The organism is Allohoeflea poritis (assembly GCF_027889715.1).
In the GTDB taxonomy this organism is placed as follows: domain Bacteria; phylum Pseudomonadota; class Alphaproteobacteria; order Rhizobiales; family Rhizobiaceae; genus Hoeflea_A; species Hoeflea_A poritis.
Genome location: NZ_JAPJZH010000011.1, coordinates 1 through 211,606, shown reverse-complemented (window position 1 = coordinate 211,606; position 211,606 = coordinate 1). Strand labels below are relative to the sequence as shown.

Here is a 211,606-nt window from a genome sequence, read left to right as displayed (position 1 = left end):
GTGAAACACCCCTGCGCCAATGGTACTTCGTCTCAAGACGCGGGAGAGTAGGGCACCGCCAGGTCCGCAAAAAGCAACATATCTCCTCTAAAACACAATGTATCTTCCTACTCCACAAAAGCGGCCCGGGTTTTTCCCGGGCCGTTTTTTTGTTTGAGCAAGGAATAACGGCAATTCAGCCTTTATGCGGGCCGCGCGGTTTCGCCAACCGACGCAGCGGAAATGCCGCCTTTTGCATCCATCCCCTTCGGCGGCACAAAGTGCTTGAGCAGCCGTTCCGTCAGACCGCCCATGGAATAGCAGGTGATGTGTTCCTTGGAATACACGCCTTCGCCGAGGATCTCGTTTGCCGCCATGAGCGCGCTCTCAACCGCGGGGCCGATGCCTTCGCCCAGATCAATCGAGGCGAGGCCGGCTGAATCACCGATCAGATAGCAGTTTTCGTTTTTGACCGGACCATCCCAGGCGTAGAGGAAATAGGGATGGCCGGTCGCCTTCAGATTTCCGGCGGTTTCGGGATCAAGCCGGCGATCGCGTACGAGATCATCGAGGAACCAGCGGAAATGATCGTGAATATTGGTGCCGGACTTGCGGAAGTACTTGCTCTTGCCGCCGATGCCGATATTGACGAAACCATTGCCTTTGGGAACGAACCAGGCGTAACCGACAAGGCCGCGGCGGGCGAAATAGAGATGGCAGTCGTCCTTGCGCTGCGGATATTCGAATTCCCTTTCCAGCGTGGCGATCTGCAGCGCCTTTCTGCGCTCGTCCTCGAAAAGGTTGCGCCGGACCGGGCACATTGTGCCGCCGGCTCCGATCAGATTGTCGCAGCTGTATGTGTCGTCAATGATATACCGGCCGTTGTCGCGCCGGATCGATTTGGCCGAATGGTTCTCGACCGGAGCGCCGGAACGCTCAAGCAGCCATGCGTCGAACTCGGTACGGCGGATCGAATAGTTCTTACCTTTCGTGGGAAACCAGTTCAGGCCGAACGGAACCTTGGGGAAATGGCTGCGCACATTGAGCTCGAGCAGCGGATGGGGATAGTCCCGGCTCGTGAACTCGAGATCGGCCATCACCTTTTCCGTAATCCAGCCGGCACAGAGCTTCAGGCGCGGGAATGTGGTCTTGTCGATCACGAGCACATCGTGGCCGGCTTGCTTCAACCGCCAGGCACAGGTGCTGCCGGCGGGACCGCCTCCGACGATCAGGGTTTCAACGTGACGCATGGGCAATCAGATTGGATTTTCGCACGGGAAGAAAGCGCTCCTTTTCCTTCGAAAGCCGATTGTGAGGGAATTTGCTGCAGACTGGAAGTCAATTCTGATGGGCTGTATTGCCGGCTATCGCGCACCGGGCCTAAACTGCGGTCAACAATAGCGAAATGTCGGAGGCGGGACCATGGACACACGCGAAAGACGCTCGGTCGAGAATCTGGTTCTGGCCATTGTACGCACGGAACTGGCCAATCGCCGGACCCTTCTGTCCTATCTCAATACATGCATTGCGCTCTTCGTGTCCGGCGTCGGGCTTCTAAAGCTCAGTGGAAGCCAGTGGCTGGAGTGGGTCGGCATTGCATTGATGCCGATATCGCTCGCAGTGGCGATCATCGGCATTATCGACTACCGAGTGCTTCGGCGCAGTATCGAAGCGGAGAAGGAACAGGCCGCCGCCGACGACATCGGCGCCTGACAACACCGAATACTTGACAATCGGCGGCGGCCCAAGGCGACACGCGCCATGCCGCCTATTGGGACAATCCGGACAATTGAGTGCGGAGCACTGGCGCACAGCCGTTGTGGGCGTACAGGAATTTTCCGGACTGCACTTGAGGTGGCGTGTCCTGTGAGGTGAATCAAATTACATTTGGTTCATCTGTAAAATATTTATAAATATCAGAACCTTACGCCGGATCACATGTTCGCGATCAGCGATTGCTCTGGGTTGTGCAGACGTGCGGCCACCTGACCGGGCCAAACCGGAGGTTTCTCGAACTTGCATTGGTTATTGCTATTTTAAGCTGTATCCCGGAATCATGATGATTTGACCGGCCCGTCGTCGGTTCGGGCGCACCGGTTGGCCAAACACAAATACGGTATGAATACTGGAAGCGATATGACCTACGATCTCATTTCACGATTCAATCACTGGATCATTGCTCTTGCGATGATCGGCATGCTGGCCTTCGGAATCTATATAGAAGACTTCGCCCCTCAGGGGCCGGAAGCCGGCGCGCTGTTGCAGACCCATAAGGCCATCGGCGTGCTGGTCCTGGTCTATGGCTTGTGGCGGGTGGGATGGCGGCTGGCGCGCGGCTTTCTGGAGCCGGCGGCGCCAGTTCCTGTCTGGCAGGACAGGATCGCCAAGCTGACGCACTGGGTGCTGATCGCCAGTGTTATTCTGATGCCGCTTTCCGGCATGACGACATCGCTCTTCGGTGGCCACGACATCCAGATGTTCGGATTGTTCATCATTCCGGGTTTTGCGGAAAACAAGGCGATATCCGAGATTGCCGCCGATGCGCATGGCGCGATCGCCAACGTTCTGATCTTCTTTATCGTGCTGCATGTGGCCGGCGCCCTCAAGCATCATTTCGTCGATCGCGATACGACACTTGTGCGCATGACGTCCGGCCGCTCCACGCGTTAGCGGTTCATCGGGCGGCTCAAGCAAAACGCCCCGGCGAACCGGGGCGTTGCATCATTCCGTTCAATCGGTCGCGGTCCGGATGACGAGTTTGCCGAAGTTCCTGCCCTCAAGCAGGCCCATGAATGCCTCGGGCGCGTTTTCCAGGCCCTCGACCAGGTCTTCGCGATACATGATCTTGCCGTCGGCCAGCCAGCCGCTCATATCGCGCACGAAATCCCGGTACCGGGTTTCGTAGTGATCGAAGATGATGAAGCCCTGCATCTTGATGCGCCGCACGAGCAGCAGGCCGACGAGGGCGGGCGTGCGGTCCGGTCCATCCGGCAGGCTCGTCGCGTTGTAGCTGGCGATGCGGCCGCAAACGGGAACGCGGGCATGCACGTTGAGCAATGGCAGCACCGCGTCGAAGACCGCGCCGCCGACATTTTCGAAATAAACATCGATGCCGTCCGGACAGGCCGCGGCGAGATTTTCATTCAGATCCGGTTCGCGCCGGTCGATACAGGCGTCGAAACCGAGTTCGTCGATAACATAACGGCATTTGTCCGCGCCGCCGGCGACGCCGACGACGCGGCATCCCTTCAGCTTGGCGATCTGGCCGACGACCGAGCCGACGGCGCCGCTCGCGGCGGATACGACCACGGTTTCGCCCGGCTTCGGCTCACCGATATCCAGCAGCCCGACATAGGCGGTGAAGCCCGGCATGCCCATGACACCGAGCGCCAGCGAGGGCTGCGGCATCTCCTTGTCGAGCCGGGCCAGGCCCGTCCCGTCGGAGACGTCGTAATCCTGCCAGCCGCTCATGCTTTGAACGAGATCGCCCACGGCGAATTTAGGATTGTTCGAGCCTTCCACCCGCGCGACCGTTCCGCCGACCATGACGTCGTCGATATTGACGGGCGGTGCATAGGAGGGCGCGTCATTCATCCGGCCGCGCATATAGGGATCGAGCGACAGGTAGAGCGTGCGCAGCAGGATTTCCCCGTCCTTCGGTTCCGGCACTTCCGTTTCCTCCAACCTGAAATTGTCCGCTGTCGGAGGGCCTTTCGGCCGCGAGGCCAGCACGATGCGGCGGTTCTTGATGGTCATGATCAGGTCCTTTCGAGGGCAAATAGTCGGTGTCTGAGGTGATTCCGGCAAATATTAGACCGGTCGACTAGAATTCGAAGATATTGTAATATAACGGTTTTATCCGGCAATACGTGTTGAAAATCGGGCTCAGTCGAGTCTCAGCAACTGGCGCGTGACAAGCTGGGCGTTCTTGAAGGCGTGGGTATCGTGGCGCAGCTTGGTCATCAAGGTGGCGCCGAGCCAGAGATCGTAGAGCGCGAGTGCGGCCTGGACCGGCTTGAGGTCCTTGGGCAATGATCCGTCCCGCATTCCTTCCATCAGGCATTGCGAAAGGCGCGCCACGATCCGCTCCGTGCCCTCGCGAAGCACTGCCCGCATCGACTCCGAAAGGTCCGAGACCTCGGCGCCGAGTTTGACCACAAGACAACGCGCCCCGAATTCGCAGACCGATTCGGGGTCCGTCCACAGGCCCCAGAAGGACATGATGCGATCCGCTGCGGGCCTTCCGTCGGGCTGCAGTAATTCGTCCAAGCGGTTGAGATAGCTATCGAAATAATCCTCCAGAAGAGCTTCCCCGAAGTTCTCCTTGGATTTGAAGTAGTGGTAGAAGGACCCTTTCGGAACTCCGGCCACGGACAGCAGCTGCGACAGGCCGACCGCAGAGAATCCCCTGCCGAGGATGACATCGCGGCTGGTGCTGATGATGTGCTGTCTGGTGTCTCTTTGTACGGGCATAACAAACGCTACCAAACCAATAACTAGACCGATCGTCTATCACACCTATGGCGGCAATGTGACCGTAAAATTCACAAAGTGAGTCAGCCGTTAACGCTGCGTCGATCTGCTTCGCTTATGCCGCGCCGGTGACGGTTGCGCTGAGGCCGCCCGTTTCCACGAGGAAGCGGACAATATCGTCGACGCCTTCGCCGCGGCGCAGATCCGTGAAGAGATTCACCTTGCCGCCGCGCATCCGTTCAGCGTCGCGCGCCATGATGGAAAGATCGGCGCCGACATGCGGTGCGAGATCGGTCTTGTTGATGATCAGAAGATCGGAACGGGTGATGGCGGGGCCGCCCTTGCGGGGGATCTCCTCGCCCTGGCAGACGGAAATGACATAGAGCGTGAGATCGGCAAGCTGCGGTGAAAAGGTGGCCGACAGGTTATCGCCGCCCGATTCGATGAAAACGATATCGAGGTCGCAATGGCGTGCGGTGAGCTCGTCGATCGCGGCAAGATTGATCGAAGCGTCCTCGCGAATGGCGGTGTGCGGGCACCCGCCGGTTTCAACGCCGACGATCCGGTCCGACGAGAGCGCCTGCAGGCGAACCAGGGCCTCGGCGTCTTCCCTGGTGTAGATATCGTTGGTGACGACGCCGATCGACCAGCGCGCGCGCATGGCTTTGCAGAGCTTTTCGGTAAGCGTCGTCTTGCCGGAGCCCACAGGACCGCCGATGCCGATCCGAAGAGGTCCGTTTGATGCCGGTGTCATGATCGGAAGATCCTCGAATATTGGGTTTCGTGATTCATCGCGGCGATCTCCGCCAATATGGTGGCACCGCCCAGATCGTCCAGTGTTGTGCCGGCCGCCCGGTCGGCGGTGCGCACGATGGTGGCTTCCAGTGCGGCGAGCACCTGTATGCCGTCCTTCTGGCCCAGCGCCATCAGCCGCAATCCCGCCTGGACGAGATTGGCGGTAAAAGCGTGCAGATAGGCCGTAAGCGCGGCCGCAAGCGGAATGTCATGGGCGCTCGCCAGAGCGCCGACGGCAACCGGCAAAGGACATTGCCGACCGAGCCGGCCAAGAACCGGAGACGGCCAGGCGGCGGCGGCTTCGAGGAACGCGTCGCCCTGTTTGACGGTTTCCAGGTGCCGTTCGGACGACCCGGCCAGCGCTTCGGCCAGTTCCGCAAGTTCGTCCAGCTGTCCGTCATCGGCCGCACGCCGCCAGCTTTCGGCAAAAAGCACCGCATCGTTCCAGGCCGAACCGACGGTGACCAGGTCGCAAAGCCAGTCTTCAAGTTGCCCGGCGTTCGCCACCATGCCGTCATGCACCGCGCGTTCGAGACCGTGGCTATAGGCATAGGCGCCGACCGGAAAGCTCGGCGACATCCAGCTCAACAGCCGAAGAAGGGCCGGATTGGATAGCGCCTCAGTCATGGTGGTGGTGCCCGCCTTCATAGGCTCCGCCCTCGGGATCGAACGGCGCTTCCACTTCTTCTATGTCCGCGCCGAGCCCCTCAAGCATTGCCCGCAGGGTGTGATCGCGGCGGATCAGGATGAATTTCTCATTGATCTGGGACGGGCAATGGCGGTTGCCGAGATGCCAGGCGAGGCGCAGATGATGCAAAGCGTCCCGCGGGCGCACGAGATAAAGGGGTTCCGGCTTCGCCTTCACCTCGATAATGCGGCCGTCATTCAATTGCAGCCCGTCCCCATGGCGCAGCAATCTTGCCTCGGCAAGGTCGAGCAGAAACCGGATGCCGTTGTCCGAGGTCATCGCCAGACGGCGCCGGTGCCGCCCGGCTTCGTCGAGCGTGATCGTGTCGGCGGCTTCGGCCTTGCCCAGCGGCACGACCCTGGAGGCGATCGGCTGTGTCAAAACAGGAAATACCTTTGCGCCATCGGGACAATTTCAGCAGGCTCGCATGTCAGCAACTCGCCGTCGGCGCGCACCTCGTAAGTCTCCGGATCGACGTCAATCTTCGGAGTCGCTGAATTGTGCACCATGGAACGCTTGCCGATGGCACGCCGCGTATTCTCGACCGCAACGAAGTCCTTTTCGGTCTCCAGCTGGTCGGCAAGGCCCGCATCGAGAGCCGCCCGGGAGACGAATGTGACGGAGCTTTCCGTGACGGCCTTGCCGAAAGCGCCGAACATCGGGCGGTAATGAACCGGCTGGGGCGTTGGGATGGAAGCATTCGGATCGCCCATCGCCGCCGTCGCGATGCTGCCGCCGAGCAGCACCATCTCAGGCTTGACGCCGAAGAAGGCGGGGTTCCACAGAACGAGATCGGCCCGCTTGCCGGCTTCGATCGAGCCAACATGTCTGGAAAACCCGTGTGCGATGGCCGGGTTGATCGTGTATTTGGCGATGTAGCGCTTGACCCGGAAATTGTCGTTCTCGCCTGTTTCCTCGGCAAGGCGGCCGCGCTGTCGCTTCATGCTGTCGGCGACCTGCCATGTGCGGATGATGACTTCGCCGACCCGGCCCATGGCCTGGCTGTCGGAAGCGACCACGGAAAAGGCACCCATGTCGTGAAGCACGTCTTCGGCGGCAATGGTTTCCGAGCGGATGCGGCTTTCGGCAAAGGCGACGTCCTCGGGAATGTTGGCATCGAGATGGTGACAGACCATCAGCATGTCGAGATGTTCGGCCGTGGTGTTGCGCGTGTAGGGCAGGGTGGGATTGGTCGAGGACGGAATGACGTGTTCGAGCCCGCACAGCTTGATAATATCGGGCGCGTGGCCGCCGCCGGCGCCTTCCGTGTGGAAGGCATGGATCGTGCGCCCGGCAATGGCCGCAATGGTGTTTTCGACAAAACCGCTTTCGTTGAGCGTGTCGGTGTGGATCATGGTCTGCACGTCGAAGGCGTCGGCCACCGAAAGGCAATTGTAGATCGCTGCCGGTGTGGTTCCCCAGTCCTCGTGCAGTTTGAGCGCGCAGGCGCCGCCCTCGACCATTTCCTCAAGCGCCCGGGGGCGTGAGGCGTTGCCCTTGCCTGCAAAGCCGATATTCATCGGAAACGCATCGGCGGCCTGGATCATGCGTCCGATATGCCAGGAGCCCGGGGTGCAGGTGGTCGCCAGGCTGCCATGCGCCGGGCCCGTGCCGCCACCGAGCATGGTCGTAACGCCGGAATTCAGCGCCTCCTCGATCTGCTGCGGGCAGATGAAATGAATATGGGCATCGATGCCGCCGGCGGTGACGATCTTGCCCTCGCCGGCAATCGCTTCGGTGCCCGGGCCGACAACAATGTCGACGCCGGCCTGGGTGTCGGGATTGCCGGCCTTGCCGATGCGCTGGATCAGGCCGTCGCGGAGGCCGATATCGGCCTTGTAGATGCCGCTGTGATCAACGATCAGCGCGTTGGTGATGACGGTATCGGCGGTGCCCTGTCCGCGTGTCGCCTGGGACTGGCCCATGCCGTCGCGGATCACCTTGCCGCCGCCGAATTTGACCTCGTCGCCATAGACCGTCAGGTCCCGCTCAACCTCGATGAAGAGTTCGGTGTCGGCCAGACGCACCTTGTCGCCGGTCGTCGGGCCGTACATGTCCGCATAGGCGGCTCTGGAAACATTAACCGGCATCTTCTACAGCGCCCCCATGACCTTCTTGTGAAAACCGAACACCCGGCGCGCGCCGCTGAATTCGACCAGCGTGACTTCGCGTTCCTGGCCCGGCTCGAAGCGCACTGCGGTTCCGGACGGTATGTCCAGACGCCTGCCGCGGGCCTTCTCGCGATCAAAGGCAAGGGCGCTGTTGGTCTCGAAAAAATGATAGTGGCTGCCGACCTGGACGGGCCGGTCGCCTGTGTTGGCGACCTTCAGCGTTATGACATCGCCGCCCTCGTTGAGCGTGATGTCGCCATCCGCGCAGATGATTTCTCCCGGTATCATGGCAAACTCCTAGCGGATCGGATTGTGCACGGTGACAAGCTTCACCCCGTCCGGGAATGTCGCCTCGACCTGGATGTCATGGATCATCTCGGGAATGCCTTCCATGACCTCGTTGCGGGTGAGCACATGGGCGCCGGCCTCCATGAGATCGGCAACGGTGCGGCCGTCACGGGCGCCTTCCACCACGAAATCGGAGATGAGCGCGATGGATTCGGGATGGTTGAGCTTGACGCCGCGCGCCAGCCTCTTGCGTGCCACTTCCGCCGCCATGGCGATCAGCAGCTTGTCTTTTTCCCTTGGTGTCAGGTTCATGCAATACCCCTAGAGCAATTCTGAGTTAGCTTGGAACATTTGACCGTGGCGATTTTGGTCGCTGGCTAGGCGGATTGTGCGCCGTACCTCACCACAAGCACAAGCCAACGACGCCAGGGGCCAAAATCGCCCGGCCCATTCAGTACTGGTTTTCAATACGATAATCCTTTCGAGGGAGGGGAAAATCGGCCCATCGGCGTCGTTGCACCGCTTGCCCGATGCACCACATCGCGCTGCGCGACGCGCCTAGCCGAGTGAACCGATTTTCCTCCATCAAATGCTCCAATCTAACTCGGAATTGCTCTAGATAGTCCAAAGTTTCGGCAGGCCCTGGCGGGTGCCGGTCAGTTTCCGGTTGCACCAGTCGATGACCGGTATGAGTTGCCGGCGCAGTTCGAATCCGCCGGATGCGACCATGCGCACGATCAGACGATTGCCGGCGGAGGTTTGAATTGCGCTGGCGCCGGCATTGTTCCCGAGCAGGCCGCGTATCGGTTCGACCATGTCGCCCGCATCCTTGTGCACGACGAGAACTGTGGCAAAGGCGCATGCGCCCGCCGTTGTCGTCGTGCGATCGAGCAGAGCGGGAATGTCGCCGTCGAGCCTGGTTTCTTCGGCATGCAGCAGCCGGCCGCCGCGGCGAATGCGCCAGCGGTCGGTGAAAAAGGCTTCCCGGACTGTTTCGCCCATTGCCCGGCGGCCGAGGATCATCGGCTCGGCCAGAAGCAGGGTCGCGTTTGGTGCGAGTTCAATGTAAAGCTTGCGTGAGAGCGACGAGCGATCGAACAGGATCGTTTCCTGCGGGAGCCACGATAGCGCGGCGCCTTCATGCACCTTGAGCGTTGTCGCCACGTGGGCGGTACCGGCGCAGGCGCGGTAGATTTTCTCGCAGGCCTGGGTGGTCGTCACGCAGCGCGCGTTTTTCCCGACATCAATGGTCCAGTCGAGGCGATCGCCGCCGGTAATGCCGCCGGATGTGTTGATCAGGACGACGTCGGCGGCGGAACCATTATGGGTGCGCGGCAGGCGGATCTTCGCCGAACCCTCCTGGTAAAGCCGGCTGAGGCGGGAGGTTCCGTCGAGGTGGACCACCGATATGCGCGCCGTACCCTTTACCCGCTGCAGCCGCTGTTCCGGCGCGTTATTTCGATCTGCAATGCCTGCCATGGCCGAACATTACACCATCAGGTGAGCGCGCACATCCGGATTGTCGAGATCCTGTGCCGGGCCGCTATGGACGATCTCGCCGCGATCCATGATGTAGACGCGGTCGGCCAGTTCGCGGCAAAAATCCAGATATTGCTCGACCAGCAATATGGTGAGGCCCGCCGTGTCGCGCAGATAGGAAAGGGCGCGGCCGATATCCTTGATGATCGATGGCTGGATGCCTTCGGTCGGCTCATCCAGGATCAACAGTTTGGGACGGGTGACGAGCGCGCGACCGATGGCGAGCTGCTGCTGCTGGCCGCCCGACAGATCGCCGCCGCGCCGCGACAGCATGGTTTCAAGCACCGGAAACAGTTCGAAGACTTCCGGCGGTATGGTGCGGGAGCGGCGGCCGAGGCAGGCAAAGCCCGTCTCAAGGTTTTCCTCGACCGTCAGAAGCGGAAAGATCTCGCGTCCCTGCGGGACGACGCCGATCCCCCTTGCTGCCCGCGCATAGGGCGGCTGATTGTTCAGTGCAGCACCATCGAAATCGACCGAGCCGGAAGAAACCGGGTGCTGGCCGGTGATGGCCCTCAGAAGTGACGTCTTTCCGACGCCGTTGCGACCGAGCACGCAGGTGATGCTGGCCGGTTCCGCCTTGACCGATACGCCACGCAGCGCCTCGGCGGCGCCGTAGTGGAGATGGATATCGTCGACAGCAAGTGTGGTCATGGTGTTCTGCTCCGTTCTACCTGCCGAGATAATTCTCGATGACCTTGCTGTCGTTGCTCACATGGTCGAGCGAGCCTTCCGCCAGAACCGAGCCTTCGGCAAGCACCGTGACCTTCACGTCGAGTTCGCGGACGAAGCCCATATCGTGCTCGACGACGACGACCGAATGGTTCTGCGCGATCTCGCGCAACAGGCGGGCCGTTTCCTCGGTTTCCGCGTCGGTCATGCCGGCGACCGGTTCGTCGACCAGCAGCAGCTTGGGGTTCTGCGCCAGCAGCATGCCGATTTCGAGCCATTGTTTCTGGCCGTGCGAGAGATTGGCGGCTCGTTCGTGACGGCGGGCTGTCAGCCGGGTCGTCTCGAGAATGCGGTCGATGGCCTCGCGGTCTTTTTGTGTCTGATCGTAAAACAGCGTCGCGAAGACACCCCGCCTGCGGTCGAGCGCCAGTTCCAGATTGTCTTCGACCGTGTGGCTTTCGAAAACGGTCGGCTTCTGGAACTTGCGGCCGATGCCGAGCGCGGCGATATCGGTCTCGTCGTGGCGCGTCAGGTCGACCTCGCCGTCAAAGATCACGTCGCCGGTGTCCGGGCGCGTCTTGCCGGTGACGATATCCATCATCGTGGTCTTGCCAGCGCCGTTCGGCCCGATGATGGCGCGCATCTCGCCGGGCTCCAACACGAGCGACAGATTATTGATCGCCTTGAAGCCGTCGAATGCGACACTGACGCCGTCCAGATAAAGCAGGCTTCCTTTTGCGGTCTTGGTCATTCCGCGGCCTCCCCTGCGGCATCCCTGATCACCGGCGCCGGGCGCCGGGGCCGCCGTGTCGCGAGGCCCGAAAGCGCGCCGACAATGCCTTTCGGCAGGAACAGCGTGACGGCAACGAAGAGGGCGCCGAGCGCGAAGAGCCAGAATTCGGGAAACGCGGCGGTGAACACCGACTTGCCGGCATTGACCAGCACCGCGCCGACAATCGGGCCGACAAGGGTGCCGCGGCCGCCGACGGCGGTCCAGATAACCACCTCGATGGAATTGGCCGGCGCGAATTCGCCGGGATTGATGATGCCGACCTGCGGAACGTAGAGCGCGCCTGCGACGCCGGCCATCATCGCCGAGACGACGAAGACGAAGAGTTTCACGTTCTCGACGCGGTAGCCGAAGAAGCGCGAGCGGCTCTCGGCGTCGCGCACGGCAACCAGCACCTTGCCGAATTTTGAACGCACGATGCCGGAGCAGATGAGGAATGCGGCGGCCAGGGCCAGCGCCGAGGCGGAAAAAAGCGCGGCGCGGGTGGTGTCGGCCTGGATGGCGTATCCGAGAATGTCCTTGAAATCCGTCAGGCCGTTATTGCCGCCGAAGCCCATCTCGTTGCGGAAGAAGGCGAGCAGCAGCGCATAGGTCATCGCCTGCGTGATGATCGACAGGTAAACGCCGGTGACGCGGCTTCGAAAGGCGAACCACCCGAAGACGAAGGCGAGCGCGCCCGGAACGAGGACGATCATGATGGCGGCGAACCAGAACTGGTCGAAGCCGTACCAGAACCAGGGCAGTTCCTGCCAGTTGAGAAAGACCATGAAATCCGGCAGGACCGGGTCGCCATAGACGCCGCGCGCGCCGATCTGGCGCATCAGATACATGCCCATCGCATAGCCGCCGAGCGCGAAGAAGGCGCCGTGGCCGAGCGAGAGTATGCCGCAATAGCCCCAGACCAGATCAAGCGCCAGCGCCAGCAGCGCATAGGTGAGATATTTGCCCATGAGGCTGATGGCGTAGTTGGGCACGTGCAGCGGATGGCCGGCGGGCAGGGCGAGATTGAGCAGCGGCACCAGGACCGCCAGACCGACAAGCACGGCAATGACCCAGATGGCGCGGCGGTCCAGCGCCTTGAAGACGAACGAGGTGATCATGCTTCGACCGCCCGGCCTTTCAGCGCGAACAGCCCGCGTGGTCGCTTCTGGATGAACAGGATGATGAAGACGAGGATCAGGATCTTGGCGAGGACGGCGCCGGCATATGGCTCAAGGAACTTGTTGGCGATGCCGAGGGTCATGGCACCCACCAGCGTTCCCCAGAGATTGCCGACGCCGCCGAACACGACAACCATGAAGCTGTCGATGATGTAGCTCTGGCCGAGATTGGGAGAGACATTGGCGATCTGCGACAGGGCGACCCCGGCGATGCCGGCAATGCCGGAACCGAGCGCGAAGGTCAGCGCGTCGACCCAGGGCGTCCTGATGCCCATGGACGAGGCCATCTTGCGGTTCTGGGTGACGGCCCGCATCTGCAGCCCGAAACCGGTTCTCTTGAGGACAAGAAAAAGGGCGGCGAAGACGATCAGGGCAAATACCACGATCCACAGCCGGTTGGCCGTGAGAGTCAGCCCGCCAAGTTCATAGGCCCCCGACATCCATGACGGATTGCCGACTTCCCTGTTGGTGGGGCCGAATATCGTGCGGATCGCCTGCTGCAGGATGAGCGACACGCCCCAGGTGGCAAGCAGCGTTTCGAGCGGGCGGCCGTACAGAAAGCGGATGATGCCGCGCTCCATGGCAAAGCCGCAGGCTCCGGCGACGAGGAATGCCAGCGGCAGGGCCATCAGCAGCGAGTAATCGAACAGGCCGGGGAAGGAACCGCGGATGACTTCCTGCACGACAAAGGTCGTGTAGGCGCCCAGCATGACCATCTCGCCATGGGCCATGTTGATGACGCCCATCACGCCGAAGGTGACGGCCAGGCCGATGGCGGCAAGCAGCAGCACGGAGCCAAGCGATATGCCGTACCAGACCGTCTGCGCGGAGTTCCAGAGAACCTGCGCCTTCTCGATCTGGGCTATCTGTTTTCCGGCGGCCTGCGCGATGCTCTCATCCTGCGACGACTCGAGTTCCTTCAAAAGCGGAACGGCGTCGCGGCCACCCCTGGTTCCGACAAGTTCGACGGCCTTGACCTTTTCGAACGTCTCGGCATCGCTTTTGAGGAGCGCCGAGGCGCGGGCGAGTTCCATTGCGGCAAGAACGTCGGCGTTCTGTTCAGTCCGTATGGCTGCCTCAAGCGCCTCCAAGGCCGAGACATCGCCGGTCTTGAAAATCGTTCGTGCCGCCGCCAGGCGAGTGCCCGGGTCGGGGCTTTCGAGGGTCATGGATCCGATGACAGCGGTGAGCTGCCGGCGCAGCCGGTTGTTGACCTTGACCTTGCGGACGGCGCTCTTCGACAAGGTTTCCACCTCGGCCGCGGTCAAAGGGTCCTTCAGGACAAAGTCCGATCCGGATTTTTCAGCGAGAAAGACTTTCTTGTCGGACTTTCGGAAATAGAGCGAGCCGTCCCTGAGAGCTTGGAGAGCAGGGACGGCCCGCGCGTCGCCGGTTTCGGATATTGCTTCGATCTGAGCAGCGCGGTCCTTCAGTTTGCCGGTCGCCAGCGCGTCGATGCGTTCGATTAACCCATCATCGGCGCCGGCGCCGGAAAACAGCATTGGGAGGATGAACAGTGCGGCGATAAATCGTTTCAACATAATCCTGGGCCAGCGGCGCATTCTGTCGGAGTGCGGCGGGCATCAAGGCCCGCCGTTTTGGCTTCTATGCGGTCAGCTTCCCTTGCCGCCGCAGGTCTGGGTCTCGACATTGAAGTTTCCGCACTCGAGCGGCTTCCTCCAGTCGGAGATCAGCTTGGCCGAATCCGGCAGGTAGTCGGACCAGGCGTCACCGGCGACGAGACCGTCGGTCTGGTCGACAATATCGAACTGACCGTCTTCCTGGATCTCGCCGATCAGCACCGGCTTGGTGATGTGATGGTTCGGCATCATTGCGGAATATCCGCCGGACAGGTTCGGCACGGCAACGCCGATGATTTCATCGATCACCGTGTCGACGTCGGTGGTGCCGGCCTTTTCCACCGCCTTCACCCACATGTTGAAGCCGATATAGTGGGCTTCCATCGGATCGTTGGTGACGCGGTCCTCGTCGCCGATGAAGGCTTTCCAGGCTTCGATAAAGGCCTCGTTTTCGGGCGTGTCGACCGACTGGAAATAGTTCCATGCGGCAAGGTGGCCGACGAGCGGCGCGGTGTCGAGGCCGGCCAGTTCCTCTTCGCCGACGGAGAAGGCGACGACCGGAATGTCGGTGGCCGAAATGCCCTGGTTGCCGAGCTCCTTATAGAAGGGCACGTTGGCATCGCCGTTGATGGTGGAGACGACAGCCGTCTTCTTGCCTTCCGAGCCGAAGGCCTTGATGTCGGCGACGATGGTCTGCCAGTCTGAGTGGCCGAAGGGCGTGTAGTTGATCATGATGTCCTCGTCGGACACGCCCTTGGATTTCAGATAGGCCTCGAGGATCTTGTTGGTCGTGCGCGGATAGACATAGTCGGTTCCCGCAAGCACCCAGCGCTCGACCTCCTCGTTCTCCAGGAGGTAGTCGACGGCGGGAATGGCCTGCTGGTTGGGTGCCGCGCCGGTGTAGAAGACGTTGCGCTGGCTTTCCTCGCCCTCGTACTGGACGGGATAAAAGAGGATGCCGTTGAGTTCGTCGAAGACCGGAAGGACCGACTTGCGGCTGACCGACGTCCAGTTGCCGAAAACGGCGGCGACTTCGTGAACTTCCAGAAGTTCGCGGGCCTTTTCGGCAAAGAGCGGCCAGTCGGAGGCGGGATCGACGACAACGGCCTCAAGCTGTTTGCCCAGAAGGCCACCCTTCTCGTTCTGCTCCTCGATGAGCATGAGCATGACGTCCTTCAGGGTGGTTTCCGAGATCGCCATCGTCCCGGACAGGGAATGCAGGATGCCGACCTTGATCGTGTCCTCGGCCCATGCGGCGGACGAAGCGGTCGTTGCGGCGACGATCGTTGCCATGCCGAAGGACCGGATCCGGTTTTTAAGCGTACTCATATTGATCTCCATGATCTGCGTAGAAGTATTTGCACCGGCTTTATCCGAGCAGGAATCGTGCCAGTTTTCAGATCGCCGCCTGCGCCGCCGCTATGCGTTTGTTTTTAATGAAAAATTAACTTCTCGAGACCTCTGCGCCCTGGTCTCGTTCAAGGGGCGAATGTGATGCAATTTTGTGCGTTGCAGCATTCTGCTTAATTGTTGTGCAGGCGCGAATGGCGCTTGTTCGGGCAATGAAATCGCCGTGACGCCGTGTGCCTCATGCGCTAGGAATTGCGGACCGGTTTTCCGGTAGAGGTATTTGCACCACAAATCCTCGGCCCTGCGCCCTGCGGCGCAGGGTCTGCCGTTTTCAGAAAAAACCAATCGACAACGCAGCCGGATCGAGTGTTCTCAAAAAAGTTCTTTACATACCAACCGGTCTGTATGTATATGTGCCAGCCACCGGACTGAAAAGGGGAGAACAGCGATGAGCCAGGACAAGTCGAATGAACGCATTCGGGATGCTGAACGGACCATCGCGCTCTTGAAGAAGGCGACCGTGGACCAGTTGATCACCAACGGGTTCGCCGGCCTGTCGATCCTGCCGATCCTGAAAAAGGCGGGTGTGTCGCGCGGCGCCCTGTTCCACCACTTTCCCACCAAGGACCACCTTATTGCCGCAGCGTTCGGCGATCTCCTCGTCGAATTCGCAGGTCAACTGCACGAAATCGCGATGCAACTGCGTACCGGCGCAATCACGCAGGAGGAGTTCGTCTCGAAGACGGGTGAAACGATCGCGAGCGATCTCTTCGTCGGCTGCATGGAGATTGCCCTGGGAATTCGCGCGGAACTGACCCTTTCCGCCCTTGTTCAGGAAGCGGTTGCCGACTGGCGGCAATCTCTTTTCGAGTTCTGGGACAATACGTTCGAACTGCCCGGCCACGACCGTGAGCAACGCTCGGATCACTGGGCAATGGCATCGAACGTTCTTCGTGGCTACGCGTTCTCGACCTCATTCGGCGCTGCGCCGCAGGCGCGTGAGCGCCTGATGCGGGGCTTTCCCAAACTGTTCCTGGACGGTGCGGTCGTTCGTCCCGCGGACGAACGGGTCGTTTCAATCAAAACCAAAAGCAAATCATGACATTCGGGAGTAAATCATGAGAAAGTTGCCCATCGCGCTGGCCTTTTGCGCAGCAATGACCACCACATCCGGTGCCGCCCTGGCCAGAGACAGCCTTGTCGCGGCCACCTGGCTGCCGCCCACGCATATGTACTCGCGCTATCTCTATGACTACTGGGCCGAACGCGTCGCCCATCATTCCAACGGAACGCTGACAGCGGAAGTGGAGCTTGGATCGCCTCGGGTTACGGCGCTTGGAAACCTCTCCGAACTCGCAGACGGGCTTGCCGACGTTTCCGGACATTTCGCGCAGTATACCCCTTCAGACCTGCCCGTTTCCAACGCGGTCGAGGAGCTGGGCATGACGTTTTCGGATCCCCGCGTGATCATTGCAGCGGCGACGGAGTTCAACATTTTCGATCCCGAGCTTAGCGCCGAGTGGACGCGGCATGGCGTCGTGTTCGGCAGTTCCTATGCCACAAACCATTACAAGCTGGTTTGCAATGAGCCGGTGACAAGCCTTGCCGAGATGAAAGGCGCAAAGCTGAGGCTGCCCGGCCGGGCGCCGGCCGCCTGGGCGAATTCGGCGGGTGGCGTGACCGTCGCTTTCAATACGAACGAACAATATGGCGCCTTGGAAAAGGGCGCACTGACCTGCACGACCACGACTGCGGTCGATGCCAAGGCGCGCAAACTCTACGAAGTCGCCTACCACATCACCGATTTGCCGATCACCCTTTTCTGGGCGGGTCTGGGGCACGGCTACAACAAGGATAGCTGGGCCGAACTCACGGCGGATCAGCGACGGGCGGTTTTGAATGCCGAGGCCGACACGATCGCGACCTTCATCGTCGACGGGACCTTGCTGGCTGAGCAGGAGGCTCGCGACAGCCTGGCGGAAGAAGGCGTATCCTTTCATGAACCAACGGCCGACCTCAAGGAATCGATCGAGGCGTTTCGCAAGGCGCAGCCGACTGCTGCGGCCGAGATCGCCAAATCCACATTCGGCATTGAAGATCCCGAGTCCCTGCTCGACCGTTTCCAATCAACGGTGAACAAGTGGGACGACCTGCTTAAAGATGTGCCCGTCGAGGACAAAGAGGCATTCGCCGGGCTGATCAGGCAAGAGATCTACGACAAGGTTGATGTCGAAGCCTACGGTCTGAACTGATCCGACACCGGGCGGGGCCGGCGTGCCGGCCCCGTCAATGGTGCCATTCCGGGAAAACCATCATGCATTCCGTTAACCGCCTGGCGGAGTTCCTTGCCCGCCTGCAGCTCGCGCTCGCCGCCCTTGCGGTTCTTGCGATACTGTTGACCGTTTCGGTCGACGTGCTTCTGCGGGCATCCGTCAATGCACCGATCGGCGCCACGATAGAGATCGTTTCGTTCTACTACATGATCCCGCTGGTGTTCTTTCCGATCATGACGCTTGAGCTGAAGGGCGGGCATATCGATACCGACCTGTTTTACAGGCTTTTCCCACGCCGGATGAAACAGCTTTCCATTGTCGTCTCGGTTCTGCTGACCGCGCTCATCTATCTGGTGCTGGCCTATTTCACGTTCAAACAGGCGGTCGTCTCAACAGATAACGGCGAGGTCTCGATGGGGATAAGCCATCTGCCGATATGGCCGGTCCGGTGGGTGCTTCCATTCGTCTTCGCCACATCGGCCGTTGCGGCTTTCCTGCTGTGCGTCAAACGTTTTCAAGATCGGGACCGTGATGTCTGAACCGTTGATCTCCGTCCTGCTGGCTTTCGCGGCCCTGCTCTGCCTGATTGCGATACGCGTTCCCATCGGCCTTTCGCTCATCACGGTCTCATTTGTCGGCATTGCCCATGAGACAAGCCTGCGCGCCGCCATCGGCTCGATCTCCAGGCTGCCCTATGAGTTGTCGACCAACTGGAGCTTTTCCGCTGTCCCGATGTTCCTGCTGATGGGGTTTGTCGCCTCGGAAACGGGATTGACAAAGGGGCTGTTCAACGCGTCAAGGGCGCTGCTGGCGCGGCTTCCCGGCGCGCTCGCCTGCGCCAGCGTTCTGGCCAGCGCGCTGTTTGCCGCGGCGTCCGGTTCATCGGTGGCGACGGCGGCATCCATGTCCCGCATCGCGATACCGGAGATGTTGAGCCGGAAATACGATCCGGGGCTGGCATGCGGGACGATCGCGGCATCGGGTACGCTTGGTTCGCTTATCCCGCCGAGCATCCTGATGATCCTCTACGGTGTCTATGCGGATGTCTCCATCGGCGGCCTGTTTCTGGCGGGGGTCCTGCCGGGAATCCTGTCGGTCGTGATCTACATGACGATGATCATTGTGCGTTGCGGTCTCAATCCGGCACTTGGAGGCGCTGCTGCGGATGACGAGATCCAGCCATTTACCCGGAAACTTCTCTTTGACATCGCGCCGCTGCCGTTGCTGATCCTGATCGTGATGGGCAGCATATCTCTGGGCATCGCCACACCGACCGAGGCCGGTGCGCTCGGCGCGTTGGGGGCGGTGGCCATCGCACTGGCCAGCGGCAAGTTCCGGTTTGCCGCTTTCATGCGGGCACTGAAACAGAGCGCATTGTCCTTCACGGCGATCTTCATAATCGTCATCGGCGGCGCGCTTCTGACCCGGTACTCGGCGGTCGTCGGCCTGAACAGAATGCTGGAGGACCTGTTTCAGCACAGCGCCGCCGGGCCTCTTGTGCTGATACTGGCCGTCTCGGTTCTCTACATCGTTCTTGGCATGTTCATAGACTCGATCGGGCTGCTGCTCTTGACGGCCCCGCTCATCCTGCCCCTGGCCGGTTCGCTCGACATCGATCTTATCTGGTTCGGCATCATCCTGATCAAGTTGCTTGAAATCGGACTGATAACGCCACCGATCGGCCTGAACATCTTCGTCATACAAAGTGCACTGGATGGACAGGTGCGGCTTCCGACGATTTTCAGGGGCGTAACCTGGTTTATCGCCATGGATATCCTGACGCTGGCCATTCTCATAACGGTCCCGGCGATAACGCTGTGGCTTCCCTCCAGATTCTTTTGAGGTGTTGACGTGAAAATAGAAGAAACCTTTGCCGCACCGACGATCGACGAAATGCGCGGACGGGTGTCCCGGCTGCAGGACGCGCTCGGGCGATACGGATTGGAGGCCTATGTCTGCCATTCTCCGGCGAACGTCCTTTGGCTGACCAATTTCGCGAATTTCGTTCACGAGCGACCGTTCATACTCATCGTTCCGAAGACCGGCCGTCCAGTGTTCCTGGTACCGTTTCTGGAACTGGATCACGCGACGCACCGCATTGTGGGAGATGTGGAGCTTGCAACTTACGCAGAGTTTCCGGCCCCCGAAGGGCAGCGCTGGAGCGACCGTTTTCACGACGTGTTGCCCGAAACCGGGCGCATCGGCGTCGAGGACATGCTGCCGGGCGCGTTGCTGCGCTGCATCGGCGACCGCGGCCTTCCGATCGACCTTGTCGATCGGCTTCGCGAGGTCAAATCCGACTATGAACTCGGTCGTATCGCTTATGGTTGCCGGCTGATGAGCGAGGCCCATGCCCAATTGCTGGCGGAGGCAAGGCCCGGACTTTCGCAAAGCGAGATCAACCTTACCATCGGAAAAGAACTCCTTTCCAAGATCGCTGCGGACAATCCGTCCATGAATCCCCTGGCGACGTCCATCATGACCCTGATCCAGAATGCCGGCGTTTCCCACGACCCGCATAATTTCACCGATCTCGACATGAAGATGCTGCCGGGCGGGCCTCATGTCACCGTGTTCAATTCCGTTCTCAACGGATACGGGGCGGAGATTGAGCGCACATTCTTTCTTGGCGCGGTACCGGAGGAAGCCAGGGCGCCTTATGAGACGATGATGGAGGCCCGAAACATCTGCTTTGAAAGGACGCGCGCCGGAAACCTGATGGGCGATATCGACCGCGAAGTGAATGCGCTCATCGACAAGCGCGGATATTCATCGGCGCGTCGTCATCGTGCCGGCCATGGAATGGGCGTCACCTCCCATGAAGGACCGTTTCTGGCGGACGGCGACGAGGGGGTCATCAAGGAAGGCATGGTGTTCACGCTGGAGCCCGGAATCTACATTCCCGGTGTCGGCGGTTTCAGGCATTCCGACACGGTCGTCGTCGCGGATGGCGGTCTGGCTTGCCTGACCGAAGCCCCTGACACCCTTGCCGAACTCACCATCTGAACTGAATTGTATCAAGATCCGATAGCGTGAACGAACCAACGAAATTTGAGAGGCGGGTGCGGCCATGACGCCTGCCGATGAGCCGGAGATTGCCCGCTGTGCAGACATGGCAAGGAAGCTGGCTTCCTGCGACCACGTCACAGTTCTCCTGTTGAGCGACAATGGCTCGCGGATGCGCCGCGTCTTTTCCTCAATGCCTCCGGTTTTCCCGACATACGGCTCAAAGCCTGTTCCCGCGGGAAACTGGGTCCAACAGATTATCGAACGCAAGAAGCCCGCATTGTTTGCCGGCGCCGAAGCGATCCGGGCGACTTTTCCGGATCACGAGCTCATACTGGCAAACGACATCCACACTGTTTTGAATGTGCCCCTGGTTTCACAAAGCACACTCATCGGCAGTCTCAACTGCCTCTACGTATCCTGTCCCGCACCGGAAGATTTCAAACATCTGGCGCGGGATATACAGGGCGCGATGTCCGACGCACTCAGCCAGTTGTTCCCGCGTTGACATTCCAGGCCTGAGGAAACCGGCGGGCCAGGACCGGTTCCAGCGAGGCAGGTTTCTTGTAATTTTGCAATCGATTACAAATCCAGTATAAGTGCGTTTGGGCAAGGTTTGGCGGACGGTTTCTGACCGGGGCATCGCACAGCCCGTTGCGGAATCTGGAATGAGTGAACGGACCAAGATCAAGGACATCGCGCGCGTCGCCGGCGTCTCGACGGCGACGGTCTCGCGGGCGCTGAGCGATTCAGCGCTGGTGACCGATGCGACGCGCGAAAAGGTCCGCGCGGCGGCGAACCGGCTCAATTACCGGCTCAACGTGCGGGCGCGCAATCTGCGCATCCAGAAGTCGATGGCCGTGCTCCTTGTCGTGCGCAATATGAGCAATCCCTTCTATCTCGAAATCTTCAAGGGTGTCGAAGCGGTTGCGCGCGCCGCCGGCTATGTGCTCCTGATGGGCAATACCGAGGACGATCCGGCCCGCGAGGCGGAGTATTTCGACATGCTGCGCGACGGGCAGGCCGATGGCATGATCCTGATGACGGGAACGCTGCCGGAAGGACATGCGGTGCTCGACCCCGCATCCGGCGCGCCGCCCATCGTCGTGGCGCTGGAGGCGGTGGATGATTGCGGGCTGGCCCATGTGCAGATCGACAACTGCGCGGCGGCTAAGCAGGCCGTGCGTCATCTCGCATCGCTCGGCCACCGGAAAATCGCGCATATCTGCGGCCCGCTGCCGGAGATCCTCAGCCGGTTGCGGCGCGACGGTTACCGCAAGGCGATGGCCAAGGCCGGTTTGGAAATCCCGCGCAATTACGAGCCGGCGGGCGACTATTCCATACAGAGCGGACGGGCCTGTTGCGCCGCGCTCTTCGATGCCGACAACCCGCCCACCGCGCTTTTTGCCGCCAATGACGAAATGGCGTTCGGGGCGATCGGCGAGCTGCGCCGGAGGGGCCTGCGCGTTCCGGAAGATGTTTCGGTGATCGGCTTTGACGACCTCTTCGTCAGCGAGAGCTACAGCCCGCCGCTGACGACGATCAGCCAGCCGCGCGTCGATATCGGCCGCACGGCCATGACCATGCTGCTGGACATTATCGGTGCGCGGCAGTCCGTGCCGCGGACCATTGAAATGCAGACGGAACTGATCGTGCGGCAATCCACCGGCAAGGCCCCGAACAAGCTCGAAATCAGCGCGCAGTAAAATCTCGGCGCGGCTGCTTGCGTTGTCGCCGCCGATGGTCAATACATCTGCCGAACGGCGCAACGCCGACTTTTCCAGATTACGCGTTTCGTGGAGGCCTCCCGATGAGCATTTCCGATAAACTTCTGTCGCGACTGTCCGACCCGTCGCTTTTACCCGCCGCCGGTCTTGTCGGCGGTCAGTGGATCACCGAGGCGGACAGCGGCAGGCATTTCGACGTCGATAATCCTTCCAATGGCGAGGTGATCGCCAGCCTGCCCGATATGGGCGCGCAAAACACCCGCCAGGCGATCGATGCGGCCCATGACGCGCAAAAGAAATGGGCGGCAATGACCGCCAAGGAACGCGGCGCCATATTGCGCCGGCTCCACGACCTCCAGCTCGAGAATGCCGATGACCTTGCGACCATCCTGACCATGGAGATGGGCAAGCCGTTCGCCGAAGCGCGGGGCGAGATCGTCTATGGCGCGTCCTTCATGGAGTGGTTCGCCGAGGAGGCCAAGCGTGTCTATGGCGATACGATCCCGGGTCACCAGGGCGACAAACGGCTGGTGGTCATCAAGCAGCCGATCGGTGTGGTCGGGGCGATCACGCCGTGGAATTTCCCGAATGCCATGATCACCCGCAAGATCGCGCCGGCGCTCGCCACCGGCTGTGCGGTCGTCGTCAAGCCGGCGGAGCAGACGCCGCTTTCGGCGATTGCGCTTGGTGTTCTGGCGGAACGCGCCGGCATGCCGGCGGGCGTCTTCAACCTGATCATCGGCGAGGACGGACCGGCCATCGGCCGCGAGCTGTCGGACAATGACAAGGTGCGCAAGCTGACCTTTACCGGCTCGACCGAGGTCGGGCGCATCCTGATGCGCCAGTGTTCTGACCAGATCAAGAAGATCGGCCTGGAACTCGGCGGCAACGCGCCGTTCATCGTCTTCGACGATGCCGATATCGATGCGGCCGTCGAGGGCGCGATGATCTCGAAATACCGCAATGCCGGTCAGACCTGCGTGTGCGCCAACCGGATCTACGTTCAGGCCGGCGTCTATGACGAATTCGCCGAAAAGCTCGCCGCCAAGGTGGGCGAGCTGAAGGTCGGCGACGGATTCGAGGACGGCGTGACCACCGGGCCGCTCATCGACAAGCAGGGGCTGTCCAAGGTCGAGGAGCACGTGTCCGATGCGGTGGCCCACGGGGCGACCGTGTTGACCGGCGGCAAGGCGGATGCGCATGGCGGCACGTTCTACGAGCCGACCGTGCTGACGGGCGTTTCGACCGAAATGAAGGTGGCGCGCGAGGAAACCTTCGGACCGGTGGCGCCGCTGTTCCGCTTCGAGACCGTCGAGGAGGTGATCGCGCTGGCCAATGCGACCGAGTTCGGCCTGGCGTCCTATTTCTACGCCCGCGACCTGTCGCGTGTCTGGACGGTGGCCGAGGCGCTCGAATACGGCATGGTCGGCATCAATACCGGCCTGATCTCGACCGAGGTCGCGCCCTTCGGCGGTGTCAAGCAGTCCGGCCTCGGGCGTGAAGGCTCCAAATACGGGATCGATGATTTCGTCGAGATCAAATATCTCTGCTTCGGTGGGATCGGCGCTTGAGCCAACCTTCTTCGAGATCGAAACGAAACGGGGCCGCAGGGCCCCGTCTTCATTTCGTCAGCTGGAAACCGCAACGATGGCGCGGGCCAGATCATCCAGCTTGTCGTGGTGCAGGCCGGCAATATTGATACGGCTGTCGCCGACAATGTAGATGCCGTGATCATTGCGCAGCGTGTCGATCTGCCCGGTGGTCAGGCCGAGGCGGGAGAACATGCCTTTCTGTTCGGCGATGAAATCGAAGCGCTCGCTGTTCGACGCGCGGCGCAGGGCATCGGCGAAATCGCGGCGTAGCGTCACCATGCGGCTGCGCATCCCTTCCAGCTCTTCCATCCAGTCGGCGCGCAGGCCTGCGTCTTCCAGCACGATGCGCACGATGGCGCCGCCATGGTCCGGCGGCATGGAATAGACGCTGCGCTTGACCGAGAGCAACTGGCTGAACGCGTTGTCGAGTGCACCGGCATCGTTGCTGACCAGGATCGCCGCGCCGGCGCGCTCGCGATAGACGGCGAAATTTTTCGAACAGCTTGCCGCGATGGCCAGTTCCGGAACTTTCTGCGCCATCAGCCGCACCCCCGCGACATCTTCCTCGAGCCCGTCGCCGAAGCCCTGATAGGCAAGGTCGACAAAGGGGAACAGGCCCTTCTCGGCGCAGAGATCGGCGATCGCCGCCCATTGCTCGAGCGACAGGTCGGCGCCCGTCGGGTTGTGACAGCAGCCGTGCAGCAGCACGATATCGCCCGCTTCGGCGCCACGCAGGGCCGCCATCATCTCTTCGAAGAGGATCGCGCCGGTGGCCGCGTCGTAATAGGGATAGGATTGCGGTTTCAGTCCGGCGCCGGACAGCAGCGGAATGTGGTTCGGCCAGGACGGATCGGACAGCCAGACGGTGGCGTTCGGCCTGGCGCGGTTGATCATCATGGCGATGATGCTGAGCGCGCCCGAGCCGCCGAGCGACTGGCATACACGCATCCGCTCGCCTAGGATAGCATCTCCGAGAACCAGCGTCCCCATGACCGCGCAGAATGCCTTGTCGCCCTGCAGGCCGACATAGGACTTGGTCGTCTGCTCTTCGTAGAGGCGTTTTTCAGCCTCGCGAATCGAGCGCATGACGGGCGTTTCGCCCTGCTCGTCCTTGTAGACACCGACGCCGAGGTCGATCTTGTCGGCGCGGCCGTCCTCGCGGTACTGCGCCAGCAGCGCAAGGATCTTGTCGGGCGGGGCGGGCTGGAGCTTTTCAAACATGGCGGTGGATCCTGAACTTGGCTATGCGGCGGTGAGTCTTGCGAGGCCGGCGTCGGCCTGCGATCTGGCCTTAGCTACCGCTTCTTCCTTCACAGGTCCATAGCCGCGTATCTGCATCGGCAATTCGAAGAGTTCGCGCCAGTCTTCGGCATTGTCCGCCGTGACGTTGTCCAGATTGTCGCGCACCAGGGCCTCGAACCAGGCGATCAGGCCCCGCTCCAGTTTGCGGTCGTGACCGTATCCGAAGGGATCGAAGGCGGTGCCCCGCAGACGCTTCATGCGGGCGAGCACGCGGAAGACCGGCAGCATCCAGTTGCCGAACTGGCGCTTGCGCGGCCGGCCGCGCGCATCCTTGCCAAGCGGCAGAAGCGGCGGCGCCATATAGTATTTGATGGTGAAATCGCCGTCGAAACGGTCCTTCAGTTTTTCAAGGAACGCCGGGTCGCAATGCAGGCGCGCGACTTCGTATTCGTCCTTGTAGGCCATCAGCTTGAACAGGGATTTCGCGACGGCCTCAGCAAGGCCGCCGGCGCCGATCGCCTGCTCGCGGGCGCCGACCATATCGATCGTTTGCCTGTAGCGGGCGGCATAGGCGGTGTCCTGATAATCCGTCAGGAAGGCCTCGCGGCGTTCGATGAGCGTTTCGAGGCTTTGTTCCTCGACTTTGCCGGCATCCTCGCTTTCCGGAAGGAGCTCCGGCCGTGCAAGGGCGATGCGGCCCCACGAGAAGGCCTGGACATTCTTTTCGATAGCGACGCCGTTCAGCTCGATGGCGCGCATCAGCGCCTGAAGCGAAACAGGAACCAGCCCTTGCTGCCAGGCAAAGCCGAGCAGAATGATGTTGGCAAAGACCGTATCGCCCAGCAGTTTTTCGGACAGTCGGTTGGCGTCGAGAGCCGCCACATTGTCCGCGCCGACCGCTTTCTCGATCTCCGCGCGCCGACGATCGACGGCAAGGCTGGCGTCGCGGTTACGCACGATGTCGCCGGTCGGCGATTCGGCCAGATTGAGCACCGCCCGCATGTCCGGGCGATAGGCGCGCGAGGCCTTGGGCGAGGAGGAAACGACGATGTCGCCGGCAATCAGTGCGTCGGCCGAGCCGTCATCAATGCGCACCTGGTTGATTGCGGCCGGATCGGCGGCCAGCCGGATATAGCTCAGCACCGGGCCGAATTTCTGCGCGAAACCGGTGAAGTCGAGAACCGAGGCGCCCTTGTTTTCCAGATGGGCGGCCATTGTGATGAGTGCGCCGACAGTTACAACGCCGGTGCCCCCGACGCCGGTGACCAGCAGGTTGAAGGGGTTTTCGAGCGTCTGCGGCTGGGGTAGGGGCAATTCCTCGGCCAGCGCCGCCGCATCGGTTTGTGTTCCGGGGCTCTTGCGGCGCTCGGCGCCTTCGACTGTCGCGAAGCTGGGGCAGAAGCCGTCGAGGCAGGAGAAATCCTTGTTGCATGAAGAAAGGTTGATGCGGCGCTTGCGGCCGAATTCCGTTTCCACCGGCTCGATGCTCAGACAATTGGACTCGACCGAACAATCGCCGCAGCCCTCGCAGACGAGCTCGTTGATGACGGCGAAACGCTTCGGATCCTCCATCTGTCCGCGCTTGCGGCGGCGGCGTTTCTCAGTGGCGCAGGTCTGTTCGTAAATCAGCGCGGAAACGCCCGGGACTTCGCGCAACTCGCGCTGCAGCGGATCGAGCTCGCGGCGATGGTGCAGGGTGGTGCGGGCCGGAAAATCGGACAGCGAGAACTTGCCGGGATCATCCGAGACAAGGGCGATGCGCTCGACACCCTCGGCACGCACCTCGTGGGCGATGGCCTGGACGCTGATCGGCCCGTCTACCGGCTGGCCGCCGGTCATGGCGACGGCATCGTTGAACAAGATCTTGTAGGTGATGTTTGCGCCGGCGGCGATCGATTGGCGGATGGCCATGGAGCCGGAGTGGTAATAGGTGCCTTCGCCGAGATTCTGGAAGATGTGGCCGTTGCCGGTGAATTTCGACGAAGCAGCCCAGTTGACGCCTTCGCCGCCCATCTGGATCAGCGAGGTGGTTTCGCGGTCCATCCAGCTTGCCATGAAGTGGCAGCCGATGCCGGCGAGCGCCTTGGAGCCTTCCGGAACCTTGGTGGACGAATTGTGCGGGCAGCCGGAACAGAAATAGGGGGTGCGGGTCGCGCCCTCGACCGCGATCGGCGCCAGCCGGTTTTCTTCAAGTTGCCGCGCCCGTTTGCCGAAACGATCGGTCTCGAAAATCAGATCGAGGCGCCGGGCGACGAGCGGTGCGAGCTGTAGCGGGGATAACTCGCCCGTCCACGGCACCAGCCGTTCGCCATTCTCGTCTCGCTTGCCGATCATTCGGTCGGGCTTGTCGCCCGGATAGTCGTAGAAGTATTCCTTGAACTGGCTTTCAATGATGCCGCGCTTTTCCTCGATCACCAGCACCTCGCGCTTGCCCTTGACGAAGGACAGGGCATCGCGCCTCGGCAGCGGCCAGACCATGCCGACCTTGTAGATGTCGATACCGAGATCCCTGCAGGCCTGACGGTCAAGGCCGAGCAGGCGCAGCGCTTCCATCAGGTCGAGATGGCCCTTGCCGGTGGTGACGATGCCGAAGGTTGCGTCCTCGTGACCATAGATGCGCCGGTCGATGGGATTGGCTTCGGCAAAGGCGAAGACCGCCTGTTTCTTTGCCTCCATGCGCTCTTCGATCTGGGGCCCGGGAAGGTCGGGCCAGCGATAGTGAAGACCCGTCGCCGGGATTTCGAAGTCAGGCGTTCGAAAGACCCGGTCAGGCAGGATTTCAACCGAAGCGGCGGATTCGACCGTCTCGGAAATCGCCTTGAAGCCGACCCACATGCCCGAATAGCGGCTGAGCGCGTAGCCATATTCGCCGAATTGCAGATATTCGCCGACACTGGCCGGATTGAGCGTCGGCATGAACCAGGCCATGAAGGCGACATCCGACTGATGTGGCATGGACGAGGAGACGCAGCCATGGTCATCGCCGGCGACGACCAGCACGCCGCCATGGGGCGAAGAGCCATAGGCGTTGCCGTGTTTGAGCGCATCGCCGGCCCGGTCGACACCCGGGCCCTTGCCGTACCAGAGGCCGAAGACGCCTTCGACCTGCCTGTTCGGGTCCGTCTCCACTTGCTGCGAGCCGAGAACGGCCGTTGCCGCAAGGTCTTCGTTGACGGCCGGCAGGAACTCGATGTTGCGATCCTTCAGCAGCGCCTTGCAGCGCCACATTTCAAGATCGACGCCGCCGAGGGGCGAGCCGCGATAGCCGGAAACGAAGCCGGCGGTGTTGAGGCCGGCCTGCCGGTCGCGCAGGGCCTGGTCCAGAACAATGCGTGTGATGGCCTGGGTTCCGGTCATGTAAACCCGGCTCGAGCGTCGCTGGTAACGGTCGTCCAGGCCATAGGCCGCCAGCGGCATCGGAGCGTGAACGTTCATTGGCGCATCCCCTGAGTATCGTTTTAATTAGATTAACCCGAAAGCGCCGGTAAATTTGTCCGTTTTGTTTGTTATTTTCTCCGAAATAGGATAATTTAACCTAAACTGCGGCCAATCATGGAATATCTGGAGACTCACATGCAGCTCGACCGGCATGATCGCGCATTGCTTCGCGAATTGCAGAAAGACTGCCAGATCACCAATCAGGCACTGGCCGACAAGGTGGGCCTTTCGGCATCGGTATGTTGGCGGCGGGTCAATGCGCTGGAAAAATCCGGCGTTATTCGCCGCTATTCGGCAATCGTCGACGGTCCTTTGACAGGGCTGGGCTTCCAGGCCATCGTCTATGTCTCGCTGGTGCGGCACGAGACGAGCCGGCTAAAGGAATTCATCGCCGCCGTTACGCAGCGCGAAGAGGTGCTTGAATGCCTGGCGACGACCGGCGACGCGGATTACCATCTGCGGGTGATCTGCGAAGACCAGGCCGCCTATAATCAGCTTCTCGAGGACTTCCTGTTCCAGCTGCCCGGCGTCGCGCACATCAAGACCAGTTTGATTTTGAAGGAAATCAAGTCGCAGGCCTATATCCCGGTGTGACGGCGCGGCAATCAGGCGGCCGCCTCTTTCTCGACAATGGCGCTGAAATTGGAAAAGAACTGGCCGGCGAGCTTCTTCGAGGTGGAATCGATCAGCCGGCTGCCGAGCTGCGCCAGCTTGCCGCCGATATCGGCCTTCACCTCATATTCGAGGATTGTATCTTCGCCGTCTTCCACCAGCTTCACCGTCGCGCCACCCTTGGCGAAGCCGGCGACACCGCCCTTGCCTTCGCCGGAGATCGTGTAACTTTCGGGCGGTACCAGATCCGACAGCTCCACATTTCCGGTAAAGCGGGCCTTGACCGGACCGATGCGCAGCACGACCCTGGCCGTCATTTCCGTGTCGGAGACCATTTCCAGTTCCTCGCAGCCCGGTATGGACTGTTTGAGGATTTCCGGGTCGTTGAGGGCTTCATAGACGGTCTGGCGCGAGGCGCGGATGCGTTGCGAGTCGCTCATTTCCATGGGGCGTATTTCCTTGTGTTTTTTGAATTATCCGCAGCAGGGCGCTGCAAGGTAGGACGAGCGCACCGCGTGGCCATAATCTGTGGCCGTGTCTATGTCGCGCACGAAGGCGGAATTGCGAGCTTCGACGGTGCGCACATCGCCGGGCCGGTTTTCGATCAGCCTGCGGCAGCCGGTGTTCAGATCGCCATTGGATGCCACTGCCGCCAGTCGAGGCGGCAGGACGATCGGATTGCCGCGCTGGCCGAGAAATTCGGGAACGATGATGTGCTCGCATCCATCCTCGCGAAACGCGCGGGCGAGATCGCGATAATCCGCGGCTGTCAGATAGGGCATGTCGGCAAGAGCGATCATGATGCCGTCCGCCGGCGTGTTCTTCCCCATGCCCGGCATCAGCGCCCGCAGGCCGTGCACGACCGACGACATCTGACCCTTGCGATAATGCGGATTGCGGCTTGTCGTAACGGCAAGGCCCGCAAGCGCGCCCTCGATCCGCATGGCGTCATGGCCGGTGACGACAAGAAGCCTCCGGAAGCGGGCCTTGATCAGCGTTGCGGCGGTATGCCGGACGAGGGGCCGGCCCTGATAGCGCAGGAGCAGCTTGTTTTCCGCGCCCATGCGGCGCGACAGGCCCGCGGCCAGCAATACGGCGTCGATGTTGCGTGCCGCCGATTTCATTGCGCCGCTTTCCTGGTGCCGCCATGTTCCGGCGCCTTTTTGCCGAGCTGGCCGGCCCGGCGCAGGGCGATGATCTCGCCCATGATCGACAGCGCGATTTCCTCAGGCTCCACGGCCTTGATGTCGAGGCCGGCCGGTGCGCGCACGGTTTCGAGGCGTTCGGCGAGATCCGGATCGGAACCGAGTTCTCCGGCGAGCGCGGCAAATTTCCGGCGGCTCGCCACCATGCCTATATAGCCGGCTTGTGATTGCAGCGCGGCGCGCAGGGCTTCGCGGTCACGCCGCCCCTGCGTCGCAAGGATCAGGGCGTCGCCCGGACCCGCCTGCGCGGCGGCTTCCGCAAAGCCCTCGTGACAGACATCGGCGTTCCCCATCGTCCCCGACTCGTCGCCCGGCGCGCCGGCGATGGTCTGGTAACCGATCGCACCGGCAATCGAGACAAGCGTCTGTGCGATCGGCGAACTGCCGAGGATAACCAGCCGGCGTCGTGCCTTCATCGGCTCGAGGAAAATCTCGACCGTTCCGCCGCTGGGGCAGGAGGATTTGTGCAGTGTGGTGCCGTCTGTATCGACCGGTGCGACCACCTCGTCCTTCGGCCTGACGCGCATCAGCTTGGGCTGCTGGCTCTCAAGTGCGGCGATGGCTTCCTTCTTCACCGCGCCGGTGACGCAGCCGCCGCCGAGAAAACCGTGCATTTCGCCGTCTTCCGTCACCACGGCCTTTGCGCCGGGTTTGGCGGAGGTCGCATCCTTGGTGCGCACGATGGTGGCGATGCAGAAGCTTCGACCGCTGCTGCGCAACGTCTCGATCAGGTCCAGCGTGTTTTGCGAAAGTTTCATGACTTCGTCTCAAAGCTGCGCCAGTTGCGGCTCGATGGCCGCGAGGCTTTCCAGCGAATTGGCGGCGGCGAAATGGTCGATGTAGGGCCGCGCCGCCTGCATGGCGGCTGTGACCGGTTCGTAGCTCTGCCAGCCGAGCAACGGGTTGAGCCAGACAAGCCGGCGGACATGGCGTTTCAGCCGCGCCAGTTCGGCCGCCAGTTCGTCGGCCGAACCGGTGTCATAGCCGTCGCTCAGGATGATGGCGACGGTGCGTGAATTGGTGAGCCGGCGTGCGTAGGTCCGGTTGAAAGTCGCGATGCTTTCGCCAAGCTTCGTGCCGCCGCCGAACCCCTCGGCCATCAGGGCGAGGCGGGTCATTGCGCGTGCCGAGTTGCGGTCGCGCACCGCATCGGTGACGCGGATCAGGCGGGTATGGAAGACAAAGGCGTCGGACTGCATCCAAGAACACACCAGGCCCTTGACGAATTGCAGGAAGAAGCGGCTGTAGTGCTTCATCGATCCGGAGACATCGAGAAACACGATAATATGCACCGGGCGATCGGGCGTCGTGCGCCTGAACAGTTCGATGGGCTCGCCGCCGCGGGGCAGGGCGCGTCGGATGGTACGGCGCAGATCGATACGGCGACCGTGGCGGGCTGCGCGGTGGCGCCGGGAAAGGCGATAGCGCATGGCTTTTGCAAGGCGCAGCGCAAGGTCCTCGGCGGCGCGCATCTCGTCCGGATCGACAATGTGCTTGAGGTCCGTCTTCCGGTCGACAGATTGTTTTGCGGCGATCAGGCGGCCGGTCGCCTCGCCCGAAACGTCGCCGGCATGATCGCTCTCGATCTGCGGGGCGTCCGAACCGGCGTTCGTGTCGGCCAGATGCTCGCGCCAGACCGGCGCGTGGCGCAGCGGGTTCTTCACATGGGGCGATGTGGTTCTGCGTATATGTGTGCGCTCGCGCCCTGACGCCACGAAATAGGCTTCAAACAATTCATCGAAGCGCAGCCATTCGTCCCGGTTGCCGGTCAGCAGGATTTTCAGCTCCAGTCTGATTCTCGGGAGCTGCGGCAGGGGGTGCTCGGCAAGATATGCGGCGATGCGCCCGCTCTCCTGCGTTCCAACGGTAAAGCCGTTGGCACGCAGATGATCGACGAAACCGATGATCCGGTCCGTCAACGGGGCGTTTGTTGCCCTATCCGTGCCGGCGGCCATCAGGCGGCCTTTCCGGACAGCCGGGATACGACCTCGCGGGTGACCGACTTCAGATCGGGTTCGGTCTTCAGAAGACAGATCATGGTTTGCGTGATCTTGTCGATATCGTCGCCGAGATTGTTGACGCCGAGGCCGCTCAATGCCGCTGCCCAATCCAGTGTCTCTGCAATGCCGGGTTTCTTCTCCAGGTCTTCCCTGCGCAGTTGTTGGACGAAACCGATGATCGCATTGGCGAGCCTGCTTTCAAGATCCGGCATGCGCGCGCTGAGGATTGCGAGCTCGCGGGCGTGATCGGGGAATTCCACATAGGAATAGAGGCAGCGGCGGCGCAGCGCGTCGGACAACTCCCGCGTGCCGTTGGACGTCAGGATGACATAGGGGCGGCTGCTCGCCGCGATGGTGCCGAGTTCGGGGATCGTCACCTGGAAATCCGACAGGATTTCCAGAAGGTAGGCCTCGAATTCCTCGTCGGCGCGGTCGATCTCGTCAATCAGGAGGACGGGGCTTTTGTCCTGGCTGATCGCTTCCAGCAGAGGCCGCCGCAAGAGGAAATCCTCGGAGAAAATCTGTTTCTCGATGGCGTCGGCAGGCACATTGTCGTGCTCACGCGCGCGGATCGCCAGAAGCTGCTTCTGGTAGTTCCACTCATAGATCGTCGCCGTTGCGTCGAGGCCCTCGTAGCACTGCAGCCGGATTAGCCTGGTATCGAGTGCAGCGGCCAGGGCCTTTGCCGTTTCCGTCTTGCCGACGCCGGCTTCGCCCTCAAGCAGAAGCGGGCGCCGAAGCGACAGGGTGAGCTGCAGTGCGGTGGCCAGCGTGTCGTCCGCCACATAGCCGGCGGCCAGCAATTTGGGGCCGATATCGTCTTGAATAGTCATCAAAAGCCGAAGCCTAATGGTTATTAAGTGTCGCCGCGCAGCCGGATTTCAATGGCGGCGCGGCGTCGGGCTCAACCGGTCAGCCCGAGGCTCTGAGCCGTCTTCCAGACGCGCCAGTGATCGTGCGGCATCTGCGAATGGGTCAGGCCCTTGTGGGCAAAGGCATCAATGACGGCGTTGGAAAGGGCCGGGACCCCGCCGACATTCGGGCTCTCGCCAACACCCTTGGCGCCGATCGGGTGATGCGGGCTGGGCGTCGTCGTATGGTCGGTCTGCCAGACCGGCGTCTCGACGGCGGTCGGCAGGAAGAAGTCCATCAGGCTGCCGCCCTGGACATTGCCGATCTCGTCATAGGAGATGTCCTGCCCCATGGCGATCGCCAGCGCCTCCGTCAGGCCGCCATGGACCTGACCCTCGATGATCATCGGGTTGATGCGGGTGCCGCAATCGTCAAGCGCGTAGAAGCTGCGGACATCCGTGACGCCGGTGTCGACATCGACATCGACGACGCAGATATAGGCGCCGAAGGGATAGGTCATGTTGGGCGGATCGTAGTAGGACACGGCCTCCAGACCGGGCTCCAGCCCGGGAATTGCCTGGTTGTAGGACGCAAAGGCGATTTCCTTCATGGTCTTGTGCGCTTCCGGATTGCCCTTGACCTGGAAGCGGTCGATGTCCCATTCGAGATCGTCCTCGTGCACCTCCAGCAGATAGGCGGCAATCATCTGCGCCTTGGCGCGGATCTTGCGGCCGGCCATGGCGGTCGCGGCGCCGGCCACCGGCGTCGAACGCGAGCCGTAGGTGCCAAGGCCGTAGGGCGCGGTGTCCGTGTCGCCTTCCTCGAGCGTGATGTCCTCGGCGGGAATGCCGATCTCGCTGGCAAGGATCTGCGCGAAGGTCGTCGCATGGCCCTGGCCCTGGCTGATGGTGCCGAGGCGGGCGATGGCCGATCCGGTCGGATGGATGCGGATTTCGCAGCTGTCGAACATGCCGAGGCCGAGAATGTCGCAGTTCTTGACCGGACCGGCGCCGACGATCTCGGTGAAGTGCGCGACGCCGATACCCATCAGCTTGCGGGTCTCGCCGCGGTCGAAGGCGGCGCGGTTTTGCGCCTGTTCGTCGCGAAGGGCCTGATGGCTGACGCTGTCCAGCGCCTTCTGCATGGCCGTGTGGTAGTCGCCGCTGTCATATTCCCAGCCGAGCGCCGATGCGTAGGGGAACTGCTCCTTCCTGATGAAGTTCTTCATGCGCAGCTCGACCGGGTCCATCTCCAGCTTCAGCGCCAGGATGTCGATCATCCGTTCGATCATGTAGGCCGCTTCCGTCACGCGGAACGAGCAGCGATAGGCAACACCGCCCGGCGCCTTGTTCGTGTAGACGCCGTCAACGCCCACATAGGCGACCGGTATGTCGTAGGAGCCGGTGCAGATGTGGAAGAAGCCGGCCGGGAACTTGGTCGGATCGGCACAGGCGTCGAACGCGCCGTGGTCGGCAAGCACGTGACAATGCAGGCCGGTGATCTTGCCGTCCTTCGTCGCCGCCAGCTTGCCGGTCATGTGATAGTCGCGGGCAAAGGCGGTCGCCGTCAGGTTCTCGATGCGGTCCTCGACCCATTTGATCGGCACACCCGTCACGATGGAAGCGACCGCTGAGCAGATATAGCCCGGATAGACACCGACCTTGTTGCCGAAGCCGCCGCCGATATCGGGCGAGATCACCCGGATATTGTGTTCCGGGATATTGGTGATCAGCGAGGCGACCGTACGCACCGCATGCGGCGCCTGGAAGGTGCCCCAAAGGGTCAGCTTGCCGTTGATCTTGTCCATGGAGGCAACGCAGCCGCAAGTCTCCAGCGGGCAGGGATGAACACGCTGGTAGGTGATCAGTTCCTCGACCGTTACCTCGGCATCGGCGAGCGCTTTGCTGGCGCCGGCCTCGTCGCCCTCTTCCCAGTGGAAGATGTGGTTGTGGTGTTTGCGCGGACCGTGCGCGCCTTCCATCTTGTCCTTGATGTCCTCGCGCAACAGCGGCGCGTCGGCATCCATCGCCTTGAAGGCGTCGGTGAGCGCCGGCAGTTCCTCATAATCGACCTCGACCAGATCGACCGCATCGGCGGCGATGTAGCGGTCCTCGGCAACGACAAAGGCGACTTCCTGGTTCTGGAACAGCACTTTTTCGTCGGCAAGCACGGCCTGCACGTCGCCGGCAAGTGTCGGCATGTAATGCAGGTTGAGCGGCTTGAGATCTTCTGCCGTCAATACGGCGACCACGCCGGGAAGCGCCAGTGCCGCATCCTTGTTGATCGACTTGATGCGGGCGTGGCCATAGGGCGAACGAACGAAATCGCCGAACAGCATGCCGGGCAGCTTGATGTCGTCGACATAATTGCCCTTGCCCTGCGTGAAGCGGGCATCCTCGACGCGCTTGCGCGAAGAGCCGAGGCCCTGGAGTTTTTCGACGCGCTCTTCGGCGCTGGGGGGTGTCTGGACGTTCATTCTGCTGCCTCCTTGACCGAAAGCTCCTCGGCGGCGGCCTGGATGGCCTTGACGATGTTCTGATAGCCCGTGCAGCGGCACAGATTGCCGCTGATGCCGTAGCGGATTTCCTCCTCGGTCGGATTCGGGTTCTCCTGCAGGAGCCGCCAGGCGCGGGTGATCATGCCCGGCGTGCAGAAGCCGCATTGCAGGCCGTGATGCTGGCGGAACGCCTCCTGGACGGCGTGCAGCGTGCCATCGGGCTGGGCGATGCCTTCGATCGTCGTCACGTCTGCGCCTTCGACCTGGCCGACGAAAACGGTGCAGGATTTGACGGACTTGCCGTCGATATCGACCGTGCAGGCGCCGCAATGGCTGGTGTCGCAGCCGATATGCGGGCCGGTGAGATCAAGCTCTTCGCGCAGGAAATGGATAAGCAATGTGCGCGGTTCGGCGAGTGCTTCGACCGCCTTGCCGTTGACGGTCATCTTTACGTGGGTTTTCGACATGGAAATCTCCGAAACTCCGGCGCTGCTCAGGCAGCTCTTTCGTGGGCGGCTTCGATGGCGCGTTTGACCATGATGCCTGCGACATGGGTGCGGTACTCGGACGGGCCACGCCCGTCGGAGGCCGGATCTGTGATGGCGCGCGCCGCATCGACCGCCGCCGAAACGGCATTTGGACCGAGATCGGTTCCGATCAGGGCATTTCCTGCCGCTTCCGCCCAAAGCGGCGTGTCGGCCACATTGGTAAGTGCGATGGACGCGCCTGTGCATTTGCCGTCCGACACCGACAGGATGACGGCGGCCGCGGCCGTTGCGTAGTCACCGATCTTGCGCTTCTGCTTCTGGTAGCTGTGGCCGTGGCCCTGCGCCGGGACCGGTATGCGAATGGAGGTCAGGATCTCGGATTCATCGCGAGCGGTGAAATAGGCCGCTTCGTAGAAATCACGTGCCTTAACGGAGCGCTGACCCCCGCTGCCATGCAGCATGTAGTCGGCATCGAGCGCCTGCATGACGGCGGGCATATCGTTGCCCGGATCGCCATTGGCGACATTGCCGCCGATCGTGCCGACATTGCGGATCTGCGGGTCGGCGATCTGCAGCGATGTTTCGCGCAGGATCGGGCAGGCATCGGCGAGCGCATCGGAAGCAATCAGGGCGGCCTGGGTCACGGCGGCGCCGATCTCGATGGTGCCGTTCGAGACATCGATGCCCGTCAGCTCGCCGATGTCCTGAATGTCGATGAGATGCTCGGGCGTTGCCATGCGCAGCTTCATCATCGGTATGAGGCTGTGCCCGCCCGCCAGGACGAACGCGTCGCCGGCATGATCGGCAAGAAGGCCGACAGCTTCATTGAGCGTGCGCGGCCGGTGATAGTCGAATGATCCGGGTATCATAAAGTTCCTCCCAAAACTGGTGACCGCAATTTGAGCGCGTCACATCGGGAGAAAGAAATGCCGCTTCACCAATGAGCGGCATTTTGCACAAACGGTCCTATTCGTGCACGAACGGCAGGTGTTTTCAGACGCCCAGCAGGTTGCGCAGGTCCTTTGCCCGCGAGCGGCTGACCGGGACCTCGAGCTCGGCGGCCTTGCCGACATAGCAGAACATCTGATCGCCGACCTTCTTCAGTCCGTTGATATGGGCCGGATTGACGAGGTAGCGCCGGTGCGTTTTCAGGAAGCGGTCGGCAAGCTGGCTCTTTTCGACCTTCGACAGGGACCACGGGCAGAAAAGCGCGTCTTCGTCCGTACGTATCTTGGTGTAGTGGCCGTCGCTTTCGATCGCCAGTATGCGGTCGGTGTTCATGAAGCGGACGGTTCCTTCCTTTTCATAGGGAATGCTGTTCTTGACCGGCTGAACCATCTTGCCGGCGCGGCTCAGCGATACGTTGGGCGCGCGGGCGCTCTTGCGGGAATTGACGGTGGCCGGTTCAGGCTCCGTCAGCCGGGGCTCTTCTGCGGGGGCATCGGCCTCTTCCATCGGAACCGCCAGCAGCAGGAACAGGCCGCATATGACGAAAGCGCTCAGGCTGACCGAAATCGCCAGGATCTGCGGATCGAGCGCCGGGATCGGCTCGGCGACAAAATTGACGGCCTGCGAGAAGGATGTGTTGAGCATGGCGGCGTAATGCATGGCCGAGATCGACAGGCCGAGCACCACGGCACCGATGGCGGTGCGCAGCAGCGAGCGGTTCGAATAGGCCAGCCACATGGCCAGCGTCGAGGCGGCGATGGCAATCAGCACCGAGAGCACGATGCCGAGCGAACGATAGCTGACCACGCAGTTCGCCGATATCGCGGCCATGCCGGTGTAGTGCATGGAGGCGATGCCGATGCCGGTCATCGTTCCCGACAGCAGGATGCGCAGATTGGTGCGCTCGCCGAAATGAAGCAGGAGAAGACCGCATCCGGTGATCAGAATGGCGATCAATGCCGAGCTCAAGGTCAGCAAAGGATCATAGGAAACCAGAAATGGCAGGGTAACCGCCAGCATGCCGATGAAATGCATGGACCAGATGCCGCCGCCCAGTGCAATGGCGGCTTGCGCGATCCGCACCTTGCGGCGCGCCACGGACAGGTTTCGCAGCCCGTTCGTCAGCCGCAGGCTGGTGAATGCGGCCATGACGGCAACAAGCACGGACGCACCGACCAGAAAAGGAGAGTAGTGCACCTCCACCATTGTCGGATTTTCTTCCTCCCGGTTTCGCGTCCCGTCGGGCCATGCGCCGGCGGCGTTCGTCCGCTGTCGTTCTCGTTCCGGCGGCTGAGTCCGTCGATGCAGTCCTGAAGGAGTGAGCCGGTCCGTGGCGCCGCTTGATCGAGAAACAAGGAGCCAGCCCAATTTAGAGCGACTCCAAAGTCGAGATTATCAACAGACCAATGGCGAGGGCAATAGAGCCGGGCGGGAATCGGCCTCTTTGCCGGGCTCGCGGAAAACGCGAATTTTTTTCAGATTCTCACAGTATTTTTTGCCGAATATTAAGCGCAACGGAAGGAATTTTGACGTGTCCGGCCGTGGCGTATTTCCGATTCTCGCGCGGCTTCGTAATTTTTTCTTTTATTATTCAATATCTTGTCACGTATTACTTGTGAGTCGAGCGATCGGTTCGCATGTCGACATATCCTAAGATGCACATATGCAATTAAAACCGTGGTTTTGTAGCGATAGCGACCGGCACCTGTTAGAAATAGGCGTTAAACCCCGGGGGGCGAATGGAAACTGGTCAGGGTCAGAAATCCAATCCGTTGCTTGTGCCCGGGCGTCGCCTGCCCAAGCAGCGACGCTCAAGGGAGACCGTGCGCCAAATTCTCGAGGCGACCGTGAGCATGCTGGAGGAGGAGGGCTTTTCCGGCGTAACGATGCAGAAAATTGCGGACCGCGCCGGAATCAACGTGGCGGCGGTCTACAGCTATTTCCCGAACAAGTACCAGGTCATTGCCGAATTGAGCCGCCGCTTTGTCGTCGAACGCGATGATATCCGGCGCGGTCAATTCGATGCGCTTTTGCTGCGCGACGGGGACTGGGTCGAAAACTTCGCGGAATCGCTGCGCGATCTGGCAATATTGCGGGCCGAGCAACGCGGTTCCGCGGCCGTGATGAGCGCGCTGCGTTCGACCCCGGTTCTTTTGGAGCTTAGCCAGGAAGCGCTCGAAACGGTCGCCGAGCGGCTGGAGGATTTCCTGCGCCGGGCCGATCCCGATTTCGACGGCGATCAACGCCTGCGCGCGCGCGTCATTTCGGAAGCGGTCAGCGCATTGTTCGATTTCATGCAGAACAGCGGAAGATACGATCCCGATCAGATCCTCGACGAGGCGATCAAGCTTGTGCGGGGATATCTGCGAAATTCATGACCGGATGGCGGCGGGACTTCGCCAGCCGCCGGATGCCGTTGTTTCCGTCGGTCAGCCACCGGCGGGCAGGGTGCCCTCCAGCTTGCTGATGATGCCGAGCATGATTTCGTCGGCGCCGCCGCCGATGGATGCCACACGCCCGTCGCGATAGGCGCGGCTGATCGGATTGTCGGCGGTGAAGCCCATGCCGCCCCAGTATTGCAGACAGGAATCGGCCACTTCGCGGTAGAGGCGTCCGCTCTTCAGCTTGGCCATCGAGGCGGTTTTCGTCACGTCCTTGCCGCGCACATATTCGTCGACCGCGCGCCAGGTCAGCGCGCGCAGGGCCTCGACCTCGGTCCGCAGTTCGGCGAGCCGGAAATGCACGACCTGATTGTCGAGGACCGCTCGCCCGAACGTCTTGCGCTCGCGCGTATATTCGATGGTCAGGTCGATCAGCCGGTCCAGCGCCAGAAGGCTTGATGCCGCCACCCACAACCGTTCTTCCTGGAACTGCATCATCTGCATGGTGAAACCCATGCCCTCCTGGCCGATCAGGTTTCGCCTCGGCACGCGCACATTGTCGAAGAAAAGCTGCGCCGTGTCGGAGGCATGCATGCCGATCTTGTGGATCTTCTGGCGTTCGACGCCTTTGGCATTGAGCGGAACGATGATCAGCGACTTGTTCTTGTGCACGGCGCCTTCGCCGGTGTTGGCCAGAAGGCAGCACCAGTCGGCCTGCAGGCCATTGGTGATCCACATTTTCGAGCCGTTGATGACATAATCGCCGCCGTCAATCGTGGCCGTCGTCCGGATGGCGGCAACGTCCGAGCCGCCGCCGGCTTCGGAGACACCGATACATCCGACCATTTCTCCGGCGATGGATGGCGCCAGCCATTCCCGCTTCAACTCCTCGGTGCCGAAGCGGTCGAGCGCCGGTGTGCACATGTCGGTCTGGACACCGATGGCCATCGGTACGGCGCCGCAGTGAACGCTGCCCAGAGCTTCCGCCATCACCATGGAATAGGAAAAGTCGAGGCCCAGGCCGCCGCAGTCGGGATCGTATTTGATGCCGAGCAGGCCGAGTGCACCGAGTTTTGCAAACACTTCATGGGCCGGAAACTGCTCCGCTGCTTCCCACTCGTCGACAAAGGGATTGATCTCCGTGTCGACGAACCGGGTGACCGTGTTACGCAGTTGCTCGTGTTCCTCGGTGAGCTGCATCCGTTCCTCCTCGTCGCCCTTGTCGGCCCATTCGCGCCCTGACAATTCTTCTCTTCGCCGGGCGGGCCGGGCGATCATTTCACTATCTGACGTATAGGTCAATCAATTCGGCTATGCGAAAACTCGTTGCAGCGAAGTGCCGGTGTGCGTATATCATTGGGACAAACACACCAAAGCCAAGGAGTACGGAAATGAGTGTTGCTGAACTTGCGGAATCGATGAAAGACCGCGTCGCCGAAGGATCCTTTGACAGTGTCGTCAAATTCGATTGCGGCGACGACGGCGTGCTGGTTATCGACAATCAGAGCATCAGCACGGAAGACCAGGAAGCGGACTGCACGATCAGTGTCAGCCTCGAAGACCTGCAATCGATTGTCGCCGGCGAACTCGATCCGACAGGCGCATTCATGCAGGGCAAGCTCAAGGTGGATGGCGACATGAGCGTCGCCATGAAGCTCGGTCAGGTGCTCTAGCCGGTGAGTCAGGCTGACCAGGGCGGGCGTGCGGACAGCGGCGGTGTTGCGGTGATCGAGCCGCGGCCGGCCGAGGAGGGCCGCGATCTCTTCGGGATCGCGGAACTTGCCGAGGAATTCGGCATCACCACCCGCACGATCCGTTTCTATGAAAACAAGGATCTCATTCATCCGGCACGGGTGAATGGGGCCCGCGTCTATACAAGGCGCGACCGGGCACGGCTTGCGCTGATCCTGCGCGCCAAGGCGATCGGCTCGACGCTCGCACAAATCCGGCATTTCCTCGATCTTTACGGCGAGCATGGAGAGGGGCAGAAGTCTCAGCTGGAATATGTCGTCAGCGAGTCGGGCAAGGCGATCGAAGAACTGGAACGGAAACGCGCGATGATCGACGACACGCTTGGCGAGCTCCATGCGATCCGCAAGACCTGTATCGACTGCCTGAAGGAACTCTGAGCGATTTGGCCGCATCCGCAGCACCTTTTTGCGATCCCTCCCTTCGCCTATGAAGGGGTGATGTCGAGGGCCGCTGTCGATGATGGAATTCGCTGCCGCCTTTCTGGTGTTTATCGGCGCGCATGTGCTTCCGGCGCGCAGCGGTCTGCGTGATACGCTGATCGGCCGTCTGGGCCGGCGCGCCTATCTGGTCCTCTATTCGTTGTTGTCGCTTGCTTTGCTGGCGTGGCTGATCTCTGCGGCGACACGGGCGCCGCATATCGCACTCTGGCCGACGACACGTCTTTCCGTCGTCATTGCGCTTGTTCTGACCGCGATCGCGGCGGTGCTTCTGTCCTGCGGCGCGACACGGCCCCAGCCGGTTTCGATAAGCCTGCGCGGCGGGACGATTGATCCACGGCACCCGGGCATATCGGCACTGACGCGCCATCCCGTTTTATGGGCGCTGTTTCTCTGGTCCGTTGCCCATCTGCTTGCCAATGGCGATGCGGTGGGCGTCGTCATGTTTGCCAGCTTTGCCGTGTTTTGTGTTATCAGCAGGCCGGCGCTCGAGGCGCGCGCACGCCGGCGCCTGCCCGAAGATGTCTTCGCGCAAGCGATGTCGGTGAGTTCGGGATCGTTCGGCGACCGGCTCAGCAGGGCGCTTTCGCCGCGTTTAGCTATCGAAACCGCCGCCGGCCTCGCGCTTTATGTCCTTATGCTCGCCTTGCATGGCGACCTGATCGGGGTCGATCCGCTGGCCTATTTCTGAATTCCGAGGGTCAGGACGTGCCGTTCGCCACCGCCGGCAGATCGTCCAGCCCGAGGCGGCTGCCGATATTGAAGCGCGCCGCCGCCAGATCGGCAATGGAATAGGTCGCCAGCACGCCGAGAAACGCGTTCAGCGCCTCGCGCCACGCCGAGTTCAGCGCGCAGCTGTCGACCAGCGGGCATTCGGCGGCATCGTTTTCAAAACACTCCGCCATCGCGAAGCTGTCCTCGGTGACGCGAATGACGTCGAACAGGCTGATCTTGTCCGCCGGCCGGCCCAGGCGAATGCCGCCATTGCGGCCACGGACCGTCTCAACGATGCCGGCCTTGACGAGGGGCTTGAGGATCTTGAACAGGAACAGTTCGGAGACACCGTATGCCCTGGCGATCTCGGGCACGCGGCTCAGATCGTGCGGATCGGCGGCGCAATACATCAGCATCCGCACCGCGTAATTGGTCTGCTTCGTTACCCGCATGTTTTCTCCGTGGCACTACCGTGCGCAATTCTGATTGAATTTAGAATCGTTCTATTTAACGGGATTTTTTTTGTCAAGTTTTTGCAATTCATCTGATTACAGGCCGGAGCCGCTTTTCACGTCAAAAAATCGACAATAATCACAAGAAATCATCGACTTATTAGAACCATTATAAATGGCGAAAAAAAATTGACGTTTTTTCTCATCTTTCGTTGCGCGGCGCTATAAAAATAGAGTATCAGCCTCATGTTATCGTCATTCTCCATAAGTAAGGGAACCAAAATGCACGTCAAATCGATCCATGCAGCCGGATTGAGCGCCCTGATTGCGGCCTCGGTTGGAACGACGGCGCTTGCGGCGGAAGTCAATATCTATTCCTACCGTCAACCGGACCTCATCGCGCCCCTGCTCGAAGCCTTTACCGAGGAAACGGGCGTCAAGACGAATGTCCTGTTCCTGAACAAGGGCCTCGTCGAGCGCATGAAGGCCGAGGGCGAGAATTCGCCAGCCGACCTGATCCTGACGGTCGATATCGGCCGGCTCAGCAACGCAAAGGACGAGGGCGTCACGCAGCCGGTCGACAGCGCCGCCATCAACGGCACGATCCCGGAAAACTATCGTGATCCGGAAGGACACTGGTACGGTCTGACAACGCGCGGCCGTGTCGTCTATGCCTCCAAGGACCGCGTTCCGCAGGACACGATCAGCTATGAGGAACTGGCGGACCCGAAATGGAAGGGCAAGATCTGCATCCGCAGCGGACAGCACATCTACAATGTCGCGCTGGTCGCTTCGATGATCGCCCATCACGGCGAGGAAGAAACCGAAAAATGGCTGACCGGCGTCAAGGACAATCTGGCCCGCAAGCCGAACGGCAATGACCGCGCGCAGGCCAAGGGCGTCTTTGCCGGCGAATGCGATATCGGCATCGGCAACACCTATTATGTCGGCCTGATGCAGAACAATGAAAAAGAGCCGGAGCAGAAGGACTGGGCCAATGCCATCAAGGTGCTGTTCCCCAATTCCGGCGACCGCGGCACCCATGTCAATATCTCCGGCATGGCGCTCGCCAAGCATGCGCCCAACAAGGACGACGCCGTCAAGCTGATGGAATTCCTTGCCAGCCCCAAGGGCCAGGAGCTTTACGCAGAACGCGTCTATGAATACCCGGTCGATCCGAACGCCCAGGCCTCGGACACGGTGAAGAATTTCGGCGACATCAATCCGGACAAGCTGCCGCTTGCCGAGATCGCCAAGAACCGTCCGAAAGCCTCCGAGCTTGTGGACAAGGTCGGCTTCAACAACTGACGGCGATTCAAAGCAGTAATAGCGATTTCCAAAGGGCGGTCTTCGGATCGCCCTTTTCGGTTATCGACCGATATGGGCCTTGCCGCGTTTTTTGGCGAGGGCCACCTGCTTCTGGCGTTCGCGGTAACGGGCACGGTCGTCGGCGCTGCGCTCATTGATGCAATAGGGGCAGGAAACGCCATCCTCGAAGGCCGGATCCGCGACCTCCCGCCGTGTCAGCGGATGGCGGCAGGCCCGGCAAAGCGTGTGGTCGCCCTGCCGCAGTCCGTGGGTCACCGAAACGCGCTCGTCGAAGACGAAGCAGGCCCCATTCCACAGGCTCTCTTCTTCCGGGACTTCCTCCAGATATTTCAGGATGCCGCCCTTGAGATGAAAGACATCCTCGAAGCCCTCTGCCTTCATGAAGGCGGAGGCTTTCTCGCAGCGGATGCCGCCGGTGCAATACATGGCGATTTTCGGCTTGTTGTGCAGGCCGGTATTGTTGCGCACCCAGTCCGGGAACTCGCGGAATGTCTTCGTGTGCGGGTCGAGTGCGCCCCGAAAGGTTCCGATGGCCGTCTCGTAGTCGTTGCGCGTGTCGATCACGATGGTATCCGGATCGCTGATCAGTGCGTTCCATTCCCCCGGGTCGACATAGGTTCCGACGCTTTCGAGCGGGTCGATGCCCTCAACGCCCATCGTGACGATCTCTTTCTTGAGGCGCACTTTCATGCGGTGGAACGGCTTTTTCGCGGCGCGGCTTTCCTTGTGTTCCAGATCCGCGAATTCGGGAATGGCGCGCAGGAAGGCGAGCACCGCCGCGATGCCCGCGTCAGAGCCCGCGATTGTTCCGTTGATACCTTCGTCGGCGAGCAGCAGCGTTCCCTTGACCCCGTGATCGTCACAGGCAGCCTGGATCTTTTGCTGCAGGGCCTCGAAGTGCGGCAGCGGTGTGAAATGATAGAGCGCGGCGACCAGGAATCCGCCTTCTGCCGCGCTGGCATTGCCGTCGATATCGGTCATCGGTTGGCCATAGCGTTTCTTTTGCCGGTGCGCAATCGCCGTGTCTATGGGCGCGGCATGGAGGCCGCCAACTATGACGCGAATTTTGTCACCCGCGCGGTGGACAACGTTGCCGCCGCGGGTTAATCGATTGAAAAACTCCAGGTGGCGCGAAATGGGCAAGAAAACCGAAAAACTGTTGTCGATCCTGCAACTGCAGCCGGTCGTACCCGTGCTGGTGGTCGACAATGCGGCAACAGTCGTTCCGCTTGCCCGCGCGTTGGTCGAGGGCGGGCTGAAAGCGATCGAGATCACGCTGCGCACGGAGGCGGCGCTGGACGCGATCAAGGCGGTTGCGGACGAAGTCGAGGGCGCCGAGGTCGGCGCCGGCACCATTTTGAATGCGCGCCAGTATGAGGCTGCCGTGAAGGCTGGTTCGCAGTTTATCGTCAGCCCCGGAACGACCCAGGAACTGCTTGATGCCGCCGCTCGTTCCGATGTGCCCATGCTGCCCGGCGCGGCGACGCCAAGCGAGATCATGGCATTGCGCGAGGAAGGCTATGCCGTAATGAAGTTCTTTCCGGCGGAACAGGCCGGTGGTGCCGCCTATCTCAAATCGCTTGCCTCGCCTTTCGGCGGTATCAGTTTCTGTCCGACGGGCGGCATTACCGCGGCGAGTGCCGGAACCTATCTGGCCTTGCCGAATGTGGTTTGCGTCGGCGGCTCCTGGGTCGCGCCGAAGAACCTGGTCGAGGCTGGCGACTGGGCGGCGATCACCGCGCTTGCGGCGGATGCGTCGAAGCTTGCCGGCTGATAGCGGATTTTTCAATCCGGAATGCGTTTGTCGCCTGCGGCGGGTTTGAATCTCCGAATGCCGTACTTATCTGATGCTGGAGAAAATTTCTTCAGAAAGGCGGCTCCATGTTCGATCCAAAGCAGCTTCTCGATCAGTTTCTCGGTTCAAAGGTCCCCGGCACCGAGGACACCGTGCGCGGCAAGGCCGGGCAGGCGGTGCAGCTTGCCAAGGACAATCCCCTGGCGACCGGCGCCATAGCCGCCGTCCTTCTGGGCACCAGCACCGGCCGGTCGGTCACGGGGTCGGCCCTGAAACTGGGCGGTCTCGCCGTGGTCGCCGGGCTGGGTTACCAGGCCTACAAGAACTACAAGGCCGGCAAATCGCCCGAGCAGGCGACCCCGCCGCAGATCGAAGCCGATATCGTGCCGGAAGCCGAGCAATCGGGTTTCGATACGGATGTGGCTACGATCAACGACGATTTCGCCCTTGCCCTGATGCGGGCGATGATCGCGGCGGCGCGGAGCGACGGCCATGTGGACGAAAGCGAGCGGGGCCGCATAGCCGACAAGCTGGCCGTTTCCGGAATTGCCGATGACGCGCAGGCCTTCATCAACAGCGAACTGGAAGAGCCGACCGTGCTTGACGACATCATTGTTGCCGCGCGAACGGAGGAGCAGCGGGTCGAGCTCTATACCGCGTCGCGGCTCGCCATCGATCCGAACACCCGCGCCGAACGCGGCTATCTCGATATGCTTGCCGGGCGGCTCGGCCTTGACGATGCGCTGGTGGATCACATCGAGGCGACGGTGGCCGGTGCGTCGGCGTAAACCAAGTGCGGCGATCGCAGTCACCAAATGGTTCTTTTCCAACGCCAATTGCTCTAATGTCGGCGCCGTCTTGAACTGATGAAGGGACGGCACACAGGTGCGCATGGCGGCGCTGTTTCTGACACTGCTTCTCCTGTCCTCGGCCGCCCAGTCGGCTGAGCGGACGCTGGTCTTCGCCGCCGCGAGCATGAAGGATGCCGTGGAGGCGATGGCGCGCGCCTATCGGGAACGGACCGGAAATCCGGTCGTCGTCTCCGTCGCCAGTTCCGGCGCGCTGGCCCGGCAGATCGAAGCCGGTGCGCCGGCGGATCTTTTCATCGCCGCAAATCCGGACTGGATGGATTATCTCGAGGACCGGAAGCTGATCGATGTGGAGAGCCGCACGAACATCGCCGGCAACACACTCGTCGTCGTCACCGGCGATGGCGCGATTGCTCCACCTGTCGATCCCGAGCCGCTCCTGCGTTCCGGCCGTTTCGCCATGGGCGATCCCGCGCATGTGCCGGCGGGCGTCTACACCGCGCAGGCACTTGACCAACTCGGCCTGTGGGAAGACCTGCGGCCAATGGCGGCCTTCGGTGAGAATGTGCGTGTCGCCATGGCGCTGGCGGCGCGCGGCGATGTCGCCTTTGCCATTGTCTACGGTTCGGATGCCGAGCTGAGCGAGGATGTCGCGGTTGCCTATATCTTCCCGCCGGAAACGCATGCGCCCATTGTCTATCCGGCGGCCCTGACCGCAAACGCCCATGAGGATGCGCGGGACTTTTATGCATTCCTGCGTGCACAGGCAGCGGATGGGGCGCTCGGGCCCTACGGGTTCACAAAGCCCGCTGCCGGATCAGGCTCGTAGCCAATGTCCGAGGTGGAAGTGGCCGACATTGTTCTCTTGTCGCTGAAGGTTTCGGCGGTCGCCATGCTGTTTGCGGTGCCGATCGCTTTCGCGGTCGCCTGGGTCCTTGCGCGGCACGAATTCTGGGGCAAAAGCCTGTTGCAGGCGCTGGTGACGCTGCCGCTGGTCATGCCGCCGGTCGTCACGGGCTATTTCCTGCTGGTGCTTTTCGGTTTCAGCGGTTTTGCGGGCCGGGCCTTCCGCACCGTCGGACTGGATTTCGCCTTCCGGTGGGAGGGCGCGGCCCTGGCGGCCGGGGTAATGGCGTTTCCGCTTCTGGTGCGGCCGATGCGGCTGTCGATCGAAACGCTCGACCGAGGTCTCGAGGAGGCGGCGGCGACACTCGGCGCCGGACGCCTGATGCGCCTGTTGACCATAACCCTGCCGCTGGTCATGCCGGGGGTCATCGCCGGCGCGGTGCTCGGTTTTGCCAAGGCGCTCGGCGAGTTCGGCGCGACGATCACCTTTGTTTCAAACATTCCGGGCGAGACGCAGACCCTGTCGCTGGCGATCTATTCGCTGCTGCAGAGCCCGGCCGGCGACCGGGCGATGGCGATGCTGATCGCGATCTCCGCCTGCCTGGCGATCGGCTCTGTCCTCTTGTCGGAGTGGGTCGGCCGGCATATCGGACAAAGGAGGCGCAGATGAGCCTTGCGGTCCGGCTGCATTCGCGCCTCGGCGACTTCGAGATATCGGCCGAGTTCGAGGCAGGCGCTGGCGTGACTGCGCTCTTCGGGCATTCGGGTTCCGGCAAGACGAGTATTCTGAAGATGATTGCCGGCCTGATCCGGCCGCAATCCGGAGTCGTCCGCGCTGACGGGCGTACGCTGTTCGACAGCGAGGCGGGAACGGATATCGCACCGCCGAAGCGCCGCATCGGCATGGTTTTCCAGGATGCGCGGCTGTTCCCGCATATGTCCGTCGCCCGCAACCTGACCTATGGCCGCTGGGCCGGAAACCGGAACAGCAGTGCGGATCTGGACCGCATTACAGAACTGCTTGGTATCGGCGGATTGATGGATCGCTATCCGGCGACGCTGTCGGGCGGCGAGATGCAGCGTGTCGCCATCGGCCGCGCGCTGCTTGCCGATCCCGCCCTGCTGCTGATGGACGAGCCGCTGGCCTCGCTCGATCAGGCGCGCAAGCGCGAAATCCTGCCCTATCTGGAGGAGGTGCGTGACGAGACGGGCCTTCCCATCGTCTATGTCAGCCACGAGGTGGACGAGGTGGCGCGCCTCGCCGACACGCTGGTGCTTTTGTCCGACGGCACAGTGCTCGGCTCGGGCGATGCGGTTGAGATGTTCTCGAAGCTCGAATTCGGTCCGGCGCTCGGCCGGCACGAGGCAAGCTCTCTCGTAAGCGGGACCGTCAGCGCCATCGACGCGCAATACGGCCTGTGCACGGTTTCACTGGAAGGCGGGCAGGAACTTCATATCGTCAGCGACAGGGTGCGTGCCGGAGACCGGCTGCGCATGCGCATCAAGGCACGCGATGTGGCGTTGTCCCTCGCCGCGCCGCAAGATGTCAGCGTGCGCAACGTGTTGCCGGCGACGGTGCGCAGCTTCGCGCTCGATGAAAGCCCGTTTGTCGAGATCGTACTCGATATCGGCGGGCAAGCGCTGCGGGCTCGCATCACACGCCATGCCTTCGATGCGCTGGGCATTTCAACGGACCTGCCGGTGTTTGCCATGATCAAATCGGTCGCCATCGGTCAGCGCATGCTGTCCGGCAGGAAGTGAGATCTTCGCGCCCGCGTGGCTTTTTTCAACGAGAGTGAATAATCTTTCCCGCATGGTCAGTGGAGCCTCAAATCGCCGCAATTTTCGTCGCACACGGGTGATCACCGCCTGTGCCGTCTGCCTGTTCGGTCTGGCGGCGGTCTATTTCACGGCGCAGTGGTGGCGCGACCGGGCCGAGCAGCAGCTTGAATCGAAGGCGGCGGAGACGCTCGCCGTGCAGGCCGAGGCGCTGTCGGGCATTCTCGACAAGTACCGGCTGCTGCCGCCCCTGCTTTCGCGCGAGGAATCCATCATCGCGCTGTTCGACGATCCGGATCGCGACATGAGCGAAGCAGCGCGACGCAAGGCGATCGAGATCGCCGGCAGGTCGGGTGCCAAGGAGGTCGCGTTCCTTCACACGGACGGGCGTGTTCTGGCGACGGCGGGCGGGCTCTTTACCGGCAACAGGGAAGAGCATGTCCGGCTGCTGGAGGCGGTGCGCCAGGGCCGGCTCGGCCGGCAGGCGATTTCATTGGACTCCGAGCAGCGCGCCTACGCCTTTGCTTTCGGCGTGCGGCAGGACAACGTTCTGATCGGCGCCATAGCCGTCTATGTGGATTTCGATCCCGTCGAGGCCACCTGGTCCTTGTCGACAAATCCGATCTTTATCACCGATCCGACCGGAACCGTGTTCCTGACCAACCAGCCGCTGTGGCGGCTGCAGCATCTGGACACGCTGATGTCCGAAGCCCGGACCCCCGGCCACTACCTGGTGGGCGGCAAGGTCCTGCACAGCGATCTTACGCGTCATCTGCCGCTGCTCGACTGGCAGCTTCACGTGCTGTCCGACGAGCGTCCGCTGGTGACCGCCGCCTGGACCGGCGGAATTATTGCCGCGCTTGTCAGCCTGCTGGTGGGCGCCCTGGCCTTTGTCGTCGTCATGCGGCGCGAGGGGCAATTGTTGCGCATGCGCCGCGACCGGGCCGCATCGCTGCGACTCGAGCGGCTGGTGCGCGAACGCACCAAGGCGCTCAGCGATACGAATGTGTCGCTGTCGCGGGAGATCGACGAACGGCGGCAGACCGAGGAACAGCTAAGAAAGACACAGGCCGAACTGGTTCAGGCAGCCAAACTGGCTGCGCTTGGCCAGATGTCGGCGGCGATCAGCCACGAGTTCAACCAGCCGCTCGCCGCCATTCGGACCTATTCGGACAATGCGCACCGCTTCCTCGACAAGGGCAATACCGGAACGGTTTCAGACAATCTGACGCGGATCAGCGGTCTTGTCGACCGCATGGCCCAGCTCTCCCAGAGCCTGCTTTCGTTCTCGCGCAAACCCGGCACGACGGTCAAGGCGATCCCCATTGCGCCGGTGCTGGATGAGGCGCTTATGCTTGTCCTGCCGAGGGCCCGCAAAGCCGGCGTCAAAGTGGAAACGAAGATCGAGGGCGGTCCACACCGGGTCCTGGGCGGGCAGATCCGTCTGTCGCAGGTCTTTGTGAACCTGATCAACAACGGCATTGATGCGATTGCTGGGGCAGGCACGGAGAACGGTCAGGTGACGCTGACGGTCTGCGAGGACGGCGATGCCGTGGTGGTGCGGGTCGAGGACAACGGTCCCGGCATTCCGCCCGAACGCCGCGACAGCATTTTCGAGCCGTTCTTCACCACCAAGGATGTGGGTGCCGGCATCGGCATCGGCCTGTCGATCGCCAGCAGCATCGTCGCCGATTTCGGCGGCAGCATTGCCGTCGGCGAAAGCGATAGCGGCGGTGCCTGCTTTGCCGTGCGCCTGCGTGCTGCCGACGCATCGGACATTGCAGCGGAGTAGAATGATTTGGGCAGCGGAGTAGAGTGATTTGGACAGCGCCATTCCGACAATACACCTCGTCGATGATGACGACGATCTGCGCCATGCGCTGGCGCAGGGCCTGGAGCTCGAGGGCCTCTCGGTCGGCGTCTACGACAGCGCAGAAAGCGTGCTCGACCATATCGGGCGCGAGGATTATGGCGTCGTGGTCACCGATATCCGGATGCCGGGCGACGACGGCATGACCTTGTTGAAGAAAGTGCTGGCGATCGATGCGACCTATCCCGTCATCCTGATCACCGGACATGGCGATGTGCAACTGGCGGTCGAGGCGATGCGCGGCGGCGCCTATGACTTCATCGAAAAGCCGTTTCCTGTGTCGCGGCTGTCGACCGTTATCGAGCGGGCGCTGGAAAAACGCCGGCTGGTGCTTGAAAACCGCACCCTGCGCAATGAGCTGGACCAACGGCATGACCTGACGCAGCGTCTTGTCGGACGCTCCGGGCAGATCGTTCGGCTGCGTGGCCAGATCGCCGCCGTCGCCGACACGGATGCCGATGTGCTGATCGTCGGCGAGACCGGAGCCGGCAAGGAGGTTGTCGCCCGCGCGCTGCACGACTACGGCCCGCGCGCCGGGGGCAATTTCGTTGCCATCAACTGTGCGGCGCTGCCGGCGGATATTTTCGAATCGGAGCTTTTCGGTCATGAATCCGGAGCCTTCACGGGCGCGCAAAGGCAGCGGATCGGCAAGCTCGAGCACGCCCATGGCGGAACCATCTTCCTGGACGAGATCGAATCGATGCCGCTGGATCTCCAGGCGAAACTGCTTCGCGCCATCGAGCAGCGGACCATCGAGCGGCTCGGCTCCAACAAAATCATCCCGCTGGATGTGCGCTTTGTGGCGGCAACCAAGTTCGACCTGGAGAAGGAAGGTGCAAAGGGCACGTTCCGCTCCGATCTCTATTACCGGCTGAATGTCATCACGCTGACCATTCCGCCGCTGCGTGAGCGCAAGGACGACATCCCGCTGCTGTTCTTTCATCTTGCGCGGGACGCAAGGGCGCGCTACCGCCGCGAGATCCCGGAAATCGACCATCACCTGGAATCGGAACTCATTGCCCATGACTGGCCCGGCAATGTGCGTGAGTTGCGCAACTATGCGGAACGTTTCGTTCTCGGCATGTGGAGCGGTTTCGAACAGGACGCGCCGCGAGCCGAGGGGCAGGACCCGACGCTGGCCGATCGCGTGGCCGCATTCGAAAAGGCCGCCATCGAAGCCGAGCTTGCTCGCCACGGCGGCGCGCTGAAGCCGGTCTATGAGGCCCTCGGCATTTCCCGTAAGGGCCTTTACGACAAGATCAAGCGGCTCGGCATTTCCCACGAGGCCTGACAGCGGCCTTGCATCGGGTAGAACACTACCCAGGCGGGTGGCGGCAATGTGTAGCTAGCTACACACTGGAGGCGCCCGGAATTTCTGCCCATTCCGGATCATCATTTTTAATGCATTGAAATAATTATTAAAAATGAAGCACTCCTGAATTTCTTTCAAACTGGCACGCGGCTTGCTCAGGCAATGGTGACGGAAAACCGTCGACGTGGGAGGAACACAAATCCGAACAGTTGCCGATTTTCGTTCGCCGCATGCGGAGCGTTTTCGCAGGGCGGCAGCAAGCTGACCGGCTCAGCCGGTCCGGGAGAACAGAGCGTGTTTCTTGCGCGCCTCAGGAGGTTAGTCATGAAGAAACTTTTGGGCGCCGTTTCGGCGATTGCATTGATGATGTCCGCGGGCCAGGCCCTGGCGGACTGCGATGATGGCGAGATTGTCATCAAGTTCAGCCATGTGACGGCGGATTCGGGCCATCCGAAGGGCGATGCCGCGCGCGCTATCGCCGAACGCATCAACAAGGACATGAACGGCAAGGCCTGCATGGAAGTCTATCCGAGCTCCACGCTGTTCGACGACGACAAGGTGATGGAAGCGCTGCTTCTGGGCGATGTTCAGGTCGCCGCGCCGTCGCTGTCCAAATTCGAGGCCTATACGAAAAAGTACCGGCTGTTCGACCTGCCGTTCCTGTTCTCGAACATGGAATCGGTCAACCGGTTCACACAGGGTCCGGTCGGGCAGGAGCTTCTCGGTGCGATCGAGGATAAAGGCTATACCGGCCTCGGCTATGTCTATAACGGCCTGAAGCATTTCTCGGCCAACAAGCCGCTCATGCTGCCGACGGATGCCCATGGCCTGAAATTCCGCGTACAGACGTCGGATGTGGCCGTCGCCATGATCGAGGCCATGGATGCCTCGGCACAGAAACTCGCCTTCAAGGAAGTCTATGGCGCGCTCCAGACGGGTGTCGTGGACGGTCAGGAGAACACCTGGTCGAACATCTACAAGCAGAAGTTCTTCGAGGTTCAGGACGGTATCACCGAGACCAACCACCAGCTTCTGACCTATTTGGCCATCACTTCGACGGAGTGGCTGGACAGCTTGCCGCAGGATGTGCGCGAGCAGTTCGTGACCATCTTCGCCGAGGAGGTTACGGCGGCGAACGCCAAGGCCGAGGAGATCAATGAGAAAGCCAAGGAAGGTATTCTCGCCGCCGGTGGCACGATCCGTCAGCTGACACCGGAAGAGCGTCGGGAGTGGGTCGAGACCATGCGTCCGGTCTGGGACCAGTTCGAAGACGACATCGGCAAGGATGTCATCGCTGCCGCGGTTGACGCCAACAGCTGACACCAGCGTCCAAGATTGACTTGAATGAAAGCAATGCCCGCCGTGCGCGGCGGGCATTCGCGCATTTCGCTGCGCTCCAAGGGGAGGGATAAATGGCAGCCTTTTGGCCCTATATCGGCATGGTGGCGATTGTGATCGCGCTCTATTTTGTGGAGCGGGTCCGGCCCGAAGCCGTCACGCGATTCGAGGAGAATGTTCTCGCCACGCTGCTCGCGATGATCACCATCGTGTCGTTCGTCCAGGTCATCGCACGATACGGCTTCAACACCGGTTGGGGCGGAGCGCTCGAATTCACCCGCATCCTGTTTGCCTGGATGATCCTTTTCGGCATGAGCTACGGGATCAAGATCGGCTCGCATCTGGGGGTTGACGCGGTCATTACCCTGCTGCCCCAGCGCGTGTTCCGTGTTGTCGCGGTCATCGGCGCGCTTTGCTGCGTCCTCTACGCGGTGATCCTGATTTCCTCGACATGGCTGAATTTCTTCGGCGCCGACACGAAGGGCGGGGCGGTGTTCTACTGGGAGCGCATGTTCAAGATCGGCATCGGTCTCGACGATCTGCGCTACCCCGTCTGGATGCAGGAGACCTTCGGCCTGCAGGAGCGCGTGCAGCGCTGGATCGCCTATCTCATCCTGCCGATCGGCCTGGCCATCTTCGCCTATCGCAGCCTGCAGGCGATGGTCGATATCTGGCGCGGCGAGCGCAAGATGATTATCGCCAGCCACGAGGCCGAAGAACTGGTGGCCGAAAACAAAGACGTACTGAAGGACTGATCCCATGGACGCAATCATTCTCTTCGTCCTGGTTCTGGGACTTCTCTTCGTCGGCGTGCCGGTCGCGGTATCGCTGGGGCTCTCTTCGATCCTGGTGATCGCATTCTTCTCCGAAGACTCCATGTCTTCGGTGGCGCTGCAACTGTTCACCGCATCGCAGAACTACACGCTGCTCGCCATTCCGTTCTTCGTGCTGGCGTCCGCATTCATGTCCACCGGCGGCGTGGCGCGGCGCATCATCCGCTTCGCCATCGCAACGGTGGGTCATTTCCGCGGCGGCCTGGCCATGGCGAGCGTGCTTGCCTGCATGCTCTTCGCCGCGCTTTCCGGCTCGTCGCCGGCAACGGTGGTCGCCATCGGCACCATCGCCATCGCCGGCATGCGGCAGGTCGGCTACACCAAGGAATTCGCTTCCGGCGTCATCGCCAATGCCGGCACGCTCGGCATCCTCATTCCGCCGTCCATCGTCATGGTCGTCTATTCGGCGGCGACCGACGTGTCGGTCGGGCGCATGTTCCTGGCGGGCGTCATTCCGGGCATCGTCGCCGGCCTGATGCTGATGATCGCCATCTACTTCATGGCGCGGGTCAAGAACCTTCCGGCGGAACCGTGGAAGGGCTTCCTTGAACTCATGGAAGGCGGCAAGGAAGCCGGCTGGGGCCTGTTCCTGATCATCATCATCCTCGGCGGCATCTATGGCGGTGTCTTCACACCGACGGAGGCAGCTGCCGTGGCGGCCGTCTACGCATTCTTCATCGCCCTGTTCATCTATCGCGACATGGGGCCGATGAAAGACACGCCCTGGGTCTCGGATGACGATTCGAAACGAGCACGCGTCGGCTTCAACGGCACGGTCTACGGCGCCGCCTTCTTCTTCGTATGGATGATCCTGTCGTTCTTCGCGACCGCAGAATCCGGCACCGTTACCGTTGCCGGCCGGGCGCAGCTCGGCGTGGTTCTGTCGCTGGTCATCATGACGGCCTATGTCATGTGGCGCGGCCAGGAGGGCATCGCCAAGGTGCCTGCCCATCTTGTCGCCGGCCTGCCGATCTGGGGCCGCAACCTGGCGCTGATGGGCCGCAACATCTTCACGGTCTTCTTCAACGAGGACACGCGCAAGGTGATGGTCGACGCCTCGAAGACGACGATCATGCTGATGTTCATCATCGTCAATGCGCTGCTCTTTGCTCATGTGTTGACCGGCGAACGGATCCCGCAGGCGATCACCGAGGTCATGCTCGATGCCGGCTTTACCTGGTTCACCTTCCTGATCGCGGTCAACGTGTTGCTTCTGATCGGCGGCCAGTTCATGGAGCCGTCCGGGCTGCTGCTGATCGTCGCGCCGGTCGTCTTTCCGATCGCCATCGAACTCGGCGTGGATCCGGTCCATCTCGGCATCATCATGGTGGTGAATATGGAGATCGGCATGATCACGCCGCCGATCGGACTGAATCTGTTCGTGACCTCCGGCATCACAGGCATGAGCCTGATCCAGGTCGTGAAGGCGGCGCTGCCCTTCGTGGCCGTGCTCTTCGTCTTCCTGATCCTGGTGACCTACATACCGGAGCTTTCGACCATGCTGCCCTATGCGCTGATGGGGCCGGAAATCGTCACGCAGTGACCGCGACCGGCGGCGGGTTCAACCGCCGCCGGCTTTTTATTCAAGAAAACTGCCGATGCGTTCGATGGCCGTTTCGATGCGGTCTTCGGACGCGGCGCAGGACAGGCGCACATAACCTTCGCCGAAATCGCCGAAATCAGGGCCGCCGACGAGTGCGACACCGGCCTCCTCAAGCAGCCGCGATGCGAGATCCTTGGCCTTGAAGCCCGTCGCCGAGATATTCGGGAAGACGTAGAAGGCGCCCTTGGGCGTCGCGCACCGCACGTCGGGCAGAGCGTTCAGCAGGTCGGTGACCAGACGGCGCCTGCGGTCGAAGGCTTCCAGCATCGTTTCGACATCGTCCTGCGGGCCGTCAATGGCGGCGATGCCCGCATACTGGCTCGGCGTGTTGACGCAGGACCAGCAATTGACGGCGAGTTTGCGGACCTTGTCGTAGAGATTGGCGCTTTGCGGACCATTCGGCCAGATCGACCAGCCCATGCGCCAACCGGTCATTGCCCAGGTCTTGGACCAGCCGTTGAGCACGATCAGCCGGTCGCGGATCTGCGGATAGGTCAGCAGCGATGTATGTTCCTCGCCGTCATAGGTCATGACGTCGTAGATCTCGTCCGACAGAACCGCCACATGCGGATGGTTCCCAAGACCCTCGACCAGCTTCCCGATCTCGGCTTTCGGTGTGACGCCGCCGGTCGGGTTGGCCGGCGAATTGACGATCAGGAGCCGGGTTTGCGGCGTGATCTTCGAAAGCGTCTCCTCGGCTGAAAAGGCAAAGCCGTTTTCCTCGCGGATCGGCACGGGAACCGCCCTGGCGCCGGTATAGTCGATCATCGAGCGGTAGATGGGAAATCCGGGGTCGGGATAGAGAATCTCGGCGCCCGGTTCGCCGAACATGGTGATCGCCGCGAACATGGTCGGCTTGCCGCCTGGCATGATCATGACATTGTCGGGCGAGACCTCGATGCCGGTGGTCGTCAGCGTGCGGCGCACCACCGCCTCGCGCGTCTCGAGCAGGCCGTTGGCGGGCGTATAGCCGTGATGGCCGTCGCGCAGCGCCTTGATCGCGGCTTCGACAATATGCGACGGGGTTTTGAAATCCGGCTGGCCGATGCCCAGATTGACAATGTCGCGGCCACCGGCCTGCAGCGCCGCGGCGCGCGCGAGAACGGCGAAAGCGTTTTCCTCGCCAATACGGTCAAAGGCTGCGACGGTCTGCATGTATGCACCTCGTGGTTTTCCGGTCCGGCCCTTTCTTGGCGCATCGGGACTGTTATTTCAATGCGATGTATGTGAAGAGGGGCCGGCAAAAAGGAAGGGACACGCCATATGTCCGGCAGCAGCGCAAAATCATCGGCTATCGCGGCGGCGATCATTCTCGTGGTCGTGGCAATCCTGTTCCTTGCCATGCCGAGGATCGTCCTGGCGCTGGGCGATATATCGCCCTGGCTGGGCTATGGCGTTACGGCCCTGTTCATTCTCGGCTTCTTCGCGATTTTCTGGCTGCGCGCGCGCTATCAGCGCCGGCGGGGCGGCCCCTCCGACGCCGGCTGAGCAAACGCGGTCCGATTATCCCGGCTGGTGCGCTGTGGCCTTGGCGGCAGTCAGGCGCGACAGGATGAAGGCGGCGATGCCGCACAGGGCGATGGCCGTTATCATCGGTGTCGCGGTGCCGTCGAAGAAAGGACTTGCAACGGCGATCATCACGCCTCCGGCCACCATCTGCAGCGTTCCGCCGAGCGACGAGGCGAGGCCCGCAATATCGCCATGATTGTCGAGCGCCAGCACCATCGTCGTCGGAATGACCAGGCCGAGGCAGGCATTGGCGCAAAACAGCAGGCCGACGATGACGAACAGCGTCGCATGGCCGGCCAGTGCAATGGCCAGCAGAATGATCGTGAACAGGGCAAAGCCGGCAACGGCGAGCGATACCATCCGGACCATGCCGATGCGTCGGCCGAGACCGGCCGCGGCCTGTGAGGCCGAGAAAAATCCAAGGGCATTGATGGCGAATGCCAGGCTGAAGCCGGTCGGCGAGAGGCCGAACTCGCCGGTATAGACAAAAGAGGCGCTGGCGATGAAGACGAAGAAGATCGCCATGCCGAAGCCGCCGATGAAGGTCAGGCCCATGAATTCCGGATCGGTGAGCAGCGTTTTCGAGCCGCGCAGGAAGCTGCGCGTGTTGAAGACGACCCGGTTCTCGGGCTTCAGCGTTTCGGGCAGCATGAAGCCGGTCAACAGCAGGCTGAACACGGCGGCGACGCACAACAGAATGAAGATCGCGCGCCAGCCGGCAAGCAGGATCACGCCGCTGCCGGCCAGCGGCGCCAGCATCGGCGAAACGCTGATCACAAGCATGATCAGCGCCATCAGGCGCGTCGCCGCGACACCGGTGTGAAGATCACGGATGATGGCGCGCGGAATGACCATGACGACCGCCGCGCCGAGCCCCTGGACGAAACGCGCCACTGTCAGGATCTCGATGTTCGGCGCGAGCGCGCAGCCGATCGAGCCAAGAATGAAAATCCCGAGGCCAAAATAGAGCGGCGGTTTGCGGCCGACCTGGTCGGCAATCGGACCGTAAACGAGCTGTGCCGCGCCGAAGGCGAGAAAGAACACCGTCAGCGTCATCTGCACGGAGGCAACCGTCGAGCCGAGCCCGTCAGCGATCGACGGCAGGGCGGGCAGATACATGTCGATCGACAGTGGACCGACACAGGCCAGGAGGCCGAGGATTACGGCCGAACGCATCATTCCGGCTGACATGGCAATCTCTTTCGGTGTTCGGCGCAGGCATTGGCGCCCTTGGGAAGGTCGCCCTTTTAGACCGATTCCGTCAAAAGCGCCACCAATGGTTGGTATCGCCCGGCAACACTCCTGACAGTGCAGGGTGGTTCAGGGGAGCGAGAGTACCCTTAAGCCTGCAATGCGGCCATCAGAAGAACAAGCCCAAGCACGAGAACAAGAGTCGCGCCGGCGATCTCGATGGCGCCGCCGATCCTTGATGCGGCCGACTCGCTGGAGGCAAACCGCACGGCGGTGTTTTTGGCGACAACCGCCAGCGTCGCGAGAATGGAGACGGTGATCGCGGTGCCGATGGACATGGCCAGGACCGACAGGAAGCCGCCGAGATAAAGGCCGTTGAGGAGCGCGAAAGTCAGGACGATCAAGGCGCCGGAACAGGGCCGCAGGCCAATCGCGACGATCGCCGACCAGGCTTCGCGCAGCTCCAGTTTCTCAGCCTGCAGGAGCGCGGGATCGGGTGCGTGGGAATGGCCGCAGGTCGGGCAGACGCCGTCCGGGCCATGGTCATGGTGATGACGATCGTGGTGATCATGCCCATGATGGTGGTGATGATGATCATGGTGATCGTGCCCATGGTGGTCATGCCGGTGCGCATGGGCATGGGCATGGGCCAGAGCCGGGGCATGGGATGACAGCGGGGTGCCGGCACTCAGGTGAACCTCCCGCGCCACCTTGCGTGCGGCGGGCCGCAGCTTGCGGTAGAGGAGCCAGCCACCAAATCCGGCGATCAGCGCATAGCTTGCGATTTCCAGTGTATGGGTCGCCTCCGTCATGGAAATGCCGGTGCCGCGCAGTGCGAAATAGGTCACGCCGACGATGAGAATAGCGACCGTGCCCTGCATCAATGCCGCCAGGAAAGAGATGACGACGCCGCGACGCAGGGTCTGTTCATTGGCGATTACATAGGAAGAGATGACGGCCTTGCCGTGCCCCGGTCCGGCGGCGTGAAAGACGCCATAGGCGAAGGACAGACCAATAAGCAGCCACAGCTTTTGCGGATCCTCGCGCATGGCCTGAAGCGTGCCCGATAGCGCGCGGTAGAAGGATTGCTGCTGTGTGTTGATCCAGCCGAACCAGGAACCGAATGTGCCGGTCGCCTGGAAACCGGGCTCTGCGGAGCCGATGCCCAGGGACGACTGCGCGAGGGCAGGCGAAACAAGCGGCGCAAGAAGGCACACACACAACGCGGCAAGGGCAGTGAACCGAAAACGGGTTGTCAGCATTTCAGCTCGAGCCGTGTTGCAAAGAACTTGGAAAAATCGTTGCCTGCCGGATCGTTGAAGAAGGCTTCGGTCAGCGATTCCTGATTCTGGGCGAGGATTTCATCCACATCGGGGCGCACCACCGCGCTCTTGCAGCCATTCGTGTTGCCGGCAACCACCAAATCCGAGTCATTGAGGAAGTCGATCGCCGTATACATTGTCGGATCATAGACGCCGAAGCTCGTCGTTCCGTCCAGCGACAGGCCACCCTCGGGCTGCACGGCAAAGAACATCAGGAGTTGACCGTCCCGGAAATCGACATTGATTCCATCCGGCGCGAGGATGCCGATGTCCCTGCCATTGTGGATGATGGATGTGTAGTAGTCGAAATCGGCGAGCGAGGCGTGCACGATCCTGCCGACCTCGGCGAGCTCTTCCGGTTCAAGCTTCAGATTGGCATTGGCATCGAACTCAAGCATGACCGTGGCGGAGAACAGTTCGTCGAACCGCCACACATGCCGCAACTCGCGCACCGTTTCCCGATCGTCGATCATCACTTCCATCCGCGCCTCGGCAAAAACATGCGGATGCGAAAACGCCGCCGACGCTGTCGCGGTCGTAAATGCGCAGGCAAGCCCCAGTCGTTTTATGCTGACACTTCGGATCATCGTCGGTCGGGTTCCCGTTCGGTCTTGCCCCATGCCTGAAGAATTGGGCCGGAATTGGACTGGCGTGACATTTCCGCTTCCGAATCCGTGCGTTGTCACTTTACCGCAATTGCCCACCCATTGGAATCGCAGTCGTTGCTGGTTCCGATATGGCGCTTAACGGTCGCAATATCCACCATATTGCTTGAACCAGACCGCGAGGTAATCGACGAAGGCGCGGACCTTGGCCGGCAGGTAGCGGCGATGCGGGTAGACGGCGTAAATAGCCGCACCATCCGGCACCCGGTCCTCGAACAATGTGACGATCTCACCGCTTTTGAGCAGCGGCCATACGACGAAATCCGGCAGCATGGACACGCCGAGACCGGCACGCACGGCCTTCATGCTGGCAGTCGGGCTGTTGACCTCGATGGGGCCTTTCACGGTGACTGTTTCCGTCGCGTCGTCCTTGCCCCGGAAGTGCCAGTTGTTGAGAGAACGGGCATTGGTGTCCATGATGCAGGGCACGTCGACGAGGTCTGCCGGTTCCTTGAGACCGGGATAGCGTTGCAGGAAGTCCGGGCTGGCGCAGACATAGGCCTTGAAGGGCGCCAGCTTGCGGGCGATCAGGCCGGAATCGGCCAGCCGCGTGATGCGGATGGCGACGTCGAAGCCTTCCTCGACAAGGTCGACAAATCGGTCGTCGGAGGTGATCTCGAGCTTGATCTCGGGATTTTCCATCGCGAAATCGATCATTGACTGACCGATATCGGCATCGGTGAAGGTTCGCGGCGCGGAGACGCGCACCGTGCCTTTCAGGTCGCGGCTCGTTTCGCGCACCAGGTCGGCGAGATTGTCGATCTCCTTCAGGATGTCGGAGGCGGAGCGATAATAGGTGTGTCCGGCTTCGGTGAGCGAGAACTGCCGTGTCGTGCGGTTGAGCAGCAGCGCGCCGAGATCGTCCTCAAGTTCGCGCACATATTTCGAAAGCAGCGCCTTGGAACGGCCGTTCCTGCGCGCCGCCGCGGAGAAGCCCTCCGCTTCCACAACGTCGATGAATGCGCGTATGCGTGTCAGCGTGTCCATGGATCTGTCCCGTTTTCGGACGCCCGGTCGATAATCTTCCTGCCGATGTCGAGCAGCGACCGGTCCGAGCCTTTCGGCCCCATCAGTGAAATTCCGAAGGGCGCGCAGTCGACGGAGGCGACCGGCAAGGTGAGTTGCGGAAATCCCGTCAGGCCCGACAGGCAAAGCAATCGGATAGCGCGCTCGCGGTAATCCTGGATGTCCTCGAACGAGGCGGCGGCGAGCGGTGCGGCGCCTGGAACCGTCGGCATGACGACCAGACCGTCATTGCCGATGAGATCGGCCAGTTCGTCTGTCAGCGCGGTCCGCTTGGCGGTCTCCGAATTGACGGTTTCATCGTCGATCGTGGTGCCGAAGGCGAAGCGTTCCCTGACGCCCGGGCCGAGATTGCGTTCCGCGGCGCTGATCCATGCGCCGTGTGATTCCCAGGCCTCGCGGGCCTGCAGTTTTCGCAGGCACCAGTAGCGTTCCTCGATATCAAGTGCGGTCAGTTGCAATCCGGTTGCGCCACCGACCACGTCCTGGACAAGGCGTAGCGCGTCCGCATAGGCGTTCTGTTCCGTCGTGCCGGCCAGCATGGCCTCCTGTTCCGGAATGCGCAGAAGCCGCGATGCCGTGAAATCCGAGGCGGGCAGCAGCAGTTCGGCAACGGTTATGTACAGATCGGTGTTGCGGGCGAACCAGCCGAATGTGTCGAAGCTCGGTGCGAGGGGCATGGTTCCATCAAGGGAAATCAGCCCATGCGTGGTGCGCAGGCCGACCAGGCCGCAATAGGATGCCGGCGCTCGGATCGATCCGCCGGTATCCGAGCCGGTGGCGATATCGGCAAGGCCGGCTGCAACGGCGGCGACCGATCCCGATGACGAGCCTCCGGTGATCCGTTCAGGCGCGGCCGGATTCACCGGCTGCGGGTAGTGGGCGTTGTGGCCGTTCAGCGAGAAGGCGAACTCGTCCGTCTGGGTCTTGCCGATGAACTGTGCGCCCGCGTCGAGCAGCGTCTGGACTGCGGGAGCCGTGGCGGCGGCGGGCTCGCTTTCATCGCGCCAGTGCGGATTGCCGCGGCCGGTGATGTGTCCGGCAACATCGAATATGTCCTTGACCGCAAGTCTGCAGCCCGCAAGCGGCCCTTCGGACCCGGCAGGTATGGCCGGACCGCCGGTTTCGATAAACGCGTTGAACGGGTCGCTTTGAACGAGATTCATGTCAATTGTCTCAAGATATTGAACCCGGATGCCAAGATCGTTCATTTTTTACAAAAGCGGGCCTTTGTCCATAGTATCTTGGGCAAAAAACCGCTTGATTGTGACAGCGTGACGCCTTATGTCCGCAGCTGCCCAAAGTCGCACGTGCCTGTGGGTGTCCGCCGACCCTCGATAAGGTGAGGAAATCGGTAAGGTACCTGGAATTAACCCCTCCAGTCGGTTTGCCGGCCAACCGTCAAATCGAGGACATCTTGAAGCAACGACGGTGCGGGCCTTTATGGTGTCTGCCGGCTGTCCAAAGGCCGGGGTTACTGCAGAGGCACACCTTCATTGCCGGAAGTGCGGCTGGGTCTCCCAACCAATCCAAGGCAGACAAAGCGGAATTCGCGAACCCTTCGGGTACGCGGTTCCATCGTCGCATCGACCATTCGTTGCGGAACCGGTGTTTCCACCAATCGGCTCCATGGCCAGTGATCGTATGCCCTTTGTCATCCGGAGCAATCCGGGTTGTTGGGAGAAACCGATGACCACTGAACGCATTATCGACTTTCTGAACACGCGACGACCGGACGGGCCTTGCCTCGTCGTCGATCTTGACGTCGTGCGCGACAATTTCACCGCCTTTCGCCGAGCGCTGCCGGACAGCGCGATCTATTACGCCATCAAGGCCAATCCCGCGCCGGAAATCCTGCGCCTGCTCGCTTCGATGGGATCGAATTTCGATGCGGCCTCGATCACCGAGGTCGAGATGGCGCTGGAGGCCGGCGCGACGCCGGAGCGCATTTCCTTCGGCAATACGATCAAGAAGGAGCGGGATATCGCCCGCGCCTTCTCGCTCGGCGTGACGATGTTTGCCGTCGACAGCAAGGAAGAGGTCGAGAAGGTTGCCCGCGCTGCGCCCGGGTCACGCTTCTTCTGCCGTGTGTTGACGGACGGCGAGGGCGCCGAGTGGCCGCTGTCGCGCAAATTCGGCTGTGTGCCGGATATGGCCTGCGATGTGTTGCGCCACGGCCATGCGCTGGGCCTGGAAGCCTTTGGCGTTTCCTTCCATGTCGGCTCGCAGCAGACGGACCTCGATGCCTGGGACAGCGCTCTGGCCGATGCGCGCCGCGTATTCGATGATCTCGCCGAAGACGGGATCGTGCTGCGGATGGTCAATATGGGCGGCGGCTTCCCGACCCGGTACCTGAAGGACGTTCCGGCGGCCGAGGCTTATGGCCAGGCGATCTTCGAGGCGCTTAGCCGGCATTTCGGCAACCGCATCCCGGAGACGATCATCGAACCGGGCAGGGGCATGGTGGGCAATGCCGGCGTCATCAAGGCGGAAGTGGTGCTGGTATCGCGCAAGGCCGACAACGACAATGTGCGGTGGGTCTATCTCGACATCGGCAAGTTCGGCGGTCTCGCCGAGACGATGGACGAAGCCATCCGCTATCCGATCCGTACGGCACGCGACGATGACCGCGCCGAGCCCTGCGTTCTTGCCGGCCCGACCTGCGACAGCGCCGACGTTCTCTATGAGAAGACGCCCTATCCGCTTCCCGTTTCGCTGACCATCGGCGACGAGGTGCTGATCGAAGGCACGGGCGCCTACACGACGACCTATTCGTCCGTCGCGTTCAACGGCTTCGAGCCGCTGCGGAGCTATGTGATCTGATTGTTCTCACGCGGCGCGCCGCGCATTTGTTTGCGCTCACGCATGAGCGGCCCTGTCGGGCCTATGCTCCGCGGGGGCGGCCAATACCGGCGGGTAAACCCGCCGTGGCCGCCGCGCGGTCGCGCTTGCGGTGCTGCGCACCGTAGTCCTTTCCCCTGTACAGCTTGTCATGGGAAAAGAACCCGAAGCCGCAGGCTTCGCAAGGCCGACCGGCCGTCGCCGCTTATGCGGCGCGCCCGCGCAGGCCAGCCGCGCAGCGGCGTGCGGCCGTGAGCGCAAATTAAAAGGACAACTCAGCCCAAATTCTCGTAGTCCGACACCAGCAGGTGAACCGGTGGCACGTCTTCCTCCACGGTGGTGAAGCGGGGGATCGGCATTTCGAAGACATTGTCCGTGCGGTCGTCATTGACCGTGGAGACCTCGCCGATGAGGACGTCGTCGCCTTCACCCCAGAAGGCATGCCAGACGCTCGGCATCAGCGTTACGCTCTCGCCGGGATCGAGCTTGAGATGGCCGCCTGCGGCGAGCGTGCGCATGCGTCCGTCGACCGGAACGCTGACATCGCTGTGCCGGTCGATGGAACCATCCGGCGCCGACTGGAAGAGTTCCAGGACCAGCTTGCCGCCGCCGCGATTGATGATGTCCTCGGCCTTGACGATGTGGCGGTGCATGGGGCTGAGCTGATCCTTGCGGGAGATCATGATCTTTTCCGCATAGAGCATGCCGCTGCCGGATCCGAGATCGGCCGGATCGCCATTGCGGACCGTGAACAGGAACAGGCCGAGTTCGTCGAACTTTCCCTGTCCGTAATCGGTGATGTCCCAGCCCATGCCGCGCTCGACGATCATCGCGGCTTCGGGTGCCCGCATCGCGTCGGGGCTCCAATAGGCAAAGGGCGGCAGCACATAGCCGAAGGAGCGGAAGAACGCGTCGCCGCGCGCAAGGATTTCATTGATCTGAGACCGTTTCATCGTCTTTCCCGCCGCTCGCGGCCAATGATTTGCTCTAGTGAATGCGATTGGTGGATTCGGGGTCGAAGAACACCGCCTTGGCCATGTTGAAAGCCAGCCGCGCCTGCTGGTTCGGCTCGATCTTGGCATCGGCGCGCAGCCGGGCGATGGCTTCCTTGCCGCCGAGCCGCGTGACCGCGAAGGTATCGGAGCCGGCAGGTTCGACGACCTCGATCAGGCAGGACTGCTCGACCACACGGGTCTCGTTCCGGTCGGCGCCTTCCGGATCGGTCAGCGCCTCGGGCCGGATGCCGAAAACGATCTTGCGGCCGGCGTAGTCGGCAAGTGACGCAAGGCCGTTGACCGGCAGTGAAAGGCTCGATCCGTCGGCGGATTCGAGCTCAATGGCGTGGTCCGAACCGTTCTTTGCGACGGTCGCCTCGATCAGGTTCATCGAGGGTGAGCCCATGAAGTCGGCGACGAACATGTTGCTCGGATCGTTGTAGATTTCCGCCGGCGTGCCGAATTGCTGCAGGATGCCGTCCTTGAGAACCGCGATCTTGGTGGCCAGGGTCAGGGCCTCGATCTGGTCGTGGGTGACATACACGATGGTGGTACCCATGCGCTGGTGCAGCCGCTTGATCTCGGTGCGCATGTCGACGCGCAGCTTGGCATCGAGATTGGAGAGCGGTTCGTCGAACAGGAAGACCATCGGATCGCGCACAAGGGCGCGCCCCATGGCGACGCGCTGGCGCTGGCCGCCGGAGAGCTGGCTCGGCTTGCGGTCGAGAAGCTGGCCGATCTGCAGCATGTCGGCGACGTCGCGGATGGCCTTTTCGCGGCTTGCCTTGTCGATGCCGCGGATCTCCATGCCGAAGCTGATGTTTTGCGCGACCGACATGTTCGGATAGAGCGCGTAGGACTGGAAGACCATGGCGATGTCGCGCTTGGATGGATGCAGCCCGGCGACCGAGCGATCGCCGATGCGGATGTCGCCGCTGGTGATGTCCTCGAGGCCGGCGATGGTGTTCAAGAGCGTGGACTTGCCGCAGCCCGAAGGGCCGACCAGCACAAGGAAGCCGCCGTCCTCGATTTCAATGTCGATGCCCTTGAGCACTTCGACACTGCCGTAAGACTTGTGGAGATTTTCGATGGTCAAAGACGCCATGATCTATCCTTTGACTGCGCCGGCCATGAGACCGCGCACAAAATAACGTCCGGAAACAATGTAGACGACGAGGGTCGGCAGCGCCGCCAGAACGGCGCCGGCAAAGTGGACGTTGTATTCCTTCACGCCGGTCGAGGAACTGACCAGATTGTTCAGCGCAACGGTCATCGGCACGGAATCGAAATCGGCGAATGACGAGCCGAACAGGAAGTCGTTCCAGATATTGGTGAACTGCCAGATGATCGTCACCACCGCGATCGGCGCTGAGCTCGGCACCAGTATGCGCCAGAAAATGGTGAAGAATCCGGCCCCGTCGATCTGTGCCGCGCGCACAAGTTCCGTCGGGAAGGCGGCGTAGTAGTTGCGGAAGAAAAGCGTGGTGAAGCCGAGCCCGTAGACCATGTGGACGAGGACGAGACCGCCGGTAGTTCCGGCGATACCGAGGAAGCCAAGGACCCGCGCCATCGGGATCAAGACGATCTGGAACGGGATGAAGCAGGCGAGAAGCAGCATGCCGAAGACGATGCCGTGGCCGCGGAACTGCCATTTGGTCAGCACATAGCCGTTGAGGGCGCCGAGGACCGTCGATATGGCGACGGCCGGTACCACCATCATGATCGAGTTCCAGAAATAGGGCCGCAGGCCCGTCGGTTCGACGCCGATCTGCGCGGTGCTCCAGGCCGAAAGCCACGGGGCGATGGTCCACTGATCCGGCAGGGACAGCATGTCGCCGCCGCGGATTTCCTCCAGCGGCTTGAAGGAGTTGACCAGCATCACGTAGAGCGGCAGCAGGTAGTAGATCACGAAGACGATCAGGACCGTGTAGATCAGCGCCCTGATCAGCCGGCTGCCCTGAATGGCGTTGTCCTGGGAGGGAATGCTCATCGCCGGCCCTCGCTGCGCAATTCGCTGTAGAGATAGGGCACGATGATCGAGAAGATCATGATCAGCATGATAATCGCCGATGATGCGCCGACGCCCATCTGGTTGCGGGTGAAGGTGTAGGAATACATGAAGGTCGCCGGCAGTTCGGTGGCCCGACCCGGTCCGCCGCCGGTCAGCGCGATGACAAGGTCATAGGCCTTGATCGCCAGGTGGGCGAGCACCACGAAGGCCGACAGGAAAACCGGGCGCATCATCGGGATGATGATACGGCGGTAGATCCTCCAGCCCGATGCGCCGTCGATCTGCGCGGCCCTGATGATCTCGTTGTCGACGCCGCGCAGGCCGGCAAGGAACATGGCCATGACGAAGCCGGACGACTGCCAGACAGCGGCGATGACAACCGTGTAGATCGCGAAATGGCGGTTCTTGATCCAGTCGAAATGGAAGCTCTCCCAGCCCCATTGGTGAAGCGTGTGTTCAAGGCCGATGCCGGGATCGAGGAACCACTTCCAGGCGGTGCCCGTCACGATGAAGGACAGCGCCATGGGATAGAGATAGATCGGACGGATGATTCCCTCGGCCCTGATCTTCTGGTCCAGGAGAATGGCGAGCGCCAGGCCGAGCACGGAGCTGATGCCGATATAGAGAATGCCGAAAATGGCAAGATTGGTGAGTGCCGTCTCCCAGTGGCTGAGCCCGAACAGCTTGACGTAGTTCGACAGGCCGATGAATTCGTTCGAGGGCAGCATGCGCGAGTTCGTCGTCGACAGATATCCCGTGTAGACGATGAATCCGTAGACGAAAAACAAGATCAGGAAGAAGCTCGGCGCCAGTACGATGCGCGGCAGCCAGTTTTGAAGACGGTCTCGCATGGAAACAATTTCCGTAAATCAGGATTGGCAGGCAAGCGCCCGCCAATCCTTTCGACGCATCCGTTTATTTGCCGGTCGCGTCCGGGAGAGACCTATTTGGCCGCTTCAACCGCGTTGACGAGTTCCTCGGCAGCGGTTGCCGAATCGTACTCGCCGTTGAAGTGTGCGGTGACGACATCGTACATGGCGTTCTTCACCGAGGCCGGAACGGCATGGCCGTGGGCCATGGATCCGTAGAGCGATCCGCCGGCGCCGGCTTCGGCGAGGTCCTTCATGCCTTTCTTGCCGCAATCGTCAAAATCGGCGTCGGGAACATCCGTGCGTGCCGGAACCGAGCCCTTGACGACATTGAATGCGGACTGGAACGCCGGGTTCATGACCGATGAGGCCATCGCCTTCTGGCTGTCCTTGCCTTCATCGATGTCGAACATGACGAACTGGTCGGAGTTGAAGGTGACCGAGCCTTGCGTTCCCGGGAAACGGATGCAGACGAAATCCTTGCCGGGTACCTGGTCGGCCTTGAGGAATTCGCCCTTGGCCCAGTCGCCCATCATCTGCATGCCGGCTTCGCCGTTGATGACCATGGCGGAAGCCAGGTTCCAGTCGCGTCCCGAGAAGTTGTCATCGACATAGGAGCGCAGCTTGGCCATGCGGTCGAACGCCTCGACCATCTTCGGTCCGCCCAGCGCCTCTTCGTCGAGGTCGATCATGGACGCCTTGTAGAAGTCGTTGCCCAGGCTGAGGACGACGGCATCGAAAATGGTGGCGTCCTGCCAGGCCTGTCCACCATGGGCGAGCGGCGTGATGCCGTTTGCCTTCATGGCGTCGAGAACCGCGACGAGCTCTTCCCAACTGGCCGGCGCCTTGCCGCCCGCTGCATCAAGCGCGGCCTTGTTGATCCAAACCCAGTTGGTCGAATGAACGTTCACCGGCGCTGCGATCCAGTTGCCGTCATGCTTGGAGAAGAACTGCAGAGCCTCGGGGACGACCGTATCCCAGCCTTCAGCAGCCGCGACTTCGTTCAGATTGCCGAGGACGCCCTCATTGGCCCAGTCCTTGATGTCGAAACCGAGCATCTGAACGGCAGTCGGCGCGTTTCCGGCCGTAACGCGGGCGCGCAGTGCGGTCATCGCTGCTTCGCCGCCACCGCCGGCCACCGGCATGTCGGCCCATGTGACGCCCTTGCCTTCGAGATCGTCCTTCAGGACGTTGAGGGCCGCTGCTTCGCCGCCCGATGTCCACCAGTGAAGCACTTCAACTTCTTCGGCGACGGCGGTGCCCATCATTGCTGCAAGAACCGCGGCGGATGCGGTTACCTTGAGTGCATGTATACGTTTCATTTTTTCCTCCCATGCGACTAAATCAGAAGCTATTTATAACGTTATAAATACGGTATATGTCAATCCGGAAATTGATTTTTCCGAAAAACCAAATTAAATTAAATAGATGGAATAATTTTGGAAAAACAAGAAAACAATATTTAAAACGTTGCAATAATGATAAGGTCCGAGAGACCAAGGGAGCAATCGCTTATGAACCGGGAAGTTCAGCAGATCAGTCGCGCCCGGCAGACGAGCAAGCGGCCGACCCTCAAGACGGTGGCCGAGGCGGCGGGACTGGCGGTCACCACGGTGTCGCGGGCTTTGTCGGACGACCCGAAGATCGCCCTGGACACGCGCAGGCGGGTCGCCGAAATCGCCGAGCGGATCGGTTATGTTCCCGACAGGGCAGCCCAGCGCTTACGCACCGGGAAGACCAGGGTCATCAGCCTGATCCTCGATCCGCATGACGAATTGCTGGTGTTCGGCAACTCACTGATCGGCGGCCTGACCCGCGCGATCCGGGGCACGAGCTACCATCTGACGATCACGCCGGCATTCGAGGACGATCCGAAGGCGCCTATCGACCACATCGTCAAGAACAATCTTGCTGACGGCGTGGTGATCTCGCGGACAAGTCCTTTCGATCAGCGGGTCCGCTTCCTGATCGAGAACGATTTTCATTTCGTCTCGCACGGCCGCACGGAGTTCAGCCACAGCCATTCCTTTGTCGATTTCGACAATGAGGAGTTCGCCTATCTCGCGGCGACGCGGCTGGCGGAAAAGGGCTGCCGCAAGATCTGCATGATCAAGCCGCCGGACCGTTTCACCTTCAGCCAGCACATGCAGTACGGGCTGATGCGTGCGGTGCGCAAGATGGGTCTCGACTATGTCATCCCCGAAGAGGTTTCGCTGATCAGCCCGATGGACGAGATCAACGCGTGGGCAAGCGGGCTGGCGACCCGGGATGACGCGCCCGACGGTTTCGTGTGTCCGGGTGAGGCCTCCTATCTTGCCGTCATGAGCGCCTTCCGCTCGGCCGGCAAGCTGCGCGGCGACGCCTATGAGGTCGTGGTCAAATCAAGCTCGCAGATCCTGAGTCAGATCGATCCGACCATCGACCGGATTTTCGAGGATATCGAGGAGGCCGGATATCTGATGGGCAGGCAGCTTCTGCAACTGCTGGCGGGCGCCGACAGGCCCGGACAGACCATCCAGCGGCCTGTCGCCGACTTTTATCATTCCTGATCGCGGCACCTGCCTGAAAACGTGTGCCGGTCAGTCAACCGGCCGAAAAATCGCCACCGTCCTGAAGCCCAAGCTGGCGCTTGACCGCATCGATGTCACCCAGAACCCACAATTCGGTTATCTGCCGTCCGTCGGTTGTGAAGAATGCGGCGCCGGCCCAGGTGATTTTCGCGCCGGTCTGCGGCACGCCGTAAAATGTTCCGCCGTGGGTCCCGACAAATTCCATGCGTGCGACCGCCCGGTGACCTTCCGTCACGATCTCCTGAATGTTGCAGACAAAGTCCGGCAGCGAACCGCGCACGGCACGCAGATAGTCGATGAAACCTTCAGGCCCGTTGCGTTCGGAACCGAGGGAGCCGCGAAAGACGAAATCCTTGTGCAGGATCTGCCGCGCGACGTCCTCGTCGCCGGTGTTCCAGACCTCGTGGTAAAATCGCTCTATGAGCTGGGCGGGTGTTGTGTTCATCGCCGGTCCTCCGCGTTCAGGCCGTCAGGTCTATGATACCGCAATCGCCGCTTTCCGTACCAAAAGCGAGTTGCACGCCCTTGTCGTTCCACTGCATTGAACTGACTGCGCCTTTGCCGCTGCGCCGCAGCGTGGCTTCCTTCCCCTCCGGAAAGCTTGCGGCAAGGATGGTGCCGTCGCCATAGCCGATGGCAACGACATCATCGGTCGGGTGGCAGGCGACACAGGTGACGGCTTCGTCGCGCTTGCCGAGCTGGAGGGGCGCCTTTCCCATCGGCCCGTCCTTGCCCGAGAACGGCCAGACGACCGCGGCCGGCGCGCCGGAGGAGGCAAGCCATTTGCCCCTGGCGCTCCAGCTCAGCGATTTGACCTTGGAAGGGTAGCCGGACATGCGCATGTGTTTGCCGTCGCTGAGACGCCAGCCATGCAGCGCATTCTCCTGCATGCTTGAGACGACATAGTTGCCATCGGGCGAAAAGATCACCTGGGTGTGTGCGCCCTTCCAGTCCAGATCCACCGCCGGTGCCTGGATGCCGGCCCAGTGAAGCGAAACGCCATTGTAGCGCGTCGCGGCGATGCGCAGGCCCTTCGGCGCGAAGGCGAGCCCCTCGACCGTGCGCTCTTCCTGAAACTCTGACAGGGTTCCATCGGCTTTGCGCACAATTGTGGAGCGACCCGTTGAAAACGCCACCGCGTCCTGCGGCCCGGCGGCGATGCAGTTGATCCACTTGCCGGCATTGTCCGCCAGGATCTCACTGCCGCCGTCGGACGTCGTGCGGACGATCTTGCCGTCCTCGCCGCCGGTCAGCAGTGACCGGCCCTGCCAGTCGCGGGTTGCGCACAACAGCCCGTCATGAATGTCTGCGGATTTGCCGCCGTGATCGAGCCAGTGCAGGGAGCCGTCGGCAAGCGCGAAGAACGGAACCGCGCCAATAAAGTTTGCGGCGACACAGTGACCGTCGAGGTGGAGCGGAGCGATGGTCGGCATCGAAACTTTACGCCTGGCAGGCTTCAAATGTGCGCTTGAGCTTTTCGTGGTCGAGATCGCGGCCGATGAACACGATGCGGCTTTCACGTTTCTCGTCCGGTTTCCACGCACGCTGATGGTCCCCTTCCACGAGCATGTGGATGCCCTGGACGATATAGCGCTCGTCGTCTTCGTCGAAGGCGATGATCCCCTTGAGCCGAAGAATGTTCGGTCCGTCGATCTGCGTCGTCTTCTGGATCCACGGAAAGAACAGGTCCGGCTTGAGCGGGCCGGCCCTCAGGGAAACCGACTGGATCGTTGCATCATGAATATCGGCCGGCGCGTGGTGATGGTGGTGGTGATCATGATCATGATCGTGATCGTGATCGCAGTCCGGGCCGCAAACGTGATCCGGATGATCGTGATCGAGGAAATGCGGGTCGTTGTCGAGTGCGCGCTGCAGATCGAAGGCGCCGCGATCGAGCACGTCATCCAGGCCGATCCCGGCGCGCTCGGTACGATGGATGCGCGCTGACGGATTGATCGCCCGGATCGCCTGTTCGCGCTCGCGCAGCTCGTCTTCGCCGACAAGGTCCGTCTTGTTGAGGAGCACGACATCAGCGAAGGCGATCTGGTCTTCGGCCTCCCGGCTGTCCTTGAGCCGCAGCGGCAGGTGCTTGGCATCGACCAGCGCGACGACTGCATCCAGCCGGGTCTTCTGGCGCACGTCGTCATCCATGAAGAAGGTCTGGGCGACGGGCGCCGGATCGGCAAGCCCGGTTGTCTCCACCACGATCGCGTCGAAACGGCCGGGGCGCCGCATCAGTCCCTCGACGACCCGTATAAGGTCGCCGCGCACCGTGCAGCACACGCAGCCATTGTTCATCTCGTAGATTTCTTCGTCCGATTCGACGATCAGGTCATTATCGATACCGATCTCGCCGAACTCATTGACGATCACCGCGTAGCGCTTGCCGTGGTCTTCGGAAAGGATGCGGTTCAACAAGGTCGTCTTGCCGGATCCAAGATAACCGGTCAACACGGTAACGGGTATGGGATTGTAGGCCTCGCTCATGGGCGGCTCCTGTGGTCTGATCCCGCATATAGGCCAAATGGTCACGACCGCCTAGTCACAAGCCGTTTAGCGCAGCCGGCCGGTGTCGAATCTGTGGACATCCTCCAGCAGTTCGACGAGGCCGCGGGCGCTGTGGGCGATCAGGGCGCGACCCTTGTCCGCCGTCGCCGCAAGCGCATTGCCGGTGGCGCCCGCCGGATTCAGGTCCGCCATTTTCCAGCCGAAAGCATGTGGGCCATAGGCGCGCAAATGCGTTGCGGAATGCTCCATCGTCTCCTGGAAAGAGTCGAAATCGGCGGCGCGCGCGATATCGACAAGGTCCGGATGCAGCGCCAGCATGACGGACGTCTCGATTTCGCCGGCATGAATGCCGATCGCCTTTTCGCGGGCGGTCACGATGCCCTCCGGAACGCCGAAGCGCGTCCAGCTCGTCGCCACGGCCAGCATGTTGAAGCGAACCCGGGCCTCGGTGGCGACGATCGTCATCAGCGGGGCATTTCCGCCATGGGCGTTGAGCATCACGAGCTTGCGGACACCGGACCGGTGCAGCATTTCGGCGGTGCCGATCCATCGCTCCACCGCCTCCTGCCAGCCCAGGCTGCGCGTTCCGGGGCTGTCCATGTGTTCGATCGAATAGCCGACAGGCTCGGTGGGCAAAAACGTCACCGGAAGGTGAGGCGGCAGTGCCCCGGCAACGGCGTCGGCTATGCCGTCGGCAATGATGGTATCGGTCTCGAAGGGCAGATGCGGGCCGTGTTGTTCATGAGCGCCGAGCGGTAGAACAGCGATCCAATCGTGCCGTTCCTGCGGATCGAGATCCTGGTCGTTTTCATCCCAATTTCGCGCTGGGAACACCATGCGGTGAAACTCCTGGCGCGCCGCATCTGTCATTGCAGAAGCGGCGCGTGATTGCGTCCGCGACAGGTAGCAGCCTGAAAAACACTGTGCAACGCCTTTGCCGGCATGGCGTGCTACGCCATTGGCCGGGCACCGCCTTGATGCTGCGTCGCCGGCCGCCGGTTTACCGGATTGAATCCGCAGATGGGCCTTTGCCGGACGCACTGAAGAGAGGCCGGGCCACGAATCGAAGCAAGCGGATTCGAAAACTGCCGACGGATTTTGAAATAGTGCCGTCTGGCGTTATAATTTAGTTGCCCGACTATGGCTCAAGAGCTCGGGCGGATAGGGAGGCCGCTATGGCCAAGAAGAATAAATCCAGTGAAGACAAGAAAAACAATGAGGAAAAGGTTGAACTTTTCTCCCAATTGTCTGCTTCAGCTCGATACTCGCGCACATTATTATCGCGCCAACTTCTTTCTTGTGGTCTTTATGCCGGTCAAGATGCCGTAATACTTGCTCTTGACGCCAATGACGGGCTTTCGCTCTCGGCAATTGCAGAACAACTTGGCGTTCGGGCTCCGACGATGACCAAAACGATTAACCGGCTTGCCGCTCAGGGATTTGTCGACAAAAGAGAATCCGAAACCGATGCACGATTGTCGCACGTCTATCTGACCGAAGCCGGTCATGATGCCGTGAAATCGGTTCGCAAGGCGATCAGGAAGTCGCAGAAGATTGCGCTGCAGGAACTCAGCGTGAAAGACGTCAAGTCGCTGATGCGATTGCTGAAGAAGGTCGAACATAACATCGCCTCGGCTCTGGGCTGAGCGCGACCGGTTCGTCCCTTTAAAAAATTTAGTTTTCGTTTAAAACGGTCCGACAAACAAACGGTCAGAGCCGTGCCGTGTCGCGGCCGGGTGCCAGATTTGCTCTAGGGGTATTGATTGGGCCAGAAGGTCAAACTCTCGACGATCGCCGATTCACTTGGCCTTTCGACGGCGACGGTCTCCCTTGCGCTGCGCGACAGCCCGCTTGTCGCGGATGCGACGCGCGAGAAAATCAAGGAACAGGCACAGACCCTCGGCTATATCTACAACCGGCGCGCGGCCAGCCTGCGCACATCGCGCTCTGGCATCATCGGCGTCGTGGTCCACGACATCATGAACCCGTTCTATGCCGAAATCCTGCGTGCCATCGAAGGCGAGCTCGACCGCAACCGGCAGACCTTCATCTTGTCGAACCACTATGATTCAGTCGAGAAGCAGCGCAACTTCATCGAGACCCTTTTGCAGCTTGGCGGCGACGGCGTGATCATGTCTCCGGCGATCGGCACGCCGAAACGCGATATCGCGCTTGCCGAGGAAAACGGTATGCCGGCAATCCTGATCGCGCGCTCGGTCGACGAGGTCGATGTGCCGATCTACCGGGGCGATGATGCCTATGGGATCGCGCTGGCGACCAACCACCTGATCGGTCTTGGTCACAGCTGCATCGCGATGGTCGGCGGCACCGATCAGACCTCCACCGGGCGGCACCGTTATCAGGGCTACGTCAATGCCTTGCAGAAGGCCAATATCGAGGTCGATCCCGACCTGCGCATACCCGGGCCGCGCACGAAGCAAGCCGGGTTCGAGGCGGCCGTCAATTTCCTGTCGCTGCCCCAGAAGCCGACCGCGGCCGTATGCTGGAACGACCTCGTCGCCATCGGGCTGATGAACGGAATTGCCCGGGCCGGCCTTGTGCCGGGCAAGGATATTTCGGTCACCGGCTATGATGACCTGGAGGAAGCATCCATCGCGACGCCTTCGCTGACCACGGTCTGGAACGGGCAGGCGGAGGTCGGGCGGATGGCCGCCCGCGCGCTTCTCGACAAGCTCAACGGATCCTCCGACGCGGACGGTCTGCATCTTATCCGGCCGGAAATGCGCATCCGCCAGTCCACGTCGCCCTTGAAACAGGCCTGACTGCCGAAGTCACTCCGGATCAGCCGCGTTTCTTCCATGCATATTCGCGCGCGGCGTCACCGAAAGCCTTCAACAGCCTGTAGGATGCGTGATCGGACTGCGCCCAGTATTCGGGATGCCATTGGACGCCGAGGGCAAAGGCCTTGGCACCGTCCACCGAAACGGCCTCGATAACGCCGTCTTCGGTCCGCGCCTCGATAGTCAGACCGGGCGCGATCTGCCCGATCGCCTGCCGGTGCAGCGAATTCACCTGCGCGGTTTCCTCCTGGAGTATGTCGAAAAGGCAGCTTTCCCTTTCGACCGCGATTTCCTGGCGGATGCCGAAACGAATATCGGGATCGTCATGTTCCGGCCGCCGGTGATCCAGATTTCCGGGCGTTTCCTGGATTTCGGTCGCAAGCGTTCCGCCGAGCGCGACATTAAGCTCCTGGATGCCGCGGCAGATGGCGAGAAGCGGAATGCCCTTTTCGATTGTTCGCCGGATCAGCGGCAGGCTCGTCGCATCGCGGTCCGCATCGTAGGGCCCGTTCTCCGGCGTCGGTTCCTGACCATAGAGTTCCGGGCCGACATTGCTGCGGGCGCCGCTGATCATGACGCCGTCGACGCGATCGAGGATCTCGTCGATCTCGGTATAGCCGGACAGGTCGCGTCCAAGAGCCGGTACGATCAGCGGTATGACGTCCGCGGCCTTGAAGGCGGCTGATGCATACTGGGACGGGCTGGCATGCCAGACATATCCATCCATTTCTCTGGTATCGGCAGGGATCGCGACAATGGCGCTGCGCATTTCAGCCTCCGGATCGGTTGCTCGGCTGCGGGCTATTTAGCGTATGCGCACGATCTTGCAACCGCCGATTTACGGCACATGTAACAAGTGCGGGGCGCTGTATGCGGCGTACGCCGATGTGCGCTTTCGCAGGCTTTGAAATATTGTTCCGTTGGTTGAAAATACCCATGCGATTCATTTGCATGAACATGAACAAGGTGTAGTCTGATTCGCGGCCCAGCTTCCGACAAACCGGCCTTTCGAAAATCCCAGAGGAGGACAAGCATGAACCGTCGCTCATTCATCAGGAGGGCGGGTGTGGCAGGCACGGGCGCAGCGGCGTCGGTGGCATTGGCGGCACCGGCGGTGGCGCAGTCCCTGCCGAACATCACATGGCAGCTTTCGTCCGGCTATCCGAAGCTGCTGGACACGATTTACGGCACAGCGGAAGTGTTTGCCGAATCCGTTCGTGAGCTGACCGACGGAAAATTCGATATCAAGGTCTTTCCGGACGGCGAACTGGTGAATGCGCTTGACGGCCTCGACGCGGTTCAGGAAGGCAAGATCGATATTGCAAGCACCGCCTCCAACTATTTCTGGGAGAAGGATCCGGCTTTCGCATTCGGAACGGGTGTGCCTTTCGGCCTGAACCAGAGGATGATGAACGCCTGGCTCTATGAGGGCGGAGGCCTTGATCTGCTCAACAAATTCTACAGCAAGTTCAACATTATCGGATTTCCCGCCGGCAATACCGGTGCCCAGATGGGCGGTTGGTTCCGCAGGGAAATCAATACGCTGGACGATATGCAGGGGATCAAGTTCCGGATCGGCGGCTTCGGTGGCGAGATCGTCAGGAAGATCGGCGTGAATCCCGTCAGCCTGCCGGCCGAGCGCATTTACGGGGCGATGGAAAACGGCACGGTCGATGCCGCTGAGTTCGTCGGCCCCTATGACGACGACAAGCTGGGCCTCAACCGCGTGGCAAAGTACTATTACTATCCGGGATGGTGGGAAGGCGGCGTGACCGTCATGAACCTGATCAATCTCGAAAAGTGGAACGCGCTGCCCAAAAGCTATCAGGCCGCGATCCGCTCGGCGTCAGCGCTTGCCAATTCGGTCATGATGGCCCGCTACGACACGCTCAATCCGCCTATTCTGCGCGAGCTCGTGCAGTTCGGAACAGTCCTGCGGCCCTATTCCAGCGACATCATGCTGGCCTGCTTCAACGCCGCAAAGGAAACCTATACCGAGCTTTCGGAGGACAATGAGGATTTCAAGGCGCTACACGATTCCTATATGAGCTACCGCGGCGAGGCCTATCTGTGGTTCCAGATCTCTGAATATGCCCAGGACACGTTCCTGATGCTGCAGCAAAGAGCGGGGCGCCTGTAACGGTCCCGGTCACGCCGGTGCGAAAGATGTGCCGTGGTTTCGGTGCGTTCGGCCAGTTTTGGCGGTATCGAAACCGGTTACGGATATGTGCAGTGCACAATCGAATTCATTTGACGCGGTGCGAAGCAAACCCAAAATAAGTGTTGCGCCGCAAGGGCGCATAACAGTGCCGGCCTTCCTGGCTGAGCCGCGGAGGACTGGATGACGCTGCACGATGTCTCGCTCAATGACAAGTTCGACCTGGAGAAAGACCGGATCTTCCTGACCGGTACGCAGGCGATTGTCAGGCTGCTTCTAATGCAGAAAGAGCGGGACCGGCGGGCCGGGCTGAACACGGCAGGCTTCGTGTCGGGTTACCGCGGCTCACCGCTGGGCGGGCTTGATCAGCAGCTTTTCAGCGCCGGATCCCTGCTTCAATCGAATGACATCGTCTTTCAACCCGGCCTCAATGAGGAAATGGCGGCGACCGCCTGCTGGGGAACGCAGCAGCCCGGTCTTTACGGCGCGGGCAAATATGACGGCGTGTTCTCGGTCTGGTACGGCAAGGGCCCGGGCGTGGACCGTTCCGGCGATGTCTTTCGTCACGCCAACCTTGCGGGCAGTTCGAAACATGGCGGCGTGCTGGCGCTCATGGGCGACGACCACACGGCGGAATCCTCGACAAACGCCCATCAGACGGAGTTCGCATTTGTCGATACGATGATACCGATCCTCAATCCGGCCGGTGTCCAGGAAATCATCGACTACGGTCTCTACGGTTTCGCCCTGTCACGTTTTGCCGGTACCTGGGCCGCGCTCAAATGCGTGAAGGACAATGTTGAATCGACCGGATCGGTCGAGGCCGGCCTTGAGCGCCTGAATATTGTCTTTCCGGAGTTCGACATGCCGCCCGGCGGGCTCAATATCCGCCCCGGGGAGTTGGACATGCTCGGCCAGGAGGCGCGTCTTCACGATTACAAGCGCGATGCGGTAAGCGCCTTCATCCGGGCCAACGGGCTGAACCGGATCGTCTGGAGCGGTGGCGCCAATGCCAGGATCGGGATCATCAGCGTCGGCAAGAGCTATCTGGATGTGCGCCAGAGCCTTTCGGACCTCGGCATCGACGAAGCGCAGGCCGACCGCCTTGGCCTCCGGCTGATGAAGATCGCCGCGCCATGGCCGCTCGGTCATGAGGATTTCCGCGCCTTCGCCGAAGGTCTCGAGATGGTCATCGTGGTCGAAGAGAAGCGCTCGCTGATCGAAGCGCAACTGCGCGAAGAGCTCTATGGCACCGCGCATCAGCCGATGGTCGTCGGCAAGCGCGACGAGACGGGCGGCTGGCTGTTCCCGGTAAAGGGCGCGCTTGATCCGAACGACATCTCGGTTGCTGTCGGCGAACGCATTCTGCGGACAATCGGTCATTCGGAGGAAATCGACAACCGCGTCAAGCGCATCCGGCAGGCGCAGGCCATGCTCTCCGACATCACCGATATCGCGGTGCGCACACCCTATTTCTGTTCGGGCTGCCCGCACAACAGCTCAACCAACGTTCCCGATGGATCGAGCGCCGCGGCCGGCATTGGCTGTCATTTCATGGCGATATGGATGGACCGCGATACGCGCGGCTTCACGCAAATGGGCGGCGAGGGCGCCCAGTGGGTCGGTCAGCAGCCTTTCACCGAGACAAAGCACATTTTCCAGAATCTCGGCGATGGCACCTATAACCATTCCGGCATTCTGGCGCTGCGTTTCGCGATCGCCTCCGGCGCCAACATGACCTACAAGATCCTGTTCAACGACGCCGTTGCGATGACCGGCGGACAGCATCTGGACGGCGGGTTGACCGTCGACGCCATCGCGCGGCAGGTGCGGGCCGAAGGTGTGGAGCGGATCGCGATCGTCTCCGACGAGCCGGACAAATATCCGAGCGGCATGGAGTGGCCGGCACGCGCCACGTTCCACCATCGCTCGCAAATGGACGCCGTGCAGCGCGAGTTGCGGGAAATCAAGGGCGTCACAGTGCTTCTCTATGACCAGACCTGCGCGGCCGAGAAAAGACGCCGGCGCAAACGCGGCACCTATCCGGATCCCGACAAGCGGGTCTTCATCAACGAACAGGTTTGCGAGGGCTGCGGCGATTGCGGCGTGCAGTCGAACTGCGTTTCGGTTCAGCCGGTGGAAACCGAATTCGGCCGCAAGCGGCGCATCGACCAGTCGAGCTGCAACAAGGACTTCTCCTGCGTTGACGGGTTCTGCCCGTCTTTCGTGACCGTACACGGCGCGAAGATCAGGAAGGCCGGCGGAACCGTTCTGACCGGCGATCCGCTTGACGGCGTGCCGCAGGCGCCCGTCGCCCTGCCGGCGGACGGATGGGCCTGCGTGATCACCGGTGTCGGGGGCACCGGCGTCGTCACGATTGGCGCGATCCTGGGAATGGCCGCGCATCTGGAGGGCAAGGGCTGCGGCATGATCGACATGGCGGGGCTCGCGCAGAAGGGCGGCGCGGTGCTGTCCCATGTCCGCATAGCGGCCCGTCCCGACGACATCGCGGCGATCCGCGTACCGGCCGGTAAGGCGGATCTGGTGCTTGGATGCGATCTGGTGGTTTCCGGATCGCAAAAGGTCCTGGCGTCGGTGAGTGAAGGCAAAACACTGTTTGTCGCCAATACGGCCGAGGTCATGCCGGGCGACTTCACCAGGGACGCCGATTTCTCGCTGCCGATCGAGCGGCTGAAACGGGCAATCGTCAAGGCGGCGGGAGACGACCGGACCGTTTATTTCGACGGTACGGGAGCGGCAACGCGCCTGTTCGGCAATGCCATTGCGGCGAACATGTTCATGCTGGGCATGGCCTGTCAGAGGGGCGGGCTGCCGGTGTCGCCGGAGGCCGTGGAACGCGCCATCGCGCTCAACGGTCAGGCGAAAGAGATGAACATCGCTGCCTTCCGGTGGGGGCGCCGGGCGGCGCATGAGCCCGAAGCCGTTCGCGACCTGATGGCGGCGACGCGCGAACCCGATCCGGTGCGGCAAATCTCGCGGTCTTTGGACGAGATGGTCGAGCGCCGGACCGAAATTCTGACCGAGTACCAGAGCCGCCGCTATGCGCGCCGGTTCGGCAATCGCATTGATCGGGTGAGGCAGGCCGAAGAGAAAGTGACAGGCAAGCCCGGCGCCTTGACCGAAGCGGCGGCGCGGAACCTGTTCAAGCTTATGGCGATCAAGGACGAGTACGAGGTGGCGCGGCTCTACAGCAACGGCGCTTTCCTGGCCGAGTTGAAGAACCAGTTCGAGAGCTGGGACCGGCTGGAGTTTCACCTCGCGCCGCCCATGCTGACCGGACGCGATGAGGGAGGCCGTCCGCGCAAACGGCAATATGGCGCCTGGATGATGCGGCTTTTTTCCGTGCTGGCGTCGCTGCGGCGGCTGCGCGGTACCCCGCTTGACGTGTTCTCCTACCAGGCCGAGCGGCGCAACGAAAAGCGGCTCCTGCGCGAGTACGAAGCCCTGCTCGACGAAGTTATCGATACGCTGTCGGGCGATCGGGTGGAGGCCGGCGTCGCGCTGTTGAGCTACCCGCAGAAGATCCGCGGCTACGGGCATGTCAAGGACGCCAGCATAGGGCAGGCCGAGGCCGAGCGGGAGGTCCTGAAGCAGGCGTTTGTGGACGGCAACGCCAAGATTCCGCAAGCGGCTGAATAGTCCGGCCACCGGGCAAGCGATTGTACAATTAGGCGATCCACGATCCGGCTGGGGCGGAATATCTGTGTTTTCCAATGCTTCCGGTGTTGCGCAAAGCAACTTATGTGCGCGTTACATTCGTTCACAAGGCTCAATCCGCAAAATGAGAATCTAAATTTGCGGTTGTGCAAAAAAGTCTCAGAAAATAGTGTCTGCCACGTGAATTAATCGGCGGATACCGAAGCTGTGACTGGAGCGGTTGTTTGAATTTTGAGAGTTCGGATACCCATATTCACAATGGCGATTCGCTCAGGTTGAGCGGAACCTGCAGGCGCGTGGAAGACCTGACGGATCAGATCAGGGAGGAAATGCTCGCCGTCTTTGAAGGGCAGTATGACTGTGTGAACAGACGGCAGTTCTGGAACGACCTGTCCGAGAAGACCCACGTTATTCTGGTTCGGGACCAGGACAACAGGGTGCGCGGATTTTCCACCGCGGTGGTCTGGCACCATATCCACAACGATCAACCGATCAGAATCCTGTTTTCCGGAGATACAGCGGTAGATTCCAACGCACAGGGTCACATGGCATTGCCGATCACCTGGATGAGATTTGCCGGGACAATCCGTTCAGAGGCGCCTGAGACAAAACTCTATTGGCTGCTGACGACAAAAGGTTATCGAACTTACCGTTTCATGCCGCTGTTTTTCCGGGATTTCTGGCCTCATTGGGAGCGCGCATGCCAGCAATCGGAGTATGAACGGCTTGGAGATGCGATCGGACAACGCTTTTTCAAAGAAAATTACCATTCCGATAGCGGGCTGATTGTATATGGCGGTTCAAATTATACGGTTAAGTCCGAGCCGTATGCGATTCCGGCCAAGGACTTGAAGAGGCCGGATGTCCGGTATTTTCTCAAGCGGAACGGCAATTACGAATTCGGCGACGAACTGTTGTGCCTGGGTTTGCTGGACCAGCGGAATATCAGGACAGGTTTAAGGCGATACTTTACGGCCGGACTGCAGCGGGACTTGCCTTGATATGCTGGATCTTCACCCTGAAGATGAATTTTTTCAATATCTTAAAGCGGGTTCAGCGCCGCCGGGATTTGATGTCTATCCGGTTTTCAGAAAGCTGCAGGGCCGTTATCCGGTCTGGAAAAGTCCATGGGGAGATTGGTATGTTTCCAGCTACGAAGCCGTTTGTCATGTCCTTATGAACCGCGATTTCCTGCAATCGCCTCCGGCGGAGCGCGGCGCGGGCAGCTTTGTTCACGAACAGACCAGAGACCTGGCGCGCGATTTCGATAAATGGCTGTTGTTTTCAAACCCGCCTCAGCACGCGGAACTGCGGCGCGCATTTTCACGCGCCGTAAAAGGACGCTCTTTGAAGCGTCTCAAACCGGTCATTGAAGATGTTTGCGGCAAGATCGTCCCGGACAGCGATTTCGGCTCATGTGAATTCGTCGACTCGGTTGCGAGGGTCTTGCCGGTCGCGGTGGTCAGCCGGATATTGTGCTTTCCAGAAGAAGATCAGCAGCGCATATCCGATTGGTCAGACTGCATTCGGCGCGGATTCGATGTCGGACTCGACAGCCTAAGTCATGAAGATGTGGCTGCCCTTGAGGAAATGATGACGTATTTCCGTGATCTCGTGAAAAGCCCGACCTGGCGGCGCGTTTCAGCGCAATCAGGGCTGGATGAATTGGCGGAGACATTCGACAGCAAGACAGCGGCGTCAAATCTTGCCATGCTTGCGTTTGTCGGCCACGAAACAACCGTGCATCTATTGGGGTCCATGCTTCTGTCGCTATCGGAATATTACGATGCGTGGCAGCAGCTGAAATCCCACCCGGAGCTGGTCAAAAACGCCGTGATTGAGGCGCTGCGTCATCAAAGTCCGGTTCAAAAGATCTGCAGGACAGCTGTCAGGCCGATTGAGTTGGCGGGCATGCGGATCCCTGAAGGGGAAATGATCGTGTTGTTGTTGGGTGCGGCCAACCGGGATCCGGCCCGCTTTCCCAACCCTGACCGGTTTGACGTGACTCGGCGCGACAACAGGCATGTGGCGTTTGGGATTGGCCTGCACCGTTGCCTGGGGGATAATCTGGCTGTCCTGGAGGCCGAGACGCTGCTGTCGACCCTTCTGCAGCGCTGGAAATCTTTCAAGGTCAAGCCGTCGAGTATCAGCTGGCACGACAACAGTTCATTACGGGGGCTGGATCGATTGTGCGTCGAGTGGACCGCGTGAGCCGGGCCGTCGGCAAAAAAACGGATTCCAATATCAGGCAGAATGTCGGTGACCATCGCGTGAAAATACCACCCCTAACGGTTTCATTTTCGGATGAGGTCGCGGATCCGTCGCAAGCGGTCGTCAGCTTCAAATTCGGTAACGGGCAACGCAAAAACGTCCGTTTCTCGAGTAATGGCACGCCCCTTCGCAGATCCGGCGATGCACTTTTCTGCCTTGGCTTGCTGCCAGCCGTCGAGCTGGGTGCGGAACTGATCGTAAAGAGTGCAGTTGATCCTCAACTTCTTGCAAACGCAGAAAAAATCCAAAAACTGATATGTTCGTGGAATCCGAATAGCAGGCCCGTTGCAATTCAGGCTGACACCGAATCCCGCTCATATCCTTCAGGCAGGTGCCGCGGTGTTTTCTATTCAGGAGGAATCGATTCTTCATACTCCCTGGCGACGGAAATCGACCGGCTGGAAAAGATCGTCACGATCATAGGTGCCAATAGCTCAAGGCCGGATTCCCCATCGTCCGAAAGATTGCGGCAAACAGCCATCGGCGTGTCGCAGCGGTTTGGGCTCGACCCGATAATTATCGAAACCGATATTCGAGACGTCTCGGATCGTTTGATTGGCTGGGTGGAGTATCACGGTGCATTGCTGTCGGCCGTCAGGCACCTGCTAAGCGATGAAATCGAGGAGCAGTTGATCGCTGCTTCAGGCGACGAAAACTCGTATTTGCGCCCCTGGGGCTCGCATCCGTTGCTAGACCCTCTTTTCGGCACGTCCGGAGCGAAGATTCTGCACCATGGTCTTGTTGCCCGGGCGGCCAAATTTGAAAGGCTGCTTGACGCACCTGTGCTGCTGCAGCATCTGCAGGTATGCGATCGATCTGAAGCCGGGAGTTGCGGCAGGTGTGACAAATGCACCTTCGTCCTGTTTGCGCTCGACGTTTTTCAGGTCCGCGATGTGCCGTCCGTATTTGCCGGCCACCGTCCCGATCGCCGACGGATAAATATCTCCGGACCATCTTCGGAATCTGACTGGTTAAGCCTGCGCGACGCAGCTTTGCAGAGGAACCGGCGGGCGGATCTGGTCGAAGCGATCGAGAAGGCTGCTTCGAAGCATCAAATCAACTGGGCTTGGAAACATGCCCTGCATATCTACACACTTCATAAAGCCTATAAGCAGTTTAAGAGACGCCGACGATATCTGGCGGATTCTCGGGGTCCGGAAGGCCAAACTGGGCCATAACGGGGGTTATTTGGTCCCATGCATCGTCGGATGCAGTTTTGCTGACCCGCCGGCTCCCCTTTTCTCAAGCCTTCTTTAATGCTTTTCCGATACGTCTGATTGCATCTTCAAGGATGTGATCTATGGGCGGTAGACAGCACGAGCAAATACCGACAGACGTCTATCTGTCGTTCGTCCGGTCGCTTTACGGCAACCGGATGACGCTTCGTGCCGGCATGATTTCTCACGTGCTCACATGCGGCCTGATTTATTTCAAGGTCCAGGATCCGGTCTATCTGGCATTCGGCGGCATAATCTTTGCCCTCTGGTTCATCCGCGCGATGTCGATGCGATGGTTCGACAAGGTGGAATTCGCCGATACCGACCGGGATCTCATCAGTAAATGGGAATGGCGCTATATTGCCGGGTCAGGCCTGGTCACGCTGACTTTGGGTCTGATGAACGGATATGCGTTCCTGGTCTCGCAGGACACGTTCGCCCAACTCGCCGCGCTGTCCGTTACGATCGGCACCATGGTTTCCGTCGTCGGCCGCAATTTCGGCTCGAAAACCAATGTCGACATCATCTCGCTTGCAGCCTGCCTGCCGATCATGATCGGTCTGCTGTTTGCCGGCAGCATCTACATGGCCATTCTCGGTTTCATGGTCATTCCGCTGATCGTGACCACGCGGGCCATGGCCAACGGCGTTCGCGAGTTCCTTTATGAAAATGTCCTGAGCCGCCGGGAAATCGCCATCATCGCCGACCGCTTCAACGCGGCGCTGAACAACATGCCGCACGGCCTTTTCATGCTCGATGAAGACGGCCGCATTGTCGTGGCCAACAAGAAGGCTGCGGAGCTGCTCTCTGCGCCTGAGCGGGACTCGCTGCGCAACCACTCCCTGATGGCCGTATTGCGTTACGGGGTCCGCAGGGGTGTCATCACGTCCGGGCGGGCAAAGATCATCGAGCGTCAGCTCAAGTCCCTGATCGCCGGCGAAGAATCGCGCGCTCTCGTCTATTTTTCGGAAGAGCTGTATCTCGAATTCAGCGCCAAGCGGCGGATGGGCAACGGTGTTGTCCTGATTTTCGAAGACGTGACCGCCCGTATCAAGGCCGAGGAGAAAATCGTCCACATGGCCCGCTACGACAGCCTGACAGGCCTGTCCAACCGCGGTTATTTTTCGGAGATCGTCGAGACCGCTGTTCGCAATATGGGCGATGACGAGAAGTTTGCATTGGCCGTGATCGATCTCGACGATTTCAAACATGTCAACGACACCAATGGCCATATGACCGGCGACCGGCTCCTCTGCGCCATATCGGCACGGCTTTCCGGCCTGGCGAATGAACGCATGACGCTGTCGCGGTTCGGCGGCGACGAGTTCGTGATCTTCATTCGCGACGTTCGCGACGCAGCCGATGTCGACAAGACCATGTCGGAACTTTTCGAATCCCTGCGCGGCAACTACCTGATCAACGGCAACAAGCTGTTTGTCAGCCTCAGCGCCGGCGTCGTCATCGGGTCGAAGGCCGAATTCAGGCTCGACGATCTTCAGATCAAGGCCGACCTTGCGCTCTATGAAACCAAGCATCATGACAAGAACAGCTGGGTCATCTTCGCCGAGGAGATGGACGAGAAATACACGCGCCGCCAGAAACTCAAGGCAGCGTTGCGCGATGCAGTGCGCGAAAAGTCCTTTACCGTGGTCTACCAGCCGATGTTCACGGCGGACACCGTTCAGGTGGTCTGCTGCGAGGCGCTATCGCGCTGGTATCACCCGGAGTTCGGCGCCGTCTCGCCAGCCGTCTATATTCCCCTGGCCGAGGAAATGGGCATTGTCGGCGAACTTACCCGCCATATGCTGACGGTCGCCTGCCGCGACTGTGCCAGCTGGCCGAACGGGTCCGCGGTGTCGGTCAATCTTTCCGCCAACGATCTTCGCAACAAGGAAATCGTGTCGATGGTCACGGACGCGCTCGACGCAGCCGGGCTAGACGCCAAGCAGTTGCAGGTCGAGGTCACCGAAAGCGCGTTTGTCCAGGATGCGGCGAAGGCAAAGTCGATCCTGGAAGAATTGCGCGCCAAGGGCGTCACAGTTGCCATCGATGATTTCGGCACGGGCTATTCGAGCCTGAGCTACCTGCATCTCCTGCCGCTCAACAAGGTGAAGATCGACCGCTCCTTTGTCTCCGACATCGCCAATGACGAGCGTACGCTGAAGCTGCTCAAAGGCGTTGTGCACCTGTCGCGCGAATTGGGGCTCGAGATCGTCGTTGAGGGCGTCGAGACCGAGGAGCAGCTTGAACTCATCCGCTCCACCGGAAGCGCCGACCTGATTCAGGGCTTCATCTTCGGCATGCCGATGCCCAGCAGCGGCATTGTAGAGCTGACGTCCAGCCGCAAGCCGAAAGCCGCCCGCGCGGCCGCGCCCAAGACCAAAAGAGCCGGCACAGGCGGCTGAAGTCCATCGCGCTGAGGCTCACGCAAGATTCCCCTGACAACCGACCCGTGAGCAAGGTGCGCAGCACTGCAGACTTGATTGCTGGGGAAAGCGCTACCTCCCGCCTATCCCATCCAACTCGAAACCGTTTGAGCACCGGGGTTTGCCCCTAACGCGACACAGGGATTGCACGGGCCTGTCCGCAGGCAGCGCCGCAGACGTGGTTGAGCACGGCTGATCGGGACTTCAGGATAACCGCAACGAAACGCCCTGCCGGCCGTCAGCGACCGCAATGCCATGCCGGCGGCGGCCGCGTCGGGCGAAAGCGCGGGCCGTCAAGCCTTGCGGATTTGGGAAACGGTGGAAAAGGCCGTGTTGTGTCAGGTGCTGTGCTTGGCCAAGGACATCGATGCCGCCGGCACCACCCTGTGCGCGGCAACGAGAAACAGGATGCTTGCAACCGGCGGGAGCGTCATGCTGCACAACAGGGCATATTTGAGTGACGTTCCGTCGTCGATGCCGGCGCCGAAGGAGGCGAACAGGTCGCTCAATACGCCGATGATCGCGGGAACCGCGCCATAGGCGATCAGCGAGGATGCGAACATCATCAGGGCCACGGCTGTCGCCCGCACGCTCTGTTTCGAAACCGTGTGCATGCAGGCCATTGCCGGGCCGAAGCCGGTTCCGGCCAGGAAGAAGGCGCCGAACAGCCCGTAATAGGCGACCTGCACATTGTGCCCGATCAGCACCGCCATGAACGGAACGACCGCCAGGCTGCAGGAAAGCGCCGACCACCAGAACTCCCAGCGCGCGTCGCGCGCGACAAGCTTGTTGACGATAAAGCCGCCAGCGAAGGTTCCGATGATCAGGCCAAATCCCAGGAAAGCGCCGCCGGAGCGGGAGAACTCTTCGATGGTGACGCCATAGGAACGCTGGAAGAATGCCGGTATCCACGTCGCCAGACCGGCAAGCGTGAACAGGAGCGGTATGGCGACCAGAAGCAACTGGATCTCACGGCGTTTCAGCATGGAAACGACGTCCTGGCTCCATACGACATTGGAGGCAGCGGCGGTGGCGGAACGGACCTCGCGCGGATCCCTGAGCATGACAAGCAAGAGGACAAGGGGCAGCAAGCCGAATGCGCCGAAAACGATGAAAGTCATGCGCCAGCCGACCATTTCGAGAACAATCCCGCCGACGATAAGGCCGATGAGCGTTCCGATGGTGCCGATACCGGTGAACAGCGAGATCATGAAAGCGCGGTTGCGGGCCGGCGTCACGTCGGAAATCAGCGACTGTGCGGATGGCACGCAGCCGGCTTCGCCGGTGCCGACCATCATGCGGCTGACAAACATCTGGAGGAAGCTGTAGGACATGCCGCAGGCGGCGGTGGCCGCGCTCCAGACAGTCAGTGCGATGGCAATGAGATGCACGCGGTTCCAGCGGTCGGCGATGCGCCCTGCGACCAGTCCCAGCCCCGCATAGCACACCGCGAAGGCGAGGCCGCCAAGCAGTCCCATCTGGCTGTCGGAAAGACCAAGGTCGGCCTTTACGGGTTCCACCATGAGGGCAAAAAGAACCCGGTCCATCTGGTTGACCAGATTGATGATGCCAAGCAGAACGACAACGACAAGCAGATTTTGACCAGCTTTTGATCCGGCTCTGTTATCGGGCATTGCCTCCGACCTTCGGTTTGCCCCACGCAATACGGGTTGCCGGTCACACTATCCTACGCAGGTTAATTTTGATTTATCGCGCGATCAGCCCGGCGCTTGACGATGGGAGAGCAGCGTTAGGCGCCGCGGAAGAGGGCCTGAACCCGCCCTGGTTGTGGCTGCATGCGGCGCGATTCTCGATTCCGCCCGGGTCTTGTGGCCTCGGCACCGGCGCTGACATCGGATTTTCAATCCGGATGCGGATGCTATCGCCGGGATTCAGCGCTTTTCGCTGTGTGTGAAACGGCGCTCGCGCCCGGCCTTTGAGGCGGGTATCGGCCTGGCATTGCGGGCCGAATACAACCTCGCGGGGAATGCCGCTCAATCGGATTCTGTTAACCTTAATATCACCTTAATGGGTTTCGTGGTGCGATTTACCTTTAACATGTTGAATTGTTGCATTAGTGTTAACTCAACATTAACCATCGTGTCAGGGGCGGACGATGACACAAACAGTAGGTGCGGTGTCGGCGTACACGACGAAACTCCTAAAACTTCTGGATAGAGTTGAGTATCGTCGTATCGACAATCTCGAGGACATGGAGGATGTCGCGCGGCTTAGGCGCAAGGCCTATATCGACGCCGATATCCTTCCCGTTGAAGGTGAAATGCTCATCGATGAGCTCGACTTCGACCCCCAGGCATATGTGTTCGGCGTCTATTACGATGAGCAGCTTGTCAGCACGGTGCGTATTCATCACGTCACGCCGGCGCATCGCGTCAGCTCCACCCGCAAGATATTCCCGGAAGCGGTTGACGCATTTCTCGATGCCGGAATGACGCTGATCGATCCGGTGCGTCTGGCGGCGGACCCGGACCTGCTGGAGGAACTTCCGGCGATTCCCTATCTGACGCTGCGTATCGCGACCATGGCGACCGACTACTTCAAGGTCGATCAGTGCCTGTCGCTCGTTAAGCCGCAGCATGCGGCATTCTACCGCCGGGTTTTCAGATCCAAGCAGATCGTCGCGCCGACGTCGAATTGCGATGACTACAAGATCGACCTGACGCTGCTTGCGGCGCATGTGCCGGTGGAACTCCCGAAGGTCTATCGCCGGTTTCCCTTCTTCCGCTCGCAGCCATTCGAGCAGCGCATGATGTTCGCGCCGCCGGAGGAGCTAAGCACGATGCCGCTCACCATCCGGCCGACAGCGCGTTACATTCAGGCCGCCTGATCCGGGACGGCTCCTGGCGGGCCGTATTCTCAGCGGATTGCATAGGTGAGGGACGGTTTGTCGGATATGAGTGCGGCAATCCGACCCTAATGCGCCGTCATCCCCGGTTCGACTTGCCCTGCAGCGCAGCATTGTGTATTCGAAGCTGCGAATGTCTTTTCGCCAGCCTGCGAACGCTGCTCCAGGCTCGGCTAGCAATGGAATTGAAGACAGGGGTTGTCCGTGTTTCGTCCCGGACACAGCCGGCTTGGCAGGGGAGAATCTTAATGGCCGAACAGAACACCGGACCCGTCGAGACGGGTGCCGAAATGGATTATTCGGAACACGAAAAAACCTACAATATGTTCCTGTCGCTTGCCAAATACGGCACGCTGGCCTGTATCGTTATCCTGATTGCCATGGCCGTCGGCTTCTTCACGGCAGCCGGTTTCATCACCGCCACCCTCGTTGCAATCATCCTTTTCGCCATCGGATTCTACCTGCTCAAGTAGGGTTCGTCCGGCCCGCGCCAACCGCCTCGCCGTCGTGGCGCGGTCACGGCTGTTCCCGGTGCGCTTCCAGTCCAGAGGAGTGAAGAGTGGCTAGTACCGTTTTCATCGCAAAAGAATCCGATTCCGACGAAACCCGCGTCGCCGCATCGGTCGATTCCGTCAAGAAGATGACTGCGCTCGGTCTCAATGTCGTCGTGCAGAAAGGCGCCGGCGCCGGCTCCAAGGTTCCCGACGAGGCCTTTGCGGAAGCAGGCGCGAAACTCGGCACGGCAACCGGTGCGAAAACGGCCGATGTCGTTCTGAGAGTGCGGCGACCCACGGATGCGGAGATCAAGGGTTACAAGAAGGGTGCGGTGGTCATTGCCATTATGGACCCTTACGGAAACGAGAAGGCCCTGGCGGCACTGGCGAAGGCGGGGCTGACCTGTTTTGCCATGGAGCTGATGCCGCGCATCACCCGCGCGCAGGTCATGGATGTTCTTTCCTCGCAGGCGAACCTTGCCGGCTACCAGGCGGTTATCGACGCTTCCCATGAATTCGAACGCGCCATGCCGATGATGATGACGGCGGCGGGCACGGTCCCGGCGGCGAAGGTCTTCGTGATGGGAGCCGGTGTTGCCGGACTGCAGGCCATTGCCACCGCGCGGCGCCTCGGCGCCGTTGTCTCTGCGACGGATGTGCGGCCGGCTGCCAAGGAGCAGGTCGCATCGCTCGGCGCCAAGTTCATCGCCGTTGAGGACGATGAATTCAAGGCGGCTGAAACGGCCGGCGGTTATGCCAAGGAAATGTCCAAGGAATACCAGGCGAAACAGGCCGAACTCGTCGCTGACCACATTTCCAAACAGGACATCGTGATCACCACGGCGCTTATTCCGGGGCGTCCCGCGCCCAAGCTGGTGAGCAAGGCGATGCTCAAGACGATGAAGCCCGGTTCCATCTGCGTCGATCTCGCGGTGGAGCGCGGCGGCAATGTCGAAGGCGCGAAGGCCGGCGAGATTGCCGATGTCGAGGGCGTGCGCGTGATCGGCTACAACAATGTGGCCGGAAGGATCGCCGCGAGCGCGTCGCAGCTTTATGCAAAGAACCTTCTTTCCTTCCTTGAGACGCTGATCAACAAGGACGAAAAGACGCTCGCGATCGATCCTGAGGACGAACTCGTCAAAGCCACCATGCTGACCCATGATGGCAAGGTTGTGCACCCGAATTTCGGCGGTGCCGATGATGCAAAGGGAGATGCATAATGGCAAATTCCGCAGTCGACAAAGCGCTGGACAATCTGGAATCCGCCGCGGAAGCCGTCCGCCAGGCGGTGACGGACATGCCGGCGGTCGCCGATGCGGCCGGCGCAGCCGCACACGGGGCGAGCGGCGGTGCGATCGATCCGTTCATCTTCCGCTTCGCGATCTTCGTGCTGGCGATCTTCGTCGGATACTATGTCGTGTGGTCGGTGACGCCGGCGCTTCACACACCACTGATGGCCGTCACCAACGCCATCTCCTCGGTGATCGTGGTCGGCGCGCTGCTCGCCGTGGGGATTTCGGCGAGCGGGCTGGCGACCGGCTTCGGTTTCATCGCGCTGGTGCTCGCCTCGGTGAATATCTTCGGCGGCTTCCTCGTCACGCAGCGCATGCTCGCCATGTACAAGAAAAAAGAGAAGTGAGGGGCTGATTGATGTCTGAGAGTTTCGCGGCCTTCCTCTATCTTGTTTCGGGCGTTCTGTTCATTCTTGCCCTGAGGGGGCTTTCGCACCCGACGACAAGCCGGCGCGGCAATGTGTACGGCATGGTCGGTATGGGCATCGCCATCCTGACGACGCTGGCGCTGACGACCCCGTCGGCCGGCGGTATCGGCCTTATCATCATCGGCATTGCGGCCGGTGGCGGCGTCGGCGCCTATGTGGCGCGCCGTATCCCGATGACCGCGATGCCGCAGCTTGTCGCGGCCTTCCACTCGCTTGTCGGCCTTGCCGCGGTGCTTGTCGCTGCGGCGGCGCTTTACGCGCCGACCTCCTTCGGCATCGGTGAGATCGGCGATATCCACGCACAGGCATTGATCGAAATGTCGATCGGTGTCGCCATCGGCGCCATCACCTTTACCGGATCGATCATCGCCTTTTTGAAACTGGACGGACGCATGTCCGGCAAGCCGATCCTTCTGCCGATGCGCCACGCCGTCAATGCCGGGATCGGCATCGCCATCGTCGTGCTGGTGGCGGTTCTCGTGGTCAGCGAGAGCACCTTCGTGTTCTGGCTGATCGTGATCCTGTCGCTGCTGCTCGGCGTTCTGATCATCATTCCCATCGGCGGCGCCGACATGCCGGTCGTCGTGTCGATGCTCAACTCCTATTCGGGCTGGGCCGCGGCCGGTATCGGCTTCACGGTGGGCAATCTGGCGCTGATCATCACCGGCGCGCTGGTCGGCTCGTCCGGTGCGATCCTGTCCTACATCATGTGCAAGGGCATGAACCGTTCCTTCATTTCCGTGATCCTTGGCGGTTTCGGCGGTGAGACGGCGGCTGCCGGCGACGATGACATGGACCGGTCGGTGAAGCTGGGTTCGGCCGAGGATGCAGCCTTCCTGATGCAGAACGCATCGAAGGTCATCATCGTGCCGGGTTACGGCATGGCCGTTGCGCAGGCGCAGCATGCGCTGCGCGAGCTGGCAGACCTGCTGAAGGAAAACGATGTCGAGGTCAAATACGCCATCCACCCGGTTGCGGGCCGTATGCCCGGTCACATGAACGTGCTTCTTGCGGAGGCCAATGTGCCCTATGACGAGGTTTTCGAGCTGGAGGACATCAACTCCGAGTTCGCACAGGCCGATGTGGCCTATGTCATCGGCGCCAATGACGTGACCAATCCGGCGGCGCGGGACGATCCGTCCTCGCCGATCTATGGCATGCCGATCCTGGATGTGGACAAGGCCAAGACTTGCCTCTTCGTCAAGCGCTCGCTCGGCTCCGGCTATGCCGGTATCGACAACACGCTGTTCTACAAGGACGGCACGATGATGCTGCTGGGCGATGCCAAGAAGATGACCGAGGACATCGTCAAGTCGATCGACTGATCCCGAAAATAAAAACCCGCCGGACCGGCGGGTTTTTTGTATTCCAAGTTCCGTCAGATCGGCTCTATCCGCGAACGCGGGCGAGGCCGTCCTTGGCCGGCTGGTATTTCGGGTCCAGCTGGGCGGCTCGGGCATAGGCGTTCCTGGCCTTGCCTGTCTCGCCGCGCTGCTCATAGATCAGGCCCTGATTGACCCAGGCCTCGGCGATGTTCTTGTCGAGCTGCAATGCCTTGTTGATGTCGGTGAAGGCGTTTTCCTGGTCACCGAGCGCCAGATAGGACAGGCCGCGATTGTTGTAGGGCAGCGGGGCGCTGGGCGACAGCGATATGGATTTCGAGAAATCCTCGATCGCCTGTTTGTGCTGGCCGCGCTTCTGGTAGATCAGGCCGCGATTGTTGTAGGCCCTCGGATCGGTCGTATCCAGATTGATGGCGCGGTTGTAGTCGTTGAAGGCGTTGTTCGCCTGGCCGGCCTCGCGGTACATGTTGCCGCGACCGATATAGGCAACGTCATAGCGCGGGTTGATCTGCAGCGCCTTGTTGTAGTCGTTGGAGGCGGCGGCCAGATCGCCCATGCCGCGATAGATCAGCGCCCGGTTGGCATAGGCCTGGTAGAAATTCGGATTGAGCCTGATCGCGGTGTTGAAGTCCTTCAGCGCATCCTGAAATTCGCCGGCGCGGCCATAGGCGCTGCCGCGAACATTGTAGGCTTCCGCGTCGTTCGGGTTGTTGGCGATGACCTGGGTGAGCGAGGCGATATTGCCCTCGGCGCCCTGCGCCCGGTCGATGCTGATGACGTTTTCGGGGTTGGTCGCCTGGCAGGCGGTCAGCGCGAGGGCCGATACCGCAATCGCCATGATTGCGGGTATTTGCCTGATGCCGGTGCCTGCGGTGTTGTTTGCTGTCACCCGTCTGTCCCTCGTCTGCCCCGTGCGGTTTGCCTGATTCACAGCTGCTCTGTTGCGGGCGCTACAGTGTCAAAAGACCACAAATAAAGGCGGTGGCGAATAAATCGCCCCGCCCAACAAAACGCACAAATTGCGTTTGAATAATGGCAGATCTAGCGGCCGCCGCGGCCGACCAGAAGGCCTTCGCGCTGCGCACGCTTGCGTGCCAGCTTGCGGACACGGCGAACGGCCTCAGCCTTTTCGCGGGCGCGCTTCTGAGACGGCTTCTCATAGAAATCGCGCATCTTCATTTCGCGGAAAATGCCTTCGCGCTGCATCTTCTTCTTCAGCGCACGGAGCGCCTGGTCTACGTTGTTGTCGCGGACAAGTACCTGCACTTGATCCCGTTCCTTTCGATCTGGTGTTAAGCCGGCGCATCTGTTTTTCGATATTGCGTCGGCAAATACATTCCGGTTCGCGAAAATCCTCGGACTTCGCGGCTGGTAGGCTCGTAACAGAATTCGCATTTCAAGTCCAGAGACCGGTGTCCGATTTGATTATTTTCGTGCAGACACGCCGGCGCATAAGTTAAATGGTCACCAAAGCCTAAAAGCAATCGCTGGTCGGATAGCGCGGCGTTCTGCGTCGCAATGAAACAATTGCGGCCTGCCGAAATCTGCCATTAGGGAAGCCGATTTCGTCCGTTCAAACGGGAGCCAGTCATACGCATGCGGAAGTATTCGATTTTCGCCGTCGCCCGCGAGGCCATGCGCGGCCACAAGGGGTGGCCGCAGCAGTGGACGTCTCCGGAACCGAAAAAACAGTATGACGTGATCATCGTCGGCGCCGGCGGTCATGGCCTGGGCACCGCCTACTACCTTGCCAGTCAGCACGGCATCACCAATGTGGCGGTGGTCGAGAAGGGCTGGCTCGGCGGCGGCAATACCGGCCGCAACACGACGATCATCCGATCGAACTATCTCTATGACGAAAGCGCGGCGCTCTACAATCACGCCATGAAGATGTGGGACGGGCTGAGCCAGGAGCTCAACTACAACATCATGTATTCGGCGCGCGGCGTCATGATGCTGGCCCACAATGTGCACGACGTCCAGGGTGCGCAGCGCCATATCCACGCCAACCGCCTGAACGGCGTGCAGAATGAATGGCTGACGCCCGAGCAGGCCAAGGAATACTGCCCGCCGCTTAACATTTCCAGGACGGCGCGCTACCCGGTGATGGGCGCGGCGCTGCAGCGCTGCGGCGGCAATGCCCGCCACGACGCCGTCGCCTGGGGCTATGCGCGCGGCGCCGCCGACCGCGGTGTCGATATCATCCAGAACTGCGCGGTCACGGGCATCAGGCGCGCCGCCAACGGCGCCGTCGAGGGTGTCGAGACGACCCGTGGTTTCATCGGGGCGAAGAAGGTCGGCGTTGTTGCGGCCGGTCACAGCACGGTGCTGATGGACATGGCGGGCGTGCGCATGCCGCTCGAAAGCTATCCGCTTCAGGCGCTGGTGTCCGAGCCGGTCAAGCCGGTCTTCCCATGTGTCGTCATGTCCAACACGGTGCATGCCTATATTTCCCAGTCGGACAAGGGTGAACTGGTGATCGGTGCGGGAACCGACCAGTACACCTCCTATTCGCAGACCGGCGGCCTGCATATCCTGACCCACACGCTTGACGCCATCTGCGAGATGTTCCCGATCTTCTCGCGCATGAAGATGCTGCGGTCCTGGGGCGGCATTGTCGATGTGACGCCCGACCGCTCGCCCATCCTCGCCAGGACACCGGTACCGGGGCTCTACGTCAATTGCGGCTGGGGCACGGGCGGCTTCAAGGCGACACCGGGATCGGCCCATGTCTTTGCTCACACGATTGCCAATGATGCGCCGCACCCGATCAACGCGCCGTTCACGCTCGAGCGCTTCCGCACGGGCCGCCTGATCGACGAAGCCGCCGCGGCGGCCGTTGCCCACTGATTGTCCGGGATCTGAAAATTATGCTGCTGATCTATTGTCCCTATTGCAAAGAAGAGCGCCCGGAGATCGAGTTCCGCCATGCGGGCGAGGCGCATATCGCCCGCCCGACCGATATCAAGGCGATTTCCGACGAGGATTTCGAAGGCTTCTTCTTCATCCGGTCCAACCCGAAAGGCATCGCCTTCGAGCGCTGGCGGCATGTGCATGGATGCGGACGGTTCTTCAACGCGGTGCGCGACACGGTCTCGGACAAGATCATCATGACCTATGAGGCCGGCAAACCGCGTCCTTCCGACGAGGAAATACAGGCCAGACTGAAGGAACTGGCCCTATGAGCGGCGCGAATCGCATTGCCGGCGCCGGCCGGCTGACACCCGCCAAGACCGTGCGCTTCACCTTCGATGGCGACATCTATACCGGCCTTGAGGGCGATACGCTGGCCTCCGCGCTGATCGCCAATGGCGTTCACCTGATGGGCCGCTCATTCAAATATCATCGTCCGCGCGGTGTGCTCGGCGCCGGCTCGGAAGAGCCGAACGCCTTGATGGGGATCGAACGCGACAAGGCGCGCAAACAGCCCAATGTGCGGGCCACGGTCCAGGAGGTCTTCGAGGGCATGACGGCGGTGTCGCAGAACCGCTGGCCGTCGCTCGGCTTCGATGTCGGCGCGGTCAATGACCTGTTGTCGCCATTCTTCGCCGCCGGTTTCTACTACAAGACATTCATGTGGCCGAAGGCGGCCTGGCAGAAACTCTACGAGCCGGTGATCCGCGCTGCCGCGGGGCTTGGCGTGTCGCCGGACGAGGCGGACACGGATCACTATACCAGCCGCTATATCCACTGCGACGTGCTGGTCATCGGCGGCGGCGTGTCCGGGCTTTCGGCGGCGCTTGCCGCCGCGCGGACCGGCGCCAGCGTCATTATCTGCGACGAACAGGCGCATGCGGGCGGTGCGTTCGCCTATGAGGCTGGCGTCACCATGAATGGCGAGCCCGGCTTTGACTGGGCGGTCGCCGCCGCGAACGAACTCGCCGCAATGGACAATGTCCGCGTGCTGACCCGCACCACCGCCTTCGGCTACTACGCGCAGAATTTCGTCGGTCTTGCCGAGCGGGTGACCGATCACCTGGCCGATCCGGAGCCGCAGCAGCCGCGCGAGCGGCTCTGGCAGGTGCGCGCGAAAAAGGTGATTCTTGCGACCGGCGCCATCGAGCGGCACATGGTCTTCGCCAACAATGACCGGCCGGGCATCATGCTGTCATCTGCGGCGCGCAAATTTCTCAACCATTACGGCGTTGCCGTCGGCACCAAGGTCGGCGTCTATACGGCAAATGATTCAGCCTATGAGACAGCCTTCGACCTCAAGCGCGCAGGCGTTTCCGTCGAGGCCATTGTCGATTGCCGCGACCATCCGGGCGAGGGCCTTTTGGAAAGGGCCGCCGATCTCAACATCGAGGTGCTGACCGATCACTCGGTCATCAACACCTCCGGCGCACGTCGTATCTCGGCGATGACGGTCAAGCGCAATCGCGGCGGCGCGGGCCGTTCGATTGCGGTCGACGCGCTGATCATGTCGGCGGGCTGGACGCCGTCGGTGCACATGTTCTCGCAATCGCGCGGCAAGGTTGCCTGGGACGCCGACACGCAGCGCTACCTGCCCGGCGAATATGCACAGGACTGCACAAGCGTCGGCGCCTGCAACGGCACGGACGACCTGCAGGCCACCATCGACGAAGCGGTCGCGGCCGGTCTCGCCGCCGGAAAGGCAACAGGCGGCAAACGCGCGGCGAAGCCGAAGCTTGCCGGCTCCGGCGCCGGAAACTGGTCGGGCGGCATGGCCGGCAGCGCCGCCGGCGCGGGGCCGGATACGACGGTCAAGGCGTTTGTCGATTTTCAGAACGATGTGACGGCCAAGGACATCCGTCTCGCGGTGCGCGAGGGCATGCATTCCATCGAGCATGTCAAGCGCTTCACCACCAACGGCATGGCTTCCGACCAGGGAAAGACGTCCAACATCCACGGCCTGGCGATTGCCGCCGAGGCGCTCGGGCGGGACATGCCCGAAGTGGGCCTTACCACCTTCCGGCCGCCCTATACGCCCGTAACCTTCGGCTCGATCGTCAATCACGGGCGCGGCAAGCTGTTCGACCCGGCGCGCAAGACCCCGATGCACGGCTGGGAAGAAGAACACGGCGCCGTCTTCGAGGATGTCGGCCAGTGGAAGCGCGCCTGGTACTATCCGCGCGCCGGCGAGGACATGCACGCCGCCGTCAACCGCGAATGCCGCACGGTACGCGCGGTGGCCGGACTGTTCGATGCGTCGACGCTCGGCAAGATCGAGGTCGTCGGCCCCGATGCCGCCAAGTTCCTCGATCTCATGTACACGAATGGCTGGCAGAAGCTGAAGCCCGGACGCTGCAAATACGGCATCATGCTGCGCGAGGACGGTTTCATCTACGATGACGGCGTCGTTGCCCGCATTGCCGAGGACCGGTTCCACGTGACGACCACCACGGGCGGTGCGCCGCGTGTGCTCAACCATATGGAAGACTACCTGCAGACGGAGTTTCCCGAGCTCGACGTTTGGCTGACGTCGACCAGCGAACAGTGGGCGGTGATCGCCGTGCAGGGGCCGAAGGCGCGGGAAATCATCGCGCCGCTCGTCGAGGGCATTGACCTGTCCAACGAGGCAATGCCGCATATGAGCGCCCGCGAGGGCAAGATCTGCGGCGTGCCGACCCGGCTCTTCCGGGTGTCGTTTACCGGCGAGGCCGGTTTCGAGGTCAATGTGCCGGCCGATTACGGGCGCGCGGTGTGGGAAGCGATCTGGGCGCGTGCCGAGCCGCTCGGTGCCTGCGCTTACGGCACCGAAACCATGCATGTGCTGCGCGCCGAAAAGGGTTTCATCATTGTCGGGCAGGACACTGACGGGACCGTGACGCCGCAGGATGCCGGGCTTTCCTGGGCGATCGCAAAGAGCAAGCCGGACTTTGTCGGCATTCGCGGGTTGATGCGGCCCGATCTGGTGGCCGAGGGGCGCAAGCAACTCGTCGGGCTGAAGACGAAGGACCCGAAAACGGTTCTCGAAGAGGGCGCGCAGATCGTCGCCGATCCCAACCAGCCGGTGCCGATGAAAATGCTTGGACATGTCACCTCGTCCTATTGGTCGGAGAATTGCGGCCAATCCATCGCCATGGCGCTGATCGCCGACGGGCGGGCAAGGGCGGGCGAGACGCTTTACGTTCCTATGCCGGACCGCACGATCGAGGTGGAAGTGACGGGAACGGTGTTCTTCGACGAGAAGGGGGAGCGGGTCAATGGCTGATATCCAGGCGGCATCGCCGCAATATCCGCTGGACGGCATGGTTGCCGGTTCGGCTCTCGTTCAGATCACGCCGGCGGCGCCGGCAAGCCGGCTCGCCTTGCGGGCCCGGCCGGATGCCATCGCGCCGCTCTCCAAGGCGCTTGCCGTCAAGCTGCCGCAAGAGCCCAAGACATCGGCGCAGGGCACGGCCGCCAAGACAAAGGGCCGCCGGGCACTGTGGCTGGGGCCGGACGAGTGGCTGGTGATCGATGAAAGCGGCGCCGACCTGATGGCGGCCTGCCAGGGGGCGGGCGGTACTTTCTCCGCCGTCGACGTATCGAACCGCAACACGGCGATCATCGTTTCCGGCCCGGCCGCCGAAGCGGTGATCAGCGCCGGTTGCCCGCAGGACCTGTCGCTCAAGGCCTTTGCGGTCGGCGCCTGCGCGCGCACGCTTCTGGGCAAGACGGAAGTTGTCCTGCTTCGCGAGGAAGCGGACGTGTTCCGGGTCGAATGCTGGCGTTCGTTCTCGGCCTATGCCTTTGCGTTTCTGGCCGAAGCGTTGCGAGACCCGATGGTCTGAGGGCTCCCCCGTACGCCAAGGCCAATCAAAACGGACGTTCAGTTTGGCTTCACCAAATGCTGGCAATCTGGACATCGCTGCCTTTGCTCCTCAACGGACGAATGGTCGCTTCTGGATTTAGCGTCGAAAAAAGTTCGCTGTTCCCAAATGGAAAACCCGGCACTTGGCCCGACCTCAGAGCACAATGACAAGAAAAGGATAGGGGGTTCCAGGCTGGTGCGCACATCGGGCCGGTCCTAATTTGTGCGGCATCACATGGCTGCAACTGATCTTTCGCCTGGTGAATTTCGTTCCTTGATCAGGATATACGCCAGGCAAAATACGTTCACCGCTGCCAGTATTGCTTCATGGGTCAACGGCATGAAGAGGCTTTCATCCGGCACACCATCGGCGACCCAGCTGACTGATCTTCCAAGGACAATGCCGACGAACAGAACACTGAGGACGACAAAGGCCGTAACCCTGAAGCGCGGCATGAAGATGCCAAGAAAAGCGACGATACCCGACAGGACCATTTCTGCACCTATCCCCCTGATTTCACTCATCATCTCAATGGTCAATACGTTCCCGTCATCTGCAAGATGGGTTTTCAGAAACGAGGCCGCTGACGGGTCTATGAACCTCATGGTGGAGACATAGAACAGCGCCAAGCCGGACAGCGCCAGAACGATATTGTAGAATGATTTCATGCTGCCATTCCTTTTGTAACGTTGGGCTGAGGGCGCAAATTTCCGCCAGGCGCGGGGGAAAGTTCCGCCCGCGGTGCGTGGTTTGAAACTTGCGCTTTATCTCAAATCTCAATCTGATCATCGTTCAGATACTAATATGATCACCGATCAGATTGTGTCAATATCCGATATGTGCTTGGGTGAATGACATGAGAAGCGAAACCTACTCACGTGACAGATATCACCACGGCAATCTTCCAGAGGTCTTGATCAACGAGGGATCGAAGGTCCTCGCCGAAAAGGGAGTCGACGGGTTCAGCATGCGTGAGGTTGCACGACGCGCCGGGGTCGCCGTGGCAGCGCCCTCCCACCATTTCGGCAATGCCAAAGGTCTTCTCACGGCAATCGCGGCTCAAGGATTCGGCAAACTCGCAACAAGCATGGACCTGGCAGCATCAGCCTCGCGTGATTGCGAAGACCGGGTGGTCGCAATGTGTCAGGCCTATCGCGCAATGGGTATGAGCGATCCAGGCTATGCTGCAATCATGTTCCGTGTGGAACTTGTGGATGAAAGCGATCAACGTTTTCAGGAACAGTCGCACCGCGCATTTGATCTTTTTGCACAGGCGCTCAAGCAGGCGGCTTCAGCAAATGTCGATGCTGCCCAAATCAACTACGCAGCGCAGACGCTCTGGGCAACGATGCACGGACTCGTCGACCTGAAGATGATAAAGGATCAGGAGGCCGAGGAGCTTATCCGCTTCGCAGTGCGCACTCTATTGGCCGGGATACGGTAAGCAGTTTCAAAACAAGGATTTAGATTGGCCCGTTGAGCGGTGCGCACCGGCGATGCCACAACAAAGACGGCTGGCAGGACAACCATAAAACGCTGAAACCCTGGCGGTGAGGATGTGCTGGCGATTGGTCAGGGCCACCGGCTCCACGAGGTTACCACGAATGGCGGTGACCGCTGCGGCGTCGAACGTCATAGAAAATTCCTATCAGAATCGCCGCGTCAATCGATTTCAGTCTGCAGTTTCAGACCCCATATCCGGTGGAAACGGAGACGCATAGTGACAACACACGACATTGAGTTTGCCACACGAGGCCAGGTGAATGCGCGCCGCAACTACCTCATGGGTATCTGGGCCGGCCGAATGCTGGGACTTTCCGACCGTGACCTCGCGGACTACGTCCGCGACGTGATGGCGTCGGACTTCCTCGAGCCCGGCCCACAGGACGTGGTGCGAAAGGTACAGCGCGATCTTTATGGCATCGGCACGGAGATTTCCGAAGTGGAGGTCCTGCGCCAGTTGCAGATGACCGAACGCAGCGTGCGCGCCGAACTGCTCACCACCGACTGAAAGAACCATTCTCGAGGAGGATTTGCCGGTGTCAGAAGACCTTCAGACCTTTTGGAAGCGCTTGAGCATTGTCGAGGCCAAGATCCAGCAGGAACAGTCGCGATTGCGGGTCGACTCGGTCCGGCTGGCGCTGCTCGAGCAGATGAAGTCGGCGTTGAAGGACGATATCCGGACCGCCGAGTCGCAGGCCGTCGGACGGGATATGGGTGCAGTAAGCACGGCAGCCGTCCAGCCGGCGCAACATGTGGCCTGAATTTACCCGTTGATGGCGAAATGAAATCGTGCCGGCGCGATCCGATACGAAGCCCGGCGCGTCAGGCTTACGCCGGGCTGCGAATTGCGCATGCCTTTTGCCTTCCGGCAAATATTCCGCCCCCGACAATTATGCGGCCGATGCGGCCCGGAAACGGTCAAGTCCGGTCAGATATTCCGATCTGGTCCGATCGTCGATCCAGGCGCTTTCGAAGGCGTTGCGCATGAAGCGTATCATCTCGTCGTCGCCGAAGCCCGCGGCTGCCTGGCAGGCCGCCAGCGTATGGCTGAGGTAACCGCTTCCGAATTGGGCCGGATCGTCGGTGTTCAATGAAATCAGGGCGCCCGCATGGAACAGGGTCTTGATCATTTCGACCCTGTCCGACGGAGCCGATGTCATCGAGACATGGAATGTCGGGCAGCCGGTCAAGGCTATGCGCTGGCTGACGATCTTTTCGACAAGAGCCGCGTCCTGCGCGGTGTTGAGACCGTGATCGATGCGCTCGACGCCCAGCAGGTCCACGCATTCGCGGATGTGCGTGAGCGAATCCGGCTGATTGACGTCGCAATGGGAAGTCAGGCGATAGCCGCGGTCGCGCGCCGCCGACATGACGGGCGCGAACAGCTCCGGAAAGCCGGGCGTTTCGTAATTGTCGAGCCCGATCCCGACGATCTCCTCCCGATGCGGGTCAAGCGCCATGAGCGTTTCCATTGCATTTTCGACGGGATGATCGCGCTGGAAGCAGGCGATCAACTGGACGTCGATGCCATGATCGCGTTTTGCTTCGCGTCGCGCGCGGCTCAACGCTTCAATGCACTCGGACAGCGCGACGCCCTGGCGGATGGCTTGCTGTACATCAAATGTCACTTCCAGATAGACCACGTTTTCTCCGGCCGATTTACGGACAAAAGCCATCGCCGTGTCGTAGTAGTCCTGTGCCGTTCGCATCGCTTCCCGGCAGATATCGAGACAGCGCAGGAAATTGACCAGATTGTTGGTCAGTCCGGTCTTGGTTTCATTCTGCATCCGGCGGATGCCATCCGCATCGTCGAATGGCAGGTCGATTTTGTTGCGCTCTGCCATGACCAGGAGAAGATCGCCTTCAAGCGTGCCTTCAAGGTGAACATGGAGTTCAGCCTTGGGCATGGTGCGAATGAAATTGCTGACTTCAACCATGTTCGTTTCCATTCTTGCTATGGGACTGCAACCGGGCGGCCTGCAGATCGAATTCGGCGAGCCAGTCCCTCTTCCAATCCCGCCTGGTTGCGTCGTCGACCCAGGCGGCGTCGATCGCGTTGCCGAGGAATTTCCTCGTATCGGCAAGGGTGAACCCGAACTCGGTGATCATGTCGGCATAGGCGCGGGCCGGGTCGGTATGGTGCAAAGGAGGGTCGTCACTGTTGGGAAAGATGCGCAGGCCCAGATCGCCCATCTTGCGGATCGGGTGTTCGTTGCGAAACGCCGCGCCCGCCAGTGTCTTGATGTAGGTGGTGTTGGTGGGCACGACGGAGAATGGAATGCCTGCGTCGATGCACCGTGCTGCAAGGTCCGGCGCATCGGTGATGGTGTATCCGTGGTCAATGCGCTCGCAACCGAGCAGATCCAGGCACGTCTCGACATTGCGTGCCGGCTCCAGAAACTCGCCGGCGTGAGCGGTTCGGCGCAGCCCGTGTTTGCTGGCGAGGCGGTATGACTTCCAGAACTTTTCCGGCGGATGGCCGGTTTCAAGGTAGTCCATGCCGAGGCCGATCACTGCGTCGCGCGGATGCTCGGCGACCCACTCTACCATTTCAAAGGCCGCTTCCGGCGTGCCCTCGCGGTCGATCGACGGGATCAACCGTCCGACAATGCCGAAATCGGTCTCGGCGGCGGCCATGCCGTCGATAAGCCCGTCGACGGCGGTTTCATAGGAGACTCCTGCGATTGTGGCGTGATCCGTCGGGTTCCAGAAGATTTCCCGATAGCGCACGCCGCAATTGGCGGCTGATTTTTGAATGTCATAGGCGACGCGCGCAAAGTCGTCCCGCGCAACCATCGACCGGCAGATGATCTTGAGTGTCGGAAGGATGGATTGAACCTCGCCTCCGGATTTTCGCGCATAGAGGGTTTCCCGGACATCACCTTCGGGAAGCGGCACACCGTTTTTCTTCGCCAGATCGATCAGGGTTTCGGGCTCGACCGCCCCATGGAGGTGCAGGTGCAATTCCGGTTTCGGCACGGTCCGGAAGAATTCGTGGAGCTCTGTCATTTTTGCGCAAACACGTCCATGCCGACGGTCCTGTCGATGATGAAGAACAGGATCAGCGTGAAGAAGATGATGATCGAGGTGATTGCCGCGGGGGATGCGTCCGGGGTGTATTCGATCTGTGACATCAACTGGACCGGCAGGGTCTGGGTTTCCGGCCCGACCAGGAAGATCGCGATCGTGATGTCGTTGAACGAAAAGGTGAACGCAATGATGGCGCCGGCGACGATACCGGGAAGGATCATCGGGAAGGTGATCTTCCAGAACGTTGTCCAAGGCGTCGCGCCAAGGCTTTGCGCGGCTTCCTCCAGCGACAATTCGGTGCCGGCCATGCTCGACCATATCGGGCGCAGCATGAGCGGGATCGTCACGACCGAATGGGCGACAAAGAGATTGAGCAGGCTCAGACCTTCAAGCCGGAACTGAAGCACCACATTGAAAAATGCGAAACCGAAGACGACGCCGGGTATGATCAGCGGCGACAACATCAGGATTTCGAAGGCGCCCTTTGCCCGGAACCGGTGACGCGTGAGCACCCTTGCCGCCAGGACGGCGAAGACCGTCGCGATGAAGGTCGATACCGTCGCCACGATCAGGCTTGTTTGCAGGGACGTCAGGAACCAGTCCAGCTCCATGACACGGAAATACCAGCGCAGCGAGAACCCTTTCGGCGGAAAGGTCAGGAACTCGGCGGCGGTAAAGGACGACACGATGGTCACCACCACCGGCGCAAGGACGAAAACGAGCCAGAAACACACACTGCCCCATAGGAAGACCCGGCCCAGGGCGATGAGCGGCTTCTCCCAGAGCTTTTCGGTGACCTGATATGTCATCGCCCTGCCTCCGCATCACGCATCAGACGCCGGCTGACGAAACGGTGCAGGATCACGAAGCCAAGCCCGAGGACCAGCAGAACGCCGGCTACAGCGGTCGCTTTCGACCAGTCGAAGAGCGTATAGGCATACTGGTACATCAGCACCGTCAGGATGGGCGAGCGCGGGCCGCCCAGCAGGAACGGTGTGGCAAAGGCGGTCATCGACAGGCTGAAGACGAGAAGCATGCCTGTCAGCAGGCCCGGCAGCGTGAGCGGAACGACGACCTTGAAGAAAATCACCGGCGGTGACGCGCCCAGGCTCATCGCTGCGGCTTCGAGATTGCGGTCGATCCGCTGGATCACGGTCAGCAGCGACAGCACCATATAGGGCAGCAGCACATGGGTCTCGCCGATAATAATGGCGAATGTGTTCTGGATCAGCCTCAGGGGTTCGGCGATGAGGCCGATGCCGATCAGGAAATCGTTGACGACGCCGTTTTCACCCAGGATGACCGTCCAGCCATAGGCGCGCACGACGGCGGACAGCAGAAACGGGAAGATCACGATGACCATCACGAGAGTGCGCACGCGGGGAGACGCCCGCGACGCGACCAGCGCGATGGGATAGCCCGCCAGCACGGTCAGAACCGTCACCCAGACGCTGACGATTATCGACCGCCTGAGCGCTTTCTGGAATGTGCCGCTTTCGACCAGATTTTCATAATTCTCGAGCGAGAGGCCCGTCCCGCTAAGCGGTGTCAGGCTCTGAAAAAGGAGAAACAGGCACGGTATGACAAGCAGCACGACGAGCCACAGGGATGCGGGTGCGCCGATTATCAGGGTCTCGCGTTTGACGCCGGTGCTCATGCGGCTGCGATCTCCATATCCGGGTCCAGGATGAGGACAGCACCGTCGCGCGGCTTGAGTACGATGTTCGAGCCGATCGGCAGATCGGTGGCGGTGCTGATGTAAAGCGGGCGGGCAATCCCCGGCACATCGACGACATAGGTATTGATGGAGCCGCGATAGCTGGTCTGCTGCACACGGCCGGCAAGACCGGCGTCTGCGTCGCCGCCGATCTCGATATCGGTCGAACGCAGTCCCACCAAGCGGTTGCCTTGCCCGTCATGTTCCGCGGCGAAGCGTTTGCCGCCGATGACGACCGCGCCCGGTTCGAAACCGTCAGGCGCGAAGATGTTCTCGACACCCAGAAAATCGGCCACGAAAGCGGAGGTCGGCCGTTCCCAGATTTCCTTCGGCTTGCCGACGGTGACCACCTCGCCATGGTTCATGACGACGATGCGGTCCGACAGGGTCAGCGCCTCTTCCTGATCATGCGTCACGAAAACCGAGGTCACGCCGGTTTCGTTTTGAATTCGCTTCAACTCGAACCGCATTTCGGCTCTCAGCTTTGCATCGAGATTGGACAGCGGCTCGTCCAGCAGGAGGACCCTTGGTTCAATCACCAGCGCGCGCGCCAGCGCAACCCGCTGCTGCTGTCCTCCGCTGAGCTGGCGTGGAAACCGGTCCTCCTTGCCGGGAAGTCCCACAAGCTCCAGGAATTTCGAAGCGCGCCGTTTGATTTCAGCCGGCTCCACACCCCTTTGCTTGAGCCCGAAGGCCACGTTCTCGGCCACTGTCATGTATGGAAACAGCGCGTAGTTCTGGAAGACCACGCCCAGATCGCGCAGCCAGGGTTTGATGTCGTTGATGCGCTCGCCGTCGATGAAGATGTCACCGGCCGTCGGCTGTTCGAAGCCGATGATCATCCGTAATGTCGTGGTCTTTCCGCATCCGGACGGGCCCAGCAAGCTGAGGAAGCTTCCCGATTCGACGTCAAATGAGACATTCGACGCCGCGGCAAAGTCTCCGTAGTGCTTGCTGAGTCCTGTGAGTTTGACTTCGGCCATAACGCTATCGACAACCTATTGAGCGACGATGTCCTGGAACCGCGTAATCCACTCTTCGCGCTTGGAGGCGATTTCGTTGGCGTCATAGATGATGACTTCGCCGACTTTCGCGGGGTCCACCATCACATAGGGCGAGTCTTCCGGCACCTTCGCGCCTTTCACCACCGGCCCTTCGCCCCAGATCCTGGCCTGCATTTCCTGTGTCTCGACGGTCAGATAATCGTTCAGGAACCTCTCGGCGGTCGCCTTGTTGGGCGAATCCTTCAGGATACAGGCCATGTTGACGACGCCGAGCGTGCCGTCTTCCGGATAGATGAACCGCATCGGCAACTTCTCGTCCTGCCGCGCGAAGATATTCAGGAACGGTGCGATCGAGACTTCGCCCTGGTTGATCCAGTCGACGACCTCAAACAGGTTGAAAAACCGCGCATCTTCCTTCTCGGCATCGATCATGTCGAAAGCCGGGTCCATGTTGTCCAGCCCGCCGCCCTGAAGGGTCGCGAAATGGGTCATGACCGAAGGGGCCACGGACCAGCCCATGTCCATAAAGGCGGGCCGGGTTTCCAGATCCTCGCGCTTCACATCCAGCCATGAGGTGGGCGGCGTGTCGAAATGGTCCTTGTTGTAGGCCAGGCCCACGCCCAAAAGGGTCACGGCCGGGCACTGTCCGCTTCCGAGCGGATCCTTGGCGAACTCGTGAAGATTCTCCAGGTTGGGAACGTTGGCGGGATCGATCGTGTCCAGCAGTCCGCGCTCTTTCAGGATCGCCATCTGGTGATCGGTGATGAATATCAGATCCGCGCTTCGGCCGCGCGTCGCCAGCGCCTTGGAAAGCCGCGTGGCGGACTGGCCGAAATCCATCGTGACATCGACACCGGTCTTTTCTTCCCAGGGAATGACAACGTCCTTCTCCCAGTTTTCGCCGTAGAAGCCACCCCAGACCGAGATGGTCAGTTCTTCCGCCTGGGCGGCGAGCGGTGCCGCCATGGCAAAGCCGAGAGCCAGGGCCGAGGCCAATGTCGTTGTGCGCAACTTTGATTTCATGGTGCAGTCCTCCGTGTTCACCAGACAGTTGCACAGGTGAGGCGTTGCGCCAAGCGCCAAAATAACCAACGTCTTGTTGCGTTTTTTGCATCACCATGAAACACTGCTTCCAGGAGGGATCATGCACAGTGTCAGGCTGAAATATCTGGATGCCGTCGCGAAGCTGGGCTCGGTCCGTTCGGCCGCACGCCATCTGAACGTGTCATCTTCTTCCGTCACCCGGCAAATACAGACGGCCGAGCAGCAATTCGGGTTTCAGATTTTCGAGCGTGGTCTCGATGGCGCGAAGCTGACGCCGCCGGGCCAGGTCGTTCTGGAGCATGTGAACCGGACCATGCGTGATTTCGATCGCATGCGGCTGCAGATCGAAGGCATGACCGAGGTGCACACCCAGCATCTGAAAATCGCGACGACCGACAGCGCCGCGAGCACTTTTCTGCCGAACATCCTGTCCGAAGCGCTGGAAGAGCATCCTGCCCTGAAATTCGGCGTGCATGTCGCGGAATCCCCCGAAATCTGGCGGCAGGTCGCGGAGGGGAAGGCCGATATCGGCTTGAATTTTGCGCCGGTCGATCATCCGGATCTGATGGCGGTTCGTGCGCTTGAACTCTCAGTGGGACTGCTGTGCACGAGCAATCATCCTTTGGGCAAAAACACCTCGGTGACGTTGGGCGAGATGCTGGAATATCCGATCGTCGACCCGGATCTTGAAGTTCCGTTCTTCAATGCAGTGCGCAAGGTGGTCAACGAAAGTGCAAGCAGATACGTGCCCTGGGTGACAACCAATTCGCTCGCCCTGATCAAGTCTCTGGTCGAGACCGGCAAGTTCATTTCGCTGCGGACCCGGCTTTTTGCGCTCGGCTTCGACAATTCCAAGATCAAGACGGCGTGGATTCCGATCACGGATGTCGAATTTCCGAAGGACCTGCTGGTCGTCGCGATCCGCAAAGACGCCGTTGGCGACGAGATGGTGACCTGGTTCGCGGAGTTTGCCAGCGCCTATCTGGCGCGCCGATGTGGAGAGTGACCCGCGGGTCCAATGGCATCGCGATCAGGCCGCGATCACGTGCCGGGATCCCGGACCATCCCGGAAATAGGACCGGCACGCATCCGCAAAGTGATTGACGATCCGGCGCGGGCTGGTCTTGTCGTATCCGATTGACAGCGACAGGGGCTGGAGATCGTTTCGGATCGGCACGGCAGACAGTCGGTCGCCGGCATAGCTGACATCGGCAATCGGCAGCATGTTCAGCACCGCGCAGCCGAGACCGGCACCGACAAGGCTGCGCACCATTTCGGTCGAATTGGCATAGGCGAGTGTCGCCGGGCTTTGCCCGGTCTCTTCGAACAGGCGTCGATAGTAGTCCGAAACAGCTGGACGATTGAGCACGATGATCGGTTCCCGGACGAGGTCTTTGAGGTCCACCGACCGCTGCTGCGCAAAGGGGTGCTCGGCCGAAACCAGGCAATAGGCGGGCGCCGCCGTCAGCACGTCAAATTCGATCTGCGGCAGGGCTGCGTCGGAGACGAACAGGATGGCATCGAAATCTCCCGACAGCAGTCCGCTCTGTGCGCGGTCATTGTCGCATTCCTCCAGATGGAAGGTGGTTTGTCCATCCGGTCCGGCCAGTCGGAACAGCAGTGTCGGCATGAAGGCCGGCGCCACGGGCGCATAGTAACCGATGCGCAAGTCGCCTTTCAGGGACTGCTTCAGTTCCGCCCCTTCGGCCATCACCTCTTCATATTCTTCCAACAGGTGACGGAATTTGCGTTCCATGACCCTGCCGCTGGCCGTCGCGGCGATCCCGCGCGAACGGTGGCGGTTGACCAGCTTCAGCTGAAGCTGCGCCTCGATCTGGTCTATGGCTGTGCCGACGGCAGATGCGGCGATGTTCAACTCGGCGGCTGCCTGCGAGATGTTTCCATGCGCAAGGGCGGTCACAAAGTAGCGCATGCTTCTGATCGACACGGTCATTTATCTGTTTTTCCGAGTTATCACATTCGTTAAATCGGTTTTTCATGGGAGTGCAGATGTGTCAAGCTGGCCGCAGCCGCGCATGCAGGAGGATTCTATGTCCGATGGTCAGCTCAAGGGCTGGAACTATGTTCCCGATGTGCCCATCAAGGTTTCGCCGCTCTTTTCATGGCCGCTCAATCCGGTCGAGATCGTGAAATGGATGTGGAATTCCTGGTTTCTGGTCTCCGAAAAACTGATCATCGTGGGGATTGCTTTTGTCAGCTTCTACTGGTTCCAGCCGCCCCTGGAGGAGACAAAGGCGTTTGCCTTCGGCTGGATCGCGCAGATGTATGCGCGCAATCTGCTGCTGGCCCTCCTGATCGGCGGCGTGCTGCATCTGTGGTTCTACACGTTTTCAGCGCAAGGCAAGAAGCTTAAATATGACGGGCGTCCGCTGATGGTGAAGGGCAAGCAGTTTACGCTTGGCGGCCAGATCCGGGACAATATGTTCTGGACCCTCGGCACCGGGGTGATCGTGTGGACCACCTATGAGGTCATTCTGTTTTGGGCGCTTGCCAATGGCCATATGCCGATGATCACCTGGGCTCACAACCCGGTCTGGTTTGTGGCGATCTTCTTTCTGATTCCCATCTGGGAGAGCTTCTACTTCTATCTGATCCACCGGGCGATCCACATTCCCTTCCTCTACAGGCATGTCCACTACCTGCATCATCGCAACGTCAATGTCGGGCCATGGTCGGGCATGTCGCAACACCCGCTTGAGCAGATGATCTTTCTCGGCTCGGTCTTCATCCATGTGCTGATCGGGGCGCATCCCGTCCACATCCTTTATCATCTCCAGTATTACTTCCTGACCGCGATGACGACGCATACCGGCTTCCAGGGGCTTCTGATCAAGGACAGGAACCGGCTGGCACTCGGCACGTTCCATCATCAGATGCATCACCGCTATTTCGAGTGCAACTACGGCAGCCTGGAAATCCCGTGGGACAAATGGATGGGCACGTTCCATGACGGGACCGTGGAGGCCAATGAACGCATGCAGGAGCGCCGCAGAAGGATCATCGGACAATGAATCTCGGTGGACCGACGGTCATGGACCTTCGGGCGCTGAAAGGTGTGCGGCGGATCGCCTTCGCCAAGATCGCCTGCGATTAAGAAGCCATTGCGGCTTCCGAGGCCGGTTTGATAGCTGGCGGACGGCAAACCTTGTGCAGCGAATTCCGACTCTTATTCCGCCGAAGCGCGCTGCCTTTCGGGGTGGTCCTCCGCGTCGAAGCGGATGATGGTCAGCCATTCGGCGGTGATTGCCGGCTTTTTCTCTTCCTTGATCTCGACCGTCACATGGTTGGTCAGCATCACCATGTCGGGGCCGCGATAGCGCCGTTCCTTCAGAATGAAGCGGCCGCGCACATGCCAGCCGCTGCGGACCGGCGTCAGGAAACGGATCTTGTTGAAACCGTAATTGATGCCCATGCGCTTTTCGCGCACCTCCGGCATGCATTCGTAATTCATCGCCGAGAGCAGGGAGAGCGACAGGAAACCGTGCGCGATGGTGCCGCCGAAGGGTGTCTCGGCCTTCGCCCTTTCCGGATCGACATGGATGAACTGGTGGTCATGCGTCGCGTCGGCAAAGGTATCGATCATTTTCTGATCGACATGAATCCATTCCGATACGCCGAGCTCGGTTCCGACCAGATCATCGAGTTCCACAAGAGAAAGAACACGCGGCATTTACTCACTATCCCCGAAATTTTTTGGTTTCCCCATTCCATATACGCCCGGAGCCTGCAGGAAAAGGGTTGCCGAGGCCTGAATCTTGCAGCCGGTGTTACATGCGGGCAATTGCTCTATTGCCGGCCGCCCTCCCGATCGAGGATGGCGATGGTCTCGTGATAGAGATGCGAGGCCTCTTCGTGGCTCTTGTCGACGCAGACCATGCCCAGCTTGCCGTATTGCGAAAGCGCTCCGATAAGATGGAAAACGACGCCGCGCTGCACCGAGCCGTGGAAATGGATATTGTGGCGCACGGCGATGTCGATGAGGTCCTGGGGTGTCAGCCCACGATAGCGCTCGGATTCCAGATTGTCGGTCGCATAATAGTAACGGGTCTCGCCGCCGGGCGTCGTAAACAGGCCGGTGCCGCTGTCATAGGCGCCGTCGGTCAGGAACCGCAGCATGATGAAGGGATGCGTCGTGCCGCCCTTGCGCAGGTTGATTTCAATTGCATAGTGCCGCCACGCGTCGCCCTCGCGGACGGAAACGAAATCGATGCCGAAATGGCCGAGCGCGCCCTTTTCCTTCAACAGGCTGGCGGTCCGCAGGCCGCTGTTCTGGATTTCAAGGCGATAATCCTCATCTGCGGGAAACCGGCAGCCGAGAAAGACCTGGTCGCCGCCGCCGCCGAGAATCTGGTCGTGCGTCGATACCGGCGACAGATGGCCGGAAGGATCGATGCGGTACTGGACCGATGGCGATCGCTTGTGCTTGCCCTCGATATAGGCTTCGACAATGCATCCCATTTCGCCGATCTTGCTTTCGTAAAGCTCCCAACTCATGTCGCCGGCGCAGAAGGTGACGTTGGTCAGACGATCCGCGACCCATTTCTTTGAAACGCTGGTCTCCGGCGCGTCATCGAAGCGGAAGATGGCATTTCCCTCACCGGAAAAGCCCTCATTGAGCTTGATCACGGCGCGGCGCAGGCCGGGATTGCGCCCTTTCAGTTCGGCGATCGCCTCGGCGATATCATTGTCGTCGGCCAGATCCTCGAAACCGTCCGCGATGGGCAGCGCGCTTTCCCGGAACAGTTTCCGGCTGCCGCTTTTGGATCCGTACGCCTGCAAGGCCGGATCGCAGCCATAGATGGGAATGCCGAGTTGCGTCGCCAGCCGGCGCTCGAGCGGCGTGACATTGAAGCAGGCCATATGGGCGAGCGAGAGATCGCCGAGGGCGCTCTTTATGCGGTCGCGGAGCCTCGGGCGGTTGAGGATCTTCTCGGTCAGCGGAACATCCGCGTCGTCGTGGCACGATAACATTGTCAGGCGTTCGCGCGCATGGTGCTGGGGAACGCCCGGCAGGAGATGCAGATAATAGTCGATGATGCGTTCGGCGATCGGCTGGCTCGATACGTAGATGATGTGTGTGCGCGGCATGCGCAGCAATTGCAGCATGCACAGCATGCGCTCTTCATAATGGTGAACGCCGGATATTTTGGACAGCACCTCCTGATCCAGCGACAGGCTGGGAACGATCAGGACAGCGCGCGGATGCAGCCGGTCGGGAAACACGCGCTCGAATAGCTCCGGCAGTCTGGACTGCAGCCGGTGGAACGTTTCGCTGTCGTCCCCGGTTTCCGATAATTCCTCGATGCCCGTCACGCCTTCCCCAGTTGTCTCATCCGTCTGCGCACCCGCATAAACGCGCTTTTTTCACATTGTTACTTTGCGCTGGCTGTTGCCGCAAGCGGGCCGATCCGGGAACAGGTGCGGTGTCATGCCATGGAAGCGTAGCGGTTTTGGCGCCGCGAAATGAGTTTTCGCCCGATCGGTCATCCCGCGGCAATTCATTGTCGGCAGGCGGACGCATATAGAACCTCGTTGTTTCAAATGGAGCCAAATCTGGTTCAGTCTTGGTGCCAAGATCAACCGGAGTGGAATCGATGCTATCCGGACAGACCATTGTTCAGGACCGGGCGCTTGCTGCTGAATTCGATACGATGTCGCTTGACGACAGGCTGGCGTTTCTGGCGCAGGGGCGGAAAAACGCCGTTTTCACAACAAGTCTCGGTATCGAGGACCAGGTGCTGACGGCGGCGCTCGCAAGCGCTGCGCCGAGTGTGCGCATCGTCACTTTGGAAACCGGCCGCCTCTTTGAAGAGACGGTTTCCTTGATCGAAGAGACGGAGGCGAAATACGGGATTTCGATCGAACGTTTCCGGCCGGATGCGCAAAAGCTTGCTGAATATGTGCAGCGTCACGGCGTGAACGGCTTCTATGAGAGCATCGAGGCGCGGAAGGCCTGCTGCGGCGTGCGCAAGCTGGAGCCGCTTGCGCGCGCGCTGGAAGACGCCGATTTGTGGATCACCGGGCTGCGGCGCGGCCAGTCAGCCAACCGGTCCGAAGTGGCATTTGCCGAATTCGATGCGGACCGCGACCTGCTGAAGGCCAATCCGCTGGCCGACTGGGACATCGAAACCGTGCGGGCTTATGTCGAGGCCGAGGGTGTCCCCGTCAATCCGCTGCATGCGCGCGGCTATCCGTCGATCGGCTGCGAACCGTGCACCCGCGCCATAAAGCCCGGCGAGGACGAACGCGCCGGCCGCTGGTGGTGGGAAAACGACCAAAAGCGCGAATGCGGCCTGCATGTCGCGGGCGTTGCCGAACAATCACAGATCACCGCATAGCCATAACGGGAAAAACCATGTCCGAGACAAAGCCGCCCCTTGATCCCAATCTCAAGGCGCTCGAAAGTGAGGCCATCCATATTTTCCGCGAAGTCGCGGCGGAGTTCGAGCGGCCTGTCATGCTCTATTCGGTTGGAAAGGACTCGTCGGTGCTTCTGCACCTGGCGCGCAAGGCCTTTTTCCCGGGCCGCATCCCGTTTCCGCTGCTGCATATCGACACCGGTTGGAAATTCAAGGAAATGATCGCCTTCCGCGACCGGATTGCGGCCGAGTTCGACCTTGATCTGGTGACGCACACCAATCCACGCGGCAAGCTTGAGGGCGTAACGCCCTTTACGCACGGATCGTCCGTCTACACCAACATCATGAAGACCGAGGCGTTGCGCCAGGCGCTCGATGCAGGCCAGTACGATGCGGCGTTCGGCGGTGCGCGGCGCGACGAGGAGGCGTCCCGCGCCAAGGAGCGCATCTACTCCTTCCGCACGCCCGACCATCGCTGGGATCCGCGCAACCAGCGCCCGGAACTGTGGTCGATCTATAACGGCCAGATCCGCAAGGGCGAGAGCGTGCGCGCCTTTCCGCTCTCCAACTGGACCGAGGTCGATATCTGGCGCTACATCCAGGCTGAGAATATCCCGATCGTGCCGCTCTATTTCGCGGCCGAACGACCGGTGGTCGAGCGCGACGGCATGCTCGTGATGGCCGAGGACGCACGGCTGGAACTGCTTCCCGGCGAGGTCAAGCGCCGGGAGACCATCCGCTTCCGCACGCTCGGCTGCTTCCCGCTGACCGGCGCCATCCGCTCGAATGCAACGACGCTCGACGACATTATCGGCGAGCTTGAGACGGCGACCGTATCGGAGCGGCAGGGCCGCGCCATCGACCGCGACGAAGCCGGATCCATGGAAAAGAAAAAACGCGAGGGCTATTTCTGATGACCGCCAATATCGAAGCCACGGCACAGACCGCGCTCGCACCGGAGCCCGCAACGCGCAATGCGCGTCCCTTGCGGCTGATCACCTGCGGCAGCGTCGATGACGGAAAGTCGACGCTGATCGGGCGGCTGCTCTGGGACACCAAGGCGGTCAAGGAAGACCAGGCCGACGCGCTGGAGCGGGACAACCGCCACCAGCAGAACGATCTCGGCCTGCCGGATTTCGCACTGCTTCTCGACGGGCTGCAGGCGGAGCGCGAGCAGGGCATCACCATCGATGTCGCCTATCGCTATTTTTCCACCGACCGGCGTTCCTTCATCGTCGCCGACACGCCGGGACACGAGCAATATACACGCAACATGGCGACGGGCGCCTCGACCGCCGATCTTGCCGTGCTTCTCGTCGATGCGCGGGCCGGCATTCTCGAACAGACACGCCGCCATGCCACCATCGCAACGCTGATGGGCATCCGGCAGTTCGTGCTCGCCGTCAACAAGATCGACCTGATCGCCTATGACGAGGCCGTGTTCAACCGGATCTCCGGCGAATTCCGCCAGTTCGCCCTGTCGGTTGGCGTGACCGATGTGACGGCGATCCCGATGTCGGCGCTGCTGGGCGAAAATGTCGTTCATCCGGGGTCCGCGTCGATGCCCTGGTATTCAGGCCCGCCGCTCGTCGAGGTGCTGGAGCTGGCGACACAGCGCACCGCGCAGACCGTCGGTTTCCGCCTTCCCGTGCAGCGCGTCAGCCGCCCGGACGAAAGCTTCCGCGGCTACCAGGGAACGGTCGCGGGCGGTTCGGTCAAGCCGGGCGACAGCGTCGTCGTGCTGCCCGCCGGCACGGTCGCCAATGTCAAGCAGATCGTTACCTTTGACCTCGTTCGCAACGCCGCCGTCGCGGGCGACGCCATCACGCTGGTGCTCGACCGTCATGTCGATGTGGCGCGCGGCGACATGATCGCTTCCATCGATGCGGCGCCGGCGCTGGGCCGCGCCTTCGAGGCCAAACTCGTTGCGCTGTCGGCGGATGCGATCACCGCCGGCAAGCGCTACTGGCTGAAATCCTCAAGCCGCCGCCAGCGGGTGCGTGTCATGCCGAAGACGCGCCTCGACCTGAAGAGCGGCCAGTGGGAAGGGGCCGAGAGCCTGCCGCTCAACGCCATCGGCACGGTCCATCTCGATTTCGACGAAGCCGCCATGTTCGATCCCTATGAGACGAACCGCAACACCGGCGCCTTCATCCTGATCGATCCGGACACCAACAACACGGTCGCCGGCGGCATGATTGTCGAGCGCACCACGCGGGTCGATGGCATCGATGCCGGCGGTGAGCGCGACCATGTGCTCCTGTCTCTGCCCGAGCACCTTGCTGACCGTCTGATGGCAAGCGAGGCTTTCGCCGAATTGCGCGATCATGTCGAGATCCGCCGGGTGAGCGGCACGCGGGCCGCGGCGGTGCTGAAGGACGTCGATTGAGCACCAGGCGCTAACGCCTCCTAGTGCACTGCGAAATCGGACAGCGCGTTGATCACGACCATGCCGGCCATGATCAGCGCAAGTCCGACGACTGCGGCCAGATCCAGGCGCTGCCCGAATACAAAGATGCCCGCCAGCGCGACAACAATGATGCCTAGGCCCGACGCGAGCGCGTAGGTAATGCCGAGGGGCATGTATTTCAGCGCCAGCGTCAGGAAGTAGAACGAACCTCCAAGCCCCACGATCACCAGAACCGAGGGCCAGAGCCTGGTGAATTGCGCGCTCGCGTTGAGCGCGGAATACCCTATGGCTTCGGCGATGACGGAAGCGAGGAGGTAAAGGTAATGTGTCGGCACAGCGGCCTCCTTGACGATTGTATTCGGGTGCGGCATCGGTGGCATCCGATGCGGAACTGTGTGAAACCAAACGGGATGCGCCTGATCGGCGCCCCGCTTTTGCCGGTGTCTATCGTCCCACTGCAGCGGGAGAAACCGGTTTGGCGCCAATGACATGGGAAAGGTCGTGAACGACACTGTCTTGAGGGAGACCATCGCTGAGGCCCGCACTGTCGCCGGACGCGGACGGTTCTGGACGGGCCTTCTGGGCGCCGGTTTCGTGATCGGCCTGACAGGACCGTTCGGCACCTACGACACGCTGCCGCCGCTGGCGCGCATCGGCTATTGGCTGGTCGTTGTCTCATTGACCTTCTGGCTCGGTCATCTGGTCTCCTTCGCGGTCGCAACATGGGCGGAGGATCGCGGGCTGGGTTCGCCCGCGAGCATCGGGATCGGCGCCGTGGCGGCGAGCGTGCCAGTGACGGCCTTTCTGGCGGGTCTTCATGCGACGATATTCGCAGCGTCCTTCTGGGCGGATGTGCTGCGCCTTTTTCCCTATGTCGCGGTCATCGCAGTTGGCGTTGCCGCATTTTCAGAGGCGCTTGCGGCACGCGAGGTGACACCGGTTCATTCTGTCCCGGAGCCGGCGGAACCGGCCTGGCTCGATCAACTGCCGGCCCATCTCGGGCGCAATCTGATCTTGCTCCAGGCGCAGGATCACTATGTCAGGGCCGTAACCGATCGCGGCGAAACATTGATCCGTGCAGGAATGGAGGATGCCGCGAACGCACTCGGCGACTTCGGAGTGCGTATCCACCGCTCATGGTGGGTGGCTCGCGGCGCCGTTCGCGCTTACCGGTACCGCAAGGGAGCGCCGGTCGTTGTCTTGCGCAACGGGTTGGAACTGCCAGTCGGCCGAACCTACCGGCGTTCGGCGCGAAAGATGCTCGGATGAGAGGTTTGCACGGCGCGGCAATCCAATAAGAGTGGACGCTTGGGAAATTTGATCTGTCGTTCTCCCGAATAGCGCGCTAGCATCCGCACCGGTTTGACTTGTCGGGGAACAATCGATGGAAGAATTCTTCTCGCAGATGGGCGCACTCGGGCCGCTGCTCTACGGTGCCATAAAGGCGCTGCTTTTCCTGGTCATCGGTTACATGGCCGCCGGCTGGGTTTCGCGGATGATCCGCAAGAAGGTGCTTGCCGATCCCAATCTCGACGACACGCTCGGCGTCTTTTTCGCTTCGATCGCCAAATGGCTGATCCTTGCCGTCGTTGTCATCGCGGTTCTTCAGGTCTTCGGCTTCCAGGCGACAAGCCTTGTCGCTGTGCTCGGCGCCGCCACGCTTGCGATTGGGCTGGCGCTGCAGGGAACGCTTCAGGATATCGCCGCCGGCGTCATGATCGTCATCTTCCGGCCCTTCAAGCTCGGGCAATATGTGGACATTGCCGGGACCGCCGGGACGGTCAGGAACCTCAACCTGTTCGTTACCGAACTGGTCACGCCGGACAATGTCCAGATCGTGGTTCCGAACGGCAAGGTCTGGGGCTCGATCATCACCAACTACTCGGCTCACGACACACGCCGCGTGGATCTCACCTTCGGCATCGATTATGGCGACGACGCTGACAACGCGATGGATATCATCCTGAAATGCGCCGGTGCGGACGAACGCGTTCACAAGGATCCCGAACCCTGGGTGCGGGTGGTCAATCTCGGCGATTCATCCGTCGATATCACCACACGTCTTTGGTGCGCCGCCGCCGATTACTGGGATCTGAAATTCGCCATGACAAAGACGGTCAAGGAAGCCTTCGACAAGGAAGGTATCTCGATCCCCTATCCACATCAGGTGGAAATCCAGAGAAAGGGCTGATTTGCAGGGCGGCGTCCGGGAGGAAAGCGCCATGTCGGAAACGGGCAACATCATCGCAATTCCGACCTTCAACCGCCGGACCGAGCTCGAGGCCTGCCTGGCTTGCCTTGCAACGGCTGACCGGCTGGAAGACTGGCCGGTTGTCATTGGTGACGACTGCAGTACCGATTACGATATTGCGGATGTGGTGCGCCATGTGCCGTTCGCGGTCACTGTTTTGCGCAATGACACAAACCTCGGCTGCGACGGCAACACGGTTTCGCTGCTCCAGACCTGCCTGTGGAACAATGCGCGGCGCGTGTTCCTGCTCGACAGCGACATGATCGTCTCCAGTGATGCCTTGTCCTTTGCGGAACGCAACTTCGGTCGCACCGACGGGGTACTGAGCCTGTATAACTCCGTTCTGCATGGCGAGGCGGAGATCGTTGACGGCGAACTGGTGCGCAAGAACTCCGTCGGCGGGGCGGCGACCGTGTGGGATGCATCCGTTTTGAAAGACATGCTGGAGGGTTTGGACGGCCCGCATTGCTGGGACTGGCGGGTTTGCGATCTTGCCTTTGAGAAGGGTATCGCGCTTCTTGTGGCACGGCAGAGCAGGGCACAACATATCGGCATCGACGGCACCAACAGCCTGCGGTTCGGAGAGCTGGAATACGGTGCCGGTTTCCGTATCGAGACCCGGGAACACGCTCAGGCAATCGCCGTCGCGCATGAGAAACTGATGCTCTCGCAAGGAATCTATCGACCGCCTTTCAAGCCTTCCTTGCTGGAGCGGTGGCGGCGGAGCATTGTGAAGCGGCTGCCAAAAAAAAGACCGCCGGAAAACCGGCGGCCAGCCCTGGGAGTCCTCAGGAAGAAGTAGTGTGTCAGCCGGGCGCTGCCCCGACATGGCGCCAGGAATAGGAGCCCGAGGCGCGCGCCGGAACGGCGGCCGGCTGATAGTAGCTGTCGATCGCCGGCAGCCGGCCCTCGGTGAGGCGCTTGATGGCAGTCGCATTCGAGACGGAGAAACTGTCGATGCCGCAGCGCTGCATGAGCGGGATCTGGTCGATCAGCACGTCGCCCGTTGCGCGCAACTCTCCGGAATAGCCGAGGCGCGAGCGCAGCAGCGAAGCCTGCGAATAGGCACGTCCGTCGCTGAAGGCGGGGAAGGTGACCGCAATCAGAGCGAGCTTGCCCAGATACGGTTCAAGCGCGCGCACATCATCGGCCGGGCCGACGATCACGCCGACATTTTCCGGCTGGCGCTGTTCGTCCGGAAGATCGAGGTAGCGCTGCAGCGTCACCAGCAGGCGGGCATTGGCGCCGATCGCATCAATGGCTTCCTCTTCGCCGGCGATGCGCCAGGCATCATCGGAAGCAAAGCCGTCGGATTTCCACAATCTGGTCTCACTCATGACAGGTTCCTCAATCACGCGGCTTTGGACGTTTCGCCGTAAAGCGCTTCCTTGAAGGGTGCCGGACCCACGCGCCGATAGGCCTCAAGGAATGTCTCATCGGCGTTCTCACGCAGGCCGAGATAGGTCTCGACGATGGTCTCCACCGCGTCTGTGATCTTCTCGGGCTCGAAGCCGCGGCCGATGATCTGGCCGATCGAAGTGTTTTCGTCGCCCGAGCCGCCGAGGGTGATCTGATAGAGCTCCGCGCCCTTCTTCTCGACGCCCAGAATTCCGATATGGCCGACATGGTGGTGGCCGCAGGCGTTGATGCAGCCGGATATCTTGATCTTCAGCTCACCGATTTCCTGCTGGCGCTCCAGCGAGGCGAAGCGCTCGGAAATTTCCTGGGCAACGGGGATCGAACGGGCATTGGCGAGAGCGCAATAGTCGAGCCCGGGGCAGGCAATGATGTCTGTGACGAGGCCTGCATTGGCCGTTGCCAGTTCCACCTCGAGCAGTGCCTTGTACACATGTTCCAGATCGGCGAATGCGACATGCGGCAGGACGAGGTTCTGCTCGTGCGAGACGCGGATCTCGTCATGACCGAACTTCTCGGCAAGGTCGGCGACAACTTCCATCTGGGTATCGTTGGCGTCGCCCGGAATGCCGCCGATCGGTTTCAGCGAAATCGTCACGACGCCGTAGTCCGGGTGGCGGTGCGGTGTCACATTCTGATGCACCCAGGCAGCGAAACCGGCATCGGCCTTCTTTGCCGCTGCCAGCAGGCCCCAGCCTTCCGGGCGGTCCTGCAGGCTGGGCGGCGCGAAATAGTCGGCGATCGCCTGGAGATCGTCCTGCGGCAGCTTCAGCTCGGTTTCCTTGAGTTTTTGCCACTCGGCCTCGACCTGGCGGGTGAATTCTTCCTCGCCGGTCTCGTTGACCAGGATCTTGATGCGCGCCTTGTACTTGTTGTCGCGCCGGCCGTTGAGGTTGTACACGCGCATGATCGCCGTCGTGTAGGACAGAAGGTCGGCTTCCGGCAGGAAATCGCGGATCTTCTTGGCGATGACCGGCGTACGGCCCTGGCCGCCGCCCACATAAACGGCAAAGCCCAGCGCCCCGGCCTCGTTGCGCTTCAGGTGCAGACCGATATCGTGGACCTGGATGGCCGCGCGGTCGCGCTCGGCGCCGGTGACGGCGATCTTGAACTTGCGCGGCAGGAACGAATATTCCGGGTGGTTGGACGACCACTGACGCAGGATTTCGGCATAGGGGCGCGGGTCGGCGACCTCATCGGCGGCAGCGCCGGCGAAATGGTCGGCCGAGACATTACGGATGCAGTTGCCGGATGTCTGGATGGCGTGCATCTCGACTTCGGCAAGCTCCTCTAGGATCGCCGGGGTGTCGGAGAGCTTGGGCCAGTTGTACTGGATGTTCTGACGGGTGGTGAAGTGGCCGTAGCCCTTGTCGTAGTCGCGGGCGATGCGGGCGAGGCGGCGCATCTGGCGGCTGTTGAGCGTACCGTAGGGGATCGCCACCCGCAGCATATAGGCGTGAAGCTGCAGATAGACGCCGTTCATCAGACGCAGCGGCTTGAACGCGGTCTCGTCGATCTCGCCGGACAGGCGGCGCTCGACCTGGTCGCTGTACTGGGCGACCCGCTGGCGCACGAAATCGTGGTCGAACTCGTCGTAACGGTACATGGATCGTGCTCCTTAGGCGGCCGTGGCCGGCTTGAATTCGGACTGCTTGCCGAGATCGGTACGGATTGTCGGGCCGGCGGCGCGGATGCGCTCGCGCAGGCGGATCGGAAAGATGTCGCCATCGATTTCCTCGACATCGATCAGATCGACATCGACGACGAGATTGTCGTTGAAGGCTGATTTGCCGGCTTCCTCGAGCGCATCGACCGCTTCCTGGTGGCGGCCGATCAAGGCGTTGTCGATGCTTTCGAGCCACTGGCCGTTGGCGCCGAGCCACACGGCGATCCCGTCGGTCAGGCGGTTGGCTGTCAGTACCTTATTCATCTCGGGCATCCTTTCCATACGCCTAGGCGGCAGCGAATTGTTCGAGGGCCGACGAAAGCGGCGTGGATTGTTCGAAATTGGCGCCGGCAACGGCATCGCCGATGATCACCATGACCGGGCCGGAAAGCCGCGACAGGCGTTCGATTTCAGGCAGTTCCCGCAAGGTGCAGTGCAGCAGCGTGCGGTCGGGGCGGCTTGCATTTTCGATGATGGCGACCGCCGTATCGCTGGCGAGACCGGCCTCCATCAGCCGTCCGGAAACCGAGGCGGCGACCGTGCGGCCCATATAGACCGCGATGGTGGCGCCGGAGACGGCGAGCTTCGCCCAGTCGGGCAGGATCTTGCCCTTCAGATCATGGCCGGTGGTGAAGACCAGTGAAGAGGCGACACCGCGCAGGGTCAGCGGCAGTTCGAAATCGGCGGCCGCGGCAAAGGCGGAGGTGATGCCCGGCACGATCTCGTATCCGATACCGGCATCGCGCAGGGCGGCCATTTCTTCTGCTGCGCGGCCATAGACCAGCGGATCGCCCGATTTCAGGCGTACGACGCGCCGGCCGCTCTCAGCCAGTTCGACCAGAAGAACGTTGATCTCGTCCTGCGATTTCGAATGGCAACCCTTGCGCTTTCCGACCGAGATGCGCTCGGCATCGCGCCGGCCCATATCGACAATGGTCTCCGGCACCAATGCGTCATAGAGGATGACATCGGCTTCCATGAGGACGCGCTGGGCGCGCAAGGTCAGAAGGTCTTCGGCTCCGGGGCCCGCGCCGACGAGCCAGACATAGCCCTCGGCCTTGCCGGTTCCGTGCAGGAGCTGCGTCGCAGCCCTTTGGGCGGCTGCAAGATCCTGGTTCTCGACCGCATCGCGCACGCTGCCGGAAAAGAAGTTGCGCCAGAAGCGCCGGCGCGTCGCGCCGCGCGGCAGCACCTTGTCGACGGCGCCGCGATAGCTTTCCGCAAGCCGGGCGAGGGAGCCGAGCGAGGGCGACAGCATCTGGTCGACGCGGGCACGGATCATCTGCGCGAGAACCGGGCCGGCGCCTTCGGTGCCGATGGCAACGGCCACCGGTGCGCGGTTGACGAGCGCCGGGGTCAGGAAATCGCAATAATCGGGCTGGTCGACGGCGTTGGCCGGAATGCGCGCGGCGCGCGCGTCCGTCACGATGCATGCATCCAGTTCCGCGTCGCCGGTCGCCGCGAAAACCAGCGTCGCGCCTTCGAGCTGGCGCTTTTCGTAGGCGGCGGGAACCGTGGAGATGGTATTTTGCTGCAGGTAAGCGGAGAAGGCCGCTTCCGGCGCATCGGCATAGACGGTGATCGCCGCTGCCGTGTTGGCGAGCAGGCGGGTCTTGGCAAAGGCTTCGTCGCCATTGCCGAACACGGCGACCTTTTGACCGGCGACATTGAAAAAGGCCGGGAAGGTCGAAAGTCTGCGGTTGCCGTTTGTCATCGTATCCCTGAAGGCACACTTGTTGCTCTGCAGGGAATTTTCCTAAAAACGGCAGCGGGTTTGAAGAAATGCAATTCTGCCGAAACGCCCGATGGGATATATTTATACCAGCACGGCTTTGCCAGGCGGATCATTTGCCTAAGAGCCCGTCTTGAAAGTCCTCGGCTGAGGATTGGCACGCGATTTTTTCCTCTCGCGCGGCGTCGAACGCAGTCGATGCGGGAGCATCGGCGAGGATCGACAACAAAGCGAGGGGGAAAAAGCGCCGCCAAGCCGACCCGACGGACTTTCAAGACGGGCTCTAAGAAGGCCTCCCGGGTGACACGGAAGGCAAGGGGCAGCGTGGTTCAGGGTTCGAAGCGATCCGATTGCGGCCTGGCGATGTCGTGAAGCCGCGTCGCGCCTTTGACGCGCGGGACCTCGCCGCCCATCATGAAACGCAGCATGTTGGGCGAGAACCGTTTGTTTTTCGGATCGAGCACCGTGAGATCGCCGGACAGAAGGCGCTGCATGTCCGGTGTCAGGCCAAGCCGGGGCCTGCCTTGACCTTGCGGCGCAATGTTCGCCGCCGCCGCGTTGCCGTCAAGACCCTTACCGACGCCCGGTCCGGGAAACTGTTCGGGATCAAAGCTCAGGGACGGCGCGTGGTTTCCGTCTTCATAGACGAAGCCTTTTCCCGTAAACCATTCGCGCGTCGGGAATTGCGCTTCCTCAACCTTCAGTTCGATTTTCTGGCCGTCGATCTCCACTTTCGGGTGAACTGTCCAGTGCCGCGGACTTGTCATGGCCGGTGCAAACAGCTCAAGCTCGCCGTTTTCCAACACAATGGCCTTGTCTTGAGCCCGGAAACGCTGTTTCCTGTTGTATGTATTCGCAAATTTTTCAAAGCCCTTGGCCTGGTTGCGAACCGGCCCGGCATAGATTTCATATGATTTTCTGATGCCGTCGTCGGCCTTCCTGACTTTCCAGTTCCCGACTTGTTCGAACCCCGGCCCGTCGAAGGCATGGGCCATGACGGCGCGCGACAGGCGCACGATGTCTTTCCAGTCGCCGTCCTTCTTCCTGACATAGTCGCCGATCCTGATGCCAATGGCGTTGTTCCACATGTCGAGGCCGTTGTCGGCTCCGTTTGCCTCTATGCTTTCATGTCTATTGAGCCTTGAAAGGGCTATCCGCGTCCCGAAACGCCTGGCGAGTTCCGCCGACAGGAGGATATGACGATAAGCGTCCGCCGCACCGCCATTTTGCCGTCCGGGAAGCTGTGATGCGACTGTCTCCCCAACGACCAATTTCTTTGGGCTATCAAAGAAGCGCTCGTAAATTGATTCCAGGTTCATGTAATTATACCCCGATTCTTTCCTTATATTTTTCATAAATAATCAATAAAAGGAAAATACTTATTGTATTCACTATAAATCTCTCTCGATTTATATGTGGATGCATATCCAAATTGTCTATAAAGAATACGAATATAGATGTTAGAAAAAAGAAAATATTCGGCAATAAGCAAAAATACAAAATAATATTGAGTTTGAATTTTAAATTAAATAAAATATATAAGATAAAAAATATGCTTGCTATTTCGCTATATATTAATATTATCTGAATTAATTGGTATCTTTCTTTATGTATAATTTGATCAACACCGGAAAGCAGCCATGAAATATCCTGATTTGCGAAATGCGCTGCGGCGGAAAACAGAAAGAACGCAGCGCATAGAAGCCAAATGATCCCTTTGGAAGGGGCTGCTTTTTTCGAGTTTTGAAATGACATCAACGCCTCCAGCGGATCAGTTGTGCGGTCCGTAGTGAATATGGCCGTCGTTTTTGCAGGTCAGCCTGTTCGTCTTTACCGTCTTGTTGCTGATTGAAAGTCGGGTGCATTTGTCGTTCTCGAACATAATTCAGTTCAATTTACACATTTCATCTCACTGGCCTTGATCTATAAATTGTGTCAATTAAAAATATTAAACAAAAGCAAATTGTGTTCAGTAAAAACCTAAATTCATTTTCATAGTAATTATTAAAAGGGAAATCTATAATGCAAAAAATGAAAAATATTACAGAGCTTAAAATATTTATTTGGTAGCATATAAAATAAGCTTCCTTGTAGTATTTCGATCGGAAAAAAACTGAAATGATAAAAGCAATATTCGATGTAATATATATTGCAAAAAACAGACTGGAGAGATCGTAGATGTAGGTGAACACATCCGCATAATCATAAATCGCATGCAGTGTGTCCGTGTTCATACGGTATGATAAAATGGACATGGCCAGGAGAGTCGTTGCCAGCACCCACAGGGTTCGTTCGCGGGGATGTTTATCCGTGGTGCTTTTCAAGGTTTCGTCTGCCCCATCTTTGTCTTGCAGCCGTTGCCATTCGCGATGTTGCAGGTCCCGTCAGCGTCCTTACCAGCTAATCGGGCCAGTTTGGCGAAGCACGCGCCACACGCGAGTTTTATCCCGGTCGCACGCAATCATGTTCTTTTTTTGTTCCAATGGCAATGCCATTAAGACATATTGTTGGATTTGCGCTTGGCCGGTCTGAATCCGATCGGCAGGAGCGTGGTCATACCGGGCCGGTGTTTCCGCAACATCGGTGTTCCTGATGCAGGCAGTTCATTGCAAACCGGCCCCATTTTCAATCTGGCCTTCGCTGCCGTGCTCGGCTAGCATTTGCGCATAATGATCAAAATATGGAGGTCCCCATGAAACTCTCCCGGCTCTTGTTTGCCAGCTCGGTCTTTGCCCTCGCCGCCGGACCGGCGCTGGCCGAGTACAAACTCAACATTGTCCACATCAACGACCTGCACAGCCGCATCGAATCCATCAACAAATACGATTCCACCTGCTCGGCCGAGGACGAGACGGAAGGCAAGTGCTTCGGCGGTGTCGCCCGGGTGGCGACCAAGATCAACGAGTTGCGCGATGCCGTGAACAGTGCCGGCGGCAATGTGATCGTGCTCGATGCGGGCGACCAGTTCCAGGGCTCTCTCTTCTATACGACTTACAAGGGCGACGCCGCCGCGGAGTTCATGAACAAGATCGGCTTTGACGTCATGGCCGTGGGCAATCACGAATTCGACGACGGTCCCGAAGCTCTTTCGAAGTTCCTCGACACGGTGAATGTCCCGGTGATTTCCGGCAATACCGATGTGTCCGGCGACAACATGCTGGCCGGCCGGATTCCAGGGCATGTGGTGCTCGATGTGGGCGGTGAGAAAATCGGCATCGTTTCGGTGCTGGCGACCGACACGGACGAGACTTCGTCGCCCGGTCCGAGCGTGAAATTCAACGACGAGATCGAATATCTGAAGAAGGCCGTGGCCGAACTGGAAGCCGAGGGCGTCAACAAGATCATTGCGCTCACCCATGTCGGCCTCAACCGGGACAAGGAGATCGCAGCCGCCGTGCCGGGTCTTGATGCCGTTGTCGGCGGCCATTCCCATACGCTGCTGTCGAATACGGTCGAGGGTGCACAGCCCTATCCGACCATGGTCAAGGGGCCGGACGGCAAGGATGTTCCGGTGGTGCAGGCCTATGCCTATTCCAAATATGTCGGCGATCTCGCACTGACCTTCGATGATGACGGCAATGTCATTTCGGCCGGCGGCGATACGATCGTGCTCGATTCATCGGTCGAGCCGGATGCCGAAATCCTCGCCCGCGTGAAGGAACTCGGCGGTCCGATCGAAGAACTCAAGGGCAAGGTCGTGGCGCAGTCCGACGACCTGATCGTCGGAGACCGCGCCGTGTGCCGGGCCGAGGAATGCTCCATGGGCAACCTGGTGGCCGATGCGATGCTCGACCGGGTGAAAAGCCAGGGCATCCAGATCGCCTTCCAGAATGGCGGCGGCCTGCGTGCTTCGATCGACAAGGGCGAGGTGACCATGGGCGAAGTCCTGACGGTGCTGCCGTTCCAGAACACGCTTTCGACCTTCCAGATCAAGGGTCAGGGCCTGATCGACGCGCTGGAAAATGGCGTCAGCCAGGTCGAGGATGGCGCCGGCCGCTTCCCGCAGGTGGCCGGAATGAAATTCACCTGGGACCCGGCTGCCGAGCCCGGAAAGCGCATCGTCAGCGTCATGGTCGAGGGCGATGGCGGTTTTGAGCCGATCGATCCGAGCAAGGTCTACGGCGTGGTCTCGAACAATTATGTCCGCAACGGCGGAGACGGATACAAGATGTTCAAGGCCGACGCCATCAACGCCTATGACTACGGTCCCGGTCTCGAAATCGTCGTTGCCGACTATCTGGCGGCGAACGCGCCGTACAAGCCGTTCGTCTCGGACCGGATCACCAAGAAGTAAAATTGCACACCGCTCCGCCCGGACTGTTTCGGGCGGGGCCTCTTCACCGCGTCAGATCCGTGATATCGCGGAAGATCTCGTCCCACTCGGCATCGCTGAAATCGGTCAGGCCGAGCGCACTCAGCATGAAGGCGCCCTCGCTCGCAAGCAGGGCCATCCGCAGCCGGCGTCCTTTATCACTTGAATAGTCCAGGTTGTCGAAACGCGACCGGTACCAGTTTCTGGTTTCGATCTGGTGGGCTTCCGACTGCGCGAGCAGAAGCAGCATTGCCGCGTTTCTGGACTGCTGCTCCTTCATGTCGCTTCGCGCCGCGGTGATAAAGGCACGGATGTCGCCAATGTCCGTTTCATCGCCCGCGCTCAGTTCGCTGATCCTGTCGTCGAATTCCCCATTCCATCGCTTGAACATGGCGTCGATCAACGCGTCGCGGGTGCCGAAGCAGGACTGGACACCGCCCTTGGAGATACCCGCCTTTGCGGCAACGGCGCCGATCGACAGGCCGGGCGCGCCTTTTTCGCGGACCACCCGTTCGGCCGCATCCAGCACTTTTTCCCGGTCGATTGTCTTTTTTCTGCCCAATGTTTCCGCCTTTTAAATACGATCGTATTTTTATTATTGCATTTTTATAAATACGACCGTATTTGTAACTAATCAAGCGACCCGTCAGATCATCGTGGTCCGAAATCCGCAGGAGTGGCAATTGTTCAACAACAGATGGCTCGTCCTGGCGACCGTATCGTCTGCCCTGCTGATGATCGTCATGGACCTGACGATCCTCTACACGGCGCTGCCGAGACTGACCTTTGCACTCGGCGCCAGCGCTTCGGAGAAACTGTGGATCGTCAACGCCTATTCGCTGGTGATCGCCGGTGTGCTGCCGGTGTTCGGAGCCCTTGGCGACCGCTGGGGTCACCGCAATCTGTTTCTTGCCGGCCTCGGCGTTTTCGGGGCGGCTTCGCTGATCTGTGCCTATGCGCCGAACCCGCAAATCCTGATTGCCGGGCGGGTCGTGCTGGCGTTGGGTGGCGGCATGATGATGCCGGCGACGCTGTCCATCATCCGACTTACCTTCACCGATCCGCGCGAGCAGGCCATGGCCATTGGCATCTGGTCGGCCGTGGCCGCGGGCGGCGCGGCGGCCGGGCCGGTTGTCGGCGGTGTTCTGCTGGAATTCTTCTGGTGGGGGTCGGTCTTCCTCGTCAATCTGCCGATCGTAATCATCGCGCTGACGGTTGCCGCGACCCGCATCAGGAACAGGCAGCCCGAGAACCGCCGCCCGCTGGACTGGCGCGGTGCCTTCGAAGTCATGTTTGGCCTGATTGCGACCGTCTACGCCTTCAAGGAGATCGTAAAGCGTGATCCGTCCTTTGCCGTTGCCGCGATAACCGGGCTGCTCGGAATCGTGACGCTGGTCCTGTTCGCCCGGCGCCAGCGGCGCATCGCCGATCCGATGATCGATTTCGCCCTGTTTGCCGATGTCCGGTTTTCCTCGGCGATCCTTGTCGCCTTCGTCAGTTCGGTGTCGATTGCCGGGTTCGAACTGGTATTCAGCCAGCGGCTGCAGCTCGTCGACGGGCTTTCGCCGCTCAATGCGGGTCTCTACATATTGCCCGCGGCGCTGGCGTCCCTTGTTGCCGGGCCGGTGGCCGGCCTGCTCATCCCCAGATGGGGGCAGGAGCCGCTCTTGTGGACCGGCACGCTGCTTGGCGGTGCCAGCATGGCGGGCGCTGTCGCTGCTTTCGCCCACAGCGGCGCCTTGACCGTCGCCGGGCTGATCGGTCTCGGTTTCGGCATCGGCGTGGCCATGACCGCCGCCTCCAGCGCCATCATCAACGGAAGCCCGCCGCACAGGACCGGCATGGCGGCATCGATGGAGTCGGTCGCCTACGATATGGGCGCCGGGATCGGCGTCGCGGTTTTCGGCGGGCTGATGTCGGCGGCCTACACATATTCCTTCGTGATGCCGGACGGGATTGCGCTTCCGGGAACGGCGCGTGACAGTCTCGAAGAAGCGATTATCGCCGCCGGCCAACTGCCTGCTGTCGAGCAGCTTGCGGTCGAGGCGGCCGCCAAGGCCGGCTTCGTCGACTCGTTCTATTTTGTCTCTGCCAGCGTCGCCCTGGTGCTGATTGCCACGGCCCTCGTCGTCTATGCGAGGAGCCGGTCGAGCCGTTTGCGGCATGCAACGGCTGAACGATAGCGGGCGCGAAAATGCGGTAAAACGGAACGCGGCTGCCGCGAGAAACACAATGCCATTGATTCGGGTCAAATAATTGCCGAATGTCGGGCTGTAACATGATCGGCAACGCAGAATTCAAGGGATAGTGGCGCATGGCTTTCGAAGATCTGATTACCCGCATCAACATGCTGTTTGTCGAAATGGAGAACCAGCCGGAGGATGCGAGCGAGTTGCTCGATCAAATCCACCTTGAGCTGAACCGTCTGAAAGCGACCGGCCAGCCGCTTCCCGAGGATCTTGTCCAGCTGGAGGCACGGCTCGAGCGGGAATTCGGCGGCAATGCCGGCGACACGGACGCCTGATCCCGAACATCCACGACCGCGCGCACCGGGCGGAAACGGCCCGCCTTCCCCTCGCGCCTCATGGCTGCTGTGGGCGGAATTGGCGACAGTTACGCTCGCGCCGCTGTTGCTGCTGAGCCTGCCGGTCCAGCAGGTGCGGTTCCTGGCGCTCTTCCTGCTGGCCGGCTACTGCCTGGTCCGGATGCTCGGAAATGGCACTGCCGGAACCTATCTGCGGTTCGACTGGACGGCCTGCCGTGTGGCGTTGCCGGGCATTCTGTTGCGTTCGGCGATCGCCTGGCTGGCCGTCGCCGGTCTGGTCTGGTGGCTTTATCCGGATCAGTTTCTGTGCCTGCCGCAAAGCAGCCTTGCCTTCACGCTGCTCATCGTCGTCGGATACGGTCTGGTTTCGGTGCTGCCGCAGGAAATCGCGTTTCGCGGCTATGCGGGATGGCGTCTCGACGGGCTGAACATGTCCTTTGTTCCCGCTGCGCTCATTTCGGCCGCCATTTTCGGCTGGGTCCATATCATCTTCGGATCATGGATTTCGGCAGTGCTCGCCTTTTTTGCCGGGATCGTCTTCTACCGGACCTATCGCGCGAGCCGTTCGCTGGCCGCTGTCTGGGTGGAGCACACGCTCTTCGGCGCTGCCGTCTTCGTGCTCGGCCTGCACCATCTGTTCTACCGGGGACCGTCCCTCGACCAGTTCGCGTCCCTGTGCATGGGCAATCCCTGATCAGGCCCTACGCGGCGACCTCTTCCATCTTGACCTCATAGCCCCAGAGGGTCCGAAGATGCGCGATGGTGGATTCCTTCTGCTCCTCGTCCAGTGAAATGCCGTTGCGGCGCGTGTGCTGAAGCTTGAGCTGACGGTCTCCGAGCAGGTCCACGTCGACGACCTGGATATAGGGTTCGAGCGTCGACAGGTCGTGGTTCTGGGCAAAGACCTCGCGCACCTTGCGGAAGCCGCGCTCATCATGGATGCCGGTCACCGTGTAGTAGGGATCGTCCGCATTGTCGGATACGGCGAACATGTGGAACTGCCGGATCACGGCGGGACTCAGGAATTGCTGAATGAAGGATTCGTCGCGATAATTCGCCCAGGCTTCCTTCAGAACGCCTTTCCAGTCCTTGCTTCCGGCAATGTCCGGGAACCACTCGCGGTCTTCTTCTTCGGGCGTCTGGCAAATGCGCTGGATGTCGCGCATCATGGCAAATCCCAGCGCGTAGGGATTGATGCCGCTGAAACGCGGGTCGTCGAAATCGGGCTGGAAGATCACATTGGTGTGGCTGTGCAGGATCTCGAGCAGGGCGCCGTCGGTGATCAGGCCCTTTTCGTGCAGCGCATTGACGATATGGAAATGGACGAAGGTCGCGCAGCCTTCATTCATCAGCTTGGTCTGTTTCTGCGGATAGAAATACTGGGCGATGTTGCGGATGATGCGCAGCACTTCGCGCTGCCAGGGCCGCAGGACGGGGCTGTAGTGTTCGAGGAAATAGAGAAGGTTCTCCTCCGGCAGGTGCAGTTCGCGCTTGCGTTCGCGCATTTCCGCGTCCGCCTTTGCCGAGTGCTCCGAGCCCGGCACGGTGCTCCACAGATAGCTGACGGTCTGTTCCTCGTATTCGCGCCGTTCCTTGCGTCGTTCCCGTTCCTCGCGCAGCGAAGGGCTTCGCGGCCGGCGGTAGCGGAAAACGCCATGCGGCATCAGCGCGTGGGCCGCGTCGATCACCCTTTCGACTTCAGAGACGCCATGACGTTCCTCGCAGCGGGCGATGAAGCCGCGGGCATATTCGAGATAGTCGAGAATGCCGGCGGCGTCCGTCCACTGGCGGAACAGGTGGTTGGTCTTGAAGAAGTGGTTGTGGCCGAAGGCGGCGTGGGCCATGACGAGGGTCTGCATCGCCATGGTGTTTTCTTCCATGCAGTAGCTGATGCAGGGATCGGAATTGATGACGATCTCGTAGGCGAGGCCCATGGCGCCCTTGCGATAGTGCACCTCGTTGCTGACGAAATGCTTGCCGAAGGACCAGTGGCGATACATCAGCGGCATGCCGATGGAGGAGTAGGCGTCGAGCATCTGCTCCGACGAGATGATCTCGATCTGGTTGGTGTAGAAATCCAGTTCAAGGTCCTTGCGCGCCACCTCCTCGATCGCGTCATAGACGACGCGCAGCGTGTCGAAGGTCCAGTCCGCGCCGTCGAACAGGGGCTGCTTGTTTTTCCGGGCGGTCCGGTTCGCTCTTGTCGTTCTAGTGGCCATTGTCTTCCGCCGTCTTCTTTGCAAAGAGTTCCCGGAAGACCGGATAGATATCGCCGGGCCGGGCAATGCGTTTCATGGCGAAATTCGGCCACCGGCCGGCAACGCGCCGGTATTCGCGCCACAGTTCGATGCCGTTTTCCTCGCTGTTGAGGAATTCGGCCTCGGCTTCGTCGACAATCTCCACATAGGCGAAATACTGGCAGTCCTTCATCAGCTCCTCATTGAGGATCTGGACGCATTTCTTGGAATCGCCGGAGTAATTCTCGCCGTCCGAGGCCTGGGCGATGTAGATGTTCCATTCCGAGGCCGGATAGCGGTCCTCGATGATCTGCCTGGCTTCGACAAGCGCGGTGCTGACGACGGTGCCGCCGGTTTCACGGGCGTAGAAAAACGTCTCCTCGTCGACCTCCTTGGCATTGTGGGTGTGACGCACGAACACAAGATCGACCGATTTGTAGCGCCGGCTCAGGAACAGGTGCAGCAGGACGAAGAAACGCTTGGCGAGGTCCTTTTCGCGCTCTCCCATGGAGGCGGATACATCCATGAGACAGAACATGACGGCCCGCTCGCGCGGCTCCGGACGCATCTCGAAATAATTGTAGCGCACGTCGAGCGGGTCGATATAGGAAATGACCTTCTGGCGGCGCAACAGGTCCTCCAGCAGCTCATGCAGTACAGAGAGTTCCAGGCGCTGCTCCTGTGTCGGTTTGGAAATCTTCTCCATCTTGAAGATCTCCTCGCGCAGGGCGCGTACCTCCAGGTCCTTCGGCCTTTTCAGTGCCAGCCGTCTGCCGAGCGCATTGCGCATGGTGCGCTCGACATTGATGTTGGAGGGCGAGCCGGTGATGGAAAAGCCGGCCCGGAAGGGCTTCGTCACCTCGATCTGCTTGAGGCCCCGCTTGACGAGATTGGGCAGTTCCATGTCCTCGAAGAACAGGTCGAGGAATTCGTCCCGCGACAGCACGAACAGGAAATCGTCCTCGCCTTCTCCGCTGTCCGAGCCCTCCTTGCCGCCGTCCCCGCCTTCGCCGGAGGGCGGTTTCTTGATCTTGTCGCCGGCCTGGTAGGACTTGTTGCCGGTGGAGGCGTAGTCCCTACGGCCGGCCTTGCGCGAATGGCGGAAACTCGGCTCGGCGATGCTGTCGGCCGGCACCACCACCTCTTCGCCGCTGTCGGTGTCGGCGATGCCGCGCGTGCGCACGGCCTCGTCGACTGCCTTCTTGACATGGGAGCGCACGCGCTTGAGGAACCGCCGCCTGTTGCCGAGGCTCTTGTCCTTGGGGTTGAGGCGGCGGTCGACGAAATGACCCATGGGGTTAGCCCGCCTTGTTGACGCGCATGTACCACTCGACGAGTCGGCGCACCTGTCGCTTGGTGTAGCCGCGTTCGATCATGCGCTCGACGAACTCGTGGTGCTTGGCGTCGGCTTCCTTGTCGCGCTTGGCGCCGAAGCTGATGACCGGCAGCAGGTCCTCGACCTGTCCGAACATGCGCTTTTCGATTACCCGGCGCAGCTTCTTGTATTTGCGCCAGTCGGGATTCCTGCCCTGGTTCTCGGCCCGCGCCCGCAGCACGAATTTGACGACCTCGTTGCGGAAGTCCTTCGGATTGGCAATGCCGGCCGGCTTCTCGATCTTCGCCAGTTCCTGGTCGAGGATCTCGCGGTCGAACATCTGGCCGGTGTCGGGATCCTTGTAGTCATGTTCCTCGATCCACGCATCGGCATAGGCGATGTAGCGGTCGAAGAGGTTCTGGCCGTAGTCGGAATAGGATTCCAGATAGGCCTTCTGGATCTCGTGGCCGATGAACTCCGCATAGCGTGGCATCAGCTCGGCCTTGAGGAACTCCATATAGCGGCCCTCGACATCCTCGTTGAACTGCTCGCGCTTGATCGCCTGTTCCAGCACATACATCAGGTGGACCGGATCGGCCGCGACCTCGTCCGTATCGTGGTTGAAGGTTTCGGACAGGACCTTGAACGCGAAGCGTGTCGAGGTGCCGTTCATGCCTTCATCGACGCCCGCGACGTCACGGTATTCCTGCAGCGACTTGGCGTTGGGGTCTGTGTCCTTCAGCGTCTCGCCGTCATAGATGCGCAGCTTGGAGTGCAGCGTCGAGTTCTCGTGCTCGTGCAGGCGGGTCAGGACACTGAAGCGTGCCATGATATCGAGCGTCTCGGGCGCGCATCGGGCGTCGCGCAAGGCGCTTTCGCTCAGCAGCTTCTCGTAGATAAGCGACTCTTCCGTGGCGCTGAGGCAGTAGGGCACCTTGACCACGCTGATGCGGTCGAGGAAGGCCTCATTGTTCTTGTTGTTCTTGAACTGCTGCCATTCGGCCTCGTTCGAGTGGGCAACGATGATGCCGTGATAGGGAAAGGCGCCGATATTCTCGGTGCCGACATAGGAGCCTTCCTGCGTCGCCGTCAGCAGCGGGTGGAGGACCTTGATCGGTGCCTTGAACATCTCGACGAATTCGAGCATGCCCTGCGTCGTGCGGTTGAGTCCGCCCGAATAGCTGTAGGCGTCCGGATCGTTCTGGCTCAGATGCTCGAGCTTGCGGATGTCCAGTTTTCCGACAAGCGAGGAAACGTCCTGGTTGTTCTCGTCGCCGGGCTCGGTCTTGGCGACCCCGATCTGCCGCAGTTTCGACGGGTGAAGCTTGACGATGGAGAATTTGGAGATATCGCCGTCGAACTCGTCCAGGCGCTTGACCGCCCAGGGCGACATCAGTCCGGTCAAAAGCCGCCTTGGAATGTTGTACTTGTCCTCGAGCAGGTCGCTCATGCGCTCCGGGCTGAACAGGCCGAGGGGTGATTCAAAGACGGGGCTTATCTCGTCGCCGGCTTTCAGCACGTAGATCGGCTCGTGCTCCATGAGCCGCTTGAGGATCTCGGCGACCGTGGACTTGCCGCCGCCGACGGGGCCGAGCAGGTAGAGGATCTGTTTGCGTTCCTCCAGTCCCTGCGAGGCGTGGCGGAAGAAACCGACGATGCGTTCGATCGTCTCTTCCATGCCGAACAAATTGGAAAATGCGGGATAGCGCTTAATGGTCCGGTTCAAAAAGAGGCGGCTCAGCCTTTGATCCTGGCTGGTATCGATCAGCTCCGGTTCGCCGATCGCCTTTATCATCCTCTCTGCCGCAGTAGCACGCAATGACGGGTCGTCGCGGCAGGCCAACAAATAATCTTGAAGGGTAATCTCTTCTACCTTGGTCCGGTCATAAACCTCGGAGTGCAGAGAGAACACGTCCATGATGCTCGTCCTTTCCTAGTCCCTGTTTACTCTCCCCATTTGTCGCCCTGGTTCTGTATTAAGTGGTGCCTGATCGTCATTTGGCGAATCAAATCGTGTTGAAATACAATGCAGTCCCGCGCACGCGGCGCCGGGGCAACTTCGCCAAACCAGGGAACCGTTGAATCCACTTGCCTTGAATTCAGGAGCGCTCAGTAAAAGACGCCCTGTCGCAGGCAACGTGATTCGTATTCAAGTATAACACAAGGGCAATAAATCCGGTTGCGTGTATTGCCGTCAAAACTGCATTGTGATGGGCAAATAGACACAAAACTGAGGATAACCTGCGCCATCGCGCTGGTCTGCGGCCTTGCGGAATCCGTGTGCATATTGTGTGGATTTGATGGTGGGCGGTACTGGGATTGAACCAGTGACCCCTACGATGTCAACGTAGTGCTCTCCCGCTGAGCTAACCGCCCATCCGACCGGGCGCATACACCACAAAAGGTGCGGCGAGGTCAAGACTGTTTCGCCTGATTGTGACGATAATTACGCGGCCTGTAGAATCTTTTCGACTTCGTTGACGAGATCGCGCAAATGGAAGGGCTTCGACAGAACAGTAGCGTTCTTCGGTGCTTGAGAATCCGGGTTCAACGCCACGGCTGCAAATCCGGTGATGAACATGACCTTGAGATCGGGGTCGAGTTCCGTCGCGCGCCGCGCCAATTCGATGCCGTCCATCTCGGGCATGACGATATCGGTCAACAGCAGCGAAAAAGGTTCCTCGCGCAGACGTTCATAGGCGCTCGCGCCATTGTCATAGGACTGGACCGCGTATCCCGCTTTTTCCAGTGCCTTGACCAGAAAACGGCGCATGTCGTTGTCGTCTTCAGCAAGAAGTATTTTCATACTGCTCCTCATGCCCACTCAATTCCCGCGCCTGTGGCAGCCGCCAAACCGGACATGTGCTGGATTTGAGCCGATCAAAGCCGGCTTTTTCCGCCCCATTTCCGTTCGTGCCCCTATCTGCCGATACCACGCAGACGCGGCCCATTCAAACCCAGCAAGGTAAATATCGGGTGAATTTACGCTGCTTAACCGGCACATTTTATGTGAAGCTGTCATGAATATTTATAACCGCCCGTCACGTTTGCAACAACGTTTCGAGAGGTCTATGGACTTGGCTGCGATCAACTGGCAACATGAACGGCATATTCACGATTCAACCTGCGGCAAGGTGTAACAGCGAGGCAGTACATGACGGGGACAGGGCATTGATCGGAGACGCTTTTTCAGATCATCCACCTTTCGAAATCCGTCTGCCTGTCGAACAGTCCGTGCCCTTCGTATTCAACTCTCCGCACAGCGGCCGGGTCTACCCGGAGAGCTTCGTGGAGGCTTCGCGCCTGGACCGCCATTCCATCCGCCGGTCCGAGGATTATTTCGTCGACCAATTGTTTGATGCTTCACCCAAGTTCGGGGCGCCTCTGCTCGCGGCGCATTTCCCGCGTGCGTTCATCGACGTCAACCGGGAGCCCTACGAACTCGACCCGCGCATGTTCGAAGGACGGATACCGCATTTCGTCAATGCCAGCTCCATGCGCGTGGCGGGCGGTCTGGGAACCATCCCGAAACTCGTCGCTGAAAACATGGAAATATATAGCGGCCGCCTCACGATCGAGGAGGCACTGGATCGGATCGACCGTTACTACAGGCCCTATCACGATCGCCTGCGGCAACTGATCGTCAAAACCCACTCACGCTTTGGCTATGGCGTGCTTGTCGATTGCCACTCCATGCCTGCCAATGCCCAGAGCAGCAGCCGCAACCGACCGGATTTCGTTATCGGCGACCGGTACGGCACCAGCGCCACGGAAGCCCTGTCGCAGCTCGCCGTTTCCATCCTTCAGGACCTTGGCTACACGGTGTCGCGCAACAAGCCCTATGCGGGCGGTTTTATCACGGAGCACTACGGAAGGCCGGCGCGCGGCCTGCATGCGTTGCAGATCGAGATCAATCGCGGTCTTTATGTCAACGAGCAGACATTCGAGAAAACCGCCGGTTTCGACGGTTTGCGCGCCGATATCGGCCAGTTCATGGGCCTCGTGACCGAATATTTCGCGAATAACTATTCCGACGTTGCGCTGGCGGCCGAGTAGCAGGAAGCGGGCGCTTATCGGCAAAAAAAAGACCGCGCCTTGCGGAGCGGTCAAAATCTAGGGAGGAAACGCCCAATAAGGGCATTCGCAGCCATTGGCTGCATCCTCAATATATTGCTGCATTGCACAAAAGTCAAGAGATGAACAAAATTCTTTTCGCGACTGCAAAAAGTCCGGCACCGCAACCGAAATGCTGGAAAAACGAGGCGCAGTCGAATAACGGTGCGTCACGCCTCTTCGCCGAAAACGCTCTGTGGATGTCCAAAATGCAACCTGATCTCGATTTTCTTCATCTTCTGGCGGATGCCGCCGCGAAGGAAACGCTGCCCCGTTTTCGCGCCAATACAACCGTGAGCAACAAGCTGCAGGGCGGTTTCGATCCGGTGACGGAGGCCGATCGTGCCGCCGAGGCCGCGATCCGCGATCTGATCGGCCGGCACTATCCCGATCACGGCATCATGGGTGAGGAGCACGGAAGCGAGGGGCTCGACCGGGACTATCTGTGGATCATCGATCCGATCGACGGCACAAGAGCGTTCATTTCGGGCCTGCCGGTCTGGGGAACGCTGATCGGCCTTTATCATCGCGGCCGGGCCGTTGCAGGGGCAATGGACCAGCCCTTTACCGGCGAACGCTTCGTCGCCGACCAGAGCGGCACATATTACCGCGGACCGGACGGGGAACGGGCGATCCGGGCGCGCGATTGTGGTTCGCTTGCGAAAGCCACATTGTTTACGACTTCGCCGCACCTGTTTTCAGAGGCGGAAGGTGTGCGCTACCGGGCCGTGGAGAACAGGGTCAACCTGTTTCGATATGGCTGCGACTGCTATGCCTATACGCTGGTCGCCGGTGGCCATGCGGACCTTGTCGTCGAAAACAATCTCAAGGCCTACGATATCGGAGCGCTGATCGCGATCCTCGAATCGGCCGGCGCGGTGGTCTCCGACTGGTCTGGCGCGCGGCCCGAACAGGGCGGCAACATCATTGCCGCGGGCAGCAAGGCGGTGCACGAAGAGGCGCTGGCACTGCTTGCGGCGTAGGTGCGGGAGGGTGCCGTAACCGGCTATACCTCGCCTGGCAAGAACGCCTTTATGCCGGCAAGCAACTGCTCGCGATAGATATCGGCCTCCTGGAACATCTCGTGTTTGGCGCGATCGATGGTGATCAGCTCGCTGGCGCGGAAATGCGAGGCAATGTCCTCGATGGCTTCGATCGGAACGATCGTATCGGCGCCGGCGCCGAAGATCAGTGTCGGAATGCGGATCGATGCGAGATGGGCGGGATCGTGCACGCGCTTCATGGTGCGGAAGGATTCGGACAGCCAGCGGAAGGTCGGCCCGCCCAGGGTAAATTGCGGGCAGACGTCGTAGATCGCCCGGTTGCGGTCGAAACGCCGCCGGTCCGATGTCAGCACATTGTCCTTGAAGGAAAGGTTCGTGCGTTTCGATCCGCTCGGCGCCATGCGGCCGAAGCCAAAGCGGCTGGCCGCACCGACGGCGAACCGCATCGTCGCCTGCTCGAACGGGCTCCCGTGGATGCCAACGAAAGGCGCGCAGACGACCATGCGCTCCACACGGTTGGCAAGACGCGGCGCCGTTGCGAGCGCAATCAGGCCGCCGGTCGAGTGGCCGAGTATGAAGAACGGCAGCCGCGCGTCCGGCAGAACGATATTTTCCAGGAAATATTCAAGATCGTCCTGGTAGTCTGAAAAACGCCGCACGTGTCCGGCAATCGAATCGTCGACCAGCCTTTCCGAGCCGCCCTGGCCGCGCCAGTCGAAAGTGGCGACCCAAAGTCCTGCCTCGGTGAGATTGCGGGCCGTTTCGTAGTATTTCTCGATGGTCTCGTTGCGCCCCTGGAGAAGCACGACCGTACCGGTGGCCCGCGTTACGGTCGAGCGGAAGATCGCGTAGCGCAGCCTTTTGTTGTCGCGGGTCTCGAAATAGCCGGTAATGGCGTTTTCAGGCGCCGGATTGTCGGGCGTATCGTAGATCACGCTGGCGGATTTGGGCGCGTTGGTGTCCATACCTCTTTAGAACCTGACGGGCTGCATCGATCAAGGCTCAATCGCCTGAAATGGCGGGAGAATCGATGTCGACTTGCAAATCTTGAAACGGCCAGCCGCAGTTCCCACCTATAGCGTGCAGGCGCCAGAACGGGCCTGCTGGCCGGATGCCCGCCATATGAACGGGGGTGTTTTAGGTCAAAATCAAATCTGTCGCTCAATGGAGGACAAGACCATGCGTCATGTCGATTTTTCACCTCTTTATCGTTCCACCGTCGGATTCGACCGCCTGTTCACGATGCTTGACAGCCTCGCGCAGCCGGATCAGAGTCAGACCTATCCGCCCTACAATATCGAAAGAACCGGAGACAATTCCTACCGGATCACCATGGCCGTCGCCGGATTCGGCGATGACGACCTTTCGATTGAAGCGCGTGAACACGTGCTGACCGTCAAGGGCGAGAAAGCCGACGATAACGGCAATGGCGAGGGCGAATTCCTGTATCGCGGTATCGCCAAGCGCGCCTTCGAGCGCCGCTTCCAGCTCGCCGAATATGTGGAAGTCAAGGGTGCCAAGCTCGAAAACGGGCTGCTCCACGTCGATCTCGTGCGCGAGATTCCCGAAGCCATGAAGCCGCGCCGCATCGCGATTTCCGCCGACAATGCGGCCGAGGCAACCAAGCAGATTGAAGCCGAAACGGTCGCCTGACCGTCAGGCCAGAGCAATGCAAAACGGCGCCCCGAGGCGCCGTTTTCATTTTGTATTCCGCTATCCGGGATCAGGCATAGGCAACGCGGCCGCCCCACCAGCGGGACAGGAGCGAATCCAGGGAAACAAATCCCGGGCCCTTCACTGCCACATAGATCAGGGGCACGACCCAGAACAGACGCTGGTCGAGGATCTCGGACGGCTGGCCGTTGAAGAGCGTGCCGAGAGCCACGCCATGGCCGGTCACATCCACATAGGTCTGCACGAATATGAAGGCGATCATGCCTGCTGCGCCGATACGGGAAAACAGGCCGAGAATGACGAGAATCGGCAGGATGAACTCCCCATAGGTGCCGGCGATGACCATCAGATGCGCCGTAAACGGCAGGCCGCTGGTTTCGTATCCGGCCGCCTCGAACGCCTTGCCCGCGATCTGGATATAGGCGCCGTCGGAGACCTCGAAAAACCCGATCAATCCGTCGCCGACCTTGGTCCTGGCGGAGTTGAGATAATAGACGTAAAGAGTTGCCGCGATCACGAAGCGCGAGAACAGGCCTAGGAACCAGCCGTCCGTTACCCTTTCGATCGCGCCGAATACGCCGTCGTGCAACCGGCGGACCATTTCAATCAGCGATGTCATGTCGTTTTCCTATTTTGTTTTCAGTCTTTGGTTGCAATTGCGGTGAAGGCACCGGCTTCGAGCATTGCGCCGATGGCCGCGGCGAGATCGAACTTCTGAGCAACGGCGACCGCCGCTTCAGCGGCTTCGCCAAGGGTGTTGCCGTCGACAAGCGCCTGCAGAAATGCGGCGGCGCCCTCGGGCAGCGTTCTGACCTCGACATCGAAATCGCGCCGGGTGACGAGGCCGTCCTCGGCAATGGCGGGATCGATGCCGGACAGATCCGCACCTGAGCGGTTGGCTGAGAAGATCGATACGGCAGCGAAGCGCGAACAGACAACTCGCGTTGCCGGGTGGGCCTTGAAACGTTGTTCCGCCAGCTCGTCGGGAGCAATAGCGGCAAGGGCGGCAGGATCAAGCGGCGGCGCGTCGGCCGCGTGGAAAGCGTCCAGCCAGGCACGCTCGAGGCGGGCCACGTCGGGCAGGTAGACCAGCTTTTTCGCCGGTTCGAATCCCTCGAGGAAATCGGCGAAATCATCGCCGTAGCGGAAAAGCAGCGGCGACTTCGGCTGTTCGGAGCGGACATAAGTCCTTGCCATGGCACGAAAGAAATCGTCGCCGACGAGCCGGTGGACGGCCGGATAGATTTCCGCGAGCGCACCGACAAGACTGACCGTGACATTGTTGCGGTAAACATCGAACCGCTTGTCCGCCTTTTTGCCGTCGGGGCCGACAATGCCGGCCGGCGTCGGTTGCTCGGGATCCAGAAGCGCGTCGGAAAACCGCCCCAGGGTCACCGTCCGGACGGTTTTGGCGGCCTCGCTGTTGCTATCCGGCCGCGGCATGGCGGCTCCCCAGCAGGTAGTTGGCAGCCCTTCTTTCGAGAATTTCGTCGGCGCGCATCGCTTCGCGCCGCAGGATCGGCCATTCGGGAACATCGTTGTCCCATTCGACCAGCGTCGGGACAGGGCCCATCTGGCCGATCACGATGTCATAGAGTTTCCAGACCTCATCGTCCACGGGCCGGTCATGGGCGTCGATGAGCAGCGCATCGCCCTCGTCGTCAATATCCGTGGCATGGCCTGCAAGATGGATTTCCTCGACCTTTTCCAGCGGAAACTCCGACAGATAGGTCAGGGGACGGTATTTCTGGTTGGTGGCCGACACAAACACATTGTTGATGTCGAGAAGCAGACCGCAACCGGTGCGGCGGGCGATTTCGGAAATGAACTCCGTTTCGCTCATGGATGACTGTTCGAACTGCACATAGGTCGACGGGTTCTCCAGCAAAATCTTGCGGCCGAGCGCCTCCTGTACCCTGTCGATATGGCTACAGACGCGGTCCAGCGTCTTGCGGTCATAGGGAACCGGGAGCAGGTCGTTGTAGTAGCTCAGATCGTGCGTCGACCAGGCCAGATGCTCCGAGACGAGGCCCGGCTCATAACGGTCGACGACGCGTTTCAGGCGTGTGATGTGTTCGTCATCCAGGCCTTTTTCGCTGCCGATGGACAGGCCGACGCCATGCACGGAGAGCGGAAAATTCTGTCGGATCGCGGTCAGCGCCCGGTGCGGCGCGCCGCCGTCGCCCATGTAGTTCTCGGCGTGGACTTCAAGAAATCCGATTCTGTAGTCGTCCTGCAGGATCCGGTCGACATGGGACGGTTTCAGGCCCGCGCCGGCGCGGGCCGGAATGGTACGGTCCGTGAAGGAGGCGTCGGTGTCGCCGTCTTTCCAGGCAGGGATATCGGTCATCGGATGTTCTGCGCCTCAAAAAATGGGGCCGGCCGCCCGCAACGTCGGGCAGCCGGCCGGAATTCAGCGAACCTTATGCAGGCAGGTCGCGGTCAAGCGGCTCGAGCGATCCGACGCGTCCGCCCGGCAGTTCCATGGTCGTGCAGGTGCCGTTTTCCACCAGAGTCCAAGCATTGCCCTGATAGTCGACAGTCGATGTGCCGGCGCATGTGGTTCCGGGACCGGCCGCGCAGTCATTCTTGCCGGCCAGCGATACGCCGTAGCACTTTTCCTTGGCGGAGGCGCCGGTCGTCGATGCAACGAGGGTCGCGCCGGAAAGGGCCATAGCGACGGCACCGGCAACGGCGGAAGCGCCAATAAGTGTTTTCTTGGACATGAGGTTCTCCTTGGGAATTCCGAATTCAGATCGTGACACTAATCATAGCCCGGTTGTCGCCGGGTCGAGCGGAGTTTCTGAAAAACACGGATAAATTGGAAATCAACAGCGTGTTATCTCCTGTCGCTATTGCGTTACATTCCCGTGACGGGAGTTGTGCCCGGGCCCAATGTTGAATGTTTTCAACCGCTTCCATACGAGCCGGACGTCATCCGGCCCGCACCATGCCCGGTTGCAATCAACCCGTGCAAGACTAGTATCTCAGGTCTTTTCCAGCAAGGCGGCGAATTCGGCGATGTGCTCCGGTGTCGTGGCGAATCCGGTAACGAGTCGTGTGATTACCTCGTTTTCGCCGACCAGTCCGGCCGCAAAGCGCGGCGTTTTCCATTCGTAAAAGTGCGCGCCTTTTTCGAGCAATGCCTTGAACCGGTCGCGGTCGAGGATGGCAAAAACCTCGTTGGCCTGGCTGCGCCAGGCAAGGCGCGTGCCTTCTGCAGCTTCAAAGACCGATTGCAGTTCGGCCGCCATGGCGTTGGCATGCGCGGCTGTCTCTATCCACAGATCATCCGCGAAATAGGCCTCGAGCTGGGCCGAGATGAAGCGGCTTTTCGAGAAGAGATGTGCCGAGCGCTTGCGCAGATACGGCAGATCGACCGCCTTGTCCGGGTCGAAGACCACCAGAACCTCGGCGCACCAGCAGCCGTTCTTTGTCGCGCCGAATGAAAGAATGTCGACGCCGCGCCGCCAGGTCATCTCGGCCGGGCTTTGTCCGACAGCCGCCATGGCATTGGCAAAGCGTGCGCCATCCATATGCAGCGGCAGTCTGTGACGGCGGCAGGTTTCAACGATCCGTTCGATCTCGCCGGCTTCATAGACCGTGCCGATCTCGGTCGATTGGGAGATGCTGACAGCCATCGGCTGGCCGGCGTGAACGAATTCCGGCGGGAAGCGGCGGATGGCCGCATCGAGTTCCTGCGGATCGATCTTTCCCAGATTGCCGTCGACCGGCTCGAGGCGGATCCCGTTGGCCAGGAATTGCGGTGCGCCGCCTTCGTCCTCGATCAGATGGGCCTCGCGGTGGCAGAAGGCGACACCGCCAGGTCTGCTGAGTGCCGCCATGGAAAGGGAATTTGCCGCCGTTCCGGTGCCGACGAAGAATACCGCCACCTCGCGCTCGAAGATGTCGTTGAATTTCTGCCCGATCCTGCGATCCAGGTCGCTGAGCCCATAGGCGGCGGCAAATCCGGAGGCGTGGCGTGTCAGCGCTTCTGCAACGCGCGGATGCGCGCCGGCCCAGTTGTCTGAGGAAAACTGCATGATGATCCCTTGCCGCTGGTCGTGCATATGGTTGCCGGCGCATACATGGCACGGAATTTCCGGCCTGCAAAGCGGGCCATCTAACTATGGAGGACATATTGCAAGCGGATCTGTCATCGCCGTGCAATATTATGTCTTCAAACACGTCGGCGCGGCAATTTGCTGACCTGGCGGCTCACAAAAATGGCCCCGCCATCTTGCCCCCCGTGCCCGTTTCTGGCATACAGGGTTAAAAATAGGACAGTATGGCTGTCCTAATTGGATGTTCAGGGCCGACGACCGGCTTTGGTATCCGCCCGGCTGCACCGACGGCCGCAAAGGGATGGGCGCCCGGTCCGGGTTCGCATATCCGCATTATCGCGCAGGCCAAGCGACGGAATTTTCTGATGAAATTTCGACCGGCCGGTGCGGACGACATTCCGAGGCCGGAGCTGATCGGGCCGAAGAATGGCGAAAACGGCTAATCGCTTGAATTTGCCGCGTGATAAAACTGTACCGGATTGTATATAACCGGCACGGATGATCAGGTCGCCCCAAGAAACCGCAAAGGTTTCCGACGGCCATGACAGGAGGAACACGGATGACGGAAAAAACGCCATCACAGGCAGCAGCTTCGTGCGGTGATACGCAGGCTCTGGCGGTGAAACGTGCCCGTATGTCCGGCCTTCCGGAGAAACAGGGACTCTATGATCCGCGCAATGAGCACGACGCCTGCGGTGTCGGGTTTGTCGCCCATATGCGCGGCGAGCGGTCGCACCAGATCATTGAGGACGGCCTGTTCATGCTGGAGAACCTGACGCATCGCGGCGCGGTCGGTGCCGACCCGCTGATGGGCGACGGTGCCGGCATGCTGGTGCAGATTCCGCATGATCTTTTTGTCGAGGAAATGGCCAGGCAGGACGTGGCGCTGCCCGAGATGGGACAGTATGCCGTCGGTTACCTGTTCATGCCCCATGACGCGGAGCTGCGCGCGCATATCGAGGAGATCATCGAGGAGGTGGTCGAGGCCGAGGGCCAGGTGCTGCTCGGCTACCGCGATGTGCCGGTCGACAATTCCTCGCTGTCCAAGGCACCCGATATCGTCGCCACCGAGCCGTTTCATCGCCAGGTCTTCATCGGTCGCGGCAGCGGCACCGAGAGCGACGACGACTTCGAACGCCGCCTGTTCATTCTGCGCAAGGTGATCTCCAACCGCATTTTCGAGGAGACGGACGGGCGCGACAACGGCTTTTATGTCGTGTCGCTTTCCGCCAGGACCATCGTCTACAAGGGCATGTTCCTGGCCTATCAGGTGGGCGCCTACTACAAGGACCTGAAGGACGAGCGGTTCCGCTCGGCCGTGGCACTTGTCCACCAGCGTTTCTCCACGAACACTTTCCCGTCGTGGAAGCTGGCACACCCCTACCGGATGGTCGCCCATAATGGCGAGATCAACACGCTGCGCGGCAATGTCAACTGGATGGCGGCGCGCCAGGCATCCGTTTCCTCGCCGCTGTTCGGCGACGACATCAACAAGCTTTGGCCGATCTCCTATGAGGGCCAGTCCGACACCGCCTGTTTCGACAATGCGCTCGAATTCCTGGTTCAGGGCGGCTATTCGCTGCCGCATGCGGTGATGATGCTGATCCCGGAGGCCTGGGCCGGCAACAAGCTGATGCACGACGACCGCAAGGCGTTCTACGAATATCACGCGGCGCTGATGGAGCCGTGGGACGGCCCGGCCGCGGTTGCGTTTACCGATGGGCGGCAGATCGGCGCGACGCTGGACCGCAACGGCCTGCGTCCGGCCCGCTATATCGTGACCGACGACGACCGGATCATCATGGCGTCGGAGGCCGGCGTATTGCCGGTCGCGGAAGAAAAGATCGTGCGCAAGTGGCGGCTGCAGCCCGGCAAGATGCTGCTGATCGACATGGAAGAGGGCGCGATCATCTCCGATGCGCAGATCAAGGTCGAACTGGCCAACGCCCACCCCTATCAGGAGTGGCTCGACCGCACGCAGATCGTGCTCGAGGACATGCCGGTTTCCGGACATTCGACCAGCCGGTCCAGCGCATCGCTGCTGGATCAGCAGCAGGCCTTCGGCTACAGCCAGGAGGACCTGAAGATCCTGATGGCGCCGATGGCGACCACCGGCCAGGAGGCGCTTGGCTCCATGGGCACCGATACGCCGATTTCGGCGATGTCGGACAAGTCCAAGCTGCTCTATACCTATTTCAAGCAGAATTTCGCGCAGGTAACCAACCCGCCGATCGATCCGATCCGTGAGGAATCGGTGATGAGCCTTGTCTCGTTCATCGGTCCCCGGCCCAATCTCTTCGATCTCGAAGGCCTTGCCGAGCAGCGCCGGCTCGAGGTGCGCCAGCCGATCCTCACCAATGAGGACCTGGAGAAGATCCGCGCCATCGGCGACATTTCCGACAACCAGTTCCAGACCAAGACGCTGGACATCACCTACCGGGAGAGCCGGGGCGCCGACCATCTGGAAGAGGTGTTGCGGCAGGTCTGCTCGCGGGCCGAGCGGGCCGTGATCGACGGCTACAACATCATCATCCTGTCCGACCGGCACCTTTCGGCCGAGCGTATCGCGATCCCGGCGCTGCTGGCGACGGCCGCCGTCCATCATCATCTCATCCGCAAGGGGCTGCGCACCTCGGTGGGTCTGGTGGTCGAGTCGGGCGAGCCGCGCGAGGTGCATCATTTCGCGGTGCTGGCCGGTTACGGAGCCGAGGCGATCAACCCTTATCTCGCCTTCGACACACTCGCGGACATGCACAAGAATGGCGAGTTCCCGGCGGCGGTCGATCCCTATGAAGTGGTTCACCGCTACATCAAGGCCATCGACAAGGGTCTCTTGAAGGTGATGTCCAAGATGGGCATCTCCACCTACCAGTCCTATTGCGGCGCGCAGATCTTCGATGCGGTCGGCCTGTCGACGGAATTCGTCAACAAGTATTTCTTCGGCACGGCGACGACGATCGAGGGCATCGGCCTCGACGAGATCGCCATCGAGACGCATGCCCGTCATGCGCTCGCCTTCGGCAACGATCCGGTGTTGCGCACTGCGCTCGATGTGGGCGGTGAATATCTTTACCGCATGCGCGGCGAGAACCATGTCTGGTCGCCCGATTCCGTGGCGCTTCTGCAGCACGCGGTGCGCGGCAATGCGCAGGACCAGTATCGTGAGTTTGCCCGCATGGTGAACGAGCACGCGGAAGGTCTGAACACGATCCGCGGCCTCTTCAGGATTATCAACGCTGAAGAGGACGAGCGCGAGCCGGTGCCGCTTGACGAAGTCGAGCCGGCGGCGGAAATCGTGCGGCGCTTTTCGACCGGCGCCATGTCCTTCGGCTCGATCAGCCGCGAGGCGCACACGACGCTGGCAATCGCCATGAACCGCATCGGCGGCAAGTCCAATACGGGCGAGGGCGGCGAGGAGCCGGACCGCTATGCGCCGATGCTCGACGGGTCGATGAACCCCGAGCGCTCGGCGATCAAGCAGGTGGCGTCGGGCCGGTTCGGCGTGACGACGGAGTATCTCGTCAATTCGGACATGATCCAGATTAAGGTCGCGCAGGGCGCCAAGCCCGGCGAGGGCGGACAGTTGCCCGGCCACAAGGTCGATGCGACGATCGCCAAGACCCGCCATTCGACGCCCGGTGTCGGCCTGATCTCGCCGCCGCCGCACCATGACATCTATTCGATCGAGGATCTGGCGCAGCTCATCTACGATCTGAAGAACGTCAACAGCGATGCCGACATCTCGGTCAAGCTGGTCTCCGAGGTCGGCGTTGGAACGGTCGCAGCGGGTGTCGCCAAGGCGCGTGCCGATCACATCACCATTGCCGGCTATGACGGCGGCACGGGCGCATCGCCGCTTACCTCGCTCAAACATGCCGGCTCGCCCTGGGAAATGGGGCTAGCGGAAACGCACCAGACGCTGGTGCTGAACGGCCTGCGCTCGCGCGTGCCGCTGCAGGTCGATGGCGGCCTGCGCACCGGGCGCGATGTGGTCATCGGCGCGCTGCTTGGCGCCGACGAGTTCGGTTTCTCGACAGCACCGCTGATCGCGGCCGGCTGCCTGATGATGCGCAAATGCCATCTCAACACCTGCCCGGTGGGCATCGCCACGCAGGATCCGGTGCTCCGCCAGCGTTTCAAGGGAACGCCCGAGCACGTCATCAACTATTTCTTCTTCGTGGCCGAAGAGGTGCGCGAATTGCTGGCGCAAATGGGCTTCCGCAAGCTGAATGATATCATCGGCCAGTCCGATCTTCTGGAGAAAGACACGATGATCAGCCACTGGAAGGCCAAGGGGCTGGACTTCTCCAACATGTTCCACAAGCCCGAGGCGGCCAAGGAGGAGACCTACTGGACGCAGCGGCAGGATCATCCGATCGACGATATTCTCGACCGCAAGCTGATCGCCGAGGCGGCGCCGGCGCTGGACGACAAGACGCCGGTTTCGATCAAGACGGAGATCCGCAATGTCGATCGCTCCACCGGTGCGATGCTGTCGGGCGAGGTGGCAAAGCGCTACGGCCACAAGGGGCTGGCGGACGACACGATCGCCGTGAAGCTGCACGGGACCGCCGGCCAGTCCTTCGGCGCGTTCCTGTCGCGCGGCATCACCTTCGATCTCGTCGGCGACGGCAATGACTATGTCGGCAAGGGCCTTTGCGGTGGCCGGATCATCGTGCGCCCGCCGTCCGAGAGCAATATCGTGCCGGAGGAATCGATTATCGTCGGCAACACCGTGCTCTATGGCGCGGTCGAGGGCGAGTGCTATTTCCGCGGCGTTGCCGGCGAACGTTTCGCCGTCCGCAATTCCGGGGCGATCGCCGTTGTCGAAGGCGTTGGCGACCATGGCTGCGAATATATGACCGGCGGCATTGTCGTCGTCATCGGGCAGACAGGCCGCAACTTTGCCGCCGGCATGTCGGGGGGTGTTGCCTATGTGCTTGACGAGGCCGGCGATTTCGCGCGGCGCTGCAACATGGCGATGGTGGAACTCGAACCGGTTCCGGAAGAGGACGACATCCTGGAAGAGCTGCATCACCACGGCGGCGACCTGGCGCACAAGGGCCGGGTCGATGTATCGGGCGACATGACCCGCCATGACGAGGAGCGGCTGTTCCAGCTGATCTCCAACCATGTGCACTACACCGGGTCGGAGCGCGGCCGAGATATCCTCGAAAACTGGGCTGATTTCCGTCCGAAGTTCCGCAAGGTCATGCCGGTCGAATACCGGCGTGCGCTTGAGGAAATGGAACGCATGCGCATGGGCGTTGCCGCCGAATAGGCTGCACCGGTGGCGTGGCGACGGGTTTAGAGAATAGGAACGAGTATGGGTAAGGTTACGGGATTTCTGGAGATCGACCGTCAGGTCGCGAAATATCAGCCCGCGTCCGACCGGGTGCGGCATTTCAAGGAATTCACTATCCCGATGTCGGATTCGGAGGTCGTCAAACAGGCGGCCCGCTGCATGGATTGCGGCATCCCGTTCTGCCATGGCCCGACCGGTTGCCCGATCCACAACCAGATCCCGGACTGGAACGACCTCGTCTACAATGACAATTGGGAAGAGGCGATCCGCAACCTCCATTCGACGAATAATTTTCCGGAGTTCACCGGACGGATCTGTCCCGCGCCCTGCGAGGAAGCGTGCACGCTCAACCTTGAAGACATTCCCGTCGCCATCAAGACGGTCGAGCAGGCTCTGGCGGACAAGGCTTACGAAATGGGCTATGTCGTGCCGCAGCCGCCGGAAAGAAAGACCGGCAAATCCGTCGGCGTCATCGGTTCGGGGCCTGCCGGCATGGCGGCGGCGCAGCAGTTGGGTCGCGCCGGGCATGATGTCCATGTCTATGAGCGCGAGAGCCGGGCCGGCGGGCTGATGCGCTACGGCATTCCGGACTTCAAGATGGAAAAGCACTTCATCGACAGGCGCGTCGAGCAGATGGAAGGCGAGGGCGTGACCTTCCACTACAATGTGCATGTCGGCGTCGACAAGACGGTGGACGAATTGCGCGATGCGCATGATGCGGTGATCTATTGCGGCGGTTCGGAAAAGCCGCGCGATGCCGGAATTCCGGGCGTCGAATTCGTCGGTGTGCATGACGCGATGCCCTATCTCGTCCAGCAGAACAAGCGTGTCGCGGGTGAGGCGGTCGAATCCGTCGGCTGGCCGTCCGAGCCGATTCTCGCCAGCGGCAGGCATGTGGTTGTCGTGGGCGGCGGCGATACCGCGTCCGACTGTATCGGCACGGCCTTCCGGCAGGGCGCGGTCAAGGTCACGCAGCTCGACATTCGGCCGCAACCGCCGGTGCGCGAAGACAAGATGGCGGTCTGGCCCTACTGGGCGACAAAAATGCGGACATCGTCCTCGCAGGCCGAGGGTGCCGTGCGTGAATTCCAGGTCGGCACCCTCGAATTCGTAGGCGAAAGCGGCGTTCTGGCCGGCGTCAAATGCTGTCAGGTCGACGAGAAACGGCAGCCGGTTGCCGGAACGGAGTTCATCATCAAGGCCGATCTCGCCTTTATCGCGATCGGCTTCCGCGGGCCGTTCGAGAATGGCGTTCTGAAGGATCTGGGCGACAGGCTGGACATTGACGTGGACGGTCGCAGCTCGACGAATGTGCGCGCCAATGAGGACGATTACCGGACTTCCGTCGAGGGCCTGTGGGCGGCCGGCGATGTGCGCCGCGGTCAGTCGCTGGTTGTCTGGGCAATCCGCGAAGGCCGGCAGGCGGCCCATGATGTCGACAAGCAGTTGATGGGCTCGACAGACCTGCCGAGATAGCCCTGTTCTAACCCTGCGGCGCTCGCGCCGTTGCTCCATCAAGCTGTGTCTTGTCCTGCTTGCGTGGCCAGACAAAATAGTCGGCCCGGCCCGGCGGCGGCGTGCTGATCTTGCCGTCAAACAGCAGGTCGTCGCGCGGCGTGCGGGTCAGCGAGGTGCGCGGCTCGGTGGCGCCGAGAAGCTGGTCCGAGCCGTCGAGTCCCGGATCGTCCATGCTGATCGGGCTGGTGCGCACAATGGCCGATCCGGTATCCGGATGCAGCACGAGAAGCTCCGGCAGGTTTTCATCGGTCAGCTTGGCAACGCCCTCGCTGGCATCGTTGCCGAGGAGGCGGCGTACGGACTTTTCGACATAGAATGCCAGCTTGCGGCGTCCGGCCTTGGTCATGCGTATGCCGTCGGACGTGCGCAACCGCACCTGCTGGCCGATAATGTCGGAACCGGTATAGACGAACTTGCCGTCCGCATCGACGAAACCGTCCCAGATGTCGATATATTGGCCGTTGATGTCCTCGACGACGGTCTTGTAGATGTTGTTGAAGGCGAGAATATCCGTCGACATGGACGAGGATTTGTAGGGTGGCGCCCCGACCCAGATCAGCGGTATGTTGCGGGCGCGCACGGCACGGGCCATGAGGTCGACGCGCTCGGTATATTCGCTCACCCACTCTTCGGATCGCACGGCGATGCGCTTGCGCCCCTGCCTCATCTGCTGGCGGTCGTTCGAGCCGATCATGACGATGACGAGCGATGGCTGGACTTCGTCCAGAAAGCCGGGCAGTTTCCGGTTCCAGTTGTAGTAGTCGTCGCGAACCAGGCCGGACGAGCCGTTGGTCTTGCGCACCACCGCAACGCCCGGCGCCTGCGTGAAGGCCGTCTGCAGGCCTTCCGACAGCGACTTGGCCATGAAGTCGCCGACCACAAGGATCTTGCGCGCATTCTCCAGCTTCTGGACCGTGCTCACGCTTGTCGTTGATTTCTTGCGTTTCTTCGGGGTGCGGCGGCTTTGGGAATTCTTGCGCTTTATGGTCGCGCGCGGCCGCTGCCTGTTGGTCTTTTCCGGCCGGATCTTGCGCGGGCCGAACAGGCGGTCGATCACCGAGCGGCGCTCATATTTCTGGGCAAAGGCCGGCGTAGCGGAAACCATGACCGAAATCGCCATCGCGAAAGCGGCCAAAAACGGCAGCACGATCAGGTGCGGCACGTGCCGGTTCATCCATGTGACCAAGATGGTCTCCTGTCACCGCCTGAGTGTGTTCAGTAGTTTTTGCGACGGAACACCATCCGGCGTCAAGCCGGAACGCGACTGGAAGGTTTTTATGGCTAACTGGGAGCCGGAACCGATATTGCCGTCGATTTCGCCGCGATAATAGCCCAGGGTCTTGAGATGAACCTGGATTTCGCGCCGCTCGTCCATGGACAGGACACCTTTGGGCCTCGGCCATTTCTGCTGCACGCCGCCATAGCCTGCGATCCTGTCGGCCAGCAGGCCGACGGCCAGGGCATAGCTGTCGGAATTGTTGTAGCGCTTGATCATGAAGAAGTTGCGCAGCATCAGGAAGGCCGGGCCATTGGCGCCGGCCGGCATTTTGAGCACAGCCTTTTCGCCGGGGCGCGGAAAGCCCTTTCCGTTCGGGCGCTTGAAACCGAGCCTGGCCCATTGCGCCAGCGTTTTCGACTTGCCCTTGTACTTCGAGGCGCCGCGTGGCGCGCGCACCTCGTATCCCCAGGTCTTGCCCGTTTTCCAGCCGTTCTTTTTCAACAGGTTCGCTGCTGTCGCCAGCGCGTCGGGAACCGAATTCCAGATATCCTTGCGCCCGTCGCCATCATGATCGACGGCAAAGGCGAGATAACTTGTCGGAATGAACTGGGTATGGCCCATCGCGCCGGCCCAGGAGCCATTGAGCTGGTTGCGGGTGATCTTGCCCGATTGCAGGATTTTCAGCGCCGCGATCAGCTGCTGGCGGGCAAATTTGGCGCGCCGGCGGTCGGCATAGGCAAGCGTTGCCAGCGCTCTTGGCACATAGTGCAGCCGGTCGGGATAGTTGAAGACGTTGCCGTAGCTCGATTCGACCGACCATATGGCCAGGACGACCGAGCGGTGCACGCCGTAGCGCCGTTCGATCTCCGTCAGCACCCGGTCGTATCGCTTGGCCATTTCCTGGCCGGTCTGGATCGTGGTGAAGTGGACGCGTGTATCGATATAGCTCCACGCGCTTTCCTTGAACTCCGGCTGGTGGCGCGCCTTGCGCAGCACGTCGGGATCGGGCTCGCGTACACCCCGGAAGGCTTTCTGATAGGTCGACTTCTTGATGCCGGACTTGGCTGCGACCGGGTAGAAATCGTTTATCCACTTGCGGAAACCGGCGTCGGCCGATGCCTGCGGCATCTGAACCAGAATCGCCACGCAAACGAGCATCGCGGTCAAAAAAGCCGTCATGCCGGCCTTTGCGGCGCGGGAAAGAAGAATATTTGCTGTCATTTCAGACATCGCTGACAACTCTAGCTGTGTGCCAAGGCATAAAAATGGCCGCCTCGGGACGGTTTTCAACACTGTCTGGCCAAAATAGCGTTGACGCATCAATAATCTCTTAACCATAAGGATGCGCATGTCGACGGTCCGTGTGCACACTGCCGGTCCGGCTGATATCCGCGACACGCGGCGGCAAGGCGAACAGGAAAGGCACAATTCCATGACGCAGCAGGGCAAGGTCAGAAAAGCGGTCTTTCCGGTGGCCGGTCTCGGCACGCGGTTTCTGCCGGCGACCAAGGCGATCCCGAAAGAGATGCTGACCGTCGTCGACAAGCCGGTCATCCAATATGTCGTCGACGAGGCGCGCGCCGCCGGCATCGAGCATTTCATCTTCGTCACCGGACGCAACAAGGCTGTCATCGAAGACCATTTCGACATCCAGGTGGAGCTTTACGATACGCTGCGGAGTCGCGGCAAAACGGACGAATTGAACAACCTTCAGGCGCTGCAGCCGAAGCCAGGCCAGACGAGCTTTACGCGCCAGCAGGAGCCGCTCGGCCTCGGCCATGCCGTGTGGTGCGCGCGCGAACTGGTCGGCGACGAGCCTTTCGCACTGCTGTTGCCCGATATGGTGATGCAGGACACGCGCGGATGCCTTGCCGGCATGGTCGACCTTTACGGCCAGGTGGGCGGCAACGTCATCTCGGTCGAGGAGGTCCCGGATGAGGAGACCCATCGCTATGGCATTGTCGGCGTCGGCGAGGATATCGGCGAGGACGGATTCCGCATCAATGCGATGGTCGAAAAGCCGACGCCTGGAACGGCGCCCTCCAATTATTTCATCAACGGCCGCTATATCCTTCAGCCCGAAATCTTCAGCATCCTCGAGACCCAGGAAAGAGGTGCCGGAAACGAAATCCAGATCACCGACGCGATGTTGAAACTCGCCGAGCAGCAGAGCTTTTCGGCTTACCGTTTCCGTGGAAACACGTTCGATTGCGGTTCCAAGGAAGGCTTCATCAAGGCCAATGTGTCTTTTGCCCTGACGCGCGACGATATCCGCGACAAGGTCGCGGACGACCTGCGGCGCATGGTCGATTCGCTTTAAAAGCTGCGTTAGCGCTGCATCTTGACGCCGACGCCGACGAAAAGATCGTCCTCTTCGGTGCCGCCGTCATTGAAGGTCCGCTGATAGGTGACGCCGCCATCGATTGCGAAATAGCGGTTGAGCCACCATGTCATGCCGGCGCCGGCGCCCGCCAGGATCTGGTTGGGCGTCGTGCCGACATAGTCCCGCCAGCCGATGAATCCGCTGGCACTGACCTCGACGGTGGTGCGCAGCCTGTGCGTCACCTCGGCGGTCGCGGCATAATAGACGGAACCGGATTCATCCGCGGTCGTGGAGTCCTCGAGGGCGGTGGACAGCCCCATCAGCACATCGGTGCCACGCCGTGGCGACCAGGTCGCGAAACCGTCAACCGTGAACGCCTTGATCGGCTCAAGCCGGCTGTCGTCGATATCGCGCTGGGCATAACCGACGGCGATTTCGCCGGTCAGCTTTTCGCCGAAATCCGTGGCGACGCCCGCCCTCAGCCCATAGGTGCGCGACGAGCGGTCGAACCCAGAGGAATCCAGCGTGTCGTCATAGATGATCTGGCCAAAATCGCCCTCGATGAACGGGCGGTGAGCGGATCCTGTCTCCAGGCCGGCGCGCAGCGTGACGGTGTAGTTGTTTTCATCGCGGTCGGATAGCGATTCGAATGTGCCGCCCGACAGTTCGGCGCTGCCAAAGGTGGTGCGTCCGCCATCGATGGTGGCGGTGCCACGCCAGGTGCCGAACAGGTGGGTGAGCGAAGCGGAGGCATCGAACGTGTGGACTTCCGCCTGGGCGATGGCGTCCGTTATGGCGTTGGCGTCGGTCTGGTTCTCGCGGCCGAACTGGTAGTCGAAGCTGAGATTGGCTGTGGTGGTCGAGGAGATATCGAGCCGCAGATCCGCATTGACCGTGGTTTGCGGGTCTTCCGATCCGGCGCCGCTGATCGTCTTGTCGATCACCTGCTCGGCGCCGATGATCAGTTGATGCCGTGACCAGTCGGATTCGATCTCCGTATCGAGCACCGTCCGGCTGTAGGTCCGCGATACGGTCGCCGTTCCGTCCGTCTCGTGCTCATAGGCGATCTGCTGGGTCACCGACGGGCGCATCACGAAGGTGCCGACACGAATGCCGACCGGCGCGAAAGGATCGGGATCGTCGAGCCGGTTCACCTGCGTGGCAACAGGTTCGGTGCGGGGATTGATGGTGTCGCCATCCTGCACGGGTTCGATGGGCTCGATAATCAGCGGCGGTTCCTCAACAGCCTCGTCTTCTTCCGGATCCTCGACAATGCGCTCGGCGGCGCGAAACAGCCGCCGGCGCTCTGTGCTGCTGAGACCGTCGTCATCGGTGATGCCGCGCAGCAGGAGATCTTCGTTGCTGATCGTCTGGGTGCGCGCCGCGTCAGGGTGCGCCAGGCATGCGGCGGTCACCAGAAGAAACAACCCCGCCCGCGGCGGGGATGCAGAAAACCCGAATGTTGTGACAATGCGTTTACGCGACGCCATGGGCGGGTGGCCTGAACCGGTTTGAAATCTTGTCAAACCGTAAAGCGTCGTGGTTAAGGCTTCCTTTACGCGCCTGCGCGAATGGGGCGCGTGAAACGAGGCTCAGGCGGCCTCGACCCTCAGCTCCCGTCCGGTGCTTTCGACGACGCGCACCTGTGTGCCGATGGGCAGGTCCGGGCCGTTCACCACCCAGGTGGTGTCATCGATGCGGATGCGACCCCGGCCTTCGCTGATCGGCTCGGACAGTGTCGCGGTGCGGCCGACAAGACTGGCGCCGCGCTTGTTGAGCAATGGCTCGTCGGACTTGCCGCTGCGGGCCATGATGCGCCGCCCGACAATCGCCGCCGCCACGGCCAGCACCGCGAAGACGAGGATCTGCACCTGCCAGACCCAGAACGGATCGGACCAGAACAGCAGCGAAAGGCAGCCGACAATGATCGCGGCGATGCCGATCCAGATCAGGAACACGCCCGGCATGAGGATCTCGGCGGCCAAAAGAACAAGACCCAGGACCCACCAGCTCCAGGGACCGAGCTCGAGGACGATGCGCTGGATCATGTCTCGTCATCCCGGAAGCCGGCCGATGGAACGGAGCCGCGCCGTTGTGTCGAGCCGGAGGCCGGCTGACCGCCTTCGCCGAAGACCTCCTTGGCGATTGCGCCGATGCCGCCGAGCGAGCCGATCAGCGACGAGGCCTCCATGGGCATCAGCACGATCTTCTGGTTGCGGGCGGTTCCGATCGACTGGATCGCCTCGGTGTATTTCTGGGCGACGAAGTAGTTGATGGCCTGGACATCGCCGACGGCAATGGCGTCCGAAACCACCTTGGTCGCCTTGGCTTCGGCCTCGGCCAGTCGCTCACGGGCCTCGGCTTCGCGGAATGCCGCCTCGCGTGTGCCTTCGGCTTCCAGGATGGCTGCCTGCTTCGCGCCCTCGGCGCGCAGGATCTGGGCGTTTCGCGAGCCTTCGGCCTCAAGCACCTCGGCGCGCTTGTCGCGCTCGGCCTTCATCTGACGGGCCATCGCGTCGACAAGATCGTTGGGCGGGTTGATGTCCTTGATCTCGACGCGGGTGATCTTGATTCCCCAGGGGCTTGCGGCCTCGTCGACAACGCGCAGCAGCCGGTCATTGATGGCGTCGCGGTTGGACAGGAGCTCGTCGAGATCCATCGAACCCATGACCGAACGGATATTCGTCATGGTCAGGTTGAGGAGCGCCGTTTCCAGATTGTTGACCTGGTAAGCCGCCTGCGGTGCGTTGAGGACCTGGTAGAAGGCAACGGCATCGGCGGCCACCGACGCGTTGTCCTTGGTGATCACTTCCTGGGTCGGCACGTCGAGAACCTGCTCCATCATGTTCATGCGCGCGCCGACGCGGTCGACAAAGGGGATGATGAGATTGAGGCCCGGTTCGAGCGTCTTCGTATAGCGGCCGAACCTTTCGACCGTGTAGTTGAAACCCTGGGGTATCGTCTTGATTCCGGCAAAGAGGACAAGAACGACAAGAACGACAAAGACGAGAACCGCAATGTCGAATCCGCTGAAAGGCATATTTTGTCTCCCGTTGTAATCCGCCGATCCGGGCAAACTGGAACGAAGGCGAATCAGTTCGCATGTCCCCGGCCCCCGGACCTAAAATGGGTGTAAGCCGGAAAAGTTGCAAACATGTCGCGGTTTGCGTGTGGATTGCCGTGCGAAAACGGGGCCCGTTTACAGCCAGCCCTGCAATTCGCGCCGCACGACAGTTTCGATGACCGCCATGCCTGCGGGCCCGTCGTTGAGGCAGGGAATGTGGGTGAATTGCTCGCCGCCATTCTCGTGGAAGATTTCGCCGGCTTCGCCGGCAATCTCCTCAAGCGTTTCCAGACAGTCGGAAACAAAGCCCGGATTGATGACGGCAAGACGCTTGACGCCGTCCTTGGCCAGTTTCTCGACCGTTTCATCCGTATAGGGCTGCAGCCACTCCTCAGGGCCGAAGCGGGACTGGAATGTGGTCATCAGCTTGCCATCGTCCCAGCCCAGCCGTTCGCGCACGAGGCGCGCCGTCTTCATGCAATGGCAGTGATAGGGATCGCCGTTCTTGAAATAGGATTGCGGTATGCCATGGAAGGATGCGACGACCAGTTCCGGTTCCCAGTCCAGCGTGGACAGGTGGCTGGTGATCGAATCGGCGATCGCCCCGATATAGGCTGGATCGTCATGATAGGGCGGCACGGTGCGCAGCGCCGGCTGCCAGCGCATCGCCATCAGCGTCTCGAAGGCCTTGTCATTGACCGTTGCCGTGGTGCTGGCGGCATATTGCGGATAGAGCGGGAACAGCAGGATGCGTTCGCATCCGGCTTCTTTCAGGGCAGTCAGGCGGTCCGGAATCGACGGCTGGCCGTAGCGCATCGCCCAGTCGACAACGACATCGGGGTGTGCAGCGAATGTTTCGGCCAACCGGTCGGACTGGTTGCGCGTATAGGTGCGCAGATAACTTTCGTCCAGTTCCTTGTTCCAGATGCTCTCATAGGCCTTGCCGACCTTTCCGGGCCGCGTATTGAGCACGATGCCGAAGAGGATCGGATACCAGAGCGCGCGCGGCCATTCGATCACCCGCTTGTCGGTCAGGAACTCGCGCAGATAGCGCCGCATCGAGGTGTAGTCCGTACCGTCGGGCGTACCCAGATTGACGAGCAGGACGCCGACCTTGCCGAAGGCGACACCCGGATGGCCGGAGGGCAGGGGGGAGGCCACGGTTTTCAGATCGGTGCTGTCGGCGTGTTTCATGTTTGATCCGTTCAAATGTTTGACCGGAACATATGTGGCAGCAGGGTTTTTTCAAGCACAATCGATGCAACACTGTGCCCGGCTTTGCGGTATGCGTGCCTTTCTGACGGCCGTCATTGAAGACAAGGTGCGCCCCCTGAGAGGGAGCGCGCCTTGCTCAGGATAGCGGTCTTGCCTACTGGTTCTGCTTGGCCGGGATGTTGAGCTGCTGGCCGACGTCCAGCTTGTGCGGATCCTGATCGGGATTGGCCTTGGCGATATCGCCCCATCGGAACGGATCGCCGAGATACTTCTCGGCCAGTTTCCAAAGATTGTCACCCGTTTCGACCACATGCTTGCCGGTCTCGCTTGCCGTGGTCTGCAAGGCCTTCACCTCCTCGGTGACGGTGCCGTCGTCCTTGGTCGCCGACTTCTGATTGGGCGTGACCTCGGTGATGCGGTCGCCAACATAGGGCTGGTAGGGTGATTTCTGCGTCAGGTAGGCCGACACCACGTCTTCCAGGCCCGGGCCGTAGTCATAGGCATCGGTGCCCTTGGTGGCGAAAACCTTGTAGCCGTCGCCGCCGGCGCGCATGAAGTTGTTGGAAACGATCCCGTAAGTGGCGTTGAGATCGATCGGCTTGTACTGGCCGTTGTCCTCGACCATGACATTCGACGTGCGGCTGCCCGGCGGCAGTGACAGGTCGAAACTGTATTTCAGGCCGGCCACCTGCGGAAAGCGCCCGGCGCCCTCTTCAACCTGGCTGACGCCGTTTTCCAGTGCCGCAACGACATCCGATCCGATCAGTTTGAAGGTCGCCAGGGTGTTCTGGAACGGAAGGACGGTCAGTACCTCGCCGGCGGTGATATCGCCGGCATCGATCGAGGCGCGCAATCCGCCGCCGTTCTGGATGGCGATGGAAATGCCCTGGCCGGAAACACGGTCCAGCATGGCATCGGTCACCAGATTGCCCATCTCGCATTCCCTGGCCCGGCAGCTTGCGCGATTGCCGTCGATCGGCGCCGCCGCGACCGCGATAACCCGCTTCATCTCCTCCTCGATCGGTTTGGCGAGTTCGGAAATGCGGGCCACCATGGCCTCGTTCGGCTTGAAGCTTGAATCGAGCAGGATCGGCTCGCCCGAGGCGCTCTTGATGTTGCCGTCATCGTCGAAGACGATTTTCACCTCGCCGAGATATTTCGAATAGGCATAGGCCGAAACCATTGCCACCTGCTTGCCGGACGGACCCGTCAGCATCAACGGATAGGGCCCCTCGGCCTTGTCGGCGGTGTTCGACAGCAGCGTGTTGGAATGGCCACCGACGATGAGGTCGATCCCGTCAACCTGCGCGGCGATCTTCTTGTCTTCTTCGATGCCGACATGGGTGAGGGCGATCACTTTCGTGGCCCCCGCGGCACGGACCGCCTTGACGGCGTCATTGAGGTACAGCACCGGGTCCATGAAGAGCACGGCCTCGCTCGGCGACGACGTTTCGACCGTGTCGGTGGTCACCGCGCCGACAATGCCGACCTTCACGTCGCCGAACTCCTTGATGACATGCTCGACCATCTTGCCGGCCAGCGGGCTGTTGGCGCCGATCAGCGCGTTGCCGTAGATGGTCGGGAAATTGGTGTTGTCGAGAAACGAGGCGAGCGCCTCGTCGCCATCGTCGAATTCATGATTTCCCAGAACATTGGCATCCAGACCAAGAAGATCGAGGAACTCGGCTTCGGCCTTGCCCTTGTAGACCGAGTAGAACACGGACCCCTGGAAATTGTCGCCCGCCGACAGGACGAGGACGTTGTTCAGCGCGTTGCGGCGCGCGTCGATGGCTGTCTTCAGCCGGGCGACGCCGCCGAAGCACTTGCCGTCGGTCTCGTCCTCGGCCGAGCAGGTCGAATCATATTTGTTGATCGGCTGGATGCGGCTGTGGAAGTCGTTGAAATGCAGCACGTTCAGCTCGAAATCGGCCAATGCAATGGCCGTCGATGCCGCCAGCGCGGCAAGTGTGACTGTCATGCGTTGCAGGAATTTTCGCATTCTAAGCTCCATGACTGATGCGGCACGCGAAAGCCCGCCAGATCCGGTCGCGTCCCGCTTGGGCAATGCCCTGCATTGCGCCGACCGTTGCGGAGGTTCATCGTCCCACCATAAAGGTTGCGCCGCAACCCGTAGCGGACCGTTCGTGCGGCGGTTTCGTGGCTATGCGTCGTAGTTGCGCTCGTCGGCAATGACCTTGCCGTCGTTCGGCAGGCTGCCTTGCTCGGCCACAACCACATCGCCTTTGAGCTTGGTGATATCGGCAAGCGTGGCGGCCAGAGCCTGCGCGTCCGGCGTCGCGCCCGCGGAGGGCTCCACATGCAGCGTCATCGCGTCCTGATCGCCGTTGCGGGCGACGACGAGGCGCGCCCGGGCGACGTCTCCGTGCCGCTGGACCAGGGCGGCGATCTGCTTTGGATCGACGAACATGCCCTTGACCTTGGTGCGCTGATCGGCGCGACCCATCCATCCCTTGATGCGGATGCCCGTGCGCCCGCACGGAGAGCGGCCGTCCATAACGGCCGTCATATCGCCGGTGCCGAACCGGATCAGCGGATAGGCCGGGTTAAGGGAGGTGACGACGATCTCGCCGACTTCCCCGTCGGTCACCGGATCGCCGGTGCCGGGCCGGACGATCTCGACGATCATGTTCTCGTTGAGGATCATGCCCGGATGCGGATTGCCATCCTTGTCGGCGCTCTCATAGGCGATGATGCCGACGTCCGCGGTCGCGTAGGACTGCATCACCTTGATGCCGCGCTCGCGATACTCCTCGCGCAGCGAGGGAAACAGAGCCCCGCCGGAAACCATGGCCCGCTTGATGGATGAGATGTCGCAGCCTGCCTCCTCGGCCTTGTCGAGCAACACCTTCAGATAGTCGGGCGTTCCTGTGTAGGCGGACGGCTTGAGCGACGAAGCGGCCTCGATCTGGGCTTCCGTATTGCCGACACCGGCCGGAAAAACGAGGCAGCCGAGCGCCCGCGCGCCCTCGTCGAGGACGAATGCGCCGGGCGTCATGTGATAGGAAAAAGTATTGTGGATGATGTCGCCGGAACGGATGCCGGCGGCAAAGAGACCGCGTGCCGACTGCCAGGGATCGGCGCCGAAACCCTGCGGCTCCCAGACGGGGCCGGGCGACATGAAGACGTGGTTGCCGGTGAGCGCATCGGGATCGGCCAGGCCGCCGAAGGGCGGGTTGGCGGCCTGCAATTCCATCAGCTCGGGTTTGCGCAGAACCGGAAGTGTTGCCAGCGCCTCGCGATTGTTGATTTTCATCGGATCGATGTCGCCGAGCCAGCTGCGCAGGCCTTCGGCCTTGCCCATGGCCTTTGCAAGGAATTCCGGAAGGGCCGCAAACAGTTCGGCTTCCCGCTGTTGCGGGTCGCGTGTTTCCAGGTCGTCAAAATAAGCGGTCACAGTGTACTCATCCTTACTTCATTTCAATCAAACAGGTGCCGGGCGGAACCCGCTGGAGCCCGCCGCAGCACCGGACATTGTGCCGGTCTTTGTTGTTTATCCGAGCCGGCGCTGCAACGAGAACTGACCGCCTTCATTTGACGTGCAGTTGAGCCTGGTCGGCGACACGAGCGAACAGTTGACCCGCGCATTGGTGTTGCGCACCAGCGACCGGATATCAACCTGCACCAGCCGTGGATTGATGTAGGTATATTTGCCGGTCGCCAGCAGCGTATTGGTATCGGTGGTCCTGGTTTCGAACCGCCCGGCCGAGAAACTCGACTGAATGCCGTTCGGATCCAGCCATAGCCCCTCGATCGAATTCGGATCTCCTCCGTATCCGGGCCCGTAACCGGATTGGCAGGCCGCCAACCCCGCCGCCATCGCTGCAAGTGTCGCGAGCCTGATCCATTGCCGCATATTCGCCTCCGCGTTGCTTGGTTGGACCGGTGGCGGGATAGCCGGTTCGGACATGTCCCCTTGTCCGATCCAAGTCGGTAACACTGATACCATCGGCCAGCCTATTCCTGCAACATGAAGGAAATGGGACAGGAATCTCAACGCGGATTAATGAACAAGCACGTTGCGGAATTGCCACGGATCGGATTCATCGAGATCCTCTGGAAACAGGCCCGGCCGGTCCGTGAGCGGGGTCCAGTCGGTGTAGTGTCCCTCGACGGGGCCGAGATAAGGCAGCTGGACCTCAAGGCAGCGGCGGAAGTCCATCTCGTCGGTTTCGACGATGCCCGCATTCGGATTTTCCAGTGCCCAGACCATGCCGGCAAGGACGGCCGACGTGACCTGCAACCCGGTGGCGTTCTGATAGGGCGCAAGTTCCCGGGTCTCCTCGACCGACAGGCGCGAGCCGTACCAGTAGGCGTTCTTGCCGTGGCCGTAGAGAAGCACGCCAAGTTCGTCGATCCCGTCGACCAGTTCATGCTCGTCGAGCACGTGCAGCTCCGGCTGCTGCTTGCCGCCATTGCCGAACATCTCGTGCAGCGACAGCACGGCATCGTTGGCTGGATGGTAGGCGTAATGGCAGGTCGGCCTGAAGACGACATTGCCGTTTTCATCTTTCAGCGTGAAGAAATCGGCGATGGAAATGGATTCATTGTGGGTGACCAGGAAGCCGTATTGCGGCCCCGGCGTCGGGCACCAGGTGCGCACGCGGGTATTGGCGCCTGGCTGGTCCAGATAAATTGCCGCCTGACAGCCGTCGGGATGGCTGTGGGCATTGCCCGGCTTCCACTTCTCATGCGTTCCCCAGCCGAGTTCGGAAGGCTGCAGACCCTCGGATATGAAGCCTTCCGCTGACCAGGTGTTCCAGAAGACGTCGAGCGGCTTCGGCTTTTTGGCGCGTTGCGTGTCGCGCTCGGCAATGTGTATGCCCTTGACGCCGACCCTTTGCATGAGCGCGGCCCAGCCTTCGCGGTCGCCCTGGCCGGGGGGCTGGAATTCGAGACCCAAGTCGTTCGCCAGGTTGACGAGCGCCTGCTTGACGAACCATGAGACCATGCCCGGATTTGCGCCGCAGCAGGAAACGGCGGTGGTGCCGCCGGGGCTGGCGCGCTTCTCACGGCGCACCGTTTCGCGTAGCGCGTAGTTGGTCCGCGCGGCATTGTCGAGCGAGTCGTCGAAATAGAAGCCCAGCCACGGCTCGACCACCGTGTCGATATAGGGAACGCCGATTTCCCGGCAGAACGTCATCAGTTCCAGGGACGAGGTGTCGACTGAAAGATTGACGCAGAAGCCCTGGCCCTCGCCCTCGGTCAACAGGGTGCCGAGCAGGTCGCGGTAATTATCGGGCGTGAGCGCCTCCTGAACGTGACGCACGCCGTGCTCGCGCATCAGATCGGCATCGTCGTCGCGCGGGTCAATGACGACCATCCGGCTCTTGTCATAGTCGAAATGGCGCTCGATCAGCGGCAGCGTTCCGCGGCCGATGGAGCCGAAGCCGATCATGACGATCGGGCCGTCGATCTTGCCGTAGACTGGATAATCGGCATTGGCCATTTTGGTTCCTTTCAACAATAAATCCCAGCGCCCTGTTATTGTCGCCGCTCTAAGCACAAACGTGCGGGCGATGGAAGTGGCAAAAGGCGAGGACGGTCATGCGCGCAGGGCTGCGGGCATCAGGCCGCGGAGCGAATTGCCGACATAGATTCGGTCGGCCGCGCGAAGATCGGCCAGTGTCAGGACCGCCTCCCGTGCCTTCCCGGCGTCGAGCAGTTCCTGGCGCAGCACGCCGCGCAGCAGGCCGCAGTCGAGCGCCGGCGTCAGCAGCGGCTCGTTTTCCCGCATCTGCAGGAACAGGCTGGTGATGGTGCCCTCGCACAGTTCGTCGCGCTCGTTGCGCAGCAATATTTCGTCGATTTCGGCCGTCGGAAATTCCCGCCTCGCGCGGACATAGATGTTCCGGAACGTGGTCTTGTGCCGCAGCAGCGGCTCGGTGGAATCAAGGCGTGTCCTGGCAACAGCCAGTCTCCAGATCTTGTCGGGATCCGATGCCGGGCAGGGGTGGGTCTCGACATGAAGGCCGCCATCCGGCGTGAGTTCGAGGCGAAGGCGTTGTTCATGATCGCTTGAAGGCAGGCTTTCGATTGCCGCTGTCAGTTCTTGCCGGTCGCAAGGAATCCCCAGCGCGGCGGCCGATCCTTGAAGGCGCTCAAGATGCAGCGGCAGCCGGTCGACTTTGCCGCCCGAGCGCCGGCGCATCGTCTCGATGAGCCCGGGCCCGGTCACGTCGGTTCTCCCGCCAGCAAGGCCTCTTCGCTCAGCGCATAGCGCGCCTTGACCAGGCATTCCTCATATTCGGACCGGGCGTTGGAATCGAAGATAATGCCGCCGCCGACATTGAACACCGCTTCGCCATCGGGGTAGAGGCTGATGGTGCGGATCGCCACGTTGAATTCCATGGGACCGCCCGGCGAGACCCAGCCGATCGAGCCGCAATAGGCGTTGCGGTCCGTGTCCTCCAGTTCGTGGATGATCTCCATGGCGCGGATCTTCGGGGCGCCGGTGATCGATCCGCAGGGGAAGATGGCGCGGAAGATATCGGCAATGGCGATATCGGGATGCAGCCGGCCGCGCACTCGGCTGACCATCTGGTGAACCGTGGCGAAGCTCTCGACGTGATAGAGCTGCGGAACGTCGACGCTGCCGGCAGCACAGATTCTCGAAAGATCATTGCGCAAAAGGTCGACGATCATCAGATTTTCACTTCGGCATTTGGGATCGTTTTCGAGCTGATGCTTGAAATACCGGTCTTCCTCGGGTGTCCGGCCGCGGGGCGCGGTGCCTTTCATCGGCTTGCTCTCGATCCGGCGGTCACGTCCGACCCGGAAGAAGAGTTCCGGCGAGCGTGAAACGATCTCCGGCCCGTCGAGCCGGACCAGGGCGCCATGGGCAACGGCCTGCCGGGCGCGAAGCGTGTTGAACAAGGGCACGGAACCGGACGCATAGTGCGCGGCGATCTCGAATGTCAGATTCGCCTGAAAACAGTCCCCGGCATGCAGATGCGCGCGCAGGCGATCGAAGCGGGCGCGATAAGCATCGAATTGCCAGCGGGGGCGGGGCCGCGCCAGAACGGCGGCGTTGTCACCGCGTTGCAGCAGTTCCCGGGCGGCCTGCGGCGGTTTGGGTTCCTTGAATATGCCGAAGCTCAGCAGCGGGCAGGCGCGCTGCCCTTTCCTTGGTGCAAGCCGATTTCTGAGCGCCGGTTCAAGGGCAATGCCGGCCTCGTAGGATATGTAGCCGGCCGACCAGAGGCCGCGCTGCCGGGCGTCCTGCAGCTCGGCGAGCGCCGGTTCGACCTCGTCCATGGACCACGCCGTGACCATATACAGCGCATCGGAGAAAAACAGATTCTCTCCGGTGAAATCGTTCCGGAAGAGGACGAACTGGTCGTGCATCGCTCTGGAGGACTTTTTCCTGGGCCGCTTTCCTGTGGCGTCGCGGGACAATCAGCCTGCATCACGCGGCCGCTTTCCCGGTCAAGCTGTATAGCCCATACCGGGCTGTGGCAATGTTCCGCCTGACACGCGGCGTGCCGCATTCGGATCAGAGTTGCTTGTCCAGCGTCTCCAGTTCGTCGATCAGCCCTTCGATCATCGAAAGGCCACGGCTCCAGAAGGAGGGATCGCTCGCATCGAGGCCGAACGGCGCCAGCAGTTCCGAGTGATGTTTCGTGCCGCCGGCGCGCAGCATGTCGAAATAGCGCTCCTGAAAGCCTTCTTCGGCGTTCTGGTAGACGGCGTAGAGCGAATTCACCAGACAGTCGCCGAACGCATAGGCGTAGACATAGAAGGGCGAATGGATGAAGTGCGGAATATAGGCCCAGAAGGTCTCGTAGCCTTCCGAGATGCGGATCGCCGGGCCGAGGCTCTCGCCTTGCACCGAAATCCACAATTCGCCGATCCGGTCCGATGTCAGTTCGCCCTCTCGGCGCGCCGTGTGGACCTTGCGCTCGAACTGGTAGAAGGCGATCTGGCGCACGACCGTGTTGATCATGTCCTCGACCTTCTGGGCCAGCATGGCCTTGCGTTCGCGCGGATCGCCGGTGGCGTCGAGCAGTGTTCTGAAGGTCAGCATCTCGCCGAAGACGGAGGCGGTTTCGGCGAGTGTCAGCGGCGTCGGCGCCATCAGTGCGCCCTGTTCGCCGGCAAGCACCTGATGGACCCCGTGCCCGAGTTCATGCGCCAGTGTCATCACGTCGCGCGGCTTGCCGAGATAATTGAGCAGTACATAAGGATGCGCGGACGGGACGGTCGGGTGGGAGAACGCGCCCGGCGCCTTGCCGGCCCGAACCGGCGCATCGATCCAGTTGCGGTTGAAGAAACGGCTCGCAATGTCGGCCATGCGCGGATCGAAATCGCCATAGGCGTTCAACACGGTCTCCCGCGCGGCCTCCCAGGTGATTAGTTTCTGCGGCGTTTCGGGAAGCGGCGCGTTGCGGTCCCAGTAGTCCATGACCTCCATGCCGAGCCATCGGGCCTTCATTGCATAGTAGCGGTGCGACAGGCGCGGATAGGCCTGCGAGACCGCATCGGACAGCGCGTCGACAACCTCGCGCTCGACCCGGTTGGCAAGATGGCGGCTGTCGGCAATGTCCTCAAAGCCGCGCCAGCGATCGGAAATTTCCTTGTCCTTGGCCAGCGTGTTGGTGATCAGCGTGAATGTGCGGATGTTCTCTTCGAATGTCTTTGACAGAGCCTGGGCGGCAGTGCGCCGCTCGCTGCCATCGGGCGATTGCAGCTTGTTGAGCGTCGGCTCGAGTGTCAGCACCTCGCCGTCGACGGTGAACCGCAAAGCGGCCATGGTCTCGTCGAACAGCCGGTTCCACGCGCCATGGCCGGTCACCGACTTTTCGTGGAATAATTGCTCGATGCGGTCTTCGAGCTGATAGGGCTTGTCCTTGCGCAGATCGACAAGCCAGGGACTGTAGTGGGCGGTTGCAGGGTCGTTGCCGATCGCCGCATCGATGACGCTGTCGTCGATCCGGTTGAGTTCGAGCGGGAAAAAAAGCAGCCGGCTTCCGACATCGGTGATCTTCGACTGGATATCGCCGTAGAACTTGGCGCGGGCCGGATCGGTGGTGTCGGAGAAGTAGGTGAGACCTGCGTAGGACACGATGCGCCCCATGATTTCCTCGAGGGCTTCAAATTGACGCAGCGCTGCGCCCAGTCCCTCGTCGCCGTCGGTACGGGCGGCGACTTCCAGTCCGCCCTTCCAGCGCGTTTCGAATGCCTTGCTGTCGTCCGCGGCCTTTTGCAGGTCGGCGGCAAGCTGCGGCGCATCCATGGCGGCATAGAGGTCCGACAGGTCCCATTCAGGCAGCCGGCCGAGCGCGCCCCTTTCCGAGGCCGGCTCCGCCGCGGATGCGAAAGGTTGTCTGAAAATTGTCAAAAACGGCTGAAATTGGGGCATTCGGGGCCTCACGGGTCTTTTCTCGACCCCACATTTAGGGTTCGAGTTTCGGTTCTCCAGACGGATGCCCCAGGGGGCGAGGGGTGGGCAAGGAAATCAGTTGTGTTCACAATCCATCTTACTCTGACATGATTCGAGATTAAGAAAACTGGTTAAATTCACACCTTGTTAGAACTTTGTTCACTATAAATGTCATTTGAAACGGAGTGTGAGTACTTTGCCTTGCTCTTACCGCAATTCTCGTACAGGGCTGCCCTGACGGCGAATTGTGCCTGGATTCGTCGGAAAACCAATATGATACGGTTGACCGAGACGAAGTTAGGCAGAATTATCGAGGGACTTGGTGGGGACGTTTGAGATTTTTGGGAACTTGTTGAGTCAGTCTCAAAAAATAGCCGAAGCGGTCAATGGACGCAGCCGGGTGCTGGCGGTCGTGCTGTTCGCGTTCGTGTGCGTGCTGATCGCCGCGCCGGCGCAGGCCGAAACGCGTTCCCTCAAACTCTATTTCATCCACACCAAGGAACGGGCGACGATCACCTACAAGAAGAACGGGCGCTACATTCCCGGCGGCCTCAAGAAGCTGAACCGGTTCCTGCGCGACTGGCGGCAGAAGGAAGCCACCAAGATGGATCCGCGCCTCTTCGATCTTCTGTGGGAAGTCTATCGCGCCAGCGGTTCCAAAGATCACATTCATGTGGTGTCCGCCTACCGTTCGCCGAAGACCAACGCGATGCTGCGCAAGCGCTCTCGAGGCGTTGCCAAGAAGAGCCAGCACATGGCGGGCAAGGCGATCGACTTCTACATTCCGGACGTGCCGGTCAAGAAGCTGCGGCGCATCGGCATGCAGTTCCAGGTCGGCGGCGTCGGATACTATCCGAAATCCGGTTCCCCCTTCGTGCATCTTGACGTCGGCAGCGTGCGGTCCTGGCCGCGCATGAACCGCAATGAACTGAGTCGTGTCTTCCCGAAAGGCAAGACACTGCACCTGCCGAGCGACGGCAAACCGCTTCCCGGCTACGATCAGGCGCTGGCCGACTACAAGAAGCGGGTCAAGTCCAACAGCATCCAGGTTGCGGGCCGGCGGTCGATCCGTGCACCGTCCAGAAACAACAACGACAACAACAGTGGCGGCGGCGGAAATCTGTTGGCCGGCCTGTTTGGCGGCGGCAAGGACAAGGACGAGCCGCAACAGAACGGGACAAGACGGACCGTCGTGGCCTCGGCGCCGACTGCGGCTTCCGCCCTGCCGGGCGTCGATGCAGCGGAAGCCGCACTTGAACCGGATCTGTCGATCGTACCGACGCCGCGCCTGCGACCGGCCTCACCATCCGAGGACGGTGTACAGATCGCGCTCGCATCGGCGCGCGAAGAGCTGAGCCCGGAGGCCATTACCGCGGCGTTCAGACCGCGTCTGCCTGAAAACGACCTTTCCGTTCCGGCGGGCAATCTACCGCAAGAGGACAACCGGCCAGTGGTCGTGGCGCTTGCGCCGCCGCGTCCGCCGCAGGATGTGCCGGGTGGATCGTTCCTCGGCGCAGGCGACAACGCCCTGCCCGGTACCGGCTTGCGCGCCGGCGGCAATACGGCCGTCCATACGGCTTCGCTCGGTGTTGTGCCGCAGAGTGGCGATGCGATTGGATCGATGCTTGCCGATCCGGTCATGACCGGTACGGCCTCCGCACGGATTTCGCGTGAGGAACTCGGTCTCGGCCAGAGCACGCCCTTGACCAATGACAGCCGTGTTCCGCAGCTTGCCTATGTGCCGCTTCCCGGGCAGCGTCCGGAATTCGGTTCTCCCGAGGCCCAGGCCATCGCGGCTGTTTTCGAAAACGGCGTGCCTGCACGGCCGTCCAACGAGACGACTGCCGGCATTCCCGTTCCCAGGCCTTCTCCGTTCGGGTCGCCGCGTGGCGACGAAATGGTCGCACTGCCGCCGGTGCAAGTTGCACTGGCGCCGGCCAATGGCGGGCTTGGCAATGCGTCGGGGCGTATCGATGCCTTCGCGCCGCAGCCCGAGATATCAAGCGCAAAGCGCGGACGGCCGAGCGCGCGTGACGCGGCACAAGACCGCCGTGGCGCCATCCGCGGCGCTCCGGTTCTTGCGCCGAACACGATCACGCACAATGCCTTGTCATCGCATCGTGTCGCCACCATGGACGCTCCGGTCCGGGCGCCGCAATTCGTGTCGAGCCACATGCGATCTGCACCGGACACGGTGCATGTTTCGGGCTTTTCGAGAGAAAACCAGGTGGCCAGCGCGGACGCGTTCAGCGGCCGGGCGGTCAATTTCATGACCGTCGCCCGGTTTGAAACCCGCAGCCAGTAGCCCGGTAATCCTGATTTTCCTGTGCCTCAGGCGTCCGGCGGCGCCTCGACCATGCCCAGTGCGTGCAGATAGGTGTCGAGCACGGCTTCCTGTTCCATGCGCTCATTCTGATCCTGTTTGCGGATCGAGATGACCTTGCGCAGGACCTTGGTGTCGAATCCCATGGATTTCGCCTCGCCATAGACCTCCTTGATGTCTTCGGCGATGGTTTTCTTTTCCTCTTCCAGCCTTTCGATCCGCTCGACAAACGCACGCAACTGATCTCTGGCTACACCATGGGCTTCGGACATGGGCGACTCCTGAACTGAATTGAACGAGGCGGACAGGTGCCCCGTCCTCGGCCCGTCGTCAAGTGGGTCGGCGAAATTGTTTTGCGATGTGTGTGGACAGCGACAGCTACGCCCTAGTGATCCGGATGGGATCGCGCGAAAGCCGCCTTCTGTTCGTCGCTCGCTTCGGTCTGATAGCGGTCTTTCCACTCGCCATAGGGCATGCCGTAGACGATTTCCCGCGCCTCGGACTTCGAGAGTTCGACACCGGCTTCGTTGGCTGCATCCTGGTACCAGTTCGAGAGGCAGTTTCGGCAAAAGCCGCCCAGATTCATCAGATCGATGTTCTGTACATCCGTGCGGCGCCGCAGATGCTCGACCAGCGTGCGAAAAGCCGCTGCTTCGAATTCCGTGCGTTGCTGTTTTGTCAGTTGTGTCATGCCGAACTCCGGTGGTCGCCTAATCACACAGCTCTCACATAGCGCTGCTACGGAGGATTATCCATCCGGACCGGACCCTTGAGCGACAATTATTTTAGGCGATGCAACGTTTTTTTGACATATTGAATGCAGATGCGGCAAAGAACATAATGCCGTATTTCAAGCAGGGAATTTGGGTAAGCGATGGATGGTCAAGGCAATTCGTGCTGGCGGGGCGCGCTGGGTGCGCTGGTACTTTTAGGATGCCTGTGGTCGGGGCAGGAGGCACGAGCGGACTTTCGTGTCTGCAATGGTACACAAAACCTGGTCGGTGTCGCTATCGGCTACCGCAGCGACGAAGGATGGGTGTCGGAGGGGTGGTGGCAGATATCGGCAACATCCTGTGCAACGCTGATCGAGGGACCGCTGGCGTCCCGGTTCTACTACCTCTACGCCGAGGATGCGGCGCGCGGCGGTCGGTGGGGCGGCAATGTTGACATGTGCGTGGCGGAAGACGAATTCAAAATCGTTGATGTGAAAAATTGCTTCACGCGCGGATTTTTGCGCATGGGCTTCAAAGAATATGATACCGGTCAACAATCAAGTTGGATGGTACAGCTTTCCGATTCAGCGGAAAACGGGGAAGACAATTAATGAAGCGTCTGCGCAAAGTGAAAATACTTGCAACTCTGGGACCCGCCTCCTCTGAGGAGGACATGATCCAGAAACTGCATGAAGCCGGCGCAGACCTTTTCCGTATCAATATGAGCCATGCGAGCCACGACCTCATGCGCACGCTCATCGAGCGCATCCGCAAGGTCGAGAAACGTTGTGGACGGCCCATTGGCATACTGGCCGATCTGCAGGGGCCGAAACTGCGCGTCGGGAAGTTCGCCGACGGGGCGGTGGAGTTGCTGCCGGGGCAGACATTCACTCTCGACAAGGATGACAGTGCGGGCGATGCCATGCGCGTGCATCTGCCGCATCCGGAGATCTTCGCGGCAGTCGAGCCCGGCCATCGTCTGCTGATTGACGACGGCAGGCTGCAGCTCAAGGCCGAGACCTGCGACGGTGATAGCATTATCTGCAAGGTCGTTTCCGGGACGAAGATCTCGGATCGCAAGGGCGTCAGCCTTCCCGATACGACGCTCGGTGTCGGGGCGCTGACCGAAAAGGACCGCCGCGATCTCGACGCTGTGCTTGCAACGGAGGATGTCGACTGGGTTGCGCTGTCCTTCATTCAGCGGCCCGAGGACCTGGCGGATGTGCGCAAGGTGGCGCGCTCGCGGGTCGGGCTGATGGCGAAGATCGAAAAACCCCAGGCGATCGAGCGGATCGACGAAATCATCGAACTGTCCGACGCCCTGATGGTCGCCCGCGGCGATCTCGGCGTCGAAATGCCGATCGAAGCCGTGCCGGGGCTGCAGAAGCAACTAATCCGCGCCTGCCGCAAGGCGGGCAAGCCGGTGGTTGTCGCGACGCAGATGCTGGAATCGATGATTTCGGCGCCGGTGCCGACAAGGGCCGAGGTGTCCGATGTCGCGACCGCTGTCTTCGAGGGCGCGGACGCGGTGATGCTGTCGGCGGAGTCGGCGGCCGGCGACTATCCGGCCGAAGCCGTCAGAACGATGGCTGCCATCGCCCGCAAGGTCGAGCGCGACCCCAATTATACAGGGATTATCTACGCCCAGCGCTCCGAGCCGGAGGCTACCGGCGCGGATGCGATTTCGCTCGCGGCGCGGCAGATCGCGGAAACGCTGAACCTTTCGGCGATCGTCTGTTACACCTCGTCAGGCACCACCGGCATGCGCGCTTCGCGTGAACGCCCGCAGGTGCCGATCATCGCGCTGTCGCCGGTCATCGAGACGGCGCGCCGCTTGTCGGTCGTGTGGGGGCTGCACTGTGTTGTGACGGAGGACGCGCGCGATCTCGATGATATGGTCGACCGCGCCTGCCGCATTGCCTTCAAGGAAGAGTTCGGCAAGCCGGGCGACAGGATCATCATTTCGGCCGGTGTGCCGCTTGGAACGCCGGGCGCGACAAATATGCTGCGGATCGCCTATATCGGGTCCGACGGCATGACCGGCATCTGATCGGTTGCAAGCGGCCGCCTGCGGCCGGCCGGCGGCGGATTGGACGTTTCCCTATTCGAAGCGAGTGTTTCTTCCAGTGCGCGCGCCATGGCTTCAAGGTCCTTATCCACGCCGCTGAGTTTTTCCATCGCCGCAACACACAGATCCGTCGCAATGTAATCAGGCTTGTGGCCGACGCCCTTTATGCGCACGAGTTCGGAGCCGTCGATCGCCTCAGAAAGCGCGGCGGAATGAATGTCCGGTGATACGACATAGTCGTTGTCTCCGGTGACGATGATGGTCGGTGTTTCTATTTCCCGGTAGCGCGGCGAGACCTTGACGACATGGTCATAGAGGTTCGCGACGTCATAGGCATTGTAACGGAATGTCCAGGGCCGGAGGATCAGAGCCGTGCCCGAACGCGCGAGGTAGTCCGGCGGGTATCTGTTCGGACTGAAGACGTTTCGGGCGGCCATGTCGATCCGCAGAAGGCCGGCAGGCATGGCAAGCAGCCATGTTGCAAGGCGACCGACAACTGGCGCGGTCGCGGCGTGGTAGTGCCAGTCGATCCCGCCCGGCCATGGATGCGAGGCCGTTGCGAGAAACAGCAGGCCCGATACTTTGTGCGGCCGCTCCAGCGCCATGTTGGCGGCGATAACGCCGCCGAAGGAATGCCCGACGATCAGTGCTTGTGCAATGCCTTTGCGGTTCATGAGTTCGGCGACCGCACGAGCCTGACCGTCGGGAAAAGCGTTTTCCGGGCCGCCGCGCTCCGACCAGCCATGGCCCGGCCGGTCGACGAAAAGCATTTCGGCACGCCCTTCAAGACGGTCGCGAAAGGCGGAAACCTGATCGCGCAAATTCCCGCTGGCACCGTGCAGAAAGACGATTGGCGGCAGATCGGCGCCGTCTTCGGCAGGTATATGCATCGCGTGAAGGCGATAGCCGCCCACATCGACGAACTCACCGATGGGCGGATAGAGTCTTTCGATGCGCCGGCTTTGCAGCAAGGCGTAAAGAATCAGTCCGGCGACTGCAGTCCCGAGGGCGATCAAGATGGTTACTGTCACGGCGGCCAACCCGAAGCTACAAACCCGATATCGTGCAAAGGCTATATTTCGTCGCCGGAAAGCTCTTCGGACAGCTGCCCGACGTGCTCCTGAGCCTCGCGCATTGCCGGATAAACTTCAAGCACCTTGAGATAGGTGCCGAGAGCGGCTTCATCGCTTCCTGCCGCCGAAAGAATGGACGCCATTCCCATCAACGCGCCGAAGTGGCGTGGCTCCAGCTGCAGGACGATGTTGATATCGGCCATCGATTTGGCGTGGTTGTCCATGATGTAATGCAGCGTCGCCCTGCGGTTCCAGCCCTCGGCGAATTCCGGCATGAGGACTGTCACCTGATCCAGCAGGTCAAGCGCGGTGAAATAGCGCTTGTCGCGGATGGCGTCGTTGGCCCATTCCATGAGCTGGTTGGCCGTCGCGCTTTCGGATATGCGCCATTCGGCCCAGATCCGGTCGGCGATGCGTCTTGCACTCGACGGTTCGGCCTCGCGCTTGAGTTCCAGGAAGTAGCCATCAAGGCGCTCGGTCCTTGATTGAACCACCGCCGGTTCCGCCTCATCGGTTGCGGCGGAGTTTTCCTGCGCGACAGATGCGTTGCATCCGACCATTGCGACAAGCGCAATCGCCAGAGTTCTTGTCGGTGTCTTCGTCAAATGAATTCGGCGCATGCCATAAAGATATGACGCACGCGCCGATGGTCAAAGGCAAATTTTGGTGAGCTGTTGAAACAACGGCCCTCGCGGCAAGTCAGCCCTGCCGTGCCTTGAAACGGGGGTTCTGCTTGTTGATGATGTAAACACGGCCCTTGCGGCGCACCAGACGGTTTGCGCGATGGCGTGATTTGAGCGCTTTAAGCGAGTTCTTGATTTTCATTGTTCCGGATCCTTGGCCAGCGCCCGTCTGGCTGGACAAACCTTCGAGCTCATAAACAACCAAAAGCGCGCCATTCGACGCGCTCAATTCGTTGCGCATGCGTTTAAACGCAACACGGAAATCTGTCAACCGCCGGCGCGGCGTTTACGACTTTATCAGCCGCGTGACGTGCCCCATCTTCCGTCCCGGCCGGGTTTCGGTTTTTCCATAGACCTGAACGACCGTATCCGGCTGCTGAAGAAAGCTGTCGAGGCGGTCGATGTCCTCGCCGATCAGATTTTCCATTTCGCAGTCGCTGTGCCGCTCGCAGGAACCCAGCGGCAGGCCGCAGACCGCCCGCATATGCTGTTCGAACTGCGATACGGCGCAGGCCGCCTCGGTCCAGTGTCCGGAATTGTGCACCCGCGGCGCAAATTCATTCGCAAGTACGGCGCCATCTTCGAGCACGAAGAATTCGACGCCGGCAACGCCGACATAGTCAAGCCGTTCGAGAACGGATGCGGCATGGCTCCTGGCCGTTTCCAGCGTCGTTTGCGGCAAACCCGCCGGTACCGTGGAGCGCCGCAATATACCGTCTGCATGGTGGTTGCGGCTGGGTTCGTAGCTGACGATCGCGCCGTTGGGCGACCGGGCGGCGATGACCGAGATCTCAGCCACAAACGGCACGAGGCTTTCCAGGATCAGCGGTACGGAGCCGAGCTCGGCGAATGCATGTGCCGTATCGGCTTCTGGGCTCCGAAAGATGCGCTGGCCTTTGCCGTCATAGCCGAGGCGCCGCGTCTTCAGAACGCCGCTGCCGCCGAGACGTGTCAGCGCCTCGTCGATCTCCAGCTGGCTGTCCACGGCGACAAAATCGGCGGTGGGTATGCCGCAATCGCGCAGGAACGTCTTTTCCGTCAGACGGTCCTGCGAAATCTCCAGCGCCGCGGGAGGCGGGAAGACCGGTTTCTTCTCGGCCAGCGTCCGCGCCGCTTCCACAGGCACATTCTCGAACTCGTAGGTGATGACGTCGCTGAGGACCGCGAGCGTATCGAGTGCGTCGGCGTCGTCATATGCAGCAGTTATCTGGCTGCCGGCCACCTGCGATGCCGGGCATTTGTCCTGCGGCTCGAGAATGATCGTGTGAAGTCCAAGACGGGCGGCGGCCATGGCGAGCATGCGCCCAAGCTGCCCGCCGCCGACGATGCCGACGGTGTGATGGGACATGTTCAGGCCTCGTCTTTCGGTTCCAGAGCCACGGAGTTCGAACGACTGGTGCGCCATTCATCGAGCCTCGCGGCGATGCCCTCGTCCGAAAGCGCCAGAACGGCGGCGGCAAGAAGAGCCGCGTTGACAGCGCCCGCTTCTCCGATCGCCAGCGTTCCGACGGGGATCCCGGCCGGCATCTGGACAATCGAAAGCAGGCTGTCCTGCCCCGAAAGTGCCTTCGACCGGACAGGCACGCCAAAGACGGGCAGTGGTGTCATGGATGCCGTCATTCCGGGCAGATGCGCTGCCCCTCCCGCACCGGCGATGATTGTCTTATACCCCTTGTCGCGCGCGCCCCTGGCGAATTCGGCCATGCGGTCCGGTGTGCGGTGCGCCGAAATAATCAGCGCGTCGTAGCCGATGTCGAGCGCGTCCAGCGTGTCGGCGGCAAATTTCATCGTCGGCCAGTCGGACTGGCTGCCCATGATGACGGCGACCGGATTAGGCGTGGTCATGACCGAATTCCCCCTTCAGGCAATGATATCAGGGATGATCTGGTCTTCGACTTTGGCAATTTTATCCTTGATCGCGAGTTTTTTCTTTTTCATGCGCTGAATCTGCAGGGCGTCGCAGCCAACCTTTATCATCGCGTTGATCGCGGCGTCGTAATCTTCGTGCTCCTGGCGCAAGCGTGCGGCCTTTAGGCGCAGCTCGGCCTGTTCCTGATCCGACATGCCATCTCCTCGTTGTCAGCGTGTGCCTCCGGCACCTGAGGCCGGGCCTTACAAGGGACCTGTCGCATGCTCTACCACTTTGTGAAGGGTCGCAAAACAGGAAACATCACAAAGTTATCCACCAGCTTGAAAAATATCTTCGACAATACCCATATTTTAATGGCACAATCTTTAGTCGCCGCCTCCATCGGCGGCGCGACAGGCAAAGAAAAGGAGTTGTTTGATGGCAATCCAAGCTCGTCTTGAAACGCTGGAAAAAAAGCACGGCGCTCTGGAAGAGGAACTCCATTCGGCCCTAAGTCATCCCTCATCCGACGATGCGATAATCAGCGAAATCAAGCGGCGTAAATTGCGTGTGAAAGATGAAATCGAACGGTTGCGCGTGGAAATGTCAGGCGCCGATAGTCTGGAGCTCAACTAGAGCCAAGACGGGACCGGTCTGATCGTTCGCAACGGGCGATCGCACATACGGGCTTAGCAGGAGGAACTGCCGAGGCGGTTTGACCGCCCATAAAGCAGCTCCGCAAATTTCCTTTTTTGTAATCTGGCGATCAGGCAGCGCTTTTTGCCTGCTCGCGCAGCACGAATTTCTGGATCTTTCCGGTCGATGTCTTGGGAAGATCCTGGAAAACGACATGGCGCGGGCATTTGAACCGCGCAAGAAGCGTTCTGCAGTGCTCGATCATCTCGTCTTCGCTTGCCGTTTGACCCGGTTTCAGCTCGACGAAGGCGCAGGGCGTCTCGCCCCATTTGTCGTCCGGCCTAGCCACCACGGCGGCCGCCTGGACAGCCGGATGCTTGTAAAGCGCATCTTCCACCTCGATCGATGAAATGTTCTCGCCGCCGGAAATGATGATGTCCTTCGAGCGGTCCTTCAACTGGATGTAGCCGTCCGGATGCATGACGCCGAGATCGCCGGAATGGAACCAGCCGCCGGCGAAGGCCTCGGCGCTGGCCTCCTCGTTCTTCAGATAGCCCTTCATGACGATATTGCCCTGGAACATCACCTCGCCGATGGTCTCGCCATCCGCCGGTACCGGTTCCATGGTTTGCGGATCGCGCACCGACAGGCCTTCGAGCGCGGTGTAGCGCACGCCTTGCCGCGCCTTCATCGCGACGCGGCTCTGCGGATCGAGATCGTCCCAGGCGCTGTGCCATTCATTGACGACGGCAGGTCCATAGGTCTCGGTTAGCCCGTAGAGATGGACGACCTCGAAGCCGGCCTCCGACATTTGCGCCAGCACCGATTCGGGCGGCGGCGCCGCGGCCGTATTGAACGAGACGGCCTGATCGAAAGCGCGTTTTTCCCCGTCCGGAGCGTTGAGCAGCGTGGCCATGACGATCGGCGCGCCGCACAGATGGGTCACGCGGTGTTGCGCTATGGCGTCATACATGGCGCCGGCGCGGACCCAGCGCAGGCACACATGGGTGCCGGCGACCACGCCGAGCGTCCAGGGAAAACACCAGCCGTTGCAATGAAACATCGGCAGGGTCCACAGATAGACCGGATGCCGCCCCATGCCGGAGGCGATGACATTGGCATATCCCATCAGGGCGGCGCCGCGATGGTGGTAGACAACACCTTTCGGATTGCCCGTCGTGCCGGATGTGTAATTGAGCGAGATCGAATCCCACTCGTCGTCCGGCCTGTGCCAATCGAATTCGGGATCGCCGGAGGACAGGAATTCCTCATAGTCTTCCGTGCCGATGCACTCGCCCTTCGGGAACGGCGTGTCGGTTCCGAAATCGGGGTCGTCATAATCGATTACCAGCGGCGATACCTTGGCGATTTCCAGCGCCTGTTTCATGACTGCGGAGAACTCGCGGTCGACGATGAGGATACTGGTATCGGCATGATCCAACTGGAAGGCGATGATGGCGGCGTCAAGGCGCGTATTAAGGGAATGCAGGACGGCGCCGGTCATCGGCACGCCGTGATGCGCCTCGAGCATGGCCGGCGTGTTCGAAAGCATCACGGAAACCGTATCGCCCTTGCCGATGCCACGCGCCGCCAGGCTTGAGGCAAGTTGCCGGGACCGGGCATAGAAGGTCCGGTAGTCCATTCGCAGGTCGCCGTGGATCACGGCGGTGTGGTCCGGGTACACGCTCGCGGCGCGGGCGAGGTGCGAGAGCGGTGTCAGCGGCTGGTAATTGGCTGGATTGCGGTCGAGACCGGTTTCGAACGGATCTGCTGTCATGTTCCTCCCCCGGATGGCGACAGGCGGGCTCTTAGCCCATTAACGCATTTATGCCGTCTGCAACAAGCTTGATCGAGGTGACGGTGATCATAAGGTACATCAGCGGATAGAAGATCTCCGGATGCATGCGCTTGATCACCCAGGCCCCCGAGAGCGTCGCCAGCGGCGCGAGCGGCAGCAGCAGTGCGGATGTCTTCAGATTGCTGGCGTCGAACTGGCCAAGCGCGAAATAGGGCACGAGCTTGATGGCGTTGACGATGGCGAAATAGCGCGTGCTGGTTCCGGTATAGGTTTTCGGATCGAGCCGCAGGGGCAATGTGTAGACTTGGAATGGCGGCCCGCCCGCATGGGTGACGAAGCTGGTGAAGCCTGAAATCGTTGCCCAGAATGTGCCTTTCACGCGGTTCTGCGGCTGTGGCGGCGCCAGGTTTCCCTTGTGGGTGCGGTAACGGTCATAGGCGAAGCGGCAGACAAACAGGATCGCGATGATGCCGACCACCAGCCGGATAAGGCCTGCCGAAACCATCGATGCGGTGAGCCAGCCGATGCCTACGCCGATCACCGCACCCGGGAGCATGACCCAGAGGGTGGCCGGATCCCAGTGCTTGCGCCAGACCCAGAGGCTGAACATGTCCATGACGATCATGATCGGCAGCATGATGGCGGCCGCCTGGACCGGCGGCATGACCAGCGCCATGATCGGTACGCCCATCAGCGCGAATGCGCCGCCAAGTCCGCCCTTCGACAGGCCGACGAGGATAACGGCGGGCACGGCCGCCGCGTAGAACAGCAAATCGGTTGGCATATGAAGCAGTTGATCCTTTGTGGCGTGTGGTCTATCGGGACTTGGTGAAAAAAGCGAGTGGCCCGCACCAAAAAGCGGGCATTGCCAAATCAGCGCGGGATCAAATGTCAGATGTTGAACACAGGTGCCGGATCGTCCTGATCGCGCCGGACATGCCGGAAGATGACGAAGCGCGCCGTGCGGTCGGCGATGCGCTGCGCGGCGGCGATGTCGCTTCGGTCATCGTGCCGCAATACGGTCAGGACGAGCGCGCGTTCCAGAAACGTGCCGAAGCTCTTGTGCCTGTCATACAGGACGGCGGTGCGGCGGCGCTGATCGCGGGCGACACGCGCGTGGCCGCCCGTTCAAGAGCCGACGGGCTGCATATTGCCGGCGGGCTTGATGCCGTTGCCGAGGCAATGGAACGCTTTACGCCTGATATGATTGTCGGCGGCGGCCGTGCCAAGGACCGTCACTCGGCGCTGGAGCTGGGCGAATTGCGGCCGGACTATATATTCCTTGGTAAGCTTGAAGGCGATATCAAGCCCGATCCGCACCCGAAGAATCTGGAACTCGGCCAATGGTGGGCATCGATGGTGGAAATCCCATGTATGATAATGGGCGGGCAATCGATCGGATCGGTCGTTGCCGTCGCGGGCAGCGGCGCCGAGTTCGTTGCACTGCGCGGCGCGGTATTCGCCGACCCGGGCAAGGCGGCCATGGCCGTTGCCGAAGCCAATGCGCTGCTCGACGAAAAAGCGCCACGGTTTGAGGATTAGAAGACCGAATGAGCAAATTCGTTTCCGCGATCATGATCGGCTCCTGCCTGACGTTGCTGCCCGCCGCTGCGATTGCGGCGGCGCAGGATCCCGCCGCAGAAGCCGTCGACGGGCTACAGGCGGAACCGTCCGGGCAGGACGATGCATTGCAGCAGCCTGCCGAGGCCGGCAAGGAAGGCGATGCCGCCTATGGCGCGTTCCAGCGCGGCCACTATCTGACGGCTTTCAATCTGGCCTTGCCGCTGGCCAAGCTCGGCGATCCGGCGGCGCAAACCCTGGTTGCCGAGATCTATTCGCGCGGCCTCGGCGTGCCCAGGGATATGAAGGAAGCGGCCTTCTGGTACGGCAATGCCGCTGAAGGCGGCGACACGGCCGCGCAGCTCAAATATGCGTTGATGCTGCTTGAGGGACGCCATGTGGATGGCGATCGCGACAAGGCGCTCGAATTGATGAAACTGGCAGCCGATGCCGGAAACTCCTCCGCCCAGTTCAACTACGGACAACTGCTGATTACCGATCAGCCGGGCAAGGAAGGCATCGACAAAGCACTGCCATATATGACCAGTGCGGCAGAGAGCGGCATCGCCGATGCCCAGTTCGCGCTCGCGCAGATCTACGCTTATGGCACCGGTCTGGAGGCGGATCCGCAGATCGCGCGTATGTGGATGATCCGGGCCGCGCGTTCGGGCTTCGACACGGCGCAGCTTGATCTGGCCGTCTGGCTGATTGACGGAATCGGCGGGAAGGTTGACTACGAAGCTGGGTTCGGATGGATGCGGCGTGCCGCCAACACCGGTAACGTTATGGCGCAGAACCGGCTTTCGCATCTCTACATCCACGCCATCGGCACGCGGCCGGACCCGATCGAGGCGGCCAAATGGTATATTCTGTCGCGCCGGGCCGGGCTCGAGGATCGCGGCCTTGAGGATTTCTTTCAGGGTCTGACTGCGGAAGAGCAGAAGGCGGGCATTGAAGCCGCCAACAATTTCAGGTCCCGCTGACCGCCCTCACCGGATCGTGCTCCCGGCGAGCGAACGGGACGGCGGGCTTGCATGTCGGCCGCAATTGTGTTCTTGAGGCGCCGATTTGACAGTATTACCGGAATGGCTCCCATGAAAATCAACGGAAACGAAATTCGCCCGGGCAATGTGATCGAGCACAATGGCGGCCTGTGGGTGGCGGTGAAGACCAATGCGGTCAAACCTGGCAAGGGCGGCGCGTTCAACCAGGTCGAGTTGAAGAACCTGATCGACGGAACCAAGCTCAATGAGCGGTTCCGCGCTTCAGAGACCGTTGAGCGCGTGCGGCTGGAGCAGAAGGATTTCCAGTATCTCTTCGAGCAGGGCGACATGCTGGTCTTCATGGACAATGAGACCTACGATCAACTGGAACTTGCCCAGGAGTTCGTCGGCGATCGTGCCAAGTTCCTGCAGGACGGCATGATGGTGACGGTGGAGCTTTACGAGGAAAAGCCGATCGGCATTTCGCTGCCCGATCAGGTGACGCTGACCATCACGGAGGCCGATCCGGTGGTTAAGGGGCAGACCGCGGCTTCATCCTACAAGCCGGCAGTGATGGAAAACGGCGTGCGCGTGATGGTGCCGCCTTTCATCGAGGCCGGAGAGCGCATCCTCGTCGACACCAACGAGATCACCTATATCCGCCGGGCCGACTGACCGACCGCAACGGATCACTTTATCAAGGCGAACAATATGGCCCGCTCAGCGCTACTCAATGTCATGGTCCAGGCCGCTATGAAGGCCGGACGGTCGCTTGCGCGCGATTTCGGGGAGGTGCAGAACCTTCAGGTGTCGCTGAAGGGGCCGGGCGACTATGTCAGCCAGGCGGACCGCAAGGCCGAGGAGATCATCCTTGGCGAGCTTGGGCGGGCGCGGCCGACCTATAGCGTGCTTGCCGAGGAGAGCGGCGCGCGCAAGGGTACCGACGGCATGCACCGCTGGATTGTCGATCCGCTCGACGGAACGACGAATTTCCTGCACGGCATCCCGTTGTTTGCCGTTTCCATCGCGCTTGAACGCCAGGGCGAGATTGTTGCCGGTGTCATCTACAATCCGGCGATGGACGAGTTGTTCACCGCCGAACGCGGCAATGGCGCCTTCCTCAACGATCGCCGTATGCGGGTCGCCGGGCGGCGCGCGCTGACAGACTGCGTGATCGGAACCGGCGTTCCGCATCTCGGACGCGGCGAACACGGAAAATATCTGGTCGAGCTGCGCAATGTCATGGGCGAGGTCTCGGGCATCAGGCGCATGGGAGCGGCGGCGCTCGACTTGGCCTATGTAGCGGCCGGTCGGCTTGACGGCTTCTGGGAGGAGAGGCTGTCGCCCTGGGACATGGCTGCCGGGATCGTGATGATTCGCGAGGCGGGCGGCTTCGTGTCGGACCGGGAAGGGGGCAGCAAGATGTTCGACAAGAACAACGTTATCGCCGGCAATGAGCGTATCCATAAAGACCTGTCGGCGGCGCTTAAACGACCGGCTTAATAGCGTCCAATTTCTTTTCTAAGTGCTAATCTTGTCATCCGGTCTTTCCATTCGCGGTGGTTTTTGTTTAGTTTCATAAGGCCTTAATGGAGGCGGGACAAAAGGGACTCGGAGCAAATCGCCGGATGAACCGTGATGAGTTGCCCGGCCAGGGAAGCGGATCGGGCTGTCGGGGAATCGGATGGCGGCGGGGCGCAGCGGATAAAGAGTAGGGTACGCAGCCTATGGCAAAGCTAAGACTCTCGGGGTGGGGCTTGTCGGAACAGGATCTGGGCGTCGAGCCGCACCGGCTGTCGAGTCCGCTAGTGTTTTTCTGGAGCCAGGTGATCTTCCTGATCATGACCGGCTTTCTGGCCGCTATCTTGTACCGGCAGATATCGGCGGCTTTTTTCGCCAATCCGGGCCTCAACGGACTGATCCTCTTCGTCCTTGCCATCGGCGTGCTGCTGGCGGTCAACCAGGTGCTGCGGCTTCGACCGGAAGTCAGCTGGGTCAATTCCTTCCGCCAGGGCAGCGACCGGATGCGCGGATCGCGCAGCCCGACACTGCTTGCGCCGATGCGGGTGCTGCTCAGTCGCAAGCAGTCCATGTCGCTTTCGACCACGGCGCTGCGGTCGATTCTTGATTCGATTGCGACAAGGCTCGACGAATCGCGCGATACATCGCGCTACATGATCGGCCTGCTCGTGTTCCTGGGACTGCTCGGAACCTTCTGGGGCCTTTTGCAGACCATCGGCTCGATCAACACGGTGATTCAATCGCTCGATCCGGGATCGGGCAATACCAATGACATCCTGCAGGAGCTCAAGGACGGGCTGGAAGCGCCGCTTGCAGGCATGGGAACGGCGTTTTCGTCATCGCTTTTCGGCCTTGCCGGTTCGCTCGTTCTGGGTTTTCTCGACCTGCAGGCGGGACGCGCGCAAAACCGTTTCTATACCGAGCTTGAAAACTGGCTCTCGACCGTGACCGATCCGGATTTCGACATCGCGGCTCCGGAAATCGCCACCGGCGCGGAATCGTCCGAGGACATTCGCCGGCTGTCGGAAACCGTGCAGACGATGGCGCAGGCCGGAGGGGGCATCAACCAGCGCTCGACCGCCGCCATGGCCAATCTTGCCGAAGGCATCCAGGGGCTTGTGAAAAACATGCGCAACGAGCAGCAGATGCTGCGCGACTGGATCGAGGCGCAGCAATCGGAATCGCGGGCGATGCGCCAGACGCTCGACTCGCTGGGATCCGAGATCGGCAAACTCGACGGCGGCAACAGCAAGAAGTCAAAGGGGAGCTAGCCGGTGGCTCTGGCGAGGAACCGTCGCGGAGACCGCGGGGTCGACTTCTGGCCGGGTTTCGTCGATGCGCTTTCGACGCTGCTGCTTGCCATCATGTTCCTGCTGTCGGTCTTCGTGATCGCCCAGTTCCTTCTGAGCCGCGAGATCAGCGGCCGCGACGAGGTGCTCAATCGCCTCAACTCGCAGATCAACGAGCTGACCCAGTTGCTGGCGCTCGAACAGTCCGGCAAACAGGATCTCGAAGATGCGCTTGCCAACCTGCAGGCGACCCTTTCGGAGGCGGAGAGCGAGCGCTCGCGGCTTCAGGACCTTCTGGCGCGGGGCGCCGGTGCGTCAAGCGCGGCCGAAGCCGAGATCGGGGAACTGTCCAAATCGCTGGACGAGGAGCGCCAGATCAGCCAGCGGGCGCTGTCCCAGGTGGAACTCCTGAACCAGCAGATTGCCGCGCTGCGGCGGCAGATCGGCGCGCTTGAGGCGGCGCTGGAGGTTTCCGAGCAGAAGGACCGTGAATCGCAGACCAAGATCGCCGATCTCGGCCGGCGGCTGAACGTTGCGCTGGCACAGCGTGTGCAGGAGCTCAACCGCTACCGTTCCGACTTCTTCGGGCGGCTGCGCGAGATCCTTTCCGACCGCGAGAATATCCGCATCGTCGGCGACCGCTTCGTCTTCCAGTCGGAGGTCCTGTTTCCGTCGGGCAGCGATCAGCTCAATGTCGAAGGCCAGCAGGAGATGAGCAAGCTTGCCGATGCGCTCCAGGACCTTGCCCGCGAAATCCCGACGGATATCAACTGGGTGCTGCGGGTCGATGGCCATACGGACAATGTGCCGCTGTCGGGCACTGGCCGTTTTTCCGACAACTGGGAACTGTCGTCGGCGCGCGCAACCTCGGTCGTCAAATATCTCATAAATGAGGGCGTTCCGGCCAACCGCCTGGTCGCCGCCGGCTTCGGCGAATTCCAGCCGATCGAGGTGGGCAATTCACCGGAGGCACGCGCCACCAACCGCCGTATCGAGCTGAAGCTCACGGAACGCTAGGAACAGGGTCCGGAAACGGCGGGCAGGGAGGATCGATGGACTGCGATGTCATAGTGGTGGGCGCCGGGCTTGCCGGGCTCGTCGCCGCGGCCGAACTCTCGGATGCGGGCAAATCGGTCATCATTGTCGACCAGGAAAACGAGAACAATATCGGCGGCCAGGCCTTCTGGTCGTTCGGCGGTCTGTTGTTCGTCGATTCCCCGGAACAGCGCCGTCTCGGCATCCGTGACAGCCGGGATCTGGCGTGGCAGGACTGGCTCGGCTCGGCGGCATTCGATCGCGATGAGGATTACTGGCCGAGAAAATGGGCCGAAGCCTATGTCGATTTCGCATCCGGCGAGAAACGGAGCTGGCTGCATCAGCAGGGCGTGCGCTGGTTTCCGATCGTCGGCTGGGCCGAACGCGGCGGCGCGCTGGCGGACGGGCACGGCAATTCCGTGCCGCGCTTCCACATTACCTGGGGCACCGGCCCCGGACTGATCGTACCGTTTGAGCGGCGGGTGCGCGAAGGTGTCGCGCGGGGCAATGTCCGGCTGTGTTTTCGCCACCAGGTGGACGAGGTTGTCACCACGGACGGGCGCGTCAGCGGCGTGCGCGGGACGCTGCTTGAAGAGAGCGATGCCGCGCGCGCTGTCCAGTCGTCGCGTAAGGCTGCCGGTGAATTCTCTTTCTCGGCAGGTGCCGTCATCGTCAGTTCGGGCGGCATTGGCGGCAATCATGACCTGGTGCGCCGCAATTGGCCGCGCGAGCGGCTCGGCGCACCGCCGGAGAACATGATTTCCGGCGTTCCGCACCATGTGGACGGGCGTATGCTGGCGATATCGGAAAAGGCCGGCGCCTCGATCATCAATTCCGATCGCATGTGGCACTACACGGAAGGGGTCAGGAACTGGGATCCGATCTGGCCGAAACACGGCATACGCATCCTGCCGGGCCCCTCCTCGTTCTGGTGCGACGCGAAGGGCAACCGCATGCCGGTGCCGTGCCTGCCGGGGTTCGATACGCTGTCGACGCTTGCCCACATCATGCGCAGCGGCCACGACTACAGCTGGTTCGTCCTGACTCAGTCGATCATCGAAAAGGAGTTCGCGCTTTCCGGGTCCGAACAGAATCCGGACCTGACCGAAAAGAGCATCCGCAAGGTGCTGCAAAGGGTCGGCAAGGGCGCCCCGCCGCCCGTTGAAGCCTTCAAGGAAAAGGGCGCGGATTTCGTCGTGCGCGACACGCTCGAGGCGCTGGTCGAGGGCATGAACGCGCTGACCGGCGAAAACCGCATTGGCCTTGATCACCTGCGCGCTCAAATCGAGGCGCGCGACCGCGAGATCGAAAACAAATATACCAAGGACCTGCAGGTCACGGCGATCCGCGGCGCCCGCAATTTCATCGGCGACCGGCTGATCCGCACGGCAAAGCCGCACCGCATCCTCGACGAAAAGCACGGTCCTCTGATTGCCGTGCGGCTCAACATATTGACGCGCAAGACGCTGGGCGGCATCCACACCGACCTCTCCGCGCGCGGGCTCGATGCTTCGGGCAACGTCGTCGAGGACCTCTACGCGGCCGGTGAGGCAGCGGGTTTCGGCGGCGGCGGCATGCATGGCTACAATGCGCTTGAGGGCACGTTCCTTGGCGGATGCATCTTCTCGGGCCGTATGGCGGGACGGGCGGCAAAGGAGGCCGTTTAGCGCTTCAGCGCGGTTTCAACCTGTTCGGCCCGCACCAGGTCTTTCGGTCGGCCGAAGCGCAGCAACAGCGATCTTTGCTCCTCAAGCGACGGCACGAAGACCTGTACCTGGCCGATTTCGGCAGGAATCCGGCTGCTGAAGGTGACCGGGTTCCAGCGTCCCTCCTCGAAAAGGTGCAGATCGCCGAGCAGGTCGATCGGCAGCAGATCCGGCCGCCTGATCTGCGCGAAAGGATTGGAGCGGAAGAACGGATCCGGCTGCGGCGGCGGGGCCGGAACATTCCAGTTTGCCAGAAAGCCACGCGCCGTTTCGCGGCTTGCCATCACATCGACGTCGCGTATGGTGCCGACATCGATCCCGCACAGCATCAGCGCGCCACTGCCGACGATCCACCAGTCGTTGCGTCCCGCGGGCGCGGCACGCGCAATGTTCCTGAGCGTGTCTTCAAACACACCGGCCTGCATCGATTGCCCCTATTGGGCCGCTTCGGATTCGCGCGGCTCGTCGTCGTGGAACTGGAGGCGGGCGAGGCGGGCATAGAGGCCGCCCTTTTTAACGAGGCTTGCATGCGTGCCTTCCTCGACGATGCGGCCATGGTCCATGACAAGGATGCGGTCGGCCTTCTTGACCGTCGCCAGCCGGTGGGCGATGACCAGCGTCGTGCGGCCCTGCATGAGGCCGTTCAGCGCCTTTTGAACCAGCGTCTCGCTTTCCGCGTCGAGTGCCGATGTCGCTTCGTCGAGAAGCAGCACGGGCGCGTCTTTCAGGACCGCGCGTGCGATGGCAATGCGCTGGCGCTGGCCGCCGGAAAGGGTAATGCCGCGCTCGCCGACCCGTGTTTCGTATCCGTCTTCCATGCGGCTGATGAAGGGATCGGCCTGCGCGGCCTTCGCCGCCTCGACGATCTCCGCGCCGGTGGCATCGGGGCGGCCAAAGGCGATGTTGTCGCGTATGGATGTGGCGAAGATCGCGACATCCTGCGGCACGCTGGCCAGCCGGTGGCGCACGGCGGACGGGTCCGCGTCGCGCACATCGACGCCGTCGAGGCGCACCACACCCTTTTCGGGGTCGTAGAAACGGCTGATCAGCGAAAACAGCGTGCTCTTGCCGGCTCCGGACGGGCCAACGATGGCGAGGGTCTCACCCGGTTTCACCTCGAATGAAAGCCCGTTCAGGATCGGCTCGTCGGGCCGTGCCGGATAGGAGAATACAACATCCGTAAGCGATACCGAACCGACCGGTGGCTGCGGGAGGGGTTTCGGGTGTGCGGGCGGGGCGATGACGGGAACTTCGTCGATGAGTTCGGTCAGCCTCTCTGCGGCACCAGCCGCCTGCGAGATCTCGCCCCAGACTTCCGAAAGCGTGCCGAGGCTGCCTGCTGCGAGGAGCGAATAGAGCAGGAACTGGCCGAGCGTTCCGGCCGACATGTTGCCGACAAGGACCTTGTGGGCACCGAACCAGAGAATCGCGATGACGCTTCCGAAGATCATCAATATCGCAAAGCCGGTCAGCAGCGCCCGCGCCCGCACGGCGTTGCGCGCCGCGCCGAACGCCGTCTCGACGGCATCGGAATACCGACGGTTGGCTGTCGGCTCCCCGTTGAAGGCCTGCACCGTGCGGGACGCCGATATGGCTTCGCTGGCATAGGCCGTGGCCTCGGCCAATGTGTCCTGCGCCTCGCGTGAGCGGCCGCGGACCGAGCGTCCGAAACCGACAAGCGGGAACACGATGACTGGAATGGCAAGGAGCACCAGGCCGGAGAGTTCCGGGCTGGTGACGATCATCATGATCACCGCGCCGAGGCACAGGATCGTATTGCGCAGCGCCATTGAGGCGGTCGCCCCGACGGCGGATTTGATCTGCGTCGTGTCGGCGCTCAGACGGGAGACGATTTCGCCGGATTTGTTGGTGTCGAAAAAGGACGGCGACAGCGACGTCACATGGCTGAAAACATCCCGCCGAAGGTCGGAAACCACCCGCTCGCCGATGGTGATCACGAAGTAGTAGCGCATGGCGCTCGCCAGCGCCAAAACGCCGGCAATCACCAGCAGCATGGTGAAATAGTTGTTGATGAAGCCGACATCGGCGTCGGTGAAACCATTGTCGATCATACGCCGTACAGCGAGCGGCAAAACCAGCGTGGCGCCCGCGGCGAGCAGCAGAGCGACGACCGCTCCGGCAACGAGACGGCGATATCGCAGCGCATAGGGAAACAGCCTGGCCAGCGGCCGCAGTGCATGCATACGACTATCGGTTCCTCGACGTTTATCGGCCAACTTTGCGTCCCATCAAATCCGGCGGCAAAAACGGGGCTCGCCTCTTGTCACTTTCCCGCCCTTCATGTATAGGCTCGCCATCGAATTGGGAAGCCGTGACCTTTCGGGTGTGCGGCTTTGTTTGTGAGATGGGCCGGTTTGTCGCACTACGCTGGCGCGGTCAGGCCCAACGGACGCAGGACAGTACAATGAAGGCTGATATCCATCCCGACTACCACATGATCAAAGTGGTCATGACAGACGGTACAGAATATATGACGCGCTCTACATGGGGCTCGGAGGGCGACACCATGACGCTGGAGATCGATCCCAAGGCCCATCCGGCCTGGACCGGCGGACACCAGCATCTGCTCGACCGCGGCGGCCGCGTGTCGAAGTTCAAGAAGCGTTTCGAAGGGCTCGGCCTCTAGCGCCCCGGCACCTTCCGTTTCGAACAAGAAAAACCCCGCTCCTTGGAGCGGGGTTTTCTTTACCGGCAGTCTTTTTGTTTCGTTCCGGAATTCTGTCAGTTGCCCCCGAATGCCGTTTGCAGCAGTGAAATCTGCGCCTTTACGGAATTTTCGTTGTCCGGATTGGCCGGTACCTTCCTGTTGCCGTTGTTCTGGTAGATTTCCTTGTCGAGCAATGCGACGCGCGCCTGCAGGCGCAGCGACCGTTCCACCAGATCGCGGAATGCTTCCGGCAGGTCGTCCCAGCCGGGTGCCGACTTGTCGCAGGCAAAGCCGTCCAGACGGACCTTCGTCTTCTCGGCGATCACCTGCTCATGGGTCATTTCGCCATTGTTGACAGCGCGTTGGAGAAGCAGCCACGACGCCATCTGCATGAGGCGGGTCGTCAGACGCATGGATTCGGCCGCATAGAGGACCGAGGCCATCCGCGGCAGCGCCTTGGCTGCCACACGTCCGGTTCCGTCCAGATAGCCGGCGGTTTCTTCAACCAGCCCCATTCCTTCAGAATAGAGCGTCTTGAAGGACGCGGAGGAGGTGATGCGCTCCGCAAACCGGATCGTGTTCTTGTGTGAATCTGCCATGCCCCGAAGCCTCGTTTTTCTTAACTATACACCTGCTTATGCAGCCATCAAGTCGCGCTGCCGCCTGTCCCCCTCGCGCGACATTGGGGTAAAGTGATGGCTCGGCGCCTGTAACGCAAGGTAATTCTTAAGGAAGGGTTAATGGGTTTGACACGTTGGTAACCAACGGTTCGTCAGCAGTGCTGATATCCCGAAAAACGGGCAGAAAACAAAAAAAGAGCCGCATAGCGGCTCTCAGAAGTTTAACAGGGAGGCATCAAACAGAATGACGCTTGGTCATCCGGTCCGAAATCCAGAAGAACTGGATATGCCCAATAATGACTCGTAAAGCTTAACCGAGGGTTAACGCGGCTCCTAAAAGGCAATTTTTTTATTCAATGTTTACCATTTTCCGGCCTTTCAGGCCGTGCCGGCTAGCGAAACAGCGATTCCGCGTCATTCTTGCTTTTCTGTTTCGATGACTTTTCCTCCTCGAGTCGGGCAATCTCCTGCCGGAGAATGGCAATCCGGTCGTCCAGTTCATCGACCGATATCAGTGAAAGATCGCTACCGATTTCGTGCGCAACGGGCTTTTTTTCCGCGTCGTCCTCAAAAATGGACATGCTTTCCTCCTTGGGCATTGCCGACCTTGAATGATATGGGAAATACAAGGGAAATTCCAACAACGCTCATTGCCGTGCAAATCGGGGAGAACGAATGAAGGCTGTTGAAATACGCGAACCGGGCGGGCCGGAAGTGCTGCAGCTCACTGACAGACCGAAACCGGAGCCGGCTGACGGGGAGTTGCTGATCGCTGTCAGGGCGGCGGGCGTCAACCGGCCGGACTGCCTTCAACGCATGGGTGCCTATCCGCCGCCGCCGGGGGCGCCGGATATACCGGGCCTGGAGGTGGCAGGTGAGGTCGAAGCGGTCGGCTCGGCCGTTCGGGATTTTGAGCCGGGCGACCGTGTCTGTGCGCTGGTGCCGGGTGGCGGCTATGCCGAATACTGCACGGTCCATGCGACCAATGCCCTGCCGGTTCCGAGCGGCTTCAGCTTCAGCGAGGCGGCGGCGATACCGGAAACATACTTCACCGTGTGGCACAATGTGTTTCAGCGCGGCGCGCTGAAACCCGGAGAAGTGCTGCTCGTGCATGGCGGATCATCCGGTATCGGAACGACGGCCATCCAGCTCGCCAAAGCGTTCGGATCGAAAGTCATCGTCACTGCGGGATCGGAAGAAAAATGCCAGGCTTGCCGCGATCTTGGCGCGGATCTGGCGATCAACTATCGCACGGACGATTTCGTCAAAGCCGTGAAGCAGGAAACCGACGGCGATGGCGCCAACCTGATCCTGGACATGGTCGGCGGCGACTATATTACCCGCAATTACGAGGCCGCTGCCGTTGAGGGTCGCATCGTCCAGATCGCCTTTCTGCGCGGCCGCAAGACGGAGGCGGATTTTTCCCTCCTGATGATGAAACGGCTGGTTCACACCGGATCGACGCTCAGAGCCCGGTCCGTGGTCTTCAAGTCCGACATTGCCTCCGAGCTCAGACGCAGGGTCTGGCCGCTGCTGGCGAAGCGGTCCGTCGCTCCGGTGATGGATACGCTGTTTCCGCTTGAACGGGCATCGGCGGCGCACAGCCGCATGGAGGAAGGCGATCACATCGGCAAGATCGTCCTCGATGTTGCATAGGTCGGAGCAGGCAAATTGACCAAAGCGATCGCAATCGTCCTGTTGCTGGCGATGATTGTCCACATCATCAAGCCACTCGGATTGCCGGGGCTGCGCAAGCGTTCCGATTTCTGGAAAATCGCGGTGTTCGCCTTTCTGGCGATCATGGTGGTGATCGTGCTGCAGCAGCTGTGACGGGCTATTCGGCGGCCTTCGCCTGACCGGGATGGGGCTCTCCGGCAGGTTCGCGCTGTTCAATGACGGTCTGTGCGAGCAGTTCGGCCCAGTAGCGGTAGCCGCTGGCACCGGCATGGAAGCCGTCGGATGAAAAGCCTGACGAATCCGGCGGCTGCAGGCGCGGCGCTGCGATCGCGAACCGTTCCGGGCACAATTGGCGCCCGACACGATTGATGATCCGCACGCGCATTTCAAGAATTTGAGCAAGCAGGGGCGGCAGGGCCGGAACCGTGCGCATATCGATAACCGGTGACCAGATGATCGTTGCCTCAGGCCATTTCGCCTTCACGGCGTAGAGCAGGCCGCCGAAGCCTCTCTTGAAACGCCGCGCGGTCAGAAAGTTCTTTGCGTCGTTGGTGCCGGCGGCGATGATCACATGCGTATAGTCGTGGCGTTCCAGGTTCGGCACGACGAGATCGCGCAATTGCTCGCATATGGCGGAGTTCGAACCGGCCCGGTGCCAGGCGACGGTAGCTCCCGTGCGTTCATGCAGAACGGCGGCGATCTGCGGGCCGATCGTGTCCTCGAGCCGGTCGGCGCCGACGCCGGCGGCCGATGAATCGCCGAGGACGAGGATCCGGTAATCCGGTTCCCGGTCATCGCCGACAATGCCATGGGACTGTCCGTCAGGCGGGTGCAGGCGCTGCGTGCGGGCACGCAGCTTGATGCCCTCGAAGAGCGCAACGGGCATCAACAACCAGCTCGCAATGCCGTAGAACAGGTATTTCATTTGTCGCAGACCGCTGCGCTGTTTCAGGTTTCCATCCGACCGTGCCGGATGACGCATCTCGCGCTAGCGGTCAGGTCCTGTCAAGACCGCCTCAGGCCGCCTTTTCCATGTCACTGGTCCAGTTTCCGGTCGCGGCAAGACCGTTCATCCGTGCGCGGTGCGCGAATGCGCGCTGTCCGGCAGCCACATTCTCCGGCTTGCCGCCCCAGGCCTTCAGGCAGGCCGCCTGCAGTGCGCGGCCGTAGGAGAAGGTCAATTGCCAGGGCAAATCGTAGCCTTTGTTCATTGCCGAAAGATGCGCTGTCGCCTCTTCGTCGGATTGTCCGCCGGACAGGAAGGCGATGCCCGGTACCGCCGCCGGAACCGTTGCCTTGAGGCAGCGTACGGTTTTTTCGGCAACTTCGTCGACGGAAGCGTTGCGGGTGTTCTTGCCGTCGATCACCATGTTCGGTTTCAGCACCATACCCTCAAGCGCGACGCGGGCATCGTAAAGCTCCGCGAAGACCGTGCGGAGCACCGTTTCTGTTACGGTATAGCAGCGGTCGATGGAATGATCTCCCGGCTCTCCGTCCATCAGGATTTCGGGCTCGACGATCGGCACGATACCGGCTTCCTGGCAGAGCGCCGCATAGCGGGCCAGGGCCTGTGCGTTGGCGCGCACGGCGCTGCCGCTGGGCAGGTCGTCGGAAATGGATATCACGCCGCGCCACTTGGCGAAGCGTGCGCCCAGGCCGTAATACTCGGCAAGCCTTTCGCGCAGCCCGTCGAGACCTTCGGTGATCTTTTCGCCCGGGTGTGCCGCCATCGGCTTGGCGCCGCCATCGACCTTGATGCCCGGAACCGCGCCCGCGGCCTTGATGACCTCGACGAGCGGCGTTCCGTCGGCCGCCTTCTGGCGCAGCGTCTCGTCGAACAGGATGACGCCTGAGATATAGTTGCTCATGGCCTCGGTCGAGCGGAACAGCATCTCGCGGTAATCGCGGCGGTTTTCTTCCGTCGAATCAACGTTGATCGAGTCGAAACGTTTTTTGATCGTGCCGGATGATTCATCGGCGGCCAGTATGCCCTTTCCGCTCGTCACCATTGCAGCTGCAATATCTTCCAAACGTTCGCTCATGGGGTCGTTCTCCTTTGTCCGGTGGCGCCCTTATACTTCTTTCGGCCGCGATGATACCACCGGGGACCGCTCGCGTGCGACGCCTGAAGCGAAGGGCGCAGAAATTTTCCATGGCGATATCAGAAGTGTGTGGTGAGGAAAATGGTGTGTAGCGGTATTGAAACGATTGAAAGTCCTTAAACCGATTGAAATCCTCAGATGATTTGCATGCCTGATCCATGTGCGCCTTGGGCTTGGAGGCGAAATCCGTATAAGCTGGCGCCGGCGGGCGAAGCTGTCGGGCATCGGGACGGTGCCTGATCATCACGGGATGAAGGGACCATGGCGCTCAGGTCAGCGGAGGATCTTCCGCGCGAGAAGAAACGAAGGACCGTCTCGCTCCGTCTTCTCCTGATCTTCGGTTTCGGCGGGCTGGTCGCCCTGTCGGTCGGAGGTGTGCTGGCGCTTTCCGTCTATGCCAATTTCGCCAACACGCATTCGCTGCTGAACCGCCAGGCGGACCTGACGATTGAAGCTATGGAGCGGACTTTCGTCAGCGATGCCGAGGAAGCCGAACGCTCCGTTCAGGCTGTAGGCGCGCTCTATGAACAAGGTGCATTCGAGCTGAATGACCGGGAGTCCGAGGCGCTGATCCTCAGGCCTCTGCTTCTCAGCGAACCGGTGATCGAAAATCTCGTCATCATCAGCAATGAGGGCGTCATGACCGGTCTGATCCGGCACCCACGCCATGAGGAACTGCTGGAAGCAAAGACGCCACCCGGCAAGCGTGCCGCTCCGCCAAAGGATCTGTTCAAGAAGAATAGCGAAACGCGGTGGACCAAGCCGTTGAAGCGCGATGGCATCCTGTTTCACAGCGTGATTCACCCATTAACCCGGAACGGCAAGATTGTAGGCATGGTCAGCGCCGCCGTCGGACCGTTCAGCCTGAACCGAATCGTTCGTGGCATCGGCTCGGACAGCAACAGCAAGACCATTATCCTGAACCATGACTACGAACTGATCGCACATTCCACGCAGCCGGAACTTTTCCGAGGCAAGGCGTCGATCGGTATCAAGGACATTGCGGACCCGACGACGCGGATCATCGCGGCGAAGATCCTGGAACTGGGCCTGCGCGACCGGGCGGAAGCGGATAGTTTCCGCATTACGGAAACGTTGGACGAAGGTTCGCGGGAGTACATTGTCATGACCAAGGCGGTCGCGGCCATGTCCGAGCAACCCTATGTGCTTGCCGCTTTTTTCGATGCTGCCAATCTCAGCAGTGAACTGGAACGGGCGCGGATCGCTGCTATCGTCGGGCTGGTCGCGTTTGTCCTTGCGGTTGCCATGGCGGTATTCTTCGGCAATCGCTTGTCGAAGCCGCTCACGCGGGTCGCCGACGCGGCCTCGCGTTTCGCCCGCCTCGATCTTGCTTCCCACAAGCAATTGCCGGTCTCGCGCGTTCGCGAAATCGACGGTCAGGCGCGGGCGATGAACGCCATGCACACGGCGCTTTCGCAATTCGGCCAGTATGTTCCAAAGGAACTCGTCAGACGGCTGATGCAGTCGGGCACGCAGGCCACACGCTCGGTCGAGCGCGAGATAACGGTCATGTTTACCGATGTTGCGGGCTTTACCGCCATGTCCGAGCACATGGGCGCCGGCGATGTCGTCAAGGTCCTCAACGAGCATTTTGAAACGCTCTGCGGGCAGATCAGCAAACATTCGGGTACGGTCGACAAGTTCATGGGCGACGGTCTGATGGCATTCTGGGGTGCGCCGGAAGCCGATCCGGATCATGCGAGAAATGCCATAGAAGCTGCGCGCGGCATCATGGAGGCATTCGACGCGGAAAACCGCACCCGGGAAGGTCAGGGTCTCGAGCCTCTCAAACTGAGGGTCGGCATTCACACCGGCAGGGCCGTCATTGGAAACATCGGCGGCTCCGACCGTCAGAACTACACGGTTGTCGGCGATATCGTGAACGTAGCCTCGCGGCTCGAGCAACTGGGCAAGGAAATGATCGAAGACCGCAGCGTTTGCGTCCTGATTTCATCGCAATGCAGAATTTCAGCCGGCGATCCGTCCGATCTTGTTCCCGCCGGCTCGCATATGCTGCGCGGACGCAAACGGCCGATCAGTGTCTTTGCGCTGCAGATCCGGAATTCCGGCCGTGATGCGCCCTACAAGGCTAGAGCAATTCTGAGTTAGATTGGATCATTTGACCGTGGCGATTTTGGTCGCTGGTTAGGCGGATTGCGCGCCGTGGTGCTACCCCACCACAAGCGCGAGCCAACGACGCCAGGGGCCAAAATCGCCCGGCCCATTCATCTTTGATTTTCAATACGATAATCCATTCGAGGGTGGGGAAAATCAGCCCATCGGCGTTGTTGCGCCGCTTGCCCGATGCGCTGCATCGCGCTGCGCGACGCGCCTAGCCGAGTGAACCGATTTTCCTCCATCAAATGTTCCAATCTAACTCAGAATTGCTCTAATACTGCGGGCAGTGCTGAACAATCGGCCTGAGTCTCGTCAGTTCTTCAAGGCGTCGACGCCGGGCAGCGGTTTGCCTTCCATCCATTCGAGGAACGCGCCGCCGGCGGTGGAGACATAGGTGAAGTTCCCGGCGACGCCGGCATGGTTGAGCGCCGCGACCGTATCGCCGCCGCCAGCAACCGAAGTCAACGTGCCTTTGCTGGTACAAGAGGCCGCGAACTTTGCGGCAGCCACGGTGGCGGCGTCGAAAGGTTCGATCTCAAAGGCGCCGAGCGGCCCGTTCCAGACCAGTGTGCTGGCCTTGCCGATCCACTCATTGACCGCCGATACGGATTTCGGACCGACATCCAGTATCATGCCGTCGGCGGGAACGTTGCCAATGTCGACGGTTTCGCTCTCGGCATTGGCGGCGAATTCCTTTGCGACCACGCCGTCGACCGGCAGAACGATTGCGCATTTGTTCGATGCGGCTTCGATCATGATCTGCTTGGCCGTGGCCGCGAGGTCGTGTTCGCACAGCGACTTGCCGACATCGGTGCCCTTGGCGGCCAGGAATGTGTTGGCCATGCCGCCGCCGATAACGAGTGCGTCGACCTTCGATACGAGATTCATCAGCAGATCGAGCTTGGTGGAAACCTTGGCGCCGCCGACAATGGCGACGACCGGTCGTGCCGGGTTGCCGAGGCCCTTCTCCAGCGCTTCCAACTCGGCCTGCATGGTGCGGCCCGCATAGGCTGGCAGCAGGTGTGCGAGGCCCTCTGTGGAGGCGTGGGCACGATGGGCGGCGGAGAAGGCGTCGTCCACATAAAGATCGCCGTTTTCGGCGAGCTGTTTCGCGAAGGCCGGATCGTTGCTTTCTTCGCCCGGATGGAAGCGGACATTTTCCATCAGCAATATATCGCCATTGGCCATTTCGGCCACGGCCTCCGCAGCCGCTGCGCCGACGCAATCCGACGCAAAGGGCACACGGTGATCGAGCACTTCCTCGACCGTGTGTGCGATGGGTTTGAGCGACATGCTGTCGACCACCTGGCCCTTGGGCCGGCCGAAATGCGCGAGCAGAATAACCTTGGCGCCCTTTTCCGAAAGTTCGCGGATGGTCGGCGCCACGCGTTCGATCCGCGTGGTGTCGCTGACGACGCCGTCCTTGACCGGCACGTTCAGGTCCACACGCACCAGCACCCTCTTTCCGGCAATGTCGTTCAGCGAATCGAGTGTCTTGAACTGGGTCATGATCAACGCTCCCGTGGCGGAATATGGCGAAGTTTCTCGACGAAGTCTCCTAGGGCGCGGCGATCGTGCTTGAGACGGACGCGTTTGTCCGAAGCCGGCGCATGGGCAAGTCCGACGCCCGGCCGGTGCGCGGTTTTCGGCCTTATCGGCCGCCTCTCGAAGCCGCCGCCGCAATTGGGGCAGACATTGCGCAGGATGTTCTGCGCGCAATCGGCGCAGAAGGTGCACTCATAGGTGCAGATCATGGCATCGGGCGCATGCGCGGGGAGATCGATGTCGCAATATTCGCAGTTCGGTCTCAGCTGCAGCATGCGCCCGGGGCCCGTCAGATGAGCTTGCCCATGGCGACCGCCGTGTCGGACATGCGGTTGGAGAAGCCCCATTCATTGTCATACCAGGTCAGGATGCGCACGAAGGTGCCGTCCATCACCTTGGTCTGATCCATGTGGAAGAGCGACGAGTGGGGATCGTGGTTGAAATCAACCGACACGAGCTTTTCGTCCGTGTAGCCGAGAATGCCCTTCAGTTCGCCGTCCGCGGCGGAGCGAATGGCGGCGTTGACTTCCTCGACGCTGGTTTCGCGCGATGCGATGAAGTTGAGATCGACGACCGAGACATTCGGCGTCGGCACGCGGATGGCGACACCGTCGAGCTTGCCGTTGAGTTCCGGCAGAACCAAGCCGACGGCCTTGGCGGCACCGGTCGATGTCGGGATCATCGACATCGCGGCGGCGCGCCCGCGGTAGAGATCCTTGTGCATCGTATCGAGCGTCGGCTGGTCGCCCGTATAGGCGTGGATGGTCGTCATGAAGCCTTTCTCGATGCCGATGGCGTTGTTGAGCACATAGGCGACCGGCGAAAGGCAGTTGGTCGTGCAGGACGCGTTGGAGACGACAAGGTCCTCGGCGGTCAGTTCGCTGTCATTGACACCATAGACGATCGTCTTGTCGGCACCCGAGGCGGGCGCCGAGACCAGGACCCGCTTGGAGCCGTTTTCCAGATGCAGGGCGGCCTTGTCGCGCGCGGTGAAGATGCCGGTGCATTCAAGCGCAATGTCGACGTCGCCCCAGGGCAGTTCCTTCGGATCGCGGATGGCAGTTACCTTGATCGGGCCGCGGCCGACATCGATCGTGTCGCCTTCGACGGTGACGGTGCCGGGAAAGCGGCCGTGGACGCTGTCATAGCGTATCAGATGCGCATTGGTCTCGACCGGGCCGAGATCGTTGATGGCGACGACCTCGATGTCGGTGCGGCCCGATTCGATGATGGCGCGAAGGACATTGCGGCCGATGCGGCCAAATCCGTTGATGGCGACTTTCACGGTCATGGATCTACTCCCATCTGATGTGCGGTTATGGCAGGGGCGGCGATATCCTGGGATACCGCCGCCATGTGTCAGGCGGCCTGACCTGCCAGGCTGTTCAACTTTGCCTCCACGGCCTCGAAGGCCACGTCTGCGGTAATGCCGAAATGACTGTAGAGCTCCTTGTACGGGGCCGAAGCGCCGAACGTGCTCATGCCGATGAAGATGCCGTCATTGCCGATAAACCGGTCCCAACCCTGGCGGACACCGGCTTCGATCGCGATCTTCACGGGAGAATTGCCCAGGATCGCATCCTTGTATTCCTCGGACTGCTCTTCAAACAGCTCGAAGCTCGGCACGGAAACGACCCGCGCGGTGTGACCGGCAGCGTCAATCTTCCCGGCGGTTTCAAGCGCGATTTCAACTTCCGATCCGGAAGCGAAGATCGTCACGTCCGCATCGCTGGCCGGAAGCAGATCGTAGGCGCCGAAGGCGCACATATTGTCCTCGATATAGGTAGTGCGCACTGCCGGCAGATTCTGCCGTGTCAGCGCGATGCCGGACGGACGTGCTTCCGACTCAAGCGCCAGTTGCCAGCATTCGGCCGTCTCGGTCGCATCGGCGGGCCGGAACATCAGCAGATTGGGCATTGCCCGCAGCGAGGCCAGATGCTCGACCGGCTGGTGGGTCGGGCCGTCCTCTCCAAGACCGATGGAATCGTGCGTCAGCACATGGATGACGCGGATGCCCATGATGGCCGCCAACCGGATGGACGGGCGGCAATAGTCGGAAAAGATCAGAAAGCCGCCTGAATAGGGGATCAGGCCACCATGCAGGGCAATGCCGTTCATGGCCGCCGCCATGCCGTGTTCACGGATGCCGTAGTGGATATACCGTCCGGAAAAGTCGTCCGGCGTTATCGCATCCATGTGGTCTGTCTTGGTGTTGTTGGAGCCGGTCAGGTCGGCGGAGCCACCGAGCGTTTCGGGAATGACGCCGTTGATGACCTGGAGCGCCGCTTCGGAAGCCTTGCGGGTCGCAAGGGTCGGTTTGTCTTCGGCCAGCTTCTTCTTGTATTCGTCGATCGCCGTGTCGAAGCCGCCCGGCAGTTCGCCGGCCATGCGGCGGGTAAAAGCGGCCCGCCTTCCAGCTTCGGTCGCTTCGACGCGCTCTTCCCAGGCTTTGCGTTCCTTGGTCGAGCGCAGGCCGGCAAGACGCCAGCAATCAAGCACATCTGACGGAATTTCGAAGGGTTCGTGCGGCCAGTCCAGCGCCTCGCGGACACCGGCGATCTCATCGGCGCCGAGCGGAGATCCGTGCGCCTTCGCCGTTCCGGCCTTGTTGGGCGCGCCGTAACCGATGGTCGTCTTGCTGGCGATCATGGTCGGCTGGTCCGACGACCTGGCCGCAACAATCGCGTCGGCAATGGCCTCGGGATCGTGCCCGTCGATCTCGATCGTGTTCCATCCGCTGGCGCGGAAACGGGCGACCTGATCGGTCGAGTCGGACAGATCGATGGATCCGTCGATGGAGATGCCATTGTCGTCCCAAAAGACGATCAGCTTGTTGAGCTTGAGATGTCCGGCAAGGGCGATCGCCTCCTGGCTGATGCCCTCCATCAGGCAGCCGTCGCCCGCCAGCACATAGGTATGGTGGTCGATCAGTTCGCCGCCGAACTCCTGCGCGAGCTTGCGCTCGGCAATGGCCATGCCGACGGCATTCGCCAGGCCCTGGCCAAGCGGCCCCGTCGTCGTTTCGATGCCGGCAGCATGACCGTATTCCGGATGGCCGGCGGTCTTGTATCCCAACTGGCGGAAATTCTTGATCTCTTCGAGCGTGATATCCTCGTATCCGAGCAGGTACAGGAGCGCGTAAACGAGCATGGAACCGTGGCCGGCCGACAGGACAAAACGGTCGCGGTTCGGCCAGTCGGGCCGCTTCGGATCAAAGGTCATGAACTTCGTGAACAGGACCGTCGCGATGTCGGCCGCGCCCATCGGAAGGCCGGGGTGTCCGGACTTTGCCTTTTCCACGGCATCCATGGAAAGAAAGCGGATCGCGTTTGCCATCCGTTCGTGTTTTTCGCGTGGGATCATGACATTTTCAGCTTAATCAGGATATCCGGAGGCGGTGTCTCGCTGCCGCCCGTTGAAAGCAGGTGACACATAGCAGGTGCCGACGCGGAGTCAATAAATGAGGACCGCCGATTGAGTCGGCCTTTGGAATTTATGCAGCGACCCGCGCCGAATCCGTTCAATCCGCGGGGCCCCGGCCCAAAATCGTGCCGGATGAAGCGGTGTATGGGGTTATCCCCAAACGAATTGCGTCATATCGACGACATAATTTGACGCCCGGTTTTCGCAACGCATAATCTTCGAACTGTAAGTGCCCGAGAATCAATCGATTTGTGAACTCGAAGGCAAGTGAAGCGGCAATGTCAGGCGACAAGACAGCAAAAACAGCAATCGAGAGCCTCAACAAGGTGCTCTCCAGACTCGAGAATGCGGTCGATGGGCGCGTCGAGAAAGAGCGCGACTTCAGCGAAGCCGAGGAGGAGGTCCAGCGCCTTAATTCCGACCGGTCCCGGCTGGCGCAGGAACTCGACCAGTCTGAGGATCGCGCAGCCCGGCTTGAAGAGGCCAATCGCGAGGTTTCACGCAGGCTGGTCACGGCAATGGAGACGATCCGGGCTGTTCTGGATCGATAGACCATGGCTCAGGTGACGGTAAACATCGACGGCAAGGCTTACAGAATGGCCTGCGAGGAGGGGCAGGAAGCGCATCTGACGGAACTTGCGAACAAGTTCGACCGCTATGTCGGCCACCTGAAGGGCGAGTTCGGCGAAATCGGAGATTTGCGCCTGACCGTCATGGCCGGCATTCTTGTCATGGATGAATTGAGCGAAGCGCAACGCAAGCTCGATGGCCTTGAGAGCGAGGTCGGCAGCCTGAAGAAGACACGCGACACGGCACTCGCGCGCGTCGACGATGCCGATGCGAGCCTGGCCGATACGATCTCGAATATCGCCGACAAGGTCGAGCGCATCGCCGAGAAACTCGAAAAAGCCTGAAACACGAAATTGGTATACGGCACCGCGCGCCGTTTTTGGGACTGGCGCTTTGCAACGGGCGCCACTATATTCCCGCGGCGGTCTGCGCCTCTCGGCAGGAAACACAATCCCCGGGGCCTTAATCGATCCAAAGGGAGCTGTCCCTGTTTAGACCCGTGGGTTTTTACACACGGCGCCCACCTACTTTGTAGGTTCCCGGGATCGTAAAACTTCCGCCGGTTGCCGCGGATCGCTCCCGTCAAACAGTAGCGCCATGTCCGAAAAACACCTGAAAAACGAACTAAGACGACAGGCGCTTGCGGTTCGCGACGCCATGAGCGCTGAAGAACGCATCGAGGCAAGCCTGCAGGTCGACGCGATCGGCGCGAGCGAAATTGCAGTAGAGCCGGGCATGATCGTCTCCGGCTTCTGGCCGATCCGCTCGGAGGTCGATATCCGGCCGCTGATGTTCTCATTGAGAGAAAAAGGTGCGCGGCTTTGCCTTCCGGCCGTGGTCGACAGGACCAAAATCGTCTTTCGCGAGCTGGTGCGCGGTGTGCCGATGGTCGACACCGGCTTCGGAACCGCGGGGCCGGGGCCGGACGCGCAGATCCTCGATCCGGACCTGATGCTGGTTCCGCTCGCCGCCTTCGATCGGGCCGGCCATCGCATCGGTTATGGCGCCGGTCACTACGACCGGGCGATTGCAAGACTGCACGAAAAAGGAATAGAACCGCATCTCATTGGCGTGGCGTTCGACGTTCAGGAGGTCGAACGGGTTCCCAATCAGGGCCACGATGTCGCCCTGGCGGCGATCCTGACGGAAAGGGGGCTGCGTGCGATGCCCGAAACCGGTGATGAATGAGACTGCTCTTTCTCGGTGATATGGTCGGCCGTTCGGGCCGGACGGTCGTATGGGAGAAACTGCCGGGTCTCATCGAGGAATACGGATTCGATTTCGTTGCCGTCAATGGCGAGAACGCGGCGGGCGGTTTCGGAATTACCGAAGAGATTTTTCTCAAGACGATCGACGCCGGCGCCGACGTGGTGACCACGGGAAATCATGTCTGGGACCAGCGCGAAGCCTTGAGCTTTTGCGAAAGGCAGGACAGGTTCATCAGACCGGCCAATTTTCCGAACGGCACGCCGGGCCGCGGGTCCGGGGTCTATGTGGCGCGCAACGGCGCCCGCATACTGGTCACCAACATCATGGGCCGGATCTTCATGCATCCCGATCTTGACGATCCGTTCATGACCGCCGAACGCGAGCTTGCGGCGTGTCCGCTCGGTGAACAGGCGGATGCCGTGATCATCGATTTTCATGCCGAAGCGACCAGCGAGAAGCAGTGTTTCGGCCATTTCGTAGACGGACGCGCCAGCCTCGTGGTCGGAACGCACACGCATATTCCGACCGCCGACCATCAGGTTCTCAATGGCGGAACCGCCTACATATCCGATGCCGGTATGTGCGGCGACTACGATTCGTCGCTCGGCATGGACAAGGAAGAGCCGATGAACCGGTTCGTCTCCAAAATCCCGAAGGGGCGTTTCGAAGCGGCGACAGGTCCGGCGACGCTGTGCGGCGTCGCCGTCCAGATTTCGGACCGCACGGGCCTTGCCGAGTCAATTCAGCCTTTGCGGCTCGGGCCCAGGCTCGAGGAATCGCTGCCGTCGTTTTAATGCAGATTTGTTCCAGGCTCATACACCGCGCAGAACGATGATCGTCGGTTGCTTGGGCAGATCTCTCAGAGTGACCGTCAGATTGTCTTCCGGGCGGAATTCATGCGCGAAATCGCCGTCGAAAAGGTCCAGGAACGAATTGATCGACATGCCGCGGCGATGCATTGGAAGGACCACCGATGCCCGCAGCCGCTTGACGATGTCGCGCATCTTCTCGTGGCCGACCGTCAGGCCGCCATCAATCGGTACCATGACCACATCGAGCCTGCCGATTTCGGCGATATGGCGGTCCTCCAACTCGTGGTGCAGATGCCCGAGGTGACCGATGCAAAGGCCCGCGACCTCGAAAATGAAGATCGAGTTGGCGTCAGGCTCGCGGCCGCCGAAGCCGGACCGGATATCGGTGGTGACGTTGCGGATATAGGTATCGCCGACAACGACGTCGTGATCGATGGGACCGCCATTGGGGTTCCATCCAGGAAGCACGGTTTCGATCGCCGGATCTGGCTGCAGCGTGAAATGGCTCGAATGCGCCTTGTTCATGGTAACGACAGCCGGTGCTTCCCGGTTGCCCACATAACCGTTGTAGTCGGTGGCGATCGTGACACCGTCAGGCGTCTCGATCATATAGGTGGAATGGCCGATGAAAGAGATCCGGACCTGTTCGCGCGTCAAAGGTTCGGCGGATGCCAGCCTGACGGTGGCGCGGTCCGGCACTGATGCGACAGCCTGGCACTGAGAAACCGGACGCGGCTGGTTGTCATCGTTTACAAGACTAGGTTCGGAGGTTCCTCCGGTTCCGATGCTGAACCCCCCCGCGATGCCCACCATCGCCGGCAGGGCCGCGACCAAGGTCACGATTCCCCAGTGTATTCTCATATCGCCAGTCCCATCTCGTAATTCGTTAAATCAAAAACGGCCCCGCCCTGTCGGGTCCAAAAAAATCGTATGTATCGACCGATACCAAAAAACTGCGGCCTAGCTTAGGCGAAGAGCCTGTGGCCGCTACTTGCAAAAAAAATCACTGGCCGATTGCCGGCATTCACTGAAACGCAGTCATATATTTCAATGCCACAAGAAGAGGCCGGCGGCAAACCGATCTGTGGTTGAACTTGCGGTTCTTGTGCAGATGTTGCTGGACGACCAGCATCGACTTTCCTATAAGGCGGCGCATTCAGGAAACCGAGTAAGACGTGGGCGAGTGCCATGGCAGGCCATTCCAAATTCAAGAACATCATGCACCGCAAGGGACGCCAGGACGCGGTGCGCTCGAAGCTGTTTTCCAAGCTGTCCAAGGAACTGACCGTCGCGGCGAAGATGGGCGGTCCGGATATCGAGGGAAATCCGAGATTGCGGCTCGCGGTCCAGAACGCCAAGGGCCAGTCCATGCCGAAGGACAATATTCAGCGCGCCATCAACAAGGGCGCCGGCGGCGACAGCGAGGATTACGAGGAAATCCGCTACGAGGGATACGGGCCCGGCGGCGTCGCGATCATCGTCGAGGTGCTGACGGACAACCGCAATCGGTCGGCCTCGAATGTGCGCGCTTGTTTTTCAAAGAACGGCGGCGCGCTCGGCGAGACGGGTTCCGTGGGCTTCATGTTCGACCGTGTCGGGGAGATCGTCTACAAGGCCGAAGCCGGCGACGAGGATGCCGTCATGGAAGCCGCCATCGAGGCGGGCGCCGACGATGTCCAGTCCGGCGAGGAAGGGCACACGATCACCTGCGCCTTCGAATCGATCGGCGATGTGTCGAGTGCGCTCGAGGCAACGCTCGGTGAGCCGGAATCGGTCAAGCCGGTCTGGAAGCCGCAGACCGGCACCGAGGTCGACGAGGAAAAGGCCGGCACGCTGATGAAACTGATCGACGCGCTGGAAGACGATGACGATGTCCAGAACGTCTATGCCAATTTCGACATTTCCGACGATGTGATGGCCAAGCTGGCGGACGCTTGAGGCTTTTTCGTTTGTAATGCCGAAAACCCGGGTCAGTGATCCGGGTTTTTTGTTGGCATTAGCGAAATGTTTTTGTTTTGTTCGCATTTCTGTGCGATAAGTTTTTCGCGGCGGAAACAAGACGGGGGTGTGATGCAGGCAGAAATCACACGCATTATCGGCATCGATCCGGGCTTGCGCAGGACCGGCTGGGGACTGGTTGAAAGTCTCGGCAATTCCTTGCGCTTCGTGGGATCCGGCACGGTCCGATCGGACGGCAAGCGCGATCTGGCATCGCGCCTTTGCGAATTGCATGACGGATTGTCCGAAATCCTCCATGAATACCGGCCGCATGAGGCGGCGGTCGAAGCGACCTTCGTCAACAAGGACGCGACCGCCACGCTGAAGCTTGGACAGGCGCGGGGCATCGCCATGCTGGTGCCGGCCCTTGCCGGGCTGCCTGTATCGGAATATGCGCCGAATGCAGTGAAGAAGTCTGTCATCGGCGTCGGGCATGGCGACAAGAAACAGATCCACATGATGGTCAAGGTGCTGCTGCCGAAGGCGCAGTTCGATACGGACGATGCGGCCGATGCGCTGGCAATCGCCATCTGTCACGCCCATCACAGGCAAAGCGTGGCCGGGCGGATGCGTCTTGCAGAAAAGGCGGCGTCGGCATGATCGGCAAACTGAAAGGCACGATCGACGAGATCGGCGAGGATCACGTCCTGATCGATGTCCACGGCGTGTGCTATGTGGCCCACTGCGCGGCGCGCACGCTGGCGGGGCTGGGAAGCCCCGGCGAAGCGGTGGTGCTGCATATCGAGACATTCGTCCGCGAAGACCAGCTGAAGCTCTACGGATTTGCCAGTGCTGTGGAGCGCGAATGGTTCCGGCTTCTGCAGAGCGTGCAGGGGGTCGGCGCCAAGGTTGCGCTGGCGGTGCTGTCGACGCTTTCGGCGGCGGATATCGCCAATGCCATCGCGCTGCAGGACAAGGCGATGATCGCCCGCACGCCCGGTATCGGGCCGAAGGTCGCGCAAAGGATTGTCACGGAACTGAAGAGCAAGGCGCCGTCGCTGGGCGGCGAGGCCGGCACGGCGATTGGCCTCAAGCAGGAACTGGGCGACGGTGTCGCAGCGGGGCCTGTCAGCGATGCGGTATCGGCGCTTTCCAACCTCGGCTATTCACGGGACCAGGCTGCCAACGCGGTGGCGGCGGCAATGAAATCGGCCGGTGAGACGGCCGACTCGGCGACGCTGATCCGGCTCGGCCTCAAGGAGCTGGCGCAATGAGCGATTGCGGTTTACGGGTGTAGGCCATGAGCGAGCATGACAGGATCATATCCGCTGACCCGCGCGGCGAAGATGCCGATGCCAGCCTGCGCCCGCAAAGCCTTGACGAGTTCACGGGCCAGGCCGAGGCGCGTTCGAACCTCAAGATCTTCATCGAGGCGGCGAAGGGCCGCGGCGATGCGCTCGACCACGTGCTTTTCGTCGGACCGCCCGGTCTCGGCAAGACGACGCTGGCGCAGATCATGGCCAAGGAACTGGGCGTCAATTTTCGCTCGACATCCGGACCGGTGATTGCCAAGGCCGGCGATCTGGCCGCGCTTTTGACCAATCTCGAGGAACGCGATGTCCTGTTCATCGACGAGATCCACCGGCTCAACCCGGCAGTGGAGGAAATCCTCTATCCGGCGATGGAGGACTATCAGCTCGACCTGATCATCGGCGAGGGGCCGGCGGCACGCTCCGTCAAGATCGACCTTGCCCGTTTCACGCTGGTCGCGGCGACGACACGGCTCGGCCTTCTGACAACCCCGCTCAGGGACCGGTTCGGCATCCCGGTGCGGCTGAATTTCTATTCGGTCGAAGAGCTTGAGGACATCGTCCGGCGTGGCGCGCGGCTCCTCGGCCTGTCGATGACCGATGACGGTGCGCAGGAGATCGCCCGGCGCGCGCGCGGAACGCCGCGCATTGCCGGAAGGCTGCTGCGGCGGGTGCGCGATTTCGCGGAGGTGGCGAAGGCGGATTCGGTGACGCAGAAGATTGCAGATGAAGCGCTGACCCGCCTTTCGGTCGACAATCGCGGCCTCGACCAGCTCGACTCGCGCTACCTGACCATGATCGCGATGAATTTCGGCGGCGGCCCAGTGGGTGTCGAGACGATCGCCGCAGGGCTTTCCGAACCGCGCGATGCAATCGAGGACATCATCGAGCCTTATCTCATCCAGCAGGGGTTGATCCAGCGCACGCCGCGCGGACGGCTGCTCACCGCCAATGCCTGGCGGCATCTCGGCCTCGACGTGCCGAAGGATCTCGCGCAGCAGCAGATCAACCTCTTTCAGGAAGGCGAGGACTAGGCTCAGGACCTATTAATCTGCGCTTGATTATGATTCAAAGTCCTTTTTGGAGGCTTTGATGGACGATCTGTTT

Annotated in this window: 201 protein-coding genes, 1 tRNA gene and 1 other RNA gene; 92 read left to right on the top strand and 111 right to left on the bottom strand. The window is 61.0% G+C overall.

Annotation, left to right across the window (positions count from 1 at the left end):
• Positions 1-182 precede the first annotated feature (182 nt).
• Positions 183-1,229 carry an NAD(P)/FAD-dependent oxidoreductase gene (locus OOZ53_RS18025; RefSeq protein ID WP_271091077.1) on the bottom strand — a complete coding sequence of 349 codons (1,047 nt, stop codon included), beginning with the start codon at positions 1,227-1,229 and terminating at the stop codon, positions 183-185.
• A 172-nt stretch (positions 1,230-1,401) separates the two neighbouring features.
• Between OOZ53_RS18025 and OOZ53_RS18020 the strand changes: the two genes are divergently transcribed.
• Positions 1,402-1,692, top strand: coding sequence for a DUF202 domain-containing protein (locus tag OOZ53_RS18020; RefSeq protein WP_271091076.1), 291 nt, complete (start codon positions 1,402-1,404; stop codon positions 1,690-1,692).
• Positions 1,693-2,115: 423 nt separating this feature from the next.
• Positions 2,116-2,649 carry a cytochrome b gene (locus OOZ53_RS18015; protein ID WP_271091075.1) on the top strand — a complete coding sequence of 178 codons (534 nt, stop codon included), beginning with the start codon at positions 2,116-2,118 and terminating at the stop codon, positions 2,647-2,649.
• A 60-nt stretch (positions 2,650-2,709) separates the two neighbouring features.
• On the opposite strand, the gene OOZ53_RS18010 is transcribed toward OOZ53_RS18015, so the two are convergent.
• The 14 genes from OOZ53_RS18010 to urtA all read right to left on the bottom strand — a co-directional run bounded on the left by OOZ53_RS18010 (position 2,710) and on the right by urtA (position 15,365).
• Positions 2,710-3,735, bottom strand: coding sequence for an NADP-dependent oxidoreductase (locus tag OOZ53_RS18010; RefSeq protein WP_271091074.1), 1,026 nt, complete (start codon positions 3,733-3,735; stop codon positions 2,710-2,712).
• 129 nt (positions 3,736-3,864) lie between these two features.
• A complete protein-coding gene (locus OOZ53_RS18005) occupies positions 3,865-4,452 on the bottom strand; it encodes a TetR/AcrR family transcriptional regulator (protein ID WP_271091073.1) in 588 nt (195 codons plus the stop codon).
• Between the two features lie 115 nt (positions 4,453-4,567).
• A complete protein-coding gene (ureG, locus tag OOZ53_RS18000) occupies positions 4,568-5,206 on the bottom strand; it encodes an urease accessory protein UreG (protein WP_271091072.1) in 639 nt (212 codons plus the stop codon).
• A complete protein-coding gene (locus OOZ53_RS17995) occupies positions 5,203-5,874 on the bottom strand; it encodes an urease accessory protein UreF (protein ID WP_271091071.1) in 672 nt (223 codons plus the stop codon). Before OOZ53_RS17995 ends, ureG begins: the two co-directional genes overlap by 4 nt.
• Positions 5,867-6,316: an urease accessory protein UreE gene (locus tag OOZ53_RS17990; protein WP_271091070.1), complete on the bottom strand. Its 450-nt coding sequence runs from the start codon at positions 6,314-6,316 to the stop codon at positions 5,867-5,869. Before OOZ53_RS17990 ends, OOZ53_RS17995 begins: the two co-directional genes overlap by 8 nt.
• On the bottom strand, positions 6,313-8,025 hold the full coding sequence (ureC, locus tag OOZ53_RS17985; protein ID WP_271091069.1) for an urease subunit alpha: 1,713 nt from the start codon (positions 8,023-8,025) through the stop codon (positions 6,313-6,315). Before ureC ends, OOZ53_RS17990 begins: the two co-directional genes overlap by 4 nt.
• 3 nt (positions 8,026-8,028) lie before the next feature.
• Complete coding sequence (locus tag OOZ53_RS17980; RefSeq protein ID WP_271091068.1) at positions 8,029-8,334, bottom strand: urease subunit beta; 306 nt, start codon at positions 8,332-8,334, stop codon at positions 8,029-8,031.
• Positions 8,335-8,343: 9 nt separating this feature from the next.
• Positions 8,344-8,646 carry an urease subunit gamma gene (locus OOZ53_RS17975; protein WP_271091067.1) on the bottom strand — a complete coding sequence of 101 codons (303 nt, stop codon included), beginning with the start codon at positions 8,644-8,646 and terminating at the stop codon, positions 8,344-8,346.
• Between the two features lie 303 nt (positions 8,647-8,949).
• Entirely contained in the window at positions 8,950-9,813 is an 864-nt protein-coding gene (locus OOZ53_RS17970; protein ID WP_271091066.1) for an urease accessory protein UreD, read from the bottom strand.
• 9 nt (positions 9,814-9,822) lie between these two features.
• Positions 9,823-10,524, bottom strand: coding sequence for an urea ABC transporter ATP-binding subunit UrtE (gene urtE, locus OOZ53_RS17965; RefSeq protein ID WP_271091065.1), 702 nt, complete (start codon positions 10,522-10,524; stop codon positions 9,823-9,825).
• Positions 10,525-10,540: 16 nt separating this feature from the next.
• The gene (gene urtD, locus OOZ53_RS17960; protein WP_271091064.1) at positions 10,541-11,293 is read right to left on the bottom strand and encodes an urea ABC transporter ATP-binding protein UrtD; all 753 of its coding nucleotides are present in this window, start codon (positions 11,291-11,293) and stop codon (positions 10,541-10,543) included.
• Positions 11,290-12,432, bottom strand: coding sequence for an urea ABC transporter permease subunit UrtC (gene urtC, locus OOZ53_RS17955; protein ID WP_271091063.1), 1,143 nt, complete (start codon positions 12,430-12,432; stop codon positions 11,290-11,292). The genes urtD and urtC overlap by 4 nt, the downstream gene beginning before the upstream one ends.
• Positions 12,429-14,033: an urea ABC transporter permease subunit UrtB gene (gene urtB, locus OOZ53_RS17950; protein WP_271091062.1), complete on the bottom strand. Its 1,605-nt coding sequence runs from the start codon at positions 14,031-14,033 to the stop codon at positions 12,429-12,431. Before urtB ends, urtC begins: the two co-directional genes overlap by 4 nt.
• Before the next feature lie 72 nt (positions 14,034-14,105).
• A complete protein-coding gene (gene urtA / locus OOZ53_RS17945) occupies positions 14,106-15,365 on the bottom strand; it encodes an urea ABC transporter substrate-binding protein (protein WP_271091087.1) in 1,260 nt (419 codons plus the stop codon).
• Between the two features lie 505 nt (positions 15,366-15,870).
• On the opposite strand from urtA, the gene OOZ53_RS17940 reads away from it, so the two are divergent.
• The 8 genes from OOZ53_RS17940 (at position 15,871) to OOZ53_RS17905 (ending at position 23,999) form a co-directional block, all read left to right on the top strand.
• A complete protein-coding gene (locus OOZ53_RS17940) occupies positions 15,871-16,524 on the top strand; it encodes a TetR/AcrR family transcriptional regulator (RefSeq protein WP_271091061.1) in 654 nt (217 codons plus the stop codon).
• A gap of 16 nt (positions 16,525-16,540) precedes the next feature.
• A complete protein-coding gene (locus OOZ53_RS17935; protein WP_271091060.1) occupies positions 16,541-17,674 on the top strand; it encodes a C4-dicarboxylate TRAP transporter substrate-binding protein in 1,134 nt (377 codons plus the stop codon).
• A 62-nt stretch (positions 17,675-17,736) separates the two neighbouring features.
• Positions 17,737-18,234: a TRAP transporter small permease gene (locus tag OOZ53_RS17930; protein ID WP_271091059.1), complete on the top strand. Its 498-nt coding sequence runs from the start codon at positions 17,737-17,739 to the stop codon at positions 18,232-18,234.
• Entirely contained in the window at positions 18,227-19,537 is a 1,311-nt protein-coding gene (locus OOZ53_RS17925; protein WP_271091058.1) for a TRAP transporter large permease, read from the top strand. The genes OOZ53_RS17930 and OOZ53_RS17925 overlap by 8 nt, the downstream gene beginning before the upstream one ends.
• A gap of 9 nt (positions 19,538-19,546) precedes the next feature.
• The gene (locus tag OOZ53_RS17920) at positions 19,547-20,701 is read left to right on the top strand and encodes a M24 family metallopeptidase (RefSeq protein WP_271091057.1); all 1,155 of its coding nucleotides are present in this window, start codon (positions 19,547-19,549) and stop codon (positions 20,699-20,701) included.
• A gap of 64 nt (positions 20,702-20,765) precedes the next feature.
• Complete coding sequence (locus tag OOZ53_RS17915) at positions 20,766-21,209, top strand: GAF domain-containing protein (protein WP_271091056.1); 444 nt, start codon at positions 20,766-20,768, stop codon at positions 21,207-21,209.
• Positions 21,210-21,369: 160 nt separating this feature from the next.
• Complete coding sequence (locus OOZ53_RS17910; protein ID WP_271091055.1) at positions 21,370-22,407, top strand: LacI family DNA-binding transcriptional regulator; 1,038 nt, start codon at positions 21,370-21,372, stop codon at positions 22,405-22,407.
• Between the two features lie 104 nt (positions 22,408-22,511).
• Positions 22,512-23,999, top strand: coding sequence for an NAD-dependent succinate-semialdehyde dehydrogenase (locus OOZ53_RS17905; protein WP_271091054.1), 1,488 nt, complete (start codon positions 22,512-22,514; stop codon positions 23,997-23,999).
• Between the two features lie 57 nt (positions 24,000-24,056).
• On the opposite strand, the gene OOZ53_RS17900 is transcribed toward OOZ53_RS17905, so the two are convergent.
• Together OOZ53_RS17900 and OOZ53_RS17895 are read right to left on the bottom strand one after the other, a co-directional pair.
• On the bottom strand, positions 24,057-25,241 hold the full coding sequence (locus tag OOZ53_RS17900; RefSeq protein WP_271091053.1) for an amino acid aminotransferase: 1,185 nt from the start codon (positions 25,239-25,241) through the stop codon (positions 24,057-24,059).
• A gap of 21 nt (positions 25,242-25,262) precedes the next feature.
• A complete protein-coding gene (locus tag OOZ53_RS17895; protein ID WP_271091052.1) occupies positions 25,263-28,697 on the bottom strand; it encodes an indolepyruvate ferredoxin oxidoreductase family protein in 3,435 nt (1,144 codons plus the stop codon).
• A 138-nt stretch (positions 28,698-28,835) separates the two neighbouring features.
• On the opposite strand from OOZ53_RS17895, the gene OOZ53_RS17890 reads away from it, so the two are divergent.
• Positions 28,836-29,294 carry an Lrp/AsnC family transcriptional regulator gene (locus tag OOZ53_RS17890; protein WP_271091051.1) on the top strand — a complete coding sequence of 153 codons (459 nt, stop codon included), beginning with the start codon at positions 28,836-28,838 and terminating at the stop codon, positions 29,292-29,294.
• An 11-nt stretch (positions 29,295-29,305) separates the two neighbouring features.
• Here the strand turns inward: OOZ53_RS17890 and OOZ53_RS17885 are convergent, their stop codons facing one another.
• The 9 genes from OOZ53_RS17885 to OOZ53_RS17845 form a co-directional block, all read right to left on the bottom strand.
• On the bottom strand, positions 29,306-29,758 hold the full coding sequence (locus OOZ53_RS17885; protein WP_271091050.1) for an SRPBCC family protein: 453 nt from the start codon (positions 29,756-29,758) through the stop codon (positions 29,306-29,308).
• A gap of 27 nt (positions 29,759-29,785) precedes the next feature.
• Positions 29,786-30,436, bottom strand: a complete 651-nt coding sequence (locus OOZ53_RS17880; protein ID WP_271091049.1) for a nucleotidyltransferase family protein — start codon at positions 30,434-30,436, stop codon at positions 29,786-29,788.
• Positions 30,433-31,275, bottom strand: coding sequence for an XdhC family protein (locus OOZ53_RS17875; protein WP_271091048.1), 843 nt, complete (start codon positions 31,273-31,275; stop codon positions 30,433-30,435). The genes OOZ53_RS17880 and OOZ53_RS17875 overlap by 4 nt, the downstream gene beginning before the upstream one ends.
• A 9-nt stretch (positions 31,276-31,284) precedes the next feature.
• Positions 31,285-32,472 carry a vWA domain-containing protein gene (locus OOZ53_RS17870; RefSeq protein WP_271091047.1) on the bottom strand — a complete coding sequence of 396 codons (1,188 nt, stop codon included), beginning with the start codon at positions 32,470-32,472 and terminating at the stop codon, positions 31,285-31,287.
• Complete coding sequence (locus OOZ53_RS17865) at positions 32,472-33,350, bottom strand: AAA family ATPase (protein WP_271091046.1); 879 nt, start codon at positions 33,348-33,350, stop codon at positions 32,472-32,474. The genes OOZ53_RS17870 and OOZ53_RS17865 overlap by 1 nt, the downstream gene beginning before the upstream one ends.
• A 71-nt stretch (positions 33,351-33,421) precedes the next feature.
• Positions 33,422-35,845 (bottom strand): aerobic carbon-monoxide dehydrogenase large subunit, encoded by a 2,424-nt coding sequence (locus OOZ53_RS17860; protein WP_271091045.1) that lies wholly within the window; start codon positions 35,843-35,845, stop codon positions 33,422-33,424.
• Positions 35,842-36,333, bottom strand: a complete 492-nt coding sequence (locus OOZ53_RS17855; RefSeq protein ID WP_271091044.1) for a (2Fe-2S)-binding protein — start codon at positions 36,331-36,333, stop codon at positions 35,842-35,844. Before OOZ53_RS17855 ends, OOZ53_RS17860 begins: the two co-directional genes overlap by 4 nt.
• A 26-nt stretch (positions 36,334-36,359) precedes the next feature.
• On the bottom strand, positions 36,360-37,223 hold the full coding sequence (locus tag OOZ53_RS17850; protein WP_271091043.1) for an FAD binding domain-containing protein: 864 nt from the start codon (positions 37,221-37,223) through the stop codon (positions 36,360-36,362).
• Positions 37,224-37,347: 124 nt separating this feature from the next.
• The gene (locus OOZ53_RS17845) at positions 37,348-38,508 is read right to left on the bottom strand and encodes an MHYT domain-containing protein (protein WP_271091042.1); all 1,161 of its coding nucleotides are present in this window, start codon (positions 38,506-38,508) and stop codon (positions 37,348-37,350) included.
• 533 nt (positions 38,509-39,041) lie between these two features.
• Between OOZ53_RS17845 and OOZ53_RS17840 the strand changes: the two genes are divergently transcribed.
• Positions 39,042-39,680 (top strand): TetR/AcrR family transcriptional regulator, encoded by a 639-nt coding sequence (locus tag OOZ53_RS17840; RefSeq protein ID WP_271091041.1) that lies wholly within the window; start codon positions 39,042-39,044, stop codon positions 39,678-39,680.
• 51 nt (positions 39,681-39,731) lie between these two features.
• On the opposite strand, the gene OOZ53_RS17835 is transcribed toward OOZ53_RS17840, so the two are convergent.
• Positions 39,732-40,883, bottom strand: a complete 1,152-nt coding sequence (locus tag OOZ53_RS17835; RefSeq protein WP_271091086.1) for an acyl-CoA dehydrogenase family protein — start codon at positions 40,881-40,883, stop codon at positions 39,732-39,734.
• 191 nt (positions 40,884-41,074) lie between these two features.
• On the opposite strand from OOZ53_RS17835, the gene OOZ53_RS17830 reads away from it, so the two are divergent.
• From OOZ53_RS17830 to OOZ53_RS17820, 3 genes are all read left to right on the top strand, one after another.
• Positions 41,075-41,356 carry an SCP2 sterol-binding domain-containing protein gene (locus OOZ53_RS17830; protein WP_271091040.1) on the top strand — a complete coding sequence of 94 codons (282 nt, stop codon included), beginning with the start codon at positions 41,075-41,077 and terminating at the stop codon, positions 41,354-41,356.
• A gap of 3 nt (positions 41,357-41,359) precedes the next feature.
• Positions 41,360-41,812, top strand: coding sequence for a MerR family transcriptional regulator (locus OOZ53_RS17825; protein WP_271091039.1), 453 nt, complete (start codon positions 41,360-41,362; stop codon positions 41,810-41,812).
• A gap of 79 nt (positions 41,813-41,891) precedes the next feature.
• Positions 41,892-42,563 (top strand): NnrU family protein, encoded by a 672-nt coding sequence (locus OOZ53_RS17820; RefSeq protein WP_271091038.1) that lies wholly within the window; start codon positions 41,892-41,894, stop codon positions 42,561-42,563.
• Positions 42,564-42,573: 10 nt separating this feature from the next.
• Here OOZ53_RS17820 and rirA read toward each other — a convergent pair whose 3' ends face one another.
• On the bottom strand, positions 42,574-43,038 hold the full coding sequence (rirA, locus tag OOZ53_RS17815; RefSeq protein WP_271091037.1) for an iron-responsive transcriptional regulator RirA: 465 nt from the start codon (positions 43,036-43,038) through the stop codon (positions 42,574-42,576).
• 282 nt (positions 43,039-43,320) lie between these two features.
• Here rirA and OOZ53_RS17810 point away from each other — a divergent pair, with 282 nt between their 5' ends.
• A complete protein-coding gene (locus OOZ53_RS17810) occupies positions 43,321-44,346 on the top strand; it encodes a Fe(3+) ABC transporter substrate-binding protein (RefSeq protein WP_271091036.1) in 1,026 nt (341 codons plus the stop codon).
• A 60-nt stretch (positions 44,347-44,406) separates the two neighbouring features.
• Here OOZ53_RS17810 and trhO read toward each other — a convergent pair whose 3' ends face one another.
• Entirely contained in the window at positions 44,407-45,348 is a 942-nt protein-coding gene (gene trhO, locus OOZ53_RS17805) for an oxygen-dependent tRNA uridine(34) hydroxylase TrhO (RefSeq protein ID WP_271091035.1), read from the bottom strand.
• Positions 45,349-45,502: 154 nt separating this feature from the next.
• Here trhO and OOZ53_RS17800 point away from each other — a divergent pair, with 154 nt between their 5' ends.
• The 10 genes from OOZ53_RS17800 to OOZ53_RS17755 all read left to right on the top strand — a co-directional run bounded on the left by OOZ53_RS17800 (position 45,503) and on the right by OOZ53_RS17755 (position 56,492).
• Positions 45,503-46,141, top strand: a complete 639-nt coding sequence (locus OOZ53_RS17800) for a 2-dehydro-3-deoxy-phosphogluconate aldolase (protein ID WP_271091034.1) — start codon at positions 45,503-45,505, stop codon at positions 46,139-46,141.
• A 107-nt stretch (positions 46,142-46,248) separates the two neighbouring features.
• Complete coding sequence (locus tag OOZ53_RS17795; protein WP_271091033.1) at positions 46,249-46,950, top strand: tellurite resistance TerB family protein; 702 nt, start codon at positions 46,249-46,251, stop codon at positions 46,948-46,950.
• Positions 46,951-47,053: 103 nt separating this feature from the next.
• A complete protein-coding gene (gene modA / locus OOZ53_RS17790; RefSeq protein WP_271091032.1) occupies positions 47,054-47,800 on the top strand; it encodes a molybdate ABC transporter substrate-binding protein in 747 nt (248 codons plus the stop codon).
• 3 nt (positions 47,801-47,803) lie between these two features.
• A complete protein-coding gene (gene modB / locus OOZ53_RS17785; protein WP_271091031.1) occupies positions 47,804-48,487 on the top strand; it encodes a molybdate ABC transporter permease subunit in 684 nt (227 codons plus the stop codon).
• On the top strand, positions 48,484-49,578 hold the full coding sequence (gene modC / locus OOZ53_RS17780; protein ID WP_271091030.1) for a molybdenum ABC transporter ATP-binding protein: 1,095 nt from the start codon (positions 48,484-48,486) through the stop codon (positions 49,576-49,578). The genes modB and modC overlap by 4 nt, the downstream gene beginning before the upstream one ends.
• 52 nt (positions 49,579-49,630) lie before the next feature.
• Positions 49,631-51,388, top strand: a complete 1,758-nt coding sequence (locus OOZ53_RS17775) for a sensor histidine kinase (RefSeq protein ID WP_271091029.1) — start codon at positions 49,631-49,633, stop codon at positions 51,386-51,388.
• Between the two features lie 28 nt (positions 51,389-51,416).
• Positions 51,417-52,757, top strand: coding sequence for a sigma-54-dependent transcriptional regulator (locus OOZ53_RS17770; protein ID WP_271091028.1), 1,341 nt, complete (start codon positions 51,417-51,419; stop codon positions 52,755-52,757).
• 345 nt (positions 52,758-53,102) lie between these two features.
• Complete coding sequence (locus OOZ53_RS17765; protein ID WP_271091027.1) at positions 53,103-54,098, top strand: DctP family TRAP transporter solute-binding subunit; 996 nt, start codon at positions 53,103-53,105, stop codon at positions 54,096-54,098.
• Positions 54,099-54,190: 92 nt separating this feature from the next.
• Entirely contained in the window at positions 54,191-54,871 is a 681-nt protein-coding gene (locus OOZ53_RS17760; RefSeq protein WP_271091026.1) for a TRAP transporter small permease, read from the top strand.
• Positions 54,872-54,875: 4 nt separating this feature from the next.
• Complete coding sequence (locus tag OOZ53_RS17755) at positions 54,876-56,492, top strand: TRAP transporter large permease (RefSeq protein ID WP_271091025.1); 1,617 nt, start codon at positions 54,876-54,878, stop codon at positions 56,490-56,492.
• Positions 56,493-56,528: 36 nt separating this feature from the next.
• Here the strand turns inward: OOZ53_RS17755 and OOZ53_RS17750 are convergent, their stop codons facing one another.
• Positions 56,529-57,707, bottom strand: a complete 1,179-nt coding sequence (locus OOZ53_RS17750) for a pyridoxal phosphate-dependent aminotransferase (RefSeq protein WP_271091024.1) — start codon at positions 57,705-57,707, stop codon at positions 56,529-56,531.
• Between the two features lie 108 nt (positions 57,708-57,815).
• On the opposite strand from OOZ53_RS17750, the gene OOZ53_RS17745 reads away from it, so the two are divergent.
• Positions 57,816-58,040, top strand: a complete 225-nt coding sequence (locus OOZ53_RS17745) for a hypothetical protein (RefSeq protein ID WP_271091023.1) — start codon at positions 57,816-57,818, stop codon at positions 58,038-58,040.
• A 15-nt stretch (positions 58,041-58,055) separates the two neighbouring features.
• Here OOZ53_RS17745 and OOZ53_RS17740 read toward each other — a convergent pair whose 3' ends face one another.
• The 5 genes from OOZ53_RS17740 to OOZ53_RS17720 all read right to left on the bottom strand — a co-directional run bounded on the left by OOZ53_RS17740 (position 58,056) and on the right by OOZ53_RS17720 (position 63,428).
• Positions 58,056-59,252 carry a multidrug effflux MFS transporter gene (locus tag OOZ53_RS17740; protein WP_271091022.1) on the bottom strand — a complete coding sequence of 399 codons (1,197 nt, stop codon included), beginning with the start codon at positions 59,250-59,252 and terminating at the stop codon, positions 58,056-58,058.
• Positions 59,253-59,401: 149 nt separating this feature from the next.
• Positions 59,402-60,514, bottom strand: a complete 1,113-nt coding sequence (locus tag OOZ53_RS17735) for a nickel/cobalt transporter (protein ID WP_271091021.1) — start codon at positions 60,512-60,514, stop codon at positions 59,402-59,404.
• Positions 60,508-61,158 carry a DUF1007 family protein gene (locus OOZ53_RS17730; RefSeq protein WP_425499178.1) on the bottom strand — a complete coding sequence of 217 codons (651 nt, stop codon included), beginning with the start codon at positions 61,156-61,158 and terminating at the stop codon, positions 60,508-60,510. The genes OOZ53_RS17735 and OOZ53_RS17730 overlap by 7 nt, the downstream gene beginning before the upstream one ends.
• Positions 61,159-61,317: 159 nt before the next feature.
• On the bottom strand, positions 61,318-62,226 hold the full coding sequence (locus OOZ53_RS17725) for a LysR family transcriptional regulator (RefSeq protein WP_271091018.1): 909 nt from the start codon (positions 62,224-62,226) through the stop codon (positions 61,318-61,320).
• On the bottom strand, positions 62,214-63,428 hold the full coding sequence (locus OOZ53_RS17720) for an amidase (RefSeq protein WP_271091017.1): 1,215 nt from the start codon (positions 63,426-63,428) through the stop codon (positions 62,214-62,216). The genes OOZ53_RS17725 and OOZ53_RS17720 overlap by 13 nt, the downstream gene beginning before the upstream one ends.
• A 523-nt stretch (positions 63,429-63,951) precedes the next feature.
• On the opposite strand from OOZ53_RS17720, the gene odc2 reads away from it, so the two are divergent.
• A complete protein-coding gene (gene odc2 / locus OOZ53_RS17715) occupies positions 63,952-65,085 on the top strand; it encodes an ornithine/lysine decarboxylase (protein ID WP_271091016.1) in 1,134 nt (377 codons plus the stop codon).
• A 293-nt stretch (positions 65,086-65,378) separates the two neighbouring features.
• Here odc2 and OOZ53_RS17710 read toward each other — a convergent pair whose 3' ends face one another.
• The 5 genes from OOZ53_RS17710 to OOZ53_RS17690 all read right to left on the bottom strand — a co-directional run bounded on the left by OOZ53_RS17710 (position 65,379) and on the right by OOZ53_RS17690 (position 70,300).
• On the bottom strand, positions 65,379-66,056 hold the full coding sequence (locus OOZ53_RS17710; protein WP_271091015.1) for a D-lyxose/D-mannose family sugar isomerase: 678 nt from the start codon (positions 66,054-66,056) through the stop codon (positions 65,379-65,381).
• A 34-nt stretch (positions 66,057-66,090) separates the two neighbouring features.
• Positions 66,091-67,203: an ABC transporter ATP-binding protein gene (locus tag OOZ53_RS17705; protein WP_271091013.1), complete on the bottom strand. Its 1,113-nt coding sequence runs from the start codon at positions 67,201-67,203 to the stop codon at positions 66,091-66,093.
• Positions 67,204-67,206: 3 nt separating this feature from the next.
• The gene (locus tag OOZ53_RS17700) at positions 67,207-68,088 is read right to left on the bottom strand and encodes a carbohydrate ABC transporter permease (protein ID WP_271091011.1); all 882 of its coding nucleotides are present in this window, start codon (positions 68,086-68,088) and stop codon (positions 67,207-67,209) included.
• The gene (locus OOZ53_RS17695; protein WP_271091010.1) at positions 68,085-68,960 is read right to left on the bottom strand and encodes a carbohydrate ABC transporter permease; all 876 of its coding nucleotides are present in this window, start codon (positions 68,958-68,960) and stop codon (positions 68,085-68,087) included. The genes OOZ53_RS17700 and OOZ53_RS17695 overlap by 4 nt, the downstream gene beginning before the upstream one ends.
• Positions 68,961-69,052: 92 nt before the next feature.
• Positions 69,053-70,300, bottom strand: coding sequence for an ABC transporter substrate-binding protein (locus tag OOZ53_RS17690; RefSeq protein WP_271091009.1), 1,248 nt, complete (start codon positions 70,298-70,300; stop codon positions 69,053-69,055).
• Positions 70,301-70,492: 192 nt separating this feature from the next.
• Here OOZ53_RS17690 and OOZ53_RS17685 point away from each other — a divergent pair, with 192 nt between their 5' ends.
• Entirely contained in the window at positions 70,493-71,527 is a 1,035-nt protein-coding gene (locus tag OOZ53_RS17685; protein ID WP_271091008.1) for a LacI family transcriptional regulator, read from the top strand.
• 34 nt (positions 71,528-71,561) lie between these two features.
• On the opposite strand, the gene OOZ53_RS17680 is transcribed toward OOZ53_RS17685, so the two are convergent.
• The 4 genes from OOZ53_RS17680 to OOZ53_RS17665 form a co-directional block, all read right to left on the bottom strand.
• The gene (locus OOZ53_RS17680) at positions 71,562-71,993 is read right to left on the bottom strand and encodes an ester cyclase (RefSeq protein WP_271091007.1); all 432 of its coding nucleotides are present in this window, start codon (positions 71,991-71,993) and stop codon (positions 71,562-71,564) included.
• A gap of 16 nt (positions 71,994-72,009) precedes the next feature.
• Positions 72,010-72,981 carry a WD40 repeat domain-containing protein gene (locus tag OOZ53_RS17675; protein WP_271091006.1) on the bottom strand — a complete coding sequence of 324 codons (972 nt, stop codon included), beginning with the start codon at positions 72,979-72,981 and terminating at the stop codon, positions 72,010-72,012.
• 7 nt (positions 72,982-72,988) lie between these two features.
• Positions 72,989-74,035 (bottom strand): CobW family GTP-binding protein, encoded by a 1,047-nt coding sequence (locus OOZ53_RS17670; protein WP_271091005.1) that lies wholly within the window; start codon positions 74,033-74,035, stop codon positions 72,989-72,991.
• Between the two features lie 66 nt (positions 74,036-74,101).
• On the bottom strand, positions 74,102-74,893 hold the full coding sequence (locus tag OOZ53_RS17665) for a creatininase family protein (RefSeq protein ID WP_271091004.1): 792 nt from the start codon (positions 74,891-74,893) through the stop codon (positions 74,102-74,104).
• Positions 74,894-75,231: 338 nt separating this feature from the next.
• Here OOZ53_RS17665 and OOZ53_RS17660 point away from each other — a divergent pair, with 338 nt between their 5' ends.
• The gene (locus tag OOZ53_RS17660) at positions 75,232-75,702 is read left to right on the top strand and encodes a MarR family winged helix-turn-helix transcriptional regulator (protein WP_271091003.1); all 471 of its coding nucleotides are present in this window, start codon (positions 75,232-75,234) and stop codon (positions 75,700-75,702) included.
• 117 nt (positions 75,703-75,819) lie between these two features.
• On the top strand, positions 75,820-76,839 hold the full coding sequence (locus tag OOZ53_RS17655; RefSeq protein ID WP_271091002.1) for a LacI family DNA-binding transcriptional regulator: 1,020 nt from the start codon (positions 75,820-75,822) through the stop codon (positions 76,837-76,839).
• Positions 76,840-76,858: 19 nt separating this feature from the next.
• Here OOZ53_RS17655 and OOZ53_RS17650 read toward each other — a convergent pair whose 3' ends face one another.
• Positions 76,859-77,626, bottom strand: coding sequence for a gamma-glutamyl-gamma-aminobutyrate hydrolase family protein (locus tag OOZ53_RS17650; protein ID WP_271091001.1), 768 nt, complete (start codon positions 77,624-77,626; stop codon positions 76,859-76,861).
• Between the two features lie 264 nt (positions 77,627-77,890).
• Here OOZ53_RS17650 and OOZ53_RS17645 point away from each other — a divergent pair, with 264 nt between their 5' ends.
• The 6 genes from OOZ53_RS17645 to OOZ53_RS17620 all read left to right on the top strand — a co-directional run bounded on the left by OOZ53_RS17645 (position 77,891) and on the right by OOZ53_RS17620 (position 88,586).
• On the top strand, positions 77,891-78,997 hold the full coding sequence (locus OOZ53_RS17645) for a TRAP transporter substrate-binding protein (RefSeq protein ID WP_271091000.1): 1,107 nt from the start codon (positions 77,891-77,893) through the stop codon (positions 78,995-78,997).
• A gap of 201 nt (positions 78,998-79,198) precedes the next feature.
• Positions 79,199-82,675, top strand: a complete 3,477-nt coding sequence (locus OOZ53_RS17640; RefSeq protein ID WP_271090999.1) for an indolepyruvate ferredoxin oxidoreductase family protein — start codon at positions 79,199-79,201, stop codon at positions 82,673-82,675.
• A 314-nt stretch (positions 82,676-82,989) separates the two neighbouring features.
• Positions 82,990-83,694, top strand: coding sequence for a hypothetical protein (locus OOZ53_RS17635; RefSeq protein ID WP_271090998.1), 705 nt, complete (start codon positions 82,990-82,992; stop codon positions 83,692-83,694).
• 1 nt (position 83,695) lies between these two features.
• Entirely contained in the window at positions 83,696-84,904 is a 1,209-nt protein-coding gene (locus tag OOZ53_RS17630) for a cytochrome P450 (RefSeq protein ID WP_271090997.1), read from the top strand.
• The gene (locus OOZ53_RS17625) at positions 84,901-86,142 is read left to right on the top strand and encodes an adenine nucleotide alpha hydrolase family protein (protein WP_271090996.1); all 1,242 of its coding nucleotides are present in this window, start codon (positions 84,901-84,903) and stop codon (positions 86,140-86,142) included. The genes OOZ53_RS17630 and OOZ53_RS17625 overlap by 4 nt, the downstream gene beginning before the upstream one ends.
• Before the next feature lie 122 nt (positions 86,143-86,264).
• A complete protein-coding gene (locus OOZ53_RS17620) occupies positions 86,265-88,586 on the top strand; it encodes a putative bifunctional diguanylate cyclase/phosphodiesterase (RefSeq protein WP_271090995.1) in 2,322 nt (773 codons plus the stop codon).
• Between the two features lie 359 nt (positions 88,587-88,945).
• Here OOZ53_RS17620 and OOZ53_RS17615 read toward each other — a convergent pair whose 3' ends face one another.
• The gene (locus OOZ53_RS17615; protein WP_271090994.1) at positions 88,946-90,241 is read right to left on the bottom strand and encodes a spinster family MFS transporter; all 1,296 of its coding nucleotides are present in this window, start codon (positions 90,239-90,241) and stop codon (positions 88,946-88,948) included.
• Positions 90,242-90,723: 482 nt separating this feature from the next.
• On the opposite strand from OOZ53_RS17615, the gene OOZ53_RS17610 reads away from it, so the two are divergent.
• The 5 genes from OOZ53_RS17610 to OOZ53_RS17590 all read left to right on the top strand — a co-directional run bounded on the left by OOZ53_RS17610 (position 90,724) and on the right by OOZ53_RS17590 (position 95,012).
• Positions 90,724-91,455, top strand: a complete 732-nt coding sequence (locus tag OOZ53_RS17610) for an N-acyl amino acid synthase FeeM domain-containing protein (protein WP_271090993.1) — start codon at positions 90,724-90,726, stop codon at positions 91,453-91,455.
• Between the two features lie 266 nt (positions 91,456-91,721).
• Positions 91,722-91,946, top strand: a complete 225-nt coding sequence (locus OOZ53_RS17605; RefSeq protein ID WP_271090992.1) for an aa3-type cytochrome c oxidase subunit IV — start codon at positions 91,722-91,724, stop codon at positions 91,944-91,946.
• Between the two features lie 86 nt (positions 91,947-92,032).
• Positions 92,033-93,187: a Re/Si-specific NAD(P)(+) transhydrogenase subunit alpha gene (locus OOZ53_RS17600; RefSeq protein WP_271090991.1), complete on the top strand. Its 1,155-nt coding sequence runs from the start codon at positions 92,033-92,035 to the stop codon at positions 93,185-93,187.
• A complete protein-coding gene (locus tag OOZ53_RS17595) occupies positions 93,187-93,606 on the top strand; it encodes a proton-translocating transhydrogenase family protein (RefSeq protein ID WP_271090990.1) in 420 nt (139 codons plus the stop codon). The genes OOZ53_RS17600 and OOZ53_RS17595 overlap by 1 nt, the downstream gene beginning before the upstream one ends.
• A gap of 11 nt (positions 93,607-93,617) precedes the next feature.
• Complete coding sequence (locus OOZ53_RS17590) at positions 93,618-95,012, top strand: NAD(P)(+) transhydrogenase (Re/Si-specific) subunit beta (protein ID WP_271090989.1); 1,395 nt, start codon at positions 93,618-93,620, stop codon at positions 95,010-95,012.
• Between the two features lie 64 nt (positions 95,013-95,076).
• Here the strand turns inward: OOZ53_RS17590 and OOZ53_RS17585 are convergent, their stop codons facing one another.
• Together OOZ53_RS17585 and rpsU are read right to left on the bottom strand one after the other, a co-directional pair.
• Positions 95,077-95,919 (bottom strand): tetratricopeptide repeat protein, encoded by an 843-nt coding sequence (locus OOZ53_RS17585; RefSeq protein ID WP_425499176.1) that lies wholly within the window; start codon positions 95,917-95,919, stop codon positions 95,077-95,079.
• Positions 95,920-96,071: 152 nt separating this feature from the next.
• Positions 96,072-96,296 (bottom strand): 30S ribosomal protein S21, encoded by a 225-nt coding sequence (gene rpsU, locus OOZ53_RS17580; protein WP_136660797.1) that lies wholly within the window; start codon positions 96,294-96,296, stop codon positions 96,072-96,074.
• 330 nt (positions 96,297-96,626) lie between these two features.
• Here rpsU and OOZ53_RS17575 point away from each other — a divergent pair, with 330 nt between their 5' ends.
• Genes OOZ53_RS17575 through OOZ53_RS17560 form a run of 4 tightly spaced genes read left to right on the top strand, consistent with a single transcriptional unit; the run spans position 96,627 to position 101,767 of the window.
• Positions 96,627-97,880, top strand: coding sequence for a sarcosine oxidase subunit beta (locus tag OOZ53_RS17575; protein ID WP_271090987.1), 1,254 nt, complete (start codon positions 96,627-96,629; stop codon positions 97,878-97,880).
• A gap of 20 nt (positions 97,881-97,900) precedes the next feature.
• Entirely contained in the window at positions 97,901-98,215 is a 315-nt protein-coding gene (locus OOZ53_RS17570; protein WP_271090985.1) for a sarcosine oxidase subunit delta, read from the top strand.
• Entirely contained in the window at positions 98,212-101,205 is a 2,994-nt protein-coding gene (locus OOZ53_RS17565; RefSeq protein ID WP_271090984.1) for a sarcosine oxidase subunit alpha, read from the top strand. Before OOZ53_RS17570 ends, OOZ53_RS17565 begins: the two co-directional genes overlap by 4 nt.
• Entirely contained in the window at positions 101,198-101,767 is a 570-nt protein-coding gene (locus tag OOZ53_RS17560; RefSeq protein WP_271090982.1) for a sarcosine oxidase subunit gamma, read from the top strand. Before OOZ53_RS17565 ends, OOZ53_RS17560 begins: the two co-directional genes overlap by 8 nt.
• Positions 101,768-102,018: 251 nt before the next feature.
• Here OOZ53_RS17560 and OOZ53_RS17555 read toward each other — a convergent pair whose 3' ends face one another.
• Positions 102,019-102,456 (bottom strand): DUF4345 domain-containing protein, encoded by a 438-nt coding sequence (locus tag OOZ53_RS17555; protein ID WP_271090981.1) that lies wholly within the window; start codon positions 102,454-102,456, stop codon positions 102,019-102,021.
• 188 nt (positions 102,457-102,644) lie between these two features.
• Here OOZ53_RS17555 and OOZ53_RS17550 point away from each other — a divergent pair, with 188 nt between their 5' ends.
• On the top strand, positions 102,645-103,232 hold the full coding sequence (locus tag OOZ53_RS17550; protein WP_271090980.1) for a TetR/AcrR family transcriptional regulator: 588 nt from the start codon (positions 102,645-102,647) through the stop codon (positions 103,230-103,232).
• A 6-nt stretch (positions 103,233-103,238) separates the two neighbouring features.
• Here the strand turns inward: OOZ53_RS17550 and OOZ53_RS17545 are convergent, their stop codons facing one another.
• Positions 103,239-103,424, bottom strand: coding sequence for a hypothetical protein (locus OOZ53_RS17545; RefSeq protein ID WP_271090979.1), 186 nt, complete (start codon positions 103,422-103,424; stop codon positions 103,239-103,241).
• Positions 103,425-103,508: 84 nt separating this feature from the next.
• Between OOZ53_RS17545 and OOZ53_RS17540 the strand changes: the two genes are divergently transcribed.
• Together OOZ53_RS17540 and OOZ53_RS17535 are read left to right on the top strand one after the other, a co-directional pair.
• A complete protein-coding gene (locus tag OOZ53_RS17540) occupies positions 103,509-103,799 on the top strand; it encodes an ATPase inhibitor subunit zeta (RefSeq protein WP_271090978.1) in 291 nt (96 codons plus the stop codon).
• Between the two features lie 28 nt (positions 103,800-103,827).
• Positions 103,828-104,052, top strand: a complete 225-nt coding sequence (locus OOZ53_RS17535) for a hypothetical protein (protein WP_271090977.1) — start codon at positions 103,828-103,830, stop codon at positions 104,050-104,052.
• A gap of 129 nt (positions 104,053-104,181) precedes the next feature.
• Here the strand turns inward: OOZ53_RS17535 and add (OOZ53_RS17530) are convergent, their stop codons facing one another.
• From add (OOZ53_RS17530) to OOZ53_RS17505, 6 genes are read right to left on the bottom strand one after another with little or no spacing between them, the layout of a single operon-like run.
• The gene (gene add, locus OOZ53_RS17530) at positions 104,182-105,228 is read right to left on the bottom strand and encodes an adenosine deaminase (protein WP_271090976.1); all 1,047 of its coding nucleotides are present in this window, start codon (positions 105,226-105,228) and stop codon (positions 104,182-104,184) included.
• Positions 105,221-106,300: an adenosine deaminase gene (gene add / locus OOZ53_RS17525; protein ID WP_271090975.1), complete on the bottom strand. Its 1,080-nt coding sequence runs from the start codon at positions 106,298-106,300 to the stop codon at positions 105,221-105,223. The genes add (OOZ53_RS17530) and add (OOZ53_RS17525) overlap by 8 nt, the downstream gene beginning before the upstream one ends.
• Complete coding sequence (locus OOZ53_RS17520) at positions 106,297-107,130, bottom strand: ABC transporter permease (protein WP_271090974.1); 834 nt, start codon at positions 107,128-107,130, stop codon at positions 106,297-106,299. The genes add (OOZ53_RS17525) and OOZ53_RS17520 overlap by 4 nt, the downstream gene beginning before the upstream one ends.
• Positions 107,127-107,978 (bottom strand): ABC transporter permease, encoded by an 852-nt coding sequence (locus tag OOZ53_RS17515; protein WP_271090973.1) that lies wholly within the window; start codon positions 107,976-107,978, stop codon positions 107,127-107,129. Before OOZ53_RS17515 ends, OOZ53_RS17520 begins: the two co-directional genes overlap by 4 nt.
• Positions 107,975-109,021 (bottom strand): ABC transporter ATP-binding protein, encoded by a 1,047-nt coding sequence (locus OOZ53_RS17510; RefSeq protein ID WP_271090972.1) that lies wholly within the window; start codon positions 109,019-109,021, stop codon positions 107,975-107,977. The genes OOZ53_RS17515 and OOZ53_RS17510 overlap by 4 nt, the downstream gene beginning before the upstream one ends.
• A gap of 15 nt (positions 109,022-109,036) precedes the next feature.
• A complete protein-coding gene (locus OOZ53_RS17505; protein WP_271090971.1) occupies positions 109,037-110,065 on the bottom strand; it encodes an extracellular solute-binding protein in 1,029 nt (342 codons plus the stop codon).
• Between the two features lie 121 nt (positions 110,066-110,186).
• Between OOZ53_RS17505 and OOZ53_RS17500 the strand changes: the two genes are divergently transcribed.
• Positions 110,187-111,092, top strand: coding sequence for a LysR family transcriptional regulator (locus OOZ53_RS17500; protein WP_271090970.1), 906 nt, complete (start codon positions 110,187-110,189; stop codon positions 111,090-111,092).
• Between the two features lie 24 nt (positions 111,093-111,116).
• Here OOZ53_RS17500 and OOZ53_RS17495 read toward each other — a convergent pair whose 3' ends face one another.
• The gene (locus OOZ53_RS17495) at positions 111,117-112,040 is read right to left on the bottom strand and encodes a LysR family transcriptional regulator (protein ID WP_271090969.1); all 924 of its coding nucleotides are present in this window, start codon (positions 112,038-112,040) and stop codon (positions 111,117-111,119) included.
• 97 nt (positions 112,041-112,137) lie between these two features.
• Here OOZ53_RS17495 and OOZ53_RS17490 point away from each other — a divergent pair, with 97 nt between their 5' ends.
• Positions 112,138-113,118, top strand: a complete 981-nt coding sequence (locus OOZ53_RS17490; RefSeq protein WP_271090967.1) for a sterol desaturase family protein — start codon at positions 112,138-112,140, stop codon at positions 113,116-113,118.
• A 155-nt stretch (positions 113,119-113,273) separates the two neighbouring features.
• Here OOZ53_RS17490 and OOZ53_RS17485 read toward each other — a convergent pair whose 3' ends face one another.
• Positions 113,274-113,777 carry a MaoC family dehydratase gene (locus OOZ53_RS17485; RefSeq protein ID WP_271090966.1) on the bottom strand — a complete coding sequence of 168 codons (504 nt, stop codon included), beginning with the start codon at positions 113,775-113,777 and terminating at the stop codon, positions 113,274-113,276.
• Between the two features lie 116 nt (positions 113,778-113,893).
• Positions 113,894-115,420 (bottom strand): peptide ligase PGM1-related protein, encoded by a 1,527-nt coding sequence (locus tag OOZ53_RS17480; RefSeq protein ID WP_271090965.1) that lies wholly within the window; start codon positions 115,418-115,420, stop codon positions 113,894-113,896.
• Positions 115,421-115,701: 281 nt separating this feature from the next.
• Between OOZ53_RS17480 and OOZ53_RS17475 the strand changes: the two genes are divergently transcribed.
• From OOZ53_RS17475 to cysN, 3 genes are read left to right on the top strand one after another with little or no spacing between them, the layout of a single operon-like run.
• The gene (locus OOZ53_RS17475; protein WP_425499175.1) at positions 115,702-116,445 is read left to right on the top strand and encodes a phosphoadenylyl-sulfate reductase; all 744 of its coding nucleotides are present in this window, start codon (positions 115,702-115,704) and stop codon (positions 116,443-116,445) included.
• A gap of 17 nt (positions 116,446-116,462) precedes the next feature.
• Positions 116,463-117,380 (top strand): sulfate adenylyltransferase subunit CysD, encoded by a 918-nt coding sequence (cysD, locus tag OOZ53_RS17470; RefSeq protein WP_271090964.1) that lies wholly within the window; start codon positions 116,463-116,465, stop codon positions 117,378-117,380.
• A complete protein-coding gene (gene cysN, locus OOZ53_RS17465) occupies positions 117,380-118,855 on the top strand; it encodes a sulfate adenylyltransferase subunit CysN (RefSeq protein ID WP_271090963.1) in 1,476 nt (491 codons plus the stop codon). Before cysD ends, cysN begins: the two co-directional genes overlap by 1 nt.
• Before the next feature lie 20 nt (positions 118,856-118,875).
• On the opposite strand, the gene OOZ53_RS17460 is transcribed toward cysN, so the two are convergent.
• Positions 118,876-119,247, bottom strand: a complete 372-nt coding sequence (locus OOZ53_RS17460; RefSeq protein WP_271090962.1) for a DMT family transporter — start codon at positions 119,245-119,247, stop codon at positions 118,876-118,878.
• A 130-nt stretch (positions 119,248-119,377) separates the two neighbouring features.
• Between OOZ53_RS17460 and OOZ53_RS17455 the strand changes: the two genes are divergently transcribed.
• The 3 genes from OOZ53_RS17455 to OOZ53_RS17445 all read left to right on the top strand — a co-directional run bounded on the left by OOZ53_RS17455 (position 119,378) and on the right by OOZ53_RS17445 (position 121,929).
• On the top strand, positions 119,378-120,145 hold the full coding sequence (locus OOZ53_RS17455; RefSeq protein ID WP_271090961.1) for a LytTR family DNA-binding domain-containing protein: 768 nt from the start codon (positions 119,378-119,380) through the stop codon (positions 120,143-120,145).
• A gap of 115 nt (positions 120,146-120,260) precedes the next feature.
• Positions 120,261-121,067, top strand: coding sequence for a mechanosensitive ion channel family protein (locus OOZ53_RS17450; RefSeq protein ID WP_271090960.1), 807 nt, complete (start codon positions 120,261-120,263; stop codon positions 121,065-121,067).
• A gap of 31 nt (positions 121,068-121,098) precedes the next feature.
• Positions 121,099-121,929 carry a glycosyltransferase family 2 protein gene (locus OOZ53_RS17445; RefSeq protein ID WP_271090959.1) on the top strand — a complete coding sequence of 277 codons (831 nt, stop codon included), beginning with the start codon at positions 121,099-121,101 and terminating at the stop codon, positions 121,927-121,929.
• Between the two features lie 4 nt (positions 121,930-121,933).
• Here the strand turns inward: OOZ53_RS17445 and OOZ53_RS17440 are convergent, their stop codons facing one another.
• The 5 genes from OOZ53_RS17440 to OOZ53_RS17420 form a co-directional block, all read right to left on the bottom strand.
• Entirely contained in the window at positions 121,934-122,464 is a 531-nt protein-coding gene (locus tag OOZ53_RS17440) for a DUF934 domain-containing protein (protein WP_271090958.1), read from the bottom strand.
• 14 nt (positions 122,465-122,478) lie between these two features.
• Positions 122,479-124,149 carry a nitrite/sulfite reductase gene (locus OOZ53_RS17435; RefSeq protein ID WP_271090957.1) on the bottom strand — a complete coding sequence of 557 codons (1,671 nt, stop codon included), beginning with the start codon at positions 124,147-124,149 and terminating at the stop codon, positions 122,479-122,481.
• 12 nt (positions 124,150-124,161) lie between these two features.
• Positions 124,162-124,473, bottom strand: a complete 312-nt coding sequence (locus tag OOZ53_RS17430; protein WP_271090956.1) for a DUF2849 domain-containing protein — start codon at positions 124,471-124,473, stop codon at positions 124,162-124,164.
• A gap of 22 nt (positions 124,474-124,495) precedes the next feature.
• The gene (gene cysG / locus OOZ53_RS17425; RefSeq protein WP_271090954.1) at positions 124,496-125,923 is read right to left on the bottom strand and encodes a siroheme synthase CysG; all 1,428 of its coding nucleotides are present in this window, start codon (positions 125,921-125,923) and stop codon (positions 124,496-124,498) included.
• A 347-nt stretch (positions 125,924-126,270) separates the two neighbouring features.
• Positions 126,271-127,260, bottom strand: a complete 990-nt coding sequence (locus OOZ53_RS17420) for a hypothetical protein (RefSeq protein ID WP_271090953.1) — start codon at positions 127,258-127,260, stop codon at positions 126,271-126,273.
• Between the two features lie 1,373 nt (positions 127,261-128,633).
• Between OOZ53_RS17420 and OOZ53_RS17415 the strand changes: the two genes are divergently transcribed.
• Positions 128,634-130,235: a bifunctional metallophosphatase/5'-nucleotidase gene (locus OOZ53_RS17415; protein ID WP_271090952.1), complete on the top strand. Its 1,602-nt coding sequence runs from the start codon at positions 128,634-128,636 to the stop codon at positions 130,233-130,235.
• Between the two features lie 43 nt (positions 130,236-130,278).
• On the opposite strand, the gene OOZ53_RS17410 is transcribed toward OOZ53_RS17415, so the two are convergent.
• A complete protein-coding gene (locus OOZ53_RS17410; RefSeq protein WP_271090951.1) occupies positions 130,279-130,815 on the bottom strand; it encodes a TetR/AcrR family transcriptional regulator in 537 nt (178 codons plus the stop codon).
• Between the two features lie 121 nt (positions 130,816-130,936).
• Between OOZ53_RS17410 and OOZ53_RS17405 the strand changes: the two genes are divergently transcribed.
• The 3 genes from OOZ53_RS17405 to OOZ53_RS17395 all read left to right on the top strand — a co-directional run bounded on the left by OOZ53_RS17405 (position 130,937) and on the right by OOZ53_RS17395 (position 133,492).
• On the top strand, positions 130,937-132,436 hold the full coding sequence (locus OOZ53_RS17405; RefSeq protein WP_271090950.1) for an MFS transporter: 1,500 nt from the start codon (positions 130,937-130,939) through the stop codon (positions 132,434-132,436).
• Between the two features lie 131 nt (positions 132,437-132,567).
• On the top strand, positions 132,568-132,777 hold the full coding sequence (locus OOZ53_RS17400) for a hypothetical protein (RefSeq protein ID WP_271090949.1): 210 nt from the start codon (positions 132,568-132,570) through the stop codon (positions 132,775-132,777).
• 79 nt (positions 132,778-132,856) lie between these two features.
• Positions 132,857-133,492: a CPBP family intramembrane glutamic endopeptidase gene (locus OOZ53_RS17395; RefSeq protein WP_271090948.1), complete on the top strand. Its 636-nt coding sequence runs from the start codon at positions 132,857-132,859 to the stop codon at positions 133,490-133,492.
• A gap of 7 nt (positions 133,493-133,499) precedes the next feature.
• On the opposite strand, the gene OOZ53_RS17390 is transcribed toward OOZ53_RS17395, so the two are convergent.
• From OOZ53_RS17390 to cpdR, 5 genes are all read right to left on the bottom strand, one after another.
• Positions 133,500-135,017 (bottom strand): SpoVR family protein, encoded by a 1,518-nt coding sequence (locus tag OOZ53_RS17390; RefSeq protein ID WP_271090947.1) that lies wholly within the window; start codon positions 135,015-135,017, stop codon positions 133,500-133,502.
• Positions 135,007-136,329, bottom strand: coding sequence for a YeaH/YhbH family protein (locus tag OOZ53_RS17385; RefSeq protein ID WP_271090946.1), 1,323 nt, complete (start codon positions 136,327-136,329; stop codon positions 135,007-135,009). Before OOZ53_RS17385 ends, OOZ53_RS17390 begins: the two co-directional genes overlap by 11 nt.
• A gap of 4 nt (positions 136,330-136,333) precedes the next feature.
• Positions 136,334-138,268 carry a PrkA family serine protein kinase gene (locus OOZ53_RS17380; RefSeq protein ID WP_271090945.1) on the bottom strand — a complete coding sequence of 645 codons (1,935 nt, stop codon included), beginning with the start codon at positions 138,266-138,268 and terminating at the stop codon, positions 136,334-136,336.
• 383 nt (positions 138,269-138,651) lie between these two features.
• Positions 138,652-138,726 (bottom strand) — tRNA-Val (locus OOZ53_RS17375).
• 70 nt (positions 138,727-138,796) lie between these two features.
• On the bottom strand, positions 138,797-139,156 hold the full coding sequence (gene cpdR, locus OOZ53_RS17370) for a cell cycle two-component system response regulator CpdR (RefSeq protein WP_271090944.1): 360 nt from the start codon (positions 139,154-139,156) through the stop codon (positions 138,797-138,799).
• A 365-nt stretch (positions 139,157-139,521) separates the two neighbouring features.
• On the opposite strand from cpdR, the gene OOZ53_RS17365 reads away from it, so the two are divergent.
• A complete protein-coding gene (locus OOZ53_RS17365) occupies positions 139,522-140,406 on the top strand; it encodes an N-formylglutamate amidohydrolase (protein ID WP_425499174.1) in 885 nt (294 codons plus the stop codon).
• 266 nt (positions 140,407-140,672) lie between these two features.
• Positions 140,673-141,446: a histidinol-phosphatase gene (gene hisN / locus OOZ53_RS17360; protein ID WP_271090943.1), complete on the top strand. Its 774-nt coding sequence runs from the start codon at positions 140,673-140,675 to the stop codon at positions 141,444-141,446.
• 23 nt (positions 141,447-141,469) lie between these two features.
• Here the strand turns inward: hisN and OOZ53_RS17355 are convergent, their stop codons facing one another.
• The gene (locus OOZ53_RS17355) at positions 141,470-142,432 is read right to left on the bottom strand and encodes an alpha/beta fold hydrolase (RefSeq protein WP_271090942.1); all 963 of its coding nucleotides are present in this window, start codon (positions 142,430-142,432) and stop codon (positions 141,470-141,472) included.
• Between the two features lie 214 nt (positions 142,433-142,646).
• Between OOZ53_RS17355 and OOZ53_RS17350 the strand changes: the two genes are divergently transcribed.
• Positions 142,647-143,120 (top strand): Hsp20 family protein, encoded by a 474-nt coding sequence (locus tag OOZ53_RS17350; RefSeq protein ID WP_271090941.1) that lies wholly within the window; start codon positions 142,647-142,649, stop codon positions 143,118-143,120.
• A 70-nt stretch (positions 143,121-143,190) separates the two neighbouring features.
• Here OOZ53_RS17350 and OOZ53_RS17345 read toward each other — a convergent pair whose 3' ends face one another.
• The 5 genes from OOZ53_RS17345 to OOZ53_RS17325 form a co-directional block, all read right to left on the bottom strand.
• Positions 143,191-143,760, bottom strand: coding sequence for a DoxX family protein (locus tag OOZ53_RS17345; protein ID WP_271090940.1), 570 nt, complete (start codon positions 143,758-143,760; stop codon positions 143,191-143,193).
• 20 nt (positions 143,761-143,780) lie between these two features.
• On the bottom strand, positions 143,781-144,584 hold the full coding sequence (locus tag OOZ53_RS17340; protein WP_271090939.1) for an HvfC/BufC N-terminal domain-containing protein: 804 nt from the start codon (positions 144,582-144,584) through the stop codon (positions 143,781-143,783).
• Positions 144,568-145,491, bottom strand: coding sequence for an MNIO family bufferin maturase (gene bufB, locus OOZ53_RS17335; protein ID WP_271090938.1), 924 nt, complete (start codon positions 145,489-145,491; stop codon positions 144,568-144,570). The genes OOZ53_RS17340 and bufB overlap by 17 nt, the downstream gene beginning before the upstream one ends.
• 73 nt (positions 145,492-145,564) lie before the next feature.
• Positions 145,565-145,867: a BufA1 family periplasmic bufferin-type metallophore gene (locus OOZ53_RS17330; protein ID WP_271090937.1), complete on the bottom strand. Its 303-nt coding sequence runs from the start codon at positions 145,865-145,867 to the stop codon at positions 145,565-145,567.
• Positions 145,868-146,128: 261 nt separating this feature from the next.
• On the bottom strand, positions 146,129-147,184 hold the full coding sequence (locus OOZ53_RS17325) for a threonine aldolase family protein (protein WP_271090936.1): 1,056 nt from the start codon (positions 147,182-147,184) through the stop codon (positions 146,129-146,131).
• A 580-nt stretch (positions 147,185-147,764) separates the two neighbouring features.
• On the opposite strand from OOZ53_RS17325, the gene gltB reads away from it, so the two are divergent.
• On the top strand, positions 147,765-152,486 hold the full coding sequence (gene gltB / locus OOZ53_RS17320) for a glutamate synthase large subunit (protein ID WP_271090935.1): 4,722 nt from the start codon (positions 147,765-147,767) through the stop codon (positions 152,484-152,486).
• Positions 152,487-152,531: 45 nt separating this feature from the next.
• Complete coding sequence (locus tag OOZ53_RS17315) at positions 152,532-153,986, top strand: glutamate synthase subunit beta (protein ID WP_271090934.1); 1,455 nt, start codon at positions 152,532-152,534, stop codon at positions 153,984-153,986.
• 7 nt (positions 153,987-153,993) lie between these two features.
• Here OOZ53_RS17315 and OOZ53_RS17310 read toward each other — a convergent pair whose 3' ends face one another.
• Both OOZ53_RS17310 and OOZ53_RS17305 read right to left on the bottom strand, forming a co-directional pair.
• The gene (locus OOZ53_RS17310) at positions 153,994-155,214 is read right to left on the bottom strand and encodes an SGNH/GDSL hydrolase family protein (RefSeq protein WP_271090933.1); all 1,221 of its coding nucleotides are present in this window, start codon (positions 155,212-155,214) and stop codon (positions 153,994-153,996) included.
• A gap of 12 nt (positions 155,215-155,226) precedes the next feature.
• On the bottom strand, positions 155,227-156,468 hold the full coding sequence (locus OOZ53_RS17305; protein WP_425499173.1) for a lytic murein transglycosylase: 1,242 nt from the start codon (positions 156,466-156,468) through the stop codon (positions 155,227-155,229).
• Positions 156,469-156,679: 211 nt separating this feature from the next.
• On the opposite strand from OOZ53_RS17305, the gene galU reads away from it, so the two are divergent.
• Positions 156,680-157,567 (top strand): UTP--glucose-1-phosphate uridylyltransferase GalU, encoded by an 888-nt coding sequence (galU, locus tag OOZ53_RS17300; protein ID WP_271091081.1) that lies wholly within the window; start codon positions 156,680-156,682, stop codon positions 157,565-157,567.
• An 8-nt stretch (positions 157,568-157,575) separates the two neighbouring features.
• On the opposite strand, the gene OOZ53_RS17295 is transcribed toward galU, so the two are convergent.
• The 11 genes from OOZ53_RS17295 to OOZ53_RS17245 all read right to left on the bottom strand — a co-directional run bounded on the left by OOZ53_RS17295 (position 157,576) and on the right by OOZ53_RS17245 (position 171,228).
• Positions 157,576-158,985, bottom strand: a complete 1,410-nt coding sequence (locus tag OOZ53_RS17295; protein ID WP_271090932.1) for an outer membrane beta-barrel protein — start codon at positions 158,983-158,985, stop codon at positions 157,576-157,578.
• Positions 158,986-159,162: 177 nt separating this feature from the next.
• Positions 159,163-159,618 carry an NfeD family protein gene (locus OOZ53_RS17290; RefSeq protein WP_271090931.1) on the bottom strand — a complete coding sequence of 152 codons (456 nt, stop codon included), beginning with the start codon at positions 159,616-159,618 and terminating at the stop codon, positions 159,163-159,165.
• The gene (locus OOZ53_RS17285) at positions 159,615-160,610 is read right to left on the bottom strand and encodes an SPFH domain-containing protein (protein ID WP_271090930.1); all 996 of its coding nucleotides are present in this window, start codon (positions 160,608-160,610) and stop codon (positions 159,615-159,617) included. The genes OOZ53_RS17290 and OOZ53_RS17285 overlap by 4 nt, the downstream gene beginning before the upstream one ends.
• 159 nt (positions 160,611-160,769) lie before the next feature.
• The gene (gene hemH, locus OOZ53_RS17280) at positions 160,770-161,828 is read right to left on the bottom strand and encodes a ferrochelatase (protein WP_271090929.1); all 1,059 of its coding nucleotides are present in this window, start codon (positions 161,826-161,828) and stop codon (positions 160,770-160,772) included.
• A gap of 175 nt (positions 161,829-162,003) precedes the next feature.
• Positions 162,004-163,848 carry a 5'-nucleotidase C-terminal domain-containing protein gene (locus tag OOZ53_RS17275; protein ID WP_271090928.1) on the bottom strand — a complete coding sequence of 615 codons (1,845 nt, stop codon included), beginning with the start codon at positions 163,846-163,848 and terminating at the stop codon, positions 162,004-162,006.
• A 162-nt stretch (positions 163,849-164,010) separates the two neighbouring features.
• A complete protein-coding gene (locus OOZ53_RS17270) occupies positions 164,011-165,264 on the bottom strand; it encodes a phenylacetate--CoA ligase family protein (protein ID WP_271090927.1) in 1,254 nt (417 codons plus the stop codon).
• Between the two features lie 96 nt (positions 165,265-165,360).
• Complete coding sequence (gene omp10, locus OOZ53_RS17265) at positions 165,361-165,723, bottom strand: outer membrane lipoprotein Omp10 (RefSeq protein ID WP_271091080.1); 363 nt, start codon at positions 165,721-165,723, stop codon at positions 165,361-165,363.
• Between the two features lie 147 nt (positions 165,724-165,870).
• Positions 165,871-167,316, bottom strand: a complete 1,446-nt coding sequence (locus OOZ53_RS17260) for a homospermidine synthase (protein ID WP_271091079.1) — start codon at positions 167,314-167,316, stop codon at positions 165,871-165,873.
• Between the two features lie 96 nt (positions 167,317-167,412).
• A complete protein-coding gene (locus tag OOZ53_RS17255) occupies positions 167,413-168,045 on the bottom strand; it encodes an aminotransferase class IV family protein (protein ID WP_271090926.1) in 633 nt (210 codons plus the stop codon).
• Positions 168,042-169,214, bottom strand: a complete 1,173-nt coding sequence (locus OOZ53_RS17250; protein WP_271090925.1) for an aminodeoxychorismate synthase component I — start codon at positions 169,212-169,214, stop codon at positions 168,042-168,044. Before OOZ53_RS17250 ends, OOZ53_RS17255 begins: the two co-directional genes overlap by 4 nt.
• Before the next feature lie 148 nt (positions 169,215-169,362).
• Positions 169,363-171,228, bottom strand: coding sequence for a M3 family oligoendopeptidase (locus tag OOZ53_RS17245; RefSeq protein ID WP_271090924.1), 1,866 nt, complete (start codon positions 171,226-171,228; stop codon positions 169,363-169,365).
• Between the two features lie 373 nt (positions 171,229-171,601).
• Here OOZ53_RS17245 and OOZ53_RS17240 point away from each other — a divergent pair, with 373 nt between their 5' ends.
• Complete coding sequence (locus OOZ53_RS17240) at positions 171,602-173,554, top strand: peptidoglycan L,D-endopeptidase MepK (protein WP_271090923.1); 1,953 nt, start codon at positions 171,602-171,604, stop codon at positions 173,552-173,554.
• 26 nt (positions 173,555-173,580) lie between these two features.
• Here the strand turns inward: OOZ53_RS17240 and OOZ53_RS17235 are convergent, their stop codons facing one another.
• Positions 173,581-173,844, bottom strand: coding sequence for a DUF2312 domain-containing protein (locus OOZ53_RS17235; RefSeq protein ID WP_271090922.1), 264 nt, complete (start codon positions 173,842-173,844; stop codon positions 173,581-173,583).
• A 113-nt stretch (positions 173,845-173,957) separates the two neighbouring features.
• Entirely contained in the window at positions 173,958-174,263 is a 306-nt protein-coding gene (locus tag OOZ53_RS17230; RefSeq protein WP_271090921.1) for a DUF1244 domain-containing protein, read from the bottom strand.
• Positions 174,264-174,446: 183 nt separating this feature from the next.
• Here OOZ53_RS17230 and OOZ53_RS17225 point away from each other — a divergent pair, with 183 nt between their 5' ends.
• Together OOZ53_RS17225 and pyk are read left to right on the top strand one after the other, a co-directional pair.
• Positions 174,447-174,896: a DUF1036 domain-containing protein gene (locus OOZ53_RS17225; RefSeq protein ID WP_271090920.1), complete on the top strand. Its 450-nt coding sequence runs from the start codon at positions 174,447-174,449 to the stop codon at positions 174,894-174,896.
• A complete protein-coding gene (gene pyk, locus OOZ53_RS17220; protein WP_271090919.1) occupies positions 174,896-176,335 on the top strand; it encodes a pyruvate kinase in 1,440 nt (479 codons plus the stop codon). The genes OOZ53_RS17225 and pyk overlap by 1 nt, the downstream gene beginning before the upstream one ends.
• On the opposite strand, the gene OOZ53_RS17215 is transcribed toward pyk, so the two are convergent.
• The 6 genes from OOZ53_RS17215 to OOZ53_RS17190 form a co-directional block, all read right to left on the bottom strand.
• Positions 176,302-177,384, bottom strand: a complete 1,083-nt coding sequence (locus OOZ53_RS17215; protein WP_271090918.1) for an alpha/beta fold hydrolase — start codon at positions 177,382-177,384, stop codon at positions 176,302-176,304. The two genes, pyk and OOZ53_RS17215, sit on opposite strands and share 34 nt — an antisense overlap.
• Before the next feature lie 41 nt (positions 177,385-177,425).
• Entirely contained in the window at positions 177,426-178,046 is a 621-nt protein-coding gene (locus tag OOZ53_RS17210; RefSeq protein WP_425499171.1) for a tetratricopeptide repeat protein, read from the bottom strand.
• Between the two features lie 79 nt (positions 178,047-178,125).
• Positions 178,126-178,251, bottom strand: coding sequence for a type B 50S ribosomal protein L36 (gene ykgO / locus OOZ53_RS17205; RefSeq protein ID WP_271091078.1), 126 nt, complete (start codon positions 178,249-178,251; stop codon positions 178,126-178,128).
• Between the two features lie 144 nt (positions 178,252-178,395).
• Positions 178,396-179,457, bottom strand: a complete 1,062-nt coding sequence (locus OOZ53_RS17200) for a 5-(carboxyamino)imidazole ribonucleotide synthase (protein ID WP_271090916.1) — start codon at positions 179,455-179,457, stop codon at positions 178,396-178,398.
• 2 nt (positions 179,458-179,459) lie between these two features.
• A complete protein-coding gene (purE, locus tag OOZ53_RS17195; RefSeq protein ID WP_271090915.1) occupies positions 179,460-179,954 on the bottom strand; it encodes a 5-(carboxyamino)imidazole ribonucleotide mutase in 495 nt (164 codons plus the stop codon).
• 15 nt (positions 179,955-179,969) lie between these two features.
• Positions 179,970-180,173: a YdcH family protein gene (locus tag OOZ53_RS17190; protein ID WP_136660875.1), complete on the bottom strand. Its 204-nt coding sequence runs from the start codon at positions 180,171-180,173 to the stop codon at positions 179,970-179,972.
• 66 nt (positions 180,174-180,239) lie between these two features.
• On the opposite strand from OOZ53_RS17190, the gene OOZ53_RS17185 reads away from it, so the two are divergent.
• On the top strand, positions 180,240-180,419 hold the full coding sequence (locus OOZ53_RS17185) for a hypothetical protein (RefSeq protein WP_271090913.1): 180 nt from the start codon (positions 180,240-180,242) through the stop codon (positions 180,417-180,419).
• Entirely contained in the window at positions 180,397-180,594 is a 198-nt protein-coding gene (locus OOZ53_RS17180) for a YdcH family protein (protein ID WP_271090912.1), read from the top strand. Before OOZ53_RS17185 ends, OOZ53_RS17180 begins: the two co-directional genes overlap by 23 nt.
• Before the next feature lie 130 nt (positions 180,595-180,724).
• On the opposite strand, the gene OOZ53_RS17175 is transcribed toward OOZ53_RS17180, so the two are convergent.
• On the bottom strand, positions 180,725-182,371 hold the full coding sequence (locus tag OOZ53_RS17175; protein WP_271090911.1) for an acyl-CoA synthetase: 1,647 nt from the start codon (positions 182,369-182,371) through the stop codon (positions 180,725-180,727).
• A 31-nt stretch (positions 182,372-182,402) separates the two neighbouring features.
• Positions 182,403-183,176, bottom strand: a complete 774-nt coding sequence (locus OOZ53_RS17170; RefSeq protein ID WP_271090910.1) for a sulfite exporter TauE/SafE family protein — start codon at positions 183,174-183,176, stop codon at positions 182,403-182,405.
• Between the two features lie 104 nt (positions 183,177-183,280).
• Here OOZ53_RS17170 and OOZ53_RS17165 point away from each other — a divergent pair, with 104 nt between their 5' ends.
• From OOZ53_RS17165 to OOZ53_RS17135, 7 genes are all read left to right on the top strand, one after another.
• The gene (locus OOZ53_RS17165; protein ID WP_271090909.1) at positions 183,281-183,934 is read left to right on the top strand and encodes a thiamine phosphate synthase; all 654 of its coding nucleotides are present in this window, start codon (positions 183,281-183,283) and stop codon (positions 183,932-183,934) included.
• 8 nt (positions 183,935-183,942) lie between these two features.
• Positions 183,943-184,935 (top strand): tetratricopeptide repeat protein, encoded by a 993-nt coding sequence (locus OOZ53_RS17160; protein ID WP_271090908.1) that lies wholly within the window; start codon positions 183,943-183,945, stop codon positions 184,933-184,935.
• 111 nt (positions 184,936-185,046) lie between these two features.
• Entirely contained in the window at positions 185,047-185,610 is a 564-nt protein-coding gene (efp, locus tag OOZ53_RS17155; RefSeq protein WP_271090907.1) for an elongation factor P, read from the top strand.
• Positions 185,611-185,646: 36 nt separating this feature from the next.
• On the top strand, positions 185,647-186,438 hold the full coding sequence (locus OOZ53_RS17150) for an inositol monophosphatase family protein (RefSeq protein ID WP_271090906.1): 792 nt from the start codon (positions 185,647-185,649) through the stop codon (positions 186,436-186,438).
• A 224-nt stretch (positions 186,439-186,662) separates the two neighbouring features.
• Positions 186,663-187,727 carry a MotA/TolQ/ExbB proton channel family protein gene (locus OOZ53_RS17145; protein WP_271090905.1) on the top strand — a complete coding sequence of 355 codons (1,065 nt, stop codon included), beginning with the start codon at positions 186,663-186,665 and terminating at the stop codon, positions 187,725-187,727.
• Between the two features lie 3 nt (positions 187,728-187,730).
• Positions 187,731-188,762: a peptidoglycan -binding protein gene (locus tag OOZ53_RS17140; protein ID WP_271090903.1), complete on the top strand. Its 1,032-nt coding sequence runs from the start codon at positions 187,731-187,733 to the stop codon at positions 188,760-188,762.
• 35 nt (positions 188,763-188,797) lie between these two features.
• The gene (locus tag OOZ53_RS17135) at positions 188,798-190,447 is read left to right on the top strand and encodes an FAD-binding dehydrogenase (RefSeq protein WP_271090902.1); all 1,650 of its coding nucleotides are present in this window, start codon (positions 188,798-188,800) and stop codon (positions 190,445-190,447) included.
• On the opposite strand, the gene OOZ53_RS17130 is transcribed toward OOZ53_RS17135, so the two are convergent.
• Positions 190,444-190,911, bottom strand: coding sequence for a hypothetical protein (locus OOZ53_RS17130; protein WP_271090901.1), 468 nt, complete (start codon positions 190,909-190,911; stop codon positions 190,444-190,446). The two genes, OOZ53_RS17135 and OOZ53_RS17130, sit on opposite strands and share 4 nt — an antisense overlap.
• A 9-nt stretch (positions 190,912-190,920) precedes the next feature.
• Positions 190,921-192,690, bottom strand: a complete 1,770-nt coding sequence (locus OOZ53_RS17125) for an ABC transporter transmembrane domain-containing protein (protein WP_425499170.1) — start codon at positions 192,688-192,690, stop codon at positions 190,921-190,923.
• Positions 192,691-192,911: 221 nt separating this feature from the next.
• Between OOZ53_RS17125 and rpmE the strand changes: the two genes are divergently transcribed.
• On the top strand, positions 192,912-193,133 hold the full coding sequence (rpmE, locus tag OOZ53_RS17120; protein ID WP_271090899.1) for a 50S ribosomal protein L31: 222 nt from the start codon (positions 192,912-192,914) through the stop codon (positions 193,131-193,133).
• A gap of 95 nt (positions 193,134-193,228) precedes the next feature.
• Here rpmE and rcdA read toward each other — a convergent pair whose 3' ends face one another.
• Both rcdA and OOZ53_RS17110 read right to left on the bottom strand, forming a co-directional pair.
• Entirely contained in the window at positions 193,229-193,753 is a 525-nt protein-coding gene (gene rcdA / locus OOZ53_RS17115) for a protease adaptor protein RcdA (protein WP_271090898.1), read from the bottom strand.
• Between the two features lie 413 nt (positions 193,754-194,166).
• The gene (locus OOZ53_RS17110; RefSeq protein ID WP_271090897.1) at positions 194,167-194,355 is read right to left on the bottom strand and encodes a DUF1192 domain-containing protein; all 189 of its coding nucleotides are present in this window, start codon (positions 194,353-194,355) and stop codon (positions 194,167-194,169) included.
• 94 nt (positions 194,356-194,449) lie between these two features.
• Between OOZ53_RS17110 and OOZ53_RS17105 the strand changes: the two genes are divergently transcribed.
• Together OOZ53_RS17105 and OOZ53_RS17100 are read left to right on the top strand one after the other, a co-directional pair.
• A complete protein-coding gene (locus OOZ53_RS17105) occupies positions 194,450-195,430 on the top strand; it encodes an NAD(P)H-quinone oxidoreductase (protein ID WP_271090896.1) in 981 nt (326 codons plus the stop codon).
• A gap of 15 nt (positions 195,431-195,445) precedes the next feature.
• Complete coding sequence (locus OOZ53_RS17100; RefSeq protein ID WP_271090895.1) at positions 195,446-195,604, top strand: hypothetical protein; 159 nt, start codon at positions 195,446-195,448, stop codon at positions 195,602-195,604.
• Positions 195,605-195,608: 4 nt separating this feature from the next.
• Here the strand turns inward: OOZ53_RS17100 and OOZ53_RS17095 are convergent, their stop codons facing one another.
• Together OOZ53_RS17095 and OOZ53_RS17090 are read right to left on the bottom strand one after the other, a co-directional pair.
• Complete coding sequence (locus OOZ53_RS17095) at positions 195,609-196,376, bottom strand: SGNH/GDSL hydrolase family protein (RefSeq protein ID WP_271090894.1); 768 nt, start codon at positions 196,374-196,376, stop codon at positions 195,609-195,611.
• 91 nt (positions 196,377-196,467) lie between these two features.
• Positions 196,468-197,493, bottom strand: a complete 1,026-nt coding sequence (locus tag OOZ53_RS17090) for a class I fructose-bisphosphate aldolase (protein ID WP_271090893.1) — start codon at positions 197,491-197,493, stop codon at positions 196,468-196,470.
• 321 nt (positions 197,494-197,814) lie between these two features.
• On the opposite strand from OOZ53_RS17090, the gene OOZ53_RS17085 reads away from it, so the two are divergent.
• Entirely contained in the window at positions 197,815-199,683 is a 1,869-nt protein-coding gene (locus OOZ53_RS17085) for an adenylate/guanylate cyclase domain-containing protein (protein WP_271090892.1), read from the top strand.
• A 321-nt stretch (positions 199,684-200,004) separates the two neighbouring features.
• Here OOZ53_RS17085 and OOZ53_RS17080 read toward each other — a convergent pair whose 3' ends face one another.
• The 4 genes from OOZ53_RS17080 to tkt form a co-directional block, all read right to left on the bottom strand.
• Entirely contained in the window at positions 200,005-201,201 is a 1,197-nt protein-coding gene (locus OOZ53_RS17080) for a phosphoglycerate kinase (protein WP_271090891.1), read from the bottom strand.
• Between the two features lie 2 nt (positions 201,202-201,203).
• Positions 201,204-201,512, bottom strand: coding sequence for a DUF1272 domain-containing protein (locus OOZ53_RS17075; protein WP_271090890.1), 309 nt, complete (start codon positions 201,510-201,512; stop codon positions 201,204-201,206).
• A gap of 14 nt (positions 201,513-201,526) precedes the next feature.
• Positions 201,527-202,528, bottom strand: a complete 1,002-nt coding sequence (gene gap, locus OOZ53_RS17070; protein WP_271090889.1) for a type I glyceraldehyde-3-phosphate dehydrogenase — start codon at positions 202,526-202,528, stop codon at positions 201,527-201,529.
• 68 nt (positions 202,529-202,596) lie between these two features.
• Positions 202,597-204,600, bottom strand: coding sequence for a transketolase (tkt, locus tag OOZ53_RS17065; protein ID WP_271090888.1), 2,004 nt, complete (start codon positions 204,598-204,600; stop codon positions 202,597-202,599).
• Between the two features lie 338 nt (positions 204,601-204,938).
• Between tkt and OOZ53_RS17060 the strand changes: the two genes are divergently transcribed.
• The 5 genes from OOZ53_RS17060 (at position 204,939) to OOZ53_RS17040 (ending at position 207,233) form a co-directional block, all read left to right on the top strand.
• Entirely contained in the window at positions 204,939-205,211 is a 273-nt protein-coding gene (locus OOZ53_RS17060; protein ID WP_271090886.1) for a DUF4164 domain-containing protein, read from the top strand.
• A gap of 3 nt (positions 205,212-205,214) precedes the next feature.
• Complete coding sequence (locus OOZ53_RS17055) at positions 205,215-205,574, top strand: cell division protein ZapA (protein ID WP_271090885.1); 360 nt, start codon at positions 205,215-205,217, stop codon at positions 205,572-205,574.
• Between the two features lie 76 nt (positions 205,575-205,650).
• A non-coding RNA gene (ssrS, locus tag OOZ53_RS17050) (6S RNA) lies at positions 205,651-205,809 on the top strand.
• A gap of 18 nt (positions 205,810-205,827) precedes the next feature.
• Positions 205,828-206,418 carry a 5-formyltetrahydrofolate cyclo-ligase gene (locus OOZ53_RS17045; protein WP_271090884.1) on the top strand — a complete coding sequence of 197 codons (591 nt, stop codon included), beginning with the start codon at positions 205,828-205,830 and terminating at the stop codon, positions 206,416-206,418.
• Positions 206,415-207,233, top strand: a complete 819-nt coding sequence (locus tag OOZ53_RS17040; protein WP_271090882.1) for a TIGR00282 family metallophosphoesterase — start codon at positions 206,415-206,417, stop codon at positions 207,231-207,233. Before OOZ53_RS17045 ends, OOZ53_RS17040 begins: the two co-directional genes overlap by 4 nt.
• 18 nt (positions 207,234-207,251) lie before the next feature.
• On the opposite strand, the gene OOZ53_RS17035 is transcribed toward OOZ53_RS17040, so the two are convergent.
• On the bottom strand, positions 207,252-208,064 hold the full coding sequence (locus OOZ53_RS17035; protein WP_425499177.1) for an MBL fold metallo-hydrolase: 813 nt from the start codon (positions 208,062-208,064) through the stop codon (positions 207,252-207,254).
• A 375-nt stretch (positions 208,065-208,439) separates the two neighbouring features.
• On the opposite strand from OOZ53_RS17035, the gene OOZ53_RS17030 reads away from it, so the two are divergent.
• The 4 genes from OOZ53_RS17030 to ruvB all read left to right on the top strand — a co-directional run bounded on the left by OOZ53_RS17030 (position 208,440) and on the right by ruvB (position 211,533).
• Positions 208,440-209,189 carry a YebC/PmpR family DNA-binding transcriptional regulator gene (locus OOZ53_RS17030; RefSeq protein WP_271090880.1) on the top strand — a complete coding sequence of 250 codons (750 nt, stop codon included), beginning with the start codon at positions 208,440-208,442 and terminating at the stop codon, positions 209,187-209,189.
• A gap of 132 nt (positions 209,190-209,321) precedes the next feature.
• Positions 209,322-209,849, top strand: a complete 528-nt coding sequence (gene ruvC, locus OOZ53_RS17025) for a crossover junction endodeoxyribonuclease RuvC (RefSeq protein WP_271090879.1) — start codon at positions 209,322-209,324, stop codon at positions 209,847-209,849.
• Positions 209,846-210,463 (top strand): Holliday junction branch migration protein RuvA, encoded by a 618-nt coding sequence (gene ruvA / locus OOZ53_RS17020; protein ID WP_271090878.1) that lies wholly within the window; start codon positions 209,846-209,848, stop codon positions 210,461-210,463. The genes ruvC and ruvA overlap by 4 nt, the downstream gene beginning before the upstream one ends.
• A gap of 26 nt (positions 210,464-210,489) precedes the next feature.
• Positions 210,490-211,533: a Holliday junction branch migration DNA helicase RuvB gene (gene ruvB / locus OOZ53_RS17015; protein WP_271090877.1), complete on the top strand. Its 1,044-nt coding sequence runs from the start codon at positions 210,490-210,492 to the stop codon at positions 211,531-211,533.
• Positions 211,534-211,606: the final 73 nt, after the last annotated feature.

Coding starts and splice junctions, on each gene's coding strand:
- OOZ53_RS18025 (WP_271091077.1), bottom strand. CDS start 1,229: ATGCGTCACGTTGAAACCCTGATCGTCGGAGGCGGTCCCGCCGGCAGC.
- OOZ53_RS18020 (WP_271091076.1), top strand. CDS start 1,402: ATGGACACACGCGAAAGACGCTCGGTCGAGAATCTGGTTCTGGCCATT.
- OOZ53_RS18015 (WP_271091075.1), top strand. CDS start 2,116: ATGACCTACGATCTCATTTCACGATTCAATCACTGGATCATTGCTCTT.
- OOZ53_RS18010 (WP_271091074.1), bottom strand. CDS start 3,735: ATGACCATCAAGAACCGCCGCATCGTGCTGGCCTCGCGGCCGAAAGGC.
- OOZ53_RS18005 (WP_271091073.1), bottom strand. CDS start 4,452: ATGCCCGTACAAAGAGACACCAGACAGCACATCATCAGCACCAGCCGC.
- ureG (WP_271091072.1), bottom strand. CDS start 5,206: ATGACACCGGCATCAAACGGACCTCTTCGGATCGGCATCGGCGGTCCT.
- OOZ53_RS17995 (WP_271091071.1), bottom strand. CDS start 5,874: ATGACTGAGGCGCTATCCAATCCGGCCCTTCTTCGGCTGTTGAGCTGG.
- ureC (WP_271091069.1), bottom strand. CDS start 8,025: ATGCCGGTTAATGTTTCCAGAGCCGCCTATGCGGACATGTACGGCCCG.
- OOZ53_RS17980 (WP_271091068.1), bottom strand. CDS start 8,334: ATGATACCGGGAGAAATCATCTGCGCGGATGGCGACATCACGCTCAAC.
- OOZ53_RS17975 (WP_271091067.1), bottom strand. CDS start 8,646: ATGAACCTGACACCAAGGGAAAAAGACAAGCTGCTGATCGCCATGGCG.
- OOZ53_RS17970 (WP_271091066.1), bottom strand. CDS start 9,813: ATGGCAGGCATTGCAGATCGAAATAACGCGCCGGAACAGCGGCTGCAG.
- urtE (WP_271091065.1), bottom strand. CDS start 10,524: ATGACCACACTTGCTGTCGACGATATCCATCTCCACTACGGCGCCGCC.
- urtD (WP_271091064.1), bottom strand. CDS start 11,293: ATGACCAAGACCGCAAAAGGAAGCCTGCTTTATCTGGACGGCGTCAGT.
- urtC (WP_271091063.1), bottom strand. CDS start 12,432: ATGATCACCTCGTTCGTCTTCAAGGCGCTGGACCGCCGCGCCATCTGG.
- urtB (WP_271091062.1), bottom strand. CDS start 14,033: ATGTTGAAACGATTTATCGCCGCACTGTTCATCCTCCCAATGCTGTTT.
- urtA (WP_271091087.1), bottom strand. CDS start 15,365: ATGGCAACGATCGTCGCCGCAACGACCGCTTCGTCCGCCGCATGGGCC.
- OOZ53_RS17940 (WP_271091061.1), top strand. CDS start 15,871: ATGAGCCAGGACAAGTCGAATGAACGCATTCGGGATGCTGAACGGACC.
- OOZ53_RS17935 (WP_271091060.1), top strand. CDS start 16,541: ATGAGAAAGTTGCCCATCGCGCTGGCCTTTTGCGCAGCAATGACCACC.
- OOZ53_RS17930 (WP_271091059.1), top strand. CDS start 17,737: ATGCATTCCGTTAACCGCCTGGCGGAGTTCCTTGCCCGCCTGCAGCTC.
- OOZ53_RS17925 (WP_271091058.1), top strand. CDS start 18,227: ATGTCTGAACCGTTGATCTCCGTCCTGCTGGCTTTCGCGGCCCTGCTC.
- OOZ53_RS17915 (WP_271091056.1), top strand. CDS start 20,766: ATGACGCCTGCCGATGAGCCGGAGATTGCCCGCTGTGCAGACATGGCA.
- OOZ53_RS17910 (WP_271091055.1), top strand. CDS start 21,370: ATGAGTGAACGGACCAAGATCAAGGACATCGCGCGCGTCGCCGGCGTC.
- OOZ53_RS17905 (WP_271091054.1), top strand. CDS start 22,512: ATGAGCATTTCCGATAAACTTCTGTCGCGACTGTCCGACCCGTCGCTT.
- OOZ53_RS17900 (WP_271091053.1), bottom strand. CDS start 25,241: ATGTTTGAAAAGCTCCAGCCCGCCCCGCCCGACAAGATCCTTGCGCTG.
- OOZ53_RS17895 (WP_271091052.1), bottom strand. CDS start 28,697: ATGAACGTTCACGCTCCGATGCCGCTGGCGGCCTATGGCCTGGACGAC.
- OOZ53_RS17890 (WP_271091051.1), top strand. CDS start 28,836: ATGCAGCTCGACCGGCATGATCGCGCATTGCTTCGCGAATTGCAGAAA.
- OOZ53_RS17885 (WP_271091050.1), bottom strand. CDS start 29,758: ATGGAAATGAGCGACTCGCAACGCATCCGCGCCTCGCGCCAGACCGTC.
- OOZ53_RS17880 (WP_271091049.1), bottom strand. CDS start 30,436: ATGAAATCGGCGGCACGCAACATCGACGCCGTATTGCTGGCCGCGGGC.
- OOZ53_RS17875 (WP_271091048.1), bottom strand. CDS start 31,275: ATGAAACTTTCGCAAAACACGCTGGACCTGATCGAGACGTTGCGCAGC.
- OOZ53_RS17870 (WP_271091047.1), bottom strand. CDS start 32,472: ATGGCCGCCGGCACGGATAGGGCAACAAACGCCCCGTTGACGGACCGG.
- OOZ53_RS17865 (WP_271091046.1), bottom strand. CDS start 33,350: ATGACTATTCAAGACGATATCGGCCCCAAATTGCTGGCCGCCGGCTAT.
- OOZ53_RS17860 (WP_271091045.1), bottom strand. CDS start 35,845: ATGAACGTCCAGACACCCCCCAGCGCCGAAGAGCGCGTCGAAAAACTC.
- OOZ53_RS17855 (WP_271091044.1), bottom strand. CDS start 36,333: ATGTCGAAAACCCACGTAAAGATGACCGTCAACGGCAAGGCGGTCGAA.
- OOZ53_RS17850 (WP_271091043.1), bottom strand. CDS start 37,223: ATGATACCCGGATCATTCGACTATCACCGGCCGCGCACGCTCAATGAA.
- OOZ53_RS17845 (WP_271091042.1), bottom strand. CDS start 38,508: ATGGTGGAGGTGCACTACTCTCCTTTTCTGGTCGGTGCGTCCGTGCTT.
- OOZ53_RS17840 (WP_271091041.1), top strand. CDS start 39,042: ATGGAAACTGGTCAGGGTCAGAAATCCAATCCGTTGCTTGTGCCCGGG.
- OOZ53_RS17835 (WP_271091086.1), bottom strand. CDS start 40,883: ATGCAGCTCACCGAGGAACACGAGCAACTGCGTAACACGGTCACCCGG.
- OOZ53_RS17830 (WP_271091040.1), top strand. CDS start 41,075: ATGAGTGTTGCTGAACTTGCGGAATCGATGAAAGACCGCGTCGCCGAA.
- OOZ53_RS17820 (WP_271091038.1), top strand. CDS start 41,892: ATGATGGAATTCGCTGCCGCCTTTCTGGTGTTTATCGGCGCGCATGTG.
- rirA (WP_271091037.1), bottom strand. CDS start 43,038: ATGCGGGTAACGAAGCAGACCAATTACGCGGTGCGGATGCTGATGTAT.
- OOZ53_RS17810 (WP_271091036.1), top strand. CDS start 43,321: ATGCACGTCAAATCGATCCATGCAGCCGGATTGAGCGCCCTGATTGCG.
- trhO (WP_271091035.1), bottom strand. CDS start 45,348: ATGACCGATATCGACGGCAATGCCAGCGCGGCAGAAGGCGGATTCCTG.
- OOZ53_RS17800 (WP_271091034.1), top strand. CDS start 45,503: ATGGGCAAGAAAACCGAAAAACTGTTGTCGATCCTGCAACTGCAGCCG.
- OOZ53_RS17795 (WP_271091033.1), top strand. CDS start 46,249: ATGTTCGATCCAAAGCAGCTTCTCGATCAGTTTCTCGGTTCAAAGGTC.
- modA (WP_271091032.1), top strand. CDS start 47,054: ATGGCGGCGCTGTTTCTGACACTGCTTCTCCTGTCCTCGGCCGCCCAG.
- modB (WP_271091031.1), top strand. CDS start 47,804: ATGTCCGAGGTGGAAGTGGCCGACATTGTTCTCTTGTCGCTGAAGGTT.
- modC (WP_271091030.1), top strand. CDS start 48,484: ATGAGCCTTGCGGTCCGGCTGCATTCGCGCCTCGGCGACTTCGAGATA.
- OOZ53_RS17775 (WP_271091029.1), top strand. CDS start 49,631: ATGGTCAGTGGAGCCTCAAATCGCCGCAATTTTCGTCGCACACGGGTG.
- OOZ53_RS17765 (WP_271091027.1), top strand. CDS start 53,103: ATGAAGAAACTTTTGGGCGCCGTTTCGGCGATTGCATTGATGATGTCC.
- OOZ53_RS17760 (WP_271091026.1), top strand. CDS start 54,191: ATGGCAGCCTTTTGGCCCTATATCGGCATGGTGGCGATTGTGATCGCG.
- OOZ53_RS17755 (WP_271091025.1), top strand. CDS start 54,876: ATGGACGCAATCATTCTCTTCGTCCTGGTTCTGGGACTTCTCTTCGTC.
- OOZ53_RS17750 (WP_271091024.1), bottom strand. CDS start 57,707: ATGCAGACCGTCGCAGCCTTTGACCGTATTGGCGAGGAAAACGCTTTC.
- OOZ53_RS17745 (WP_271091023.1), top strand. CDS start 57,816: ATGTCCGGCAGCAGCGCAAAATCATCGGCTATCGCGGCGGCGATCATT.
- OOZ53_RS17740 (WP_271091022.1), bottom strand. CDS start 59,252: ATGTCAGCCGGAATGATGCGTTCGGCCGTAATCCTCGGCCTCCTGGCC.
- OOZ53_RS17735 (WP_271091021.1), bottom strand. CDS start 60,514: ATGCTGACAACCCGTTTTCGGTTCACTGCCCTTGCCGCGTTGTGTGTG.
- OOZ53_RS17725 (WP_271091018.1), bottom strand. CDS start 62,226: ATGGACACGCTGACACGCATACGCGCATTCATCGACGTTGTGGAAGCG.
- OOZ53_RS17720 (WP_271091017.1), bottom strand. CDS start 63,428: ATGAATCTCGTTCAAAGCGACCCGTTCAACGCGTTTATCGAAACCGGC.
- odc2 (WP_271091016.1), top strand. CDS start 63,952: ATGACCACTGAACGCATTATCGACTTTCTGAACACGCGACGACCGGAC.
- OOZ53_RS17710 (WP_271091015.1), bottom strand. CDS start 66,056: ATGAAACGGTCTCAGATCAATGAAATCCTTGCGCGCGGCGACGCGTTC.
- OOZ53_RS17705 (WP_271091013.1), bottom strand. CDS start 67,203: ATGGCGTCTTTGACCATCGAAAATCTCCACAAGTCTTACGGCAGTGTC.
- OOZ53_RS17700 (WP_271091011.1), bottom strand. CDS start 68,088: ATGAGCATTCCCTCCCAGGACAACGCCATTCAGGGCAGCCGGCTGATC.
- OOZ53_RS17695 (WP_271091010.1), bottom strand. CDS start 68,960: ATGCGAGACCGTCTTCAAAACTGGCTGCCGCGCATCGTACTGGCGCCG.
- OOZ53_RS17690 (WP_271091009.1), bottom strand. CDS start 70,300: ATGAAACGTATACATGCACTCAAGGTAACCGCATCCGCCGCGGTTCTT.
- OOZ53_RS17685 (WP_271091008.1), top strand. CDS start 70,493: ATGAACCGGGAAGTTCAGCAGATCAGTCGCGCCCGGCAGACGAGCAAG.
- OOZ53_RS17680 (WP_271091007.1), bottom strand. CDS start 71,993: ATGAACACAACACCCGCCCAGCTCATAGAGCGATTTTACCACGAGGTC.
- OOZ53_RS17675 (WP_271091006.1), bottom strand. CDS start 72,981: ATGCCGACCATCGCTCCGCTCCACCTCGACGGTCACTGTGTCGCCGCA.
- OOZ53_RS17670 (WP_271091005.1), bottom strand. CDS start 74,035: ATGAGCGAGGCCTACAATCCCATACCCGTTACCGTGTTGACCGGTTAT.
- OOZ53_RS17665 (WP_271091004.1), bottom strand. CDS start 74,893: ATGGTGTTCCCAGCGCGAAATTGGGATGAAAACGACCAGGATCTCGAT.
- OOZ53_RS17660 (WP_271091003.1), top strand. CDS start 75,232: ATGGCCAAGAAGAATAAATCCAGTGAAGACAAGAAAAACAATGAGGAA.
- OOZ53_RS17650 (WP_271091001.1), bottom strand. CDS start 77,626: ATGCGCAGCGCCATTGTCGCGATCCCTGCCGATACCAGAGAAATGGAT.
- OOZ53_RS17645 (WP_271091000.1), top strand. CDS start 77,891: ATGAACCGTCGCTCATTCATCAGGAGGGCGGGTGTGGCAGGCACGGGC.
- OOZ53_RS17640 (WP_271090999.1), top strand. CDS start 79,199: ATGACGCTGCACGATGTCTCGCTCAATGACAAGTTCGACCTGGAGAAA.
- OOZ53_RS17630 (WP_271090997.1), top strand. CDS start 83,696: ATGCTGGATCTTCACCCTGAAGATGAATTTTTTCAATATCTTAAAGCG.
- OOZ53_RS17620 (WP_271090995.1), top strand. CDS start 86,265: ATGGGCGGTAGACAGCACGAGCAAATACCGACAGACGTCTATCTGTCG.
- OOZ53_RS17615 (WP_271090994.1), bottom strand. CDS start 90,241: ATGCCCGATAACAGAGCCGGATCAAAAGCTGGTCAAAATCTGCTTGTC.
- OOZ53_RS17610 (WP_271090993.1), top strand. CDS start 90,724: ATGACACAAACAGTAGGTGCGGTGTCGGCGTACACGACGAAACTCCTA.
- OOZ53_RS17605 (WP_271090992.1), top strand. CDS start 91,722: ATGGCCGAACAGAACACCGGACCCGTCGAGACGGGTGCCGAAATGGAT.
- OOZ53_RS17595 (WP_271090990.1), top strand. CDS start 93,187: ATGGCAAATTCCGCAGTCGACAAAGCGCTGGACAATCTGGAATCCGCC.
- OOZ53_RS17590 (WP_271090989.1), top strand. CDS start 93,618: ATGTCTGAGAGTTTCGCGGCCTTCCTCTATCTTGTTTCGGGCGTTCTG.
- OOZ53_RS17575 (WP_271090987.1), top strand. CDS start 96,627: ATGCGGAAGTATTCGATTTTCGCCGTCGCCCGCGAGGCCATGCGCGGC.
- OOZ53_RS17570 (WP_271090985.1), top strand. CDS start 97,901: ATGCTGCTGATCTATTGTCCCTATTGCAAAGAAGAGCGCCCGGAGATC.
- OOZ53_RS17565 (WP_271090984.1), top strand. CDS start 98,212: ATGAGCGGCGCGAATCGCATTGCCGGCGCCGGCCGGCTGACACCCGCC.
- OOZ53_RS17560 (WP_271090982.1), top strand. CDS start 101,198: ATGGCTGATATCCAGGCGGCATCGCCGCAATATCCGCTGGACGGCATG.
- OOZ53_RS17555 (WP_271090981.1), bottom strand. CDS start 102,456: ATGAAATCATTCTACAATATCGTTCTGGCGCTGTCCGGCTTGGCGCTG.
- OOZ53_RS17550 (WP_271090980.1), top strand. CDS start 102,645: ATGAGAAGCGAAACCTACTCACGTGACAGATATCACCACGGCAATCTT.
- OOZ53_RS17545 (WP_271090979.1), bottom strand. CDS start 103,424: ATGACGTTCGACGCCGCAGCGGTCACCGCCATTCGTGGTAACCTCGTG.
- add (WP_271090976.1), bottom strand. CDS start 105,228: ATGGTTGAAGTCAGCAATTTCATTCGCACCATGCCCAAGGCTGAACTC.
- add (WP_271090975.1), bottom strand. CDS start 106,300: ATGACAGAGCTCCACGAATTCTTCCGGACCGTGCCGAAACCGGAATTG.
- OOZ53_RS17520 (WP_271090974.1), bottom strand. CDS start 107,130: ATGACATATCAGGTCACCGAAAAGCTCTGGGAGAAGCCGCTCATCGCC.
- OOZ53_RS17515 (WP_271090973.1), bottom strand. CDS start 107,978: ATGAGCACCGGCGTCAAACGCGAGACCCTGATAATCGGCGCACCCGCA.
- OOZ53_RS17510 (WP_271090972.1), bottom strand. CDS start 109,021: ATGGCCGAAGTCAAACTCACAGGACTCAGCAAGCACTACGGAGACTTT.
- OOZ53_RS17505 (WP_271090971.1), bottom strand. CDS start 110,065: ATGAAATCAAAGTTGCGCACAACGACATTGGCCTCGGCCCTGGCTCTC.
- OOZ53_RS17500 (WP_271090970.1), top strand. CDS start 110,187: ATGCACAGTGTCAGGCTGAAATATCTGGATGCCGTCGCGAAGCTGGGC.
- OOZ53_RS17495 (WP_271090969.1), bottom strand. CDS start 112,040: ATGACCGTGTCGATCAGAAGCATGCGCTACTTTGTGACCGCCCTTGCG.
- OOZ53_RS17490 (WP_271090967.1), top strand. CDS start 112,138: ATGTCCGATGGTCAGCTCAAGGGCTGGAACTATGTTCCCGATGTGCCC.
- OOZ53_RS17485 (WP_271090966.1), bottom strand. CDS start 113,777: ATGCCGCGTGTTCTTTCTCTTGTGGAACTCGATGATCTGGTCGGAACC.
- OOZ53_RS17475 (WP_425499175.1), top strand. CDS start 115,702: ATGCTATCCGGACAGACCATTGTTCAGGACCGGGCGCTTGCTGCTGAA.
- cysD (WP_271090964.1), top strand. CDS start 116,463: ATGTCCGAGACAAAGCCGCCCCTTGATCCCAATCTCAAGGCGCTCGAA.
- cysN (WP_271090963.1), top strand. CDS start 117,380: ATGACCGCCAATATCGAAGCCACGGCACAGACCGCGCTCGCACCGGAG.
- OOZ53_RS17460 (WP_271090962.1), bottom strand. CDS start 119,247: ATGCCGCACCCGAATACAATCGTCAAGGAGGCCGCTGTGCCGACACAT.
- OOZ53_RS17450 (WP_271090960.1), top strand. CDS start 120,261: ATGGAAGAATTCTTCTCGCAGATGGGCGCACTCGGGCCGCTGCTCTAC.
- OOZ53_RS17445 (WP_271090959.1), top strand. CDS start 121,099: ATGTCGGAAACGGGCAACATCATCGCAATTCCGACCTTCAACCGCCGG.
- OOZ53_RS17440 (WP_271090958.1), bottom strand. CDS start 122,464: ATGAGTGAGACCAGATTGTGGAAATCCGACGGCTTTGCTTCCGATGAT.
- OOZ53_RS17435 (WP_271090957.1), bottom strand. CDS start 124,149: ATGTACCGTTACGACGAGTTCGACCACGATTTCGTGCGCCAGCGGGTC.
- OOZ53_RS17430 (WP_271090956.1), bottom strand. CDS start 124,473: ATGAATAAGGTACTGACAGCCAACCGCCTGACCGACGGGATCGCCGTG.
- cysG (WP_271090954.1), bottom strand. CDS start 125,923: ATGACAAACGGCAACCGCAGACTTTCGACCTTCCCGGCCTTTTTCAAT.
- OOZ53_RS17420 (WP_271090953.1), bottom strand. CDS start 127,260: ATGAACCTGGAATCAATTTACGAGCGCTTCTTTGATAGCCCAAAGAAA.
- OOZ53_RS17415 (WP_271090952.1), top strand. CDS start 128,634: ATGAAACTCTCCCGGCTCTTGTTTGCCAGCTCGGTCTTTGCCCTCGCC.
- OOZ53_RS17400 (WP_271090949.1), top strand. CDS start 132,568: ATGGCTTTCGAAGATCTGATTACCCGCATCAACATGCTGTTTGTCGAA.
- OOZ53_RS17390 (WP_271090947.1), bottom strand. CDS start 135,017: ATGGCCACTAGAACGACAAGAGCGAACCGGACCGCCCGGAAAAACAAG.
- OOZ53_RS17385 (WP_271090946.1), bottom strand. CDS start 136,329: ATGGGTCATTTCGTCGACCGCCGCCTCAACCCCAAGGACAAGAGCCTC.
- OOZ53_RS17380 (WP_271090945.1), bottom strand. CDS start 138,268: ATGGACGTGTTCTCTCTGCACTCCGAGGTTTATGACCGGACCAAGGTA.
- cpdR (WP_271090944.1), bottom strand. CDS start 139,156: ATGAAAATACTTCTTGCTGAAGACGACAACGACATGCGCCGTTTTCTG.
- hisN (WP_271090943.1), top strand. CDS start 140,673: ATGCAACCTGATCTCGATTTTCTTCATCTTCTGGCGGATGCCGCCGCG.
- OOZ53_RS17355 (WP_271090942.1), bottom strand. CDS start 142,432: ATGGACACCAACGCGCCCAAATCCGCCAGCGTGATCTACGATACGCCC.
- OOZ53_RS17350 (WP_271090941.1), top strand. CDS start 142,647: ATGCGTCATGTCGATTTTTCACCTCTTTATCGTTCCACCGTCGGATTC.
- OOZ53_RS17345 (WP_271090940.1), bottom strand. CDS start 143,760: ATGACATCGCTGATTGAAATGGTCCGCCGGTTGCACGACGGCGTATTC.
- OOZ53_RS17340 (WP_271090939.1), bottom strand. CDS start 144,584: ATGCCGCGGCCGGATAGCAACAGCGAGGCCGCCAAAACCGTCCGGACG.
- bufB (WP_271090938.1), bottom strand. CDS start 145,491: ATGACCGATATCCCTGCCTGGAAAGACGGCGACACCGACGCCTCCTTC.
- OOZ53_RS17330 (WP_271090937.1), bottom strand. CDS start 145,867: ATGTCCAAGAAAACACTTATTGGCGCTTCCGCCGTTGCCGGTGCCGTC.
- OOZ53_RS17325 (WP_271090936.1), bottom strand. CDS start 147,184: ATGCAGTTTTCCTCAGACAACTGGGCCGGCGCGCATCCGCGCGTTGCA.
- gltB (WP_271090935.1), top strand. CDS start 147,765: ATGACGGAAAAAACGCCATCACAGGCAGCAGCTTCGTGCGGTGATACG.
- OOZ53_RS17315 (WP_271090934.1), top strand. CDS start 152,532: ATGGGTAAGGTTACGGGATTTCTGGAGATCGACCGTCAGGTCGCGAAA.
- OOZ53_RS17305 (WP_425499173.1), bottom strand. CDS start 156,468: ATGACAGCAAATATTCTTCTTTCCCGCGCCGCAAAGGCCGGCATGACG.
- galU (WP_271091081.1), top strand. CDS start 156,680: ATGACGCAGCAGGGCAAGGTCAGAAAAGCGGTCTTTCCGGTGGCCGGT.
- OOZ53_RS17290 (WP_271090931.1), bottom strand. CDS start 159,618: ATGATCCAGCGCATCGTCCTCGAGCTCGGTCCCTGGAGCTGGTGGGTC.
- OOZ53_RS17285 (WP_271090930.1), bottom strand. CDS start 160,610: ATGCCTTTCAGCGGATTCGACATTGCGGTTCTCGTCTTTGTCGTTCTT.
- hemH (WP_271090929.1), bottom strand. CDS start 161,828: ATGAAACACGCCGACAGCACCGATCTGAAAACCGTGGCCTCCCCCCTG.
- OOZ53_RS17275 (WP_271090928.1), bottom strand. CDS start 163,848: ATGCGAAAATTCCTGCAACGCATGACAGTCACACTTGCCGCGCTGGCG.
- omp10 (WP_271091080.1), bottom strand. CDS start 165,723: ATGCGGCAATGGATCAGGCTCGCGACACTTGCAGCGATGGCGGCGGGG.
- OOZ53_RS17260 (WP_271091079.1), bottom strand. CDS start 167,316: ATGGCCAATGCCGATTATCCAGTCTACGGCAAGATCGACGGCCCGATC.
- OOZ53_RS17250 (WP_271090925.1), bottom strand. CDS start 169,214: ATGCACGACCAGTTCGTCCTCTTCCGGAACGATTTCACCGGAGAGAAT.
- OOZ53_RS17245 (WP_271090924.1), bottom strand. CDS start 171,228: ATGCCCCAATTTCAGCCGTTTTTGACAATTTTCAGACAACCTTTCGCA.
- OOZ53_RS17235 (WP_271090922.1), bottom strand. CDS start 173,844: ATGTCCGAAGCCCATGGTGTAGCCAGAGATCAGTTGCGTGCGTTTGTC.
- OOZ53_RS17230 (WP_271090921.1), bottom strand. CDS start 174,263: ATGACACAACTGACAAAACAGCAACGCACGGAATTCGAAGCAGCGGCT.
- OOZ53_RS17225 (WP_271090920.1), top strand. CDS start 174,447: ATGGATGGTCAAGGCAATTCGTGCTGGCGGGGCGCGCTGGGTGCGCTG.
- pyk (WP_271090919.1), top strand. CDS start 174,896: ATGAAGCGTCTGCGCAAAGTGAAAATACTTGCAACTCTGGGACCCGCC.
- OOZ53_RS17210 (WP_425499171.1), bottom strand. CDS start 178,046: ATGCGCCGAATTCATTTGACGAAGACACCGACAAGAACTCTGGCGATT.
- ykgO (WP_271091078.1), bottom strand. CDS start 178,251: ATGAAAATCAAGAACTCGCTTAAAGCGCTCAAATCACGCCATCGCGCA.
- OOZ53_RS17200 (WP_271090916.1), bottom strand. CDS start 179,457: ATGTCCCATCACACCGTCGGCATCGTCGGCGGCGGGCAGCTTGGGCGC.
- purE (WP_271090915.1), bottom strand. CDS start 179,954: ATGACCACGCCTAATCCGGTCGCCGTCATCATGGGCAGCCAGTCCGAC.
- OOZ53_RS17190 (WP_136660875.1), bottom strand. CDS start 180,173: ATGTCGGATCAGGAACAGGCCGAGCTGCGCCTAAAGGCCGCACGCTTG.
- OOZ53_RS17185 (WP_271090913.1), top strand. CDS start 180,240: ATGCTCTACCACTTTGTGAAGGGTCGCAAAACAGGAAACATCACAAAG.
- OOZ53_RS17180 (WP_271090912.1), top strand. CDS start 180,397: ATGGCAATCCAAGCTCGTCTTGAAACGCTGGAAAAAAAGCACGGCGCT.
- OOZ53_RS17175 (WP_271090911.1), bottom strand. CDS start 182,371: ATGACAGCAGATCCGTTCGAAACCGGTCTCGACCGCAATCCAGCCAAT.
- OOZ53_RS17170 (WP_271090910.1), bottom strand. CDS start 183,176: ATGCCAACCGATTTGCTGTTCTACGCGGCGGCCGTGCCCGCCGTTATC.
- OOZ53_RS17165 (WP_271090909.1), top strand. CDS start 183,281: ATGTCAGATGTTGAACACAGGTGCCGGATCGTCCTGATCGCGCCGGAC.
- OOZ53_RS17160 (WP_271090908.1), top strand. CDS start 183,943: ATGAGCAAATTCGTTTCCGCGATCATGATCGGCTCCTGCCTGACGTTG.
- efp (WP_271090907.1), top strand. CDS start 185,047: ATGAAAATCAACGGAAACGAAATTCGCCCGGGCAATGTGATCGAGCAC.
- OOZ53_RS17150 (WP_271090906.1), top strand. CDS start 185,647: ATGGCCCGCTCAGCGCTACTCAATGTCATGGTCCAGGCCGCTATGAAG.
- OOZ53_RS17145 (WP_271090905.1), top strand. CDS start 186,663: ATGGCAAAGCTAAGACTCTCGGGGTGGGGCTTGTCGGAACAGGATCTG.
- OOZ53_RS17135 (WP_271090902.1), top strand. CDS start 188,798: ATGGACTGCGATGTCATAGTGGTGGGCGCCGGGCTTGCCGGGCTCGTC.
- OOZ53_RS17130 (WP_271090901.1), bottom strand. CDS start 190,911: ATGCAGGCCGGTGTGTTTGAAGACACGCTCAGGAACATTGCGCGTGCC.
- OOZ53_RS17125 (WP_425499170.1), bottom strand. CDS start 192,690: ATGCATGCACTGCGGCCGCTGGCCAGGCTGTTTCCCTATGCGCTGCGA.
- rpmE (WP_271090899.1), top strand. CDS start 192,912: ATGAAGGCTGATATCCATCCCGACTACCACATGATCAAAGTGGTCATG.
- rcdA (WP_271090898.1), bottom strand. CDS start 193,753: ATGGCAGATTCACACAAGAACACGATCCGGTTTGCGGAGCGCATCACC.
- OOZ53_RS17110 (WP_271090897.1), bottom strand. CDS start 194,355: ATGTCCATTTTTGAGGACGACGCGGAAAAAAAGCCCGTTGCGCACGAA.
- OOZ53_RS17105 (WP_271090896.1), top strand. CDS start 194,450: ATGAAGGCTGTTGAAATACGCGAACCGGGCGGGCCGGAAGTGCTGCAG.
- OOZ53_RS17095 (WP_271090894.1), bottom strand. CDS start 196,376: ATGAAATACCTGTTCTACGGCATTGCGAGCTGGTTGTTGATGCCCGTT.
- OOZ53_RS17090 (WP_271090893.1), bottom strand. CDS start 197,493: ATGAGCGAACGTTTGGAAGATATTGCAGCTGCAATGGTGACGAGCGGA.
- OOZ53_RS17085 (WP_271090892.1), top strand. CDS start 197,815: ATGGCGCTCAGGTCAGCGGAGGATCTTCCGCGCGAGAAGAAACGAAGG.
- OOZ53_RS17080 (WP_271090891.1), bottom strand. CDS start 201,201: ATGACCCAGTTCAAGACACTCGATTCGCTGAACGACATTGCCGGAAAG.
- OOZ53_RS17075 (WP_271090890.1), bottom strand. CDS start 201,512: ATGCTGCAGCTGAGACCGAACTGCGAATATTGCGACATCGATCTCCCC.
- gap (WP_271090889.1), bottom strand. CDS start 202,528: ATGACCGTGAAAGTCGCCATCAACGGATTTGGCCGCATCGGCCGCAAT.
- tkt (WP_271090888.1), bottom strand. CDS start 204,600: ATGATCCCACGCGAAAAACACGAACGGATGGCAAACGCGATCCGCTTT.
- OOZ53_RS17060 (WP_271090886.1), top strand. CDS start 204,939: ATGTCAGGCGACAAGACAGCAAAAACAGCAATCGAGAGCCTCAACAAG.
- OOZ53_RS17055 (WP_271090885.1), top strand. CDS start 205,215: ATGGCTCAGGTGACGGTAAACATCGACGGCAAGGCTTACAGAATGGCC.
- OOZ53_RS17045 (WP_271090884.1), top strand. CDS start 205,828: ATGTCCGAAAAACACCTGAAAAACGAACTAAGACGACAGGCGCTTGCG.
- OOZ53_RS17040 (WP_271090882.1), top strand. CDS start 206,415: ATGAGACTGCTCTTTCTCGGTGATATGGTCGGCCGTTCGGGCCGGACG.
- OOZ53_RS17035 (WP_425499177.1), bottom strand. CDS start 208,064: ATGGTGGGCATCGCGGGGGGGTTCAGCATCGGAACCGGAGGAACCTCC.
- OOZ53_RS17030 (WP_271090880.1), top strand. CDS start 208,440: ATGGCAGGCCATTCCAAATTCAAGAACATCATGCACCGCAAGGGACGC.
- ruvC (WP_271090879.1), top strand. CDS start 209,322: ATGCAGGCAGAAATCACACGCATTATCGGCATCGATCCGGGCTTGCGC.
- ruvA (WP_271090878.1), top strand. CDS start 209,846: ATGATCGGCAAACTGAAAGGCACGATCGACGAGATCGGCGAGGATCAC.
- ruvB (WP_271090877.1), top strand. CDS start 210,490: ATGAGCGAGCATGACAGGATCATATCCGCTGACCCGCGCGGCGAAGAT.